192 protein-coding genes and 2 tRNA genes are annotated in these 230,686 nt (G+C 49.8%); 108 read left to right on the top strand and 86 right to left on the bottom strand.

Annotation, left to right across the window (positions count from 1 at the left end):
• Positions 1-444: 444 nt before the first annotated feature.
• Complete coding sequence (locus NH568_RS12795; RefSeq protein ID WP_253047942.1) at positions 445-2,637, bottom strand: TonB-dependent receptor; 2,193 nt, start codon at positions 2,635-2,637, stop codon at positions 445-447.
• A 214-nt stretch (positions 2,638-2,851) separates the two neighbouring features.
• On the opposite strand from NH568_RS12795, the gene NH568_RS12790 reads away from it, so the two are divergent.
• On the top strand, positions 2,852-3,019 hold the full coding sequence (locus NH568_RS12790) for a hypothetical protein (RefSeq protein ID WP_171045299.1): 168 nt from the start codon (positions 2,852-2,854) through the stop codon (positions 3,017-3,019).
• Between the two features lie 13 nt (positions 3,020-3,032).
• On the opposite strand, the gene NH568_RS12785 is transcribed toward NH568_RS12790, so the two are convergent.
• Positions 3,033-4,880: a HAMP domain-containing sensor histidine kinase gene (locus NH568_RS12785; protein ID WP_253047940.1), complete on the bottom strand. Its 1,848-nt coding sequence runs from the start codon at positions 4,878-4,880 to the stop codon at positions 3,033-3,035.
• Between the two features lie 10 nt (positions 4,881-4,890).
• Positions 4,891-5,580, bottom strand: a complete 690-nt coding sequence (locus tag NH568_RS12780) for a response regulator transcription factor (protein WP_253047938.1) — start codon at positions 5,578-5,580, stop codon at positions 4,891-4,893.
• Positions 5,581-5,756: 176 nt separating this feature from the next.
• Between NH568_RS12780 and NH568_RS12775 the strand changes: the two genes are divergently transcribed.
• The 5 genes from NH568_RS12775 to NH568_RS12755 all read left to right on the top strand — a co-directional run bounded on the left by NH568_RS12775 (position 5,757) and on the right by NH568_RS12755 (position 11,191).
• Positions 5,757-7,034: an HlyD family efflux transporter periplasmic adaptor subunit gene (locus tag NH568_RS12775; protein ID WP_253047936.1), complete on the top strand. Its 1,278-nt coding sequence runs from the start codon at positions 5,757-5,759 to the stop codon at positions 7,032-7,034.
• A 25-nt stretch (positions 7,035-7,059) separates the two neighbouring features.
• Entirely contained in the window at positions 7,060-7,791 is a 732-nt protein-coding gene (locus NH568_RS12770; protein WP_253047934.1) for an ABC transporter ATP-binding protein, read from the top strand.
• A 28-nt stretch (positions 7,792-7,819) separates the two neighbouring features.
• Positions 7,820-10,330, top strand: a complete 2,511-nt coding sequence (locus NH568_RS12765; protein WP_253047932.1) for an ABC transporter permease — start codon at positions 7,820-7,822, stop codon at positions 10,328-10,330.
• Positions 10,331-10,403: 73 nt separating this feature from the next.
• Positions 10,404-10,805, top strand: coding sequence for a VOC family protein (locus NH568_RS12760; protein WP_253047930.1), 402 nt, complete (start codon positions 10,404-10,406; stop codon positions 10,803-10,805).
• A gap of 98 nt (positions 10,806-10,903) precedes the next feature.
• On the top strand, positions 10,904-11,191 hold the full coding sequence (locus tag NH568_RS12755) for a hypothetical protein (RefSeq protein WP_253047928.1): 288 nt from the start codon (positions 10,904-10,906) through the stop codon (positions 11,189-11,191).
• Positions 11,192-11,289: 98 nt separating this feature from the next.
• On the opposite strand, the gene NH568_RS12750 is transcribed toward NH568_RS12755, so the two are convergent.
• Positions 11,290-13,791, bottom strand: coding sequence for a S8 family serine peptidase (locus tag NH568_RS12750; RefSeq protein WP_253047926.1), 2,502 nt, complete (start codon positions 13,789-13,791; stop codon positions 11,290-11,292).
• A gap of 711 nt (positions 13,792-14,502) precedes the next feature.
• Between NH568_RS12750 and NH568_RS12745 the strand changes: the two genes are divergently transcribed.
• The 4 genes from NH568_RS12745 to NH568_RS12730 are packed head-to-tail and all read left to right on the top strand — an operon-like array spanning position 14,503 to position 17,667.
• Positions 14,503-16,023: a curlin gene (locus NH568_RS12745; RefSeq protein WP_253047924.1), complete on the top strand. Its 1,521-nt coding sequence runs from the start codon at positions 14,503-14,505 to the stop codon at positions 16,021-16,023.
• Positions 16,024-16,070: 47 nt separating this feature from the next.
• Positions 16,071-16,463 (top strand): curli production assembly/transport protein CsgE, encoded by a 393-nt coding sequence (locus NH568_RS12740; RefSeq protein WP_253047922.1) that lies wholly within the window; start codon positions 16,071-16,073, stop codon positions 16,461-16,463.
• Between the two features lie 2 nt (positions 16,464-16,465).
• Positions 16,466-16,882, top strand: a complete 417-nt coding sequence (locus NH568_RS12735; RefSeq protein WP_138544679.1) for a curli assembly protein CsgF — start codon at positions 16,466-16,468, stop codon at positions 16,880-16,882.
• Complete coding sequence (locus NH568_RS12730) at positions 16,882-17,667, top strand: CsgG/HfaB family protein (protein WP_253047920.1); 786 nt, start codon at positions 16,882-16,884, stop codon at positions 17,665-17,667. The genes NH568_RS12735 and NH568_RS12730 overlap by 1 nt, the downstream gene beginning before the upstream one ends.
• On the opposite strand, the gene NH568_RS12725 is transcribed toward NH568_RS12730, so the two are convergent.
• The 6 genes from NH568_RS12725 to yegQ form a co-directional block, all read right to left on the bottom strand.
• A complete protein-coding gene (locus NH568_RS12725; protein WP_054016008.1) occupies positions 17,664-18,362 on the bottom strand; it encodes a response regulator transcription factor in 699 nt (232 codons plus the stop codon). The two genes, NH568_RS12730 and NH568_RS12725, sit on opposite strands and share 4 nt — an antisense overlap.
• A gap of 258 nt (positions 18,363-18,620) precedes the next feature.
• Positions 18,621-19,793 carry a M23 family metallopeptidase gene (locus NH568_RS12720; protein ID WP_253047918.1) on the bottom strand — a complete coding sequence of 391 codons (1,173 nt, stop codon included), beginning with the start codon at positions 19,791-19,793 and terminating at the stop codon, positions 18,621-18,623.
• A gap of 274 nt (positions 19,794-20,067) precedes the next feature.
• Positions 20,068-21,348: a GGDEF domain-containing protein gene (locus NH568_RS12715; RefSeq protein WP_253047916.1), complete on the bottom strand. Its 1,281-nt coding sequence runs from the start codon at positions 21,346-21,348 to the stop codon at positions 20,068-20,070.
• 74 nt (positions 21,349-21,422) lie between these two features.
• Positions 21,423-21,740, bottom strand: a complete 318-nt coding sequence (locus NH568_RS12710) for an EAL domain-containing protein (RefSeq protein WP_349287993.1) — start codon at positions 21,738-21,740, stop codon at positions 21,423-21,425.
• 531 nt (positions 21,741-22,271) lie between these two features.
• Positions 22,272-22,523: a YfhL family 4Fe-4S dicluster ferredoxin gene (locus tag NH568_RS12705; RefSeq protein ID WP_046005076.1), complete on the bottom strand. Its 252-nt coding sequence runs from the start codon at positions 22,521-22,523 to the stop codon at positions 22,272-22,274.
• Between the two features lie 24 nt (positions 22,524-22,547).
• Positions 22,548-23,906, bottom strand: coding sequence for a tRNA 5-hydroxyuridine modification protein YegQ (gene yegQ / locus NH568_RS12700; RefSeq protein ID WP_253047914.1), 1,359 nt, complete (start codon positions 23,904-23,906; stop codon positions 22,548-22,550).
• A 315-nt stretch (positions 23,907-24,221) separates the two neighbouring features.
• On the opposite strand from yegQ, the gene ndk reads away from it, so the two are divergent.
• The 10 genes from ndk (at position 24,222) to NH568_RS12650 (ending at position 35,198) form a co-directional block, all read left to right on the top strand.
• A complete protein-coding gene (ndk, locus tag NH568_RS12695; protein ID WP_010383936.1) occupies positions 24,222-24,653 on the top strand; it encodes a nucleoside-diphosphate kinase in 432 nt (143 codons plus the stop codon).
• Between the two features lie 188 nt (positions 24,654-24,841).
• Complete coding sequence (locus tag NH568_RS12690) at positions 24,842-25,972, top strand: bifunctional tRNA (adenosine(37)-C2)-methyltransferase TrmG/ribosomal RNA large subunit methyltransferase RlmN (RefSeq protein ID WP_010383939.1); 1,131 nt, start codon at positions 24,842-24,844, stop codon at positions 25,970-25,972.
• Positions 25,973-26,155: 183 nt separating this feature from the next.
• Complete coding sequence (gene pilW, locus NH568_RS12685; protein ID WP_253047912.1) at positions 26,156-27,739, top strand: type IV pilus biogenesis/stability protein PilW; 1,584 nt, start codon at positions 26,156-26,158, stop codon at positions 27,737-27,739.
• Positions 27,736-28,728, top strand: coding sequence for a RodZ family helix-turn-helix domain-containing protein (locus NH568_RS12680; RefSeq protein WP_253047910.1), 993 nt, complete (start codon positions 27,736-27,738; stop codon positions 28,726-28,728). Before pilW ends, NH568_RS12680 begins: the two co-directional genes overlap by 4 nt.
• Before the next feature lie 5 nt (positions 28,729-28,733).
• Positions 28,734-29,852, top strand: a complete 1,119-nt coding sequence (ispG, locus tag NH568_RS12675; RefSeq protein WP_046005072.1) for a flavodoxin-dependent (E)-4-hydroxy-3-methylbut-2-enyl-diphosphate synthase — start codon at positions 28,734-28,736, stop codon at positions 29,850-29,852.
• A gap of 134 nt (positions 29,853-29,986) precedes the next feature.
• Entirely contained in the window at positions 29,987-31,264 is a 1,278-nt protein-coding gene (hisS, locus tag NH568_RS12670) for a histidine--tRNA ligase (protein WP_253047908.1), read from the top strand.
• Between the two features lie 73 nt (positions 31,265-31,337).
• Positions 31,338-31,955 (top strand): tetratricopeptide repeat protein, encoded by a 618-nt coding sequence (locus tag NH568_RS12665; RefSeq protein ID WP_253047906.1) that lies wholly within the window; start codon positions 31,338-31,340, stop codon positions 31,953-31,955.
• 9 nt (positions 31,956-31,964) lie between these two features.
• The gene (bamB, locus tag NH568_RS12660) at positions 31,965-33,140 is read left to right on the top strand and encodes an outer membrane protein assembly factor BamB (RefSeq protein WP_253047904.1); all 1,176 of its coding nucleotides are present in this window, start codon (positions 31,965-31,967) and stop codon (positions 33,138-33,140) included.
• Between the two features lie 74 nt (positions 33,141-33,214).
• Positions 33,215-34,687, top strand: coding sequence for a ribosome biogenesis GTPase Der (gene der, locus NH568_RS12655; RefSeq protein ID WP_253047902.1), 1,473 nt, complete (start codon positions 33,215-33,217; stop codon positions 34,685-34,687).
• Positions 34,688-34,814: 127 nt separating this feature from the next.
• Positions 34,815-35,198: a VOC family protein gene (locus NH568_RS12650; RefSeq protein ID WP_138551059.1), complete on the top strand. Its 384-nt coding sequence runs from the start codon at positions 34,815-34,817 to the stop codon at positions 35,196-35,198.
• A 6-nt stretch (positions 35,199-35,204) separates the two neighbouring features.
• Here NH568_RS12650 and NH568_RS12645 read toward each other — a convergent pair whose 3' ends face one another.
• From NH568_RS12645 to NH568_RS12630, 4 genes are all read right to left on the bottom strand, one after another.
• Positions 35,205-35,555 (bottom strand): DUF2750 domain-containing protein, encoded by a 351-nt coding sequence (locus tag NH568_RS12645; protein ID WP_253047900.1) that lies wholly within the window; start codon positions 35,553-35,555, stop codon positions 35,205-35,207.
• A 24-nt stretch (positions 35,556-35,579) separates the two neighbouring features.
• The gene (locus tag NH568_RS12640) at positions 35,580-36,158 is read right to left on the bottom strand and encodes a glutathione S-transferase family protein (protein WP_253047898.1); all 579 of its coding nucleotides are present in this window, start codon (positions 36,156-36,158) and stop codon (positions 35,580-35,582) included.
• Between the two features lie 145 nt (positions 36,159-36,303).
• Positions 36,304-36,585: a peptidylprolyl isomerase gene (locus tag NH568_RS12635; protein WP_054015990.1), complete on the bottom strand. Its 282-nt coding sequence runs from the start codon at positions 36,583-36,585 to the stop codon at positions 36,304-36,306.
• Positions 36,586-36,649: 64 nt separating this feature from the next.
• Positions 36,650-37,216, bottom strand: coding sequence for a glutathione peroxidase (locus NH568_RS12630; protein WP_253047896.1), 567 nt, complete (start codon positions 37,214-37,216; stop codon positions 36,650-36,652).
• Positions 37,217-37,410: 194 nt separating this feature from the next.
• Here NH568_RS12630 and NH568_RS12625 point away from each other — a divergent pair, with 194 nt between their 5' ends.
• Complete coding sequence (locus NH568_RS12625; RefSeq protein ID WP_253047894.1) at positions 37,411-39,354, top strand: ATP-binding protein; 1,944 nt, start codon at positions 37,411-37,413, stop codon at positions 39,352-39,354.
• A 129-nt stretch (positions 39,355-39,483) separates the two neighbouring features.
• The gene (locus NH568_RS12620; RefSeq protein ID WP_253047892.1) at positions 39,484-40,626 is read left to right on the top strand and encodes a response regulator; all 1,143 of its coding nucleotides are present in this window, start codon (positions 39,484-39,486) and stop codon (positions 40,624-40,626) included.
• A 148-nt stretch (positions 40,627-40,774) separates the two neighbouring features.
• Here NH568_RS12620 and queG read toward each other — a convergent pair whose 3' ends face one another.
• Positions 40,775-41,923: a tRNA epoxyqueuosine(34) reductase QueG gene (queG, locus tag NH568_RS12615; protein WP_253047890.1), complete on the bottom strand. Its 1,149-nt coding sequence runs from the start codon at positions 41,921-41,923 to the stop codon at positions 40,775-40,777.
• A 3-nt stretch (positions 41,924-41,926) separates the two neighbouring features.
• Between queG and NH568_RS12610 the strand changes: the two genes are divergently transcribed.
• From NH568_RS12610 to NH568_RS12560, 11 genes are all read left to right on the top strand, one after another.
• On the top strand, positions 41,927-43,426 hold the full coding sequence (locus tag NH568_RS12610) for an NAD(P)H-hydrate dehydratase (RefSeq protein ID WP_253047888.1): 1,500 nt from the start codon (positions 41,927-41,929) through the stop codon (positions 43,424-43,426).
• Positions 43,423-43,899, top strand: coding sequence for a tRNA (adenosine(37)-N6)-threonylcarbamoyltransferase complex ATPase subunit type 1 TsaE (gene tsaE / locus NH568_RS12605; RefSeq protein WP_253047886.1), 477 nt, complete (start codon positions 43,423-43,425; stop codon positions 43,897-43,899). The genes NH568_RS12610 and tsaE overlap by 4 nt, the downstream gene beginning before the upstream one ends.
• Positions 43,892-45,238, top strand: a complete 1,347-nt coding sequence (locus tag NH568_RS12600; protein ID WP_253047884.1) for an N-acetylmuramoyl-L-alanine amidase — start codon at positions 43,892-43,894, stop codon at positions 45,236-45,238. The genes tsaE and NH568_RS12600 overlap by 8 nt, the downstream gene beginning before the upstream one ends.
• Before the next feature lie 3 nt (positions 45,239-45,241).
• Positions 45,242-47,134: a DNA mismatch repair endonuclease MutL gene (gene mutL / locus NH568_RS12595; RefSeq protein ID WP_253047882.1), complete on the top strand. Its 1,893-nt coding sequence runs from the start codon at positions 45,242-45,244 to the stop codon at positions 47,132-47,134.
• Positions 47,135-47,193: 59 nt separating this feature from the next.
• Entirely contained in the window at positions 47,194-48,111 is a 918-nt protein-coding gene (miaA, locus tag NH568_RS12590) for a tRNA (adenosine(37)-N6)-dimethylallyltransferase MiaA (protein WP_253047880.1), read from the top strand.
• A gap of 78 nt (positions 48,112-48,189) precedes the next feature.
• Positions 48,190-48,453 carry an RNA chaperone Hfq gene (hfq, locus tag NH568_RS12585; protein ID WP_054015980.1) on the top strand — a complete coding sequence of 88 codons (264 nt, stop codon included), beginning with the start codon at positions 48,190-48,192 and terminating at the stop codon, positions 48,451-48,453.
• A gap of 31 nt (positions 48,454-48,484) precedes the next feature.
• On the top strand, positions 48,485-49,774 hold the full coding sequence (gene hflX, locus NH568_RS12580; protein WP_253047878.1) for a ribosome rescue GTPase HflX: 1,290 nt from the start codon (positions 48,485-48,487) through the stop codon (positions 49,772-49,774).
• 91 nt (positions 49,775-49,865) lie between these two features.
• Positions 49,866-51,029, top strand: a complete 1,164-nt coding sequence (gene hflK, locus NH568_RS12575; protein WP_138551074.1) for an FtsH protease activity modulator HflK — start codon at positions 49,866-49,868, stop codon at positions 51,027-51,029.
• A 5-nt stretch (positions 51,030-51,034) separates the two neighbouring features.
• Entirely contained in the window at positions 51,035-51,913 is an 879-nt protein-coding gene (gene hflC, locus NH568_RS12570; protein WP_253047876.1) for a protease modulator HflC, read from the top strand.
• A 256-nt stretch (positions 51,914-52,169) separates the two neighbouring features.
• Positions 52,170-53,486 carry an adenylosuccinate synthase gene (locus tag NH568_RS12565; RefSeq protein ID WP_253047874.1) on the top strand — a complete coding sequence of 439 codons (1,317 nt, stop codon included), beginning with the start codon at positions 52,170-52,172 and terminating at the stop codon, positions 53,484-53,486.
• A 124-nt stretch (positions 53,487-53,610) separates the two neighbouring features.
• On the top strand, positions 53,611-54,243 hold the full coding sequence (locus NH568_RS12560; protein WP_253047872.1) for a tetratricopeptide repeat protein: 633 nt from the start codon (positions 53,611-53,613) through the stop codon (positions 54,241-54,243).
• A gap of 6 nt (positions 54,244-54,249) precedes the next feature.
• Here NH568_RS12560 and NH568_RS12555 read toward each other — a convergent pair whose 3' ends face one another.
• On the bottom strand, positions 54,250-56,106 hold the full coding sequence (locus NH568_RS12555; RefSeq protein ID WP_253047870.1) for a sodium:proton antiporter: 1,857 nt from the start codon (positions 56,104-56,106) through the stop codon (positions 54,250-54,252).
• A gap of 641 nt (positions 56,107-56,747) precedes the next feature.
• Here NH568_RS12555 and proB point away from each other — a divergent pair.
• Positions 56,748-57,839, top strand: coding sequence for a glutamate 5-kinase (proB, locus tag NH568_RS12550; RefSeq protein WP_253047868.1), 1,092 nt, complete (start codon positions 56,748-56,750; stop codon positions 57,837-57,839).
• The gene (locus NH568_RS12545; RefSeq protein WP_253047866.1) at positions 57,836-59,083 is read left to right on the top strand and encodes a glutamate-5-semialdehyde dehydrogenase; all 1,248 of its coding nucleotides are present in this window, start codon (positions 57,836-57,838) and stop codon (positions 59,081-59,083) included. Before proB ends, NH568_RS12545 begins: the two co-directional genes overlap by 4 nt.
• Before the next feature lie 312 nt (positions 59,084-59,395).
• Here NH568_RS12545 and NH568_RS12540 read toward each other — a convergent pair.
• A tRNA-Ala gene (locus tag NH568_RS12540) sits at positions 59,396-59,471 on the bottom strand.
• Between the two features lie 128 nt (positions 59,472-59,599).
• Here NH568_RS12540 and NH568_RS12535 point away from each other — a divergent pair.
• Both NH568_RS12535 and NH568_RS12530 read left to right on the top strand, forming a co-directional pair.
• Positions 59,600-59,992: a hypothetical protein gene (locus NH568_RS12535; protein WP_253047864.1), complete on the top strand. Its 393-nt coding sequence runs from the start codon at positions 59,600-59,602 to the stop codon at positions 59,990-59,992.
• Between the two features lie 32 nt (positions 59,993-60,024).
• A complete protein-coding gene (locus NH568_RS12530; protein ID WP_253048006.1) occupies positions 60,025-60,498 on the top strand; it encodes a prolyl-tRNA synthetase associated domain-containing protein in 474 nt (157 codons plus the stop codon).
• Positions 60,499-60,510: 12 nt separating this feature from the next.
• Here the strand turns inward: NH568_RS12530 and NH568_RS12525 are convergent, their stop codons facing one another.
• On the bottom strand, positions 60,511-61,665 hold the full coding sequence (locus NH568_RS12525) for an MFS transporter (RefSeq protein ID WP_253047862.1): 1,155 nt from the start codon (positions 61,663-61,665) through the stop codon (positions 60,511-60,513).
• Between the two features lie 217 nt (positions 61,666-61,882).
• Here NH568_RS12525 and NH568_RS12520 point away from each other — a divergent pair, with 217 nt between their 5' ends.
• The 4 genes from NH568_RS12520 (at position 61,883) to NH568_RS12505 (ending at position 64,961) form a co-directional block, all read left to right on the top strand.
• A complete protein-coding gene (locus NH568_RS12520) occupies positions 61,883-62,425 on the top strand; it encodes a DUF2058 domain-containing protein (RefSeq protein WP_046003663.1) in 543 nt (180 codons plus the stop codon).
• Positions 62,426-62,526: 101 nt separating this feature from the next.
• The gene (locus NH568_RS12515) at positions 62,527-62,850 is read left to right on the top strand and encodes a c-type cytochrome (RefSeq protein ID WP_253047860.1); all 324 of its coding nucleotides are present in this window, start codon (positions 62,527-62,529) and stop codon (positions 62,848-62,850) included.
• 159 nt (positions 62,851-63,009) lie between these two features.
• Positions 63,010-63,777: a class II aldolase/adducin family protein gene (locus tag NH568_RS12510; RefSeq protein ID WP_253047858.1), complete on the top strand. Its 768-nt coding sequence runs from the start codon at positions 63,010-63,012 to the stop codon at positions 63,775-63,777.
• A gap of 8 nt (positions 63,778-63,785) precedes the next feature.
• Positions 63,786-64,961, top strand: coding sequence for a mandelate racemase/muconate lactonizing enzyme family protein (locus NH568_RS12505; protein ID WP_253047856.1), 1,176 nt, complete (start codon positions 63,786-63,788; stop codon positions 64,959-64,961).
• A 68-nt stretch (positions 64,962-65,029) separates the two neighbouring features.
• On the opposite strand, the gene suhB is transcribed toward NH568_RS12505, so the two are convergent.
• The gene (gene suhB / locus NH568_RS12500; protein ID WP_253047854.1) at positions 65,030-65,833 is read right to left on the bottom strand and encodes an inositol-1-monophosphatase; all 804 of its coding nucleotides are present in this window, start codon (positions 65,831-65,833) and stop codon (positions 65,030-65,032) included.
• Between the two features lie 282 nt (positions 65,834-66,115).
• On the opposite strand from suhB, the gene trmJ reads away from it, so the two are divergent.
• The 16 genes from trmJ (at position 66,116) to NH568_RS12420 (ending at position 80,055) form a co-directional block, all read left to right on the top strand.
• Positions 66,116-66,838, top strand: a complete 723-nt coding sequence (gene trmJ, locus NH568_RS12495) for a tRNA (cytosine(32)/uridine(32)-2'-O)-methyltransferase TrmJ (protein ID WP_253047853.1) — start codon at positions 66,116-66,118, stop codon at positions 66,836-66,838.
• 267 nt (positions 66,839-67,105) lie between these two features.
• Positions 67,106-67,597 carry a Fe-S cluster assembly transcriptional regulator IscR gene (iscR, locus tag NH568_RS12490; protein ID WP_010384014.1) on the top strand — a complete coding sequence of 164 codons (492 nt, stop codon included), beginning with the start codon at positions 67,106-67,108 and terminating at the stop codon, positions 67,595-67,597.
• Positions 67,598-67,620: 23 nt separating this feature from the next.
• A complete protein-coding gene (locus tag NH568_RS12485) occupies positions 67,621-68,835 on the top strand; it encodes an IscS subfamily cysteine desulfurase (protein ID WP_253047851.1) in 1,215 nt (404 codons plus the stop codon).
• A gap of 53 nt (positions 68,836-68,888) precedes the next feature.
• Entirely contained in the window at positions 68,889-69,272 is a 384-nt protein-coding gene (gene iscU, locus NH568_RS12480; protein ID WP_138544720.1) for a Fe-S cluster assembly scaffold IscU, read from the top strand.
• Between the two features lie 9 nt (positions 69,273-69,281).
• Positions 69,282-69,605 carry an iron-sulfur cluster assembly protein IscA gene (iscA, locus tag NH568_RS12475; RefSeq protein ID WP_046003656.1) on the top strand — a complete coding sequence of 108 codons (324 nt, stop codon included), beginning with the start codon at positions 69,282-69,284 and terminating at the stop codon, positions 69,603-69,605.
• A 63-nt stretch (positions 69,606-69,668) separates the two neighbouring features.
• The gene (hscB, locus tag NH568_RS12470) at positions 69,669-70,193 is read left to right on the top strand and encodes a co-chaperone HscB (RefSeq protein WP_253047849.1); all 525 of its coding nucleotides are present in this window, start codon (positions 69,669-69,671) and stop codon (positions 70,191-70,193) included.
• A 60-nt stretch (positions 70,194-70,253) separates the two neighbouring features.
• Complete coding sequence (hscA, locus tag NH568_RS12465) at positions 70,254-72,116, top strand: Fe-S protein assembly chaperone HscA (protein ID WP_253047847.1); 1,863 nt, start codon at positions 70,254-70,256, stop codon at positions 72,114-72,116.
• A 1-nt stretch (position 72,117) separates the two neighbouring features.
• A complete protein-coding gene (fdx, locus tag NH568_RS12460) occupies positions 72,118-72,456 on the top strand; it encodes an ISC system 2Fe-2S type ferredoxin (RefSeq protein ID WP_010384025.1) in 339 nt (112 codons plus the stop codon).
• A 60-nt stretch (positions 72,457-72,516) separates the two neighbouring features.
• Positions 72,517-73,947: an NAD-dependent succinate-semialdehyde dehydrogenase gene (locus NH568_RS12455; protein WP_253047845.1), complete on the top strand. Its 1,431-nt coding sequence runs from the start codon at positions 72,517-72,519 to the stop codon at positions 73,945-73,947.
• A 244-nt stretch (positions 73,948-74,191) separates the two neighbouring features.
• Positions 74,192-75,076 (top strand): NTP transferase domain-containing protein, encoded by an 885-nt coding sequence (locus NH568_RS12450; RefSeq protein ID WP_253047843.1) that lies wholly within the window; start codon positions 74,192-74,194, stop codon positions 75,074-75,076.
• Positions 75,077-75,119: 43 nt separating this feature from the next.
• Positions 75,120-76,193, top strand: coding sequence for an aminoglycoside phosphotransferase family protein (locus tag NH568_RS12445; RefSeq protein ID WP_253048005.1), 1,074 nt, complete (start codon positions 75,120-75,122; stop codon positions 76,191-76,193).
• A 183-nt stretch (positions 76,194-76,376) separates the two neighbouring features.
• Complete coding sequence (locus NH568_RS12440; RefSeq protein ID WP_253047841.1) at positions 76,377-77,753, top strand: Gfo/Idh/MocA family oxidoreductase; 1,377 nt, start codon at positions 76,377-76,379, stop codon at positions 77,751-77,753.
• A gap of 85 nt (positions 77,754-77,838) precedes the next feature.
• Positions 77,839-78,375 (top strand): nuclear transport factor 2 family protein, encoded by a 537-nt coding sequence (locus NH568_RS12435; protein WP_253047839.1) that lies wholly within the window; start codon positions 77,839-77,841, stop codon positions 78,373-78,375.
• A gap of 30 nt (positions 78,376-78,405) precedes the next feature.
• Complete coding sequence (locus tag NH568_RS12430; RefSeq protein WP_253047837.1) at positions 78,406-78,660, top strand: hypothetical protein; 255 nt, start codon at positions 78,406-78,408, stop codon at positions 78,658-78,660.
• A complete protein-coding gene (pnuC, locus tag NH568_RS12425; protein ID WP_253048003.1) occupies positions 78,660-79,280 on the top strand; it encodes a nicotinamide riboside transporter PnuC in 621 nt (206 codons plus the stop codon). The genes NH568_RS12430 and pnuC overlap by 1 nt, the downstream gene beginning before the upstream one ends.
• Positions 79,267-80,055, top strand: a complete 789-nt coding sequence (locus tag NH568_RS12420; protein WP_253047835.1) for a choline kinase family protein — start codon at positions 79,267-79,269, stop codon at positions 80,053-80,055. The genes pnuC and NH568_RS12420 overlap by 14 nt, the downstream gene beginning before the upstream one ends.
• Before the next feature lie 99 nt (positions 80,056-80,154).
• Here NH568_RS12420 and NH568_RS12415 read toward each other — a convergent pair whose 3' ends face one another.
• Entirely contained in the window at positions 80,155-80,337 is a 183-nt protein-coding gene (locus tag NH568_RS12415; protein ID WP_054015953.1) for a helix-turn-helix domain-containing protein, read from the bottom strand.
• 221 nt (positions 80,338-80,558) lie between these two features.
• Between NH568_RS12415 and NH568_RS12410 the strand changes: the two genes are divergently transcribed.
• Positions 80,559-80,633: transfer RNA gene (locus NH568_RS12410), tRNA-Arg, on the top strand.
• Positions 80,634-80,670: 37 nt separating this feature from the next.
• On the opposite strand, the gene NH568_RS12405 is transcribed toward NH568_RS12410, so the two are convergent.
• Both NH568_RS12405 and NH568_RS12400 read right to left on the bottom strand, forming a co-directional pair.
• A complete protein-coding gene (locus NH568_RS12405; protein ID WP_253047833.1) occupies positions 80,671-81,648 on the bottom strand; it encodes a zinc transporter ZntB in 978 nt (325 codons plus the stop codon).
• Between the two features lie 66 nt (positions 81,649-81,714).
• Positions 81,715-82,455 carry an alpha/beta fold hydrolase gene (locus NH568_RS12400; protein WP_253047831.1) on the bottom strand — a complete coding sequence of 247 codons (741 nt, stop codon included), beginning with the start codon at positions 82,453-82,455 and terminating at the stop codon, positions 81,715-81,717.
• 292 nt (positions 82,456-82,747) lie between these two features.
• Here NH568_RS12400 and prfC point away from each other — a divergent pair, with 292 nt between their 5' ends.
• The 4 genes from prfC (at position 82,748) to NH568_RS12380 (ending at position 87,787) form a co-directional block, all read left to right on the top strand.
• Positions 82,748-84,337, top strand: coding sequence for a peptide chain release factor 3 (prfC, locus tag NH568_RS12395; protein WP_253047829.1), 1,590 nt, complete (start codon positions 82,748-82,750; stop codon positions 84,335-84,337).
• A gap of 197 nt (positions 84,338-84,534) precedes the next feature.
• Positions 84,535-86,277 (top strand): arginine--tRNA ligase, encoded by a 1,743-nt coding sequence (gene argS / locus NH568_RS12390; protein ID WP_253047827.1) that lies wholly within the window; start codon positions 84,535-84,537, stop codon positions 86,275-86,277.
• Positions 86,278-86,372: 95 nt separating this feature from the next.
• Complete coding sequence (gene pdxH / locus NH568_RS12385; protein ID WP_253047825.1) at positions 86,373-87,011, top strand: pyridoxamine 5'-phosphate oxidase; 639 nt, start codon at positions 86,373-86,375, stop codon at positions 87,009-87,011.
• Positions 87,012-87,022: 11 nt separating this feature from the next.
• Positions 87,023-87,787 carry a TatD family hydrolase gene (locus tag NH568_RS12380; protein ID WP_253047823.1) on the top strand — a complete coding sequence of 255 codons (765 nt, stop codon included), beginning with the start codon at positions 87,023-87,025 and terminating at the stop codon, positions 87,785-87,787.
• Between the two features lie 106 nt (positions 87,788-87,893).
• Here the strand turns inward: NH568_RS12380 and NH568_RS12375 are convergent, their stop codons facing one another.
• A complete protein-coding gene (locus NH568_RS12375; protein WP_253047821.1) occupies positions 87,894-88,085 on the bottom strand; it encodes a hypothetical protein in 192 nt (63 codons plus the stop codon).
• A gap of 178 nt (positions 88,086-88,263) precedes the next feature.
• Positions 88,264-88,884, bottom strand: a complete 621-nt coding sequence (locus NH568_RS12370; RefSeq protein WP_253047819.1) for an AhpA/YtjB family protein — start codon at positions 88,882-88,884, stop codon at positions 88,264-88,266.
• A 120-nt stretch (positions 88,885-89,004) separates the two neighbouring features.
• On the opposite strand from NH568_RS12370, the gene serB reads away from it, so the two are divergent.
• A complete protein-coding gene (gene serB, locus NH568_RS12365) occupies positions 89,005-90,027 on the top strand; it encodes a phosphoserine phosphatase SerB (RefSeq protein ID WP_253047817.1) in 1,023 nt (340 codons plus the stop codon).
• A gap of 31 nt (positions 90,028-90,058) precedes the next feature.
• Positions 90,059-90,397, top strand: a complete 339-nt coding sequence (locus tag NH568_RS12360) for a hypothetical protein (protein WP_253047815.1) — start codon at positions 90,059-90,061, stop codon at positions 90,395-90,397.
• 125 nt (positions 90,398-90,522) lie between these two features.
• Here NH568_RS12360 and NH568_RS12355 read toward each other — a convergent pair whose 3' ends face one another.
• From NH568_RS12355 to NH568_RS12340, 4 genes are all read right to left on the bottom strand, one after another.
• Entirely contained in the window at positions 90,523-110,286 is a 19,764-nt protein-coding gene (locus tag NH568_RS12355) for a non-ribosomal peptide synthetase (protein ID WP_253047813.1), read from the bottom strand.
• A gap of 108 nt (positions 110,287-110,394) precedes the next feature.
• On the bottom strand, positions 110,395-112,134 hold the full coding sequence (locus NH568_RS12350) for a carbamoyltransferase C-terminal domain-containing protein (RefSeq protein ID WP_253047811.1): 1,740 nt from the start codon (positions 112,132-112,134) through the stop codon (positions 110,395-110,397).
• A gap of 66 nt (positions 112,135-112,200) precedes the next feature.
• Positions 112,201-113,256, bottom strand: a complete 1,056-nt coding sequence (gene fabD / locus NH568_RS12345) for an ACP S-malonyltransferase (protein ID WP_253047810.1) — start codon at positions 113,254-113,256, stop codon at positions 112,201-112,203.
• Between the two features lie 17 nt (positions 113,257-113,273).
• Positions 113,274-114,689 carry a PfaD family polyunsaturated fatty acid/polyketide biosynthesis protein gene (locus tag NH568_RS12340; protein WP_253047808.1) on the bottom strand — a complete coding sequence of 472 codons (1,416 nt, stop codon included), beginning with the start codon at positions 114,687-114,689 and terminating at the stop codon, positions 113,274-113,276.
• A 193-nt stretch (positions 114,690-114,882) separates the two neighbouring features.
• Between NH568_RS12340 and NH568_RS12335 the strand changes: the two genes are divergently transcribed.
• The 3 genes from NH568_RS12335 to NH568_RS12325 all read left to right on the top strand — a co-directional run bounded on the left by NH568_RS12335 (position 114,883) and on the right by NH568_RS12325 (position 118,232).
• Positions 114,883-115,929, top strand: coding sequence for a fibrinogen-like YCDxxxxGGGW domain-containing protein (locus NH568_RS12335; RefSeq protein WP_054015940.1), 1,047 nt, complete (start codon positions 114,883-114,885; stop codon positions 115,927-115,929).
• 348 nt (positions 115,930-116,277) lie between these two features.
• A complete protein-coding gene (locus NH568_RS12330) occupies positions 116,278-117,420 on the top strand; it encodes a hypothetical protein (RefSeq protein ID WP_253047806.1) in 1,143 nt (380 codons plus the stop codon).
• A gap of 119 nt (positions 117,421-117,539) precedes the next feature.
• On the top strand, positions 117,540-118,232 hold the full coding sequence (locus tag NH568_RS12325; RefSeq protein ID WP_253047803.1) for a penicillin-insensitive murein endopeptidase: 693 nt from the start codon (positions 117,540-117,542) through the stop codon (positions 118,230-118,232).
• Positions 118,233-118,271: 39 nt separating this feature from the next.
• On the opposite strand, the gene NH568_RS12320 is transcribed toward NH568_RS12325, so the two are convergent.
• Positions 118,272-119,921, bottom strand: a complete 1,650-nt coding sequence (locus NH568_RS12320) for an alpha/beta fold hydrolase (RefSeq protein WP_253047801.1) — start codon at positions 119,919-119,921, stop codon at positions 118,272-118,274.
• A gap of 578 nt (positions 119,922-120,499) precedes the next feature.
• On the opposite strand from NH568_RS12320, the gene pdhR reads away from it, so the two are divergent.
• The 5 genes from pdhR to NH568_RS12295 all read left to right on the top strand — a co-directional run bounded on the left by pdhR (position 120,500) and on the right by NH568_RS12295 (position 129,178).
• Positions 120,500-121,249, top strand: a complete 750-nt coding sequence (gene pdhR / locus NH568_RS12315) for a pyruvate dehydrogenase complex transcriptional repressor PdhR (RefSeq protein ID WP_046003630.1) — start codon at positions 120,500-120,502, stop codon at positions 121,247-121,249.
• A gap of 68 nt (positions 121,250-121,317) precedes the next feature.
• The gene (gene aceE, locus NH568_RS12310; RefSeq protein ID WP_253047799.1) at positions 121,318-123,984 is read left to right on the top strand and encodes a pyruvate dehydrogenase (acetyl-transferring), homodimeric type; all 2,667 of its coding nucleotides are present in this window, start codon (positions 121,318-121,320) and stop codon (positions 123,982-123,984) included.
• An 11-nt stretch (positions 123,985-123,995) separates the two neighbouring features.
• Positions 123,996-125,882 (top strand): pyruvate dehydrogenase complex dihydrolipoyllysine-residue acetyltransferase, encoded by a 1,887-nt coding sequence (gene aceF / locus NH568_RS12305; protein WP_253047797.1) that lies wholly within the window; start codon positions 123,996-123,998, stop codon positions 125,880-125,882.
• Positions 125,883-126,104: 222 nt separating this feature from the next.
• Positions 126,105-127,529 (top strand): dihydrolipoyl dehydrogenase, encoded by a 1,425-nt coding sequence (lpdA, locus tag NH568_RS12300; protein WP_010384093.1) that lies wholly within the window; start codon positions 126,105-126,107, stop codon positions 127,527-127,529.
• A gap of 305 nt (positions 127,530-127,834) precedes the next feature.
• Positions 127,835-129,178 (top strand): serine hydrolase domain-containing protein, encoded by a 1,344-nt coding sequence (locus NH568_RS12295; protein WP_253047795.1) that lies wholly within the window; start codon positions 127,835-127,837, stop codon positions 129,176-129,178.
• 82 nt (positions 129,179-129,260) lie between these two features.
• Here the strand turns inward: NH568_RS12295 and NH568_RS12290 are convergent, their stop codons facing one another.
• Positions 129,261-131,630 carry a S8 family serine peptidase gene (locus NH568_RS12290; RefSeq protein WP_253047793.1) on the bottom strand — a complete coding sequence of 790 codons (2,370 nt, stop codon included), beginning with the start codon at positions 131,628-131,630 and terminating at the stop codon, positions 129,261-129,263.
• An 851-nt stretch (positions 131,631-132,481) separates the two neighbouring features.
• On the opposite strand from NH568_RS12290, the gene NH568_RS12285 reads away from it, so the two are divergent.
• Positions 132,482-133,777 carry an amidohydrolase gene (locus tag NH568_RS12285; RefSeq protein WP_253047790.1) on the top strand — a complete coding sequence of 432 codons (1,296 nt, stop codon included), beginning with the start codon at positions 132,482-132,484 and terminating at the stop codon, positions 133,775-133,777.
• Between the two features lie 44 nt (positions 133,778-133,821).
• On the opposite strand, the gene NH568_RS12280 is transcribed toward NH568_RS12285, so the two are convergent.
• Both NH568_RS12280 and NH568_RS12275 read right to left on the bottom strand, forming a co-directional pair.
• Positions 133,822-135,444, bottom strand: a complete 1,623-nt coding sequence (locus NH568_RS12280; RefSeq protein ID WP_253047788.1) for an FAD-binding protein — start codon at positions 135,442-135,444, stop codon at positions 133,822-133,824.
• 166 nt (positions 135,445-135,610) lie between these two features.
• The gene (locus NH568_RS12275; RefSeq protein ID WP_253047786.1) at positions 135,611-138,259 is read right to left on the bottom strand and encodes a metallophosphoesterase family protein; all 2,649 of its coding nucleotides are present in this window, start codon (positions 138,257-138,259) and stop codon (positions 135,611-135,613) included.
• A gap of 233 nt (positions 138,260-138,492) precedes the next feature.
• Between NH568_RS12275 and NH568_RS12270 the strand changes: the two genes are divergently transcribed.
• Positions 138,493-138,759, top strand: coding sequence for a hypothetical protein (locus tag NH568_RS12270; protein ID WP_253047784.1), 267 nt, complete (start codon positions 138,493-138,495; stop codon positions 138,757-138,759).
• 25 nt (positions 138,760-138,784) lie between these two features.
• Positions 138,785-139,291 carry an NYN domain-containing protein gene (locus tag NH568_RS12265; protein ID WP_253047782.1) on the top strand — a complete coding sequence of 169 codons (507 nt, stop codon included), beginning with the start codon at positions 138,785-138,787 and terminating at the stop codon, positions 139,289-139,291.
• Here NH568_RS12265 and NH568_RS12260 read toward each other — a convergent pair.
• From NH568_RS12260 to NH568_RS12225, 8 genes are all read right to left on the bottom strand, one after another.
• Entirely contained in the window at positions 139,225-140,508 is a 1,284-nt protein-coding gene (locus NH568_RS12260) for an O-antigen ligase family protein (protein ID WP_253047780.1), read from the bottom strand. The two genes, NH568_RS12265 and NH568_RS12260, sit on opposite strands and share 67 nt — an antisense overlap.
• A 12-nt stretch (positions 140,509-140,520) precedes the next feature.
• Positions 140,521-141,912: a hypothetical protein gene (locus NH568_RS12255; RefSeq protein WP_253047778.1), complete on the bottom strand. Its 1,392-nt coding sequence runs from the start codon at positions 141,910-141,912 to the stop codon at positions 140,521-140,523.
• A complete protein-coding gene (locus NH568_RS12250; protein WP_253047776.1) occupies positions 141,909-143,177 on the bottom strand; it encodes a polysaccharide biosynthesis/export family protein in 1,269 nt (422 codons plus the stop codon). The genes NH568_RS12255 and NH568_RS12250 overlap by 4 nt, the downstream gene beginning before the upstream one ends.
• 259 nt (positions 143,178-143,436) lie before the next feature.
• Positions 143,437-144,459: a glycosyltransferase family 2 protein gene (locus NH568_RS12245; RefSeq protein WP_253047774.1), complete on the bottom strand. Its 1,023-nt coding sequence runs from the start codon at positions 144,457-144,459 to the stop codon at positions 143,437-143,439.
• 13 nt (positions 144,460-144,472) lie between these two features.
• A complete protein-coding gene (locus NH568_RS12240) occupies positions 144,473-145,726 on the bottom strand; it encodes an oligosaccharide flippase family protein (protein ID WP_253047772.1) in 1,254 nt (417 codons plus the stop codon).
• Positions 145,727-145,981: 255 nt separating this feature from the next.
• The gene (locus NH568_RS12235) at positions 145,982-147,484 is read right to left on the bottom strand and encodes a sigma-54 dependent transcriptional regulator (RefSeq protein WP_253047771.1); all 1,503 of its coding nucleotides are present in this window, start codon (positions 147,482-147,484) and stop codon (positions 145,982-145,984) included.
• Positions 147,485-147,633: 149 nt separating this feature from the next.
• A complete protein-coding gene (locus NH568_RS12230; protein ID WP_253047769.1) occupies positions 147,634-148,236 on the bottom strand; it encodes a hypothetical protein in 603 nt (200 codons plus the stop codon).
• Between the two features lie 12 nt (positions 148,237-148,248).
• Entirely contained in the window at positions 148,249-149,871 is a 1,623-nt protein-coding gene (locus tag NH568_RS12225; RefSeq protein WP_253047767.1) for an LruC domain-containing protein, read from the bottom strand.
• A gap of 281 nt (positions 149,872-150,152) precedes the next feature.
• On the opposite strand from NH568_RS12225, the gene NH568_RS12220 reads away from it, so the two are divergent.
• The 5 genes from NH568_RS12220 to NH568_RS12200 all read left to right on the top strand — a co-directional run bounded on the left by NH568_RS12220 (position 150,153) and on the right by NH568_RS12200 (position 155,287).
• Positions 150,153-150,902 carry a hypothetical protein gene (locus tag NH568_RS12220; protein ID WP_253047765.1) on the top strand — a complete coding sequence of 250 codons (750 nt, stop codon included), beginning with the start codon at positions 150,153-150,155 and terminating at the stop codon, positions 150,900-150,902.
• 166 nt (positions 150,903-151,068) lie between these two features.
• Positions 151,069-152,328, top strand: coding sequence for a WecB/TagA/CpsF family glycosyltransferase (locus NH568_RS12215; protein WP_253047763.1), 1,260 nt, complete (start codon positions 151,069-151,071; stop codon positions 152,326-152,328).
• 2 nt (positions 152,329-152,330) lie between these two features.
• On the top strand, positions 152,331-153,014 hold the full coding sequence (locus NH568_RS12210; protein ID WP_253047761.1) for a sugar transferase: 684 nt from the start codon (positions 152,331-152,333) through the stop codon (positions 153,012-153,014).
• Between the two features lie 244 nt (positions 153,015-153,258).
• Positions 153,259-154,398: a polysaccharide pyruvyl transferase family protein gene (locus NH568_RS12205; protein WP_253047759.1), complete on the top strand. Its 1,140-nt coding sequence runs from the start codon at positions 153,259-153,261 to the stop codon at positions 154,396-154,398.
• A complete protein-coding gene (locus NH568_RS12200) occupies positions 154,355-155,287 on the top strand; it encodes a glycosyltransferase family 2 protein (RefSeq protein ID WP_253047757.1) in 933 nt (310 codons plus the stop codon). The genes NH568_RS12205 and NH568_RS12200 overlap by 44 nt, the downstream gene beginning before the upstream one ends.
• Positions 155,288-155,554: 267 nt before the next feature.
• Here the strand turns inward: NH568_RS12200 and NH568_RS12195 are convergent, their stop codons facing one another.
• The 3 genes from NH568_RS12195 to NH568_RS12185 all read right to left on the bottom strand — a co-directional run bounded on the left by NH568_RS12195 (position 155,555) and on the right by NH568_RS12185 (position 158,757).
• Positions 155,555-156,442, bottom strand: a complete 888-nt coding sequence (locus NH568_RS12195; RefSeq protein WP_253047755.1) for a hypothetical protein — start codon at positions 156,440-156,442, stop codon at positions 155,555-155,557.
• On the bottom strand, positions 156,439-157,287 hold the full coding sequence (locus NH568_RS12190) for an alpha/beta hydrolase-fold protein (protein WP_253047753.1): 849 nt from the start codon (positions 157,285-157,287) through the stop codon (positions 156,439-156,441). Before NH568_RS12190 ends, NH568_RS12195 begins: the two co-directional genes overlap by 4 nt.
• A 363-nt stretch (positions 157,288-157,650) precedes the next feature.
• Positions 157,651-158,757 carry a tRNA nucleotidyltransferase gene (locus NH568_RS12185; protein ID WP_253047751.1) on the bottom strand — a complete coding sequence of 369 codons (1,107 nt, stop codon included), beginning with the start codon at positions 158,755-158,757 and terminating at the stop codon, positions 157,651-157,653.
• Positions 158,758-158,849: 92 nt separating this feature from the next.
• Here NH568_RS12185 and NH568_RS12180 point away from each other — a divergent pair, with 92 nt between their 5' ends.
• Positions 158,850-159,764, top strand: coding sequence for an AAA family ATPase (locus NH568_RS12180; protein WP_253047749.1), 915 nt, complete (start codon positions 158,850-158,852; stop codon positions 159,762-159,764).
• 9 nt (positions 159,765-159,773) lie between these two features.
• Complete coding sequence (locus tag NH568_RS12175; protein WP_253047747.1) at positions 159,774-160,889, top strand: general secretion pathway protein GspB; 1,116 nt, start codon at positions 159,774-159,776, stop codon at positions 160,887-160,889.
• Between the two features lie 29 nt (positions 160,890-160,918).
• Here the strand turns inward: NH568_RS12175 and NH568_RS12170 are convergent, their stop codons facing one another.
• Positions 160,919-162,121 (bottom strand): HD-GYP domain-containing protein, encoded by a 1,203-nt coding sequence (locus NH568_RS12170; protein WP_253047745.1) that lies wholly within the window; start codon positions 162,119-162,121, stop codon positions 160,919-160,921.
• Between the two features lie 173 nt (positions 162,122-162,294).
• Between NH568_RS12170 and NH568_RS12165 the strand changes: the two genes are divergently transcribed.
• The gene (locus tag NH568_RS12165; RefSeq protein WP_253047743.1) at positions 162,295-163,617 is read left to right on the top strand and encodes an amidohydrolase; all 1,323 of its coding nucleotides are present in this window, start codon (positions 162,295-162,297) and stop codon (positions 163,615-163,617) included.
• Here NH568_RS12165 and rluA read toward each other — a convergent pair.
• Positions 163,595-164,248, bottom strand: coding sequence for a bifunctional tRNA pseudouridine(32) synthase/23S rRNA pseudouridine(746) synthase RluA (gene rluA / locus NH568_RS12160; protein WP_253047996.1), 654 nt, complete (start codon positions 164,246-164,248; stop codon positions 163,595-163,597). The two genes, NH568_RS12165 and rluA, sit on opposite strands and share 23 nt — an antisense overlap.
• A 151-nt stretch (positions 164,249-164,399) precedes the next feature.
• Here rluA and NH568_RS12155 point away from each other — a divergent pair, with 151 nt between their 5' ends.
• Positions 164,400-164,987 (top strand): alpha-ketoglutarate-dependent dioxygenase AlkB, encoded by a 588-nt coding sequence (locus tag NH568_RS12155; RefSeq protein ID WP_253047741.1) that lies wholly within the window; start codon positions 164,400-164,402, stop codon positions 164,985-164,987.
• A 15-nt stretch (positions 164,988-165,002) separates the two neighbouring features.
• On the top strand, positions 165,003-165,710 hold the full coding sequence (locus NH568_RS12150) for a nitrilase-related carbon-nitrogen hydrolase (RefSeq protein ID WP_253047739.1): 708 nt from the start codon (positions 165,003-165,005) through the stop codon (positions 165,708-165,710).
• 13 nt (positions 165,711-165,723) lie between these two features.
• Here NH568_RS12150 and NH568_RS12145 read toward each other — a convergent pair whose 3' ends face one another.
• Positions 165,724-166,626: a LysR family transcriptional regulator gene (locus tag NH568_RS12145; protein ID WP_253047737.1), complete on the bottom strand. Its 903-nt coding sequence runs from the start codon at positions 166,624-166,626 to the stop codon at positions 165,724-165,726.
• A gap of 188 nt (positions 166,627-166,814) precedes the next feature.
• Between NH568_RS12145 and NH568_RS12140 the strand changes: the two genes are divergently transcribed.
• From NH568_RS12140 to NH568_RS12130, 3 genes are read left to right on the top strand one after another with little or no spacing between them, the layout of a single operon-like run.
• The gene (locus NH568_RS12140; RefSeq protein ID WP_253047735.1) at positions 166,815-167,423 is read left to right on the top strand and encodes a glutathione S-transferase N-terminal domain-containing protein; all 609 of its coding nucleotides are present in this window, start codon (positions 166,815-166,817) and stop codon (positions 167,421-167,423) included.
• A complete protein-coding gene (locus NH568_RS12135) occupies positions 167,423-167,806 on the top strand; it encodes a nuclear transport factor 2 family protein (RefSeq protein WP_253047733.1) in 384 nt (127 codons plus the stop codon). The genes NH568_RS12140 and NH568_RS12135 overlap by 1 nt, the downstream gene beginning before the upstream one ends.
• Before the next feature lie 2 nt (positions 167,807-167,808).
• Complete coding sequence (locus NH568_RS12130) at positions 167,809-168,015, top strand: 4-oxalocrotonate tautomerase family protein (protein WP_253047731.1); 207 nt, start codon at positions 167,809-167,811, stop codon at positions 168,013-168,015.
• Here NH568_RS12130 and NH568_RS12125 read toward each other — a convergent pair whose 3' ends face one another.
• Complete coding sequence (locus NH568_RS12125; RefSeq protein ID WP_253047730.1) at positions 168,016-168,402, bottom strand: helix-turn-helix domain-containing protein; 387 nt, start codon at positions 168,400-168,402, stop codon at positions 168,016-168,018. It abuts the gene before it with no gap.
• A gap of 328 nt (positions 168,403-168,730) precedes the next feature.
• On the opposite strand from NH568_RS12125, the gene NH568_RS12120 reads away from it, so the two are divergent.
• A complete protein-coding gene (locus NH568_RS12120; RefSeq protein WP_253047728.1) occupies positions 168,731-169,084 on the top strand; it encodes a hypothetical protein in 354 nt (117 codons plus the stop codon).
• Between the two features lie 46 nt (positions 169,085-169,130).
• On the opposite strand, the gene NH568_RS12115 is transcribed toward NH568_RS12120, so the two are convergent.
• The 5 genes from NH568_RS12115 to NH568_RS12095 all read right to left on the bottom strand — a co-directional run bounded on the left by NH568_RS12115 (position 169,131) and on the right by NH568_RS12095 (position 176,460).
• A complete protein-coding gene (locus tag NH568_RS12115) occupies positions 169,131-170,828 on the bottom strand; it encodes a HEAT repeat domain-containing protein (protein WP_253047726.1) in 1,698 nt (565 codons plus the stop codon).
• Complete coding sequence (locus NH568_RS12110) at positions 170,825-172,675, bottom strand: hypothetical protein (protein WP_253047724.1); 1,851 nt, start codon at positions 172,673-172,675, stop codon at positions 170,825-170,827. The genes NH568_RS12115 and NH568_RS12110 overlap by 4 nt, the downstream gene beginning before the upstream one ends.
• Before the next feature lie 259 nt (positions 172,676-172,934).
• Positions 172,935-174,266 carry a cell envelope integrity protein CreD gene (gene creD, locus NH568_RS12105; RefSeq protein ID WP_253047722.1) on the bottom strand — a complete coding sequence of 444 codons (1,332 nt, stop codon included), beginning with the start codon at positions 174,264-174,266 and terminating at the stop codon, positions 172,935-172,937.
• Between the two features lie 77 nt (positions 174,267-174,343).
• Positions 174,344-175,792, bottom strand: a complete 1,449-nt coding sequence (gene creC, locus NH568_RS12100) for a two-component system sensor histidine kinase CreC (RefSeq protein WP_253047720.1) — start codon at positions 175,790-175,792, stop codon at positions 174,344-174,346.
• Entirely contained in the window at positions 175,789-176,460 is a 672-nt protein-coding gene (locus NH568_RS12095) for a response regulator (protein ID WP_253047718.1), read from the bottom strand. The genes creC and NH568_RS12095 overlap by 4 nt, the downstream gene beginning before the upstream one ends.
• Positions 176,461-176,631: 171 nt before the next feature.
• On the opposite strand from NH568_RS12095, the gene NH568_RS12090 reads away from it, so the two are divergent.
• Positions 176,632-177,426 (top strand): putative porin, encoded by a 795-nt coding sequence (locus NH568_RS12090; protein ID WP_253047715.1) that lies wholly within the window; start codon positions 176,632-176,634, stop codon positions 177,424-177,426.
• 48 nt (positions 177,427-177,474) lie between these two features.
• On the opposite strand, the gene NH568_RS12085 is transcribed toward NH568_RS12090, so the two are convergent.
• Entirely contained in the window at positions 177,475-177,687 is a 213-nt protein-coding gene (locus tag NH568_RS12085; RefSeq protein ID WP_253047714.1) for a helix-turn-helix transcriptional regulator, read from the bottom strand.
• Between the two features lie 3 nt (positions 177,688-177,690).
• Complete coding sequence (locus tag NH568_RS12080) at positions 177,691-178,206, bottom strand: hypothetical protein (protein ID WP_253047710.1); 516 nt, start codon at positions 178,204-178,206, stop codon at positions 177,691-177,693.
• A 139-nt stretch (positions 178,207-178,345) separates the two neighbouring features.
• Between NH568_RS12080 and NH568_RS12075 the strand changes: the two genes are divergently transcribed.
• On the top strand, positions 178,346-180,415 hold the full coding sequence (locus tag NH568_RS12075) for a S9 family peptidase (protein ID WP_253047707.1): 2,070 nt from the start codon (positions 178,346-178,348) through the stop codon (positions 180,413-180,415).
• An 80-nt stretch (positions 180,416-180,495) separates the two neighbouring features.
• On the opposite strand, the gene NH568_RS12070 is transcribed toward NH568_RS12075, so the two are convergent.
• Both NH568_RS12070 and NH568_RS12065 read right to left on the bottom strand, forming a co-directional pair.
• Positions 180,496-181,386: a DUF2306 domain-containing protein gene (locus tag NH568_RS12070; RefSeq protein WP_253047703.1), complete on the bottom strand. Its 891-nt coding sequence runs from the start codon at positions 181,384-181,386 to the stop codon at positions 180,496-180,498.
• Between the two features lie 337 nt (positions 181,387-181,723).
• On the bottom strand, positions 181,724-182,905 hold the full coding sequence (locus tag NH568_RS12065) for an acyltransferase family protein (RefSeq protein ID WP_253047700.1): 1,182 nt from the start codon (positions 182,903-182,905) through the stop codon (positions 181,724-181,726).
• A 286-nt stretch (positions 182,906-183,191) separates the two neighbouring features.
• Here NH568_RS12065 and NH568_RS12060 point away from each other — a divergent pair, with 286 nt between their 5' ends.
• Positions 183,192-183,341, top strand: a complete 150-nt coding sequence (locus NH568_RS12060; RefSeq protein WP_253047697.1) for a hypothetical protein — start codon at positions 183,192-183,194, stop codon at positions 183,339-183,341.
• 193 nt (positions 183,342-183,534) lie between these two features.
• Here NH568_RS12060 and NH568_RS12055 read toward each other — a convergent pair whose 3' ends face one another.
• Positions 183,535-184,059 (bottom strand): cytochrome b/b6 domain-containing protein, encoded by a 525-nt coding sequence (locus NH568_RS12055; protein ID WP_253047694.1) that lies wholly within the window; start codon positions 184,057-184,059, stop codon positions 183,535-183,537.
• A 316-nt stretch (positions 184,060-184,375) separates the two neighbouring features.
• On the opposite strand from NH568_RS12055, the gene NH568_RS12050 reads away from it, so the two are divergent.
• The 3 genes from NH568_RS12050 (at position 184,376) to NH568_RS12040 (ending at position 187,810) form a co-directional block, all read left to right on the top strand.
• Positions 184,376-186,247 (top strand): monovalent cation:proton antiporter-2 (CPA2) family protein, encoded by a 1,872-nt coding sequence (locus NH568_RS12050; RefSeq protein ID WP_253047692.1) that lies wholly within the window; start codon positions 184,376-184,378, stop codon positions 186,245-186,247.
• Positions 186,248-186,333: 86 nt separating this feature from the next.
• A complete protein-coding gene (locus NH568_RS12045; RefSeq protein ID WP_138553245.1) occupies positions 186,334-186,582 on the top strand; it encodes a hypothetical protein in 249 nt (82 codons plus the stop codon).
• 124 nt (positions 186,583-186,706) lie between these two features.
• Positions 186,707-187,810 (top strand): hypothetical protein, encoded by a 1,104-nt coding sequence (locus NH568_RS12040; RefSeq protein ID WP_253047689.1) that lies wholly within the window; start codon positions 186,707-186,709, stop codon positions 187,808-187,810.
• Here the strand turns inward: NH568_RS12040 and NH568_RS12035 are convergent.
• From NH568_RS12035 to chrA, 3 genes are all read right to left on the bottom strand, one after another.
• A complete protein-coding gene (locus tag NH568_RS12035) occupies positions 187,807-190,527 on the bottom strand; it encodes a methyl-accepting chemotaxis protein (RefSeq protein ID WP_253047686.1) in 2,721 nt (906 codons plus the stop codon). The genes NH568_RS12040 and NH568_RS12035 overlap by 4 nt on opposite strands.
• Before the next feature lie 129 nt (positions 190,528-190,656).
• Positions 190,657-191,490, bottom strand: coding sequence for a mechanosensitive ion channel domain-containing protein (locus tag NH568_RS12030; protein WP_253047684.1), 834 nt, complete (start codon positions 191,488-191,490; stop codon positions 190,657-190,659).
• A gap of 156 nt (positions 191,491-191,646) precedes the next feature.
• Positions 191,647-192,795 (bottom strand): chromate efflux transporter, encoded by a 1,149-nt coding sequence (gene chrA, locus NH568_RS12025; RefSeq protein ID WP_253047676.1) that lies wholly within the window; start codon positions 192,793-192,795, stop codon positions 191,647-191,649.
• A 107-nt stretch (positions 192,796-192,902) separates the two neighbouring features.
• On the opposite strand from chrA, the gene NH568_RS12020 reads away from it, so the two are divergent.
• Positions 192,903-193,847, top strand: coding sequence for a LysR family transcriptional regulator (locus NH568_RS12020; RefSeq protein WP_253047673.1), 945 nt, complete (start codon positions 192,903-192,905; stop codon positions 193,845-193,847).
• A gap of 62 nt (positions 193,848-193,909) precedes the next feature.
• Here the strand turns inward: NH568_RS12020 and NH568_RS12015 are convergent, their stop codons facing one another.
• The 5 genes from NH568_RS12015 to NH568_RS11995 all read right to left on the bottom strand — a co-directional run bounded on the left by NH568_RS12015 (position 193,910) and on the right by NH568_RS11995 (position 199,594).
• Positions 193,910-194,104, bottom strand: coding sequence for a hypothetical protein (locus NH568_RS12015; protein ID WP_253047670.1), 195 nt, complete (start codon positions 194,102-194,104; stop codon positions 193,910-193,912).
• Between the two features lie 36 nt (positions 194,105-194,140).
• Complete coding sequence (locus tag NH568_RS12010) at positions 194,141-194,293, bottom strand: hypothetical protein (protein ID WP_253047668.1); 153 nt, start codon at positions 194,291-194,293, stop codon at positions 194,141-194,143.
• A 103-nt stretch (positions 194,294-194,396) separates the two neighbouring features.
• Entirely contained in the window at positions 194,397-196,877 is a 2,481-nt protein-coding gene (locus tag NH568_RS12005) for a beta-N-acetylhexosaminidase (RefSeq protein ID WP_253047665.1), read from the bottom strand.
• Between the two features lie 459 nt (positions 196,878-197,336).
• A complete protein-coding gene (locus NH568_RS12000; protein ID WP_253047662.1) occupies positions 197,337-198,551 on the bottom strand; it encodes a serine hydrolase domain-containing protein in 1,215 nt (404 codons plus the stop codon).
• 221 nt (positions 198,552-198,772) lie between these two features.
• Positions 198,773-199,594 (bottom strand): spondin domain-containing protein, encoded by an 822-nt coding sequence (locus NH568_RS11995; protein ID WP_253047659.1) that lies wholly within the window; start codon positions 199,592-199,594, stop codon positions 198,773-198,775.
• Between the two features lie 225 nt (positions 199,595-199,819).
• Between NH568_RS11995 and NH568_RS11990 the strand changes: the two genes are divergently transcribed.
• Complete coding sequence (locus NH568_RS11990; protein WP_253047656.1) at positions 199,820-200,206, top strand: hypothetical protein; 387 nt, start codon at positions 199,820-199,822, stop codon at positions 200,204-200,206.
• A gap of 120 nt (positions 200,207-200,326) precedes the next feature.
• Positions 200,327-201,085 carry a transporter substrate-binding domain-containing protein gene (locus NH568_RS11985; RefSeq protein WP_253047653.1) on the top strand — a complete coding sequence of 253 codons (759 nt, stop codon included), beginning with the start codon at positions 200,327-200,329 and terminating at the stop codon, positions 201,083-201,085.
• A 57-nt stretch (positions 201,086-201,142) separates the two neighbouring features.
• Here the strand turns inward: NH568_RS11985 and NH568_RS11980 are convergent, their stop codons facing one another.
• On the bottom strand, positions 201,143-201,544 hold the full coding sequence (locus NH568_RS11980) for a biopolymer transporter ExbD (RefSeq protein ID WP_253047650.1): 402 nt from the start codon (positions 201,542-201,544) through the stop codon (positions 201,143-201,145).
• 297 nt (positions 201,545-201,841) lie between these two features.
• Between NH568_RS11980 and NH568_RS11975 the strand changes: the two genes are divergently transcribed.
• Positions 201,842-202,579: a hypothetical protein gene (locus NH568_RS11975; RefSeq protein WP_253047647.1), complete on the top strand. Its 738-nt coding sequence runs from the start codon at positions 201,842-201,844 to the stop codon at positions 202,577-202,579.
• Between the two features lie 49 nt (positions 202,580-202,628).
• On the opposite strand, the gene NH568_RS11970 is transcribed toward NH568_RS11975, so the two are convergent.
• The 6 genes from NH568_RS11970 to NH568_RS11945 form a co-directional block, all read right to left on the bottom strand.
• Positions 202,629-203,999, bottom strand: a complete 1,371-nt coding sequence (locus NH568_RS11970) for a hypothetical protein (RefSeq protein ID WP_253047644.1) — start codon at positions 203,997-203,999, stop codon at positions 202,629-202,631.
• Between the two features lie 224 nt (positions 204,000-204,223).
• Positions 204,224-204,361, bottom strand: a complete 138-nt coding sequence (ykgO, locus tag NH568_RS11965; RefSeq protein WP_046003577.1) for a type B 50S ribosomal protein L36 — start codon at positions 204,359-204,361, stop codon at positions 204,224-204,226.
• A gap of 5 nt (positions 204,362-204,366) precedes the next feature.
• Positions 204,367-204,624 carry a type B 50S ribosomal protein L31 gene (locus tag NH568_RS11960; protein ID WP_010384175.1) on the bottom strand — a complete coding sequence of 86 codons (258 nt, stop codon included), beginning with the start codon at positions 204,622-204,624 and terminating at the stop codon, positions 204,367-204,369.
• Positions 204,625-204,804: 180 nt separating this feature from the next.
• On the bottom strand, positions 204,805-206,196 hold the full coding sequence (dbpA, locus tag NH568_RS11955) for an ATP-dependent RNA helicase DbpA (RefSeq protein ID WP_253047641.1): 1,392 nt from the start codon (positions 206,194-206,196) through the stop codon (positions 204,805-204,807).
• Positions 206,197-206,315: 119 nt separating this feature from the next.
• Entirely contained in the window at positions 206,316-207,698 is a 1,383-nt protein-coding gene (locus NH568_RS11950) for a DEAD/DEAH box helicase (RefSeq protein ID WP_253047638.1), read from the bottom strand.
• A 312-nt stretch (positions 207,699-208,010) separates the two neighbouring features.
• Complete coding sequence (locus NH568_RS11945; protein WP_253047635.1) at positions 208,011-208,235, bottom strand: helix-turn-helix transcriptional regulator; 225 nt, start codon at positions 208,233-208,235, stop codon at positions 208,011-208,013.
• 265 nt (positions 208,236-208,500) lie between these two features.
• Between NH568_RS11945 and NH568_RS11940 the strand changes: the two genes are divergently transcribed.
• Together NH568_RS11940 and NH568_RS11935 are read left to right on the top strand one after the other, a co-directional pair.
• On the top strand, positions 208,501-209,070 hold the full coding sequence (locus NH568_RS11940) for a hypothetical protein (RefSeq protein ID WP_253047632.1): 570 nt from the start codon (positions 208,501-208,503) through the stop codon (positions 209,068-209,070).
• A 243-nt stretch (positions 209,071-209,313) separates the two neighbouring features.
• On the top strand, positions 209,314-209,967 hold the full coding sequence (locus tag NH568_RS11935) for a hypothetical protein (RefSeq protein ID WP_253047629.1): 654 nt from the start codon (positions 209,314-209,316) through the stop codon (positions 209,965-209,967).
• Between the two features lie 69 nt (positions 209,968-210,036).
• Here NH568_RS11935 and NH568_RS11930 read toward each other — a convergent pair whose 3' ends face one another.
• The 8 genes from NH568_RS11930 to NH568_RS11895 form a co-directional block, all read right to left on the bottom strand.
• Positions 210,037-211,845: a cytochrome c peroxidase gene (locus NH568_RS11930; RefSeq protein WP_253047626.1), complete on the bottom strand. Its 1,809-nt coding sequence runs from the start codon at positions 211,843-211,845 to the stop codon at positions 210,037-210,039.
• A gap of 391 nt (positions 211,846-212,236) precedes the next feature.
• Positions 212,237-212,878 (bottom strand): protocatechuate 3,4-dioxygenase, encoded by a 642-nt coding sequence (locus NH568_RS11925; RefSeq protein WP_253047622.1) that lies wholly within the window; start codon positions 212,876-212,878, stop codon positions 212,237-212,239.
• Positions 212,879-213,131: 253 nt separating this feature from the next.
• Positions 213,132-213,731, bottom strand: a complete 600-nt coding sequence (locus NH568_RS11920) for a class I SAM-dependent methyltransferase (RefSeq protein WP_253047619.1) — start codon at positions 213,729-213,731, stop codon at positions 213,132-213,134.
• A gap of 33 nt (positions 213,732-213,764) precedes the next feature.
• On the bottom strand, positions 213,765-214,214 hold the full coding sequence (locus NH568_RS11915) for a hypothetical protein (protein WP_253047616.1): 450 nt from the start codon (positions 214,212-214,214) through the stop codon (positions 213,765-213,767).
• A gap of 265 nt (positions 214,215-214,479) precedes the next feature.
• Positions 214,480-214,704, bottom strand: coding sequence for a hypothetical protein (locus tag NH568_RS11910; protein ID WP_253047613.1), 225 nt, complete (start codon positions 214,702-214,704; stop codon positions 214,480-214,482).
• 107 nt (positions 214,705-214,811) lie between these two features.
• Complete coding sequence (locus tag NH568_RS11905; protein WP_253047610.1) at positions 214,812-215,621, bottom strand: ABC transporter permease; 810 nt, start codon at positions 215,619-215,621, stop codon at positions 214,812-214,814.
• A 116-nt stretch (positions 215,622-215,737) separates the two neighbouring features.
• On the bottom strand, positions 215,738-216,775 hold the full coding sequence (locus NH568_RS11900; protein ID WP_253047607.1) for a nitronate monooxygenase: 1,038 nt from the start codon (positions 216,773-216,775) through the stop codon (positions 215,738-215,740).
• A gap of 95 nt (positions 216,776-216,870) precedes the next feature.
• Positions 216,871-217,845 (bottom strand): alpha/beta hydrolase, encoded by a 975-nt coding sequence (locus NH568_RS11895; RefSeq protein WP_253047604.1) that lies wholly within the window; start codon positions 217,843-217,845, stop codon positions 216,871-216,873.
• Positions 217,846-218,041: 196 nt separating this feature from the next.
• On the opposite strand from NH568_RS11895, the gene NH568_RS11890 reads away from it, so the two are divergent.
• A complete protein-coding gene (locus tag NH568_RS11890) occupies positions 218,042-218,224 on the top strand; it encodes a ribosome alternative rescue factor ArfA (RefSeq protein ID WP_253047601.1) in 183 nt (60 codons plus the stop codon).
• 81 nt (positions 218,225-218,305) lie between these two features.
• Complete coding sequence (locus NH568_RS11885; protein ID WP_046003562.1) at positions 218,306-218,680, top strand: PH domain-containing protein; 375 nt, start codon at positions 218,306-218,308, stop codon at positions 218,678-218,680.
• On the opposite strand, the gene NH568_RS11880 is transcribed toward NH568_RS11885, so the two are convergent.
• On the bottom strand, positions 218,658-219,356 hold the full coding sequence (locus tag NH568_RS11880) for a helix-turn-helix transcriptional regulator (RefSeq protein ID WP_253047598.1): 699 nt from the start codon (positions 219,354-219,356) through the stop codon (positions 218,658-218,660). The two genes, NH568_RS11885 and NH568_RS11880, sit on opposite strands and share 23 nt — an antisense overlap.
• Before the next feature lie 81 nt (positions 219,357-219,437).
• Between NH568_RS11880 and NH568_RS11875 the strand changes: the two genes are divergently transcribed.
• Complete coding sequence (locus tag NH568_RS11875) at positions 219,438-219,770, top strand: NIPSNAP family protein (protein WP_253047595.1); 333 nt, start codon at positions 219,438-219,440, stop codon at positions 219,768-219,770.
• Entirely contained in the window at positions 219,767-220,087 is a 321-nt protein-coding gene (locus tag NH568_RS11870; RefSeq protein WP_253047593.1) for an antibiotic biosynthesis monooxygenase, read from the top strand. Before NH568_RS11875 ends, NH568_RS11870 begins: the two co-directional genes overlap by 4 nt.
• Here NH568_RS11870 and NH568_RS11865 read toward each other — a convergent pair.
• From NH568_RS11865 to NH568_RS11855, 3 genes are all read right to left on the bottom strand, one after another.
• Positions 220,084-222,237, bottom strand: a complete 2,154-nt coding sequence (locus NH568_RS11865) for a tetratricopeptide repeat protein (protein ID WP_253047590.1) — start codon at positions 222,235-222,237, stop codon at positions 220,084-220,086. The two genes, NH568_RS11870 and NH568_RS11865, sit on opposite strands and share 4 nt — an antisense overlap.
• Before the next feature lie 215 nt (positions 222,238-222,452).
• Positions 222,453-223,208 carry a DsbC family protein gene (locus tag NH568_RS11860; protein WP_253047587.1) on the bottom strand — a complete coding sequence of 252 codons (756 nt, stop codon included), beginning with the start codon at positions 223,206-223,208 and terminating at the stop codon, positions 222,453-222,455.
• A gap of 118 nt (positions 223,209-223,326) precedes the next feature.
• Positions 223,327-224,301: a winged helix-turn-helix domain-containing protein gene (locus NH568_RS11855; RefSeq protein WP_253047584.1), complete on the bottom strand. Its 975-nt coding sequence runs from the start codon at positions 224,299-224,301 to the stop codon at positions 223,327-223,329.
• A 140-nt stretch (positions 224,302-224,441) separates the two neighbouring features.
• Here NH568_RS11855 and NH568_RS11850 point away from each other — a divergent pair, with 140 nt between their 5' ends.
• Positions 224,442-225,398 carry a bile acid:sodium symporter family protein gene (locus NH568_RS11850; protein ID WP_253047579.1) on the top strand — a complete coding sequence of 319 codons (957 nt, stop codon included), beginning with the start codon at positions 224,442-224,444 and terminating at the stop codon, positions 225,396-225,398.
• Here NH568_RS11850 and NH568_RS11845 read toward each other — a convergent pair.
• Positions 225,395-226,159, bottom strand: coding sequence for a J domain-containing protein (locus tag NH568_RS11845; RefSeq protein WP_253047576.1), 765 nt, complete (start codon positions 226,157-226,159; stop codon positions 225,395-225,397). The genes NH568_RS11850 and NH568_RS11845 overlap by 4 nt on opposite strands.
• A gap of 2 nt (positions 226,160-226,161) precedes the next feature.
• Positions 226,162-227,853 carry a molecular chaperone HscC gene (locus NH568_RS11840; RefSeq protein WP_253047574.1) on the bottom strand — a complete coding sequence of 564 codons (1,692 nt, stop codon included), beginning with the start codon at positions 227,851-227,853 and terminating at the stop codon, positions 226,162-226,164.
• Between the two features lie 249 nt (positions 227,854-228,102).
• On the opposite strand from NH568_RS11840, the gene ctlX reads away from it, so the two are divergent.
• Together ctlX and NH568_RS11830 are read left to right on the top strand one after the other, a co-directional pair.
• Positions 228,103-229,017, top strand: a complete 915-nt coding sequence (ctlX, locus tag NH568_RS11835) for a citrulline utilization hydrolase CtlX (RefSeq protein WP_253047571.1) — start codon at positions 228,103-228,105, stop codon at positions 229,015-229,017.
• A gap of 41 nt (positions 229,018-229,058) precedes the next feature.
• Positions 229,059-230,480, top strand: coding sequence for an alanine/glycine:cation symporter family protein (locus tag NH568_RS11830; protein ID WP_253047568.1), 1,422 nt, complete (start codon positions 229,059-229,061; stop codon positions 230,478-230,480).
• Positions 230,481-230,686: the final 206 nt, after the last annotated feature.

The following is a 230,686-nucleotide window of genomic DNA, read 5'->3' as shown; positions in this document are numbered from 1 at the left end:
TCTTTACTGTTTTTGTTTTGTAAATTATTGCCTTTTGGTGAGTGTTTACTTAACAAAAGACCAAATTCGTCTGAGTGTGAGTTCAATATCGTGCTGAAATATGTTCTCAAAATAATAAGTGATGTTTTTTACCCATTGGTAAAAAAGGAGATATTTTTAAAGCCATTTGAATTGCTTTGAAACCAGATTACGACACAGTGCGCGTACGGTGCTGATTGTGAAAAGGTGAATGAATTAACCATATGTAACCACCAGATAGGGAGGAAGTTGAATAGTGTGAAAAATGCACTGATAAAAAATAAGAAAAATTTGCAAACGGATATGCACGCTGTGTTTTTAAGGCGGTGGGCCTGTGCAGCAGGTGGGCGCTGACACATAAAGAGGAAAGCTCGGGTACTGTTTATGCCACTTTAAGCTGTCGGTACATAAAGGGTTAGTAACTGTTCAGTAACTAATATGCACACTCAACTCGACCGTTCTGGGTGCGGCAATAGCAGCCTGAGCGGGATAGAAAATATCCGCCCATGGTACATATTCTTCGTTCAGTAGATTGCGTACGCTGAGATTAAAGCGGGTATGCTCAAACTGATAGGCAGCAAACAGGGTCAGCGTCTCATAGCGTTTGAAGGTAACCGAATTTTGAAAATTGGCGTAGCGGTCACTGACATGACGTATACCCCCACCAATTTCCAGCGGTAATGACAGGACCTGATCCCAGCTAAACCAAGCATTGGCGACAATTTCAGGCACATTAGGCGGGGTATGGCCACTGGCATTCACGCCAAAATCCGGGTCGACAAAAGACTCATAACTCGCATTAGTGTAGGCGATATTGCCACCGACACGAAAATGGGGCGTTGGCTGACTGGTGATCGCCAGTTCTAGCCCCCGCGCAACATGGGTCCCCGAGTTACCTACCGTATCATGAGATGTCAGTAGCAGGATGTTACGGCGAGCTATATTATACCAGGCCGCGGTCAATTCACTGTGCCAGGCCGGCAGTATGGCTTTCATTCCCGCTTCGTACTGGCGTATATCTGTAAAATCGAAGTTTTCACTGGCGTTGACCAGATAAATATTGGATCCGACCGGATCGTGCCCGGTGCTCCAGTGCGTATACAGGCTGAGTGACTCGTTGAGCTGATACGTCGCACCTATCTGATATGCAAGCGGGGTAAAAGTACGCTCAAAACTTTCATCTACAAGAAAGGTTCCTGAATCATCATAGTTGTCTCTGTCCAGTTTAATGTGGTCGCGCCGCAGCCCGCCAAACAGGCGCAAACTCGGGGTTACCGACAGCGTATTATTAACATACACGCCCCATTGCTGGATGTCGGTTGGACTGAGGTGTTTGTCCAAAGCGCCGAACTGACCAGCCACAGGCTCAAATAACGAGACGCTGTCTCCTGCGGGAAATCCTCGCTCCCGGCTGAAGTCGGTGACTTTAAACTCAGCGCCAAAGGCTAACTGATGCTGCATCTTGCCAATCTTGTGGCGATAAACCCCTTCGAACTGGTTGCCGTAAAAGGTGTGCTCGTGGAAGACAAAAAAGCGGTCCCGGTCGACTAAGCCTGTTGCGGGATTAAATACATAGCTTTCTGCGTTTTTCCAGGCGCGGTCCGCTTTGAAGTGAAACAAGGTATTGGTCAGCGAGAGTGTGTCTGTTGGCTGCCAGTTTATGTTCAGGCGAGACCATAAATGTTCCGAGTCTGAACGGCTGTCTTCAACATTATAGTTTAGATAGCGGGTATGCTGATCCAGCACCCGGCTGTCGTTGGTAGCGACTATGTCGTCCATTGGTTGCTGCGCAAACTGCACAGGAATAAAAGGCGTGCCCCAATAAGCCGGCAGGTCATCTTCCAGATAATCAAAACTGAGCAACCAGCTCAGGTCAGGGGAAGATTGCCAGAGCAGGGAAGTGGTTGCATTTAAAGAGTGGGAATGCGTTTGGTCAACCCAGCCGTCTGACTGCGCTTTATTAATGTCGACCCGCGCTGCGCTTTGTGCTGAAAAGGGAAGGTTAATGCCTATGCCCCATTCCCGGGTATCGAAGCGAGACTGAGAGACAAAGGCTTCTGTGCTGGTGGGGGCGTCCAGTTGCGGCTTTCTGGTCACCATATTGATGGCGCCAGACGCCGTTCCCTGACCATATTGTAATGTGGCGGGTCCTTTGATGACATCTATTTGTTGCAGGTTAAAGGTGTTGTGTGGCCGCATCGTCATGGAAGCCGGGCCCAGTTTAATGCCGTCCCGTAAAACCGAAACGGAGTCGCGAATAAAGCCTCGCATAGCAAAGCTGGAAGGTTCAGCGGGTGACTCACCCGATATGACTCCCACCAGATTCTCGACAGCACCGGTCACTGAGGTCAGGCCGCGTGCACGCATGGTTTTACGCTCAATCACATCTATGCTGAAGGGTAAATGCAGTGCTTTCAGGTTGAATGGGTTCGCACTGGCAGGGGTGGTTTCCAGATTCAGATCACGCACTGCGGAGCCTGTCAGGTTCACGTTAAGTAGCTCATCCAGGCTCATTTCAAACAGGTCGACGCTTTCAACAGCCTGTATGCTGGCAGCAAATGGCCATGCACAGAGTAACAAAAGGGGCTGACTGGCACCACGCAGCTTCATTTTTATCATTCAGAATCATGTTATTAATCTTGTGTTTACTTAGTGTAGTTCAGTATGGTCGGTTCGTCCGTAAAGCAGGCTAAGTTGAAGGAAATGAGATTGACTATTGCTAAAGGTGTGGTTGAATTTTGACCACACGCTCAGATGCTGTTTTCTGAGTGTGTACTCTGTTGGTGCTGGAGTAAGGCACTGACTCACTCAAAAACACATGTAAGGACAAGCTATGCAACTCAAACTCAAAAAATCACCAGTCAAAAACCTCAGCCACAAAACACTGGACACGCACAATACTCAGGCTATCGCCGCTGGTAATGGGCCCAGTGCCAGTAACCCCATTGTTTGCCACAGTTACCCGGTGTGCTGGACAAAAACCTACTGCTGGACCGCATAACGGCGCAACACATCTATGCCTGAGTCACCGACTCGGGCATCATAAGGTTAAGATGTTGAGTATGTAAGGTCAGCCTTAGCGCCAGGCCTGGTGTCATCCGGTGGGCTGTTATCTGTCCTTGCTGAGCACTGACCAGTTGTGCGACCAACGCAAGTCCAATCCCGGTTCCCTGAGTCGTGCGGGTTAGTTCACTGCCTCCCCGATAAAATAACTCAAATAGCTTATCGCATTGTTGTTGCGACACACCGGGACCGTAATCGCGGATCTCCAGCTCCAGTTTGTCTCGATTGTGGTCGTTGCGTCTAAAGGTAATGTCGAGCTGTCTGCGTGCCGGGTCGGTGATGCCCTCGGCAACGAAGAACTTGACGGTGTTTTCGGTAATGTTAATCACCACCTGCGCAAACGCATCCTGATCGACTAACACGGCGGCCTCTTCAGACAAAGGAGGCTCAATGGCCATATTCAGGGTAAAGGCGTGTTTATCTAGCAAGGTTGATGTCTTTGAACGAATAATATCGGCCAGCATAGTGACTGGCACGTATTCGGGATTGACCTGGCTCAGTCCGTCCTGATCATGATGATTCAACCGTGTCAGGAGCAGGATATTGTCGATCAGACGGCTTAGCCGCTCACTTTCACTGTGAATAAAGCCGTAATAGTCTTGCCGGGCATCCGTCGATACCACAGTACCTGAGCGCAGCATTTCGGCATACATACGAATGGCGGTAAGCGGTGTTTTGAGCTCATGGCTGACCGAAGACACAAAATTCATTCTCTGCTCTGCAAGCGCCAGCTGTTTAACACTCAGCCGATAAAATCCGTAGCAGGCACCCAGAATTGTCAGTATAAGCAACAGGGCAAATACACTGCTGTACAACATGGTCTGACTCATGGGCAGAGTATGGGTCGTAAAGTGTAATGTGTAGTTGTTAAATGGCCAGCGCAGGGTGTCGCTATATAAGAGTTGCTCACTCAGGTCAGTGGGAATGTCGGCTTGTGCCAGGCGACGTGCAGGCGACTGTGAATGGGTAAGTAAAAAATGCACTGGCTCCGGCTGAGATGTCATTGCATTATACAATTCATTGGAGCCGCTTGAACTATCTGCATCCAGCGTCAGTAAAACCGGGAGGTCAAACTGACTTTGGCTCAGGTACTCACTGACAAGGCTCAGTAAATACGGGTCTCGCCTGACCAGATAACCTTGCAACTTTCGCTGCGCGCCAACTTTGGGCAGACGGTAGAAAATAAAGTAGCCAGGCACATCAAACCACAGCTGGTACAGGCCGCTTTCTTTGCTTAATCCCTGCGACAGCTTGCTCTGCAATGCCTCGGATTTAGACAGGATCTGGTATATGAATCTTGCCTGTTCGTAACGTTGTTGTAACTCGGGTGAGGCTTTCTTTAGCTCTGAACCTGGATTTACAATGTCCTTATCCGACAGGGGCTCTGGCCAGATTGGACTGTTGAACCGACCCTGTGCATCAAACTGAAAATAACCGACCAGCCCCTGAATAGGGCGGGTGGCCGTTGGTCTGGCAGGATCCAGATGTGACAGTACTGAGGGCATCTGCAGGGTTTCGTCGGTGAGAGGGTTATACACCGCCTGATAGTAGTCAAATGCGTTGACTGGCAGCGCATCGGTAAGTAGCCGGCGTTTAAACATCTTGCGGTCAATTTGTAATATCAGGTGACGAGCCTGTTCCTGATAGGTGTTCAGTTGGTTCTGTTTAAGCTGTGCAAAACCAAAGTAAAGCAAAATACCCAGTGGTATTAACAGGCACAGTAAAAAGGTGCCGGCCAGCCAACGCAGTCGCTGTTTGCGCTGTGCATAGCTCATTAGTTGAGTGTCTTTAAACCACATAGCGATGCCGTTACTGAGTGTACAACTGATAGCCTTCACCACGATGGGTGACCAGATGGCGTGGTGACTTAGGATCCTGCTCTATTTTTTTGCGCAACTTGGCAATATGAATATCGACCGTACGCGTATCTATGTCCCCCACGGTTTTATAGCCCCAAACCTGATGCAATAGCTCATCACGACTGACGGGTTTGTTCTGACGTAGCAGGTAACTTAATAAACTGACCTCGCGACGCGTGTATTTGACGGGCTGCTGATAAGACGTTCCGGTCAGTGTGTGCGGACAAACACAGACGTCTTTGCTCAGGAGCAGCTTTTCTTCATGCTGGCTCCAGCCCGAGCGGCGCACCAGCGCATTGACGCGCAATACCAGTTCCGAGGTTGAAAAGGGTTTGGCCACATAGTCATCGGCTCCGAGGCTCAGGCCATTGATAATGTCCTGCTCGGTGCTTTTGGCCGTCAACATCATAATGGGTTGAGTTGCAGAGGTTTGTCTGAGTGCTTCGCAGATCTCAAAGCCGCTCATTGATGGCAACATGACATCCAACAAAATACAGGCATAGTCGTTCTGTTGTGCTCGTTTAAGACCTTGTGCACCGTCCATTTCACTGTCGACGTCATAGCCATGAAAAACAAATAAATCGGTCAGACCACGCAGAATGGCTGGTTCATCTTCTACGATCAGCAGGGTGGGTTTCATCTTGTTGTTATTCCCTTTTTATTCGCGGCCAGTGATGTGAAAAATCTAGCTGGCCCGGCGCCAAAGTACACGTAAACTTTTGTAAAACCTGCGCCGTTTTATTTTACATAGCTTGCCTGTTGTCACGCCCATACGCCCTCTAAAGTAGACTGCATCGTCCCGTTGGAGAAGTCACCATGGATATAGTGAGAACGAAAAAAAGCCCCCTGCTAAGACATAAAGGCAAAGCGATGAGTGCACTGGGCTTGGTTGTGATGACCTGCCTGGCTGTGTTTTTTAACCGTCATACTAGCGCGACCAACCTGGTAGATAAAGCCCCGTTGTTGATTGATACCGTTCGCCGGGGGGAGCTAAAAGTCACGGTACGAGGCAGCGGCGTGCTGGTACCCGCTCAGATCCGCTGGATAACGACCCCGGTAGATGGCCGGGTGGAACAGGTTTTTAAGAAAGCCGGGGCGCAGGTAAAGCAGGGGGATGTACTGCTGCAACTGAGTAACCCTGAACTAAAAGAGTCGCTTGATCAGGCTCGTTGGCAGTTACAGGCACTGGAGGCACAGACCCATGCGGAGCAGGTGACGCTGGAGTCTGCTTTGCTCGATCAGGAAATTGCGGTGGTTGATGAAAAGCTAAATCTGGAACGCGCCGAACTGACCCTGGCTGCACAGGAAAAACTGCTGGCGCAGGGGATCGTTGCCGTCTCTAAGATTGATTTTGAAGAAGTTAAAATCAATGTCGCCCAGTTTCGCCAGCGTTTTTTACTAGAGCAGCAGCGTCTTGATAAACGGCGCGAAAACCTGGCAGCGCAGTTACGCGCCGGTAACGCAAGACTCAACAGTTTACGCAAGCAGGTCGAGCGTATTGAACAACAGGTGAATGGGCTTACAGTGATAGCCACCATGGATAGTATTGTCCAGGCCATGCCACTGGAGCCTGGCCAGCAGATCAGTGCCGGGAGTAACCTGGCTATGCTGGCCAGAAATGATCAGTTTGTTGCCCAGCTGCGTGTACCGGAAAACCAGATCAAAGATGTACAGATTGGTCAGGCTGTCGTGCTGGATACCAGGGCAAGCCAGATCAAGGGCGCAGTACAGCGCATTGATCCGGCCGTCAGCGATAGCGCGGTGCTGGTGGAAGTGGCGCTCAGTGGAGCGCTGCCCAAAGAAGTCCGTCCGGCCTTGAGTGTGGATGGGGTCATAGAGATAGCAACGCTTGCTGATACCTTATTTGTTAAACGCCCGGTCATGGCCAGTGGATTTAGTCAGGCCAGTCTTTATCTGCTGGATCAGTCTGGCGAGCAGGCCAGTCGGCAGCCTCTGACATTTGGTCATATGTCCAGCCAGTACATTGAAATTGAACATGGTGCGACGGTCGGCACCCGCATTGTTTTGTCGGACACGTCACACTGGCAGCACAGCAACGTGCGCTTTAGTCAGCCGTTTTCTGCGCAGTATTAGCCCCCACTCTACAGGAGCACCGAGTATGTCAACTCAATATCCAAACCATGAAATGCTGGTTGAGCTAAACCAGTTAAATAAAGTCTTTGTCAGCGATGATGTCGAAACCTGGGCGCTGAACAACATCAATTTACGGATCTCAAAAGGGGAGTACCTTGCCATCACAGGGCCATCCGGCTGTGGTAAGTCGACCTTGCTGGCTCAGCTTGGGTTGTTGGATACCCCGACCAATGGTACCTACTGGCTGGCAGGGCATGATGCCGAACAGATAGATAAAAATGAACGCGCACGGATCCGAAATAAGGAAATAGGGTTCATTTTTCAGGCATTTAACTTGATCAGTGACTTGAATGTTGAGGATAACGTGGCTTTACCACTGACATATCGCCAGGACCTGAGCCGGGAGCAGCGACGTGCACGTGTCGCGGCGGCACTTGAGCAGGTAGAGATGGTCCATCGCGCCAGTCATTTTCCTGCTCAGTTATCTGGGGGGCAACAGCAACGGGTAGCCATCGCAAGAGCCATTGCTGGGGAGCCTGCAATTATTTTAGCGGATGAACCAACGGGCAACCTGGATTCCAAAAATGCCGCAGCTGTGATGGCACTGCTAGATACCCTGCACCATAACGGCGCGACGATTTGCATGGTAACTCACGATATGTCGTCGGCATTACGTACCGGGCGGATCATTGAAATGAAAGACGGCGCAATTGTGTCGGACAGTCCCACGTCTGCCCGTTCTGCCATTGCAGTGTAAGTGGCAATTTGCTGAAGAGGAATTGAGTATGCCTGCCTGGATAGATATCCGATATGCAGTTCGGCTGCTGCTAAAAAAGCCCCTGTTTACCCTGACCACCACTGCCATTGTGACGGTGGGACTGGCACTGACTTTGTACACCTATACGCTGATGCAGCAGCTGGTGTTTAAGCCCCTGACTTTAGGTCAGGATACGCAGCTTATCGCCATTGCAGGTGAGTTTAAGGCTGCCCATGGTGCCCGCCAGCGTGTTGATCCCTATCATCTGAATCGAATTCAGGCGCACAGTACGTTATTACAGAGTATGAGTCTGTATCAATCGGCAGTGCGCACTGTGGGCAGGCTGGGTAATGAAGCCATGTCGCAAAAAGTGCATCTGACCTACGTACAGTGGGATATATTTGAGGTAGCAGGTGTGCAACCTTTGCTTGGCCGCAGCTTTGGCCCAGCTGATCAGCAAAATGAAACACAGTCGGCGGTGGTGCTGAGCCATGATATCTGGCAACGGGTCTTCGATGGCAATGAAGATATTATTGGTCAGGTGGTTCAGGTTGAGGCTATCCCTGTACAAGTGATAGGTGTCATGCCGCCTGGGTTTGCTTTTCCAACTCGGGCTCAGGTTTGGCAAGTTATGACTCAGACCCGGCTATCGCCTGCCAACCCGTCGAATCGGGGAGGGTTGCAGGCAATAGCCAGGCTTAAGCCTGATGTTACTCTGGCACAGTTTCAACATGAGCTGGCCACTTTGTTGCAGCGCCAGATCCAGACCCTGCCACAGGAGTTTGCCTGGCGTTCTGATGTGCCGGGTGGCTACCTGCAGGCGGTGCCATTTAAACTCAGCGTCGATGTGTTGTATCAGCACTATTCTGTGCTGGTGGCCATGATGTTGGTGGTGTTACTGATCTTACTACTGACCTGTATCAATGTGGGTAATTTACTGCTGGCCCGGGTGAATGAGCAGATCCGTGATGTGGCTATTCGGGTTGCGTTGGGTGTGCCACAGCGGCGTTTAATTTTGCAGATGCTGTGGGAAAGCACGTTGATTTGTTGTTTTGGCGGAATATTGGCATTGGGGCTGGCACAATGGGGGATGACACTGACCAATCAGGCATTAGACGAGATCTTTGCATTGAACGGCGCGCGCCCTTTCTGGTGGACGATCAGTTTATCGCAGGACTCAGTCTGGATGTTACTTGGCGCTGTTTTAATGATGATACTCATCACCGGTTTAATTCCGGCGTGGCGCGCTTTGCAAGGAGGTATGAATGGCATTTTACGTGACGGTACCCGGGGCGCTGTCAGTAAACGTGCGGGCAGAGTGAATCAAGTGTTGGTGATTACCGAAATCGCTTTGTCCTGTGTTGTATTGGTCATTGCAGCAATGCTCCTGGGGAGTAGTTTGGCTGCGCAACAGGCGGATTATGGTGTACAAACCGAGCAGCGTCTGACAGCGTCGGTGCGTTTGGCGTGGGGGAGTTATCGTTGGAATGGGGGGGAGCCACAAGCGCGAAAAAAGCGCAATGATTTTTACTACGGGCTTAAAGAAAAGCTGGAACAGCTTCCAAACGTGCGTAGTGTTGCCTATTTCAGTAGTCTGCCGGGGACTGGCGGAGGCACCTCACACTTTGAGATCCAGGGACAGGCGGCAGAGGTTTTTAGTGACAACCCAATGTGGAACTTTGAAGTAGTCAGTCGGGATGCGTGGCGAACGGTTGGTATGCAGCTGCTTGAAGGGCGCGATTTTAACCTGACAGATCTGGCCATTGATAGCCGTGAACTGCGTAACAGTGGATCACCGGTCATTATTAATGCGGCGATGGCACGGGAGTTGTTTCCACAAGGAAGTGCTGTGGGGCAGCGTATTCGTACTCTGGATGGAGAAGGCTGGCATACGGAATGGCGGACCATAGTCGGTGTGGTGTCTGATAGCATTCATGGCCCGACACTGAATGCCACCAGTACTGCGTATACCGGTTATGGCCTGATGGATCTGCGGTCGTGGTGGATGAATATAGTTGTGCATTATAGTGGCGATGAGTCAGAGGCCATTGCAGCGTTGCAGCAGATTATGATTGACCTGGATGCGGATGCAACGGTACACCAGATCCAGAGTTATCAGAGTTTAATTAAACAGCCTCTGCTTTTGATGGAATCACTCAATCAGGTGTTCTTAGTCGGCGGGCTGGTCGCCTTGTTTTTAGCGGCCAGTGGCATATATGCAATGTCTGCGAACAGTATTACTTTGCGCAGTCAGGAGATTGCCACCCGGCGTGCCCTTGGCGCACCAGATAAACAAGTGGTTGGTTTGTTTGTCAGGCAGGCGCTTGTGCAGCTGGCAGTGGGATTGATCGTGGGAGGGCTTAGCGCATTGTGGATCAGTGGACAGCTCACAGGTGCCATGAACATCGATCCTCACAGTTATGTATGGGCACTGCTTGGGATCCCTGCTTTTATCGTTTTGCTGGTACTGCTGGCCACTCTATTGCCAGCCTCACAGCAGGTTAAAGCGCCGCCTGCACAGGCATTACGACAGAGTTAAGTGTGAAGATATGTGGTGGACACCCTAATAGGGTTAAGGCACAGTAGGGGTTTTCTGATTACTGTAATCACCTATGCTTGCTAATTTTATTACGCGTGTTCACCATGTCGCGATTATTTGCTCAGATTATGAGACATCTAAAGCTTTTTATACCGATATTATTGGCTGTCGAGTCGTCGCCGAACATTATCAGCCAGGACGTGAGAGTTATAAGCTGGATCTGTCACTGCCCGACGGCACTCAGATTGAATTGTTTCACTTTGCCTCTGCACCTGCGCGGCCCAGTTACCCTGAAGCTCAGGGATTGCGTCATCTTGCGTTGTCAGTCACCGACATAGAGGCGGCACGCAATGCGTTGCTTGCTCAAGAGGTGAGCTGTGAATCTATCCGGGTTGATCCCTATACCCAGCAACGGTTTTGCTTTTTTGCTGATCCTGATGGCTTACCCCTGGAACTATATGAAATGCCGGATTAGTAAAATGCGAATGCGTGACGAGACGCTGAGTATCAGATTGTTCCTTTTTTAAATCCGTATGATACCATCGGGATCTCGTCATATCAGGAAGTAATAATATGAAAAAACAAAGTGTATTCTTAGGGCTGTGCTTGCTGGCACTGGGCGGTTGTCAGGTATCTCAGCCCGCGCCGTATGAGAAAGACAAGGCTCCCGAGGAGCGTCAGGAATACAATGGGGTCGATGGCCTGGCTCAGGCACAACAGGATCAGGTATACCTGATGGATAAGGAGCTCAGAGATAAATGCAACAATGCAAAGGTTGATCTGGCGGTGGCCAAAGGCGATAAAAACGACAAAGAAATTGCCAGACAAATAAACATCATCAAACAAACCTGCAGACAATAACAATATAAACAGGGCCGCATTAATATGCGGCCCTGTCGTGATTTACTCGAATGACGTTTATCAAGCGAGATTAATCAAACCAGGTTACTGGAATGAAGTTAATCAAAACTCACACTCACTTCGTTCGAACAGATGTCACTTGCCTGACAGATCTTGTAGGTGAAGCCGGTAACCGCCGGGTCACGGCCGAAATCACGGAACTGACCTGAGTTGTTCACGGTACGAAGTAGTGCACCGTCGCGGTAAATATCGACCTGGTCAGCGCTGCTTCCAGACCATGACAATGACACGCGGTAGAAGCCAAGGCGTGACTTGTTAGTGCGTACCACTTCCAGCGCAATATCATCAGAGCTGACAGTCACTTCCTGCGTCGTACTGTTGCTGTTGCCTTCACTGTCAGTCACAGTGAGGGTAGCAGAGTAAGTACCAGACGCGGTATAGACATGTGTCGGGCTCGCTTCGCTGCTGCTGTTACCATCTCCGAAGTCCCATTGCCAGCTGACGATATCGTTATTGGCATCGGTACTGCTGTCAGTAAAGACCACGCTCAGACCGTCTTTTTCGAAGCTGAAGCCTGCGACCGGAGGCTGCGCAGAAACTTCGCCAAGGCCTGTGAGTGTCAGGGTCCAGTTATTCAGTGTACCGGTATCCACACCCGCGTTATCAGACACGTTTAGCGTCCAGTCACCACGTGCCGTTTCACCATTGAAGGCCGCAGAGTTGAATGTATCAACCAGGTTATCAGCGCTGCCACCAGCACGGTTATGTAGCGTCACTGAGGTACCTGCCGGAGATGTCAGGGTGACCAGCAGATCGCCAATATAGGTGTGAGTAATGTCCACCAGCGTGCTGCTGCCGAAAATCGTGATGTCATCAGCAACGGTGATTACTGAGCTGATGCCATTAGCGTCGTTATCAGGAATATCCACAGCCGTTGTGTTGTCATAGCTGAAGTCGCTCAGGCCCTGCGGCAATACAGACAGGCTAACCGTTTTACTTTCAGCCAAATCGCCAGATGTGGCGTTGACGGTGAAGCTGTAATCGCCCCACTGAGTATCTGCTGTAGTGGGGACAGTCAGAGTCACAGTGTTACCCGGAGTAACTGTGCTTTGTGACAGAACAGCACCCGGCAATGCGCTGTCTAGCGTCAGCGCGATGTCACCCTGCCAGTCAGCAACTGAGGTGAAATTGAACTCATAGCTGGCCGTATCGCCCGCTGTGATCTCTTGGGTACCAGGTGTGACACCGACTCTGAAGCCCGGTGTCGGATCGGCATCAAGTAGCGCCTGATGTGCATTCAGACGTGTGCCTGCAACGGTTTTGCCGTCCAGGTCTGCATTTGCATCACCACTTTGCATCAGCAGGTTTTTCAGCGACAGAGTATCCAGTGTAGGGTCAATCGACAATACCAGCGCCGCGGCACCTGCGACGTGCGGAGTTGCCATCGAAGTACCAGAGAAGCTACTGTAGCCACCGCCCGGCACAGTTGACAGAATCGCGCTACCCGGTGCACCCATGTCAACAGAAGTCAGACCCCATTGCGAGAAAGACGACATAGTGTCATTGTCTGTGGTTGAGGCGATAGAGAATACGCTGTCATGCTCATAGCTTGAAGGGTAGTGTGGGTTGCTGTCGTTGTCGACCGCGCCGTTACCGGCTGCTGCCACAAACAGGATGTCTGCATTTTCACTGGCTGTGATTGCATCCGATAGCGCCTGGCTGAAACCGCCGCCCCCCCAGCTGTTATTCAGAACGCGAACGTTATGGCCAGCCTGTTTCAGAGATACCATGTAATCAATACACTCGATGGCGTCTGCGGTTGAACCACTACCTGAAGAGTCTAAGAACTTACAGCCCACAATCGATACTTCATGGTTTACGCCCACTACACCGGTGGCATCGTTACCCGTTGCGCCTATAGTGCCCGATACGTGCGTACCATGGCCCTGATCATCCATAGGATCGCCTGACCCTGTGATGGTATTGACACCGTAAACATCATCAACAAAACCGTTGTTATCATTGTCGATGCCATCGCCTGCGATCTCACCCGGGTTTTGCCACATGTTTGCCACCAGGTCCGGGTGCGTGTAGTCCACACCGGTGTCGATAACCCCGACAATCACATCTCGTGACCCGATGCTGATATCCCAGGCTTCAGGTGCATCGATGTCGGCATCGTCCACACCGCCAGTTTGTCCTGTGTTATGCAAACCCCATAGCTCGCCAAAACGCGCATCGTCAGGAATACCCAGTGCTTTTACCTGATAGTCTGGCTCGACATATTCTACTGCCGGGTGTTTAGCCAGTTTGGCAATGGCCTCTTTGCTGCTGATCCCATCCAGTTTGAAGTTGGCAAGACGGCCTGACAGGACATGCTTATAACGATCATCTACTTCGTCGGCGTTGTTATCTGAGATACGCGCTTTTACCAGGCTACGAGCCTGAGCTCGCAACGCACTGGATGCCTCTTTTTTGAATACCACGATGACGCTGTTGTCATTGGTTTTTTCTGTTGCTGTGATCTGTAGCGCAGCTTGAGCTGCACCGCTGAAAAGTGGCAGTAATGCCAGTGTTAAGGCAGAAAATTTTAATTTCATCATTTGTCCTAGATAGTAAGTTGGTTTGTTAACCATGACGTCATGGTGTGTGCTCGACTAAGTGGGCATGATGTGTGATCCGCCAAGCCCTCAGGCCGACGGTCGATAACTCGGTTTGGCAACTCAGCTCACGCTAAAACAGCCTGAATTACGGATGCAATTTCAATATGTAAAAAAGTCGTTAAAATACTGCTTTTTTGGCATTTAGCTGGTTTTGATAGGGTATTATTCATGCTTTTTTGTGAGCTTTGCGGTCCTGAACTGATTATTCTTTGACTCATACTATTTTGTGAGATTGTCTCGTACTAATATAGGTAAATTGGCGGTTTTTATTTTAACTACATGAATTTTATATAATTAATAGAATCCAAATTATTTCTAATTTCCCTTACTAACACAGCACTCTAGAGTGGCTACATGAGTTCGAAAAAACGTGCAAACACTGCTCAGCCAGACGCTGAGCACCGGACTCAGGCTTTGATGACTAAGCGAGTATGAACGCGGCCCCGCTCATTGACGGTATCCGGTGACGGACGACGGTCTTTGTGAGCGAAGCTGAAGATAACCCGGGTTAACAGTGTATTGCGTCTGTTTCAGCGTACGTTAGGAGCCGGCAACCTCCGTTAAGACGATACGTTCTAAACCAACAGGCAAGCAATGCGAGTTGAAGGAAATTGCAAAATAACGATTAATAACTCTAAGGAGAACCAGGTGAAATTTTCAAAATCACTGACCTGCTGTGCAATTGCATTGGCATTATCTGGTGTCAGCGTTGCACAGGCTGCCGACACAGAGGCAAAAGCAGCTTCAACGTCTGAGTTGGCACAGCTGATCCAGATTGATAATACGGGAAATACGCTGACGGTAACCCAGCGTTCTGATAATGGTGCGGGCAATGTACTCACCAGTTCACAAGAAGGTGAGTCGAACGTCAGCGAAGTGTCAATTGCGGGGGATGGCAATATCACCACGGTTGCGCAAGCTGGTACAGGCAATCTGACCAAAGTAACCGCTGCGGGCGATGGCAATACGCAGGAATACAGCCAAGATGGTGAACAAAATGGTGCACTGACTGAGCTCAATGGTAACGATAACAACCTGAACATCACTCAGCGTGGCGTTGGTTACCTGGGGATCAACAACGAAGTCACCAATACCATAAATGGTGACGGTAACCGTATTCATGTTGAACAAAGCAGTGGCGGTCATTGGTTCTATAATACCGACATGCAGGGTAACAATAACCAGGTGACGGCTGTTCAGCAAGGGACCTGGGGTGAAGTGAATATTGACCGTGTACAGGGCGATCAGAACAGCATCGAGGTTGACCAGAACGGAACCTACAACGAACTAAATCTGGCGAGTCTGCAGGGCAACGACAACGATCTGAGCTTGTCTCAGGAAGGTAACTACAACAAGTTTACCATTGATACGCTAGCCGGCAATGATAACGAGTTACAGGCAGAACAAAGCGCTGGTGATGGTAACCGAGTTGAAATGGCCGAACTGCAAGGTGAAAGTAACCGCATTGATCTGGAGCAGGAAGGCAATGATAACCGCATGACGTCGACCCTGTTTGGCGGTGATAGTAACTATGTCACGGTGGCACAGCTGGGTGACAACAACCAGACAACGTTCGATGTGGTTGGCAATGACAACGACTTTGACGCGCAGCAGCGTGGTAACGATAACCAGGCATATCTGGGCGCTGCGGGCAATGACAATGAATACAGCACCTTGCAACTAGGTGACAACAACCAGCTACACATTGCGAAATTTAATAGCAATGGCAGTGAAGTCGGTGTTATCCAAAATGGTGATAACAATGAGGTTGTGCTGCAGTCATCGCATCCTGATAACTCACTGACCAGCAATAATAATATGCTAAATGTTGCGCAAACAGGTGACAGCAATGGCGTGTCAGTTACGCTGGCGTCTGTGACTGAAAGTGGGTTAAATCAGCTTGATCTGGTCCAAAATGGCGAGCTCAATGCTATCGATTTGATGCTTGAAGGAAATGGTAACGACATTGCGATTGAACAAACCGGCGGCGCTAACTTTGTTGCTGGTGTGGGTTCTGGTGCATTCGTTGTGAATGGCAGCGATAACAACATCCAGATTAATCAGGACGGCTTTGGCAACCTGGTTGAGGGTGGGGTTAATGGCAGTGGCCAGACTATCAACATCACGCAGGTCGGTGACTACAATGTCGCGACTGTGACTCAGCAGTAAGCAAATTGGTCACAAAGCCGGATGGCTTTGTGACCAGGTTTAACACCATGAAGATTTACCTATTTATTTTGGGTGTCTGGCTTTTGAGCTTTACCCCGTATAGCCAGGGAGCCGACGAAGAGGTCGAACTGGGCGGGCTGGTCATTGATCAGAGTATTAGCCGTTTTGGCTATCAGTTTTATTTTGATTTTTCACAGCTGTGGCGCGATGTACCGGCGACAGCAGGTGTGAATATCACCATTAAAGAAACCGTACTGCCGCGCGCTGGCACCCGGTTACAGGTATTTATGAACAACCAGCTGGTGTATGCCACAGCCATGGGGCGTCGTGGTGGGCCACTTAAGTCGCGCGTTGAGGCAGCTTTGTTTGCCATTATGGACGCCATGGCCAGTGCACAGCATCAGCAACACTCTCCAGATTTAGCAACAAGCGGGTGGTAACAATGAAAACAACAATAATATGCTGCTTTGGGGCGTTATGCAGTTTGTCACTGCATGCCACTGAATTGGTTTACAAGCCCATTAATCCGTCATTTGGCGGTAACCCTCTCAATGCCAATATGCTGCTAAACAAAGCACAGGCACAAAATAAGCATCGCGCACCTGTGATTGAAAAGTCCTACGGCGACCGCTTTCAGGAATCGCTGGAGCGGACCTACCTGAATCGCATGGTGCGGGAAATCACATCCACCGCATTTGGCGATGAGGTCGAGGACAGTATTTTTGATAAAGACTCGACCTTTATGAGTGGTGATTACGAAATACAGGTGATCACCAGCACACCGGATTCCATTACGGTGCAGATCACAAACACCCTTACGGGAGATATTACGACGCTGGAAGTACCGAGGTTTGGTTAATGAAGTATTTGAGTATTACCTGTGTGATATTACTGCTGAGCGCCTGTAGCGCTCTGCCCGTACTGCCTCCGCCCACAGTAAAGGCCGAGCCGCTGGCAGCCACTGAGGTGTTCAGTGAATTGAAGGCATTGCCAGCGCCGCGCGGACCTATCCCGGTTTCTGTGTATTCGTTTCGTGACCAAACAGGGCAATATAAGCCTCAGGAAAATGTCAGTTCGTTTTCGACGGCGGTGACCCAGGGAGCCAACTCGATCCTGATGCAGGCGCTGCACGAAACCGACTGGTTTATTCCTATTGAGCGTGAGGGACTGCAAAACCTGCTGACCGAGCGTAAGATCACCCGGGCCGCGATGCAGGATAAAGATAACGCCAACAGTCTGCCGCCGTTAACCCACGCCAAGCTGATCTTTGAAGGGGGGATCATCAGCTACGACGCCAATATAAAAACGGGTGGGATGGGAATGGAATACTTCGGTATTGGCGCCTCCGAATTGTACCGTGAGGACACCATCAGTATTTATCTGCGCGCGGTCGATGTTCGTACCGGACAAGTCTTATTGTCGGTCGCCACCAGTAAAAAAGTATTGTCTAAAGAAATGCGTGCGGGGTTTTTCCGCTACGTGAGTTATAAACGGCTCGCAGAGGCAGAAGCCGGATACAGTGAAAATGAGCCTATGCACATATGTGTTACCCAGGCGATAGAAAAAGCCCTGACGTTGCTGGTCCATCAGGGCCTCGAAAAAGGGGTCTGGGCGGCAAAATCCACACAGCCGCAGGCTGGTTAATTGGCCAGCCCGCCAAATGGAATATGTTGCTGGGCCCAGTTGGCCAGCTCAATTCGGTTGCGTGAGTTGGTCTTTTTAAACGCGCTGTATATGTGGGTTTTAACAGTGTGACTGCTGATATTCAGAGAGTCGGCAATGTCGTCGTTTTTGGCACCATCGGCCAGTAGCCGGATCACGGATTTTTCGCGTTTGGTGAGCGAGGCCAGGGTAATATCACGCTGCTCGTCCGACAGTGCTGGCAAAGTTTGCGGCAGGCGCTGCATCAGAGCGCTGAATGCCAGTGAAATCGCGCCTCTGCCGAACCAGAGTTCACCACCGAGTACGCGCTGGATGCCCTTAAACTGACTTTCGGGAGAAGCGCCCTGATAGAGTACACCTTTAACATTGGCGAGTAGGGCGGTTTGTTCGTTCAGAGTATCCGGGCAGGCATTGAATAACAAGACGCTGTGATGTTGTGCCAACGCCCTGAGCTGTGCGCTGAGTAAATCGCGACATTCGCGATGACTGACATCGACCAGAAACAGCTGGTATTGTGATCGTTGCTCAGTGACGGGCAGGCGGGTATCGACCTTGATATTGTTACCGCAAGCCTCAAGCATTTTGACAAACATGAGGAAATCCTGACTTAGCGTGTTGGTCTTTTGGTCTGTCAGGACGAACAGAGCACCACGCGTTTGGTTGTCTGAATACATCATTTTCTCGACTGTCCTTTTGTTGTTCCATTAACTTAAATATACATATTTTTTACAGGATGTTTAGTACTTATTTTCAATTTTTGGAACTGACCGGAGCCGTATCTTGTATTGGAACATTCCACCTGATCGCAGGTAAGGTGACGGAGAATTGGTCAGGTAGTGCGTAAGAGCTGGACCTGCTGCATTAGCTGTTACTCACAGGGGAGTCGTAAGCAGGTGGCCAGGTTGCTGGCCTGACCACCTCGGTTGGTAGGATATTTATCGGTAGAGAGCTCGCCATGCACAGGTGCGATAGCCATTGCGTTCAAAGTAAAAGCGATTGCAGTTGTCGTCGTAATTATAGTTACCCACATCCACCCGGTAGCCGCTGATATAAGTATTGTGAAGAGACACGAAACGACCATTATAAAGCAATGAAAAATGCAGGTGTGGCCCACTGGATTGGCCACCCTGACACAGCGCTGTGTTGTAGTCATTGGCATAGCGACCCAGCCAGGCACCTGCATCAATCACGTCCCCTGTCTGATATTGCAAGGCGTCCATATGATAATACTGAGTAGCGTAACCGCTGGGATGTGTAACGCGGATATTACAGCGTGAGTAGCGGGTTACGGTTCCGCCGTGGGCTGCCTGGACCCAGGGCGTATTCGACCCCCAACCGCCTGAGTTGTTATTAAAGTCCAGCGATGAATAGGGGTAACCAGAGCCGGTATTAGAGTGTGCGCCACCACTGTACCAGGCATAGCCAGAGGGCCAGGGAAAGTTAAGATAAAAATTGTTCTTAATCGTCACGGACTCTGTATTGGAGGTCTGTAAGTGTGCTTGTGGGTTAAGGAGAGCATCGCCGAACAGCTGCTGGAAGTGTCTGGCTACTTTGGCAACGTTACCTTGATCGCCCAGTAGTGTGTGCAGGGCAAACGTTGCCGGGCTGACTGAGCGGGCATGGCTGAGTGTGTGATGTAACACGTCTGACTGCTGACCCTGCTGCTGTTCAAAAGCGTAATAGCGTTGCGACAGGGCTGTGGTGATTGCTGCCAGTTGCGCCGAAAATCCTGATTGTGACACCAGCGAGCCAAATGGCTGTTCGAACGCTTTGGCTGAGGGCGCGGTGAGTAGCTGACTCTGTTGTTCCATCAGCGCTAATAACAGCTTAGGGTTAATGCTGGCATGGCCAGCCCAGTGCAGCAGGGTTTCAAGCTGAGGTAACAGGTGGGCAGCATGACTTGCAAGCAGGGATTCCCAGTCTGTTTGTTGTAGTGGGTTACTGAACAGAAAGTGTTGTGGGTCAATGTTGAGCAGCAGAGAAATCGCATGTTGCGTCAGTGTATCTTCAGGTAGCTGATAAGCCGCGGCATCATGGTGCTGGCCCTGTGCATGTATCTGCGTGCCGCTGAGCCCTAGTGCCAGCGCGGCGTAGTGTAGTGTTTTCATGTTGTATCCTCATTAAGGTGAGTTCATGATCAGGTATATCCTTTTGTTGAATAAATGTATAATTTGAGTTTTTACTCTGTAATTTGTTTTTGTTTCTTAATGTTTACATTTTTGTTTCATTTTAGTTTGCAATTAGGCTGACGACTGGTATCACAACAAAGGACGTTGAACCGGGTTTAAACCGGGCGAACGTCTGGTGTTTCAGAAGGGCTAATAAGTACAGTAATATGATTGCAGACAGGCCTGATGGGGCACTGGCCATCAGGCCCTGAGATTACGCTGAGTTACGCTTTGGCTCGGCCAACAGAAAGGGCAATGACTGAGTTTTGGCCTGGTACATAGTTTTATCTGCACAACTCAATAATTCAGTTGGTCCATCACCATGATCCGGAAACAGCACGGCACCGATACTGAGATCCAGTGTGACTTCGCGCATATTGCCTTGCTGATCTTGCAGGCAGTAATTGTCGGTCAGCAGGTTATGCTTGTAACGGGTAAATAGTTCCAGCTGGCCCGGGTTGTCTATGTTGGGGGCAATCACCACAAATTCATCGCCGCCATAGCGCGCCACAAAATCTGAGCTGCGTTTGTACATTTTGAGTTTAGACGCAAGCAGCTGGCGGTGCTCAGGGTGAATATGTTCAAACCAGTCCTCATAGCCAGGATGCTCTATATTGGCTTTGCCTATCATTGCCATCAGGCGAGGCGAGTAACTGACCTCACCAGTGACAACATTCCACTCCCAGATGCCATCAGCGGTGGCATTGATGGCCCGGCGCATTTTTTTATCAGACTCTTTGAGTGCTCGTTCGGTGTTTTTAAGCGTGCTCAGGTTATTAAACAGCGCTAGCACCACACTTTGTCCTTCAAACTGGGCCTTAACCAGCTTCATTTCCATTGGAATGGTGGACTTAGCTTGTGTCGTAACATGGCATAAAGTTGACAGCTCCGCTGATTCTGCATTGCTCAGCTTATGGGCCAGCGTATCTATGGTGGTAAAGGGGTCGCTAAATTCAATCCACTCGCTCAGAGGCTGACTATTGAGTTGGGTGTCACAAAGATCTAAGGCCTTAAGAAAGTGCGGGTTACACTGAGTGATTTTAAAGGTTTCATCGAGAACCACGATACTGGCAGGCAGGCTGTTGAGAATAAAGTGGGTTAACTCATGCTCAGCCAGTTTTGAGTCCAGCTGATGTTTTTCTTGTGTGACCTTGTCGAGCTTGCGGGACACCCCCTGAAATTGATTTGGGGTGGGAATGGCAATGGCGCTGGGAATAAGGCGGAACATGTACACCGCTGTGGTGATAGAGACCAGAGCGGTGGCCATTTTGGCCAGAGCATGCAAGCCATAGGCACCTTGCCAGACTGTGTAAATCCCTACCAAATGAGTCAGTCCACACAGCAAGATAAAGCTTGAAAACAACACAAACAGCCAGTGTCCGCCAACATCAGGCCGTTTTTGGCAAATATCATAATGGCAATGGGGATAGAGAAGTAAGCGGTGGCAATGAGTAAATCCGAAATAACATTGCCCCACAGCAGGTGGGGTTGCCATAAATAACAGTGCCCGTGTGGCATATAGGCATCATGAAAAAATGACTCAAAACTGTTGGATTCCATGGGGGGTCCTTACTCGGCGTGCTCTGCTAGCTCCGTGGGAAAGCTGGGGGTCGGCAAAGTTGCAATCACGGGTTTGGCGAATAAATAGCCCTGCATCAGATACACCCCTAAATCGCACAGGCACTGGTAGTCCGCCAGAGTTTCGACGCCTTCGACCACCAGGTCGATATTTAGTCGGCGAGCCATCAGGCATATGCCATCCACGATGGCTTGTTTGACCGGGTCCTTTGCAATGCCGCTAACCAGTGAAATATCGAGCTTGATGATATTGGGCTGAAAGCGGTGCAGTACTTCAATGCCGCATAGCCTGCGCCAAAATCGTCCAATGCAACCTTGAAGCCGTTTTTGTTATACGTATTGGCGATATCGATGAGCTTTTCATGGTCAGTGAGGTGTTCTCTGTTCAGAGACCTCAAAAATAATACGTTCCTTTGCCAGGTTGAAATTATCGGCGGCTTCGAGGGTTTTGCGCAAGCAGGTTTGGGGGTCATAAATGGCGTTGGGTAAAAAGTTGATGGAGAGCTTGGCTGAGTCGCTGAGACCAGCCATCATCTCAATGGCAGTAGTACGGCACAACTGGTCGAAATAATATTTGCTGTCTTCTGTGACCTGAGCGAGTACTTGCCCTGCCGACTGCCCCTGTGTGCCTCTGACTAGTGCTTCATAGGCATAGAGACTCCCTGTTCAAAATTTAGCCGCCTTAACAAGTCTGGCACAGCCTATGGGTTTTGCAATCGAACAGTGTGCAGGTTTACAAGGAAATGATGCGTTGAGGGGCTGAGTCTGGATTTACTTTGCTGGGCTGGTATCAGAATAATAATAAAAAGAAAAAGCGCCCGTGGGCGCTTTAAACAGAGACTAGCTTTGGCCTGTGAGTTTGAGAAACTTTTCGGCCAGCGTATCCAGGCTCTCGCGGTGTGCAGGGTCCGGTTTAATACAGTCAATCGGACAGACACTGACACAGGTCGGCTGGTCGTAGTGTCCGACACATTCTGTGCATTTATCCGGGTCTATCTCATAGATTTTCTCACCCATATAGATTGCCTGGTTGGGGCATTCCGGGTCGCACATATCGCAGTTAATACATTTACTGTTGATCAGTAACGCCATGGTTTAAGCTCCGCTCTGGCCGGTTCAGGCTTTTTTAAACGGATTACGGGTGTCTTCCTGTGCACCCAGGTTACGCATCAAAATAGCGTGGCTCAGGTCAATGTCTTCGGGCAGTGGGATCTTCACAATATGGCCCGAGCCCTTTGCATCGCTGATCTGCTCGCCTTTTTTGTTTTCCATGTGCTCAAGGGTAAAGCTGATATTGCCCTGTGGGGTCATCAGCTCCAGGCTGTGACCAGTACAGAACTTGTTTTTAACGTCAATTTCCACCAAACCATTGTCGTGGCGTCCCAGGATCTCGCCAACAAACTGCTGCTGATCAGACACTGAGTGGCCATAGTCGTAGTTCTGGTATTCCTGATGGGCATGGCGCTTGAGGAAGCCTTCGGTGTAGCCTCGGTGCGCCAGATTTTCCAGCGTTCGCATCAGTGACGGGTCGAACGGTTTACCGGCGACGGCATCGTCAATAGCACGGCGATAAACCTGCGCGGTTCTGGCAACATAGTAAAAAGACTTAGTCCGGCCTTCAATTTTCAGGCTGTGCACGCCCATTTTGGTTATCTGATCCACGTATTGTACGGCACGCAGGTCTTTGGAATTCATAATGTAAGTGCCATGCTCATCTTCAAAGGCCGGCATATACTCACCCGGGCGGCCTTGTTCTTCAAGCATAAACACCTGATCGGTCGGTTGTCCGTCGCCGAGCGTTGGGATCACCTGTTGCGGGTCAATTTTGTGCACCACATCGCCTGTGGCATTTTCTTCTCCCGGCTTAACGTCGTAGCTCCAGCGACAGGCATTGGTACAGGTGCCCTGGTTCGGGTCGCGCTTATTGATGTAGCCAGAGAGCAGACAGCGCCCTGAGTAGGCCATACACAGCGCACCATGCACGAACACTTCCAGCTCGGTATCCGGGCACAAAGTGCGGATCTCGGCAATTTCTTCCAGCGACAGCTCCCGCGACAGGATCACCCGCTCGATCCCCTGTTTTGCCCAGAATTGTACGGCGGCATAGTTGACGGCGTTGGCCTGAACGGACAGGTGAATGGGCATATCGGGCCACTTTTCACGTACCAGCATGATTAGGCCCGGGTCGGACATGATCAGCGCGTCCGGTTGCATGGTAATAACCGGCTCAATATCGCGCAGGTAAGTTTTGACCTTGCCGTTGTGCGGCGCAATGTTAGAGACCACATACAGCTTTTTATTTTGCTGGTGGGCTTCGTTAATGCCAATTTCGAGGTTGGCCAGGTCGAATTCATTGTTGCGCACGCGCAGGCTGTAGCGCGGTTGGCCGGCGTACACGGCATCGGCACCGTACGCAAAAGCGTAACGCATATTCTTTAAACTACCGGCGGGTGAAAGGAGCTCAGGTACAAACATCTCAAAAAACCTCATACATTGAACTGATTACGGGTCAGCTGTTGGGGTAAATCAATCGCCTGTGCGCCTCGCATCGCAGTGGGCCGGACGATTGGGTTAAATCAAAAAGCGGCGCAGTATAGGGCAAGGTTTATCAGAATGATTTGACCTGGATCAGGTTTTCCCGGATCTGCGGGATAGCTGAATCAGATGCTGTAATGGCAGGTTGCGTTTCACACAAAATCATCACGGGACGGAAATAGTAGGTTTTTACATCTAAAACGCGTATAATTCGCGCCCGTATAAATTCATTAATTTCATTTTGGAGCAAAAAAGATGGCTTTAGAGCGTACTTTTTCAATCGTTAAGCCTGATGCGGTCGCTAAAAACCACATCGGTGCAATCTACAACCGTTTCGAGTCTGCTGGTCTGAAGATCGTTGCAGCTAAAATGATCCACCTTTCTCAAGAGAAAGCGGAAGGTTTCTACGCAGAGCACAAAGAGCGTCCTTTCTTCGGTGCTTTGGTTGAGTTCATGACATCTGGCCCGGTAATGGTTCAGGTTCTTGAAGGTGAAGATGCAATCCGTAAAAACCGTGAAATCATGGGTGCAACTAACCCAGCTGAAGCGCTAGCGGGTACGCTACGTGCTGACTACGCTGACAGCATCGACGAAAACGCGGTACACGGTTCAGACGCTCCAGAGTCTGCTGCACGTGAAATCGCTTACTTCTTCACTGAAGAAGAGCTGTGCGCACGTACTCGTTAATTCGAGCGCGGTGACAGGAAAGAAGGGCCTTAGCGCCCTTTTTTCGTCCCTGATGTACTTTGCTAAGCCTGAATGCGACAGACAGCAGGCTTAGCAAAGTATTCAGATTTGAAAGCGTTGATTAAATTTTGTACAATTCGGCGTTTTATTAAATTTGCACTGGCCGTCATCTGATCTGGGGTTGTTTCATGACTACGACTGAGAAAAAAATTAACTTACTTGATTTAAATCGCGAGGGGATGCGCGAGTTGTTTGCATCATACGGTGAAAAGCCGTTTCGCGCCGATCAGGTCATGAAATGGATTTACCACTTCGGCATCGATAACTTCGATGATATGAGCAACATCAATAAAAAGCTACGCGCTAAGTTGCAGGCGGAGTGTGAGATCCGTGCACCGGAAATCTCGGTACGCCAGCAGGCCAGCGATGGCACCATCAAGTACGCCCTTGTGCTGGATGGCGGACAAGAAGTGGAGACCGTGTGGATCCCCGAAAAAGACCGCGCCACTTTGTGTGTGTCTTCTCAGGTTGGCTGTGCGCTGGAATGTACTTTTTGCTCAACAGCCCAGCAGGGTTTTAACCGTAACCTGAAAGTCAGCGAGATCATCGGCCAGGTGTGGCGGGTAGCCAAAGACATTGGCTTGCATGATGGCGACAGCACCAAGCGCCCGATCACTAACGTGGTGATGATGGGCATGGGTGAGCCGTTGCTTAACATCAATAACGTAGTGCCTGCCATGGAACTGATGATGGATGACTGGGCATTCGGTCTGTCTAAGCGTCGTGTTACTTTGAGTACCTCGGGCGTGGTACCGGCATTGGATATCCTGAAAGAAAAAATTGACGTCGCACTGGCGATTTCCTTGCATGCGCCAAACAATCCGCTGCGTGATGAGCTGGTGCCTATTAATAAAAAGTACCCCATTGAAGAATTCTTAGCGGCTTGTCGTCGTTATATCGATGGTTCGAAGGCCAATAAAGATGTAACCATTGAATATGTGATGCTACAGGGCGTGAACGACAGCACCGACCATGCCCATGAATTGGTTCAGGTATTAAAAGGCACACCGTCTAAAATCAACTTGATCCCATTCAACCCGTTCCCGGGTAACGAGTATGGGCGTTCGAGCAACAGTCGTATCGACCGTTTCTCTAAAGTACTTCAGGCAGCCGGGTTAACCTGTATCGTGCGTCGCACCCGAGGTGATGATATTGATGCCGCCTGTGGTCAGCTGGTAGGAGACGTGGTCGACAGAACCAAGCGTCTTGCCAAGAAAAAGCAGCTGGAAGACAACGCGATAGCGGTGAAGGTTGGCTAAAAAAAGGGTGAAACTCGACCGCATTCGGGTAATATATGGGCATAGATCAACAGCGCTCTGGTGAGCTATGCCTGCGGCCTTGCGCCGATTGTCACCTGTCAGTGCGCGCTTTTAACTAAAGTGTTTAGTTTAGCTATGTTTTCATTGGTAAAAAGTTTCTCCTTTGAGGTCTCAAAGCGCACTGTGGCTGCCCGAACAGGGTTGCTGATGATATTGGGCGTGGTACTGAGTGGCTGTGTGACCGAAACACGTTATGCCAACAGTGACAAACCGGTTGTGCAAAGCAAAGCAAGTCGCGAAGACGCGGCTAAAACCCGTATTTCGCTGGCATTGCAATATCTGGCGAACGGCAATAACACGCAGGCCAAGTACAACCTGGAGCGGGCACTGACTTTGGCGCCACAACTCCCCGAAGCACACTATTCTCAGGCGTATTACTACGAGCAGGTGGGCGAAAATGCCCGTGCCGAACAGGCTTATCAAAAAGCATTGGCACTGGCACCCAAAGATCCCAATACGCTCAATAACTACGGCACCTTTTTATGTCGCATCGGCAAATATGATGAAGCGACAGAGCAGCTGTTTAAAGCCATAGAGATCCCAAGCTATATTCGCGTTGCACAGAGTTATGAAAATTTAGCCCTGTGTGCACTGCGTCAGGATAATTTTGAACTGGCATTGGAATACTTGGGCAGTGCTGAGAAGCACAACGGTCAGCGTCAGTCGACCCTGTTATTAATGGCTGGTTTACACTATGCAAAGAGTGAACTGCATAGAGCAGAAGAAGTCCTTAAGGTGTATGGTGATCGTGGCTTTGTCTCGGCACGTGGATTATTGCTGTCTCACTTACTGGAGTTACGCAAAGGTCATTTGCAACAAGCTGAAGAAACAGCCACTTTGTTATTGCAAACTTACCCTGAGTCTCCTCAGGCTGTGCTGGTGATCCAGCAGCGTTTGAAGGACAGCGAATTTGAACGCCTGAAGGAGCAATACCGTCAAGCCCAGTTAACTAAGATTACTCATAAATCGCCGACCCATATAGTGGCAGAGCCTAAGATCAAGGTTCGTCGGAAAGTAGAGGCTGCCAGTACTCGCGTTGAGGCGCCAGCGCTATCTCCTGTTGTGTCTCAACAGTCACAGATAAAAGCGCCCGCACGTTCGTTGCGTACTCAGCAATTCACCCAGAATTCACCTGCACAGGATACAGTGAGCGCCGCGACAAAACCACAAAAGGCGACTTCAGCTGTGGTTAAACCTGTGATTTCAACGCAACAAGGGAAAGTGGTGTTTTATGAGCCTGACCCTGAGGATATTTCATTTTCAGTGTCTTCATCCCGACCAAGCGCTGAGCCTACAGATAGTTGGTTGGTACAACTGCCAGCTGAACCTGCTTCTGTTCGGACATCAAATCGCGCAGTGGGTGGCTTATTGAACACAGATATTATGCTTCCCAGCATCCCTCAGCACACCGTCAGGCTGGGAGAAAACCTGTTTAGTGTGTCAGTGAAGTACAACCTAAAGTTAGAAAAACTGATGGCATGGAATAATTTACGCGAGTCGGACAAGCTGTCGATTGGTCAGGTGGTGTATTTAAATGACCCTAAAATCGTTCACACCATTGGCGAAGGCCAGTCATTGTTCGACATTGCAATGGAATATAATTTACAGATTGACGACCTGATGCGGTGGAACAAATTGACACCGGGTATCGTCTTACAACCGGGGCGACATCTCTTAATCGTGGATCCAGATAACTATACTTTATGAACGAAGCAGAATTAGACACAAATACCGGCAGCGACGTACTGTCGCTCGGACAAACACTGGCAAAAGCCAGACACGACAAAGGCGTCGGTTTTGAGGAGATCACCGCACGGCTGAAGCTCAGTGAATCTCAAATTAACAAGCTGGAACAGGACGACTATCACAAGCTGGGCCCTGAGACCTTTGTGAAAGGATACATCAAAAGCTACTGTGGCTTACTGGGCCTGGATGCACAGGAAACCTTACGGTTATATCAGTCCCCAGTCGTACCTGAGCAAAAAGGTAAGATGAAGAGCTTTTCGCGTCGAACCGAAAAAGAAGCGCATGATAATCGTCTGATGTGGTTTAGTTACGCTGTTCTGGCGCTGGTGATCGGTAGCTCAGCAATTTGGTTCTGGCAAACTATCAGCACACAAAACGAGATCACGCCAGGGGATGCCCGGGATATTCCTCAGGTCAGTGCGCCAGTCACCGGTGTGCCAAATGAGGTACCAAACGAGATGGAACAAGAGAATACGCCAGCTGAGAACACGATCGATAGTGGTGAGTTGAACACCACCACAGAGCCTGCTGTGCAGTCAGATGATGTGAGCGAAGCGCGACCTCAATTAGTGTCGGCGACGTCTGAGAGCGAGGCTACACAGGTGAGCACTGAAGTACCACAGAATACTGTGGCTACTGAATTGTCGTCTCCGGCGGTAACTGCCCCAGCCCCAGAGCCCGGCAATACACAAAGCGAATTTTCACAGAGCACCATAGTGATGGTGTTCAAAGAGGACAGCTGGGTTGAGATCTTTGACGCCAGCCAGGAACGGGTTGCGTTTGGTGTTAAAAAAGCAGGGTATACCATGACCGTCAGTGGTGTTGCCCCGTTTTCAGTCGTACTGGGCAAACATCGTGCTGTGAGCATCACACTGGATGGCGAAGCCGTGGATATTTCCGGGCTGCCACGTAACCGTTTAGCCAAATTTAATTTACCGTTAGCAGAGTAATCGTCATGTTTTCAGAATCACCGATCAAACGTAGAAAATCCACACGCATCAATGTGGGTAATGTCCCAATCGGGGATGGCGCACCGATCGCCGTGCAGTCGATGACCAACACCAATACCCTGGACGTAGATGCCACTGTGGCTCAGATCCGGGCGATTGCCGATGCCGGCGCAGACATTGTGCGAGTATCCGTGCCAACCATGGAAGCCGCAGAAGCGTTTAAGAGTATCAAAGAGCAGTCCGAAATTCCGTTAGTCGCAGATATCCACTTCGATTACCGTATTGCCCTGAAAGTAGCTGAATATGGTGTGGATTGCCTGCGCATCAACCCAGGGAACATTGGTAACGAAGAGCGTATTCGTGCTGTAGTTGATGCCGCCCGGGATAAAAATATTCCCATTCGGATCGGCGTCAACGGTGGGTCACTGGAGCGTGATTTACAGGAAAAGTATGGTGAACCGACGCCAGAAGCTTTGCTTGAATCGGCTATGCGCCATGTCGAAATACTTCAGCGACTCGACTTTGACCAGTTTAAAGTCTCAGTTAAAGCCTCAGATGTATTTTTAGCTGTGGGTGCCTATCGCCTGCTGGCAAAAGAAATTGATCAGCCTCTGCACCTGGGGATCACCGAAGCCGGTGGGATGCGCGCGGGCTCGGTGAAATCTGCTGTGGGCCTGGGGATGCTATTGGCTGAGGGGATTGGTGATACGCTGCGCGTATCTTTAGCAGCCGATCCGGTTCAGGAAGTCAAAGTGGGCTTTGATATCCTGAAGTCTTTGCGGATCCGCTCACGCGGTATCAACTTTATTGCTTGTCCAAGCTGTTCACGGCAGGAGTTCGATGTAGTTAATACGATGAACCAGCTGGAAGAGCGCCTTGAGGATATTACCGCACCCATCTCTGTTTCTGTGATTGGTTGCGTGGTGAACGGTCCAGGTGAAGCGCTGGTAAGTGATTTGGGACTGGCTGGCGCGAATCGTCGTTCGGGTTTGTACATCAATGGTGAACGCCAGAAACTGCGTATCGACAATGACCATATTGTCGAACAGCTGGAAGAGCAGGTGCGCAGCTATGTTGAAAAACAGCAGAATGAACCCAAAATCGATGTCAAGATAGTCGAATAACCGGTACAGACTAGGCAAACTAAGCGTTTACGTTTTAGCCTAGCTGGGTATAATAGCGGGTTTATCAGATCTGGCTAAGTCATCGGGCTTAGCCAGCCATTTCGTGTAAAAAAATTAGATTACTAGGATTTTCAGTGGCAAAACAAATTCAGGCAATTCGAGGTATGAACGATTGTCTGCCGGGTGATACGCAAGTCTGGCAGAAGGTAGAATCTATCTTACGTGACACAGTGGCATCTTTTGGATATCAGGAGATCCGCTTCCCTATCGTAGAATCCACCGAGCTTTTTAAGCGCTCGATTGGTGAAGTCACCGATATCGTTGAAAAAGAAATGTATACCTTCGAAGATCGCAATGGCGATTTCCTGACCTTGCGTCCTGAAGGCACCGCGGTTTGTGTGCGGGCCGGTAATCAGAACGGCTTACTGTACAATCAGGAACAGCGTTTGTGGTACATGGGGCCAATGTTTCGTCACGAGCGTCCGCAAAAAGGCCGTTACCGCCAGTTCCACCAGTTTGGTGTGGAAACCTTTGGCGTAGCCAGTGCCGATATGGACGCGGAAGTGATCCTGATGACTGCGCGTTTATGGCAACAGTTTGGGATCAGCGAGTTTGTTCGTCTGGAACTGAACTCACTGGGCTCAAACGAAGCGCGTGCAACTTATCGTGATGCGCTTATCGCGTTCCTTGAGCAGCACGAGTCACAACTCGACGAAGACTCAAAACGTCGTATGCACAGCAATCCATTGCGCGTTTTGGATAGCAAAAACCCAGACGTTCAGGCCATTTTGGTGAATGCACCAAAACTGTCTGAATATCTGGACGAAGAGTCTCGTCAACATTTTGCAAATTTATGTGAACGTTTGGACGCTGCGGGCGTCGAATACCAGGTTAATGAAAAACTGGTACGCGGCCTGGACTATTATAATCGCACCGTATTTGAATGGGTAACGGATAGTTTAGGCGCACAGGGTACCGTGTGTGCCGGTGGCCGTTATGATGGCTTGGTAGAGCAGGTCGGTGGTAAAGCGACTCCGGCCGTGGGCTTTGCCATGGGTATGGAGCGTCTTGTACTGATGTTACAAGAGCTTGAGCGTATCGGCACATTACGCCGTAATGCAGATGTGTTCGTTGCAGCGATGGGCGAGCAGGCTGGCATTCAGGCGCCGGTCATTGCGCAACAACTACGCAGTGAAATCCCTGGCCTGCGTGTACTGGTTAACGCCGGTGGTGGCAACTTCAAGAAACAATTAAAACGTGCGGACAAAAGCGATGCCTTGGTTGCCCTGATTTTTGGCGAAGATGAATTGGCCGAAGGTAAGGTGACTGTTAAGTATCTCCGCGAACATAAAGAACAAGTTACCCTGACACTGGCAGAGGCAAAGAGCCTGTTGTCAACGTTGGTGGAATAAGCGCTGATGCGCAGTAAAGCCGGGTTACTCAAAAGTTGGGTACTGGCTTTACGCTATTAATAAAGAGGTCAGAATGGAAATTTATTCAACAGAAGAACAACAAGCCGAAGCAATAAAACGATTTTTCCGTGAAAATGGAACATCTTTGATTATCGGCGCGGTGCTGGGCCTGGGTGGTCTGTATGGTTGGAAAGCTTACAATCAGCATCAAATCGATAGCGCAGAAGCAGGTTCTGAAGCCTACAACCAGCTGGTTGATAGTGGTGACGTTCTGACCAAAAGCGATGAATTTTTAACGAATAACGGCGAGTCCAGCTACGCAGTCCTGGCAGCCTTTGTTGCTGCCAAAGAAGCGGTGGAGCAAGGCAAGTTAGATGTTGCCCAGGAGAAGCTGAGCTTCGCAGCAAGTACGGTGAAAGCGCCAGAGCTAAAAGCCACGGCTTATCTGCGTTTAGCACGTGTTCAGGCGGCACAAGAAGATTATAGTGCGGCAATGGCCACGTTAGGCAATCAAATGCCTGAAAGCTTTGCAGCCCAGCTTGCTGAAGTCAAAGGTGATATTCTTTTGGCGCAAGGTAAAAAAGACGCCGCGCGTGATGAATATCAAAAGGCAGTGACAGCCGGTGGCAGCGACAATAACCCACTGTTGCAAATCAAACTGGACGACCTGGCTGGCACAGCAGCACTTTAAGGAGTAGCCATGAAGAAGTTGACTATGGCCTCTCTGGCGCTGTGTATGGCGTCATTACTGGGGTGTTCCTCAAGTGATGATGAGCAAGAGTTGGTGTTACCTGAGATTGTGAATCAGTTCGAAACGAATGTGGTTTGGCAGGAGTCTGTGGGTGACGGCGTTGAGCATTACTTTTCTCGTTTGACCCCAACCTTCTATCAGAACACCGTTTATGTTGCTGAGCGAAACGGTCTCGTTGCTGCGTTGGATGTTGGCAGTGGTGATACGCTGTGGGAAGTCGATACCCGTGAGAACCCTGCTTTTTGGCCCTGGGAAGACGATGATAGTGCAAAGTTGTCGGGTGGCGTTTTGCAGGCCTATGGCAAGTTATATATCGGCTCAGAGCATGGCGAAGTTGTTGCTCTGGATCGTGAAACCGGTGAGGTGGTTTGGCGCAAGTCAGTCCCGGGAGAGGCCCTTTCTACACCTGCTGCCGGAGATGGTCTGGTGTATGTGAATCTGGGTTCAGGTAAGTTGTTGGCGCTGCACCCTGATACGGGTGAAGAGCGTTGGCAGTTTGAACAAGAAGTTCCGGCACTGACCTTGCGTGGCTTGAGTTCTCCCACGTCAGCAAATGGCGGCGTACTGATCGGTGAAGAAAGCGGTAAGCTGTCGGTATTGATTGCGGAAAATGGCTTTATGGCTTGGAGCACAGATATTGCCCTGGCAAAAGGTGCTTCTGAGTTTGAGCGCCTGGTTGATGTAGATACTAAGCCTGTTGTGATTGGCAGTACCGTGTATACCATAGCGTATAATGGTAAACTAGCGGCGTTGGATGTGCGCAATGGTAATGTGATCTGGGACCGTGAATACAGCAGTTACCGAGACCTGAGCATTGAACTGAATACCATTTATTTGGTAGATAGCGAGGGCGTACTCTATGCTCTAGATAGAGAATCAGGTATCGAACGCTGGAGTCAGTCGGCATTACGCGGCTGGTATCTGACTACCCCGGCAGTAGCGGGAGATTATCTGGTAGTCGGAGATCAGGAAGGAAACTTGCACTGGCTGGATAAACAAACTGGTGCTCTGGTGTCTCGCGAAGAATTTGATAGTTCGGGCTTTTTTGTCGAGCCAATCGTGGTAGATGACAAACTGATCCTGTACACCCGTGATGGTGAAGTCAGTGCGGTAAAAATTCCGTAATCACTTTACACGGTATAAATAGAAGTAAGGCTTCGCGGTGCGAAGCCTTTTGTTGTTTTTAAAAGAGGTAGTCTATGCTTCCTGTGATCGCTCTCGTCGGGCGACCCAATGTGGGTAAATCCACTTTATTTAACCGTCTGACCCGCACGCGTGATGCGTTGGTGGCGGACTTTCCGGGCCTGACACGTGACCGTAAATATGGCCAGGCAAACTATGATGGCTATGAATTTATCGTGGTCGATACCGGCGGTATTGATGGCAGTGAAGAAGGTATCGAAACGGAAATGGCAGAGCAATCCTTGCTGGCCATTGAAGAAGCCGATGTGGTGCTCTTTCTGGTTGATGCCCGTGCCGGCATGACCGCGGCTGACCAAGCCATTGCGCAGCATTTGCGTAGGCAACAGAAAAAGAGCTTTGTTGTTGCCAATAAAACAGACGGTATTGATGCTGATTCTAACTGTGCTGAGTTTTATCAGCTGGCACTGGGTGAGGTATATCATATTGCCGCAGCGCATGGTCGAGGCGTGACGCAACTCCTTGAAGCCACGCTGGGTCCGGTAATTGCCGAACTGGCTGCAGAAGAAGATGAGATTGAGCAGGACGATGAGCTGCTGACAGAGCTTTATCTGGAAGGAGAAGAAGCCCCGGAAGAGGGGAAAACCGGCTTTGAAGACAAACCCATTAAGCTGGCGATTATTGGTCGACCAAATGTGGGCAAATCGACGCTTACTAACCGTATTCTCGGTGAAGAGCGGGTCATTGTGTATGATATGCCAGGCACCACACGGGATTCCATCTACATTCCGATGACCCGTAATGAGCGCGACTATGTACTGATAGACACCGCCGGTGTCCGCAAGCGTAAGAAAGTCAGTGATGTGGTCGAAAAGTTCTCGGTTATCAAAACTCTAAAAGCGATTGAAGACGCCAACGTTATTTTATTGGTGATCGATGCCCGTGATGGTATCTCTGACCAGGATCTCAGTCTGCTGGGCTTTGCCCTGAATGCGGGCCGTTCTTTGGTAATTGCGGTAAATAAATGGGATGGTCTGGATGATTACGTGAAAGAGCGTATTAAGTCTGAACTGGATCGTCGTCTTGGCTTTATTGATTTTGCTCGCCTGCATTTTATTTCGGCATTACACGGGACTGGAGTGGGTCACCTGTTTGAATCGGTTGAAGAAGCCTATGAATCGGCAACCAAGCGTGTTAGCACCGCAATGCTTAGACGTATCATGGACATGGCTCAGGCCGATCACCAGCCACCTCTGGTACGTGGTCGCCGGGTTAAGCTGAAATATGCGCACGCCGGGGGGTATAACCCGCCGCGCATCGTGATCCATGGTAATCAGGTGCATGACTTGCCTGACAGTTATAAGCGTTACCTGATGAATTACTATCGTAAAGCACTGAATATCATGGGCACGCCGATTAAGATCGAGTTCCGTGAAGGGGATAACCCGTATTCCGGTCGCACCAATAAAATGACCCTGTCGCAGAAGCGTAAACTCAGGGCATTTACGAAAGAGCAAAAGAATAAGCAGTAATTGCTTGATAACAGGGCGCCAATGGCGCCCTTTTTACTGTCTGCGTCATTGCTGTCCGGATCCTAAATCGGTTTACGCTGAACGAAAAATATGCTTTATTTATATTTATTTAGCCCGAATATTAGCCATGCAGTTTCTGAAAACCGTGATCTACGTTGATAGTGTCGAAGAGGTACTGGATTTTTACTATCAGGCATTTGGCCTGAGTGCCTGTGGTCTCAGCGAGGATGGGGATTATGGAGAGCTGGATACCGGAGAAGTGCTGCTGGCATTCGCCACACACCCAGTCGCTCAGGCACAGTTTAAACAAAGCTATATTCGTAGCCAGCCTAAGCAGCCTGCGCTGGGGTTTGAATTGACATTAGGCTGTGAGAATGTTGCAAAAAGCTACGACAGGGCGGTTGCTGCGGGGGCAGAGCCTTTGTCACCACCTTGCCAAAAAGGAGAGCACACACAGGCTTATGTGCGCTCTATAGAAGGCACCCTGGTTGCCTTAGTGTGCGCCGACTAAGCGGGGCTATTCAGACAGTGCCCGGGCAAGGCCGACTGGCTCGATTTCTGTACAGACGTTGTCATCGTTCCAGTTAAGGCCGAGCAGCGCGTTATCGTCGCGTAAATCTTCAATCCATTCGTCAAGCAGCTCATCCAGTGCGATGGCGATAGGTTTAAAATCAGCCCACTCATCACGACATTGTGCTTTTGCATTGTCTTCGTTATCCCACAGCAGTAGCACGTCTGATTCTTCAAACTGGTTAGAGTCAACGACAACCAGGCCGCCATCCTCTGAGCCCAGTGCCCAAACTTGCTCCTGTTTTTTCGCTGCAACGACAAAACTGACTACTTCCGATTCTATTTCGATGTCACTCATGGTGTATTTCCAAAGTTAACGAGCTTATGCTCTGGGATCTGTAAGACGTGCCTCATCAAGAGACTGCCATTGGTCATAAAACTGCCCCAGAGCACTGAACGCAGTTAAGTCGAACAAGCCTCTGAAGCGGATCCAATCCAGCAGGCAGTATAAACTGATCTGAAGATACTCGCAGTTTAAAAATACGTTTTCCTGACAACGCTGCTCTAATACTTTTAAGGTTTCAGCTATTCGGCCACGTTGAAGGTTGAAAAATAGCTTGTCTTCGTTGGTGTCAAACTCTGAGCGCTGACACAGTAAAAGCTCTACCAGGGAATCGTTACAGGCATTAAGGATCGTTAAGAGATTTTCCTGCGCCCAGTTGAGGTGGGGAAGAGAAAATTTCTGTTGTAAATAACGGGCAATGACGTTTGAGTCGAGTACAGGCTGATCGTCAGCTAACAGAAAAGGCAGTTTTCGTGCCGGATTGTATCGGTTAAGCGTTGCTCTGCCTTCATCACTGAAGATGTCCAGTTTTCGATAGTCCAGGGTAATGTCATGGCGAAGGCAGTAGATGCGGATGCGCCTGACGTACGGAGATGTGTCCGAGCCGTATAAGATCATCACTCAATCCTTATGTTTTAGTTGGATGCGCAATGACTATAGCACTACTTTTATGTGGGTATAAACAGGGCAGGATATATTTAAGAAATATCACGTAGAGCTACCAGCAGCAGTAAGCTACCAGTAGCAAATGGGCACGAGCCGATTAGTCGACCCGGCTTGTCACTTCAAGCAGGTGGTATCCGAACTGAGTCTGAACTGGCCCTTGTACTTCATTGATCGGTGCAGAAAAAACCACTTTGTCGAACTCGGGGACCATCATACCCGGTCCAAACTCGCCCAGTTCTCCTCCATCCTGACCGGACGGACAACTTGAATACTGTTTGGCAATGTCGGCAAAGTCTTCGCCTGATGCAATACGTTGCTTAAGTTCCAGGCATTGGGCTTCGTTATCGACTAAAATATGTCTTGCGCTGGCTAGTGTCATTATCTCTCCATGGTGGTTAATTAATGCTCATACATTATTCTAATATACTTAGATTTAAAGCGCATTATTTAAGATCAAGTTCTTTTTCAATCGCAGCGATCAGTGGCTCAGACATGGGCTTAGTTCTACTGTTGAACTGCTGTATGGTCTTACGATCGGCAGAGATCAGATACTTGTAAAAGTTCCACATTGGTGCCCCACTCTGCTCGCCCAGATGGTGAAAGAGCGGGTTTGCATCGCTGCCTCGGACCGCGCCGGTTGCCATCATAGTGAAGGTGACGCCATAGTTAATAAAGCACACTTCAGCGGTATCTTTCTCGTCGTTCTCTTCCTGGAAAAAGTCATCAGACGGAAACCCCAGCACGACCAAGCCTTTATCTGCATAGGCTTTGTGCAGCTTTTCGAGGCCATCGAACTGACCGGTAAAGCCGCAATTACTGGCGGTATTGACCACCAATAAGGGTTTGCCTTTGAAAGCACACAAGTCAACGGTGTCTTTTGATCTCAGCTTTCGGAATTCGTAGCCCGTGAAGTCATCACATGCTGTGCTCTTTGAGAAGTTCGGGGTATCACTGGCCTGAATGCTGGCGCTGGTGAGCAGTGCTAATGAAATCAGTAGCGGTTTTATCATTGGGGAGCTCCCTGAAACTGTTTTAAATTCAATGCCTGAGTATACGCGACGTGATGGTATTCAGTTCACAGTTTACCTCTTAAACAGCATGATTCAACCGCACTGAGTATCGTCTCGGCAATTCTTGACTAAACTGAATGCAATGATTGAGAAGAATATTCTGGTAATTTGGCTTACCACAACAGGGTTTAGTTATGGAAAACAACAAGGTATTGATTATCGATAGCAGCAGTGTGCTGGCTATGAGACTGAAGGTGTTATTTGAGTTACTGGGTTGTGAAGTGGTACATCTGCACTTTCAGGTGTTGCACAAAGTTCAGGACTTTTTTGCCTACCATGTTGTCGCTATTGCCCATGGACTGCCTGATACTACGTTCGACGCTCTGTCTGCGCTTAAAGACCATGACCGCCTGATTTTATTAGCTCCCAAACCAGAAAATTCGGAACATGTCGAGGCATTCAGTCGCTTAAACCGGATGCTGTGCAATGCCATCGTGATTTACCCTTTTTTTGGTAATAAAGAAATCACTAGCTTGCTGGAACGAGTGCTTGAAACGGGCGATCATGACCGTCTTGAGCTGCCCAAAATTTTATTGGTTGATCACAGAGAGGAGCGCCTTGCCCGTCTGGCGGCCAGTCTGCGTGGCGCACAACTTACGGTGGTAACAGCGCACTGTATTGCTGAGGCTATGCAACAGGCAAGTAGCCATGATGTCGATTTGTTGATTTGTGATTTCAACCTGGAACAGGGAAGCGGGCTGGATGTTTTTAAGAAGGTGCGGCAAGTTCACCGTGATACGCGCTGTTTGTTGATGACTTCGCGACAAGATCAGGTTGATATGATGGAAGCCATCCGTCAGGGGGTGGAAGATGTGCTAACTAAGCCCATCGATGAAGGGGCGCTGCTGCAATCTCTGCATAAACTGTGGCAGAGCGAGTTGCTGCGTCGACACAATCAGGAACTGGTTGAGCGTTTACAGGATACGGTCGATGCGTTGATTGAAAGGGATAGCTTACTGCGGGTGATTTATAAGCATACGCCGGACCCCATCATGTTGTTTAATCTGGATGGCTATGTGATTGAGGCAAACGATGGTTGCACGACCTTGTTGCGCCTGCCCAGCGATCAGCTTCAGCAGCATTCGATATTCAATTTGTTTGAACCCTCATCAGTCGCAGCACTGAAAGAAGCGATTAATAATGGCGGTATCTTGCGCCATTTTAACTGTGAGCTGGTGTTGCCACAGGAAGAAGGACCCAGCATTCCCCTGATGGGCACTTTTATCGAAATTGATCATCATGGCGAAATTGCGGTAGCAGCGATTTTTAAGAACGTTGCTCAGCTAAAGCGTAAACAGCAGTTATTGGAAGAAGCCAAGGAGGTGCTGGAAGTCGAGGTTCAGGCGCGCACGGCACAACTTCAGGCAGCTAAAGAGGCCGCAGAAGCCGCGAATATCAGTAAATCTGAGTTTCTTGCCAATATGTCCCATGAACTCAGAACTCCCATGCACTCCATTTTGAGTTTCGCGCGCTTTGGGATTGATAAGTTGGCGTGTGGTGAGATACCGGTGAACAAACTGGAGAAATATTTATCACGCATTGAGACCAGTGGAGAACGCCTGCTGTTACTGCTGAACAATCTGCTCGACTTGTCCAAATTGGATGCTGGCCGTTTTCCCTTTAATCCGGCATCGCACAATTTACTGACGTTAATACATACCGCAAAAGAAGATGTGTCGGGCCTGGCGATGGCGCGGCATATTCATATCGAGTTGCAAGCACAAGAGGACAATATTGTGCTGTGTTGTGATGCTGAGCAACTGACTCAGGTAATGAGAAACTTGTTGGGTAATGCGCTGAAGTTCAGCCCCGAGCACAGCGAAGTGACCGTCTCTGTTACGCTTAACGCGGGATATGTCCATATTTTGGTGCGGGACAAGGGGGTGGGTATACCCGAGGATGAACTGGAGCATATATTCGATAAGTTTGCCCAAAGTAGCAAAACCAACAGCGGGGCTGGCGGAACCGGGTTAGGATTGGCCATTTGCAAAGAATTTGTATTGCTGCATAAAGGCTGCATTTATGCCGAAAACAACCCGGAACAGGGTACTTGTATTCATATTGAGCTGCCAATTTAGAGGGATGACTAGCGCCATGGGGGATCCCTGTCTATAACTAAATGAAAGCTGTCATTGCGGGGGCATTTCTCACGTTTGAAGATGTGTTTGCAGATGATGGTGCTTTGGCAACGGAAAAGGAACTGAGAAATGGCATTGCAACGAATCCTGGCGGTGGATGACGAACCTTTCAACCTCGAAATCATTGAAGAAATACTTGAAGACCTTGACTTTGAACTCCTGACTGTAACCAGCGGGCAGCAATGCCTGGATGTTATTGAGGATTTCGCGCCTCAGGTTGTCTTGCTGGATGTTAGCATGCCGCAGATGAATGGGTATGAAGTGTGTAAAAAGATCAAAGCCAACCTGGAGACACAGAATATCATCGTGATGTTTGTGTCGGCACGCGGCTCGGTTGAAGAGCGTATGGAAGGCTATGCGGTTGGCGCGGAGGATTACATCGTTAAGCCTTTTGGCCATAGTGAACTGAAAGCTAAATTGCTTAATTTAGGACAGATGTTGCTGGAGCGCGACATCCTGGAGCAGCAGGTCGAAGACGCAACTTCCACTGCGTTCAATGCCATGGCGACCAGCAGTGAAATGGGATTTATCGTCAGTTACATTGAACAGATAGGGGTCATTGATGACATTCAGGCGTTAGCCAAGGCCTTGATCCAGTGCCTCAGTAATTTAGGGCTAAGCTGCAATATTGAATTTCGGGTCGATGAGCAGCGCCATCATTTTGCCACTGCGGGACTGTGTTCTCCAATTGTACTGGAGTTGTTTGAAATATTACGTTCGAAGGGTCGTTTGCATGAGTTTACCAGCCGGATTTTGGTGAACTACAATCTGGTGAGTGTACTGATCCTGAATATGCCCTCAGAAGACGCGGACAAGCATGGTCGACTCAGAGATCATATTTGTTTTATTGCCAGTGTCACCGAGCAGCAATTGCTGGCGATTTTAACGCGCAAACAGCTGTTGTCTCAGCAAGCGGAGCTCAATGATGCCATTTCTATGATCCACAGTAAGTTCACCGGATTGCTGGCTTTACTCAACAACAACCGCTCTCAGAATGAATCCATTTTTCGCCGCCTTCAGGAAGTGTTTGAGCAGCGGATCCCAACCATGGGGTTGGATGAGGATCAGGAAGTATTCATTTATCAGCATGTCGACGAAGCCATTCAGGGTTCAATTGCCCGGGAAGAAGCCATTATGCAGGTGCGTGAAGCCTTCACTGAAATCGAAAGTGATTTGTCCTTGCTCAGTTCGACGGGAAAGCAATCACAGTAACAAAGAAGAGTGAGCTTTGAAGTGCCGCTGTAACAACACAGCCGAATATTCCAGGTGACCCCAGGTGAGGCGTATTTTGCTCACCATAGCGGTGTAGTTTGCAGCTCGATGTTAAAGTGATTTAAATTATTGAAATATAATGATTTTATCAAGCATCTCGCGGCAGGCCTTTCTCGATTATACGGAGCAATCTGGCGCTTTTTCGTTGTTGCTGAGCTTGTTTGGTGCGTTGCTGTTCCAGTGCCCAGACAATATGTTCCTGGACCAGCTCGGAGGCCGACTCAAGACGTGCCTCAAGTACCCTGATAATGCCGGGGTCGGGGTCGGCATTACCCAGTCCAACGGCCAAATTACGCAGCCAGCGTTCATGACCAATACGGCGAATAGGACTGCCTTCTGTATTTTTCAAAAACGTGGGTTCATCCCAGTTGAACAGGGTAACCAGCTCTTGATCTTTGAGCTGCTGGCGGGGGTGGAAGTCTTGTTCGTCAGTGAGCTGGCCATAGCGATTCCATGGGCAAACCAGTTGGCAGTCGTCGCAACCATAGACTCGATTGCCCAGTAATGAGCGATGCTGCTCGGGGATCGGGCCTTGTAATTCAATGGTCAGATAAGAAATACACTTGCGGGCATCCACCACATAGGGCTCCACAATTGCGCCGGTGGGACAAAGCGTGATACAGGCATTACATTTGCCACAGCCTTCTTCTTGTGGCTGATCATCTGTGGGCAAAGGCAGGTCAACAAACAACTCGCCAAGAAAAAACCAGGAGCCGGCTTGCTTGTGGATCAGCAAGCTGTTTTTGCCTCGCCAGCCCAGTCCGGCCTTTTCGGCAAGCTGGCGTTCCAGCACCGGCGCCGAATCAACGAATGGGCGAAAACCAAACTGTCCGACTTCCTGTGCTATGCGTTGTCCAAGTTTTTTTAACCGATTACGGATAACCTTGTGATAGTCTCGGCCCAGAGCGTAACGGCTGATATAGGCCGTTTGCTTATTTTTAAGCGCACGGGCGAAACTGGCATCAGGTGGCAGGTAGTTCATTTTGACTGAGATCACCCTTTGAGTACCGGGCACCAGTTCAGCGGGGCGGGCACGTTTCATACCATGGGCAGCCATGTAGTCCATTTCACCATGGTAGCCATTATCAAGCCAGCGCTGTAATTGCGCTTCGTGTTCGCTGAGGTCTATGTCGGTGATACCAACTTCAGCAAAGCCAAGTTCTTTGCCCCAGAGCTTAATTTTTTGCGCAAGTTCAGTATAGTTAATATCAACAGAAGAATGAGTAGTGGTTGTCACGGCATGTCTATATCACAAGCAAAATACCTGACTAATTTACCACAAGTTGCCTATACGGCCCAAGCGGTACAAGTCAATGAAGGCAAAGCGGCGCGCCTGGCTGGAACCACGTTAAGTGCATTAATGCAACGTGCCGCAGGTGCACTGTTCGAGTATGTCAGTAGTCTGACACTTAGCGGTCCTGTACTGATCCTTGCTGGTAAGGGAAACAATGGGGGAGATGGCTACGTGCTGGCACATCTGTGTCATCAGGCTGGTATTGTTGTTGAAGTACTTGCGTTGTTCGACCCGGAGCAACTTCAGGGCGATGCACGCGCGGCTTATCATCAATATCAGGGCGGCGGTGGCAAGGTGTCACGTGATTGTGTTAACTGGCAGGAGTCAGCACCCGCTTTAATCGTGGATGCCGTGTTTGGTAGCGGCTTTCGTGGCCATTTGCCAGAACATGTCGCAGCGGTTTTTAGACAGCTTGTTCAGTGCGCGTCACATCGGCTTGCGGTTGATATTCCCAGTGGTGTGAATGGCTCGACCAGTGAAGTTGCCCGGGATGCCTTTGTTGCAGACGTGACCATCACGTTTATTGCGCTCAAGCAAGGCCTGCTTACCGGTTCAGCCAGACACCATAGCGGGACTGTCTATCTGGCAGAACTGGGCGTTGGGGCCGAACTTGCACAACTGGTATCTCCCTCAAGTCACTACTTGTCAGCAGAGGCTTTGCTGGGAAAGCGTCCTGTGCGCCCAGCTGACACCTATAAAAACCGCTGTGGCCATGTGCTGTTAATTGGTGGAGGCCCTGGCATGGCGGGCGCGATACGCCTGGCAGCTGAAGCCTGTTTACGCGCTGGTGCTGGTTTGGTCAGCGTAGCAACTCATCCAGATAATCAGGCTGTGGTTCTGCAGGGGCGCTATGAACTAATGGTGCATGGTGTGACAGGACCTGATGAACTGACCCCTTTGCTGCACAAGGCTGATACCTTAGTCATAGGCCCCGGTTTAGGACAATCAGCGTGGGCAAGATCACTGTTTGATAAGGTGATGCATTGTTCTCTCCCAATGGTTATTGACGCCGATGGGCTGAATTTGCTGGCGAGACAACCCAGGCAGTGGCAGAATGCTATTTTGACCCCACATTGGGGAGAGGCAAAGCGCCTCGGTACTGCTATTGCGACCTTACCTGAGCGCAGTTCCAGGTTCGAAATGTGCGATGCGCTGGCACAGTATTTTCAGGCCTGTGTGGTGTTAAAGGGGCCGGGTACATTGATTCAGCAGGCACAGCGGTTAAATATCAACCGCTCAGGATGTGCCGCCATGGCCAGTGCTGGGATGGGCGATGTATTATCTGGTATAATTGCCGCTTTGTTGGCGCAGGGCATGAGTAAATTTGATGCGGCTATGTTGGCGGTGTATATTCATGGTCTTGCGGCTGAAAAAGCGGCACATGACGGCGCACATGGGTTGCTGGCAAGTGATTTATTTGTCCATATTAGAGGTATTATCGGATGAGTGTCGATGCGACATTAGAAATTGAGCTGGCTGATGAAGCCGCAACCATTACTTTGGGAAATAAACTTGCCAAGTTGATTGATTCAGGGGCGGTATTCTATTTGCATGGTGATTTGGGCGCCGGTAAAACGACTCTGACACGCGGTATTGTACAAGGGCTGGGTCATCTGGGAAATGTGAAAAGCCCGACCTATACCTTAGTTGAGCCATATGAGTTGGAGGATGTCTGTATTTATCACTTTGATTTGTATCGTTTAGGCGACCCGGAAGAACTTGAGTTTATGGGGATCCGGGATTATTTTGCGCCGCATGCCGTCTGTATTGTCGAATGGCCAGAGAAAGGGGCGGGTGTGATCCCAACTGCAGATATGGATATTGATCTGGCCTATCATGGTGAAGGGCGCCGTGCTGTTTTAAGGCCACACACAGAACGAGGCAGGCAGCTTGCTCAGGCTATAAGTCGATATGCGTAGTGCGATAATAAAAATTAGTTTTACCCTGTTTGCGCTGAGTGTGTTACTGCTCGCCAGCGCTGCGCAGGCAAAAAATAAAATCAACGGTGTACGTGTGTGGCCTTCACCAGAAAGCACACGCGTGGTATTTGACCTGTCTGAAAAGCCTGAATACAGCTACTTTATGCTGAAAAACCCGTTACGGCTGGTGATCGATCTGGAAAATACCAGCAAACTCAAGCAACTTCCCTCCTTGCCCAAAGAGCACAAAATCGTTGAAAAGCTCCGCTACAGTCAGGCCAAGAGTCGCAACAGCACCCGGGTGGTCATGGAACTGAGCCGCACTGCTAAGCCGGTGATTTTCGCGCTTGCGCCGACCGGGCCATACAAAGATCGTCTGGTGGTCGACTTATATGGGCAGCAAAAAAGCCTTTATGCCAGTAAATCTAAACAAAGCAAAAAGCGTGAACTGGTCAAAGACAGAGACATCATCGTTGCCATCGATGCAGGCCACGGTGGGGAAGACCCTGGCTCAATTGGGCCTTCGGGGACATACGAAAAGAACATCACACTGCCGATTGCTAAACGGCTTGCACGCTTAATTGATAAAGAGCCGGGCATGCAGGCACGCCTGACCCGCACGGGTGATTACTATATTAAACTCAACACCCGTACCGCGCGGGCCAGAGAGCGTCAGGCCGACTTTTTTGTGTCTATCCACGCAGACGCCTTCTCGCGCCCGGAACCCCGTGGTGCCTCGGTTTGGATCTTGTCATTACGCCGGGCCAACTCCGAAGTCGGTAAATGGCTGGAAGACAAAGAAAAGCACTCCCAGTTACTGGGCGGTGCGGCGGATGTGATAAAGGACACCGCGAACGAGAAATACCTGGCCAAGGCGTTACTGGATATGTCGATGGACCACTCAATGAAAACCGGCTTTAAAGTGGCGGAAGAGGTGGTAACCGAACTGAAAAAAGTGACGAAACTGCATAAGAAACGCCCTCAGGCGGCGAACTTTGGGGTGCTAAAATCACCGGATATACCCTCTATTTTGGTCGAAACTGGCTTTATCTCTAATCCGCAGGAAGAAAAACAGCTAAAAACCAGCTATCACCAGCAGCGCCTGGCGAACGCCATATTCAAGTCGATCAAGCGCTATTATCAGCAAAACCCGCCAGACAATACTTTGTTTGCGAGCCTGAGAAACAACAAACCTCTGCGTCATAAAGTACAGCGGGGAGAATCTTTAAGTGTGCTGGCCGCTCGTTATGGCACTACGGTGTCTGCACTGAAAAAGGCCAACCGACTGACAAAAAATACTTTGTATATTGGTCAGGTGCTGACCATTCCTAAGGCGTAGACCGTGGCCATTGAAATTTTACCAGCCAGATTAGCGAACCAGATAGCTGCGGGGGAAGTGGTTGAACGCCCGGCATCTGTCGTCAAGGAGCTGGTCGAAAATAGCATTGATGCGGGCGCGACACGCATACAAATAGACATAGAGCGTGGTGGTCATAAGCTCATCCGGATAAGGGACAATGGTGCCGGTATCGTCAAAGATGAGCTGACACTGGCGTTGTCTCGTCATGCAACCAGCAAGCTTAAAACTTTGGACGACCTGGAATGTATTTCGTCGCTGGGCTTTCGCGGTGAAGCGCTGGCTTCGATCAGTTCTGTATCCAGACTGACGTTAAGCTCTAAGCCTGCCGATCAGGAAACGGCCTGGCAGGCGTTTGCCGAGGGGCGTGATATGACGGTGCAGATCCAGCCGACCGCTCACCCTAATGGCACCACCATTGAAGTCAAAGATCTATTCTTCAATACCCCAGCCAGACGAAAGTTCTTACGTACTGAAAAAACCGAGTTTAGTCATATCGATGAACTGATTAAGCGCATTGCATTAAGTCGCTTTGATCTGGCCCTGACGCTGACGCATAACCAAAAAGTGATCAGGCAATTTCGTGCCCGACCGGATCCATACAGTGTGGAGCGGGTTGCTCAGGTAGCAGGTAAAGTGTTTTCACAGCAGGCAAGCTTTGTGGAATCTGGTCACGATGGCCTGAAATTATATGGCTGGGTGTTACCAGTGGGAAGCAGTAATCAGACCCAATACACTTATGTAAATGGTCGGATGATGCGAGATAAATTGATCCTGCATGCTATCCGACAAGCGTTTGAAGAAACAGTAGGAAGCGTTGATACGCCGGGGTTTGTGATTTACCTGGAACTCGACCCAACTCAGGTTGATGTGAATGTGCATCCTGCCAAGCATGAAGTGCGGTTTCATCAGGCACGTCTTATCCATGACTTTATCGTTCAGGCTGTAAAACAAGTTGTACTAAGTGAACGACCTGAGCTGCCATTGCACCAACCGGATACACAAGTGACTGCGGACATGGTAACTGACACTATAAGTCAGAGTGAGCCTGTTGCGTCTGAGCAATTAACCTCACAGCAGACACATCAGCATCAGGTTTATCGAACACCACTACAAAGCGAATATGGCGGGGTACGGAATAATACTTTTTCGTCAGACCACGAACCCTCATCCGGTGCGCGGGGGACGAGTCAAAACACCCGAAGTGGTGCGAAAAGCAACACCAGTTCAGTCTCCGCTAAGCCGCCTCAGGTTAATGTCAAAGAGCTGTATCAGGGGATGTTTACCCCGGCAGAAGCAGTGCAGGTAATACCCGGAGTTGAAGAAGCCACAGTCCATCATGAGACGGTGGTCACCCAGTTTTTGCCTCTGAATAGCGGCGCAGTCCTTTTCACTAAGGCTGGTGACCTCAGGTTGGGCCATTGTCGAGATGGCCTGAAAGAAACCTGGCAGGCACAGCTTGAACAAGACGGTACTTTGCAGGGCAAAGCATTACTATTGCCTGTGCGCGTTAATTTGAGTGCGCAGGAGATTGCGCGTATTACGCAGCAGGAGTCCTGGCTGACTTTATTGGGGTTTGCTATCCAGGCACACGAACGCTATGTGATGGTGAAAAAGTTGCCTTTAAGTCTGTACAGTCTGGATGTGCCCCAGTGTCTGGATAGCGTGTTCGATGCTTGTTCGGCAGAGGCGCAGACATTGGAAGACTGGTTAAACTGGCTGCAAACGACGACGCCGGCAAGTTACTTTGACTCTCAGCACTTTGCGGCAGTCATTGAAAAAATATTAAAAAATGCCAGAAGCTGTGCTCAAATCGAAGCAAAAGCGGTTACAATAGACCAAAGCAAGCTAATAAGCTTGTCCCAACAAGAGTCATAAGATCTTGTCCTGGCTGTAACCCTGATGTGTTGCAGCACCAACAGCAGTAGAGAAACAGTGTGCAAGCAAAACCCGTTATTACCTTGATGGGGCCAACCGCCGCCGGTAAAACCGCGTTGGCTATTGAGCTCTGTCAGCATTTAAATAGTGAGATTATCAGTGTGGATTCTGCACTGGTATACAAAGGCATGGACATAGGTACCGCCAAACCTGATGCTGCTGAGCAGGCTTTGGCACCGCACCACCTGATTGATATGTTGGATCCGGCTGAAAGTTACTCTGTTGCAGATTTTCGCCGTGATGCCATTGCCTGCATTGACCGGTTGCATGAGCAGGGCAAAGTGCCTGTGCTGGTTGGTGGCACTATGATGTATTTTAAAGGCCTGATTGAAGGCTTATCGCCCTTGCCTGAAGCCTGTCCACAAGTGCGTGAGGCGCTAGAGCAAGAAGCAAAAGTGCTAGGCTGGCCGGCTTTGCATGCACAACTGATGAAGATAGATCCGCAGGCTGCGGTGAAAATCAGCGAGAATGATTCTCAGCGTATCAACAGAGCGCTGGAAGTGCACCGTTTAACGGGTAAAACCATGACTGAATTGCAAAAAGCCAAACAAGCGCCTTTGTCTTATCAGTTTCATCAGTTTGCAATTGCCCCCAAGGATCGTAAGATACTGCACGAAAGGATAGAAAAAAGATTTAAAATAATGCTGGATCAGGGCTTTAAAAACGAAGTTTTGGCCTTATATCAGCGAAACGATTTGCATCCGGATTTGCCTTCCATTCGTTGTGTGGGATATCGGCAGATGTGGGAGCATTTGGCTGGCGAGTGCGATTATGAAGAAATGCTCTTCAAAGGGATTGCAGCGACCAGGCAGTTAGCGAAGCGCCAATTAACCTGGTTACGTAGTTGGCCAGATGTCACCTGGCTTGAAACGGACGGGCAAGAAAACTTGCAACGTGTATTAAGTTCGCTAAGCTAATAGAGGTTGGGGAAATTTTTTTATTCAGATTACTTCAACTATCTCAACATAATAACACCTAGAACGAAGGATAAGAACATGGCAAAAGGCCAATCGTTACAAGACCCATTTTTGAATGTCTTACGTCGTGAGCGCATTCCCGTTTCCATCTTTTTAGTTAACGGTATCAAATTACAAGGCAAGATCCAGTCCTTTGATCAGTTCGTAATCTTGCTGGAAAACACAGTAAACCAGATGGTTTACAAACATGCCATTTCGACCGTGGTGCCTGCTCGTGCTGTAAATTTCCAGAACACACAAGGCAATGACAGTGCAGAACATGGCGAAGATGGTAACTTTTAATCGTTTTTAGTCGATAGTAGGAGCGTAATGCTTGTTTGACCGTTATGAAGCCGGCGAACAGGCAGTCTTAGTACATATAGAGTTTCCGAATGAAGGAGATCGAGAAGATCTTCGCGAACTGGAAATGCTAGTGTCTTCTGCTGGTGTTAGTTGTTTGACGGTTGTGCAAGGCAGCCGTCAGGCGCCTCATCCGAAATTGTTTGTCGGAACGGGGAAAGCAGAAGAAATCGCTGAGATTGTCAGAACTCACAATGCAGATGTCATCATCTTTAATCATCAACTCAGTCCCTCTCAAGAGCGCAACTTAGAGCGTGTCTGCCGTTGTCGGGTATTAGATAGAACGACCTTAATTTTAGATATTTTTGCTCAGCGAGCACGAACCCACGAGGGTAAGTTGCAGGTTGAGTTGGCACAGTTGCGACATATTTCAACTCGTCTGATCCGTGGCTGGACCCACCTTGAAAGACAAAAAGGCGGGATAGGTTTGCGCGGGCCGGGTGAAACGCAGCTTGAAACCGACCGCCGCTTGCTCAGAGAGCGCATCAAAAGCATCCGTAAGCGACTGGAGAAAGTTGCGACGGTGCGTGAGCAGGGGCGCCGGGCGCGCAGCCGGAACGAGATCCCCACGGTGTCTCTGGTCGGCTATACCAATGCGGGCAAATCAACCCTGTTTAATCATGTCACGCATGCCGATGTATATGCCGCGGATCAGCTGTTCGCGACCTTAGACCCGACATTGCGTAAGCTTGAAATTGCCGATGTCGGGCCGGTCATTTTTGCCGATACCGTTGGTTTTATTCGCCATTTACCTCATGATTTGGTGGCTGCGTTTAAAGCTACACTGACTGAAACCCGCGAAGCAGATTTGCAGCTTCACGTCGTGGATGTGGCTGATCAGAGAAGAAAAGAGAACATAGAAGAGGTACAATCGGTCCTCAAAGAAATTGAGGCGGATGAGATTCCTCAGTTGCTGGTTTACAACAAAATTGATCTGGTTGAGGAGATCAACCCTAAAATAGACAGAGACGATCAAGGCGTACCAGTGCGTGTGTGGTTATCTGCACATACTGGTGAAGGCAGTGAATTGCTTGAGCAGGCGATTTCAGAGCTATTAGCAAAGAAAATTTTTGCCCATAAGCTCATCGTACCACCTGCTTTTGGCAAGTTACGTGGGGCTTTGTTTAACCTCAATGCAGTCAATGGTGAGTCTTATGACGAGACCGGAAACTGGCTGCTGGACGTCAGATTGCCACAGGCAGACTGGGAAAGACTTAAAAAAGAGCAGGGGCAGGAAATAGAGCAATTTGTGGTTGGGGATTGAAAAAGCCATATATCGCACGCATTTCTCTATTAGATCTCTGTGTTTTTTGTTAGATTTAGATTAATTCATTTTATAACAATGGAGTATAGCTATGGCCTGGAACGAACCGGGTAATAATGGCAATGATAACGACCCGTGGAAAAACCGCGGTGGTCGTGATCAGGGGCCACCTGACTTAGACGAGGTATTCCGCAAATTCAACAACAAGTTTGGCGGCATGTTTGGCGGTAAGCCAGGCAAAGGCGGCGGAATAGGCGGTGCCGGTACGGTATTTGTGCTGCTGATTGCTTTTGTTGTTTGGGCACTGAGTGGTATCTACACAGTAAAAGAAGCAGAACGGGGCATCGTGCTGCAATTCGGTGAATTTAACCGTATCGCCGAGCCGGGTCTGCGCTGGAAAATGACCTTTATAGAACGTGTTATCCCCATTGATATTGAAGCGGTTCGCTCTTTGTCGGCATCCGGTTTTATGCTGACTGAAGACGAAAACGTGGTGAGTGTTGAGTTCGAAGTGCAGTATCGAGTGGTTGACCCGACTTTGTATCGCTTCAGCGTAACCGATGCCGATCACAGCTTACAGCAGGCGCTTGATAGTGCATTGCGTTATGTTGTGGGTCACTCTCGCATGGACCAGGTCTTAACAACGGGCCGTGAATTGGTACGTCAGCGCACCTGGGATGAACTAACCAAAATCATCGAGCCTTATAATTTGGGTATCATCGTCACCGATGTGAACTTTAAAGATTCACGTCCGCCTGCAGAAGTAAAAGATGCGTTCGATGACGCCATCGCAGCACAAGAGGATGAAGAGCGTTTCATTCGTGAAGCAGAAGCATACGCGAGAGAAATTGAGCCGCGTGCTCGTGGTCAGGTAACGCGTATGACGCAAGAAGCGGAAGCATATCGAGAGCGCATCACACTGGAAGCGCAGGGTGAGGTTGAGCGCTTTGAAAAGCTGCTGCCAGAATACCAAGCTGCCAAGCAGGTTACCCGTGAACGTTTGTACATCGAAACCATGGAACAAGTGCTGGGTAGCAGCTCTAAAGTCCTGGTTGATGTAAAAGGCGGCAATAACATGATGTATCTGCCACTGGATAAGATTATGCAGCAAGGTAAGCCGGGCACGCAGGTTACCCTGCCAAGCCAGAACGACATCAATCAGCTACGTCAGTCACTGGGCCAGTCACGCAATAGTACGGTAAACAGTAGTGATGACCGTTTTTCGCGTGACCGTTTTAACAATGGTGGGAGGTAACTGACATGAAAAACATGACTATCGTAGGATTGCTCGTTGTTGCATTTCTGACTTTTTCATCGGTGTTTGTTGTGACAGAAGGGCAACGTGCCATTGTTTTACTATTCAGTAAAGTGCAAAAAGACAGTCAGGACAATGCCGTGGTCTATGAACCTGGTCTGCACCTGAAAGTGCCTTTTTTCAGTCAGGTACGTCGTATTGATGCACGTATTCAGACTTTGGATGGCGCACCAGATCGTTTCGTAACCAGCGAGAAAAAAGACTTGATCGTCGATTCGTTCGTGAAATGGCGTGTTAATGATTTCTCCGCGTACTATCTGCGTGCCAGAGGTGACAAGCAATATGCTGAAACCCTGCTGAAGCAGAAAGTGAACAATGGTCTGAGAACCAACTTTGGTTCACGTACCATCAAAGAGATCGTGTCGGGTGAACGTAGTGAACTGATGGAAGAAGCACTGGTACAGGCCTCTGAAAGTGCTCGGGAGCTGGGTATTGAAGTACTGGACGTGCGGGTTAAGCAAATCAACCTGCCAAATGAAGTGAGTAACTCTATCTTCCAGCGGATGCGTGCTGAACGTACCGCGGTGGCAAAAGAGCACCGCTCTGAAGGTCAGGAAAAAGCAGAGATCATTCGTGCTGAAGTAGACCGTCGGGTAACGGTTATGCTGGCGGACGCGGAGCGTAATGCACGTGCTGTGCGTGGTCAGGGTGACGCGCTAGCGGCAAAGATTTATGCCGATGCATATAACAAAGATCCTGAATTCTTTGGCTTTGTTCGCTCACTGGAAGCATATAAGAATACCTTCACCAATAAAGGTGATGTCATGGTGTTGTCACCTGACAGTGAGTTCTTCGATTATATGAAGAACAAAAAAGGTGAATAAGACAGGGCACGTGTTCAGTAGATGACACAGCCTGGTCAACGTAAGAACCCCGCGGCAGCGGGGTTTTTTGTACCTGCATGTTCATACCCGGCTGCTATAGGGAAATCACCACTGCTTGTGGGCAATGTATTAGTTGAAGAAAACCTCTTAATTTCATTGGGATCCCAGCAAGTGCGGAAAAAATAGCCGTAATGGGGTGTTTTGATCGGGCTTTTCTGATAAAATCTGCGCCTAATTTTTTCTAAGTGATTTTGCAATGGGTAAAAACGTCGTTGTATTGGGCACCCAGTGGGGTGACGAAGGTAAAGGCAAGGTTGTAGACCTGCTGACAGATAAAGCTTCTTTAGTTGTTCGCTATCAGGGCGGGCATAACGCTGGTCATACGCTGGTCATTAACGGTGAAAAAACCGTTCTGCACCTTATCCCGTCAGGCATTTTGCGTGACAACGTTAAGTGCGTTATCGGTAATGGTGTGGTACTTGCACCGGACGCACTAATGAAAGAAGTGCGTATGCTGGAAGAGCGCGGCGTACCTGTACGTGAACGTCTGCTGATCAGTGAAGCATGTCCGTTGATCCTGCCATACCATGTTGCTTTAGACCAGGCACGTGAACTGGCCCGTGGTAACAAAGCAATCGGTACAACCGGTCGTGGCATCGGCCCAGCCTACGAAGATAAAGTAGCGCGTCGTGGCCTGCGCGTTGGCGACCTGTTCAACCCTGAGCAGTTTGCTGCGAAACTGAAAGAAGTACTTGAGTACCATAACTTCAGCCTGGTTAACTACTACAAAGTAGACCCAGTTGACTTCCAGAAGACATACGATGAAGCAATGGAAATTGCTCAAATCCTGAAGTCTATGGTTGTTGACGTAACTGAGCTGTTGGATCAGACGCGTCTGAATGGCGACAACATCTTGTTCGAAGGTGCTCAGGGTACGCTACTTGACATTGACCACGGTACTTACCCATATGTTACCTCTTCGAATACCACAGCAGGTGGTGTAGCAACGGGTGCTGGTTTTGGTCCTCTGCACCTGGATTATGTACTGGGTATTGTTAAAGCCTACACCACACGTGTTGGTTCAGGTCCATTCCCAACAGAGCTATACGACGGCCTGGACAAGCAAGATCCAGTTGGTAAGCACTTAGGTGAGAAAGGTCATGAGTTTGGCGCAACCACTGGTCGCTTGCGTCGTACTGGTTGGTTTGACGCTGTTGCTATGCGTCGTGCAATCCAAATCAACAGCATCTCGGGCTTCTGTCTGACTAAGCTGGATGTACTGGATGGTCTTGAAACTATCAAGATCTGTACTGGTTATCAGTTGGAAGATGGCACGGTAACAAATGTGACACCATTGGCCGCAGAAGGCTATGAAAAAGTCACGCCAGTCTACGAAGAAATGCCTGGCTGGTCTGAAAACACTTTTGGTGCGACCACCGTTGAGGCGCTACCAGAAGCCGCTATCAACTACATCAAGCGTCTTGAAGAGTTGACTGGTGTACCAATCGACATCATCTCAACCGGCCCGGACCGTGTTGAGACAATGATTGTTCGTAACCCTTTCGGCGAATAAGAATTCAAGAAAAAAGCTGCTTCGGCAGCTTTTTTTATGTCCGAAGTTTACCCGCCACACCAACCGACGTAGTGGCACATTTATTGTATACTTAACATCAGTGTGTCACAGATACGTATTGAACATGAACAAGCATTTAAGTCTATTTTCAACTCTGATTGTAAGTACCTGCTTACTTTTTAGCGTATGCTCTAATTCAGAGGAGGCGATTGAAGCTGTGCCTCTTTACAGCCAAGCTGAGTTACTGGAACTGATTAGTCGCAATGCTCATCTCAAGCGTGTTAAAGACGATGAATGCCAATTGGTGCAGGATATTGAGGCCCGTGCCGAAATAATGGCGCTGCCATCTTATCAATTTCTGTATGGCGATATGCTGGCCTACGCAGTCTGTGTAGACCGCAATGTCGAGCTTGGGCTGTATTATATGCGTAAGGCTGCAGAGCAGGGGTTAGCGCCTGCGTTGGAGCAGCTTGGCCGCTATTATGATCTGGGCAAACTGGTACAGATGGACAAACGCATGGCGATCACCTATTTGCGTGAAGCGTCAGTATTGGGCAATTTGAAGGCTCAGCTACGACTGGTCGATTTGTTTAACAAAGGGTATGGCAGCCCAAGAGATTACGAAGATGCTTATCGCTGGCTGTTCCATGCAGCTGTCGCAGACAAAAAGCTGCACAAGCGTATCGAAACAGCCCTGGCGTTACTGGCGCAGAAAATGCCGGACAGTGTGGTTAAACGTGCCCGGCTACCGATGTAAGTAATACTAATCTCCCAGTTTTTCTCCGATCGGGGCCTCTTTTTGCGCCGGATCTTTCAGAACCGACAACTTGGGAGGTTGCAGTGCTAGTACCCGCTCTCCACTGCCGGGGGCGTTTTTCATATCCGTTGTAAAGGGCCGCACTGGCAGACCGTCGTCATTTTTGCCTGCTTCTCCAATGATAAACAGCGGTATCGCTTCTTTATTCACATCCTGATATTGCGCCCAGGTAAACTCTTCCGATAAGCGGGTCGCGCTCACCTTTCCCCCTTTGGCCATCATACTGCTTAATTTGGCATAATTCCCCTCATCTCCAAACAGTAACTGACGCGACAGGAAGGTTGCACTGTCTTTGTTTGCTTTGGCGTGATTCGTAGAGGACTTAAGAGAAAATACATTCTGCTCCCCCAGCAGGTGAGAAAAATACTGTACACCGAGTGCGTTATGGTGGCGATTGGGCGACAGTGCCATGACTGATTTTAAGCTGGTGAGTGGCAGGTAGCGTTCGGCATGCTCCGATTGCGGGTTACCATAATAACAGGGCAGGCCGTCCATGCGTGCCATTTTGCAGTTTTCCCAAGCCGGATCAGACAGGTAGACGTCGACACTTTGCTCCTTTAAGCCTTTGGCGATTGCCCGGGATACATGGTTGGCACCAATCAGCAACAGGGTATTAGGCGCTGGCTGGCGGACCTTGAGCAGACGCGCCAAAGGCGTAGCCGTCAGGCTTTGCAGTATCACTGTGATGATGATCACAGTGAAGATTAAAGGCACCATTTTGTTGGCATCGGGATAGCCTGACTGCATCATGCTCAGTGCGAATACGGAACCCACCGCTGCCGCAACGATACCGCGAGGCGCTATCCAGGCTAGCAGTAACCGAGAGCGCAGCGGTAGATCACTGCCAAATGTCGATACTGCAATACTCAAAGGGCGGGCAATGAACAGCACGATGGCCAGAAAGATGAACACATCACTATCGAGCAGCATCAAATCTTCCAGTTGTAATCGAGCGGCCAGAAGAATAAACAAGCTGGAGATCAGGATCATCGACAAGTCTTCTTTGAATTCCAGCACCGAATCGATTTCCAGGTCATCCTGATTGGCGAGCCAGATACCAAAGATAGTCACCGCAAGCAGTCCGGATTCATGGCTCAGGTGATTTGCCAGGGTAAAGCTGAACAGTACCAGCGCAAGAATACCAAATTTGTGTAGTTCGTATGGTAACCACTCTCGGCGAATGATAGTGGTAGTCAGCCAGCCAGCTACGATCCCCACAGAGGTGCCCACACCCAGAGTTGAAAACAGCGCTAACATGGTATGGCTGAACACGGCGGCCTCTCCCACCTGGTTGACCGCTTCAAACACCAGAACAGCAAATAACGCGCCGATGGGGTCGATGACAATACCTTCCCAGCGGAGGATCCGATCAATGTCTTTTTCCGGTCGCATGGCGTTGAGCATCGGGGCTATCACGGTCGGACCTGTGACCACCAGTACTGCGCCCAGTACCGCAGCCACCCGCCAGTCAAGTTCCAACAGCCAGATAGCACTGGCAGTGAGGATAGCAAAGGTCGTTAACATGCCGATGGAGCACAGGTTTCGCACCACCTTGCCGATGCCTTTTAATTCATGAAAATGTAGTGTGAGTGCACCTTCAAATAAGATAATGGCAACAGACAAAGAAACAACAGGAAAGAGTAAATCACCAAGCAGCTGGTCTGGTTGTAATTGTCCTGAGACTGGACCCAGCAACAAGCCGGTGAGAAGTAAAAATAAAATAGCCGGAACCCGACAGACCCAGGCAAGCCATTGGGCTAAAACAGAAAATAACGCAATCCCGGCAATATAAATAGCTGACATAGCTGCTCCCGCAAGTTGGGGTAAATATAATTATAGTGTTTGCTTGGTTATAGCACAGACAAACCACAAATAAAGTGTTTACATTGCTTTAAGTGTGATGAGCCGAGCATGTCTGGCGGTATCGCTAAATAGTAAGTCAGATAATTACACCCTTGTAATATTATGAAAGATATAGACTATTAATTTTGTTTATGATGGTTATAAATCAAAATCACGTGACAGGGTTGAAATGTAAGGTAGATCCGCGCTAAGGTATAAAGCGTTTATTCGAGCGGGCTTTGCGCCCATCATCAATCTACTCATGTGCGCAATTATTCATTGCGATCAGACCTTTTTTGCCGCACCAAACCATGGTGAGCCTGCAAAAAACGGTCCGACCCGGAGAGCTGGTCTCTCAGGTCACAATCAATCTTTCTTAGTTTTCGCAGCCACAGTTGCTTGTTAGTACTGAATCTTTCAGTGCGTGCTCGTCAGGGGTCTGTCTGTTTACCGTTTCGAAATGTATGCTGTATCCGTGTGAGTGGGTATTTCGAAGCCGTTGTTATCTTATCTTTTATATGGTCGCGTATGCTGACAAAGAAGCGTTGTAGTATCAACCAGAATACTGCGCGCATGAGGATATAAGGTAAAACGGAAAAAACATGTCAATCGAAACATCTCAACGCATAGTGATCAAAATCGGCAGTGCGTTAATCGCACCAGAGCAGGACGGTTGCCGCTCTCGTTACCTGCTTAGCATTGCCCAGTTTATTGTGCAGTGTCGCGCCAAAGGCAAAGAGGTGCTGCTGGTGTCGTCCGGTGCTGTGGCAGCCGGGTCGCACCTGTTCAAAAACAAAGACAAGAGTTCGGTGGCGGTGAAAAAAGCCATGGCGGCAGCAGGGCAGACAGAAATGATCTCGACCTGGGAGCGCTTTTTTGATTTTCCGTCGGCCCAGTTATTGCTGACTCACGGCGATTTACGTGACCGTGATCGCTACAACAGTATTCGTGAAACATTGTTCACTTTACTGGAGCAAGGGATCCTGCCTATTATCAACGAGAACGATGCGGTAACGACAGACGATCTTAAGGTCGGTGATAATGATAATCTGTCAGCCATGGTGGCAGCGGCGGCGGATGCCGATTGCCTGATCATCTGCTCTGACGTGAACGGCCTGTACGATAAAGATCCCAATAAAAATCCGGATGCCAGATTGCTGGACACGGTGGGTGAGCTGACGCCAGAGATTTATGCCATGACCAGCGGCCCTACCAGCAGTGTAGGTACTGGTGGTATGAGGACCAAGTTACAGGCGGCGGAAAAGGCTACATCCCATGGTATTGTGACCTATATCGTGAATGGTTTTAACGAAGATACCTTCTCTGAGCTACTCAATGGAGCGAATCCTGGTACACGTTTCCTGCCTTATGATACGCCGATGCAGGAGGCTGTGCACTGGATGACGCACACCGCGTCGGAGCAGGGGGAGCTGATCGTCGAGGCAAACGAGTTTGATGAACTGAGTTGTGATGACATAGTAGCAGTCAATGGTGACTTCTCGGCGGGTGAAACCGTGCTGGTGAGAAACGAAGATGGCCAGAAGCTGGCCAAGGCAAACAGCAATTACAGTAGCTGCTTACTCAACTTCATTGCCCAGCAAGACAAAGATATAGTGACCGAGAAAGTTCAGGACAGTATAGGCCCGGTCATCTCACAAAATGATATTGCAGTATTTGAGGAAAGAAATTCATGAGTTTAATTACAGAAATTGCACATAGTGCTGCGCAGGCGGCAAAAACCCTGGCGCTGCTATCGACCACACAAAAAGATGCGGTATTGCGCGGTATGGCTGGCGCACTCAGAGCCAGCATGGATGAAATCATTCATGCTAATCAACAGGACCTCGAAGCTGCGCGAGAAAACCAGTTGCCTGCTGCCATGATTGACCGTTTAACACTCACGCCTGAGCGCATAGAGGATATGGCGCAGGGTATAGAAACCATTATCGAATTACCCGATCCGGTTGGCACCGTTCGGGAGCTGGGCACTCGGCCCAACGGTATCGAGATCAGAAAAATGCGCGTTCCTCTGGGAGTGGTGTGCATGATTTATGAGGCTCGACCGAACGTCACGGCTGATGCCGGCGCTTTGTGCTTTAAGTCGGGCAATGGTGTTATCCTGCGCGGCGGTAAAGAAGCCCTGCAAAGCTCACTGGCCATCGCCAAAGTCCTGCACGGTGTGCTGGAAACTCACAGTTTGCCTACGGCGCTGATCAGCGTGATCCCCGACCCGGATCGCAGCCTGATGATGGAACTGATGCAGCAAAAAGATTACATAGATCTGATCATTCCACGTGGTGGTGAAGGCCTGATCCAGTTTGTCACACAAAACAGTACCGTGCCGGTGATCCAGCACTTTAAAGGGGTGTGCCACTTGTATATCGATAAAGCAGCCGATCTCGACAAGGCACTGCAACTGCTGCTCAACGGTAAAACTCAGCGCACTGGGGTTTGTAATGCACTCGAAGGTTTGATAGTGCATCAGGATATTGCCGGGCAGTTTTTGCCGCAGGCCGCACAAGCCCTGCAGCAGCGTGGCGTTAAGATCAATGCTGATCAGGCAAGTGCCGGTTACTTCGACGGTGCCACCGTATTGGCAGACGATGAGTTTGGTGAAGAGTATCTTAGTCTGGAGATTGCAGTCAAACAAGTGGCTGATTTCAGCGGCGCCATTGCGCACATTGATCGCTTTGGTAGCCACCACACTGAAGTGATCTGTACTCAGGATCCGCAAACGGCAGAGCTGTTCCAGCGCAGTGTTGATGCCTCTGTTGTTATGGTGAATGCCTCGTCACGATTCAGTGATGGTGGTCAGCTGGGCTTAGGCGCTGAGATTGGCATTGCAACGACCAAGCTGCATGCTTATGGTCCGATGGGACTGGAATCGCTGACAACAGAAAAATATCTGGTCAATGGTGAAGGCCAGATAAGAAATTAGTATCTAATACCAATTTCACTTAATACCTGTTCAATTTGAAGGAGCAAATATGACGCTAACTGTGTTAAAAATTTCTTATTTAGAACAACTAAATAGCAAAATTTTTGCCTTGCCTATATGGACGTAGGTACCTCAGCGATAGCAGGACGCGTGAGCGGTGTTATCGACGATATTTTCTCGCCTCAAAATGGAACACTTAATTAAGCAAATTGGTATTATTGGGTACAAGGATGTGCCCTGAAAATAGCCTAACAGACAGCCTGTTTATGTGGCTTTTGAGTTTGGGATTAATGAGAAAGGAAAGGCGGAAAGTGGTGGAGCTAAGCAGGATCGAACTGCTGACCTCCTGCGTGCAAGGCAGGCGCTCTCCCAGCTGAGCTATAGCCCCACTTCCGGTGTCGATTTGACGGTGAGAATTTAAATCATTTTTCTACCCAGCGTCAAGCCTTCGACTCAAAAAACTTGCCAAGATGCCGCTTTGCTTTGTTACACTGGGCAAAAAACACAGAGAAATTTATGATACGTGTGAGTCTACTGTTCGGCGCCGCCCTACTGCTCAGTGCTTGTAGTAGTAAGCCAGAGGCACCACTTCTGGAAGTTGAAAGCCAGCAATTACATCAACGTGTGAACGCCAAAGGACAAGATGAGTTTGCTTTTGTCGTCACGGTGAAAGCCACCCCACAAATGAATTTGGATACCAGCAAACCGGTTTCCCGACGCGAGTTGAAACGCTTTGCGCAGCAGCAAAGGGTAGAGGACTCCCCGGAGCTTAAGCTCAAACTGGAAGACGAAGCGGTTGTCAGACTCAGGCAGGCACTGGAGGATGCCAGTTACTGTGGAGCTGGCTACAAGATAGAACGGGTGTTCTGGCGTAATCGGAGTGTCCAGCTGCGTGGGGTGTGTCAGTGAGCGTATTGACTGTCGATGCGCTGGCAGCACTCATGGACAGACTAAACATATCCTATCAGGCATACCAGCATCCTCCATTGGCGACTTGTCAGGATGCTGACCGGCTCGATCTGGCGCGTGAAGGCACGCGTCTGAAAAACCTGTTTCTGCGAGATAATTACGGTCGGCAACACATTCTATTGATCACTACTGCGAGTAAGCAAATTGATTTGAAGGCATTATCCAAACAGCAAGGCTTATCTCGCCTGGGGTTTGCCTCTGACAGTCGACTACAACACTATCTGGGCATAAAGCCAGGGTGTGTATCCGCGCTGGCGACGGCCAATGACCCCCAGCAGCATGTCCAGCTGTGGCTGGATGAGAATCTACGTCAGGCTGCTTTATGGCAATGCCATCCTTTCGAAAATGATAAAACCTGGGTGTTGTCCTTGGCTGATCTTGAGCTAGTGTGGCAGCACACAGGCCATCAGCCGCAGTGGCTGGCCTTACCTGAACGACAAACCTGAACCACAGAGCAGCTATAGAGGAAGGCTGGCTCTGCTGGACCGCGCATAATGGTGATTACGCCATATCAACACTAACCCGGCGATACACATTATCAGTAGAGACAGCAAAAAATAAGGCAGTCCCCAGCGCTGATAGATGAGACCCGGCAGGTAGGAACCCAGTGCACCGCCGCAGTAATAAAATGAAACATAGGCGCCATTGGTCACAGTGGATTCGGCACGGCTAAGCTGATTAGCAAGAGGGGCGGCACTGGCATGGATCATAAACATACAGGCGCAAAACAAGGTAAAGAGCACCAGAAACAGCCAGAAGTTATGCCACAACATACCCACAATAGTCAGACAATACACGGCAAATAAGCCACTTAGGATCAGCCACATACTGGATTGCAGCCTACTCAGCAATGGCGTAGACAAAGACAGGCAAGCACCAACCAGGTAACCTGTGTAGACCCAGCCGATCAGACGAGGATCGCTTATTTTGTAGTCGTTGCTGAGGATAAAGGGCAAATAGTTGAGTAGCGCGGCAAAACAAAAAAACATACAAAACACCGCCCCATAGAGACCTAACAAATCAGCCTGTTTGAGTGGTTTGAGATATGCTAAAGGGTGATTGGCCGGACTGTTGACGACCTGAGCTCGTTGTGGCTTTATCCACAAAGCCAGTATTATCAGGACAACGGCATTGAGCAGGTAAAAGCTCTGCCAGTCGAACCACACCGCAAAGTTGGCAGCTAATGTGCGGCCAAGGTAACCTCCGGCAATGGTGCTGCCAATATACCAGCTCATTGACCGCTTCAGTTGGTTATGCTGGTAAGTTCGGCCCAGATAACCGGTCATTGCGGTGAGGGCGGCCGGAAGTAACAGACCCTGCATAAAGCGTATTGCCATCATCCATTGAAAATCCCCACTGAACGCAAAACCAATGCAACATAGTGCCAGCATCAGCATGCTCCCTTTGATGATCCGCAATGGATTACGTTTCGTAAATAATAATCCATAGCAAATAGGCGCAATAGCCAGTGGCAGCATAGTCAGCGACATAAGCATACCTGCTTTTGCCGGCGCGACCTGATAAGACTCTGCAAATAAAGACAACAAGGGTTGAGGGGCGTACAGCACACAAAAAATGGCAACAGAGCACAGCAGCAAGTGCGGCAGAGACATAATCTATCCATAATGATCAAATCGCGCTCAAATTATGCCTGCCGAATCACAGAATTGCGAAGTAAATCACAGAAAACTTGCGTTAAATCATATTTTTTAGTGCCGACTCTGCTAGATTTTTGAGGTGTAAAATTTTTCTTCCGGAATGCTTACCAGCAGTGGTCAAATTCGTCCACTGCGTTAAAATAGCGTCAGTCTAGTTTTATGGAGTGGCATTATGGGATCTCTACAAGATCAACTTTTGAAAGCGGGCCTGACCACCGAGCACAAAGCCAAAGTTGCGAAGAGCGAAAAACGCAAAGCGCAAAAGAAAAAGAAGAAAAAAGGCGCGACCAGCGACGTCAGCGATCTGCAAAAACACATTGAACAAACTAAGCAAGCTCAGCAGCAAAAAGCGGAAGAGCTCAACAAGGCAAAACAGGCAGAACTCAAAGAGCGTGAGCAGGTTGCCAGGGTGAAACAAATCCTGGAGCACCATAATCAGGATGAGATCCGTGGCAATGTGACCTTTAACTTTACTTATGAAAGTAAAATTAAAGAGCTGGATGTGAATGCACAAACTCAGCAGGCATTAGCAAAAGGCAGACTGGCGATATGCGTACTGGAAGGTCAGTTTTATGTCTTACAGGACGAGCCGGCACGTAAGATTGCTGAAGTAGATGAAAAGTACATTGTCTTTCATGTTGAAGATGATCAGAAAGATAAAGACGAAGATGATCCGTATGCGGACTTCGAAGTCCCGGATGATCTGATCTGGTAGGCACAGCAGCCGTACCTGTAAGCTCACCGTCATGAGAGTATGGATAACAGTGCGGCATAGACTACACTTGAATTGATCCGTTATATAAGAAGAGAAAAGATATGAGCAAGATGAAACAACTGATGTTGGCCAGCACGTTGGCCGTTGCTGCCCTATCAGCTGGTACTGCCAGTGCAGCTGATGGTAAAGCGCTTTATACTGCAAAAATGTGCCAGACATGTCATGGCGCAGAAGGTAAAGCACCTATCATGCCTGTGTATCCTAAATTGGCTGGACAAAATAAAGAATACTTGTTGGCACAGATGAAAGACATTAAATCAGGTGCGCGTAGCAATGGTATGTCTGCGGCGATGAAGGCCATGACAGCAAATGTATCTGACGCAGAGCTGGAAGCCATTGCCGATTACCTGTCAAAAGTTCAGTAACATTGACAGTTAATAAAAAAACCACCGCTTGTCGGTGGTTTTTTGATCCACATCGACTATTCTGCTTTCTCCCGGCTTGAGTTATTGCATCCCGGAGATGAGTGTTTTAGACTTCTATACATCCAAAATAAATTGGGCTTTATAACAAAAGGAAGGGCCATGTTTGAATTGCCGAAACTCAACGTAAAAGACAAAGTCAGTGAGCAAGAGTGGCGACTACGTGTTGATCTGGCAGCGTGTTACCGTTTGGTGGAGCACTTTCGCTGGGGCGATCTGATCTATACACATATGTCTGCACGTCTCCCTGGTACCGATCATTATCTGGTTAATGCCTTTGGGCTGAGTTTTGATGAAGTCACGGCCTCCAACTTAGTAAAGGTGGACCTGCAAGGCAATATTCTGGACGATACGCCGTTTGAAATTAACCCAGCCGGTTTTACCATTCACAGTGCCATTCATGAAGTGCGTGAAGATGCGCACTGTGTGATCCATCTGCACACCAAAGAGACCATTGCAGTTGCGAGCCTGGAAGGTGGGTTATTACCCCTAAGCCAGCACAGTATGTTCTCTTTGCCTTCATTGTCTTATCACGAATACGAAGGCCTGGCGGTGAATGATGCTGAAAAAGCCCGGTTGCAAAATGACCTTGGCACAACCAACCATATGCTATTGGTGAATCACGGCGGCCTGACAGTCGGACCAACAGTCGGTGATGCTTTTATGCGCTTTTATGATCTACAGCGCGCCTGTGAGATCCAGGTCGCGATTCAGGCAACAGGTCGACAAGCCATTGAAGTTCCGCAACCCATTCAGGACAATATTTATAATCAGGCAAAGGTGGTGCACAGTGGTAGCACCGGTGGCCAATTAGCCTGGCCTGCCATGTTGAGAAAGGCATACCGCCTGGATCCTGGCTTTGCCGAATAGGAGTCAAAATGAAAGTTAATCGCGTCGAAGTGTTTGATATTCACTGTCCGGACAGACCAGCCTGGACCCCGGTATTTGTTCGTATTCATACCGATGAGGGAATTTCCGGAGTGGGCGAAGCGGGCCTTGCCTATGATCTGGGCCACAGCGCAGCGGCTGCCATGATCAAAGAAATGGCAGAAGCCTTTTTAATCGGCCACGACCCGTTCCAGACTGAAATGCTGTGGGCTCGTATGTTACGAGAGAGTTTCTGGGGACTCGGTGGTGGACCTGTGGTGTATGCTGCAATGAGCGCCATTGATACGGCGCTGTGGGACATTAAAGGTAAAGCCTTAAACCTGCCTGTTTATCAACTGCTTGGCGGTAAGGTGAACGACGAGCTGCGCACTTATGCATCACAGCTTCAGTTTGACTGGGACAATGAATTTAAGGCGCTGGTTCAGCCACACGAATATGCTGAGGCAGCTCACAAAGCGCTGGCTGAAGGCTATGATGCGGTTAAAGTTGACCCTATCATGTACGACAAAGACGGAAATACTTACTACGACCGCACCAAGCTGATCTCCCGCGCCGAGATGAAATTATACCGGGCGCGTATGCAGGCGATCCGTGAAGCCGTGGGCGATGAAGTTGATATTATTTTTGAATGTCACAGTTTGCCAGGCGCGACCTCTGCGATTCAAATTGCTGAGATTGCAGAAGAGTTTGACTGTATGTATTACGAAGAGCCGGTTAATTATCTTAACCATTCTTTGCACGCCAAAGTAGCTAACAAAACAGCGGTGCCAATTGCCGGCGGTGAGCGTTTGTATAATCGCTGGGATGTACGTCCTTATTTTGAAGATCAAAGTATTGATGTTCTGCAGCCGGATATCGGTCTGTGTGGTGGCTTTACTGAAACGAAAAAAGTCTGTGATTACGCCGACATTTTCGATATCCGTATTCAGGCGCATGTCTGCGGTGGCCCGGTTGCGACAGCGGCTTCTTTGCACCTTGAAACGGCCATTCCTAATTTCCTGATCCATGAGCATCATACTTATGCGACTAAAAAGTGGAACCGGGAACTGTGTCTTCAGGATCCGCAGCCAGAGAAAGGCGTGTTCAAGGTCTCTGAAGCACCAGGCATTGGCATCGAGTTGAATGATGAAGTGGTAATGCGCTCAGCCCGAGTTGAAATCAAGTAACTCACATTTAGCATCAGACATAAAAAAACCCAAACAATTGTTTGGGTTTTTTTAATTCTGCATCCGGCTTATTTAAGTAGTGACTCAGTCAGCACTGGACGAATTTCTTTTACAATGGCCTGACACAGCTTAGGTGCGCCACAGACGATGTTACCGCTGTTGTTGTAGTTGGTACCGCCAGCGAAATCCATCAGCATCCCGCCCGCTTCTTTGATCAATAGTTCACCAGCCGCTGTATCCCACGGCTTAAGACCGATTTCATAGAAACCATCGATACGACCCGCAGCAACATAGGCCATATCCAGCGCTGCAGAACCGGCACGACGGATATCGGTAGTCTGGATAAACAGGGCTTTAAAGGCCTCAGTGTATGCGTCCAGGTGGTGCTTTTGCTTGAATGGGAAGCCCGTTGCCAGTACAGAACCTGCCAACTCGTTACTCTTAGTAACGCGAATACGTTTGCTGTTTAATTGTGCACCCTGGCCGCGAGAGGCGGTAAATAGTTCATCGCGGATTGGATCGTATACAACGGCTTGTTCTACGCGGCCTTTAACTTTCAGCGCGATAGAAATAGCGAAGTGAGGAATGCCCTTGATGAAGTTAGTGGTGCCATCAAGCGGGTCAATAACCCAAAGGTAATCGGCTTGCTTGCCATCGGTATGGCCAAGTTCTTCACCGACAATTGCATGCTCCGGGTAGGCTTTTAAAATTGTGTCACGGATAACCATTTCCGCGTCTTTGTCTACGTTTGTAACGAAATCATTTGCGCCTTTTTGTGACGTCTCAACCTGAGACATGTTTTCACAAGCACGTAGAATCACCTTACCCGCGTTACGCGCAGCGCGTACCGCAATGTTTAACATTGGATGCATAGCATTACCTTTGAATTGTAAAAGAACTAAAATTTTTGAGCCGGCGTATTCTAGCGATTTTTCCTGCAAAGTAAATAACCCTGCACTAAAAAGAGTGTGCTTTTTTTAATCAATACGAGTAAGTGACTCAAATTCAGGCAGTTCTATTGAGTCACTCTTGTTGAATGATTTTACGCTTTACCAGCCTTTCTGTTACCGACTTGCGGTTGGCCCTGATTTTACTATCTGGCGAATTCGCGTTTGTGTTAAACTCCGCCATTATTTTTTCCTGAGGCATAAGACATGGCATTAGAAGACATTCGCATTGTATTGGTTAATACCTCCCATTCAGGCAATATCGGCTCGGTTGCACGCGCGATGAAAACCATGGGGTTATCAAAACTCTACCTGGTAGACCCCGCGTGTGAAGTAGACAGTCATGCCAGCGCCCTGGCGGCCGGTGCAACAGATGTACTGGGCAATGCGGTTCGAGTAGAGAAACTCGAAGACGCCATTGCAGACTGTGCCCTGACCATAGGGACCAGTGCACGTTCTCGTACGCTGTCGTGGCCTATGGTTGGTCCGCGTGAATGCGCACAAAAACTCGTTGATGGGGCAGAAAAGACGCCGGTAGCTTTGGTCTTTGGTCGTGAAAATAGCGGTCTGACCAACGAAGAACTGCAGCTGTGTAATTACCACGTCTGCATCCCGGCAAATCCGGAGTATAGCTCTTTGAACCTGGCTATGGCGGTGCAGACACTGGCTTATGAAACCCGCATGACCTACCTTGACCGTCAGGAACAACCTGTTGAGCAGGACGATGTTCAGTACCCGACATCTGAGCAAATGGAGCTGTTCTACGAGCACCTCGAGTCTACCCTGAACGACACTGGCTTTATCATTAAACAGCATCCAGGCATGGTGATGACCAAGCTAAAACGCCTGTTTAACCGCGCGCGTCCGGAAGATCAGGAATTAAACATCCTGCGTGGGATTTTGAGCTCAATAAATAAATCAATAAAATAAAAGAGTTAGGGTTTTGGTATGAGATATACCAAAGCGCTGCAATAATCTCTTGCGCAAATACTTGACTAAATTACTCAGGTAATTACAATGTCCGTAATACCTGAGGAAATTAGTCAGGTATTACGATAAGCGCAGATTAAATACGTCAGGTAAGTACCTACCTACGTGATATCCGCATGGTACGGGGCGATTCGTTGTTGGTTAATACTTGACTATCTTAGTCAGGTAATTACAATTTGCGCCTTGATAACTTTTCTGGGGGCACGCATGAAACTGACTTCAAAAGGCAGATATGCAGTGACAGCGATGCTGGACGTCGCACTACACGCAAATATTGGGCCCGTGCCTCTGGCGGATATTTCCGAACGTCAGGAAATTTCCCTGTCATACCTGGAACAATTATTTGCCCGCTTGCGCAAACATGGCTTAGTCAGCTCTGTACGCGGACCGGGTGGCGGCTACTTGCTGGGCCGCGACGCGCATACTATCTCGGTTGGTGATGTGATCGCTGCGGTAGATGAATCTGTAGATGCAACCCGATGTCACGGAGAAGGCGGCGGCTGCCAAAGCGGCATGCGCTGTCTGACACATACACTGTGGTCGGACTTAAGTATGCGTATTGAAGAGTTTTTAAACAGTATTTCCCTCGCCGAGTTAGTCGCCAATTCTGATGTGCAGTCTGTTGCCACACGTCAGGACAATGGGGTTAACAGTGCAATGAAGCAATTAGAGAATATTCAAGTGAGTTGCCAGCTGTAAACTGGCGTCTAGCGGAGAAAGAAATGAAATTACCGATATATTTAGATTATGCAGCGACCACTCCGGTTGATCAGCGTGTTGCAGACGAAATGATGCAGTGCCTGACGATGGATGGTAATTTTGGTAATCCAGCCTCACGTTCGCACCGTTTCGGGTGGCAGGCAGAAGAGCTGATTGACCAGGCGCGTAATGATATCGCTGATTTAATCAATGCCGATCCGCGTGAAATTGTTTTCACCTCAGGAGCTACAGAATCAAATAACCTGGCTATCAAAGGTGCGGCTAACTTCTATCAGAAGAAAGGCAAGCACGTGATCACCGTTAAGACCGAGCACAAAGCTGTGCTGGACACCTGCCGTGAACTGGAGCGTCAGGGCTTCGACGTCACTTATATGGAAGTGGAAGAAAACGGCCTGCTGGATCTGAAAAAGCTTGAAGCCGCTATCCGCGAAGACACCACTCTAATCAGCGTCATGCATGTTAACAACGAGCTGGGTGTTATTCAGGATATCGCCACAATCGGTGAAATGTGTCGTGAGCGCAAAATTATGTTCCACGTTGATGCTGCGCAAAGTGCCGGTAAAGTACAGATTGACCTGCAACAACTGAAAGTCGACTTCATGTCTTTCTCTGGCCACAAAGTGTATGGCCCTAAAGGCATTGGTGCATTGTATGTCCGTCGTAAGCCGCGTGCACGTCTTGAAGCGCAAATGCACGGTGGTGGCCATGAACGTGGTATGCGTTCAGGTACACTGGCAACCCACCAAATCGTGGGCATGGGTGCTGCTTTCCGTGTTGCCAAAGAAGATTTCGAAAAAGATCATGCCCACATCAGCACCTTGCGTAAGCGTTTGCTGGACGGCGTGATGGATATGGAAGAAGTGTATTTCAACGGTGCCATCGACCAGTCTGTGCCGGGTATTGTTAACCTGAGCTTCAACTTTGTTGAAGGTGAGTCATTGTTGATGGCAGTTAAAGACATCGCCGTGTCATCTGGTTCTGCATGTACTTCTGCAAGCCTTGAGCCATCTTATGTTTTGCGTGCACTGGGTCGTAACGATGAACTGGCACACAGCTCTATCCGCTTCAGCATCGGCCGTTTTACCACTGAAGAAGAAATCGATTATACCGTTAAACTCATCAAAGACTCGATTGGCCGTCTGCGCGAGATGTCACCACTTTGGGAAATGTTCAAAGATGGCGTGGATTTAGATGCAGTTGAATGGGCACACCATTAAGCAAATCCGTGTATAGCAAGTTAATACTATAGGCAGGTAGTGAGGAAAGAATTATGGCGTACAGTAATAAAGTAATTGACCACGTGGAAAACCCACGTAACGTTGGTTCATTAGACAAAAATGACCCGAATGTGGCAACTGGTATGGTTGGCGCACCGGCTTGTGGTGATGTGATGAAGCTACAGATCAAAGTATCGGATCAAGGTATCATCGAAGACGCGAAATTTAAAACGTATGGTTGTGGTAGCGCTATTGCGTCATCGTCACTGGTCACCGAATGGGTGAAAGGTAAGACGCTTGACGAAGCGGGTGAAATCAAGAATACCGACATCAGCGCTGAACTAGAGTTGCCACCAGTGAAAATCCACTGTTCAATTCTGGCAGAAGACGCGATCCAGGCTGCAATTGCAGACTACAAGAGTAAACAGGCGAAGTAAGAGATAACTATGGCAGTGACACTGACAGAGTCGGCGGCAGGCCGAGTACAGACTTTTTTGGCCAACCGCGGTAAAGGCATTGGACTGAGAGTCGGCATTAAAACGACCGGCTGTTCGGGTCTTGCCTATGTACTTGAGTTTGTCGATGAGCTGGACGAAGGCGATGAGGTGTTTGAAGAAAAGGGCGTCAAGCTCATCGTCGATGCCAAGAGCCTAGTGTATATCGATGGCACTGAGCTAGACTACACCAAAGAAGGTCTGAATGAAGGGTTTAAATTTAACAACCCGAATCAAAAGGACGAGTGTGGCTGCGGCGAAAGTTTCACCGTTTAATCTCTCTTGTGATTAAAAAATAGAAAGCCCTGCCTTGGTAGGGCTTTGCTGTATTGGATGCGTATGCGATATTTTGAATTATTCGATTTACCTGTCAGCTACCAGGTTGACCTGAACGTTTTGAATCAGCGTTATCTTGACCTGCAACGCGCGGTTCATCCGGACAAGTTTGCCCATCTTGGTGAGCGTGAAAAACTGTTAGCGGTGCAAAAGACCGCAGAGATCAACGATGCGTTGGCAGTGCTAAAACACCCTGTGAAACGCGCGGAATACATGTTGAGTGAACGCGGTGTCGATATCCGTGCAGAGCAACAAACCCTGCAGGATCCGGCCTTTTTGATGCAGCAAATGGAGCTGCGTGAAGCGCTGGAAGACATTCAGCATAGTGGCGATCCGGAAGCAGAAATCGAGTCATTTGAAGCGCAAGCTAAACAGCTGGAGCAGCAATATAGCGCTGGCCTGGGTGAGCTTTTAGCGAGCAACGACGAAGCGCAGCTGCATCGTGCGGCGGATCATATTCGCAAACTCAAGTTTGTTTATAAGTTGAAAGACGAGTTGTCTAGAATTGAAGACAGTCTGTTCGACTGATTGATACTGTGTGGCTGTAAAGTGCAGCGACAACCAGCTTCACCAAAGTGAAAGAGCATTATGGCATTACTGCAAATTGCTGAGCCGGGGCAGAGCGCGGCACCTCATGAACATAAACTGGCCATCGGGATAGACCTGGGCACCACGAATTCGTTGGTTGCTACGGTCCAAAGTGGCGAAACCAAAACCCTGACCGACATCAATGGCGAGGCGATGCTGCCCTCTGTGGTTCGTTATCACGGTGAGCAGGTAAGTGTTGGTAAGTTGGCGCAGCAAGAAGCGGCATTGGATCCGGAAAATACTCTGATCTCAGTAAAGCGCTTTTTGGGTAAAACGGCCGAAGAAATTGCCAGCAGCTATGGTCAGCTGCCTTATACCTTTGTTGAGCATCAGGGCAGCCTGGCGGTTCAGACTTGTGCTGGGCCAATCAGTCCGGTTCAGGCATCGGCTGAAATACTCAAATCACTCCATCAGCGCGCGGTTGAAAGCTTTGGTGGTGAAGATGTGATGGGCGCGGTGATCACTGTACCTGCCTATTTTGATGATGCACAGCGTCAAAGTACTAAAGACGCAGCAGAAATCTCGGGTCTTAAAGTATTGCGTTTATTGAATGAGCCAACCGCTGCGGCAGTCGCTTATGGTCTGGACTCAGGTCAGGAAGGCGTGATTGCCGTTTATGATTTGGGCGGTGGTACGTTCGATATTTCTATCCTGCGTTTGAATCAAGGCGTATTTGAAGTACTGGCCACCGGCGGCGACTCAAGTCTGGGCGGTGACGACTTTGATGCGCTATTGGTGAATACCTTTAAACAGCAAACCGGATTAACCGACCTGACTGCCAAAGAATTGCGTTTATTCATCAATAAAGCCAAAGCCTGTAAAGAAGCGCTGACCAGCTATGAAACGGTAAACGTGAAGTTGCCCGTGCGTGAGCAGGAATTTACCGTGACGGTTACCCGAGATCAGTTTGCTGAATTGGCTGAGGAATTGGTTAAGAAGACATTGCGTTCGTGTCGCCGCGCGCTCAAAGATGCGGGCGTTGAAAAAGAAGAAGTGCTGGAAGTGGTGATGGTGGGTGGTTCAACCCGCATGCCTGTGATCCGCAGCGCCGTTGAAACTTTCTTTGCTAAGCCCCCATTGACGTCGATTGACCCGGATCGGGTCGTTGCACTGGGCGCTGCTATTCAGGCAGATATTCTGGTCGGCAACAAGCCTGATTCGGATATGCTGTTGCTGGACGTTTTGCCATTGTCTTTAGGCCTGGAAACCATGGGCGGGCTGGTTGAGAAGATCATCCCGCGTAACACCACCATTCCGGTTGCCCGTGCGCAGGAATTTACCACCTTTAAAGATGGTCAAACGGCCATGTCACTGCATGTCTTGCAGGGCGAGCGTGAGCTGGTTGATGACTGTCGCTCTCTGGCTAAGTTCAGCCTTAAAGGCATTCCGCCAATGGCGGCAGGTGCGGCACACATTCGCGTAACCTTTAAGGTGGACGCGGACGGTTTGCTGAGTGTGTCTGCAATGGAGAAATCCACTGAGGTACAGGCTGAAATTCAGGTTAAGCCGTCGTTTGGTCTGAGCGATGATCAGGTTGCACAGATGCTCAAAGATTCCATGAGTAATGCCAAAGAAGATATGCAAGCACGTATGCTGAAAGAACAGCAAGTTGAGGCACTGCGTGTACTGGAAGCACTGGAGGCCTCTCTGGCGACCGACAGCGAGCTGCTTAATGAGCAAGAGTTGACGGCATTGCGCGATGCGATGGCCGGGCTTGATAACGCACGATTAACGGCCACGGATCCACAAGCGATCAAAGCGGCAATCGAACAGGTGGATGAGGCAAGCAGTGAGTTTGCGTCACGCCGTATGGATGTATCAATTAAACACGCACTGCAAGGTCAGTCGGTAGACGAGGTGTAATATGCCACAGATTATCTTTTTACCCCATGAAGAACTTTGCCCGGAAGGTGCAGCCATTGAAGCTGAGTCAGGCAAAACCGTACTGGATGTGGCGCTGAAAAACGGCATCAGCATTCCCCATGCCTGTGAAAAATCCTGTGCCTGTACGACCTGTCACGTGGTGATCCGTGAAGGGTTTGACTCGCTTGAAGAAAGCGACGAACTGGAAGACGATATGCTGGATAAAGCGTGGGGGCTGGAAGCTGAATCCCGGCTGGGCTGTCAGGCGGTGATTGCCGACGAAGACCTGGTTGTGGAAATCCCCAAATACAACCTCAATATCGTCAACGAAGAACATTAATCTTTGTCTCTACAGGGCCGCATTTAGCGGCCCTGTTCAGTGATGGAAGGAGCGTTTGCTATGACACTTATCACCGAACAAAACCACTCCTGGGTGAATGGCAATCCCTGGCAGTCAGAGCGGCAATTAACGGTGCACAACCCGGCCAACGATGTGCCCATCGCGACGGTTTCCATTGCCGATCACGAGGCGGCAGAGCATGCATTGAGTGCTGCACAAGCTTGTTTTGATACCCTTAAACAGCGCCCTGCCCAGCAGCGGACGGAAGTGTTGGCGCGTTGGCATCAGCTTATTCTGGATAATGAAGCGGTGCTTGCTGAGCTGATGACCAAAGAGCAGGGCAAGCCGCTTCGTGAAGCGCAGGCTGAAGTCAAATACGCAGCGGGGTTTGTTCAATGGTTTGCCGAGGAGGCTAAGCGTGCTTATGGCGAAGTGATACCATCGCACAGTCCCTCGCATCAGCTGACAACGATAAAGCAGCCCGTCGGTGTGGTGTTGGGGGTCACGCCCTGGAACTTTCCATTGGCTATGATCGCGCGCAAAGTGGCACCAGCTTATGCTGCGGGTTGCCCCTTTATTCTTAAGCCGTCAGAAGAAACGCCTTTGAGCGCCATTGCTTTGGCCAAATTAGCGTTAGAAGCCGGGTTTGAAGATGCCGCTTTTCAGGTTCTGGTAACGGATGATGCTGAGGCGCTGGTCGCCCCCTTACTGGCAAGCCCGGTGGTGCGTAAGCTGACTTTCACCGGCTCCACATTAGTGGGTAAAAAACTGCTGGCACACAGTGCCGACACGGTAAAACGGACCTCAATGGAATTGGGCGGCAATGCGCCCTTTATTGTGTTCTCCTGTGCGGATGTCGAAGAGGCGGTGGCAGGCTTGATGGTGGCTAAGTTTCGAAATGGCGGGCAAACTTGCGTGGCAGCTAATCGGGTTTTTGTCCATCAGGATATACAAGAGGCGTTTACCAATGCACTCATTGAGGCGGTTGCCAAACTGGTGGTCGGCGACGGGTTAGAGGCGAATACCGATATCGGGCCTCTGATTAACCAAAGGGCTAAAGACAAGGCGCAGAAGTTGATTGAGGATGCGCTTAGCAAAGGGGCTCAACGGACTTATAAGGGAGTGGACGGAGCCGGCAACTTTATGGCACCGACTATTTTACTGGGTGTTACCGAGGAGATGGACATTTACCATCAGGAGATTTTTGCGCCGGTTGTTAGCATCATTGTATTTAATGACGAACAGTCTGTTATACGTCAGGCGAATACAGTCAATGAAGGACTTGCTGCTTATTTCTATTCTCAGGATGTGTCTCAGATCCATCGGGTGTCGATGGCGCTTGAATATGGTATGGTTGGCATTAATGAGGGTGCTATTTCGAATCCGGTTGCACCGTTTGGTGGGATGAAGCAATCTGGCCTGGGGCGCGAAGGAGCCAGAGAAGGGCTTCAGGAATTCCTTGAAACCAAATACGTGTGTCAGAAGTTCTAAGTATGATTGTTCCGTAATTTGGAACTTTTATTTGGACCCGTTGTTGGTAGTGCGAATAGAGTTACAGCTTTATTCGCATAAAAACGTAAATAACCCTATAAATTTCAATTTTTTAATGATTTGCGTTCCCGCCGCTTTGTTATATTTAAAGCGTGACTGTTATCTCGATTTTTACAACGACTTTTAATTTATGTCTAAGCTATGTACACTAGCCGTTTAAATTTTGATTGGCTGGAGCTTGTCTATGTACACTGGGAAGGAGCCGACTTTGGTGATCCTGGCTGCGGGCCTGGGGAAGCGGTTTGGCGGTAACAAGCAAATTGCGGTATTGCCAGATTTTAACTGCACCATTATGGAACTGAGTATTCAGGACGCACATGCAGCTGGGATCCGTCATGTGGTGCTGGTCATTAATCATCTAGTTAGGCCATTGATAGAGCAGGAAATTTTACCGCGACTTTCGCGCGACCTGCAGGTTGAGCTAGTTGAGCAAGCCATCATGGATGTGCCACCACGTTTTAACACCAAAGCACAATTGCGTCAAAAGCCCTGGGGAACCGGACATGCACTGCTGTGTGCAAAACCGCATATCCCAGGCGCAGCCATTGTGATAACGGCAGATGACTATTACGGCCCTGCTGCTTATAAACAATTGGTTTGCCACTTTGCAGAGTCAGAGCAAAGTGACATGGCTATTGTCGGCTATCCATTAGAGCAAACTTTGTCACAGCAAGGTGGCGTAAATCGAGGAATATGCCAAACTCACAATGACTGGTTAACAGAAGTTGTTGAATATCTGGATATTCAAAGAGGTGCTGATGGTCTGTCGGGTAAATCGCCAGAGGGAAGTCGGGTAACTATACCTGGATCGGCTCTGGCATCGATGACTTGCTGGGGTGTAACGCAGACTTTATTAGTACAGCTTGAAGTTGAGTTTTCACAGTTTCTAGAAAGCTATGACAGCGATGTCAAAAACGAGTATTATTTGCCTGACTGTATCCAAAGTTGCGTCCAGCAAGGCCTGCTCCAAGTTCGAGTGCACCGCACCTGTGACCGCTGGTTTGGTATCACTTACAAAGAAGAATTAAAGAGTGTCTCAGGATTATTATATGAACTACGTCACGGATGAGCCTATCACCTGTCACAGTATTGAGAGTGGCAATGAGGTTACAATGAAAAATCGCGCAATTGCAGAAGTCTTGTCGCAGCAATTTGGTCTGCATGGAGAGTCTGTTTCTCTTCGTCCTATCGGCAATGGACATATCAATACAACGATGTTGCTAAAGAACAAGCAGCGCGCTTTGGTTGTGCAAAAACTCAATACAGTTGTTTTTCCAGAGCCTGAGCAGTTAGTCAAAAATGCGAGAAAAATCGAACAACACCTGGAGAATAAAGCCAGAGATGGAGGCTATGAATTAGCAATCATTCGTCATGTTTCAACAGTTAGCGGTGATTACTTGGTACACATCGAGGGCGAAGTCTGGCGGGCACTGGAGTTTATAGGTGGTAGTTACAGTGAAGATGTCGTCGACAGCGAAGTGAAGGCTGCTGTTGCAGCGAGTGCTTTTGGTCAGTTTGCTTCTGCATTAGATGATTTTGATGCGACTCAGCTCCATCACGTGATTCCAGATTTTCACAATCTGGCAATGCGCATAGAGATGTTTGAAAACACTCTCAGTCGTGATCCGCTGGGGCGTGCAGCTTTGTGTCAGGAGGAAGTTGCGTTCTGCCGAGCACAATTTTCACTTGCGCAAGAGGTGGCCGAGGTGGAAGCGCAATTGCCATTGAGAGCGTGTCATAACGACACCAAGATCAATAATATGCTGTTCTGTTCAGAATCAAACAAAGCTCGAGCCGTCATTGATCTCGATACCTGTATGCCTGGTTACTGGCTTTATGATTTTGGTGACATGGTTCGAACTTTCTGTTCTCCGGAAGCAGAGGATTCAACTAATCTGACGAATGTTCGGGTGCGAGAAGAGATATTTGCTGCGCTGGTAAAAGGTTACAAAGGGCCTCTGTCAGCGAGCCTGACCGACACAGAAAAGCACAGCTTTATTCTTGGCGCGAAAGTTATGCCATTTATGATTGGTTTACGCTTTTTGACAGACTACCTGGATGGAGATAATTATTTTGCCACTAAACATTCTGAGCACAACCTACAACGCGCGAGAAACCAGTTTGCGTTGTATCAGGATATCGTCGCGAAGCAGGTTCAGTTGAGTCATATTATTGATGCCGCCTGAATGTTTAAAAGATGGGAAAAGCGCCGCAATGGCGCTTTTTTTACGCCTGAAACACGCATCGCGCCATTGTGGTGATCTTGAACATCCTTTTGTACCGATTAGATATCTGTTTGTCGCAATGCTTTTGCAACCCTGTGTACAATCCGTTAGCGTTCAGGGGAAGTATCTTCGAGGATAATAATAATGACAAATTTAAATCGCCGGGATTTTCTCAAAGCTGCCGGGGTTGCAGCGGCCGCAGGCGTCGTATCTGGGTGTGCACAGAGCAAAGCAGACCCGTTGCAATATGTACCCGAGCGCCAGGGTAAATCAGTGATTGGCCTGGTAGCGCCAAAAATGGACATTGTTCGTGTCGGTTTCATTGGCGTGGGCCAGCGGGGGTATGGTCATGTTAAACGCATGAGCCATATCGACGGGGCTGAGATAGTTGCCCTGTGCGATACGCATGATGCCGTTCTGCAGCGTTCAGCAAACTACCTCGCTGAGCGTGGTGCAAAAGCGCCTGCGCTGTATCAGGGGTCTGAATTTGCGTACCGGGAAATGCTTGCCCGGGATGATATTGACATCGTTATCATTTCAACTCCGTGGCGTTGGCACGCACCTATGGCTGTGGATACCATGGAAAGTGGTAAGCATGCCTTTGTTGAGGTGCCATTGGCTCTGACAGTTGAAGAAATGTGGCAACTGGTTGACACCGCAGAGCGTACCCAGAAAAACTGTATGATGATGGAAAACGTCAACTATGGCCGTGATGAACTGATGGTGCTGAATATGGTGCGTCAGGGCCTGTTTGGTGAACTGTTACATGGTGAAGCGGCTTATATTCATGAGCTGCGCTGGCAGATGAAAGAGTTGGAACATAAAACCGGCTCCTGGCGCACTGAGTGGCATACCAAGCGTAACGGCAATCTCTATCCTACCCATGGCCTGGGACCGGTTTCTCAGTATATGAACATCAACCGGGGTGACCGGTTTGATTATTTAACCTCAATGAGCTCGCCGGCACTGGGCCGGGCAGCTTACGCAGCGCGTGAATTTGCGCCGGACCATCAGCGCAACCAGTGGCAATATGTGGCCGGTGATATGAATACAACCTTGGTAAAAACGGTAAAAGGACGCTCTATCATGATCCAGCATGATACGACGACACCTCGCCCTTACTCCCGACACAATCTGATCCAGGGCACCAATGGCGTGTTTGCCGGGTTCCCTAATCGCATTGCGCTGGAACACGGTGGCACTAAATCGTTTCATGAGTGGGATGAGGATATGAGTGCCTGGTATGCCAAATATGATCACCCCTTGTGGCTGAAGATGGGGGCAGAAGCTGAGCGCAATGGCGGTCATGGTGGCATGGACTTCTTAATGTTCTGGCGGATGATTTATTGTTTACGCAATGGCGAGCCGCTGGATCAGGATGTTTATGATGGCGCGGCCTGGTCAGTGATCTCGCCCTTGTCGGCCCAGTCAGTTGCAAATCGCAGTGAGTCAGTCACTATTCCAGACTTTACCCGGGGTGCGTGGGAAAGTGCAAAACCATTGGGGATAGTTGGCGCATAGTTGCTTGCCAACACAGATCATCCAATCCGGGTGTGGTATCATTTCGGGGTTGACACCTTATAGATACCCACACTCGGAGGTAGGTTTGCGCGGATCATTTAAAACTCATGTCTTTTTGTGTCTGATCTTATTGATCACTATGCTGGCTATGGGCTGTGGTATGACCCCAAACAGCGCCCGGCAAACACACCATCTCAGTAAGCTTCAACAGCAAATAAATAACTATATCGCGACCTATCAGGCGCGCCAGGACTTTGAACACTTTTTGTCTTATTATGCCGATGATGTGCAGCTTGAAGACATGCTCTATGGGTTTGCCGTCAAAGATAAGCAGGGGCTTGCTGAATTTTTTAACTGGTCAGCGGGAAATGTTCAAATTCTGGATGGCTCACAAACCTTTACACTGGACGAGGTGATCGTCAATGAGCAGCAAAGACGTGCTGTTATTCGTGGTACCTACGCCCGCTTTACGTATGAAGGGCGGGAAATGGGGCCCTGGCGGTTTACAACCGTGTTGCATTTTAACTCGGATAATAAGATTTCCTATCAGCAGGATTGGATCAACTACCGGCCTCTCACATTGACGGACGGTGGCAGTAATTTAAACCTTCTAAGCAACTAACACCTTTATAACTCTGGCGAGGACTCTGCTATGCAACTCTCTGTTGAGATCAGCAAATACCCATTACACTCGGACTATATTCCGTTTATCAAAGATTTTATTGAGCGGCTGAATCAACATCCGGAACTCAAAGTGGTAACAAATACCATGTCTACCCAAGTGTTTGGCGACTATGATCTGCTGATGGCGGTATTATCTAAGCAAATGAAGCACTCATTTGAACAGTTCGGAAAAATAGTGTTTGTCTGCAAATTTATCAGTGGCGATCTGTCACCTCAGTCATGATGCAGTGGCTTACTGAAACTCTGGCCGGGTTTACCGCTATGTCAATGTGGGAGTACCTGGCAGTTATTTTATCCGCGGCATACTTGCTACTGGCAATTAGGGAAAACTCCTGGTGCTGGCCAGCGGCGTTTGTCAGTACATTTATCTATACCGTGATGTACTGGAATGGTGCATTGCTGATGGAGTCGTTGCTGAACTTTTACTATATGTTTATGGCGGTGGTTGGCTGGTGGATGTGGCGCAGTGGTCGGCAGGACAAGTCACTGCCCATCGTGTCCTGGTCCTTGTTACGCCATGCAGTTATCATTCTGAGTACCTTAGTTGTGGCACTGGCGATAGGGTATGTAATGGACAATTATACCCATGCTGAACTGGCCTATCTGGATAGCCTGACGACTTGCTTTGCTGTGGTCACAACTTATCTTGTTGCCCGCAAGGTACTGGAGAACTGGTTATACTGGGTGGTGATCGATGCCGCCTCTATGTATCTATACTATCTCAAGGGCTATTATCCCACGCTGGTGCTGTTCGGCTTCTATACGGTGATGGTCTGTTGGGGCTATGTACGCTGGTATGAGGTCCATCAAAACAAAGAGGGTAAGCCGCTTGCCGCTTTGTAATGCCCAACTCGAAGGTTTGCTCAGGCAGGCCTTTGAAGATGTTTCAATCCGTACGCTGCGACCGCTCGATAAAGGGTTAAGTAATAAGAATTACTACCTGGAGGCAGGGCAGCAGAGCTATCTGCTAAAGTGCTACTCCAATGCGCTGCCCACACTGGCATTGGATGCGCAACGTCAGCTGGCAAAGATTGGCGTGGCGCAATCTCCGGTCGCCTATGATGCGCACACCCGGCTGGCCTTATTTGACTTTGTTACGCAGAGCGATGAGGCTATACGTCTCAATGGTGCGCTATTAACGAGGCTACACACATTACATCAGTTTGCTTTCCCTGAGATCGGACATCTGAGTTTGAATGCTGCTCTGGCAGAGGCGGGTCAGGTGCTGACACAGTCTGCATATGCTGCACAACTGTGCTCGAAGTTGGCGCAGTTTGAGGCGGACATCTGTTTTTGTCACAATGATTTGGTCAGGGACAATATTCTGGCTACAGCTCAGGGGCCAGTGTTTATCGATTTTGAATATGCGCAGTATAATGATCGGTATTTTGATTTGGCGGCTCTGTGTACGTCATTTTCACAGACAGTGCATCAGGGCAATGCTATGTTGGGTCAGTACTATGCACTGTCTGGCTCTGCTATGCCTGCTTATGCCCAAGACAAGCTCAAGTGCTATGTTCAGGTTTATCTGCTCCTAAGCATTGCCTGGTATCAGCAGCGCGGGTTGGAGCAGTATATAAGACCTTTGTGGGTACAACTAAAAGTCTGGCGGGGCTAGTTGCTTCGCTCAGGCGTGTCAGCCCGAAACCATTCGGGCAATAAAACAGGCTGAAAACGAAGCAAATGGGAAGAAATGATGGGGCTGCCTTTCGCGGGGCTAAATACCTCCCAACCGTTGTGCCAGTTCTTTGTACTTTTCTACATCTTCTTTATCAAAAATCGGTTCGCCCTGGTCGTCCTGTTGTTTGGCAACCAGAAGGTTTTCGCGTGCCAGTCGTCTGACGCGCTCCACTTTAACATCTAAAAATTCAGCAACTTGTTCAGTGGTCATTGGAGTCATAATACGGTCCTCTCAGATGATGTCATGTTAATACAGGAAGACCAATTTCCCTTGTATTAACAGGTCGTCATTATTGTTATTGTTTTAAGCATAGTTAAATATCGCGAATTTCGCTCTATGTGAAGTCTTTTTTCCAGTTTTAGGCCATAAATTAAGCATATAGACAACAATGACTAGTATTTGCCGCCCGATATGATTATTATTGGCACCACTAAGATGTTGCTCTCGTGGTGAAATGGATATCACGTGGCCCTCCGGAGGCCAAGTTCTAGGTTCGATCCCTAGCGAGAGCGCCATTTTATGTTGCTTTCTTTTTATTTTCATATCAAACGCTTAAATCCACTTTCTACGTTTAAATAGTATCGCAACTGCAACGGTTAACACCACCAGTGAAATCACAAAGACAGTAAATGACCAGGGGTTCTCTGTGCCTGGGATACCACCAATATTGACACCCAACAAGCCCGTTAAAAAGCCTAATGGCAAAAATAAGGCCGCGACAACGGACATGATATACATGCGCTGGTTTAGTTGTTCATTGAGCTGATTGGCGATGCTTTGTTGTAGAACCTGCGCGCGTTCTATGCTGGCCTCGAGTTCTTCAATATAGCGGCTCAGGGTATTATTGGCTTCACCCAATAACCGTCTCTGCTCAAGGCTGAGCCAGTTTACCTTAGTATCGATCAGGTCATAGATTGCCTGACGCTGAGGTTTAATATAGCGCTTCAACGAAATCACCTGGCGCCGAAGCAGGGTAATCTGATGGTAGTCAGGCTGAGATTCTTCTTTATCCAGCTGCTCTTTAAATTCGTCCAGCTGTTCTTCAACCTGCCATAGTGTATCTTGCATACGGTGCGTCAGACGATCAATCAAAGCACAAGTCAGGTCGCTAATTGTGTGCGCACCTGCACCATCTAGTAAGGCATCACGTAAATCTTCGATAGAGATCAACACCCGCTTACGACAGGTGATCAACAGGTTTTTACTGACAAAACAGCGGACTGAAACCATGTCTTCGGGATTTTGCCTCGGGTTTAGATTAACGCCCCGTAAAAAAAGCAATAAGCCCTGACTGGCCCGGGTAACGCGTGGGCGGGTTTCTTCGGCAAGTAGTGCCTGCCATTCCCACTCTTGTAAGCAATCTAGCTGGCTGAGAAAGTGTTGTACGGCCTCACAGGTATAGTCGAAATGCAACCACATTGGCTGTTCATCTTGGAGTGCCTGTGCCTGTGCCTGTGCCTGTGCCAGGTCAGTGACAGGCACCGCGCCACCCTGACCATTGAGGCTAAGCGCATGAAGTAAGCCTTCCATATTCAATCCCTACAGGTAATCAGGTATGTTTATCATTGGTTAGCAGAGGTGTTTTGGCAAGTGCCACTACAGTATTTTACTGAGCACCTGATTAACCGTTCGGATCACCTCATCACGACATTGATTAATGAAAAAGTGATCGCCATGGAAGTAGTGAATATCAATTGTATGGTCACTGAGGTCTTGCCAACCATGCAGCTGTTCAGAGCTGATATCACTATCCTCATATCCGTGAAATACGGTGATTGGGCAGGGCAGGGCAATTGCTTCGCCCTGATAGCACTCGGCAATCTGAAAGTCAGCTCTGAGTAAGGGCAGCAGCAACTCCATCAGTTCTTTGTGTTCCAGCAGCTCCTTAGGGGTCCCGTTGAGCTTATATAACTCAGCTACAAAGGCGTCGTGAGGCAGGTTGTGGATCCGCTCTTTATCTGAGGACGTATGAGGAGCGCGGCTGCCTGAAGCAATGAGGTGGCGTGGCAGAGGCGCATTTCGCTTAGCCAGGTGTTTAGTGGTTTCAAAAATAACCCGACTACCCAGGCTGTGACCCATCAGAACATAAGGTTTTTCGGTCAGAAACGCCTGATGTGCAAGTAGTTCGTCGACTTTACGCTGCATGTCAACATGGGCCGCTTCTCCCATTCGAGCGCCCCGGCCGGGGAACTGTAGCAATACCAGCTCTACATCGGGGTGCAATTCATTACTCCAGGGCATGTATATCGCTGGAGAGCCCCCGGCATAGGGAAAACAGAAGAGTCTGAGTTTTGCATTGGGGTTCGGTTTAGGTATTACAAAAAGCTTGCTGTTCATATCGTTATGTCTTTTTCTGGAATTGGGAACTATCCTACCAGACGATATTCAGCCGCGTCATTTTATTCAAAAAATATTCACATAATACTCAGACTTTCAGATGCACAGGACAGAATTGACCTAGTGTTGCACGAAATCCTGATTGAACTTGCCTTCATTGATTGTTAAAAGTGCCAAGATCGGCGAAAATAGTGCACGATTAAAAATGAACCCGCCGGATGACCCTGCAAAGTGTCGTGCGCACACTTTGCGCAGCATGTATGGATCCGCGTATAACCAAAAGAATTGACTAATGGCAGATCAGACTTTCCTCAATGAAATAAATAAGCGACGTACTTTCGCTATCATCTCACACCCGGATGCGGGTAAGACCACCATCACAGAAAAAGTATTGTTGTTCGGTAAGGCCCTGCAACAAGCGGGTACGGTTAAAGGTCGTGGCTCCAACCAGCATGCAAAGTCAGACTGGATGGACATGGAAAAAGAACGTGGTATCTCAGTGACGACCTCAGTCATGCAGTTCCCGTACAACGACAGCCTGGTAAACCTGCTGGATACGCCGGGACACGAAGACTTCTCGGAAGATACTTATCGTACCCTGACTGCTGTGGACTCGTGCCTGATGGTAATTGACGCTGCGAAAGGTGTTGAGGATCGAACTCGTAAGCTGATGGAAGTCACCCGCCTGCGTGATACGCCAATCGTGACCTTCATGAACAAACTGGACCGGGATATCCGCGACCCGATGGAGTTGCTGGACGAAGTTGAGACTGAGCTGAACATCATGTGCGCGCCCATTACCTGGCCGATCGGCTGTGGTAAAGAGTTCAAAGGGGTTTACCACATCCATCGTGACGAGACCATTTTGTACCAAACCGGTCAGGGCCACACCATTCAGGACGTCCGCACCATTAAGGGGCTTGACAACGCCGACTTAGATGCCGCCATCGGCGAAAGCCTGGCTGAGCAGCTGCGTGAAGAGCTGGAACTGGTGATTGGTGCCTCACATGAATTCGACAAAGAACTATTCCTGAGCGGCGAACTGACGCCGGTGTATTTCGGTACAGCATTGGGTAACTTTGGTGTAGACCATATGCTGGATGGCCTGACAGAGTGGGCACCGTCGCCGTTGCCGCGTCAGACGGACGAGCGTGAAGTGAGCGCCGACGACGAGAAGTTCACCGGCTTCGTATTTAAAATTCAGGCTAACATGGACCCGAAACACCGCGACCGTATCGCCTTTATGCGTATCGTGTCGGGTAAATACACTCAGGGTATGAAAATGAACCATGTACGCCTTGGTAAGCAGGTGAGCATTTCCGATGCCGTGACCTTTATGGCCGGTGATCGTGAGCGTGCACAGGAAGCTTTTGCCGGTGACATCATTGGTTTGCACAACCATGGTACTATCCAGATTGGTGATACCTTCACTCAGGGTGAAAAGCTCAAGTTCAGCGGTATCCCGAACTTTGCCCCTGAGCTGTTCCGTCGCATTCGTCTTAAAGATCCGCTCAAGCAAAAGCAGCTACTGAAAGGCCTGGTACAGTTGTCGGAAGAAGGTGCGGTGCAGGTGTTCCGTCCGCTGATCAACAACGACCTGATTGTAGGCGCCGTTGGTGTGCTGCAGTTTGATGTGGTTGTGGCTCGTCTGAAGTCTGAGTACAACGTCGATGCCATTTATGAAAGCATTAGCGTGCAGACGGCGCGCTGGGTGCACTGTGATGATGAGAAGAAGCTGGCAGAGTTCCGTCGTAAGTGTGAGCAGAATCTGGCGCTGGATGGGGGCGATAACCTGACTTATATTGCGCCAAGTCGCGTTAACCTGAATCTGTCGATGGAGCGTTATCCGGACGTACAATTCCATCAGACGCGCGAACACTAAATTAAACTGGGGCATCCGTTTGTTTGGTGGCCCCAAAAGTCCTGCTTCGGGTTGATTTGACTCCGCCGCTTCCTATAAGCTGGTGCATTCGACCCGATTGTTCGCTGACTGTTTAAAGCTGCGTTTTATTCCGGCGCCCCGAGGCGCCGATGATGTTTGCTCAGTGCCCAGGCTGGCACTGACCCAAAGGAAACACAATGAACATTAAAAGTATTCTGATTGAAAAAGCTCTGTCTGCGATGGCCGCGGCAGGGATCCCTGAAGGCACTAACCCGGCGGTCACGCAAAGCACCCGCGCACAGTTTGGTGACTATCAGATCAACGGCGCAATGGGCGCCGCAAAAGCACTGAAAACCAACCCGCGTGAGCTGGCACAGAAGATCATTGATAATCTGGATGTCAGTGACCTGGCTGCAAAAACCGAAATCGCCGGCCCGGGGTTTATCAATATCCACCTGAAGCCTGAGTTCCTGGCAACCAGCCTGGAAGCGGCTAATCAGGATGCCAAGCTGGGCGTCGCTGAACACGCTCAGGCACAAAATGTGGTGGTGGACTTCTCATCGCCTAACCTGGCCAAAGAAATGCACGTAGGTCACCTTCGCTCGACCATCATTGGTGATGCGGTGGTACGCGCCCTTGAGTTCCGTGGTGACAAAGTCACACGTCAGAACCACGTGGGTGACTGGGGTACTCAGTTCGGTATGCTGATCGCCCATCTGGAAGACATGCTGACACAAGGCATTGACCTGGAAAATGTGGCCCTGGCCGATTTAGAAACTTTCTATCGTGACGCCAAGAAGCGTTTTGACGACGAAGAGGGTTTCTCAGATAAAGCACGTGACTACGTGGTTAAGCTGCAAGGCGGCGATGCGCACTGTCAGAAACTGTGGCAGCTGTTTATCGACACCTCAGTGAAGCACTCTGAAGAAGTATATAAAAAGCTTAATGTGACGCTGACTCGCGACGACATCATGGCCGAAAGTGCCTATAACGATCGTCTGGCCGGTATTATCGAGCTGCTAAAAGAGAAAAACATTGCGGTTGAAGATCAGGGCGCGCAGGTGGTGTTCCTGGATGAGCTGGCAAACAAAGATGGTGAGCCGTCGGTGTTTATCGTGCAAAAATCTGGCGGTGGTTTCCTGTATGCCACAACCGATCTGGCAGCCTGTGATTATCGCTCCAATGAGCTGGGTGCCGAGCGTATCCTGATCTTTGTAGACGCGCGTCAGAGCCTGCACTTTAATCAGGTTGAATTGACTGCCCGCAAAGCGGGTCTGCTGCGCGACGAAACCAGCTATGAGTTCTGTCCGTTCGGTACTATGATGGGCAGCGATGGCAAACCATTTAAGACCCGTACCGGCGGTACGGTGAAGCTGGCGGAGCTGCTTGATGAAGCGGTGAGCCGTGCCAGCGAGAAACTGGCCGACCGCGCGTCAGAGCTGAGCGAAGAAGCCCGTGCTGAAATCGCCCGTAAAGTGGGTATTGGTGCGGTAAAATACGCTGATCTGTCGAAGCACCGTACCAGTGATTACATCTTCAACTGGGATACCATGCTGAGCTTTGAAGGCGCCACGGCCCCTTATTTGCAATATGCTTATACCCGTGTGCGCAGTATCTTCCGCAAAGCCGGAGTAGACAGTGCCGCACTCAGTGGCAGCATCAGTATTGTTGAGCCACAGGAAAAGGCGCTGGCGCTCAAGCTTCTGCAACTGGAAGAAGTGTTAGACTTGATGATCGGCGAAGCAACACCGCACGTATTGTGTGGTTATCTGTACGAGCTGGCGAGTCTGTACATGACCTTCTACGAGGCCTGTCCAATCCTCAAAGACGATGTGGCTGCTGAGGTACGCGAAAGCCGACTGTTGCTGTGTAACCTGGTTGCCAGAACACTGCACACAGGTCTGGAGCTGCTGGGCATCGAGGTGATGGAGCAGATGTAAGCCCTGGGTGAGTTCATACAGCTCATGCAGCGTATTACATGTTAGACTAAGGCCGCAATATTGCGGCCTTTTGTGTTATATAAGGAATGACCACCATGAAACTTGATGATATTCGTCGCGAATATACCAAAGATGGCCTCTCCCGCGAGAAGCTGGATGATAACCCAATTGTGCAGTTTGAACACTGGCTGCAACAGGCGGTGGACGCCAACCTCAGCGATCCGACTGCCATGGTAGTGGCCACGGTGGATGAACACGGCCAGCCGTCGCAGCGTATTGTGTTGCTCAAGCAGGTGGACGATAACGGCTTTGTGTTTTTCACCAACACCGGGTCGCGTAAGGCACAGGAGCTCAAAGGCAATAACAAAATTTCATTGCACTTTCCCTGGCACAATCTGGAGCGTCAGGTAATTGTGTATGGTGAGGCCGAGCCGCTGCCAACCACCGCAGTGGCGAAATACTTTCTGTCTCGTCCCAAGGAAAGCCAGCTGGCCGCCTGGGCATCACAACAGTCGCGTCCGGTGTCTTCGCGTCAGGCTCTGATGCAAACCTTTAACAGCATGAAAGCCAAGTTTGCCAAAGGCGATATTCCGCTGCCGGATTTCTGGGGTGGCTACTGTGTTAAACCCCACCAGATTGAGTTTTGGCAAGGGGGAGAGCACCGTTTGCACGATCGCTTTATGTATCGAAAAGACCCAAGCGGACAGTGGCTGGTTGAGCGTCTGAACCCATAGTGCCGTGCCTTATGCGCTTTATTGATACCCACTGCCACCTGGACTTTGATGAGCTCAGAGACCAGTTGCCACAGCATTTGGCTGATGCGCAGGCGCTGGGCGTTGAGCGCTGTGTGGTGCCGGGCGTGACCTTGGCGCAGTGTCGCACCTTGCCCGCTTTTGCACAGCAGTACCCAGGCGTCAAAATCGCTTTTGGGTTGCACCCGTATTTTATGGCGCAGCATAAAGCGGGTGATATGGCGCAACTGGCCGAGCTCGCGCATCAGCATTATTCTGAGCTGGTGGCCATCGGTGAGTGTGGAATTGATGCCATGGTGGAGGACATCGCCGCGCAGCAGCAATTGTTTATTGAGCATATTGCGCTGGCCAATGCGCTTGGGTTGCCGCTGATTGTCCATCACCGCAAAAGCCATCATCTGCTGGCAGCGGCCTTTAAGCAACTGCCCCCTCAAAACGGCGGCGTTATTCATGCCTTTTCCGGCTCACTGCAAGATGCCAACACGTATCTCAAACTGGGTTTTAAACTTGGCGTGGGGGGCACCATCAGCTATCCGCGGGCGGCGAAAACCCGCACTACGCTGACTCAAGTGCCGTTAGACTCGTTAGTGTTGGAAACCGATGCGCCTTCTATGCCGCTAGCGGGTTATCAGGGCCAGCCGAATGTACCTAAAAGGGTGGTGGAGGTGTTTGAGCATTTGTGTGCTATGCGAGAAGAATCCCCTCAAGACATTGCAGAGGTAATTTACAAGACGTCTCAGGAAATATTAAGCCTATAACGGCCAGGATGAATATGTTAGTACCGGGATTTGGCTGCACAAATATTGATAGGTTTGATTGTTGCAAAGAGGGGTTCACCCCTCTTGTGAGACTTCATGTGTTGTCTTAGTCTGTTACACAGTGTCTGCCTGGCTCAGTATTACAGTTGAAGTCAGACTGTCTGTTACCGCACCAGTATCGACAGGAAACAGGGCGAGTTTCAATAGTTCCGCCTGCCACATTTGGCGTTGCCTGAGCATCTAAATTACTTAGATTAGACAGCACCTTCATATTTTTCTTTTTGATCTGTAATTTCATTTTGTTTTCCTTAAACTTGAAATTGTGCCAACGCTGAATTGATTGCTCAGCGCGGTATGCTAATTACCCATTCTGGTAACTTGAAGTTAAAAATTATCTTAATTTCAACCAAATATCAATATTTTTAACTTTTTTTCTTTGGGGTTGTTCATACAGGTTTTTAGGGTTACTGGCAATGCTATTGCTCATCAGCAACGCTATTGCGGATCTGACGTTTCACTTCCCAACGCTTTAAGGCCCGGCCAATTTGCCAGGTAAAAATACAGGCAATAACCAGCATCAGCAGCACCACGCGACCCAGCTCGTGGAAATGGCGGTGGCTTTCGGCCATGGCAGATTCGGTTAAATACTCGACGCTGACAAAACCTAGGGGTTGTTGCTCCGTATCATAAATGGGCTCAACAATGGGCTGCTTAGACTGAGTCAACCCGGCTAAATGGCGAGGCAAGTCGGTTATCTCAGGTGGTGCATCCTGGCCATCATTACCGATAATAAATTGGCCTTGTTGATTGTAGAGCCTGACCGACAACACAAATGCGTCACTGGCGAGATGATTACACAAAGCCCTGAGTTGAGGCGTATCCATGCGACTGAGCGGCAAGGCAGCATTCAGCGCCAGTTGTTTAGTCAGGCTACGGCCTGTGTGATCAGCATTGGTGTGTAACAATTGATGAGAACGAAAGCTGGTATTAAAGGCCAGCCAGGTAACGGTTAAAAAGCACATTGCCGCGACCAGCAGACGCAGTAAACGGCGGTTGCGTGACGAGGAGAGATATTCAAGGGCTTGTGTATTTTTCATAGATCTTGTTTGCCTGCTGACATGCCATGATTAAGATGTTACAAAGGGCGCATACCGTTACCAAGCAAGTAATCACACATCGGCTCAATGAGCCGGATATGACCCCAATCAGGAGTATCCATGTCAAAGTCACTCGCGTCAATCCAGTTGCGTGCCATCGCTGAGCCTGCTCAGCAGCTTCTTACCTTAGCAAAGTGGTACCAGATTGAAAACGAAGATCAGCTAAGGCCTGGCAGCAGCCCGCTGTCTGAAGATGGTCAGTACCTGTGTTTTTTTGGCGCTGAGCTCAGTAGTGCGAATGTCCAGGAGATTCTGCGCTTGTGTCAGCAGGCGGATATTGAGGTCACCAAACTGGCGCTGTATCAGCCAACAGCAACGATGACGCCTGGCCTGGTTGTATACACGCATTCGGCACGCGATGTACGTGCGCCCATACGCGCTGTAGCGGCTCAATGTGGCCTGCAAGGTGCGGCTATCAGCCAGCCGCCCAGTTTGCTTAAGCCCGGGTTACTGGTAATGGATATGGACTCAACGGCAATCACCATCGAGTGTATTGATGAAATTGCCAGACTGGCCGGGGTGTATGATGAGGTTGCTGCGGTGACCGCACAGGCCATGGCCGGGCAGCTGGCGTTTAACGATAGTCTGTATCAGCGTGTTGCTAAGCTGTCCGGCGTCGAATTGCCGCTTATTCAGCAGCTCAAAGACAACCTGCCGCTGATGGAGGGGGTCGCCCAGCTGTGTGCGGTGCTCAAAGCACATCACTGGCATCTGGCGATTGCCTCTGGTGGCTTTACCTGGTTTGCCGAAGCGCTAAAAGCGCCGTTGCAGCTGGATGCCGTATTTGCTAACACATTGGAAATTGCCGACGATAAGCTGACTGGCAAAGTGCTGGGCGAGGTCGTTGATGGCAGCAAAAAAGCCGAGGTGCTTAAATCTCTGGCTGAACAGTTTGGTATTGCACCTAAACAAACCGTGGCCATGGGCGACGGCGCCAATGATTTAATCATGATGGCTACTGCCGGGCTAGGCGTCGCTGTACATGGCAAACCTAAAGTGGTCGAGCAGGCCGATGCCGCGATAACCCAAGGGTCGTTGACTCAGCTGCTATACTTATTGGCTGTACCATGTAGCGAGTCTTAACTCGATTTTACTTATTTAGGGGGCCGTACCGATGAAGATCGGATTTGTGCCGTTTGCCGCGGTTTTACTCATGATTGGGTGTGCTACACCATACAAAAAAAATGGTGTGGGTGGTGGTTATGATGACTGGGATCTCGGTGGAGGTGTACATCGTGTGGCTTTTCACGGTAATGGTCATAGTACCCCCGAGCAGGTTAATAAATACTGGCACAGGCGAGCTGCTGAGTTATGTGTATCAGGTTATGAGGTGATTGAGCTCAGCACACATTCGAATGAGTTGAGTATTAGCGGTGAGCATTCTCCTTCACTCAGTTCCGCGCATGATGTTACTTTACCCAGTCAGATGGGTAAAATTAAATGTCGCGAGTAACGAAAGGGTATCTAGTTTCCTCACTCCTGCTGACAGGAAAAGTATTGTAGCTTGTACGCGCTTGATTTAACTTTTGTCACAATGGGGTGGTTAAAGTGCGGGCTAGCAGCCCGCACAGAACTTGCTTAACTCTCCTGCCAGATCTCCCGATAGTGTTTGTCTTCCAGCCACTGTGCAAAATAGGTATCAAACAAACTCTCCCAGTCGCCCAGCGTAATATTATAGCGCTCTGTCAACGCAATAAAGTTGTCCTTATCATACGGGTCCATCGGCATAAAATAGGCTTCAAACAGGTATTCGTCGTAACCGGGGCGTGATGACAATAAACCTTGCATAATGACCTGATCTTTGCCCTCACGCTGCACCGCGTAGGCTTCACAGGCACGAATGAACTCCGCTTTATCCGTGCGTGTAAAGCGCAGGCCCCGCTCAGCGGCAAAGTCATAAAAGGCTGCGATGTTCAGTGGCGCGGGGTTGGCGACGTGATAGACCTGGTTGCGCTTTTGCGGGTCACTCATGCCTGCAACAATACAAGTAGCCGCGCGGTCAACCGGAATGATATCGAGCATGTAGGGGCTTTCATCCGGTCGCACCTCCAGGCTAAGCATCATTTTCAAGATACGGTGGAAGACATCATCCGTGTTACCAATGCCGGTTTTAGATGAGCCCGAGATTTCTGAAAAGCGGTAAACCGTGTAGGGCACACCTATATGTGATGCCTGGCGAATGTTTTCTTCCTGCACCCATTTTGACTGACCGTATCCACTGCACAGCAAGGCCGCTTCGTCAGTTGGAATAAAGGATTCACGCGGGTTTACTGAGAAGTGGGAGTCCTTTATCTGGGTGCTGGCGGTGGTGCTGGAGACAAAATGGATCATCTTCAGCGTGTCCGTGCAGCACAGTGTTAGCAGGGCATTAGTACCAGCCACCGACTTTTTAAAGGCAAAGTAGGGCTGGATATGGTTCACATACGAGGCTGTATGGACCACATGCTGGATGTCCCGGCACAGCAGTGCCCAGTGCTCATCGGATACGCCTAACCGGGATTGCTCCATATCTCCCGGGACAGGCACGATGCGTTCCAGATCCAGAGTCAGCGCATACTGCTTGGCATTATCGGCAATGCGAGTGAGGGCTTTCTCTGTGTTGTTGGCGCGCACCAGGCAGTATATTTTTGCTTTGGTGGTGGCCAGCAGCTCTGCTAGCAGGTGACTGCCTAAAAAGCCCGTTGCTCCAGTAAGCAGCACATGACGGACGTCGCCCTCATAGGCATGCACTATCTCATCGGGCAGCGTCGGCAAGTCAATGCCCGCATCGACAATAAACTCAGGTAACGATGCGTCGTCTTCATGCTGAACCTGGCCATGGGCCTTGTCGATTTCGTCGATCAGTGCCTGAATGGTATTCATGTTCTTGAAGGCATCGGCCTGAATATCAATATTGAGCCGGGCTTTGAGTTGCTGGAAGGTTTTCAGCAATGAGATGGAGTCGAAGCCATAATCATACAGATCGCAATTCAGATCCAGCTCATCGGGGGCTATTCCCAGCACCTGGCCAACAATGCTCACCACAGTGCCAGCGATATCCTGAGACGCCTCAGTTACTGCCTCTGAACCGTGTTCAAGGCGGGATTGTAGGAGGCGTTTACGCTGTAATAGTGCCGTGGTGTTATGCTTGATACGCTCGGGCTCTGAAGTGCAAATGGCCGCGAGGGTGCTGCGTCCGGTGCTGAGCAGCTTGGGCAGTTGTGTAAAGGCATTGTGCATCTGGATCAGCTGATAGCCCTTTTTCTCGGCAAAGCTGTTTTCAATGCTTTTTAGCGGATCATCTGAATGCCAGTAGCCCCAGTTAATTGCCAGAGTCTGACCATGACGCTGCTGCTTATCCACTTGCTGATTTCGGGCCCGGGCAAAGGCATTCTGAAAGCCGTTGGCGTACGAATACGACAGATGATTCAGGCTGCCAAACACGGCCATGGAAGAGAACAGCACAAAAAAGTCCAGCTCACAGCTGCTCAACAGGGCATCCAGCTGCTGCGTGCCTTGTACTTTGACCTGCATTGAGCGGGCAAAGTCGGCCCAGCTGTTTTCTTCTTCCGTGTATGTGGTGCCCAGGTGGAACACGCCGTTGAGCTGCAATGACTTGTCGCTCAGTAAGTCACTGAGTGGTTTCAGTTGTTTGGCGTCGGCAATATCACACGTCAGGTAATGGACTGTACCATTGCCCACTTCTCTGAGTTGGGTCAGTTGTGGCTGCACGGCTTGCTCATCGCGTCTACCCAGTAAAATGAGGGTCGCATCAAAGCCTTCCAGTAAGCGCAGGCTCAGTGCCATGCCCAGTTCGCCCAGTGCCCCTGCGATCAGATAAGTACCGCCGTGACGTACTTCATACTCTGGCTTAGCCGAGTCGTTTGTGTCCGGCAGTTGCGTCAGTTGTAGCGCAAAGCGCGCAGCATCGCGGTATTGCACCTGATTTGGCTGATGCTCGGTTGTGTTCAGTAAGGTACTGGCAAACTCCCGCAGCAATAATTCGCCCAGACAAGCAGCCTCATCGAGCTGCTCGACTAACGTCCAGCTGTGCTGCGGATTGCGCAGGTTGTAGCAACGCAGCAGAGCACTCAGGTCGTCCCGGGTTTCAGTCTGCGAGTCGGTCTGAGTGGTATAAAACAGCTGCATCGCGTGAGTGTCGTAACGGGCGGTCAGTTGCATTAGCTCGAACAGGGGTTTGATCTGCTGCTGCGGCTCAAGCAATGAACCACAGCCCTGCACAAAAATGGTATCTGGCAGATCTTCTGGATCCAGCGCTGAGTTGTCCAGTTGTTCAAAGCACAGCGAAGTCACCTTACAGCCACTTGCGTGTAGGGGCTTACTGAGGGTTTCAAGCCGCGCCTGCGTGTCTGACACCAGCAAAATATGCCTGTGTGCCAGCTGTGCAGTCAGTGACGTTTGCCAGTCATCTGGCAGAGCCAGTGCAGCTGGTTGAAATTGGTTGTCGAGCAGTAGCCAGGGACTTGTTTGTTCAGCCTCAACCGCGTTTTTGCTGATAAAAGACGTACCAGGCAGGTGCAATTTTGGCAAAGGAGTTGGGTAAAGCGGTTGCCAGCTCGCGAATTTGCCGGATTGCCACAAGCGTATTATGGCGGCATATTCCTGGGTTTGGTGTAGTGTCAATAACTGCTCTGCTGTTAGCTGCTCGCTGGTGTTATTGCTGACCTTGGAAGCCTGATCAGGCACGGCCTCGCTCAGGGCTGTGCGCAGCTCGTCCAGTGAGGACACCACCCAGCCGAGTCTGTACGCCTGCGCGGTGCGGCCCTGTGCTAGGGTCGCGGCCAGTTGTGCCAGTATTTGCGGCGTGTCTGGCAAAGTCGCAACATGATTGGCAAGCTCAGTGACTTTTTGTCCCAGCGCCGCTTTGCTGGTGGCCGAGAGCACCACCATCGCCGGCGAGTCTGGCAAAGTTGTGTGTTGCTCAGTGGTGTTCGGCTGATACTCTTCGAGTACCACATGGGCATTTACGCCACTGATCCCAAAGGCACTGACGGCTGCCCGCCGTGGTGTATCGCCGTGCTCCCAGAGCTGCGCCTGGGTTTGTACCGTGAGCGGTGTATCCTCGAGTGCCAGATAGGGGTTAAGTGCCTGCACATGGAGCGATGGTACCAGGGTCTGATGCTTAAGTTGCAGCACAACCTTGATAAGCCCGGCGATACCCGCCGCGATCTCGGTATGGCCTATGTTGCTTTTCACTGAACCCAGCGCACAGCGGGTTGGCCACTGATGTGTATTAAAGGCTGCCTTGAGCGCATCCAGTTCAACCGGGTCGCCGAGTGTGGTGCCAGTGCCATGGCATTCGATATAACTGAGTGTGGCCGGGTCGATGTTGGCGTTGCGCCAGGCTTTATCTAGCAACTGAGTTTGTGCCCGGGCATTGGGCACGGTAAAGCCCTGTGATTTACCGCCATGGTTAACCGCCGACCCCAGTAAGGTGGCGTAAATGGCATCCTGATCGCGCTCGGCTGCCGAGCGCTTTTTCAGCATGATCATGCCAACGCCTTCGCCCCGCACTATGCCATCGGCATCGGCAGCAAAGGTTTTGCATCGTCCATCCGGCGACAGCGCACCTATCTCCTGCATGGCCATTGAGGCAGTCGGGGTGTCTATGATATTGACGCCGCCAACAATAGCCTGCTCACATTCACCCATGCGGATCGCCGCTATGGCCTTGTGTACGGCCACCAGTGATGATGAACAGGTGGTATCTACCCCTTCGCTCGGGCCGTGCAGGTCGAGGAAGTAGCTCATGCGGTTTGGCGCAAATGCCGGGGAGGTGATCAGCCCTTCGTGATATCCAGACTGACAGCCAATAAATAACCCGGTGCTGGTGCCTGCCAGCGATTTTGGATCGTATCCGGCATTTTCAATACACTGCCAGACATGCATTATCAGCAGGCTTTCCTGCAACTGAATGCGCTCACACTCTGCCGGGGCAATATTGAAGAATAAGGGGTCGAACTCGGTGTCGCGTCGCAGGCGGCCCAGCCAGTTAATTTCGCCAGGCCAGCTGAGCTCGCTGTCTTGCGGTTGTGGCCAGCTGTGGCGGGTCACACAATCTTTGCCTGTGCTCAGGTTGTGCCAGAATTCGTCGAGGTTACTCGCCTCTGGGAAGGCCGCACTGATCCCGACAATGGCAATCGCTTCATCGCATGATGCATTCACCGGGACTTGTTCTGCTACTGTATCCGTTGAGCTTGTTTGCGTCTCGTTAGTCGTGGCGATCAGCGTATCGCCATACTCGGCGATAATATGGGCTCTGAGACTGTTCAGGGTCGAGTGCATAAACAGCACGCTGGGTGACAGCTCAAGCTGATAGCGGCTGTTGAGCTGATTGATAAAGGTAATGAAAGCGATGGAATCCGCGCCAAACTCGCCCAGATCTGTATCTCCGTCCAGTGTATCCGGCTGCACGCCGAGCAAAGCCGCCACCATAGTGCTCAGCTGCTCAGTTAGAGCAGCGTCCAGCGCGGCTTCACTGGTAAACTGGGCCGCTGGTTTAGCGGAGTCACTGACTTGCTCATGGTTTGTGTCGGCCGGGGTATATTGCACCAGCGTCTGAGGCTGTTGCAGTGCCCGGTAAAAAGCGTCTATGCCACTGTTGGTGGGCATGGCCGCATCCGTATAGGCAAACTGGGCATTGCGCTGCATACCGCCGTCTTGCCAAAAAGGCCAGTCGATACTGGCGCTCAGGCCATGGCGCTTACCGCTGGCAACCTGGGCATGACGCTGCTGCATATAGCTGTCAAGAAACGCATTGGCCGTGGCATAGTCGCATTGAGAAGCGGCACCCTGTACGCCACTGAGCCCGGCAAAGCAGGCAAAGAAGTGCAGCGGCAGATCTGCTGTGGCCTCATCCAGCGCCACCACGCCTGTGATCTTGGGCGCCAGCACTTGCGCAAAGGAGGTCGGGGTTTTGTTACACAGCAAAGTATCCTGCACCATGCCGGCCGCGTGGATCACGCCATGGAGCGTACCAAATTCGCGCACTATGTCGCGCACCAGCAGCAAGGTATTCATCTTCTGAGCCACGTCCAGCTGACGATAAACCAGTTGCACCTGACCTTGCTTACTGTTGCGCAGCTGCGTCTCTACCTGAACGTCATCAGCGGATCGGCGACCTGTGACTATCACTGTGGTGGCAAACGGCAAAGCGGCAAGTTCGGCAATAAAGTGACGACCAATGCCACCGAACCCGCCGGTGATCAGATACACGCCATCGGGCTGCCACGCACTGAGCGAACTTTCGTTGCTCACTGGCTGATAGCCCAGTACTGTGCGGCTTGTACCCTGATAAGCAATGACGGAGTCGGGCGCATTGCGGTTATTGGTCAGCAGAGTGTGCAGCGTATCTGAACTCAGTGTCGGGTCTACCAGCAACAGCTGTGTGCGCAGCATAGGGTGTTCAATGCTGGCGGTTTTCAGCAGGCCGTGCAGGCAACTGTTGAGGTTAGCCAGCGGCTCGGCCTGAGTGTTGCCTATCACCAGCTGTAGCAAGGTCGGCTGTCTGGTTTTCGCGAGCGACTGTATGATGTCGAGCAGCTGAATGCCGTAGTCACTGACTTGCTGCTCCGGTGCGTAATGGCTTGAGCTAAGCACCTGGGTGATAGCACCGGCGACTTCCAACTCCGGCAGGCCGCACAGCACCACACAGTGTGACGCCGTGCTGTCGGGCGTAGCTGTCTCACTGTCTGTAATCACAGGCTGGGGGCGCCACTTTGGCACACTCAGCGTGCATGCTACCAGCTCTTCTGATTGAGTCTGGCTCAGGCGGAGTGTGTATGGCTTTAGATCAAACGGATAAGTGGGTAGGCTTAGTTTGCTGACTGCCTGACCCTGATACATAAAGTCCCAGTCCTCAAAGCCGCTGTCCAGCCAGTGGCTCAGAATAGCCTGATAGTCGCCCTGAGCAAGCCAGCTGGCCGGTGTGCCTGTGGGAACTGGGTTCAAAGATGTTTGTTCACTACTTGCCAGGTAATTCGTCAGCTGGGTTTTAAGCTCATTCAGAGAGGACACCACAAAGCCTGCGCGATGCGCCATCACCTGGCGACCGGTTTGCAGGGTGTAGGCCAGGCTAACTCTCAGCGCATCATCGCACAGGGTACGCTCAAGCCAGTTCAGCAGCTCGCTCACCTGACGTTGCAGTACTTCTGGTGTGGCTGCCGACAACACCACGATGGAAGGTTGGCTGCTTAACGCACTCTGTGTTTGCGCAACCGGGGCTTCTTCCAAAATGGCATGGGCATTGGTGCCGCCAATACCAAATGAGCTGACCGCAGCTCGTCTTGGTAACAAAGGGGTTTCCCACAAGCGCGTGCTGTCGACGACATAAAACGGCGAGTTAGCCAGCTCCATATGTGGATTCGGCTCACTGTAGTGCAAGGTGCCGGGCAGCAGTTTGTGGTGCAGCGACAAGCTGGTTTTCACCAGTCCGGTAAGCCCTGCCAGGGTATCTGTGTGGCCCAGGTTCGATTTTACGGCACCCAGCCCACAATATTGTTTTTCTTCGCTATGCGGCTGATAAACCTGTTGCAGCGCAGCAAATTCAATGGGGTCGCCCAGCGCGGTGCCGGTGCCATGGGCTTCGACATAACTGATACTCGCCGGTGAGACGTCGGCGCTTTGCAGTGCCCGGGTGATCACCTGCATCTGGCCTTCCGTGCCCGGGGCAAAGAAACCGGCCTTGTTGTTGCCATCGTTGTTCACTTTCACCGCCTTAATCAGGCTGTAAATGTGATCGCTATCCTGGGTTGCCTCATCGGCCCGTTTGAGTACCACCACAGAGACGCCATTGCCGCCTATCATGCCATCGGCTTGGGCATCAAAGACTTTGCAGCGCGCATCGGGGGCAAAGTTGAGGCCTTTTTCTATTTTGTATCCTGTGCTGCGCTGCGGGAATAAACAGGCTGCGCCAACAATGGCATAGTCAATGTCACCGGCTTTAAGCGCCGAGCAGGCCAGTGCCAGTGCGCTCAGGGATGAAGAGCAATTGGAGTGCACAAACAGACTCGGACCAGTCAGACCCAGATGATAGGAAATGCTGGTTGGTAGCGTACCTGGCTGATTCAGCGTTGACGCGACATAGTCCTCTGCATTGAGCACAAACTCCCCGTTGCTGAACTTATCGTGCAGGTTGAGATCGGTCAGGTCGCCGCCTGAGGCGGAAATATACACGCCGGTATTGGGGATTTGGTCACAGCGATAACCGGCGTCTTCCACCGCTTTCCAGGCATGCAGTAATAGTTGGCGCTGTGCATAGCTCATGGTTCGGGCTTGCTTTTCCGAGAGATTAAAAAAGCTGGGGTCGAATGCATCCTGGCCTTCAATCCAGGTATCGAGCCAGATCATAGACGCGTCTGACTCCGCGCGCTGGCTGTGGCGCACCAGGTTTTTGCCTTCAATGAGGTTTTGCCAGAATATCTGCGCGTCGGGGGAGTCCGGGTAATGACAAGACAAACCTATCATGGCGATGGCCTGATCAGTGGTTGTCGGCTTTGCAGGGCGCACCGGCTCTGGCGTTTGTACAGGCGCTGCAATCGGGCTGGTGACTTTGGTCGATAAATAGTCGCACTGGGCGTTAATGGTGCTGTACTGAAACACCTCCGTCAGCGGCAGGTCGATATTGAATCTGGCGCTCAGTTTGGTGGCCAGTACATTGGCCAGCAGGGAGTCGCCACCAACCGTGAAAAAGGGCGCATCCGGTGCAACTTGATCCACGTCCAGCACATCACACCAGACGGCCGAGACCTCGGCCTGTAGGTTTCGCTCCGGTACTGGTGTGCTGAGGTTTGCTTCCAAAGCTGAGAGCTCGGCCTGCGCGGTGTGTGAGTTAAACGGCAACTGGCTGAGCAGCGCCTGTTTATCCACTTTACCATTATTGGTCAGGGGTAGCGCGGGCACTGAGACAAAGTACGCCGGCACCATGTACTCGGGCACAAGCTTTAACAATTCGCTACGGATCGCTTCATCGGATAGCGGCATTTGGGCGACCAGGTAAGCCACCAGCACGTCACCATGACGTTTGCTGGCAGCCAGCACGCAGGCATCCTGAATGGCAGGGTTGCTCAGCAGGGCGTGTTGTACTTCGCCAAGCTCTATGCGGTGTCCACGGATCTGAACCTGATCGTCGCAGCGGCCCAGATATTCATACTGTCCCTGCGCATTAAGGCGTGCCAGGTCGCCGGTACGATAGAGGCGATCCTCGCTCTGCCCGGCAAGCGGATTAGGGATAAAGCGCTCTGCGGTCAGCACTGCTCTTTGATGATAACCTCGGCTGACGCCGCAGCCTCCGACATACAATTCGCCGGGCTGACCCGCCGCGACAGGGCTGTGTTGTTCATCCAATAAGTACAGGCGGTAGCCGGGCAGTGGCTTTCCTATAATGCTCTTGCCCGGGTTTTGTTCGACCAGCTCGCGGGTAATTTCCATCTCGGTGACATGCACTGTGGTCTCTGTGATGCCATACATGTTGACCAGCTTTGGTAGCGGCTGTGCTGCCTCAAACCAGGGCGTGAGCTTACTCAGCTCCAGCGCTTCACCGCCAAAGATCACGGTACGCAGAGAGCGTGTCAGCGCGGGGTGTGCCAGCAAATGCGTCATCAGCGGATAAAACGCCGATGGTGTCTGATTTAAAATACTCACCTGATTATCGTGAATAAAGCGTGCGAACGCAGCACTGTCTTTTTTGCAGGCATCATCCACAATCACCAGTTTGCCGCCATGGGCCAGCGCGCCCCAGATCTCCCATACGGAGAAATCAAACGCAAACGAGTGGAACAGGCACCAGGTATCCTGGGCATTAAACCCAAACCCAGGCTGGGTGTTGTTCAGTAAAGCGGTAATGTTGCTATGCTCAACCAGCACCCCTTTGGGCTGACCCGTTGAACCCGAGGTATAAATGATATAGGCCAGCGCTTGCGGTGCCAGAGCTATCCCCGGGGCAGTGACAGGTGCCATAGTGCTGCTTTTTAGGCAGTCACTGAGGCGATACGCCTGGCTATGTGTGACAGGCAGTGTTAGCTCGTCGCTCATCAGTACCAGCGCCGGATCGGCATCGGCCAGAATAAAGCGGGCTCTGTCCTCTGGCGAGTTGGGGTCGACCGGCACGTAGGCACTGCCGGTTTTCAGCACCGCCAGCATAGCAACTATCATTTCCACACTCGGGCGCAACAGCAAAGCAACCCGGCTGCCGGGCCGCGCGCCTTTGGCAATTAAGGTATGGGCCAGCTGGTTGGCCTGCTGCTCCAGTGCCTGATAACTCAGCGTGGCACCGGCAAACGAGACCGCCGTCTGGGTTGGGTGCTGCGCGGCCTGTAAGGTGAAGCTGTCAACCAAAGTAGCGGGTTTTACATTCGGTGTCTGTGGCTGACCATCGGGTGGTAAGTCACCGCTAAGCAGCACATCTTCCAGTAGTTGCACATAATTATCTGCCAGGGTTTGCACGGTATGACGTTCATAAGCGTTGGTCGCAAATTTAAAGGCCAGCTGATGGGTGCCACCCAGCGGGGTGACCTCCAGGCTCAGGTCCAGCTCAGCATCCTGCTGGAATTCTTGCCACAGCGCGCCCAGTAGCGCCTGATTGCCCTCTACCCAGTCGGCCTGAATAAAATTATGACAGGCATAGCCTATCTGAAACAGCGGGTGAACACCCAGTATACGCGGCGCATTGACGGCGCTGAGCAGCTCAGACAAGGGCAGGGCGCTGTGACTGATCACGGCGTCCAGTTGTGTCTGGTTCGCCCGTGCCTGGATGACAAAATTTGTGCTGCTATTGCGGGTCAGTGGCAGCGGCAATTGATTTACAAACAGGCCCAGCGACTGCGCCATACTGGCTTTTGGCCTTTGCATCACAGGCGTACCCAGTATCAGCTCATTGCGACCAGTGAGACGGCTCAGTAACGCCTGAAACACGGTTAAGAAAAACACTGAGGTGCTGAGTTTGTGACGGGCTAAAAACTGCTCGAGTTGCTGCTGCGTGCTGGCTGGCAAGTTGAGCGTCACGCGCGCACTGTTTGGCTCGTCCGGGTTTACTTGCGTTGCGTGTTTGCCGGGCAGGGCCAGCGGTGCGTGCGCAGGGTTCAATGACTGCTGCCAGAAGTGTTTCAGTGTGTCTGCATTTGGACTGGTCAGCAGCTGCTGCTCCCAGTCAAGGTAGTCGAAAAAGCCCAGGTCGGGCGCTGGTGCTTGGATGCCTTCATGATAGGCCTGCCACAACTGAGACAACAGCTGAGTGGCAGAGACCCCATCGATGATCAGATGGTGCAGCACAATTACCATTACATGGCGTGACTGAGCGCCCGACGTCACTTGCCAGGCGCTTGCGCGCAGTAGTGGGCCTGACAGATCAAAAGGCACCGCAATGGTCTGTTGTATTGCGTCAGTCAGGGCCGTTTTAGAGGTCGGTGCCAGAGACGTTTGCTCAATCCGGATTGTGTCCGGGTGGATCTGTTGCGTGGGTCGGCCTTGCGTTTCGTGAATACGCAGGCGCAGCACCGGGTGGCGCTGACATAGACTGTCCAGTGCTTGTTGCATACGGGCAACATCCAGGCTGGCAAGCTCGAATACCAGCGGGATATTGTAGCTGCACAGCGTCGGGTTTTGCTTGTGCAGCAGCCACAGACCCTGCTGGGCTTTTGATAGTGGCAGTTGCCCTAATGGCGCTTGTTGGCTGAGTGGCTTTTCGTGTGTTACCTGCACCGTGGCGATATTGGGTTGCTGTTTAACAAGGTAAGCATGCAACTGGTTGAGGGTTTTCACCTCAAATAACAATGCTGGTGGCAGGGCGTTCAGGCCAAGCTGAGGATCGGCCTCAAGCTGCTGCACGACGGACATCAGCATAATGGAATCAAAGCCCATGTCTCTGAAGTCGAGCTCGCTGTCGAGTTCTTCCACCGGCAGTTTACTGACTTGCGCCACCACGGCTTTAAGGTGGTCCATTAATGCGTTGTCATTCAGTGTGGCCGTGTTGTGTGCTTCGGGTGTCTGGGCTTCAACCTTGGCTTGCGGAGTTATCCAGCGAGTGAGCTTGCCCGGGTTACCGTATAAAAAGCACTGTTGTGTGTGGGGCTCGCTAAACAACTGGTAAAAGGCCTTCAGGCCCAGCTCATCAGGCATGGCGGCAAGGCCCTGCGAGCGCAGCAAACTTTGTTTAATGGCGTCCATTTGCATGCCGCCTTGTGCCCACAGCGGCCAGTTTACCGACAGGCTTAGACCATGGCGCTGAGCCTGCTCACCCCATTGCTGGCGCTTGAGCATATAGGCATCCAGGAAAGCATTAGCGGTGGCATAATCGGCCTGACCAGGGTTACCAAAGCACGCAGCGATAGACGAAAAGCAGATAAAGAAATCCAGCGGTACTGCTTTGCTGGCCTCATCCAGCGCCATCACCCCCGAGACTTTAGGGGCCAGCACGCACCGGACTGCCTGCGGAGTTTTGCTCGCAATCAGTTGATCGTCAATCACACCGGCGCTGTGCAAAATCCCGGTCAGGGCACCGTGCTGTGCACCAATGCGGTTAAGCAGCTCAGCACACTGGGTTTGAGTGCTGATATCGGTTTGGTAATAATGAATTCGGCTTGTATCTCCAAGCATCCCGAGCGACTCAGGTGCGGTGCGTCGACCTGTGATAATAACCTGAGCATGGCGGGTATGAGTCAGGATCTCTTTGGCAAAGCACTGACCCAGCTGGCCAAGACCGCCGGTGATCAGATACAGACCATTTTCTTTCCACGGCATCAAATCTGGCACATCGCTATGTTGAGGCGTCAGCGTTTGTACTTCACACTGACCCTGAGTAAAACGCAGCATTGTGTGCTGGGTATGCTGGCTTGCCTGAATAAGGTGCGCCGCAGATTGTGCAGGTGTATCGCTTTGTATCAGCTGCACACTCAGTAAGTGATGCTCCAGTGCGGCGGTTTTCAACACCCCTGCCAACGCCATTAGCAGAGGTTCACTCGCAGGCACGAGCAGTTGGATAAGCAAAGGCTCGGTGGTGCTGGCAAACTGTTTGATGTGTGCAATCAGGGCGATGGTTAGCGCCTCAATACGCTGTGCTGTGTCACCCGATGTATCTTGCAGCACAATGGCATCTGGCATGTCATTGTGTGGAGCCAGCGCGATGACCTGACGTTTGCCAGACCAGCTTGCCTGTGAAGTCACATCCAGCGGTTGCCACTGCGGGATGAGGTGCAACAGCGAGTCTTCTGCGATGGCAGTCGGTACCGGTTGCGGGTTCATCTGCTTGAGTTTAGGTGCCCCGCTAAGCCAGTACGGTGTGCTGGCAAACGGATAGGTCGGCAGGCGCAGTAAGGTTGGCTTAGCGGCGTAAAACGCAGACCAGTCGAGTTCGGCGCCGACCACCCATAAAGCGAGCAACTTGTTCAGCTCACCGGCTTGCGTCCAGCGGTTAAAATCGTCTTTGTCCAGCGCTGCCAGAATGGCTTTGCCTTGTTTACTGTTGCCCTGTTTATAGGTGCCTGCTTGTTGGTTAGCAAAGTCATTCAGTTGGGTGTGCACCTGGGCCAGGCTGTCGGCAACAAAGGCCATACGACAGTCCATGGCTTCGCGCGCACTTTGCAGCGTATAAGCCAGGGCCTCAAGTGCGCTGTCATTCAATTGCGCCTGAGCGAGCCAGTCTGCCAGTTTACGGGCTTTGTCGCGCAGCACCTCCGGGGATTTGGCTGACAGTGCGATGATCACCGGCTGTGCGCTGGCGACTTGCACTGCGGTTTTTGTCGGCTGATATTCTTCGAGGATCAGGTGTGCATTGGTACCACTGAAACCAAATGAGCTGATACCGGCGCGACGTGGCTGGCCATCCGGCACGCTCCAGGGTTGCGTTTCCTGGGCGACGTAAAACGGCGTATCCTGCCAGTCGATATGGCTGTTACCCTGCTGATAATGCAGTGAAGCCGGAATGGTTTTGTGCTGCATGGCGAGGATGGTTTTGATCACACCGGCGACGCCTGCGGCGGTCAGGCAGTGGCCGATATTGGTTTTGACCGATCCCAGAGCACAGAACTGGCTGCGCAGGGTCGCTGCACGAAATGCCCGGGTCAGGGCCTGAAATTCAATGGGGTCACCGAGCTTGGTCCCGGTGCCATGGGCTTCAATCAGGCTCAGAGAGTCCGGGGCAATATCAAATTGCTCGTAGATACGGCTATGCAACTGCTGCTGAGAGACTGAACTGGGCGCCGTGATCCCGCTGGTGGTGCCGTCCTGATTGGTGGCTGAGGCTAAAATAACCCCAAGAATATGATCGCCATCACGCTCTGCATCACTCAGGCGTTTTAACACCACCACACCGACACCTTCACCCGGCACAAAGCCATTGGCTCTGTCATCAAAGGTATAGCAGGTGCCATCGGCACTGAGCATACCTGCTTTACCGGCATGTTGTGAGAATTGCGGGGTGCACAAGGTGGCAACGCCCCCGGCCAGTGCCGCGTCTATTTCGCCGTTTTTCAGCGCCTGACAGGCACTGTGCATGGCTACCAGTGACGATGAGCAGGCAGTGTCTATGGCCAGCGCCGGCCCCTTGAGGTTCAGATAATAAGAAACCCGTGCCGGGATCACTGAACCGGCATTGCCCCAGAACAACTGCGCCGGGGCATCCTGGGGTGCCAGCGAGGCATAGTCTCCCTGCGCGCAGCCCAGATAAACCCCGGTATTGCTGCCCGCAGCCTGAGTGATCATATTGGCGTCTTCCAGCGCCCGGTAGGCTTCTTGTAAAAACAGTCGCTGCTGCGGATCCATCACCTCTGCTTCTTGCGGTGTGATGGAGAAAAACGGCGCGTCAAAGCTGGCAATGTCATCCAGCAAGCTGGCGTAGCGACACCAGTTTTGTGCGTCGGGCGATAAGTCGTTCAGATCCCAGCGCTGCTGCGCACGCACCGAGGTACGCTTGTTGCTCAGCATCTCCCAGAACTCGTCGACATTGCTGGCATCACCAAACTGACCGCTCATGCCCACGATGGCAATTTTGTCTGCGTTGTTATGGCTGGCTTTGTGAGTCGGTTTCACTTCATCTGTAGCGGGTTGAACTGACTTTGGCGTAGCCTGTTGCGCAGCCGCCATGGCAGGTTGCGCTTTGTGCATCAGGGCCATTGCCTTATCGCTGTGCTCAGCCACTATGTGCGCGCTCAGCGTCGTGATGGACGGAAAGTCGAACAACAAGGTTGGCGGCAGGCTCAGAGCAAAACGGGCATTGATCTCATCGAGGATCTGGATGGCCAGGATCGAATCCACGCCGAAATCGGCAAACGAGTCATCCGGGTCTAATTCATCCGTCGTCATGCTCAGCGCCTGGCTGGCGATCCCTGCGAGGGTTTGGGCGACGAAATCGCTCAGGGTTGCGCTGTCTGTTGCCGGCTGTGAATTGACCTGTGTCTGTTCGGGTTGTTGCATTGCAGTCTTGTGGTTTGAAATTGGTGTTGTTTGTTGAGCCGGTTTTGAGCGTTGCTGCACCAAATGGCCATTGCTTTGCGCGCACAGCACTTGCTGCGGTGATTGAGCGTCTGTGACAGAGGTTGCCAGAGCAAAGCCATTGCTGCTCAGTAACTGTTGCCAGCGTGGCTGCGACAATAAAGGAGAGCCTGGCAGGCGCAGAGTGGTGTCTTTGCTCAGCCACCAACCTTCGAGCAGGCCAAAGGTCAGCTGAGTAAACAGCGATGGCTGAGTCACTTCGTTGATTAATAACAGACCACCGCGCTTCAGGCAGGCCTTGGCGTTGTTTAGTGTGCTCAGCATGTCAGGAGTGGCGTGCAGCACATTGGTAGCAATCACCACGTCATAGCTGGCTAAGTCAATGTGTTGCTCAGAAAGTGGCTTGCTGACGTCAAAATAGGCGGTCTGCACAAAAGGATAGTCTGGCTGAAATTGCGCTTTGGCATGGCTGAAAAAGGCCTGCGACAAGTCGGTGTAAGCGTATTCAGTGACAGTAAAATTGCGCAATTCGGGCAGCACTGTGCGCGTGGTGCCACCGGTGCCTGCACCAATCTCCAGAATCCTAATGGGCTGCTCACCTAAACTTGCCAGATAGTGAGTAAGCTGAGTAACCAGCGCCTGATTGGCGTGCATGGCCACCGGGTTATCCCGATATACCGATTCAACCAGCGCCAGTGAGCCGCCGGGAAACAGCACATCAGTGGCTTTACGCTGGCCGGATAAGATCTCGGGCAGTGCCGCCAACGCCGCGTTTAGCAGCGCATAGTCATCCTGTTCCAGTAAGGTCAGATTGGCTGGTGGCTCGGGCAGAGTCAACTCGTCGTCTTGTAGTAAACCGGCCTCGTTCAGGTAGCGCGCGGTTTCTTGCCACCATAATTCAAAGTAATCCGGCAAGGCTGATAGCACCTTGGTGCGCTCAGCCGGATGCTGCCAGCCTGCAATGGTAAGTGCCTGGCACAACGCATAAAATATCTCGGTGTCAGCAGGTTGGGTATCGAGTGCCAGCGCAGGAGCTGCTTGTTCAGACTGAAATACGTTATAACTGCACTCTGAAGAATAGCTGCTGCGCACCAGCGCCGCCTGTGCCCGCTCTGGTGTCATTTTCACGACGCCCACCTGCGTCAGCGAAGAGGACATGAACTTTGCCAGTGCCGTCATGCCTGATTGCGCGTCGACAGAGCCAATCCCGGCCTGGCGCATTTTACGCTGATAATACGGGTCGCTGACCCGGCCAACGTCGCCCCAGTAACCCCAGTTAACCACCTTGATGGGCAGTTCAGTACTGGCCGAGCGGACCAGACTGTCCAGATACTGACAGCCCGCAGCATAGTTGCTCTGGCCGGGGGCAGGCGAGAAAGACTGCATTGAAGAGAACAGCAGGACGAAGTCGAGCGACAGGTCTTTACACACGCTAAGCAGAGTTTCACCACTGGCCTGTTTGGCCTGATAAGCTCTCAGGAACTGGGCGTCGTCCATGTTGGCCAGGCTCTGATCTTCCAGGTGTAATACGGAATGCACCACGCCATGGAGCTGCCCATAATCTTGCTTAATGGTGTCCATCACGTCTCGCATGGCCGCTTCATCGCAGGCATCGGCCTGAATATACTGCGGTACAGGGCCCAATTCACTCAATCGGCCGATGGCCTGCTCTATGTCTTCGTTTAGCGCGCGACGACCAACCCAGACAACTTGTGCCTGATGCTGGCGGATTATCCATTCACTCCAGACCTGACCCAGACCCCCTGCGCCGCCCAGCACCAGATAGACGCCATCCTGGCGATAGGCTGACTCACCTGAATCCAGGTAGGTGTGTTCGCAGGCGCTGAAGGTATGCCAAATGTCGCTGCGATGTGCATAAAAGCCCGCAGGCAAGCGCGTCGCCTGTTGCCAGTGGCTTGTCTCTTCTTTGCATTCAGCACTTAAATCGACAATGCGCACATGCCAGCGTGGGTATTCCTGAGCTACGCTTTGCAGCAATCCAGTCAGCCCGGCGCCGTGTGCATCGACGGTTTCGCCATACACTTGCTGTGTCTGGAAGGTAAGTAAAGTGATGGCCAGCGGCTCAGTGCCTTTACCTTGTTCGATCAGGGCTTTCAGATAAGTAAACAGTTTTAGTGGCTCTGCGTACTCGTCCTTGGCGACCCACAACAGGTGATCAGCAGGTTCTGTCGAGTCTGCACACCAGGCTGGTTTGAGCGATGACGGCCCCTGATAATCAAAGCGGTAGTGAGTCGTTTCAGCAGGTGGCAGTGTTGTCAGATGCTGCCAGCCAGGGAGTACCGTAAACAGCTGGGTCGCATCGGCATCGTGTGTCATTGAGCGGGTCGAAAAACCACGCAAACGCGCATATACCGCACCTTGTTCATCGCAGATATCTACATCAAACTTCTGGCTGCTGGCATCAGCATGGGTGGTTTGGGTTGCACAGGCTATCAGTGTTTTACCCGATGGCAGCGGCGTGAGTAATTCAGCCTGTTCCAGTGCAAAGGGCAACCCCGGGCGGGCATCTTGTGAAAAACCCAGCAGGGTATGCAGGGCGCTGTCGAGTAGCTCGGGGGCAAAGGCAAAGTCGGGGGCAATAACCGGGTTTAGTTCGCCCTGTGCCTTTTGACCTGCCACAGATAATGTGGTGATGCGCTGAAAATCCGGACCATAGTCAACGCCTGCGGCGCTGAATTGCTGATATAACTCAGTGGCTGCGACTATGCGGGCGTCAGGTTGTGCTTCGATGGCGCGCGTTGTGACGCTGTGCTCTGTGACTTCAGCCTGACCGCTGGCATACACCTGGCGTGCATCGTGTGCTTCACGGTATAACTCAAATGTCACCCGATCACCGGTTTGTTTTAGCGACAAATAAACCGGGCCGCTTTGCGCGTCGACGGTTACCGGTCTGCGCCAGTTCACCTGACTCAGGCGCAGCGACTGGTTATCCGCCAGCTGGCCCGACAAAGTCATGGCGGCATGGACCATTTCAAGCGTACAGACGCCGGGCAGCATAGCCTGGCCCTGCACCTGATGGTCACGTAAAAAGTATTCATTGCCTGTAAAGTCACTGGCAAAGATCAGCTCACCCAGCGCCGGTATACTGCGATGCAGCAGCGGGTGCAGGTGTGAGGGCTGCGCAGCGTTTTCCGCGTCGAGCCAGTAAGGCTTATGCTCAAACGGGTAGGCAGGCAGACTAATGCGTTGCGGGCAGAGTTTGCTATAGCTGGCTTGCCAGTCGATGATATCGCCCTGTACCCAGCCGGTTATGCGTGCAGCGAGTGTTTCGTGAGTGACTTCGCTGTGCTCTGCAGTGGCGGCAACTTTACTATAGTGCCAGTCGCCAGCCTCACCTGAAACAAACTTGCTCAGTTGCACTTTGACAGAAGCCAGCGAGTCTGCCGCAAATCCCATCCGGTGTTTCATCGATTCCCGGCCCACCGTGAGCGTATAACTTAAATCCAGCATCTCAACCGGGTTATCCGATTCAAGGTAGGCAAGCAAGTCTGTGGCGCGCTGCGTGAGCGCGGTCCGGGTTCTGGCCGACAGCACGATCGGCAGGGCGGAGTCTAACGCTTGGCGCTCTGGGTTGAGGCGTTGTGGTGATTCTAAGATCACATGGGCGTTCACCCCGGCAAAGCCAAAGGAGGATATGCCGGCAAGGCGCTGTTCGCCTGGCCAGGGCATACATTCGGTGGCTAACTTAAACGGCGATTTCTCCAGAGAGATTTTCGGATTCAGCGTCGCAAAGTTTTGCAGCGGCGGCACCTGCTCATGTTCAAAGGCCAGCAAGGTTTTGATCACCCCGGCAATACCGGCGGCTGACTCTAAATGGCCGATATTGGTTTTCACGGTACTGAGATAGCAAGGCGCATCGGGCGTTTGCTGTTTACTGGCGCGAAAGGCGCGTTTCAGACCCTGGATCTCCAGCGGATCGCCCAGCACGGTGCCGGTGCCATGTAATTCGACAAAGCCAATCTGATCAGAGCCAACCCGGGCATTGTCGATGGCTTGCTGGATCACCCGCGACTGTGAAAACGGGCTCGGTGAGGTCAGGGTATTGGTTTTGCCTGAGTGCCCCACAGCGCTGCCTTTGATGATGCCATAGATGGTGGCATTCAGCGCTTTGGCGGTCTCTACCGGCAGCAACAACACCATGCCAAGGCCTTCGCCACGGACATAGCCATCGGCCTCGGCATCCAGGGTTTTACAGCGCCCCTGCGGTGACAGCACGCCCAGCTTACTAAAGCTGACATAGCGGTTTTTGGTGATCAGCAGATTAACGCCACCAACCAGCGCGGCATTGATCTCACCTGAGCGAAAATCATTTATGGCCTTGTGAATGGCCACTAAAGACGAAGAGCAGGCGGTATCGACGGTTTCACTGGGTCCCTGAAAATTAAAATAGTGTGAGATGCGGTTGGCAAACACCCCGGTCGACATGCCGGTCAGAAAGTGCGGGTCAATATTACCGGTAGAAAACTCCTGATAGTCGGTATTACTGCACCCCAGATAGACACCTGTGGCAGTATTTTTAAACTGCGATGGCGTGAGCCCCGCATCTTCAAAGCAGGCCCAGGCCAGCTCCATACTCAGGCGCTGCTGGGGATCCATGCTCTGCGCTTCTTTGGGGGAGATGGCAAAAAAGCCGGCATCAAACCCGGCGATATCACCAATAAAGCCGCCCCATTTGCTGATAGACTTTTGCGCCTGTTTATCAGGCTTTGGATCGTAGTATTTTTTCCAGTCCCAGCGCTCAACGGGCACTTCTCTGATACTGCTGATTTTTTGACTGAGGTTGTGCCAGAACTGATGTTTGTTATCGGCGCCCGGAAAACGCAGAGACAGGCCGACGATGGCAATATCCGGTGTCTTGTCTGGCAAAGAGGGAGTCTGCGGGTTGTGTTTGCTTGTCATGATCTGTCTCGATAAACGTCTAGTCGGGCTGCGCGAACGCTGTTGTCTATGCGTCGCGCGGGTCTTTCTCAATCGGGCAGCCACGTTTATGGCGTGACTGCTACAGGGTTACTTCTCGTAAATGGTGTTGTTGATCACCAGCACATCAATGCCGGACATCAAAAACACCGCCAGCATGTCCTCAACCGAGTGGACAATGGGCTTACCCATAATGTTAAAGCTGGTGTTCAGCAGTACCGGCACACCGGTGATTTCACGGAAGCTGTCGATCAGCTTATAGTATGGCGCGTTCCATTCTTTCTTCACGCTTTGCAGACGGCCGGTGTTGTCGACATGCACCACGCCCGGCACTTTGTCGCGCACTGCCTCTTTAAACACCAAAGTACGCTCCATATAAGGAGACTCCTGATAGTCCTCAAAATACTCGTCGCCATATTCATGCAGGATAGATGGCGCAAAGGGGCGGAATTCTTCGCGGAACTTAACCCGGGCGTTCACTGTGTCTTTAATGTCGACCAGACACGGGTTAGCCAGGATTGAGCGGTTGCCTAAAGAACGCGGACCAAACTCAGCGCGGCCCTGTGCCCAGCCGATAATTTTACCTTCCGCCAGGAACTCAGCGGTTTTCTTATACACGTCTTCGCCGTAGTCGGTGGCTTTGAGGTGGCTGTAACGGTGCAGTTTATCCAGTGATTTTTGCCTTACCTCAGAGCCGGTATAGGGGCTTTGAATTTGCGTAGAAGGCTGCCAGCTTGGGTTGTCCTGCTGGTAGCACAGCAAGGCGGCACCAATGGCATTACCATCGTCTGCCGGGGCTGAAGGTACAAAGATATTGTCGAATTTGGATTTCGCCAGCGCGGTGCCCATAAAGGAAGAATTCAGTGCGCAGCCGCCGGAAATTGCGAGATTTTTCGACGGTGCATGCTCGTAGATGGCATCGATCAGATCCATAAAGATTTCACTGAATACCAGTTGTCCGGTGTAGGCAAAATCTTTGTAAGCTTCAATGGACTCACCTGGCTCGCGCGCCATGGCTTTAATCTCTTTCATGATGGCATTGAGGTTTTTCGGTACCACGAAATTACCGTTTTTCACCTGCAAAGACGCGCGCAGCAGATCGTAGATTTTCTGATCTTTTTTACCATAAGGCGCCAGACCCATGACTTTCCATTCTTCGCCTTTGAGCGGATCAAAACCCAGATTCTCACAGATAATGGTGTAAAACAGGCCCAGACTTTTGAATGACCGTTTTACTCTGATAGGCGCCGGGGTGATCTTGCCGTCTTTATAGGTGAAATAGTCGATACTGCTTTTTTCGCCCATACCGTCTACCACCAGGCAGGATGCTTCGCTGAACGGGCTGTTAAAACAGGCATTGGCTGCATGGGTGAGGTGGTGGTCAAAATAGCGTACTTCGGTGGGCTTTTTATTACGGTAGTTACCCACGATAAAGTTACGGCATGAGGCTTCAAAAAAGCGCGACAGGGTGCGCCCTGCAGCGGCCTGTGACGCTCTGGCAAAGTAGAACTGATCCTTGATATCGCGGGTGTTCACGTCGATATTAAACGAGAAGGTTTCGAGAATGCTCAGCACCACGTTTTCGAGGATATTGGTGCTTTTCTCGCGGCCTTTACTCCAGGTTTTGGCGATCACCAGTTCAGTACAGTCGCTGCAATAGGTCTTCAGGACTTCCTCGATGTAATAGGGGTTATCCGGCAGGCAGTAAAGGCCCCGTTTGTAGCCCAGAAAACGCTCGGCGTCTTCGGCAAAAATCACGTCACCCTGCTGATTGACAATCGCAATGGCAGGATCATGAAAGGAAGTGGCAAGGCCAATATAGTATTTCATCGTTTCAGTCCAAAAGTTGGGTCATTATTCTGTGTCCGGCCTGGGCCGGGGCATATTCTTTCTCTGTTACAGCGCTGTGGCTTCATCCAATGCGATATAGCCCTGCGCGCCTTCCACATACACCGCGGGTCGGTGGCCAAACAGCAACATGGCCGGGGTACGGGTGCGCATCGGCTCGCTAATATGGGCGACTTTGATTGTTGTACCGACGCCATGCGTTTGATTCCACAGCTCAACCTGCTGCGCCAGCGTTTGGGTATCGCTTCGAGCGTACTCTGCTGCGTGTTGTTTGATCTCCGCCACTAATTTAGTGAGGACCTTCTTCGGGCCCAGCTCGACAAATGTCATGTCACCCTGCGCCAGCAGGTAGGTAATTGTTTCGGTCCAGCGTACTGAGTGGGTCAGCTGAGCGACCAGCTGTGACTGGATAGTGTTGCTCTGGTGGGGCAGAGCGCTGACGTTGGCAATCACAGGTACTGCGGGGGCTTTGAATTCAACCTCTGCCACGCAGCGCGCAAAGTCAGCCTGTACATCGGCCATATAGCGGGAATGGAATGCGCCGCTGGTGTTAAGTCGGATAAACCGCCCACCGGTTTGCTCTATGGCTGGCTGGGCGCGCCCGATATCGTCGCTCAGGCCTGAGATCACGCTTTGCTGCGGGCTGTTCAGATTGGCAATGTCCAGTGCATCCAGCTGGTGCTCTGCCAGAGTCGCTCTTATCGCAGCTTCGTCTAACGCCAATACCGCGGCCATTGCACCGCCACTCACCTGGCTCATCAGGGCGCCGCGCTGTTGCACCAGTCGCAGGCCATCTTCAAAAGACAGCGCACCGGCGGCAAACAACGCGGTGTATTCGCCCAGGCTGTGCCCGGCCATAAAGTCCGCAGGCGCCGGGTCGCGCTGCTGGTGTGCCAAAAATGCCAGCGCACTGACCACATACAGGGCAGGCTGGGTGTACTCGGTTTGGTTCAGCTGGTTATGTGGGTCGCCCAGACACAAGGTTTTAATGCAGTAACCCAGCATGTCACTGGCTGTCTGGGTTTGCTCGGGAAACAAGTCAAACCAGGCCTTGCCCATGCCAACGTATTGTGCGCCCTGTCCGGGAAATAAATAACTCTTCATTGTTGCCTCGCCTGTGGTTAATCGACGTGTGCTGGCGCCAGCCAGTGACGGGTTCGGGTTGTCAGCACGGTGGCGGTCTCTGTCATCAGTAGCTGAGCAATGCTGGCCACATGGCGCTGTTGCCACGGCTCAAGGTCAGTGCCTTTCACCCATTGATTAAACGCCCCCAGTGCCGGTCCGGTATGGACCTGAAAATTGACCCGCTCCTGGGTTGCTCCGGCAAATGCCAGCTTCATTGAATGGGCAAAGTACCAACGAAACACGCGGGCCATCTTGTACTTAGGGTCCTGCTCCGCACGCATGACTTCCTCACTGCGCCCTTGCTGATGTAAGTACTGACTGGTCTCTTGCCAGATCTCAGCAAAGGTCTTTTTAAATACTTTGTTTTCCAGTTGCGCACGCTGCGCCGCGGGGATGGCATCCAGAGAGGGGTAGTGCTGATAAAGCTGATACAGCTTTTGTGCCCGGGCCGGAAAAAATACGCCTTTTTTCAGTACCTGTACTTTGGCACCCAGTTCAAACATATCTCCGGCAGGGGCATAGTCGGTGTCCTGAACATTAATGTCCTGCAACAGGGTTTTCACTGCTGCTGAGGTGTCGGCTTCGACCGTGCATTGGTTAATTGAGCCGGTCAGGATAAAGTCCGCCCCCATCATAAACGCGGCTGCGGCAGAGGTCGGCGTACCAATGCCACCGGCCAGTCCGACCCGGGGCACAGTGTTGAGTTGATACTGCGCACTGAGTGTGTCGCGCAGCTGTTGCATGGCAGGCAGCAGCACCGCTGGCATCCCTTGATCGGTATGACCGCCGGAGTCAGCCTCTACACACAGGTCGTCACACATGGCAATGTGTTTACTCAACTCGGCCTGCTCTAAAGTGATGTGTTTATCTGTCAGCAATTGGGAAACGATATTGTCCGGGGCCGGGCTTAAAAACACACTGGCGACTTCGGGGCGTGACACTTTGGCCATCAGCTTATTGGCCGACACCACCTGGCCCTGCTCATCTCGCACCAGACCGCGCAGGCGATACAGTACCAGCGCGGGGGTAATACGAATAAAAGCCGCGGCTTCCAGGCAACGAACCTGGCGCTTCAGGCACAGCTCAACCAACGCCATTTCCTGCTCAGGCTGGGTCAGATTACAGACCAGATTCAGGCCAAAGCGTTGTTCTTTTGAGAGCGCGTTTTGTATTTCACTCAATGCCTGGTCAACGACATCGACAGACAAGCCGCCCGAGCCAAAAAAGCTTAGCAAGCCGGCTTGTGCCATGGCGATAACCAGCTTTGCCGAGGCAATGCCCCGATACATGCCGCCGCTGGCATAGGCATAGTTAACGCCATAGTCTCGCCGAAACGATGCGGCACCCAGCTGTTGCGCTGAAATGGCTGGAAACTGGTTTGGGCTGGTGTCGCCTGAGAGTGTCTGAATCAAGGATCAATGCCCGAGTATGATAATTACACCGAACCGTAATACATAATTATGAAAACATAATGGAGAAGGGGGAGAGGTTGGAGGAGTCTAATTCATCGCTGCAGGAATAGGGTATTTTTCGTAATGTCGTCGTATTGAATAGTGAAACAAATGACTTTAAAGTACATTTTCTTTATAAGTTAAGGATTTAACTATGAGCTCTTATCGGACTTTACTATCACTTGCCGTACTCAGCGGCAGTGCTTTCGCGAATCAGACGTCGACACAATTTGACGGTACCTACTTACTCAATATGGATAACCATCACAATGGTGTACTGGTCAATGACCTGACCTTTGATTTTACAATGCAGGGGTTTAGTAGACACTTTATCGCCACGACAGAGAACAAAATCCTGTCTGGCTCCACTAGCTTGAATGGCACCAGTATTCGTTTTGAAGTGAGCGATCTAGTATCAGGTCAGAGTCAGTATTTTTCTGGCCACCGCGGTACATCAGGACACTATCAGGGAAGCTGGCACAGTGACGATGGCCGCGCGGGGGACTGGGGCATGGTGAATGCGGCTGATGAAGCATTCAGAACCTGTCAACAAATTTTGGATGCCGGTGCGAGTATCGGCGATGGTGTGTATCAGATTGTCGATGATAACGACGAACCGCTCTCTGTGTACTGTGATATGACAACCCATGGCGGTGGCTGGACACTGGTTGGCAGTTACCCTAATAAGGAGCCGGGCGGTAAAGCGCGGATCTCAGATTACGGCTCAGACCCTGAAACAAACCCTCTGGCACCGACTAAGTTGTGGTTGTATCAGGGCGATTTAACCCGCTTTGCGGATGCTCGTGAGCAAATTGCCTGCCCAGTAGGCGCGGGCTGTAATAACAATAAGAATGCCTTTGCTGACAACTTGACAACGCAAGAGCTGGATTTGATCCGGTATTCATGGGGCTTCCTCGACCGAGGTGATTACATGAAGGAGCTGAGAGAGATCCCAAGCTGTCGCACCGATTATGATGACGCCAGCACAGCTAAAGTCGGCTGTGTGAATCCGGACTATCTGGCCTGGGATGATGATGTGTATCGCAGCAGCTATCAGGTGGGCTGGCAGATTGACCTGTATGGTACGACGCATTGTTGGGTCGCCCGCGGCAGTTACAACTCGGATAAGTTGGGCTCCACTTCCTGTATTTCTAAAGTAGAGCCAAATGGCCAGAATTTCGCGCTACTTTGGATGCGTTAAACGATAAACTTTAGTGGGGTAAAGTGATTTGCCCCATTCCTATGGCTAGACATGACTTTATGGTTAAAGAGGTTGTGGCTGGTCCGTCGGACTCTTTACTTTAAAGAGTCTGTTATTTCCTCAAGGCGACAATCAGCTCTTCATCTGTCCCCCAGATTTGCATAGATAGAGACAGCGCGTTAGAGGCTTAAAACTTTCCGCTGTTAAAATGTTGTGATTGATGTTAATTTGTTGGTCTGTGGCTTGCGGTATTTGCTGTTAGATCTCAGCTTGGTAGTAACGCAGTGCCGCATTACTAGGAGCCGTTTTGGCTGCTGAGTAACATTTAATCACTTCAAGGACTAGATCATGACAGTTTTATCACGTTTTTTCTTTTTGGCTGCTGTAGTATGCAGTCAGGTAAGTCTGGCCAGTGTTCATCTGGTAGACAACGAATGTAGCACTGCACTGAGCGCGCACAGTGGCGCACAGAGTGAGTATTCGCTCAGTCAATCTGCTTTGACCCCAGACTCCTCATTACGTTTTCTTGGTTTTGACATTATAGATAAGCAAGGAGAGCCACATCTTCGGGCGCGCTTTGCCGCAAGTGGGCTGGAGTTTGCATTTTTTGATATCTACTCAGGTCAGCACTCTTTGCACTGTGGTATTTTTATCCCCGAGCGGGTTCAGGCTCAAAGGCAAGCCTGGGCTGCAGAGCTGCCAGTGCGTGAGGCGCTAAGTCGGTTGCAAGACAGCAATACGCTGAATATCTGGGTAAATAGCGATCGACTGATTGAAGGGAAATCGCAGAGCTTTTTAACTGAGCTGTCTTACAGCCGAACTGCACTGTTGAAGTTATTACAACATCATGATGCAACACGCCTGCCTTATGCTCTGAAAATGAAGCATCCCAGCGACCTCAATCAAGCCTCGTCGGACAATAACATTGTATATTGTCTCAACTCACGGTTTGGGGAATGCGACTACAGCCACCCAGGCTATGGTGAACCTGAACACCTGATCTTGCCTATCAAGGGTGAGGTAGTATTGGATGGTTATATCTCCCGCTTGTTGTTTAAAGAAGACGTGGAGCAAGGTGGTCTGAGCGTCGCAGCAACCGATTTTGGGGTCTGGAATTGGGATAACCCGGTTTACGAACTGGGGGCGCTGCGTGGCAATGCCAAAGCCTTTTTGGCACCGTTTTTTACTTTAAGCTATCTAAGCGCGCCGGACTCTGAGCAGATCCAGACCAAAATTGCCTGGGATATTCCGTTGCAGTATGGGGCATTTCACAACCCGAATACCTATGCCCGCGATTATGAAACTTATTGGCTAATGAGCTTGGCGTTTGAACATAACCCGCTTGGCAGCCCTGAGCAGGCCAAACGCCTTGGTTATTCGGAGGATCACTACCAGAGCCAAACCCAAACCAGCTTTATTGCGTTAACGGGTCTCAATGAGGCAAAGCAGGGCGCGTTTAAACTGGCACCACTAACAGTAACTTATCCTTAACCCCCTAAACTGGCTGGGTCTTATTGGACCCAGCCGAGTAGTTATTGCATGCTGGCAGCTGCCAGACAACCGCAAATTTTGTCAGCATTTATTCAGCTCAATGCAGTTACTTTGCCGTAATGACATATCGATATTTATTACCATTCATTATTCTCGTCCCTGTGCTTGTGAATGCTAAAACCAGCACCTGTTATGGCACAACGGCACGAGGCGCGTTGAGCGATGGGGTCGAGCTACCGCATTCAGGGAATAACTTCGAAGGCTACAGCCGGCTTGCGCGTCTGGCCGGGCGTACCTATGTGCATTCAGAAGTATATGAAATTGTGACAGCCGCCTATCAGACGCTGGAACAAACGCACCCGGATAAAGTGTACAAGTATGCTGAGACAGGTTTTGCCGCAGGCGGACAGTTCAGGCCACATAAAACCCATCGTAATGGTCTATCGGTGGATTTTATGACGCCCGTTATCAATACAGCAGGTGAGTCGGTACACTTGCCAACACATCCATTCAATAAGTTTGGCTACCTTATCGAGTTTGATGAACAGGAGCAGTTTGATGGCCTGAGAATAGACTATGATGCGATGGCGGCGCACATTGTCGCGTTACATCAGCAGGCAATACGTCGCGGTCATGATATCTGGCGTGTTATTTTCGACCCTAATTTGCAACCGAACTTATTTAGCACACAGTATGGGGAATATCTGAAAACTCAGGTTCAGTTTTCTAAAAAGCCGTCCTGGGTCCGTCATGATGAACACTATCATATTGATTTTGACATACCCTGTGAACCAATGACTGAAACCGGATAACGTGGTTTCAGTCATTGTGTTAAATGTGAAATAAATCTATCAGAAGTCAATTAGTGGCATAAAGGTGGCGGATGCCTGCGCAAATGCTTGTGGATCAGATGCCTTTAGCTGCATGATATCGGCCTCTGACATGACCTCTGGCTGGCCATCAAAAGCATCGGTCGTACCAAACAACACCTGGCTTGCCATGGTGGATGCGTCAAAGTTAAGCCCCTGCAAATCTGCGATACAGCTGGTATCTGGCTGGCTCCAGATATCCTCAATAAAGTTTTGCATGATTGTTGCGCCACAGGTGTGGGTGGTAGCGTCCCTGGTCTGGCTGACAAAAAGTACCCCGTGATGCGTCTGTGGCAGCTCAACATAACGCTGATTCATGTTAGTAAACGCGTTTTGGATCAGCGGTATATAGGTATGGGGCGTTTGTGGGTCCAGGTCACCATTGAGTACCAGGGTCGGCATGTAATGGTGCATTGGCTGATAGACATAAGGGTCGCTGTAACGGTTGCCCCAGATCTGCTTATCTATGTGTATACGATAGCTCATAAAGTCAGGGTAGCAGGCAATGGCATCCTGACAATAAGCAAGCTTGGTTGGCAAATTGCGTTGCACATGATTAATTTCGTTGTGGGTGATAAGCTTTGATACAACTTGCGAAAAACTCAAAGGATCTTTTTCCCCGAGTGGCAGCACTTTTTTACCCAGACCTTTAAAGACAAAATTATGCAGGTTATTCAGGGCCACGACGTCATCGTTATTACACCGGTTCAGGCGATGCAGCGCGGGCAACAATATCTGCTCCACAGAGCGAGACAAGCCGAGGGACGCCAGGATATGCAAAGCCCGGCGGTCAAAGTCCAGTCCGGGGCAGTGCTGGGCGGTAAAAATATCAATAAGGCGCTGTTTGAGCTGCGACAGCGAACTGAAATTTAACCGCGACTGACAGCTTGTATCAAGCTGGCAGTAAGCCAGTAAATCGTCCAGTGTTGCGTTAAAGTTCTCATCCCACAGGTCATTACCAAATTCGGCAGGTGGCAGCACTGAGTCGAGGATAATGGCCTGAGCGCCGGTTGGGGCAACCTGACTGAACCTTTGTGCCCACAGCGTGCCATAAGAAACGCCATAGACATAGCTGGGTTGCCAGTTGAGCACCTTACTTTTGCCGATCACATAATCCAGATCCCGTGCTGCTGCTGTGGTATTAAACTCAAACAGACCATCACCCCATTGCTGATGGAGATCATCAAAACAGGTTTGGGCATACTGAGCATAATCGGCGTCAAGCGGATTGCTGCACGCCAGATGAGTAGACCAGCCAACGCCACGATGTTCCAGCACGTATAAATCATATTGCTCGGTAAAAGGCGCCAAAGTGGTATTTAATTGCTGAACAAAAAAGCTGCCAGAGCCACCCGGTCCGCCCTGCAGCAACCAAATTTGCCCTTTACTGTTTACCGACTTTGCAGGGTATTTAGAGACCAGCACGGAGATTTTTTTACCGTCTGGTTCCTGCCAGTTCAGAGGCACATCGGCCAGTGTACAGGTGTTTTTACCATCTGTGGATTGAAACTGCGTCGGACACGCGCCCCAGTTAAAATCCAGATAGCGGTTAAAATGTGATTCGGTGAGGGTGGTGGCCTGACTGACATTGCTCAGTGTGAGCGCGCTCAGTGCGACTATGGATAGCTTCATTGTTCTCTTGTATCCCTTTACTTTTTATCAACCTTGTTCGTTTGGATTTAACATTATCTTATTCCCGATTTATTGTGTAACGCTTTTTACCTGAAAAAGGTTCAAGTTGATAAACCAGCTGAGTGCGCTTTTTGCATTATTATCCCGAGCCGAGTTTTGAAAGTGGTAGTCAGCACCAAGGTGTGGTGAGGTTACATGTGGGTCTAATAGCTAGGCCGCAAAACCAATAAAGCGCACCCGTCAGCGTACAATTATGACGGGTCTTTTTCATCTCCACGCCCATCTGGTCTGACCATTTTATTTTCCTTTTTTAAATCATCTAACTTGTATAAAGTTTAGACACTTTGTGGTGGCGTTTTTTGTACTACTTTTAGCCGCAAAGCGCCGATTTTTGACAGTTGCGCTTGATTTTGATAACGTAGTGCTCAAATTTGGTATGACCAATTTACCTTTAGGGTTGGCCTTACCGGATCTGTTTAAGTAAAGAGTGAGCTGGATCAGTATCTTGCCGGTGTTTTGGCGGGCAGGAACAGAAACAGCTGGCTTGGGGTTTCACCTATAAACTCGGCGTTTAATCAATGTCTTTAAAGATAAAAGCAGCGAAACTATCAGATGTCATTCTGGAACAACTGGAAAATATGATCCTCGAAGGGTCGTTGATGCCAGGGGAAAAGCTGCCGCCGGAGCGTGAACTGGCCAAGCAGTTTGAAGTGTCGCGGCCATCGCTGCGAGAAGCAATTCAGAAGCTTGAAGCCAAAGGGCTGGTTACCCGACGTCAGGGTGGCGGTACCTATGTAAAAAATCAGCTTGAAGAAGGTCTCACTGATCCCTTATTCGAGTTGATCAGTAAACACCCCGAGTCGCAGTTTGATTTGCTGGAGTTTCGTCATGCCCTGGAGGGCATTGCAGCGTATTACGCCGCCATGCGTGGCACGCAAACGGATCTCGATAAAGTGGAACAAAGCTTTGATGATATTGCCAGCGTTGGCGATGACCTGGTGCAAAAGGCCAGAGCCATCAATACCTTCCACTTTACCGTAGCAGAAGCATCACACAATGTGGTGTTGTTGCATCTGATGCGGGGCATGCAGTCTTTACTGGAACAAAATGTATTGCAGAACTTAACGGTGTTAGTGCAAAAGCCGGATGCCAGCGCACAGCTTGCCCATCATCGCGAGGTGTTAAAAAACGCCGTGATCGAAGGTAAGCCTGAGCAGGCAAGACTGGCCAGTAACGCGCACTTAGCCTTTATTGAAGAGGCGTTGCTGGAAGCCGGGCGGGAGCGGTCGCGCATTGAGCGCAGCTTGCGTCGCACCAAAGCACAGTAGTACACAAACAGAGCCATAAGCTAACGCTATAGAATAAATTCGTATTTTAAACATAAGGAACACTCCATATGTCTGAAGTCAATAAATTTGACGTAGACGCGCTAGAAACCCAAGAGTGGTTGCAGGCGCTTGAGTCGGTTGTAAAAGAAGAAGGCGTAGAGCGCGCACAATTCCTGCTTGAGCAGGTACTTGAGCAGGCGCGTCTGGACGGCGTTGATATGCCAACCGGTATTACGACCAACTATGTCAACACTATCCCGGCAGATCAGGAACCTGCCTATCCGGGGGATGTGAATCTGGAGCGTCGTATCCGCTCTATCATCCGCTGGAATGCGATCATGATCGTACTGCGCGCTTCTAAGAAAGATCTGGAGCTGGGCGGACATATGGCGTCGTACCAGTCGTCTGCAGCGTTTTATGAAATGTGTTTTAACCATTTTTTCCGCGCACCGAATGAAAAAGACGGCGGCGACCTGGTTTACTATCAGGGCCACATTTCACCGGGTATTTATGCCCGTGCGTTCGTTGAAGGTCGTTTGACTGCTGAGCAGCTGGACAACTTCCGTCAGGAAGTAGACGGTAAAGGTCTGTCTTCTTACCCGCACCCTAAACTGATGCCTGAATTCTGGCAGTTCCCGACTGTATCTATGGGTCTGGGTCCAATCGCGTCTATCTATCAGGCACGTTTCCTGAAATACCTTGACGGCCGTGGTCTGAAAGACACTGCCGAGCAGCGTGTATACGCCTTCCTGGGCGACGGTGAAATGGATGAGCCAGAATCTCGTGGTGCGATTTCTTTCGCGGCCCGCGAGAAGCTGGATAACCTGTGTTACCTGATCAACTGTAACCTACAGCGTCTGGATGGACCGGTAATGGGTAATGGTAAGATCATTCAGGAACTGGAAGGTCTGTTCAAAGGTGCTGGCTGGAACGTCATCAAAGTTGTCTGGGGTTCAGGCTGGGACAAGCTACTGGCGAAGGACACTACAGGTAAGCTGCTACAGCTGATGAATGAAACCATCGATGGTGACTATCAGACGTATAAAGCCAAAGATGGCGCGTACGTACGTGAGCATTTCTTTGGTCGTTACCCGGAGACAGCGGCACTGGTTGCGGATATGACAGACGAAGAGATCTTCGCGCTGAAGCGTGGTGGTCATGAGCCGTCTAAGCTGTTTGCTGCATTCAAAGCGGCACAAGAGACTAAAGGTCGTCCGACGGTGATCCTGGCTAAGACTGTAAAAGGTTACGGCATGGGTGAAGCGGCGGAAGGTAAAAATATCGCCCACCAGGTGAAGAAAATGGACATGACGCACGTTGAGCACCTGCGTTCACGTCTGGGCCTGGAAGACCTGGTATCTGACGAGCAAATCAAAGACTTGCCTTACCTGACACTGGAAGAAGGGTCTGCAGAGTACGAATACCTGCACGCACGTCGTAAAGCACTACACGGTTACACGCCGCAGCGTTTGCCTAACTTCACAGAAGCGCTGACGCTGCCTGAACTGGATGCGTTCAAGCCGCTGCTGGAAGAGCAAAAGCGTGATATTTCAACGACTATGGCATATGTCCGTGCGTTGAACATCCTGCTGAAAGACAAAGGCGTTGGCAAAAACATCGTACCTATCATTGCCGATGAAGCGCGTACTTTCGGTATGGAAGGTCTGTTCCGTCAGATTGGTATTTATAACCCACACGGTCAGAACTATACCCCTCAGGACCGCGATATTGTTTCTTACTACAAAGAAGCGACGTCTGGTCAGGTACTGCAAGAAGGTATCAACGAGTTGGGTGCAATGTCTTCATGGGTGGCTGCGGCAACGTCTTACAGCACCAATGATCTACCAATGATCCCGTTCTACATCTACTACTCTATGTTCGGTTTCCAACGTGTTGGCGACATGGCGTGGATGGCGGGTGACCAGCAGGCACGCGGCTTCTTGCTAGGTGCAACAGCAGGTCGTACAACGCTTAACGGTGAAGGTCTGCAGCACGAAGATGGTCACTCGCACATTCAGGCGGGCACGATCCCTAACTGTATTTCTTACGACCCAACATTTGCGTTTGAAGTGGCGGTTATTCTGCAAGACGGTATCCGTCGTATGTACGGTGAGAGCCAAGAAAACGTGTTCTACTACCTGACGCTGATGAACGAAAACTATCATCAGCCTGCTATGCCAGAAGGCGCCGAAGAGGGTATCCGTAAGGGTATCTACAAGCTGGAAAGCTACACTGGCGACAAGGCTCAGGTGCAGCTGATGGGTTCAGGTACTATTCTGAACGAAGTACGTAAAGCAGCGCAGATCCTGAGCGACGATTACGGTATTGCGTCAGACGTATTCTCTGTCACGTCATTCAATGAACTGGCACGTGACGGTCAGGACGCTGAGCGTTTCAACATGCTGAACCCGGATGCAGAACAAAAAGTATCTTACATCAGCACGGTACTGGGCGAAGCCCCAGCAATTGCGGCCACTGACTACATGAAGAGCTATGCTGATCAGGTTCGTGCTTTCATGCCAAGCGTTTCTTACAAAGTGCTGGGCACCGACGGTTACGGCCGTTCTGACAGCCGTGAAAACCTGCGCCGTCACTTCGAAGTGAATGCAGGCTATGTCGTGGTTGCTGCGCTGAGCGAGCTGGTTAAGCAAGGCAAAGTTGAAAAGTCAGTAGTAACAGACGCTATCAAGAAATTTGATATCGACACAACCAAAACCAACCCACTTTACGCATAAGAGGCTAAGTGATGGCAATCGAAATTCATGTACCAGATATTGGCGCCGATGAGGTTGAAGTAACCGAGATTTTAGTCAGCGTTGGCGACACGGTAGAAGAAGAGCAGTCGCTGATCACCGTTGAAGGCGACAAAGCGTCAATGGAAGTGCCTGCTGCGCAAGCGGGTACGGTTAAAGAAATCAAGATCAGTGAAGGCGACAAAGTGTCGACCGGTTCACTGATCATGGTCTTCGAAGCAGCGGGCGATGCGCCTGCTGCTGAGGCAGCACCTGCGGCGGCTCCGGCCGCAGCAGCGCCAGCACCGGCAACGGCTGAAGTGAAAGAAGTCCACGTACCAGACATAGGTGGTGACGAAGTTGAAGTCACTGAAATTCTGGTTGCGGTTGGCGACAGTGTTGAAGCCGAGCAGTCTTTGATCACGGTTGAAGGTGACAAGGCGTCAATGGAAGTACCTGCACCATTTGCCGGTACTGTGAAAGAAATCAAAGTTGAGATTGGCGGCAAAGTGGCCACCGGCAGCTTAGTTTTTGTGTTTGAAACTGCGAGTGCAGCAGCACCGGTTGCAGCAGAAACTGCGCCTGCCGCAGCCCCGGTTGAAGCAACGCCTTCACTGCAGGAAGTACAAGTACCAGATATCGGTGGCGACGAAGTTGAAGTCACTGAAATCATGGTGGCAGTAGGCGACAGCGTGGAAGAAGAACAGTCTTTGATCACCGTTGAAGGCGACAAGGCCTCAATGGAAGTGCCTGCGCCATTTGCCGGTACTGTGAAAGAAATCAAAGTTGCTGCTGGCGACAAAGTGTCAACGGGCTCACTGATCTTCGTATTTGAAACTGTTGCAGCTACAGCACCAGCTCCGGCAGCACCTGCTGCGCCTGCAGCTGCACCAGCGCCGGCGGCCAAAACGGCTCCGGCAGCGGCTCCTGCGCCAAGTGCAGCCAAAGACGAATTTGTGGCTAATGATGATTATGCCCATGCTTCGCCTGTGGTACGTCGTCTGGCGCGCGAGTTTGGCGTTAACCTGGCACGCGTTAAAGGTACTGGCCGTAAGAACCGTGTACTGAAAGAAGACGTGCAGAACTATGTGAAAGAGCTGGTTCGTAAGGTTGAGTCTGGCGAAATCAGCAAAGGCGGTAACACAGGTGGCGGCGAGCTGGGTCTGATCCCTTGGCCGAAAGTTGACTTCAGCAAGTTTGGTGAAGTAGAAGAGAAGAAACTGTCTCGTATTCAGAAGATCTCAGGCGCTAACCTGCACCGTAACTGGGTTCAGATCCCGCACGTGACGCAGTTCGACGAAGCCGACATCACCACGCTGGAAGCATTCCGTAAAGAGCAGAATGTGCTGGCTGAGAAGAAGAAGATGGGCGTGAAGATCACTCCATTGGTATTCGTGATGAAAGCAGCGGCCAAAGCACTGGAAGAGTTCCCGACCTTTAACTCATCACTTTCAGAAGACGGTGAAAGCCTGATCCTGAAGAAGTATGTAAACATCGGTGTGGCAGTTGATACGCCAAATGGTCTGGTTGTGCCTGTCTTCAAAGACGTCAACAAGAAAGGCATCATCGAGCTGTCTCGCGAGCTGATGGACGTATCTAAGAAGGCCCGTGAAGGCAAGCTGACTGCCGCTGATATGCAGGGTGGTTGTTTCACTATCTCAAGCCTGGGTGGCATCGGCGGTACGGCATTTACGCCTATCGTGAATGCACCGGAAGTGGCTATCTTAGGTGTCTCTAAGTCTGAGATGAAGCCGAAGTGGAATGGTAAAGAGTTTGAGCCGCGCCTGATGGTGCCGCTGAGCTGTTCATACGACCACCGTGTCATTGACGGTGCACTGGCAGCCCGCTTTACTGTGACGCTGGCCAATTACCTGAGCGACATTCGTCAGCTGGTAATGTAAGCCAAAGCAAAACCGCATGACCTCAGGTTGTGCGGTTTTGTCATATTTTTACTGTCCTGTCTGATATTTGGGCGGGACATCTGTGGGTGCGAATGATACACTTTCGCGCAACAAAAAACTCTCTCTGGTTGTTGGTGGCAGCGCTTGCCGATGATCAGGCACAATTGGGTGCGGATACTCACTCGAGTAGAGTCCCGTTCGAATAATAGTTAAGGTAATAACATGAGCAACGAAATCAAAACTCAAGTTGTTGTACTAGGCGGTGGTCCTGGTGGTTACTCTGCAGCATTCCGTGCAGCAGACCTAGGTTTAGAAGTTACATTGATCGAATCTCGCGATACCCTGGGTGGTGTGTGCTTGAACGTAGGTTGTATTCCTTCAAAAGCACTTTTACACGTGGCTAAGGTAATCGACGACGCAGCTGAAATGGCTTCACACGGTGTAACTTTCGGTGCTCCTCAAATCGACCTGGACAAAATCCGTAGCTGGAAAGAGTCTGTAATTGGTCAGCTGACAGGCGGTCTGTCTGGCATGGCGAAAATGCGTAAAGTGAAAGTAGTTAGTGGCTACGGTAAATTCACCGGCTCTAACTCTATTGCGGTTGAAGGTGCTGACGGCACTACGACTGTAAACTTCGACAATGCTATCATCGCTGCGGGTTCTCAGCCTGTAAACCTGCCTTTCATCCCACAAGATGAGCGTATCATTGATTCAACTGGCGCACTTGAGCTGAAAGACGTACCAGAAAAACTACTTGTTCTGGGTGGTGGTATCATCGGTCTTGAGATGGGTACTGTGTACCGTGCACTGGGTTCTCAAATCGACGTCGTTGAGTTTGCAGACCAACTGGTTCCTGCGGCTGACAAAGACGTTATCAAGATTTACCAGAAGTACGTGAAAGACAAGTTCAACGTGATGCTGTCTACTAAGGTTGTTGCGGTTGAAGCGAAAGAAGACGGTATCTACGTTTCGTTCGAAGGCAAGCAAGCACCAGAAGGCCAGGTACGTTACGACAAAGTATTGGTTGCGGTTGGCCGTACGCCTAACGGTAAGCTACTTGACGCAGACAAAGCGGGCGTTGCGGTTGACGAACGTGGCTTCATCAACACTGATAAGCAAATGAAGACCAACGTAAACCACATCTACGCGATTGGTGACATCGTAGGTCAGCCTATGCTTGCACACAAAGCGGTTCACGAAGCACACGTTGCTGCTGAAGTGATTTCTGGTAAGAAACACTACTTCGATCCTAAGTGCATTCCTTCAATCGCGTACACAGATCCAGAAATCGCATGGGTTGGTGTCACTGAGAAAGAAGCGAAAGAGCAAGGTCTGAGCATTGAAACTGCGGTATTCCCGTGGGCAGCTTCTGGCCGTGCAATTGCTTCTGCACGTACTGAAGGTCAGACTAAGATGATCTTCGACAAAGAGACTGGTCGCGTTATCGGTGGTGCTATGGTTGGTATCAACGCCGGTGAAATGCTGGGCGAGATCGGCCTGGCAGTGGAGATGGGTGCAGACGCAGAAGACGTGGCACTGACTATCCACGCTCACCCAACGCTGAACGAGTCAATCGGCCTGGCGGCTGAGATCTTCGAAGGTTCAATCACTGACCTGCCTAACAAAAAGGCAGTAAAGAAGAAGTAATTAACGCTTCTTATTGAACTAAAAAACCCGGCTTAAATTGGCCGGGTTTTTTGTGTCTGTTGCTCGCTATATTGTGTGACTCTTTACATCATATCATCACCTTCCGGACACTTGGCATTATCCGATTCCATCGGCATACAGCGCTTACAGATAGCCTCACAGCACTAGCTCTATGGGCATGGTGTTTATCTTCAAGACACCCTTACACCAAATTATCCGGTTCAAAACAACACAGCATTGTGAGTACCTGGCCAGTATGTTAACGTGGATGGACCTATAAAAATAACTATAACAAGGACTTCGTCATGGGAATTAAACCGTATTATGCAGGCATTTTGGGGTTGGCAGTGAGCTGTCATGTACATGCAGATAACAGTGATTTTGACGCCACTTTGGCGTGTTATACGCAAGCTGAACAACCCGGGATCGCCGTGCGTATTGAGCAGGGCAGTAAGCTGTTATACAGTGCTGCAAACGGCCTTGCTGATATCGAAAGTAAGCAGCCACTGCATACTGAGCAAGTGTTTCAGATTGGCTCGATCACTAAGCAATTTACGGCTGCGGCCATTTTGCAGTTGGCAGAGCGCAATAAACTCTCACTCCAGGATCCGCTCGGAAAGTTCATACCCTCTTTGAGCGCCGACTATGGTAAATTAACTCTGGATAGGGTTCTGTCACATACTTCAGGATTACCAAATTATAATGAAGGCCCTGAGATTGGCGCCAAAATGGCGCATTATCGCACTTTAGATCAGATCCTGGCAGAGATTGTACAAGCACCTGTATTGTATCCTTCGGGTGAAGGCCATACCTATTCCAATACTGGCTATCTGCTGCTTGGCAAGATTATCGAGCAGGTATCCGGGTTAAACTACAAAGACTATCTGCAACAGCATATCTTTACACCGCTGGGTATGAAACACTCTCAGGTACTCATCAAGGGGACCGGCGGCGATGAAGTAAAAGGCTACAGCTCTACAGACGATAAAAAGACACCTGTCGCCCCTTTTTATGTTGATCGCAGTTGGATCTATTCAGCCGGTGGCATCGAGACAACACTGGCCGACATGAGCCGCTGGCACCGTGGCCTGAAAGCCGGCAAAGTCGTCAGTCCGTCCAGTTATCAGGCAATGATCACCAGTGCTACACTTAATGATGGCTCTGTTGCCAACTATGGCTATGGTTTTTATACCTTTGAGCTTGCCGGACAGCCAAGTTATTTTCACGAAGGGGGGGTGCCCGGATTCCTGGCCATGTCGGTGTATTTTCCTGAGGACGATTTATTCGCCACTGTATTTAGCAATCAGGATACTTTACACCCGGGCCCCGCACTGCTGGATATGGTTTCGCAGCATCTGAACATTACGCCAAAGCCACTACCAGATGTCAAGATGGACCATTTCGCTAAAACTTTAGTTGGCGAGTATCAGTCAGCTGGCAAGCAGCAGCTGAAAGTGACGTTTGAGGAGGGGATTCTGTACGGGCAAAAAGGGCAAGGCGAAAAACGTAAACTGGTCGCCAGAGCCAATAACGCTTTTTCTTTTGAATGCACGCAGAATTACTACCAGCTCAGTGTGGCTGAAGGCAAAACCAGTCTGACCCCAGTCGGGCTGTATCGGGGTAAGGGCAAGCCGCTGTTTAAGCTGTGAAGGTCAACTCTCATTCGTTCTGAGAGAACTAAAAAACCCGGCTGATGTTGCTGTGCCGGGTTTTTAGCTTGAATCAGGATGACTATTGCATTGGTGCGACGTATACACCTGCGTTAGCAAACCCGACGACATCAGCCGTGCCATCGCCATTGGCATCCGCCATCATCCGAGGGTGCTGTCCAACTCGCCAGCCACCTGCTGAATAGCCAAAATTATCAACAACGCGTCTCGGTGCTGAGAAACTGCTGCCGTTTGAAGTGGAGATATAGACACCAGCATTGGCAAAACCAACGACATCTTTTCTGCCATCGCCATTCACGTCAGCCAGGAAACGGGGATGATTTTCTACGCGCCAGCCACCAGCGGTATAGCCATAGCTTGCAACCCATTGACGTGCTGCACTAAACCCAGAGCCCGTTGACAGGGCTACGTACACACCGGCGTTCGCAAATCCAACAACGTCATCGCGGCCATCACCATTGACATCAGCCATGTAACGAGGGTGGTTCTCAACTCGCCAGCCACCTGCATTATAACCAAAGCTGCCTACCCATTTTTGGGGTGAGCTGAACGAAGAGCCATTGGACAAAGAGACGTATACACCTGCGTTAGCAAATCCGACGACATCTTGTTTACCATCACCATTGACATCAGCCATCATACGCGGGTGCTGTTCAACTCGCCAACCGCCAGCGGTGTAACCGTAGCTGCCCACCCATTGTTTCGCAGCGCTAAAGCTTGTACCGGTAGACAGAGCAACGTAAACACCTGCATTTGCAAACCCAACGACGTCTTGTTTACCATCGCCATTGACGTCTGCCATCATACGAGGGTGTTTATCAGTACGCCATCCTCCAGCCGTGTAGCCAAAACCACTGTTCCACTTCTGAGGAGCAGTGAAACTGCTACCTGTTGACAAAGAGACGTAAACGCCTGCATTGGCGAAGCCAACCACGTCGTCACGGCCATCACCGTTTACGTCGGCCATCATACGCGGATGATTTGCGACTCGCCAGCCACCGGCGCTATAGCCAAAGCTGTTAACCCACTGTCTTGGAGATGAGAACGAATTACCATCCGACAATGAAACGTACACACCGGCATTGGCAAACCCAACCACATCTTTTTTACCATCACCATTGACGTCGGCCATCATGCGAGGATGGTTTTCAACACGCCAGCCACCGGCATTATAACCATATGAGCCGACCCACTGACTATAAGGTGGTTGTTGTGTCTCATGAATAGAAAACAGCAATCGATTAGGAGAGCCCTGGGGATCGCCAATCTCATTAGCCGTTGAATCGCCAATAATTCTGGCCGTGACCTGGGCAGGAGTTAAATCAGGCGATTGTTGTAAATGCAGTGCAGCAACACCTGCAACATGGGGGGCAGCCATTGAGGTGCCATCGATAGTATTGGTGCCACCATTGAGCCATGCAGAGGTAATGTCCTGACCTGGCGCAAAAATATCAACACAGTTACCGAAATTGGAGAACCAGGCTCTGGCGTCTTGATTGGTTGATGCCGCTACGGTGATCGCATTCGGTGCACTTGCAGGCGAAATTCTACAGGCGTCATTATTATCGTTACCGGCTGCAGCGACCATAGTGATACCCGCGTTTATACTGGCCTGAACGGCATTGTTTAACGCAGCACTGACCGGTGTACGGAAACTCATATTTGCCACTGCGGGTAAGTTTGCATTGGCCGTTAACCATTCTACACCGTCGATGATCGTTGCTGTTGTACTACTTCCTCCACAGTTAAATATCCTGACACTGACCAGATTGACGTCTTTGGCAACCCCAAAGGTTTCAGAGCCAATCGTACCCGCAACGTGGGTACCGTGACCATTACAGTCGGCGGCATTGTTGTCGTTATCGATGAAATCAAACCCACTAACAGCCCGTCCACCAAACTCTGCATGATCAAACTGTATACCTGAGTCCAAAACGTAGGCTGTGACATTGGAACCTGTGTAGTTGTATACATATGTAGAATCGAGAGGCAACTGGCGTTGATCTATTCTGTCCAGACCCCATGTAGCGTTTTCCTGTGTAGCGCTGATGCGGGTATCCAGCTGAACGACCTGATTGGGCTCGACAAAGGCAACGTTTGGATCGGCAAGCAACGAAGCCAATTGCTCTTTTGAAGCCGTTACGAGGGCACCATTCAGACTGGCAGAAAAGGTTTTTTCAAGTTGTATATTGTACTGATTTGCCAAGTGTTGACTTTGAACTTTGGTAAAGTCGGTTTTGGCACTTAGCGAATCTGCAGCAATTGTTTTTGGGGTCTCAAACACAACAATGTAACTGTCTTTCACGACCTGACTATTCGCGGAGGCTGCCATCAGTTTAGGATGAGTAACCTGTGCCGACGCAGATGTGCTGGACAGTGTAGTAAACAAAATGCCGGTTATGGTTGCGGCGAGTTGATGCTTTTTACGCATTGTAATTCCTTTTTAGTTGTTGGGATTTTACTGTAAGGGCCATCTTGCCCTTGTGTTTATAAAAACGTTTCTATGTGTTGTTTGTGTGACTTTGGTGTTTTATTTGTGTTCATTGACGGTAGGTAATCAAAAATATTTAGTATTTTTTTTGAACACATAACATCAGGCTTTGTGGTGCAAGGTGAGTATTTGTGTTTGATTGGGTGAATGTTGCTTGGGTGAACGTTGAGAGCCGTTTTGGCTACGTCTAGAATGCTTGAAGTACTGGATGCGAAGCCTGATGTTGGCAAATGCGCCATTTACAGCGTCTGAGTGAATGACGTAAAAAACTTAACACATAGATATTTAAATATATTTTTAGATTGGCATCACTCACTGCCATCCTGCGCTTGACGAGGCAAGCTCAGATAACCCTCTTGTAGTCTGTGAGTAAATACCGGCGACGGAGGAGACCTTAGAGTTGACGATATGAAGGCCACCCAGCAACGACGAAATACTCGCGCAAGCAGTTGTGGAAGGAAAACTTTCTTTACTGTCCGAAATTTGTTGACCAGTATAATAACTTCTCCTGACAAAAAATTTATAGCCATATGGTAACGACAATAAAAATTTTGTCATCCTGGAGGGGGAGTTAAGTGTGTCTGAATGGCTTTGGCGGTATCTGCGCCTATGCCATTCACTGGGACTGGGTGGCATTTAATACGGCTTCAATTGATCCCCAGTCCGACTACTACCCTGCGAGCACAGTTTAGCTCACCGCAGCCATCCCAGCTCTGTCGCAAATCTCTTTCTCTAATAACTTTGTCTGTTATTTTGTTTGGCGACTAATAACAAATATAAAAGGAAGGGTAATGAACAAATCTATGCTAAGTCTGAGTTTGGCGTCTATTCTGGGGGCTTTGAGTATGAGCGTTCAGGCGGCGGAGCATGCCAGTTTGCTTAAGCAGGTGGAGCCTAAAGTGATTGAATGGCGCCGGGATATTCACCAAAATCCTGAGCTGGGTAATCGTGAGGTACGCACAGCGGCTAAGGTGGCTAAACACCTTAAAGCGTTGGGCATGGAAGTAGAAACCGGAATAGCGTATACCGGAGTAGTGGGTATGCTCAAAGGCGCTAAGCCTGGGCCGACTGTGATGTTGCGTGCGGATATGGATGCGCTGCCGGTGACCGAGAAGAACGATCTGCCGTTTAAATCCATCAAAACTACTAATTACCGGGGTGTGGATGTAGGCATTATGCATGCCTGTGGCCACGACACCCATGTGGCCATGTTAATGGGCGCGGCCGAGGTACTTGCCGGCATGCGTGATGAGCTCGCAGGCAATGTGATGTTTGTCTTCCAGCCTGCCGAAGAAGGCGCACCTGAGGGCGAAGAAGGTGGCGCTGAATTGATGCTCAAAGAAGGGATCTTTAAGAAACACCAACCTGATGTGGCGTTTGGTTTGCATATTACCTCTAAGCTCAATGTGGGTCAGCTGGGATATCGCAGTGGCCCAACCATGGCCAGTGCCGACCGTTTTGAGATCAGTGTCAAAGGAGAGCAAACTCATGGTTCTACACCCTGGGCTGGCGCGGATCCGATAGCTGCTGCTGCACAGATAGTTTCTGGGGTTAACCACATTGTCAGTCGTCAGATCAATATCACCAAAGAACCTGCGATTGTCTCATTCGGTAAAATCGCCGGTGGTGTGCGCAACAACATCATACCGGAAGAGGTAAATATGGTCGGTACCATACGTAACTTTGATATGGATAACCGCGCGCAGATATTTAAAAAACTGACCCATACCGCAGAGCATATCGCTCAGGCCTCCGGCAACACGGCAGAAGTAAAGATCATTGAAGGTTATCCGGTCACGGTGAACGACCCGGCCCTGACTGAGCAAATGCTGCCCACGCTTGAGAAAGTGTTTGGTGCTCAGGGCATGATTGAAATGCCTAAAGTGACAGGCGCTGAAGACTTTTCATTCTATGCAATGGAAGTGCCCGGATTATTCGTATTTTTGGGCGGCACTCCTAAAGGCACAGACCCCAAAGACGCTGCCAGTAACCACTCACCGTATTTCATTGCCGATGAGTCTTCGTTTAAACTGGGCACCCGGGCACTCACCCAGTTTACCCTGGACTATATGGCGCAAGCTAAATAGCGCCGCGGTAGCAGAGGCCATGGAGAGGCCTCACAGTTAATGCGTTAAACTTCTATCGATTGAGCATGGTGGAGCTGGTTGTTGGGATCCAACTGACGTTTCACCTGCTGTAATCTGACGTAGTTGTGTTTGTAGTATAAATGCTGCCAGTCAGGGATATCGACGTCGGCATAGTTGACATAACAGCCATCCATCACCTCATCGGGTACCGGACCCGCATCGCCATACATTGCGTGATAGAAGCCGTTGATCCAGCCAATATGATAGGGGTCCTGCGCAGCTTCAAACCAGTAGGTCTGATATTGCAGCTTCATAATAGAGTCTCTGTGGGATACAGCGGTTTCTGTCTGAGATAGCGCATTGATCTGACCACCATAAGATGACAGCTGCAACATACCACCGGGGCTCAGGTAGTCACCATGGCGCAGTGTGTTCCACAGGGTTTGGATCTGTGCCTCAGGAAAAGGTTTTTTCATATAAGCCGATTTATTTTTACCGCGCGCACCAACCAGAGTGCCCGCCCCATATTGGGTGCCGTACCACCAGGGCATGCTGAAGTAGCTACCGGGCGGTACCGGGCGCTGAGGCGCATTTTCCTGTTCCTGTAAGCCCATGTGGTTGGTGATGCGTAATCCTTTTTTGGCAACCTTCAGTTGCGCTGGGGTGAACAGCATATCGATAAACTCGTCAATGAGCGCAGGATCACCACTACAATACAGTGATAGCCGGATCTCACCGCTGCCACCCACTGAGTTCGGTATGGCCATCGAAACATGCAGCGGATTAAAGCGACTGTCGGGCCCATTGTGTGTTTGCCAGAACTCACCAAAGTTGCGCAGCAGCATGGCAAACTGGTCATAGTCGAACAAATGCCAGGGCAAAGCAATTTCCTGTAAGTGCAGGTAAGCGGGCACCGGTGGCAAGTCTTTAAAGAAATACTTAGTGACTATTCCAAAGTTGCCGCCACCTCCCCCCTGATGTGCCCAGACAATTTCGTCAGCCCGTGCAGACTGTCCCTTAAAGTAGGTGCGTGGATAGTTGGCCTGCCCACCCCACTGGTCAAAGGATATCAATTCAACACCTGCCAGATAGTCACTACTCAGTCCGTATTGTCGGGAGTGAATGCCGAACCCACCACCACAGACATGGCCGCCGACACCCACACCAAAGCAAGAGCCACCGGGCATGATCACGCCAAACTCCTTAAACAGGGTTTTATAGGTATGCCCCAAAGAGGCGCCGGCTTCGACGACATAATAGTCATCGCTGCGATAGACGCGATCCATATTGCTCAGGTCGACCACCACACCCTGATCATTCACCACAAAGCCTTCATAGCAGTGGCCGCCCGAGCGCACTGTGATCCTGAGGTGGTTAGCAACGGCTTCTCGTGCTGCCATATAGACTTCATGTGCCGAGCTACACACCGCAATATAGCCAGGTTGATTGGGGAACCTCAGATTGGAACCGGTTAACATGGAGTCATATCTGGCATCGTCGGCGTACACTTTGTGGTACTGACCATACTGAGAGCTGGCCGCTGCCGGGTTACTGAGCATCAGTGGGGCTGCGCCGATGGCGCCACCCATTGCCAGAGAGGTTTTGAGAAAATGACGTCTGGAGCTAACGTTGGGGTTAATGCCAGAGCGGTTTTTTTCTTGTTTCATAAACATATCCTTTTTATGTTGTATCTGTGAGGGCGCGTAAATTGAGTGCTTTTTACGCAAGTTGAATGTATCAGATATCGGACCGGGGATGAGCGAAACACAAGCAAAAAAGTGTCATGATGCAAAAAGTTCAAGATGCCGCCGATTTGGATCGGCGGCGGGAGTCTTAATCAACCACTACCTTTAATATCAAATCATCAAAGTAGCTGTCATTGTCGCTGCCCTGATTACGTGTTCCTTGCAAGACAAACTCAATATAGGCTGTGTTTGCGAGGAGCAATGATTGCCCGGATACGGTTGTCCATTGTGCAGCCGTCGTGCTGAGTTTTTCACTGTCATTAAGCAACTGGCCGCGATTATCAAGAAAACGCAGCTGTACCGAGGGCGTGTCTTTACCACTGTAGTTACGAAGCTTGCCGCCGTACAGCACCTTAACCTGGCCAGCAGCGATTAAACTGGCATAGTGTTGCACCGAGATTTTCTGGCTGATCTGTCCCTGAGCTGATTCCCCATTGCAGACACCACCTACAGCAAAAAAGCGCTGGCCGGTTGCTGCGGGGATTGAATCACATTGATAGTTGGTCAACGATTCTACCGGACCTGCACCACTCCAGCCCTGAATACCCGCTTCAGCGCCGGGGTTTTGCAGTAAATTTTCAGAGTTGCCTGGTTTTTGGGTAATAAACTCATCGGCTACGCCAGCAGGCCCTCTGTCTGGCACCCTTGTGCAGCTACTTTGCTCAGCCAGTCTTAGCTCCAGGTTGTCAAAATAGCTGTCGTTGTCAGTGCCGCTGGTACGCTGACCTGTCAGCACAAAATCGATATAGCGAGTGTTCGCAGGGAGCTGGGCTTCATGGCGATGTTGCTGCCAGCTGGCGCTACTGCCTTTGACCTCGGTTGTACGGCTCAGTAGCGTCAGGCTCGCATCACGGAATTCAAGCGCAACAGCGGGAATATCGCTGCCTCCCCAACTGCGAAGCCTGGCTATGTACAGGGCTTTGAGCGTGCCGTTGTCAATGCTGGCAGCCCAGTTGCCGACATCAACACGCTGATATGCCCGACCCTGGTCACTTTCATTGTCACACACGCCCCCGACGGCGAAGAAACGCTCGCCCTGATAGGGTGACACCGAGCCACAGGCTTTATCTGTCAGGCTTTCCAGCGGTCCTTCACCTTGCCAGCTGTCGGTGCCGAGCTCTGCCCCCGGGTTTTGCAACAGATTATCGGTCAGATGTGTGCTGTCTGTGGTGGTGAATGGGTGTGGTTGAGACCAGTCACTCCACGCCAGTGAACGGTCTCGCATTCGTACTCGCAGACAATACTGAGCACCGGGTTCCAGCTGGCCGAGTGCAAAGCGGTTTGGTGACAGTCCCGCTCGGGTATCGACACCATCCCAGATGTTTTCGTGTTGATACCAGGTATCGACCAATGGCTGACCAAAGTCATCACAGCGGCTACTAAGTTGCCAGTGTGCAGCACCAAAGCGGTCTTTGTCTGGATCCGCAAATAAAGTGGCGACCGCATTGGCACAGCTCGCTGAAATGTTGGCTGTGGGCGCCAATATTTCAGGCGTAAACGGCGCGGTGTTATTTAAGCGGACGGTCAATGTGTCTTTGACTTGGCTGTTCAGTGGCACCTGCTCATCGCCCATTGAAATGCGTTTGAGTTCGAAGGCCGGGTCGTCACCGGCGGTAACATCGACCATCACAAAGCCATACTCGTCTTCGCTGACCGAGAATTCGGTGTAGTCGCGCTGGGCAAATTCACCAAAATAATCCAGGTTGCCTCCTGCGGAGGCCACGTTCACCATAGTGTGGTTGTGATCCCGGCTGGTACCGCGAGAGTAGGCATGGGTATGGCCAAAAAAGTGAATACTGGGCTTGTTACAGCGGGTAGAAAAGGCTTCCAGGCGTTCAACAATCTTACCGCTGTAGTCTGTCTCTCCGGCTATCCACATCTCCGACTTATGCGGATGATGCATCTGGGCGAAGACAAAGTCGGTTTGTGTCCGCAGGCAGGTTTCGGCCAGCACTTTGTCCAGCCAGATCAGCTGCTCATCGATCCGGTAATTGGTATTGGTGTCGAGTGACAGTACGCGAATATTGGAATGATCCTGATACCACCAGTGCTCTTCATACCCAGGTGTGCCGTTTTCGGGCAGATGAAAATATTTAAAGTAAGTCGGTGTATCGCGTTCATGATTACCCGGGGCAGGGTAAAGGGGCACTGAGCTGGCCAGCGCCGCAATGGGTGAAAAAAAGCTGGTGCGCCAGCTGTTGTAATCCTGACCGTTGTCGACCAAGTCGCCGGGGATCAGGGTCATATTAAGACCGTCTTGTAACTCCAGCCCCAGCGCTTGCCGCACATAAGGTAACACGCCCTGATTAATGATCTCGTCGAATTTACCCGGATTTCCCGAGTCACGCTGCATATCACTGACAGCCAGGATCCGACTGCTTTTCTCTGCAGAAGCCAACGGAGGTGTTCTGAATTTGTGAACATGGCTGTAGGTATCACCCGTTCTCACCCGGTAGAAATACACCGTATCTGGTGCCAGGTTGGTAAGCTGAACTTCGTGAATGCGGCTCAGCAGATAGCCCGTTTCGCTGGTGCCGCTGGCTTGCTGGCCAAGCTTTGCTGTGTCGCCCCATTCAACAATGGACTCATCACCACTGCTGGTTTCCCATTTGATCCAGATACTGGTCGGGGTTGCAGATTGCAAATAGGGATGGACCGCCAGCCCTTCGGTGTGGGCATGGGACTGGCTAATGGCCAGCAACAGGCTCAGCGACAATACCCGTAGATTATACGTCATGTTAGTTTCCTTGGTAATTGAACGAAACGCGGGATTATCCTGGGAACTAGTGTATTAAAAGTGTAAATGATGTGAATTTTTGAGGTCTTATTTATGACCTCAACTGGCAGAAGTCTGTGATATAGTAGGGACATTATGCAGCCGATATACAGGAGTCAAATGTGCGGGTAAGTGTGACCTTTATGCTGGCTTGGTTATGTTTTCATAGTGAGGCTTATTAGCCAAGCCGGCTTATGCACTTTGTCGATGATTGTCGTTCTGAGCAGCACAGTGCACTCAGACAGGGTTGTCAGGGCTATTTATTTGGCTTTCTTGATGCGCTCAGACTGAATCCACCACTTGGAGTTGATGGCCAGTGTCTGCAAGCCTGGAACCCGGATACTTTGCTTGCAGCGCTGGACAAGGCAATTAAGCTACAGCCCGAGCTTGGCAAGCAGTTTTATTACGACGGCATCAATGCATTCATCAACACTCGGTGTGGTGCACGGCTGTCATCATGACTGAATCTAAAAGGTCCGTAACACCATGAAAAAAATCGCCATTTTGGTCGATGTCCAGAACATTTACTACACCACCAGACAGGCCTATGGCAGAAGCTTTGATTATAATGGCTTCTGGGAGACGGTATTAAAAGACCGCACTTTGTATCGTGCTTTGGCCTATTCCAGCGAGCCTAATGCGCCTAAGCAGCAACAGTTTCAGAATATTCTCAGAGCCATCGGCTTTGACGTTAAACAAAAACCCTATATTCAGCGCGCCGATGGCTCGGCCAAATGTGACTGGGATGTGGGGATCACCCTGGATGCCATGGAGTGTGCCCCACATTGTGATGTGGTGGTATTGCTGACCGGGGATGGTGACTTTGACTTACTCGCCGAGCGTATTCGCAGCCGTCATAACTGTGAGGTCGAAGTGTACGGCGTGCCTCAGCTCACCGCTAACTCGCTGAAGCGCGCGGCCACCCGTTACATTGCCATTGATGAGCGTTTGTTGCTAAATGCAAAACCAAACCACAACAGAGCTGGCCAGTAGAGATACGACAGGATCTCTAAGTTCTCAAAGAAGCTGTAGCAGACCAACACAGCCATCAGACACAGCGCGGTCTGCGCGGTTTTTGAATCTTGCGATGCCCACAGTAAATAGACACTCGAAACCAGCATAGGGACTGCTAGCGCAACCGCGCCAACCATGCCTTTGACAAACAACAGCCCATACCAGCTGTGGTGCGAGCCAATCGGCATAAATTCCACCATTTTGGGCCCGCGCTCAACAATGCCATGACCCCAGATTGGCGCTTCTGCCTGCCAGCGTTGAATGGCAATGTTGGCCAGCGCTTTTCGTACTCTGGTAGAGCCCGGGCGTTGTTGTTTCACGGCCTCGTAAGAATCCATAATTGAATTGTAGATGGGTTCACCGAGTAGCAATATGATGGGGACGGTAATCCCAAGTAGCAGCAGCATCCAGGGTTCTTTAAATTTATCGCTGAACAGCACCAGAGGAAACAGCATAATGAAAATGGCGATGCCTGCGCGGGATTGCGACAAGATCAACATGGCCCAGCAGCCTGCAATGGCCCAGCGACGAATGCGGCTGTTTGTTTCTTGCAGACAAAATACCAAGTAGATGCAGGCCATAAATCCGGCAGCCGGTGCCCAGGGTGTAAAGAAACGCCAGCGCCCGGCGCCAGTCTCGGGGTTAATGCCGTAAAAGCTGACCATGAAGAATGTTTCCCCGGGTCCGCCAATTACTTTCAGGGGCGACAAAAAGATATCGCCCGGTAGCTTCACAATGTAAAACGCGATGGAAATGAATGAAAAGATCAGGGTATGAATGGCGATAATACACACGCCACGGATCACCACTTCTTTGCGAATTTTGGCCAAGGCTGCAATAACAGGGAAAATTGCGAGTAACGCCCAGCCTTTCATCCAGCCAATGGTAGACTTTATGGTCTTTCCTATGCCTAGCGACCATTCGCTATGTGCGACCAGCAAAGCCACGAGCATCAGTAACATGGCGATGATCCACATCCAGATCATCGGTGACAGTGGGCGAGGTTTAGCACGCAGGTCCAGGTAGCAGCGCATTAAGACCACCATAAAAATCAGCCAACCGATGACGGAGCCCATGACATACAGCATACCCAGTAAAAAGGCTGGGTAGGTCAGCACCAGGCCTGCCCAGACCAGCTTTTCTTCTGTGCTGATGAAGCGTTTTTCCTTAAACGGTAAGTAGGCAGTGAATAACATGCGCAGCTCCGGTTAGTCAGGCTGTTTCATCACAGCGGAAATAATCACCCGACGCTTGTTGATCATCAATATGCCCATGGACAAGAAGATCATCGCGGCCAGCGCTGCTGCAATGGCAATGGACTTTTTCGGGGAATAGGAATTAACCGGCAGTGATGGCGGTGACATCAACTGGATTACCGGGTAAGAGGCGAAGATGTCGGCCTTGCTAGCTTCGAGCCTGGCGACTGCCGAGGTGAAAACGGCTTTTGCCAGGTCAAACTCACGTTCCAGACGTTCAAGCTCCGCGGCTTCACGGGCATAGACTTTTAGTTTTTCGTTTAACAACTGAACAGCATTTTCCAGTTCGACCAGTTTTGCCTCAGACCCTTTTTTAGCGGCGAAAGCGCTTATCAAGTCGGCAAACAATTGTGCCCGGTTTGGGTTACTGGCCAAATCGGTAGTATGAAAGGCGTGGGCGGCATTGATGCCTACCAGTCCCACCGAACGGTTTATAAGTGCCGCTTTTGATTGGTCAAAACGGGCTAGTTCCGCTTTCACCATTGGGTGACCATCGTCCCAGCGTGAACGGTACTCGCTCAGTTGCGCGGCACTGTTGTCTAGCTCAGACAGGTAGGCCCTGAATTCGCCGTCCGTTTGCAATACAAACGCCTGACCAGCCATGGACGGGGAGACCCCTAAGTCGACACTGAGCTGACTGACATAATATTCAGCGCGTCCAATCTCAGCTTTCACTATGGCAACCTGCTCTTTGAGGTTGGACAGAGTGCGCATTTGCTGGTCAAGTTGATCCCGGCTGATCAGTAAAGAGCGCTGCTGAAAATCCGTGATGTTGTTCCGTGTATAGTTGAGTCTTTCCCTGTACTGATCTAAGACAGACTTGATGCTGGCGTCACGGCGTTTTACTTCGTCGGCCCTGAGATAATCAAGTTGGTTTTGCAAAGCGTCGTACAGGGCCCAGGCTTTGTTTTCGGCGATCCGTGGACTGGCCCCGGTGATCTCGATTTTCAAAATGGATGTTTGCTCAGTCAGGCGCACTTTTGGGCGGCCAAATTCTGCGGCAGTCATGCCCATAGACTTGGCTGCATTGTCGAGCAGGTTTTTACTCATCAGCATTTCTTTGTAATTGACCTTGGGGTTATAGCCTTTACCAAACGGTGCGGTGGTTGAAGACACGACCTGACCAACCTCATCCAGAGAGACATTACTGTTTGCACCGGTTCCGGGCAGTACCATGTCCAGGTCGCTGCGGTACTTTGCAGGTTGTTGCAGATAGGCAAATACCAGCAGCAAAATAACGGCATAGCTAACCAGGCAGGTGACCAGGTAAGGCTTATGCAGGGTGCGATAAATCGCCGCCCTGAACCGTGAATAGGGCGTAGTTACCTGAAGTTGCGTGTTCATGAATCCTCCTTACTCAGCAAAGAGAAGGGTGCCACGATATCGAGTAGCGTTTTTGCTATATCACGCAAGTTAGTGATATCTGAATCATAGCAGGCTATCGCGTCGTTCGGCATGACATAAGGGTTAATATGGTCGCGATAAGACATCCGCATCAGATCTTCCACTGAGCGTTCGACGACCTGGGTTTTTCCGGTCAGAGGATGGTTGCTGACCAGTACAACGCGACGTGGCGCATTGGTGTATTCTTTACCGCCAACGCAGTTGGCAGAGATCGCAGCTTGTAATAAGCGTGTGCCGTAGGGCAGGTTACTGGAAAAGCGGCCGATCGCTGCATTGGCGTTACTCATTGATGAGTCAATCAGGTTAGACATAAAGACCCGAAAACCTTTAGGCGTGATCTGCGAGGGTTTTACCAGGTTGGGCTGAAAGCACCCTGTGCTGGGCACGATGACTTGGTCGCCCGCGATGAGCACATGGTCCGACACCGGCTGGCCGGTCATAATACCGGTCAAATCGGCCTCGATACGCCAGCCCTGACGAACTAAAATCACCTGATCCAGCTTGGCATCGGGACGTACACCGGCTGCTGCCCGAATGGCTTCAGAAAGCAGGCGTTGTTTTGAGTGGTCACCAGAGGCTGCAACCTGCTGATCCAACAACTGTTCCGGTAGTTTGGCATTGATGGTGACGCGACCTGGTGAAAATACAGCTCCGGATACTGGCACTTCGATAGCGGCCCAGGTTTTTACCTTGACGGTGACATCCAGCGTTTGAGCACGAAAAATCTTGGCACGAATAAGCGCCAGCTCGACTTTTTGAGCCAGCACTTTGGTGGTTAAGCCTGCGGCATAAATTGGCTCAATCACAGGCAAAGTCAGTGCGCCTGAGCTGTCCAGCACGTAGTCGCCGTTGAAACCTTCGCCATACTCCATTTTTACCTGAATAAGGTCGCCCGGGCTCAATGGCGCGGCGCCGAATGCACCACGGTGACTTGATTCATTGGGGTTCAGGCCGGGGGCAGCAAGCGGTATAGGTTGGTCAACCCGAAAGTTTGCCGCGGCTGCAAAGTCGTCAGCGTCAGTGCAGTTCAAACGTGAAGCGAAGACAGAATTCGATTGGTTGAACTGGGTACCGGCCGCATGCGGCATGCCGTAAAATTCGTCATCATGATAGTCCGGGCTGAGCGTGCATCCTGAGCCAAGCACACACAGTACAAACACAGAGATACGGGTCATCAGGGCTGTGGTTGAAGTTACTTGTCTCATATTGGGCTCCTTGGCAGTGGCTCTCACTTGGTGGTCTTAATGAGATAGCAGCATAAACTGAGCCAACTTTTAAAGTTTTTAAAATTCAATGGCTTGATTGATTTTTGATTAGTGTTTAAGAGGGCTTTTTTCTATTTTGCAAAGCAGTTTCAAAATGAAAAGAAGCCAGCGAAAGCTGGCTTAAGGGCCATCGATGCGTGGTGCGCTATCTTACTGAGTTGGTAACAGCAGATAAGCGCACAGGCCCGGGAGCGAAGGGTTAGCCCGCAGGATGTTTACTGGCGTGTCCTATTGTGCGCATTGCCAGCTTCTCGGCACGATCGTACAAGGATTTTGGCAACAGGCTGGTCAGGGCACAGCACCAGGTCAATGCGGTGCGGCCAGGTTCTTCCAATAAAATGCGAATGTCGGTAAACAGCGCTTTGTGGATCAGTTTAAGTGCGGCAAAAGTATTACGAGATTGCACTGCACGGCGGCTCAGGTATCTGAGCTGATAGGCGCGTGCCAGCGAGCCACATTGCTTAAAAAACTGCGCATGGCTGCGACGGTGTTTATTGACCGCGCTTTCCCAGCTCTGATATTGCTTTTGCAGGTTAGCTGACAAACCACTGGCATTGACGCGATAAAAGGTCAGCGGCTCTGGGATCCCCGCAAAAGTCGCATCGGTATACAGCGCCAGGCGCAGCCACATCTCTATGTCTTCTGATTGTCTAAGGTTTTCATCGAAATACTGACGCCAGCTGCGGGTTTCATCGTGAAACGCCACTTTTTCCAGTGCGGCTGCACGGATCACCGGCGCTGACCCATTGCCAACCGGATTGCGGCAAAAAATGGTTTTGGCATCAATGTTGTCTAATTTCGGAAACTGGCCAATGCCCAGTTGTTTATTATCATCATCCACAAACAAAGAAGGACAATAACTGACATCAACACTGGGATGGCGATTCAAATGTGCGACGTGTTTTTCCAGTTTATTGACTGCCCAGTAGTCATCGGCATCCAGCAGGGCGATATAAACGCCCCGGGCGTTGCGGATCCCAGTGTTGCGCGCTCCGGACAGGCCCCGGTTTTGCTGGCGAATAATATGGATCCGATGATCTTTATAATCTCTCAGATAGCTCAGTGTATTATCGCTGCAGCCATCATCAACACAGATTACCTCAAAATTTTGATAGGTCTGGTTGAGCACTGAGCAGATGCATTTATCAATATATTTTTCAACGTTGTACATAGGTATGATGATGCTGACAACGGGTTTCGAGTTAATCACATAGTTAGTCATAATGGGCTCCGGATCATAAAGAAGATTTTGCTGCGCCAGCGTGACAACGTCTTAGCGCAAAGTCTGCCAATGGAAAGAGCAGCCACAGGGCGCTACAGCTGACCAGTACGGCGGCAAGTAAATCGGGTTGGTCTGGCTGTATCATTAACAGCCCAACCAGTGAAATCACTAAACAGTAAGCATTCAGTTGGCACTCTCGGGCAAACCGGCCTGCGGCACGTTGCATGACGGCGTAGCTGTCTGTCCACACTGTGCTGGTGGCTATCAGGCACAGCAGCGCACTGGTGGTAAAACTACCCTGCCAATGTTCGTTGAATAACACCGGCACGTACCAGGGAACGAGCACGGCCTGAAGAATAAAAATTGCAGACACAGCCGCAGTGATCGCGAGCAGCAGGTGACAGTGTCTTGTGCCAAAATTGCCTGCGTTTTTAAGTTTGCAAACAAATGGGTAGAGTGCGGTGGTGTAAGCCTGAGCGACAGATATCGCCAGACCCACGCCCACGCTTTTGGCAAAACTGTAGAGACCGAACAGCTCTGGGGTCAGCAGACGTGCTGCCACGAACATGTCCATATTCACACGTAGTGAGCGCAAGATTTCGCTGCCCGCAAGCTGTGTTGATGCACCAAGTAAGCGGGAAAAAACAGCCTTATTGTAATGTCCCGCCATAGACGATGAAGGGACGAAGGCAAAGCATCCCAGCCAAAGCAGGGTGAATGCCCATTTGCCGATCACGACGGCCAGCAGACCTGCATCGAGGTAAAGTGCCGCAGCCAGAGCCAGATTTTCGGTGATAATACACACGCTGCTGATCAGGCCAAACAGACCCATCTGGTTTCGGCGTTGCATCAGAAACACCTGATTACAGACTAACGGAAATACCAGGTAAGTCAGTGCCATCAGGGCAATCAGCAAAGTCATGTCCTGACCCGGAAACATCCAGCTGCTGGCCAGTGCGACCAGAATCTGCACGACACATAGTGCGCCACATAACAGCCATTGCAGTAACCGACCGTTGTTCAGAAAAGCGGGTAATTCGTCATCGCTGGCGCGGATCACCTGAGCACCAGCACCAGAGCGCAGTAACAGCCTCAACACTTCATGTACCGTCAGGGCAAGCATCGCCGTGCCATACTCGGTGGCAGACAGGCAAGCGGCCATCGCCATGATACTGATCAGCCGCGACGCCTTGGCAACCACCTCTGCACCTATGAGGTAGGAGGTATTGCTGAGCAGGGTCCGCATTGTGCTGGTTGGGTGTGTCATGGCATCGCTCTCTTGATATCGGATACCTTTACTAACCAAAATCCGTACCAAGGCGCTCAAATGCTCGCAATCAACCTGTGAGAATTGTTTAATGTTTTGAATATAAAGGTTTTTTAATCAATTATAGCCGAGCGGCTATAAAATCGAAGCTGATGTGATGAGGAGACATTGGCAAAGATAAATGCACGCAGATTGCATTTTGCGACGCCGGTTTTTGCAATTTGCAATCTGCGTATTTGGCAGAGGCCGATAAAATCAGGCGCCTGTGTTCTTGTCTCCCCACTGCTGTATTTTACGGTACAAAGTAGACGGGCTGACTTCCAGTAAGCTGGCAGCTTTCACCACATTGTCATCGCATGCTGCAATGGCTTTTTCGATGGCAATTCGCTCTACCTCGGCCAGCGAGCAGATTTGATTTTCAGATGGGATGTCGGCTGCCTGCTGAGGCGATGCATAGCCGTTTTCCTGCACGCTGACTGATTGCTGCGGTGCTCTGCTTTGTATCGGCCCAGAGCCACCAGACTGACCATTGAGCAAAGCCTGGGCATCGCTGGGCTTGAGCTTAAGCTGCATTTGCAAAGTGTCTTCGGTGATCAGTGGCCCGTCTGACATCACCACACAACTGTGAACCAGGTTCTCGAGCTGGCGTACATTGCCCGGCCAGTCGTAGTTTAAGATCAACTGCTCAGCGGCAGGTGAAAAACCAACAAAGACTTTGTTTTCGAGTTCACTGAACTTACTCAGAAAGTGCTGCGCGATTTGTAATGCGTCATGATCGCGTTCATGCAGTGCAGGTAAATCAATGGCGATGACATTGAGACGGTAAAATAAGTCTTCACGTAAACGTTGATCTGCAATGGCCTGATGGGGTTCACGGTTGGTTGCACAGACAAACCGGACATCGACCTTTTCTTCTTTGCCGCTGCCGACTTTCTGGAAGGTTCCCGACTGCACAAAGCGCAGGATTTTGGCCTGCAAATTCATGTCCATCTCACCAATTTCATCCAGAAACAGGGTACCGCCATCTGCTTGCGTCGCTGCACCATCCCGATTGGTAACGGCACCCGAAAAAGCGCCTTTGATATGACCAAAGATCTCGGATTCCATCAGTTCGCTGGGAATCGCGGCGCAGTTAATACACACCAGAGGTTTGTCTTTGCGGGTGCTGGCACGGTGAATGGCATCGGCGGCCAGTTCTTTGCCCGTTCCGCTGGGCCCGGTGATAAACACGTTGGCCTGGCTGGGGCCGGCTTTTTCAATGGCTTTATAGACCATTTGCATGGCAATGGAGTCGCCAACAAAGCGATAAAACTGCGAGCGAATTGAGCTGCGGTAGCGTTGCAGGCTGGCACGTAACATATTACGTTCAGCGACCAGCATCTTTGTCTGTATGGCCTGTTCGAGGGTCAACTTGATATTACTCATGTCGAACGGCTTTTGCATGTAACCCCAGACTTTACCCTGGTTAATGGCGTCAATCAGGTCTTCTACTTCAGTAAAGGCGGTCAGCATCATGCGAATGGTATCGGGAAATCGCTCTGCAACCTGAGCCAGGAACTCAATGCCTGACATGTTGGGCATCATTTTATCCGACACCACTACGTCGATAGGGTGCTGTTCTAACAAGGCCAGACCTTCTTCTCCACTTTGTGCGATAAATACGGTGTAGGGCTCATTTTGCAGCGCGCGCTTGAGCGAGCGCAGAATAAGGGGTTCGTCATCGACAAACAGCAAGGTAATGTTAGTAACCGGTTCCATGTAATCCTGCCAGAGTTAACGCGTGTTAATAGAAGTATTACACAGTCTTAGGCAAATTGAAGCATTTATACAACGGAGTTTGTGGTGATAAATAAAACCGCCTGCCAGAGGTGAATGGCAGACGGTTTTGCGAGGAATGGTTTGTCGGCTCAGTTGAATTGATGTGCCACTGTGGTTGTTTGCATGCTCAGTTCGCTGAGCAAATGGTTGTCTTGCAGCATGCCGTCCACACTGATCAGCAGTGTTTTGTAATTAATTGGAACGTCCAGAGTCATGGTGATTTGACCGGCACTGTTGAAGCGGGTGGTCGCCAGTAATGCTTTGTCTGCTATAGCCTGGTCTTCGTAGCTTTCTACAACCTCGTGCAGGGCATACACTTTGACCATTTTATTTGCCAGACTTGCACCTAAAACGTCTTGTCCGCTCAGATCCAGTGTAACCCTCTTACTGGTGCTAAAGTTAAAATCTGCTCTCACATGCAAGTCGTTGGAGGTTTCGGCCTGGCTGTCGAGCAAACTGGGGTCAGGCTCGTAACTGGGGGCAGACTCAGCGGGTGTGACGCTCGTATCCTGCTGGTCTGAAGTCGTGTCCGTGGACACTGCTGTGTTGGTGTTACTCGCAGACGTACTGGTCGTATTGCTGCTTGAGGTTGCGGAACTTGGTGTGCCGCCCTCACCACCACCGCCACCACCACAGGCACTCAGGGTGAAACAAACAAACGTTAGGGTAAAAAGTTTAGTGAATGTATTCATGATCGTATCCTCTTAGTGTGCGCTGAAAGTATGGGTGGTGCGTTCGTTGGTCATAAACCAGTCCTGAGCTTGTTCGCCGTTGCTTTCTACCCAGGTTTCATAAGCGGGATACGCCCAAATTACATCGAGATACTCTCTGGGGTAATGCCAGTCATTACTGATCATCAGTGCCCATGGCAGGTTCTCGGCCGTTCTGAAATAGCGTCCCGACTGCGCACTGGATGTGTCGTCTGCATTGCCAAAGCGACTGGTATCAAACTTGTCTGTCGGTGGGTAATCCGCCAGATGAATTTCCAGAGAACGGTCTTGTGTGCGGTACAAGAAGAAATCGAAGTCATTCACACTGAGCGTATCCAGGCCTTGTTCAAAGCTGACATCGAAGGTGTAGGGCACGGGCTCAAAATAGTCACAGGTCATCACGGTATTAAAGTGCTGGCACTGGCCAGATTGACCTGTGTTAGTGAATACATGGGCGTTACTCCACAGCGATAGAACCGCATTACTTTGCCCGTCTTCAGCAAGTTTGTCATAGCTTTGGCCATTTATGGTCAAGGTCGCTTGTTTTACGAGTGCCGGATCGCTGTTCATCAGACGAAGCCCAAAGCCATTCTGATAAGCTGCGCCGCGCGCAGTGATCCAGCCGTTGATGATAAAGCCGCTGATTTGATTGTCGGCATTGTAGGTCATTCGGATACGTTGTTTGACGACCAAATCATTCATGTCGTGGTCGCCGCGTGCGGGCCAGTTATCTTCAAATGCCAGAGTTGTCACCCCTTGTGCACTGGGAAAGTACTGGCTGTACGCACGATTAAAGTCGTTGGGAAACTCATCCTGTTCGTCTTCGATGCCATCCGCATCGCTGTCGTTTTGCTCTGGCATAACGGTCAGGTTAAGGGCCGAAATCGCAGAGGCCGGGGAGCTTTTAACACTGAAAACCGCATCGTTGAAATCGTTATCGCCCCAGGTACGTGGTAAATCTTCAAACCCGATTACCACTTCCTGTTGTTCTTCATCCAGTAACAGTACGCAATGCTGGCGCAGGGTTTCGTCGCTTTCCGGGTTAAGGTCAGACAACGAATAATAGTAGGGAGTTTTAAAAGGTTTTACGCCGGTGTAGTACCAAAAGCCGTTCGCAGCGATGAAGAAGCCGATACTGGTGCCTGCCGGAAACTCACCTATGCTTACGCGGTGACCATTAGTCAGGTGCGGATAACTGAGGTTGGGAAAGACAATGGTTTCCTGCACTTCCTCTGGGGTTTGAGGCGGATTTTGCGGATCAAAGGTGAAGTAGCCAAAAGAGTTTTTGTAGCCTGCGCCTTCATGAATGAAGGTAACAAATACCTCGGCGTCTTCGCTCAGGTGAATAGTCGAGCCTTCATCGCCTGTGATAAAGGCTTCGTTTACTCTGGCCTCTGGCAGCGCATTTTGGATACGCTGGAAAAACGTCGGGTTGTACTGGTCGCGTGTGTAAATCAGCGAATCAGGCTTACCCGTGGACTGGTTGTAGCCACCGGGCCACGCCTGTCCAGACTGGAATTGCCAGACATACTGACCATCAACTTGTTGGACAGCGCCGGCGGTGAAAGAGAGAAGCCCTGAGGCCAGTAAGGGATACAGCAGGTTAAATCGTTTCATAATCGTCGCTCCAAATGAAAAGGGTGTAGATTGATTCTGTAAGGACCATTTCACGAAGCATGCCAAAAAATAATGCTCTTATAATCAGTGCATTATGTTTTTGATTTGAACGGGAAGCGCGTTTTTCGCAAATTGCACTGCATTGCGCTTTGCAAACAAAAAAATAGCCAGCCATTTTTGAAAACCACCCGGGCAAGTAGGGAGAAATTGTGTTTAATGTGCTGTTTTTTGCGATCGGTGCAATACTTGCTTGAGCAGGGAAAACGATAAAGGAGGTGAGTATGAGCGTTAATCGATCACACACTTTGGTGTTTAGTGTTGCCCTGAATGGTTACCAGTGGCGTTACCGACGTTATCTAATCAGCCAGCGCCGCTACGCCAGGCGTATGGGGTACGACTATGTGGTGGTTACACGTCCCTGGTTTAACAGGCTGGGGGCGGAGTGCTGCTGGCTCAAATTATTCTTGCTCAAGGCCGCACTGCTTTCTGGCTATAAACAGGTTCTGTTTGTGGATGCTGATGCCTGTATTCAGACGACGTGCCCGGCACTAGAAACATTATACGACGAAGACACCTTTTTACACCTGGCAAGAGGCTACAGTGGCGCGTTTAATTCCGGGGTGATGCTGATGCGCAACTGTGCCCGGGCAATTGAGTGGCTCGACACCCTGATTGCGGCCATGACTCAGCCTGTGGCTGAGTCGCAAGGAATAGGCTGGGGTGAAAATGGCCATGTGATCCATTATGCCAGCAACTGTGACGGGGTGGCGGAGCTGGACCGGCGCTGGAACAACACCTATGACGCAGAGCTGACTGACTACATCCGCCACTTTAACTATGGACCGCTGAAATGCTCCTGGCTGGATAAGTGTTTCCACACTCTTATTTTTAAATGTTCACGTCTGTTGTTGGGCTATAGTCTGTCCCGACCTGATCAGCAGGCAGGCAAGCTGGGTGTAGTTCAGCTGCGTATTCCTGCAACCCTGGCGCAAATTCAGCTGCTATATCCGCGTTATTTTCCCTCTGTCTGAGCGCCGCACGGCGCTTCTCAAAATAAAAAAATTCCCAAAATGCAACGCACTTTTGCTTCTTAAAAAAACACTGAAAACCAACAAACTCATTTTTAATCAGGTATTTAAAATTTGGCATGGTCCTCGCTACATCCTTGTCGTGAACAGATAAGCACCGGAGGACGCGATGTCATTTAATCTCACTACATCATCACCAGAGTCAGGCGAGGCCACAGTACGTAAAGCATTGCGTTTTTGTGTTGCCCTGATATTGATTGCAGCATTATTGCCCGTGTTCTCTGTTAATTGTGTGTTGGCTTTACTGTGGTTTAAAGCGCCGCTAAAACGCCTGACCTGGATTGACATCAGCGCGCAGCCAGTGCGTTTATATTGCTGGCAGGCAGGGCTGTTTAAACGCAGCGCTGCCATTTTAAATGTGCTGGGTGGCACGATACGCTTGGTAGGCAATCCGTTAGTACGCGACGGTGTGAGTATTCCTGTGATCAGGCGTTTCCATTCCCCCTGCAGCAGACCTGGCCTGTTTGACAGCCTGTGGCTGTACAGTTTGACCGGACTCAGTGTTAAAGCGCCTTTAGCGTTGCTGCAGCAGCAAAGAGATCAGAGTGTGTTTGTTGACACCTGTTTGGTTATCAAGGTGATGCTGTGCCTGTGCTTGTATCGCAAGTCTGCACCCATGCCATCACACAGCAAACTATTTGGCATCCCGTTCAGTAATACACGCATGCAAACGGCGGTTGACTGGATTGTTCAGGGGGCCCAGCAGCAACCGTTACAGTCTGCATGCCGAGCGGCCTATTACATCAACGTAAACTCAGTTAATTTGTCGGCGGCGAATGCCCGTCTTTATCAGGCGCTACAGAGCAGCGACCGCAACTTTATCGACGGGTCAGGTATGCGTATCGCGGCGCGTCAGGCAGGAATGGGCCTGGCCGATAACAATAACGGCACAGACATGCTGCCGGCGCTTTGCGAAGCCGCCGTTGAGCGCAAGCGTTCTGTATTTCTGCTGGGTGCACAACCGGGTGTTGCCGAGCAGGCGGCCAGCAATTTACGTCAGCAGTATCCCGGATTGCACATTGCCGGTGTTCATCATGGTTATTTCGATGATGACGAGCAAGTCTGCAACACCATTAATCAAAGCGGCGCCGACATAGTGCTGGTGGCGCTGGGGTCGCCTCGTCAGGAAATCTGGATAGATAACAACAAGCATAAACTCCAGGCACAATGTGCACTGGCTGTGGGCGGATTGTTCGACTTTTTCTCTGGCAATATAGCGCGTGCGCCAATGTGGATGAGAGAGCTGGGTCTTGAGTGGATTTGGCGCCTGATCCAGGAACCCAGAGCTAAATTTAACCGATATGTGCTAGGTAACCCGATTTTTCTATTCCGTGTTTACGTTTTACAACAAGCTCTGCGAGGATTTTAATCATGTATAGCATCAAAAAAACCACAGCAACTCAGTTCACTCCAGTAACCCCGCCTGCATCTGCGCAGGTTAAACTGGATGGTCGTCACCATGGTATTCCGGCCTGCTTACAGCGCCTGGCTGCGATAACCGGATTACTGCTGCTCAGCCCGTTTCTGCTGGTTCTGATAGCGTTAATCAAACTGGAAAGTCAGGGTCCCTGTGTGTACAAGCAGGTCCGGGTGGGTAAGCTGGGTCGTCGCTTCACTATGTATAAGTTTCGCTCTATGTATATGCCAGAAGATCCGCGTTTCCGTAACCCTGATCCGGCTCAAAGCGACCGTGAAGGGGTCTGTGCTAAGTATCGTAATGACCCACGCATTACCCGCATTGGCGCATTTATCCGTAAGTACTCAATTGATGAGTTACCCCAGCTGATGAATGTGGTGCGCGGAGACATGTTGTTAATCGGTCCGCGTCCGGCGCTGGAAAAAGAGGTGAATGCTTACCAGCAGCATGAATTAGGGCGCCTGAACAGTGAACAAGGTCTGACTGGCTTGTGGCAGGTGACGGGCCGTGCTGATACGACATTTGCGCAACAGGTTCAGCTGGACAAGCAATATATTATGGAGCAAAGCGCGCTGAATGATGTGAGCATTTTGCTCAAGACCATTCCGTGTGTTATTGGTGCCAAAGGCGCTTATTAAACTCAGCAGGAGCACTATCTTGAACCCGATTTGTACCTTCCCATAAAACCACCGCTCAGTCGGTGGTTTTTCTTTTTTAAAAGTCCATTTCTATTTTGGTAATTGCAGTGTGACAACGCGTCGCCTTTTGCAAATTAGCATTTGTATAAGCGTGGAAATTGATCAAACCTCTTTAAAAACAACCGCTTAAGTTTTGGCATGAGAGCTGCAGTCACTTAGTATCTTAACTTAGCGAGGCAGCACAATGACAGCAAAAAACAAAGCTTATATTGTCGGCTACTATGGCATGCGTAACAGCGGTGACGATGCGCTTATGCTGGCAGCGGCGATGGGCGCCCGGCATTTTCTGGGCAGTGAACAGCTCACCATCAGCGCACCAGACAGCGATCCTTTGGTCAATCAGTTGGGGTGCAGTGGACAACAGCCATTGCTGTTTCGCGGTCACCAGAGGCTGTGGCATTACCGTCATGCCTATAACGCAAACCATGTCATTTTTGGCGGTGGCTCGGTATTGCACAGCAGCCGCGATATCGCCCTTAAGCGCCACATGATGGCTCTGAGTGGTCGCAAACAGGCCATGGCGCTGGGTGTGGGCATTGAGTCATTCAAAACCCTGGATGATGAACAGCAGTGTAAGAAGTTTTTAAACGAATGTGGGCTGGTTACCCTGCGTGACAAGCAAAGCTATGAGATTGCCAAGTCACTGGCACCTCACGCTAACCTGAAGCACACCTTTGACCTTGCACCTTCTTTGTTGCATCACCTAAAAGGAAGACTGAACCCGGTGGCGCGTCAGGGAATTGCTTTTAACTTTTGCCCGCAATCTATAGATGCGTTTGGCAATGTCAACGAGCACAATGAACTGCGCCGGATTGCCAAAGCCGTTGACCTTATTACCACAGTGTGGAGTTTTACCAACGAAGACATTTATCTGGTGGATCTGAACGACCAGACAAAAGGCAGTGACAGAGCAATCCACGACAAAATAGTGGCTCGCCTGCCTGAGTATGTGCGGGTTAAGCGGATCCACTATGTGGCGAATCCGGCCAGTATTTTACAGTGTATGGCGATGTTCAGGGTCATGGTGGGGATGCGGCTACATGCACAAATTTATGCCTATATGACGCAAACGCCTTTTATCAGCCTGCAATATCACGCCAAATGCACGCAGTGGTGTGAACAGATTGGCTTGCCTGAGCAGTACGCTTTTGACGCCAACGAATTCAGTCCGGACACCCTGTTCCGGGTAATGTATCGCGGCCTTGAGCGCGGTTTCGATGCACCAACTCTGGGCCTGGGTCAGGCCATCACTTTGTCACTTTCTAACTGGAGCGAAAACTATGAACAGCATTCAATTCACAGTCGTTATTCCACTGTACAATAAAAGCGAGTGTATTGTCCGGGCGCTGCAAAGTGTTCATACACAACACCATCAGGCCGCTGAAATCATAGTCGTTGACGATGGCTCTACTGATGACAGTCCGCAAAAAGTGATTGATCTGGGCCTGCCTAATCTGCGCCTGGTACGTCAGAGCAATCAGGGCGTCTCTGCTGCACGCAATAAAGGCGTTAAAGCTGCAAGCAATGAGTATGTGGCATTTCTTGATGCCGATGATACCTGGAGCCCCTTCTTTTTGGCACGTATGGCGGAATTGATCCAGACCTTTCCACAGGCGGGCCTGTTTGCTTCACGCTATCAAAAGGTGCTGGACAATGGTGAGTATATCGATGCCAAAATCGCACTGACCAATTGGGCACCAGAGGGATATGAGATGGACAACTACTTTGAAGTGGCGGCGAACGGTGACCTACCTTTTACTATGTCGAGCTTAGTGGTTGATAAAACGGCATTTAACCAGCTGGGCGGTTTTCCGGTGGGTGAATGGATGGGAGAAGATCAAAGTTTCTATGTACAGGCAGCCCTGAAATCGCGTATTGCGTATTCTCCTGCAATTGAGAGCTTTTACTTTCTGGGCGCACCGGGCAGTGCCTGTGATAAAGCGCCGCCGTCGCAGCTGTGTCCGTTTGCTGAGCGTTTACTGACGGCCATCAAAAACGGTGAGGTGGCACACACGGCCATGGCCCATAAATATGTGGCGACCCACATCTGCGACCTGGCCAAACGCAATATTAAGCATCGTTTATACGGCCATGCACTGCGTTTGCTGGCCAATCCGGTGGCACGCGCCAAGCCACTGCACTGGAGCGCCTATATGATGTTAAGCGTTTTCAGAGGGGCGCTATCGCGTATGTCCCTGGGGATTATTCGTTAATTCTGCTGTCGGCATTACAGGGCATTGCAGCCGGTATCTGGTTTTTGCTAGGAGCTTGTCGTCTGGCCAGTCGATGACCTGTATTCTTTTTTGCCGGGGCTGTTGTGGAGGTAAGGTAACGACAGTGCCGTTATGCGAGGAATATCGGAGGCGGGCTCATCAATTGGTGTCAAATCGCTCAACTCACTGCCTCCCGGGTTTTACTTTTGTAGATTACCTGAAGCTGACACCCAATTGAGTGTCAGCCGCAGGCAGAGTGTCGCTGTGTTACTGCCGGGCTCTGAGGGTATCTATGATGCTGGCATCGACCCAGTAGATATCAACATTCTTGTTGTCGTCACTGACGCCGCGGTTAAAAAGCAGGTATTTACCATCGGGTGTCACTGTGGCGTAGGCATCCCATTTATCTGAGTTGACGGACTCACCCATATTGATTGCTTTTCCCCAGCTGCCGTCTTGTTGTTTAAAGCTGATATACAGATCGGAATCGCCAAAGCCGTCTTCGCGTTCGCTGTCCCAGATAAGATAGCTCTCATCGGGCGCGATAAAGGGGTGGGCGGTCATGGCCCCTGAGTTCACCACCTTACTCATGACCTTTGGCGCTTGTCGCTGGCCATCTTTGATCTTGGAGATACGCACTACTTTATTTTTATAATCATCAAAGACATAAGTGCCTTTGCTGGATGCAGATAAGCGCATAATGCCAAAGTCCTCGCGGTCAAACATCGGGCCCAGGCTTTGCCGCTCTGTCCAGTCGTTGCCCTTGCGGTCCCGGTAGCCTTCGGCCATATGCATGCGCTTGCCATCGGGCGAAAAGCTCACTTCGCCGATCCGTAAAAACTCGGTAAACTTAACCCAGGTATTGTTCTGTTGTCTGAACCCAATCACAGTCGGGCGAAAACCGGTTTTGTTGGGCCCTTCATAGACACCCCGGTCAAGGGTAAAGTAAAACTCCTGCATGCCGGGTGCAAAAACGCCTTCCAGCTCCCAGTCTGCTTTTGAAATAATACCCGGGGCAAAGGGCTCAGCAGTCATGCCTGGTGGTTTCTGGCCCATTAACGGGCCTGTCAGGGTGCCGAATTCACCCTTCGCCTGCACCAAGGTACTGGACAGCAAGGTACTTAATGCGATAGTTGTCAGGGTTACAGGTTTCATAGTGTGTCTCCTTGCGGTGTGCGTTCCGATAACCATTTGATTGCATACACGCCAGTCAGGGGAGCGGCGCTTTGGTGGGTGCCTTCTATTTCGGCCAGCTCAACATGCAGTTGGGGGTTGTTTTGTTTTTTCAGAAAGTTAAATAGCGCTTTGATATGCGGGCTTAGCTTGTTTTCCAGGGTACCGTGCGACAAATAGACGTTGGCTTTTGTTTTCGGTGCCCCCTGGTTGCGTGCTTCAAGAAGCTGCGCAAGGCGCCACACCGACGGGCTGCCAAGCAGATAGTTATCAAAGGTATCGGGCTGAGTCAGCAAAGTATAGGCGCCAAATAGTCCACCCATGGAGTAGCCAAAGTAACTGTCGTTACCGGGCTTAACACGATAGTGTTGCTCAATATAAGGCTTGACCTGATTGCGGATAAAATCGATATGGGCATTGGCTCCGCCAAATTGGTATTTTGCCTGATTGTCGGGTTTGGTAGAGGGCGCAAATGAGTAATCACGGAAACGGCTGACGTGTGCGCCTTCTTCTTTGAGCAAAGGCGCTGGCATATTGGTTTGCCAGGAAATACCGACCAGGATCGCGTCTTCCATCAAAAAGTAGGCGGCAGAGGCCAGCATTTCAATGTGCCAGGTCATATCGGTGTAATACAGCACCGGGTGTTGCTTTTGTGCTGAATAATTCTCGGGTAGCTGGATAACCAGTTCATACGTCCGTTCGGTGCCAGCCTGAGTCAGCTGAACAACCTGGGTACGGGGTATTTCATAGGGCACAGACTCGTTGCTGGCCTGCAGCTTCACTGGCAGCAGCAGTGCAAAAATCAAAATAAGAATACTTTGTGTCATGGTCGTTCCTCAGTTGTTGAAGGTCACGGCGTGAATAAGTCTGTCACCGCGGATAACGACACTGTATTTGCCAGCCGGAAAAACGCATGATGTTTCCTTGATATTCGGCTGAATTTTTTATTTTTATATTAAAAGCATTACTTTCATAAGGTTACGATTTATGTCAAACAGCTCGGGGGAGGGTGCCTGGCGGTATGGGCGTGTACTGTCAGACTGAACACGAATCTTTGGCGGGTACTGACATAGTTAAAGGTAGTAAAGCTATTGCTTTGCTCTGTCAGTTTGCATAGCAATAGCTGTCATAATCAAGCGCAATACCGCCAGGATCGTTGCAGGCGATAGTTCGCTGATTGCTGTAATGTCCTAACCCTCAAACAAGGCACTGATAGCTTGCGTTTTGAGCTTGTCCATTTCGGTTTTGATTTGCGGGCCCTTAAAACCGAGTGCAATTACATCTTGCGCATTCACTTTTGCGCCAAGCTGGTGGGCTTGTGCCAGCATGTCACAGCGCCGTGCCAGCTTATCGCTCAAGGTCCTGGCGGCTTTGCACATCAGTGTCAGGCGTTGTGGTCGTCGCCAGGCATCCAGCGCACTGAAAAGCTGCATTATCGTGTGCGTCTGCCAGTCATCACTGTGTAATAAAGGTAACGCCGTTTGCAGGTCACGCAGCGCTTCGCCATAGGCCTTGGGGATTTTAAAGTCCTGCTCGAGGTTATAGCCATTGAGCTGCGCGCGATGCTGCCACAGTGCAAAGCTTGTCAGCAGGTAGTCATCATCTTGCGTATCGAGTTTGCTGGTGCAGGTTTTAAGGCGCTGGCTGTCGTCAGTTGTCCAGGTATCCTGCCATGGCATGACCAAAGAGAGCGCATTCAGGCTGCTCAGTACCTCAGAAAAGACCTCAATGGCACCATCTTTGAGTGACTTTTCAATCTCCAGCCAGACCCGTTCTTTGGTCAGGGTAGCGAGTTCACCCTCATCAACCATGCGGTGCATTAAAGCCTGCGTTTCTGGTGCGATGGTAAAACCAAGATGATGATAGCGAGCAGCAAAGCGGGCCACTCGCAGCACGCGCAGAGGATCTTCACCAAAGGCATCACTGACATGGCGCAGGATACGTGCTTCCAGGTCTTGTTGCCCCTGATACGGGTCTATTAATGTACCATCCTGATCCCGGGCAATGGCATTGATCGTGAGATCACGGCGCATCAGGTCTTCTTCCAGCGTGATACTTGGGGCAAAATCACAAATAAACCCGGTATAGCCCTGGCCCTGTTTTCGCTCAGTGCGGGCAAGGGCATGTTCGTCTTTACTTTGGGGGTGTAAAAATACCGGAAAGTCTTTCCCAACTTGCTGATAGCCAAGAGATTGCATTTGTTCAGGGGTGGCACCCACCACCACATAATCGCGCTCCAGAACAGGGCGTCCAAGGAGTTGATCACGCACTGCGCCACCGACCAGGTAAATTTTCATGGTAAATTCCGTATTGAAAAAGCAAACAAGGTTTTAACTTGTGCCGTTTTTTTGCCATTATAGGCCCCATTCTAACAAGAAAGAGACGAGCCGTGTATTTACGATATTTTGGTCTGACCGAAAAGCCGTTTTCGATAGCACCAAACCCGGAGTTTTTGTTCCTAAGCGAACGCCATAAGGAAGCGCTTGCTCATCTGACTTATGGCCTGGGCGATGCCGGTGGCTTTGTGCTGCTGACCGGAGAGGTGGGAACAGGTAAAACCACAGTGACCCGCAGTATGCTGGCACAGTTGCCTGAATCTACGCAGGTGGCATTTATCCTCAACCCGGCGTTGTCGGAAATGGAGCTGCTTGCAAGTATCTGTGATGAACTTAACATAGAGTATGACGCAGACAATGCGACGCTCAAGTCACTGACCGATGTCATTAAAGCACGCCTGCTGGAGAATCATCAGCAGGGTGGCCACACTATGTTGATCATTGATGAGGCGCAGCACCTTGCTGCTGACGTGCTGGAGCAATTGCGATTACTTACTAATCTGGAGACCGACCATAAAAAACTATTACAGATAGTGCTTGTGGGTCAGCCGGAACTCCAGCAGTTACTCAAACGCAATGAGTTGCGTCAGTTAGCACAGCGTATTACGGCTCGGTATCATTTATTGCCGCTGACAGAGTCTCAGGTTTTTGCCTATGTGAAACATCGTCTCAATAAGGCTGGTTGCCAGACCAGCCTGTTTGAACCTCAGGCCATTGCGTATATGCATCAAGTGACAGCTGGCATTCCGCGGCTGATTAACTTGCTGGCTGACCGCTGTTTGCTTGGTACCTACTCTGCACAGCAACAAGTGGTGACTAAGGCCGTTGCCGTGCAGGCAGCCAAAGAAGCCTTGCCACTGGACCTGGTTCCGCAGGCAAAAGAGCGCAGGGTGAACATGCCGGTACTGGTCTCTGGCTGGGTGGCTGCCATGTTTATTTGTGGCATCGGTCTTTCGTATATTTTTTAGTGGTGTGATATGTCGTACCTAATCAATGCATTAAAACAATCTCAACAAATCGACTCCGAGCAGGATTATCAACAATCACGTCATGAGCAGCAGGTCCGTTTTTATCGCCGTTTAAGTCTGTCACTGGGTGGCGCACTGATCAGCGTGTGTGCTTTGGGCGCTGGTTATTTTGTTGGTGAAGCCTTTCAGGAGGTGCCGGCCGACGCGGTGGTTGCGAAAACAGACGCTGAACACAGTGACGCGGCAGATGTTACAGTGGCGAGTCAGGCAGAAAAGCAAGACAGCCCGGTGAATACCGCAGGAAAAGTTGCGAGCGTACCGGCAAATGTTCAGGTGCCCCATAATCAGGTTGCTATGGGTAATCCGGTTGTTACTCAGACTGGTCAGGTTGTCAGTCAACCAGTAAGTCAGGGTGTCAATCCGGCGATTAATCCTGTCATGCATAACGCGCAGCGTCAGATCCACTATCAGTGGATGTCAGTCCAGGTTGGTTTTGATGCTCAGGGGCAACCGGTTTATTCGCAACAACTGGTGCCGGTCTCTGCCAATGGGCAGATTGTTCAGCAACCAGTCGGCAATCAGTATACAGCGGCACAGCAAGGTTTCCGGCCCACTAACCAGCCTGTTTATGCGACAAGTCAGGGGCTCCCGAATCAGCAGCCGCTGGAAGATCTAAGCGGCTATCGGGTACTGGGTGTGCCACTGGAGCAATCTCGAGCCAATGCTGCCCGACAAGAAGCACAACGCCAGGAAGCCGAGGCCCTTGCTGGCGTGCCTGATGAATTAAAGAAAGCGTTTGAACAGGCTGTGGAAGAAACCGCACCTAAGTCGGATCGTATTGTCTCTGAAGTCTTGTCCAGCACCCGTGGGTCGGCCAGAGCAACGCCCGTTGAGTTACTGCCAGAGCAGCTACAAAACAGCCTGCCAAGGTTGCGTTACCAGGCTCATATTTACGCCACCGATGCTCAAAAGCGTTGGATCAAACTGAATAACCGTGAATTGTATGAAGGCGATAACATGGGTGCCCTGCAGCTGGTAGAAATCACCCCAGAGCAAGCCATGTTCGATTTTGATGGGATAGAGTTTACCCTGCAGGCGATGCAGGACTGGCCTGATAACCAGTAATACTTATACCAACTACACATTGCTATTATTCAGGGCATCATGGTGTGGCGGAAAAAGCGGATCAGATCAATGCTGAACTCTTCCGGTTTGATCGCCGCTTCCAGCTCATCGGTCACACGCTTATCTGCCAGGTCAATGTCTTTTACTTCGGTATAAAGCATGTTTTTGGCGTGATAAAACACTTTCACCACTGGCTTAAGAGGCTCATTGGGGTTACTTGAGGCCACTATGCCGATGCGCTCACTTTTGAGTTTGACCAGAGTGCCAACCGGGTACACGCCAATACAGTTAATAAAATGGGCCAACAGATCGGCATCATAATGCGCCGGTGTGCCTTCTTTTAAAATACGAAAGGCGCGGATTGGAGTTAACCCTACCTTGTAGACGCGTTCTGCTGTCAGGGCATCGTAAACATCAACGATGGCTGCCATGCGAACATACTGAGACAGGTCATCACCTTTTTTACCAAAGGGGTAACCACTACCATCCAGACGTTCATGGTGAAAGCCCGCAATCTCTGTGGCTATCTGGCCCAGTCCGCTTTCGCCAACAATTTCATAGCTGTATTTGGCATGGGCCATCATTTGCTGATATTCGTTGTCGGTGAGCTTACCGGGTTTATTAAGGATTTCGTTTGGCACCTTGATTTTGCCAATGTCATGCAACAAGGCGCCGGTGGCGAGTTGCTCGATAATGTCACGTTCAAGGCCAAGGTGTTTAGCAAAAATGCTCATCAGAATAGACACATTCAGTGAATGCTCGAGTAAATAGCTGTCTTTTTCACGGATCCGGGCAATGCAGGCCAGTGCGTCCTGATTGCGAAAAATGGAGTCAATAAACCCCGAAGCCGTTTGTTTAAACTCCTCAACCGAAATGGCTTTACCCGCTTTGACGTCAGCGAAGGCTTTTTCCTGCAGTCCTTTGGCTTCCTCGTATAAGGCACTTGCATGGTCCAGCTCGGCTTCAACACTGGTGCTTATGTGCCAGGGGTCATGCACCGTGACATTATCCTGATGTTGCTCATTTTGCGGTTCAGACTGAACTTTGGTTTTGGCCTGCAGGGTTTTGTCCGGATCGATTTCTACTTCGAGCACGCCCGCTTTTTGTAAAGAGCCGATGGCGCCTTCGGTGCGCACCCAGCCCTGACTTTTAACGCGTACGTGTCCTGCCTGTCGGGTGACACTGACCACAAACATACCAGGTTTTAAGTCATTGATAGTAATCGTTTTCACGGCTGCAATTTGATGGTTGTTCAGACTTTAAGCTTAGCAAAGGTTATGCAGAAAGAAAGGAATAATCGGTGCGGCTGCGCCTTTTATCATCGCCCTGATACCGCAAAGAGGTTGCAATTAGAAAAATTTCTTCGCAAGCTGGTTATCCAAAAAAAACGGTAAGAATAATAACGATGAAAACACTACTATCTGCACTATCGCTGGCGCTGGCAAGTCATTGCGCGCTGGCCTATCAACTGGATACCCAAGTATCCCGGGCTTTGCCTGAGTTAGAGGCACTCTATTTGCATTTGCATCAAAACCCCGAACTTTCCTACCAGGAAGAGCAGACCGCAAAGCGACTGGCGCATGAACTTCAAAAACTGGGATTTGACGTGACCGAGCAGGTCGGCGGACATGGCGTGGTTGGATTGCTGCGCAACGGTGAGGGGCCAACAGTGATGATCCGCGCCGATACCGATGGCTTACCAATTGTTGAGCAAACCGGTAAACCCTATGCATCTAAAGTGCGGGTTAAAGATGCCAACAGCAACGAAGTCGGTGTCATGCATGGGTGTGGCCATGATATTCATATGACCAGCTTTATTGGTACCGCTCAGCAGCTGGCGAATAATCGTGATCAGTGGCAGGGTACCCTGATGATGGTCGCTCAACCCGCAGAAGAAGTCGGGGCTGGTGCGAAAGCCATGCTTAAGGAAGGCTTGTTTAGCCGCTTTGCTAAGCCCGATCATGTTCTGGGGCTACATGTCAGTGCGTCGTTACCTGCAGGTCAGGTTGCCATTGCACCGGGCTATGCATTGGCGAATGTGGACTCAGTTGACATCACTGTGAGAGGCAAGGGAGGGCATGGTGCATACCCTCACACCACAGTTGACCCAGTGGTGCTGGCCTCACGCATTGTTCTTGCGGCGCAAACCATTACCAGCCGCGAAATTTCGCCGTTAAAACCTTCGGTGATCACGGTAGGCTCCATTCATGGGGGTTCAAAACACAATATCATTTCTAACGAAGTTAAACTTCAGCTGACACTGCGCTCATATGACCCCGCTGTCCGTGAGCAGCAAATTGCCGCACTGGAGCGCATGACCAGGGGGATTGCACAAAGTGCGGGCTTGCCGCCTGAACTCGCCCCAATTGTGTATGTTCATGAAGAAGAGAGCATTCCTTCAACCTATAACACGCCTGAGCTCGCCGTGCGGGTTGAAAAGAGCATTCGTACTGAGCTTGGTGATGAACACGTTGTCAAGGCAGAGCCTGTGATGGCTGGTGAAGATTTTGGCTTGTATGGCCGTACTCCGGAAAATATCCCGGCAACGATTTTCTGGTTGGGTGGGGTTGAGCCCGAAGCATACCAGCAGGCTCAGTTTTCAGGTGAAGCACTGCCGTCATTGCACTCGAGCAAGTTTGCACCGGACTATCCGCTGACCATAAAAACCGGCGTACGTGCCATGACCGCCAGCGCGCTGGATCTGTTTAAAACGGCACAGGTGCAATAAAGGTCATCCTCTGTTCAGATTCAGGGTGACTGATCTGCAGCATTTCTGCGTGCAACTGAAGCCGCGATGCTGCTGCCAGCGCTTCACCTTGCGAGTAGAGGCGATCTCCTAAGATGGGGTGGCCGAGTGACAGCATATGCACCCGCAACTGGTGGGAGCGTCCGGTGATCGGGGTAAGCTTGACGCGGGTTGCCATGGCTTCGTGTGATAACACCTCAAAATGGGTTAATGAAGGTTTGCCGGTCTCGTGGCAGACCATTTGCTTTGGACGGTTTGGCCAGTCGCAGATCAGTGGTAGATCCACAGAACCCTGTTCCTGTTTCAGATGACCATGCACGCGGGCAATATAACGTTTGGCGGTCAGACGATCCTGAAATTGAATACTCAGAAATCGATGCGCTGCTTTATGCATGGCCAGACACAGCACACCGGATGTTGCCATATCCAGACGATGGACTATCTTTGCGTTGGGAAACACCAGATTAACCCGGCTGATCACACTGTCCCAGTGCTTTGGATCTTTACCCGGCACGCTCAGCAAGCCACTGGGTTTGTTTAACACCAGCATGTGTTCGTCCTGATAGAGAATATCAAGATAGGGATCGGTGGGAGGAGCGTAATTGACTAACACAAATAACCTGCAACTGGCATCGACTTCAAGGGCCGACATTTTACCTAGCGTGAGGCGAAAAGGCCAATCACAATACACGTAATGTCTTGTTATTGACACCTGTCAGAAGATAAGTGAAAGTGCAACACTTAAGCGCGTAAAGGAATCAAGTATGAAGCTACCATTACACTGCGAATCCAGCTATGACCCCGACTTTCTGAGTGACGCACAAAGCCAGGCGTTGTTTCAGTTGCTGACAGAGCACTTTGATGTATCACAGCCTGAAATCATTACCTTACCGAATGGCACCGACATGCCTATTTTACCATGGAAAATAAACCTGCTGGCGCCGTCACTGGCTGAGTCAGGGAAATTTGAGCGTCATCATGGCAGACAACATCCCTGGTTTCCTTTAATCGAACAAATTCATCAGCGCATTGCCGAGCTGACCGGGCTGGAGTTTGCTGTATGTGTTTGCCTCTATTACCCCGATGGTAAACAGTCTATGGACTTTCACTGCGACTTGTCAGCATTTGGACCCACCAACGTCATTGCATCGCTCAGTATAGGTGCTGAGCGAACCTTTTTGATCCGCAATGAAACAGATCATCAGGAACACTATGAAATTGAACTGGAAAACGGCTCTTTGTTTTTGATGGGCCCAGGTTTTCAGAGCAAGTATCAGCATGCGATAGCGCGTGGCCCCCAAGGAACCGGTCCGCGCTTTAACCTGACTTTTCGTCAGTTTGCCCAAAACTAGCCATAAGGAATAACAATGAAAGTCGGTTTTTTTCAGTTTGATGTGGCGTTTGCGGAACCTGCGCAAAATCGCGCTATCATTAAACAAGCACTCGCAAGTGATGAGTTTGATCTTCTGTTGTTGCCAGAGTTGTGCACTACCGGCAGTTTATTCTTTGACCGTAAACAGGTAAGTGAACTGGCAGAGGATATGCACCAGGGTGAATCTTCGCAGCTATTGCAAGCCCTGGCCCGGGAAAATTCGGCTTGTATTGCCGCGGGCCTGGCTGAACGAGATGCCGATGCGCTTTTTAACAGTACTTTGCTTGTCGACCCTGAGGGGGTGCTCGGTGTGCATCGTAAGGTACATCTTGCGCCAACGGATAAAATGCGCTTTGACGCAGGGAAGGCGTTCAGGGTCTATGAAGTGAAAGGCGTTAAAATTGCCGTTTTATTGTGCTACGACATTTGGTTCGAAGATGGCCTGAGCAGTCTGAAAGAACAAGGGGTTCAAATCATTCTTAACCCATCGAATTTTTGTGGTGAGGACAGTCTTGAGGTGATCACTCAGGCTGCAAAGGACTACGGGGTGTATGTGATAGCAGCCAATCGCCTTGGTATGGATCACGTCTGCGAAACGGGCGTGCGCTTTATCGGCAACAGTCTGATTGTAGACCCACAAGGAAAGGTACTGGCACAGGGAGACGAGTCTCAGCAATTGCGGGTGATTGAGATAGCGCTTTGATCCGGTTCATACGTCATCGGAGTATTTGGTCAGTATGCGGATAATGATGCGTAAACCAGCGCTGTAAAAACTGAATGCATTGCAACACGCTGGCCGGAACGTGATGGCGGGCAGGATAGAGTGCCAACAGGGTGAGTTGTGGCTTCTTACTGTCTGGCAGAATACTGATTACCTCTTTGCTCGCAATTGCTTGCCGGCAGGCAAATTCAGGTAAGATACCAATACCCAATCCAGCTTTAATGGACTCCAGCATAAAAAGGACGTTGTTCGCTTTGAGTGTGCCCGAAATCTTCACCCCCTCATCCAAAGGCCAGATATTTTTTCCTTTAAAGTAGCGGTATTCAAAGCAGTTATGCTGAGTTAAATCCCGCGGGTACTCAATGGCTGGGTTCGTTGCCAGGTATTCGGGGCTGGCGCAAATATGATAGTCAAATTGGGTTATTTCACGTCCAATGTAATTACTGTCGATGGGTCGGCTGGTGGCGCGCAGTCCAAGATCAAATCCTTGCTCAACCAGGTCTATATCCTCATCACCAAGATGAATGTCGAGTTCTACATCCGGGTAGGTTCGCATAAAGTCTGCAAATACTTTCCCCAAATCTGTGATCCCCAGCACCATAGGTAAATTAATTTCTAGCTTGCCTTTGGGCGCCCGTTGCGTTGACAGAACAAAGGAGTCCGCTTCTTCCAGTTTACTTAGGATGTCTCTGGCACGTTGTAAATAACCTTCACCGACTTGGGTCAGCTGGAGATGGCGGGTAGTGCGATGGAGCAAGCGCGCACCAAGTTGATCCTCAAGGCGGCTAATCTCTTTGCTGATCATCGACTTTGATGTGTTGAACTGCTCAGCAACCCGGGTAAAGCTGCCAACCTCCGCCAATTTCACAAAGAGTTCAATGGCACGTAGCTTGTTCATTTAAATTATCCTTAGGGGCAGTGGAGCATATCAAATCAAGGATATACTGTTTCTTGTGTGTGAACACTTGGTTTCTTTTGTAGTTATATATCAAACAAAGCACAAGTCATAGACTAACAGGGTTGAACATATCTGCAGGTGAAGAACGCTTATTTCATCTGAATTACTCAACAAGAAGGACTATGACTATGTACACCCTATACTATAAGCAAGAAGCCTGCTCACTGGCCGTACACTCCGTATTGCGTGAGCTTAGGCAGGATGTGACGCTTATCCGTGCCGACAGCCTCAGTGACTTTGCCGCCGTGAACCCCGGGCTACAGGTACCGGTATTGATAGATGGCGACGACAAGCTGGTTGAAGGGGCTGCGATTATGCAGCACCTTACCAGCAAGCACCCCAGCCGTTTGTTTCCCACAGAGCAAGGGCCCGCTCGTCGCCGTGCTGTGGAGCACTTGCTGTTTGCCAATGCCACCATGCACCCAGCCTACTCCAAATTGTTTTTTGTGGCTCAGGCTGCTGAGTGCGGTGCTGTGCGTCAGCAGCTGTTTGAGGCGGCCGCAAAGGTGATCAATCAGTTATGGGAGCAGGTTGAATCTCAGTTGCAATCTCAGCCATTTCTGGGTGGCCAGCATGCTTGTGTCGCTGATATTTTGCTGGCTGTTTACTCGCGTTGGGGAGCTGCCTTTGCTGTCGACATTATAATACCCCCTCGCACTGCAAGCATGATTGAAGCGGTTACTTGCATGCCTAGTTTTGTCGCGGCCTTACAGGCTGAACAGGCGCAGGGGGCATAATGGATCACGTTGAGATGAAAAGGGATCTGAGCGAGATCCGGGCCATGGTGCAATGTTACTTTACGGGGCTACATGAGGGCGATAGTGAGACGTTGCGAAATCTGTTTCATCCCGACTGCTGGCTCAAAGCGCCGGGTTTGAGGCGCACCCGGGATGAATGGCTAACACTGGTCAGCGACCGCACGTCACCGGCAGAAAAAGGCGATGAATTTTCCTATCAGATACTGGCGATAGACTGGCTTGGGCAACAGGCTATGGTCAAGGTGTTATGCCCGCTGTTTGAACATCACTATATCGACTTTCTGGGCCTGCTGAAAGAAAAGGGGCAGTGGCGGATAGTTAACAAAATGTACGCGAGTTTACCACACACATATCAGGAGTAACGATGCCTTATATTCATATTCAAGTCACCGATGAGGGCGTGACCAACGCGCAGAAGCAGTCACTGATCAAAGGTGCCACCCAGCTGATGGTAGATGTATTAGGTAAAAATCCACAGACGACGTTTGTGGTCATTGACGAAGTCCCGACTGACAACTGGGGGATTGGCTTTGAACAGGTCTCGGCGCTCAGGCAGCGACAAGCAAAATAATTACTGCTTATTGGCCTCGTCATACCGAGTACGGGCGGCGCTTATTTCCTCGAAGTGATCGTCGGCCCAGGAGACCAGTTGCCAGGCAGATTTGGCAAGCCCCCGACCCAGCTCAGTGAGCTCATACTCGACCTTAACGGGAACCTCAGCATAAACCGTGCGCTTAACATAGCCATCGCGTTCCATATCGCGCAAGGTCTGTGTCAGCATCCGCTGTGATATGCCCTTGATCCGTGATTTCAGGGCGTTGAAGCGATCGGGGCCATCGACCAGCGCAAACAGAATTAAAATTGACCATTTGTCACCTATCTGTGCCACCACATTACGGATGGGGCAACGTGCGTTTTGTTCAAACACCCGACGAGTCTGCGCTTTGGTATCGCTCACAATACTAATTCCTGAAATTGGGTTAAGTATAAAATAGGCTGCTTTGTCGAAATGAGCCATGTTACGAATAATTAATGGCCTTAGTATACATAAGTAACCGCTTGGGTTAAAGGTCTAAACTTAGCGTCCAAGCCTGTACTCCTGGAAGGTTTCTTTGCGAGCGGGTCGTTTTTGTGTAACGGGAAAATATTGTTTAACTCTTTGTGTTAATATGGCGCGTTTGCTGTGTAGCGTGACTGCCCGAATAGGAGCAATTTAGTCAGGCTCTGCGTTCATTAACAAACCTCTATTTATTTACAAGATGTGGCTATATTAAAAGGTGTTTTCAATGAGTCATTTAAATGTTCTTTCAAAGCTTGCAGTTGCAGCGTTGTTTACGTTTTCCCCGTATAGTTTTTCAGAGGTTGAATTTACCTCTGAAAGTGAAGTCAACCGCTTAATATCCTACGCACAATTTGGCAAAGGTGACGTTTTCATCTCTCTCAAGAAGAATGGAGCAAAGTGCTCGTCTGGGTATTTTGTCAACAGAGACAGCGTAGGGTTTGAATCTCTTTATAGCATGCTGCTTGCGGCGTATCATGCCAGAACACCGGTGATTTTAGGAGGTCATGATAATAAGCAATGGAGCGGTTCTACGGACCCCGTTTGCGAGCTTTACTCTGTAGAACACAAGAAATCATAATCTGGTTTGTCCATAAGACACCGTTTTCCAAAAAGAAGAAAAGGCGCTATTGCGCCTTTTCTTCTTTGCTGTGTAGCAGTTTTATGATGGCCTTAAAGTTTCGCCGCGAGGTCTCGTTTTGCAGTGCCTGACGCAGTATGGGTTTTATACCGTCTTTTTGCTTTTGAGTTGCTAAGGCTTTGATAGCGGCCAGGCGAACGGCGTCGTCCTGATCACTGACCGCCATATTCAGCACGGTATCACTGGTTTTCGCACTCATCTGATAATTCCCCAGGGCACTGAGCAGCGCTTTTTTATTACGCTCAGGCGACTTGAAGAAGTGCTGTTCCAGGTTTTGATAAGCCGTGTCGGTTTTCATCATGCCCAGCGCACGGATAGAAGCTTTCTCAATACGGGCGCTGTTGTCAGACAAGTGAGCTGCGAGCAATGGCTCATGCTGCGGGTCGCGACTGTTCCCCAATGCGGTGAGCAGACTGGCCGTTTTGCCTTCACTTTCACCCAGCGTGATCTGTTCAGTAATGGCCAGACTTAACTGTGTGGCTGTGTCAGATCCGCTACGATTGTTGAGCAAGATCCCCAATGTCATGTAGAAACTGGATTCGACTTCTGAGTCAAGAGTACTAAAACCATCGGTCAGCATCCCCAATAGCATGTCCGCAGCCTGCTGTGACAAGGGGGCATTGCCCTGAGTCAGCGCGCGCAGCGCACGAAACTGAGTTAAAGGTTGCTTTTCAGCCAGTAATAACTGGCTAAGTAATTGCTGGCTGGTATCCGAGTCGAGTTGTCCTAGTGCATTGAACAGGCGCATCTGAGCTTTATCGTTTAACTCCCCCGAGAGTATGAGCGGCGCCAGAGTGCCAATCACAGCATTGTATTTTTGCAGCAGAATAGACAGGGTATGGGCGTCTATCTGAGTAATATCTTGCGTGGTAATCAACTGGTTTAGCTCAGCCGCCAGCCGTGCTTTCTCAGCGTCACTGAGTTCTGCCTCAGTTGTCTGCCAAGCCGCCAGGTCGTTGTCCAGCTCGTATAAAGTACTCTTAAATGGCTGAGGGGCCAGTGTCAGCGTATAGCTTTGTTGTGAACCAAAGCGCAGATCTGTGCCTGTCAGAGCGAGGGCTTCCTGACCTTCTCTGTGTTTAATAAAGCAAGCTGAGGGCGTAATGAGGTGGGCGGAGTCGAGCACCTCAATACGGTTAAAAGTGGCAAGCTGAGTACGGTCAAAGTCGCTATAGTGCTGTTTGACCATTTTTAACTGTTTACCAGTTTGTTGATATGCTGGTTGATACTGCCCCAGAGTGTCGGGCTCTTTGCTTACCTGACTGATATCACGTTGATATTGCAGATAATAAGCTAGCCCTTTGAGCTTGTCCTGGGTCTGCTGGTCGAGCTCACCGGCAAAGTAGAAGTCGCTGATAAGCCCTTTGTCCGTTAATTTAAAGGCAAAGGCATGCTCATAACTGGGCAGGGGGATCTGCGTTTTACCCTGAATGGCAGCAACCTGATCGGCCTTGATGGCCCACCAGTTTTTCTCTTCGCCTTTTTGCGCCGCTTTAAGCGACAGCTTGCCCTGCAAGTGCACCGTCGACGTTTGCGGGGCACTTTGCAGCTTAATATAATCAAAGGAAGTCTGGGTTTGGATATCAAACCGGTATTGTGGCTGGCAGAGTGTGCCAGCCATTACCTGAGTGCTTGTCAGCGCCACCCAGGGCGCAGCAAGCAGAGTCAATCGACACAAGGTCATAGTTCGATTTCGTCCTCTTTGGAGTACAGAGTCCAGGATTTGTTATATACGCTTGGCGTTTGGTATAGCCACAGGTCGTAACGGTGAGTTTTCTTACCACAAGGATAAGGAATACCCCATTTCTTACACCACTTGACCCCAATGGTTTCGGCGTATAAACCAAATTTACCAGAGATCACATCCAGGTCGTTCTTCAGTTCAATACCATAATAAATGTGCGGCGCTTTGTTACCGGTTGAGACCAGAGCAAAGCCTGCATTAGACTCCATGGCAAAAGTGTTGTCGATTAAGGTCAAAATCGCCTGGATACCGGCTGAGACCAGACCCAGGTTAACACCGCCACGGCCGAAGGCGCCAAAATCGACATGGAACAAGTCACCTTCAGCATAGAGCTCTGCGTTGTAGCCTACAGTGAGTTCAAAACCCAGGTTACCAGTGACACCAGCTTCAACACTCATAGGAACCGGACCTATGGTAAAGCGAGCCTGGGCCAGCACTTTTTCCTCTTCCCAGGATTTCTCCCAGGATTTTTCGTATTTCGTGGTGTACTTCTCATCCTCAAACGCAACGTTATTGAAGATGATCATTTCCGATGCATAGCCGGTGTTTTGCCCACTGATATAGGCACTGCCGTCATAGGAAATACTGAACAAGGTATTTTGCGCGTTAAAGAAGTAGGCTTCGACCACGCCTTCGCCGGCAATGCGCCCGCCCGGATCGCCGGTCGGTACAATAAACAGCTGGCCGCTTAAGTCAACGCCGACACTGAATTTTGATTTATCGCCGTAAGATTTATCAAATTCTTTTTCTAATTTGATGTTCGCCAGACCCACTGAATACTGGGCATCACGTTTTGCCAGGCTTTGCTCTGTGTCTGTGTTTTCTGCGGTAAAGAAGTACAAAGGGATCTCAGTTTCGATCACATTGTTGTCTGTGATGGTCTCTGCATTTTGCGCCAGATCTGTTAAAGTAAAGCGAACTTGCAAAGACTGCCCCTGAGTGGCGTCATAACCCTGATAAATCTGGCTCAGCAGGGCGTCATCCAGGGCAATGTCAAAACCAATGTGCTCATCGTGCAAGCCGGCAGTAAAGTTATGGGTTAGCTGCGCCTCGTAAGCGGTATTTTCGGCATTCCAGAAATGGGTTGGTTGCCAGTTGCCGTTTACCAACACTTCTGCTGTGATAGCGGTACTACCCAGGTTCGAACCTTCGTAATCCGCGCTCAGATAGCCGACCAGATCGGAATGATGCTCACTGGTACCGTCATTGGTGTTGGGCACATCCAGGATCAGCGCCTCCTGACCAAATGCAGCACTGACGAGTTTGTAGTCGTGACTTTCTAAGACGCGTACATGTACATCGGCAAACGGAAAGTCGCCATCCGCAAATGGCTCATGATCTACCGATGGGTGGTTGTCGTCTTCGATGTCTTCAACATGGTCATCATGAGGGTCTATTTGTGCTATCAGATGATAGTGACCACCCAATAGTGTGTCTGGAATGGTAATGTCGGTTTGAAAGTTGTGGCTGCCCTCAGATACCTGCGTTAACTCCAATGCGCCAACTTTGTGCACTTCTTCAATTTCGGCTTCTTCGCCATCTGAGGTATCCAGCTCAGCTGCGTGTACCAGATAAAAGTGTACGTCGACGTCAATATCCTTAAAGCCGGTGATATCAACCTCGTAGAAGACCGTCACCGTTGTATTCGGTTCCAGCGTTTCAAGCGGACCTGTAGATACTTTGGTGATGGCAATATTGCTTTGTGCATCGTCATTACTGCCGAGTTCACAACCCGACAGCATGGTTAGCATCGCACCGGCTAACATCGCACGTGTAAAATGGCGCATTGTATTTCCTACCCTATTCTTACCCAGTGTTTAGTATATCGCAAAAATATGGAGGAATAATGAGTTTGGATGGAGTTTAGTTACAAATGCCATCTTGAAGTACTAAGAGGGGCGCTGATGGATATACGAAAGCAAGTCTGATTGACTCATTTGTGCTGATATTCTCAATTATAGAGTCGTGCATATTTGCTCTTTCAGGTATCAGGTTAACGGCCAGGCGCCTGAGTGAACGGCTCGGGCACCTGGCCGGCAATGTCCGTTATTGAGGCGATGCTTCAGAGTTTGGTCTGGCAGACACCTTGGCGGCACCGTACCAGTTAACATGCCGGGTTGCGAGCATGACAACTGCAAGTACAGCAAAACAAACGAGGCTGCCCATGAGCAAAGCATAGTGTTCAGCACTCAGCATGGCATAGAGCATGGCATACAATGCACTGAGTCCGGCAAAATAACTGATACTCAGTTGTGCACTTTGCAGGATCCCCCAAATGTAGCTCACAAGCAATGTAATTGCCGCCAGTGCGGATAGGGTATAGGCCCAGGCAAATCCTATGTGTTCGCTCAGAGAAATCAGCAACAAGTAAAAAACCGCCAAAGATAAGCCGACAAAGCCATATTGTACCGGGTGGATGGCTTTGGATTTACTCAGTTCCAGCAAAAAGAAGCTCGACATCACCAGAATAATCACCAGCAGGGCATAGTTGGTGGCGCGATGACTCTTAAGGTAATGATCGACCGGGTCCACCAGGCACACGCCCATATTACGTGCTTCTAATGCTTCACATTGGTTGCCAAAGAGACAACGTGAGAAAAGTTCTTTCATATTGGTCGCAAAGTAGCTGGTTTCCCAGCTGGCACTAAAGTGAGTGTCACTGATATCAGAGCGAACGGGCAGATAATCCCCCTGAAAACTGGGGTGTGGCCAGTTGGCTTCGAGCGAGACCTGAGTGTGCACTCCCAGGGGCGCGACAGCCAAAGTGCTCATGCCTTGCAAGTGCAGTTGGATATCAAATGTCACAGCTGTCTGCTCCAGTTCTGCCAGAGTCAGTGGAATATGCACGCCCTCGTCAATTGAGTTAAGTGTGGTCCCCGGTACAAGTGTGTGTGTCTGGCCGTTTATCGAGATCTGTGTATTTTGGCCAATCCCCCGGATATCACTGATCCCCATTACCATGCTCAGGCGGGTCAACGGTAGCTGAGTTAAATCATGCAATTTTTGCTTATCAAAATGGCCTGTCAGCTTTAAGTCTGCGCGATATAGCTGTGCTTTGTAGATGCTGCGGTATTTTTCAAAGGTGTCTAGCGTGCCCGATACCGTCAACTGTTCAGGAAGTATGACATGGCGATGCTTTTGCGGTGTTTGCACGCCGTCGATTATCTTGGTGACTTCGTATTCGGCGTAAAGAAATGGTGCTATTAAAGATTGGGTGCCACTGGTGCTGCGGGCTATTTCCTGTTGCACCTTGTGCTGAGTGGATGATCGCTCGTCGATTAGGTCGCTGATCATGGCGATGGGGATCATCAGCAATACGATGATTGCGGCGATGATGGCTAATTTAATCCCGGTTTTTTCTGTAATTTGTTGTGTCATAAGTGTCTCGGTTAAACCTGATGCAGATACAGGCTAACCGAGCTGATTGGTGTTTAAATGGCGCTTATGTGGGGATCTTATGGTGATTTTATGGTGAAGGTAGCCATGACTCCCTGCTCATGATTACTGATAGCCAGCTTCCCCTGATGTAGTCTGGCAACTCTTTCGACAAAGTTGAGGCCCAGCCCGGTACTTTTTGTTCCATTCGCGCGTGCCAGGGAATAAAACCGTTCACATAACCTGGGCAGGGCATAATCCGGAATTGCCGGGCCCGTGTTATAAATGCTGAATGTGCAGGTGTCGCTGCTGTGTGTGACGGACAGGCGGATTTCGCCCTGTGGTGTGACGAAGTCCAGTGCGTTTTCAAGCAGGTTTAGCAAGGCTTGCTGTAACAGGAATGGATCGCCATTGACGCTTGTTATTTGACTGCACGAGGTACTGAAGGTGGCAGACTTTTGTATTAGTCGGTTTGTAAGTATTTGCTCACATTTTTCGAGCAGGGGCGCAATCGGCACCGTTTGTCGAGTGTTCAGAGCAGGTAATTGCTCCAGCCGGGCCAGCTCGAGCAATTTATCAATCAGTTGCTGCATACGGAGCGTTTCTCGCTCTATATTACCTGCAAACTGCTGGCGCTTGTCCTCGCTCAGGGGCATCTGTAATAGTTCACTGGCGCCCTTGATACCAGAAAGCGGACTTTTTAGTTCGTGGGTGAGCGTTTCTATATACTGCTCGATATACACTTTGCCGTCGAGCTGGTTTCGCATCTGTTCTAAGGCGTCACTCAGTTGACGATATTCGTAGAAGATCCGAAACTGGGGTTTCGCGGCCTGTTTACCCAGGCCCATTTTTCTGGCGTATTCAGCCAGCTTTGTGACTGCGGAATTGACGCGCCAGGCGATCAGGGCACCTATCAGCAGGGCCAGTAAACTCAGCAGGCCGAGCCATTTTAAGATCCGCTGCTGGCTGTGCTCGATAAATGGCTGAACAGAACGATTGGCTTTGGCAACGGTGAGGCTGCCGATGATCTTACCTTGATATATCACAGGTGCGGCAACATGCATGACGGTTGATAAAGGATCCTTCGGGTCGGTGGCACTTGAGCGCGCACCGTACTCACCGCGCAATGTCAGATAGACATCATTCCACTGAGAAAAGTCACTGCCGACGTCTTTTTGCCAGGAGTCGGCAACCACAATGCCGTTGTGATCGGTGAGGTAAATGCGGTGCGACATGTTGGTTTTTTCTATTGCCCAGATTGCGGCATCCACTTTGCGTTGCCCATATACCCGCATTAATTCCACCAGCCGGCTATTGTCAGCGCTCCCCCGGGCTAAATCTTCCGCCACAACAACAGATAATAAGTTGGCCATATCCACCAGCGTTTCTTCTGTGGCTTGTCGAATGGTGGGTTTAATTTCACGCAACATAGTGTTGCTGATCACATAGGTCGTCAGTAGTACCATGATGAGGTATAGAAAGAAAAACCTCAGCCCCAGAGGGATGCGAGGCCAGTGTAGTGACTTCACACAAACTCCTCGAAGTAATAACCAAATCCGCGCTTAGTTTTTAACGATTCAGAACAGCCTAATTGTTTCATTTTTATTCGTATTGCTTTGATATGGCTGTCAATATTTCGCTCATAACCGCAATCTGCCGGGGCTTGAGTGGCATCCAGCAGCTGTGCTCGGCTTAGCACATTTGGTGAGTGTGTGATCAGGGCATGAGCTACTTTAAACTCAAGTGCAGTTAACCCCAGCGCCATTCCTTGATAGTAATAATCAAAGTTTTTAGCCTCCCATTTCTTTACCGATTGAACGGGTGTAGTCGTGGTAGCAGGCTGGAGTTTTCTTAATCTGAGCTTCACCCGTGCGAGCATTTCTCTTGGACTAAAAGGTTTAGTGACATAATCATCTGCACCAATTTCAAGACCTACCACGCGGTCGATTTCGTCACCCCGTGCGGTTAAAAAGATAATGGGCATCGCAGAAAACTGGCGCAGTTGTTTACATAAGTCAAAACCATTGCCATCGGGCAAGCCAACATCCAGGATCACTAAGTCTGCAGTTTGTTGTTGTAAGTACTCCAGCCCGGCGCCAGCGGTGGTAAACCAATGTACGTCAAACCCGTCCATCTCCAGAATATGAACCAGCGTATCGGCAATCGCAGGTTCGTCTTCAATTATCACTATGCTCATATGTTGTCGTTGTCTGTTTGTGCAAAGAGTCACCTAACATATTACCCGTAAAGCAAAAAACGGTAAAACACTGAAAAAGTCATTGCACGTTCAGTTAAGTCTCTATACTATGCGCGGCGCTCACTAAGTTGTGAGCTATACCGCTTTACTATATGGAAATAAAGGGTTTTTATGAAAAAGCTACTCACACTTGCGGCACTCGCCGTTATTACCGCCACATCCGCTCATGCCACAGAGACCAAGCAATGGTTTAACAGTGCAACCTATACTGATCAGGACCGTACCTTTGATAACGATGCGTTGATGCTAAGCAGCCGTTATTTCTTTGCTCCGCAACAGAACTCAGGTGTTTGGGATGATTATGGTTACCTGGATACGGACAGCAATGTGGGCCTGAGTTACTACAACGATGAGTATATGAACCGCTTTTCTTTTGCCGGTGAGGGATACTTCAGCAAAGAAGTATTCGTGGTTGGTCAAGTCAGTGACCTGGGTGAAATAGACGATCATTATACTTACGGGATCGGGTATCTGTACAACGACAAGCTGAAGCTGAGTATTCGTCGTAATGAATCTGACCTGGGTGCCGACAGCACTTGGTTAAAAGCTGAGTATAATCATCAGCTCAATGACACCGACTATTTAGGTGTAACAATTGATACAGATGATGAGATGGACAACTACACAGTATCTGGCCGCTACTTTATGCACCTGGATGCAGAGCGTTACATCAGCGTGGATGTATCTCACCATGAGATCGATTTAGGTTACACAGATGTCTCGTACAATAATGCCCTGGTAAATTACTACTTTAACCGCAACATTGCTGTAGGCGTTGGCTCTTATGACTCTGATTTGGCGTTGCAGGGTAAGTACTTCTTTAACGACAGCTACTATCTGACTGTCGAATACATTGACCGTGATGCCGGTGAAGAGACCAGCTTAAAGTTTGTCGCTCAGTTTTAATTCATTTATGAAGCCTGGGGTTGCAGTACATTCTGCAACCCTGGTTTGTTATTCCCCATCTGATTTAAAGGCCAGCAGATCGCCAGGCTGACACTCTAAATAATGACAGATCTGTGCCAGTGTTTCGAAGCGCACACCTTTGACCTTACCGCGTTTGAGCAGGGATAGATTTGCTTCTGTGATCCCTATGGCTTTAGCCAGCTCCTTTGATGACACTTTGCGCATTGCCATTACTACGTCTAAGTTGACAACAATTTCCATGACTTAAATAAACTCCTTGTTTTCGTCTTCTATTTCTTTTGCTGCTTTTAGCAGGTATGCCACCATGGCAAATAGTCCGAGTGTCATGAGTTCACCAAAGGGGATTTTTAACACCACCTGATTGGAGTGGTAGAGCGAGTGATACCAGTAATCCAGCGAGAAAGTCAGGCCTGATGAATACAGTTCCAGCGCGATTTTTGTCCAGATAAAGCCCAGGTAGCAAGTGTAACAGCTGTTGTGAAAGAACAGCCCCTTGCTAAAAAGTTTCATCAGCCGAATGATCCAGTACACACTCAATAGCATACCAGCCAGCAGCGGGACAGACAGAGCAAATAAAACGCCGTTACCTACTTGCTCACTTTGCCACAGTAAGTCGAATGACTCGCTATCTAGATAACGCACTTGCCCGTTGACGATAAGCTGATAAGCCAGAAACGAAATTACGATGCCACTGATACCCAGCACAGCAGCGCGGAAGGTACCGCACCAGCGCTGAATTTTGTCTGTTGATTTGACCATAAAGATCCCTTCTTTCTATGTTGTTCTTGATAAGAATCATATCATACAGAAACTAATTTCTGAAAAAAGAAAATAAATTATCGTTTTACAATAATAAAAAATCGTGTAATGATGTTTTTCAACAAGCAGAAGGAGTGACATGATGACGAATAAAAATAAATTAACCAGACTGACGCTAAGTGTTGCACTAAGCACCATACTTGGTACTACGGCTGTGTTGTCGGGTTGTACGCTGAGCGATAAGCAGCCTATCCGCGAGACAGAGTCGGTTCAGCATGTGTCGGCATTTGTGGATGTTGAGAGTTTATTTAGTACCAGTGAGAAAAAGTCGATATCGATGTCAAAGGATGGCAAATGGATAGCATTTCTGAAAATGCACAACGGCGCACATAACCTGTTTGTGGTTGCTGCTGATGAGCCTGATATGGCACCTGTGCCAGTCACTAATCTTACAGACTCAGTTGATAGTTTTATCTGGTCTGCCAATCACAACGAAATTATTTTTTCTAAAGATCATCAGGGCAACGAAAATAGTCAGATTTATAAACTGGCGCTGAACGATAAGACGCTGACAGCCAGTACCATGACCCGGCTCACCCACGATGACAAGGTTGATTACAGTCTGCTGGGGCAATCGGAGCTGGATGCAAATGTGCTCGTTATTGCAGCGAATCACCTTACACCGGAGCGGATCGATTATTTTCATCTGAGCGTGAATACAGGCAAGCTGACCCAAACCCAGACCAACAGTGTGAGCCTGTTCGAGACGCAGTTGAGTAAATCAGGTCAGGTAGCATTAGGGTTGGCGCTTAATGCGGACAATTCCAGAAGTATGTACAGATTCACTGATGGACGCTGGCGCAAGGTGATGACAACTGAACCGGGCGAGATACTGGAGCTCATCAGCTTTGATGAACAAACCAATACCGCTTTTGTGGCAGGCAGTATCGAAGGTCGTGATAAACAGGAACTCATTAAAGTGGACCTGGCGAGCAAATCTATTGAAACGGTGCACCGTGATCCAGAAAATAGCTCTGACCTGCATCACGTTGTGTTTGATGAGCAAGGTCAACCACTGATTGTATCTTACTACGGCGGTAAACTGCGTAATTACTCACTGACAGACACAGCGGCCAATGCTCTGAACAAAATACAAAGCCGCTTCTCTCAGGAGATTGAAGTAAAAGTAGATAAAATTAATCACAAGGAAGACCAGTGGCTACTGACGGTGTCATTTGCCGACCAGCCAGATCAAAAATATGCTTATTATCCGGCTCAGGATAAGCTGACAGGTTTGTTAAATGAAGCGCCCGGATTTGACCCCGTCCTTTTGGGAGACAGAAAGTCGATTACCTACACGGCATCTGATGGGATTGAAATCCAGGCATATCTGACCTTACCTAAGAATTTAAATAAGAATCTGCCAACCATAGTGCTGCCACATGGCGGACCTTGGGCGAGAGATCAGTGGGGCTACAGTAGCGGTTATTTTGTACCCGTAGCCCATTATTTTGCAAACCGTGGTTATGCCGTACTGCAACCTAACTTTCGCGGTTCACTTGGGTTTGGTAAGCGTTTTGTTCAGCTTGGTGAGAAAAACTGGGGTACCGGCACTATGCAGCATGACCTGACAGATGGCGTAAACTATCTGATAGAGCAGGGCATCGCAGACAAACAGCGCGTTGGTATTATGGGGGCTTCGTATGGCGGGTATGCTGCGCTGGCCGGTGCGACATTTACGCCAGATGTATATAAAGCTGTGATTTCTTATGTTGGTCCATCCAGTCTGGTGACTTTGATGGAATCTTTCCCTGCGCATTACCGCCCCTATCTGGGTACCTGGTATGTTTCAGTGGGAGACCCTGAGGTAGCCCGGGACAGAGCCGATATGGAATCGCGCTCGCCGATTAACTTTGTTGACCAAATCAAAGCGCCTTTGATGTTGGTGCAAGGTGCAAATGACCCTCGAGTTACCCAGGTTGAGTCGGATAACATCGCCAGAGCACTGGCTGCTAAAGACCACCCCGTCGAGTACATTCTTGCGAAAGACGAAGGTCACGGCTTTATGAAGCAAAGTAATAAGCTGGCGTCGATTGTTGCAATGGAACGGTTTTTTGCCAAACACCTGGGTGGTGGTACTTCGAACAAGGTAGACCCGGCGATTAGTGCACATTTGGATACACTTCGTGTTGATATCAAAAAACTATAGAAACGGCTAATCGGTTTTTATAAAAGTAAAACAGGGCGATTAAATCGCCCTGTTTTTTGTGATCTTGCAAGTACTCGAAGTTACATCGAGATGGGCCCTTCAGACATAACTGAGAGCAGAAAAGGTGTATAGCCCACGATGCCGATTAGCATAAGTAAGGTCAATACACACAAAGTGATACTGACACCTAGCTTTACTGATGTCTTGTGGTTTGCCTGAGCATAAAAGTATAGCTGCGCTGCTAATAGCGGGATCAGAAAGCAGCCAAAAGTCCACATAGAGAAGAAGGGATCGCCAAATGCGGGGTTAAGGCCCAATGTGGTGCCTGTGATCAGGTAACTGAATACTCCCACTCTCAGAAACCATTGTGCATTAGAAACCAGAAACAAACAGATGGCCCACTTTCTGTGACTTGCCATGTCTTTCTGTATCGCACTGTGTACTGTTAAATAGGCGAACCCCAGGATCAACGACCCATTAATACTGGTGCCTATGTCGCCCAATTGGACAGGGCTTGTGTCTCTGAACCACACCAGATAATAACCTGAGAGGGCCAGCAAGATGACGGTAAACAGATAAACGTAACCATTGATTCTGTGGAAAACTGGGAAGCGGCTGCGCATTTTGGGAATAAGTTGAAATACGCCCCCAAACGCGACAATGCCTGCACCGATTGCGTGGGCAGCAAAAGCCAGGTTACCCGCAAAGTCTCCCGCATGATAGGGGGTCGCCCCCATTACCTCCCAGCGATTCCAGATCTCCATATTGTCATTGATCACTGAAAATCCGTAAAACTTGATGATGTAATAAAAGAAAAACCATTGCCCGAGCAGCACGGATAGAAACCAGAATATAACACTGTAACTGAGTGCGTTCCTGGCGGTCTGTAATGACAGAGGCTGGCGTGACTTTATTGCGGTTGTTTTTTTTATCGCTTCTGCTGGAGAAGCATTTTCGAGTGTTTTGTCCATTTTGACGTCCCCTTAGCTGTGAATATGTTGGCAAGTTTGCTGACAGGGGAATGTTCTGTCGTTCGAATGGGCCTTTTAGAACCTAATTTATAAGACAAGGTACAAGAAAGCAGGCGCTTAAAGCGATGCCCAGTCGACGAGAAGCCGGTTGGGAAAACAGCTTTAAAAGCAGGGGGACGGTATCAAAATAAAGAATTATAACTATATTAATCAAATGACTAGTGTTTTTCTATCGTGTTTTTACTGATAGCAGGTAGCCCTCATCTACCTGCTTCTACATCGTCTAAATAATTTGCTTAGTGAACGTCGCCCAGCGGTCAGTTAACCGGGTTTATAGTTATGAAGCTGGCGTAGCTTGTTGCTGAGAGGGGGCTGTTTTAACCCTTTTTCCGTTGAGCAAAACACCTATCAAAGTGTGTCTGACCAGTAGCTGGTAGCTCAGCAGACCAAGGGCCATGGTCGCAGACACGGCGACGAGCATTTTAAGCCAGGGCGACAAAGTGGTATTACTCAGTGGGAACTGGATATACATTAGCACAGGTACATGGATCAGGTAGATCCAGTAAGAGGCATCCGACAAATATTTGTTTAGCTGACTGAATCGGTTGAGCCATTTATAGCCTGCCAAAAAGGCCACACCAGTCCAGGCCACAATCGCAATCGATTGAGCGATGACAACATAGATATCTATATGCTCAGGTGTTGTTACTCCTGTATTAGCGGCGCGAATTATGGCTTCCAACGAGGGGGAAGGTGGCATGAGATAAAAATAAGGCACTAATGACAGGCATGCCATTATCAACAAGGGAATAAAGTAACGGACATACTGCTGCACCCGGATATGATGGTGATAAAGTCCGGCACCGACCAGGAATAGGACACCGTAAAAGCCATAGGACCAAAGCTCCGGATAAAGTTTATCCGGTGCCGGAAACGGTACCAGCTGCTGATATAGTGCGGCCGTAAGCAAAATGGGTAAAGCCACAAGCAGAAAAGCCGGGCGGACAACCACTGACAATATCGACTGAAACAGGCTGGCGTGTTTTTGCAACAGCCAAAATAGTAAACAGAACTGGGTCAGATTCCATAAAAACCATAAATGCATGGTCGAGATAATCGGCTCTTTCACAGACTGAAAAACCGTAAACAGGGCTGGTTTTTCGTGAGTAATTTCAGCTCCCCAGCCAAGTGCGTGGAACAGCACCAGCATGGTCAGAGGAAAAAACACCACAAATGGCAGCAATACGCGCTTAAGGCGATTAATAATAAAGCCATTGCTACCGCGTTTACTGATAAGCAGGGCTGCACAAAACCCGGCGATGACAAAAAACAGTGGCATTCTGAATAAGTGTGACCAGATTGCAAAGTAGTCAAAAGCAACGTGGTTGGTCGGATCGGCGGTAAACCAGATATTTGAAAAGTAAGGGCCATAGGCCAGCGCAGCATGAAACACGACACCCAGTAACAAAGCCAGACTACGCAGGTTGTCTATATAATGAAAACGAGGAGATGATTGCATAACGTTTATCCTTAAAAACTGCAACTTTGCACAGATTATCACCAAATGTCTTGAGGGAACAACTATATAGGAACAGAGTGTGGTTGAGGGTTTTGTTATGGACTGGTGAAGTAAAAGTGGGTCGTTTGATTTGTGTAAACAGTGTTGTTTTTTTATTTTTGCGGTGTTATTTTTGTGTGTGTTGATTTCTAATAAGAAATTGACAGGCTTATCCATCTGTGAGTAATTCTTCGGATGGTTAGATATAAACACAAAACAACAATGATTAGTGTAGAAAGGAATGACCATGAAATTAAAAATCAAAAAAAATAGCATCAAAAACCTGTCTAAAACTAAAGACCAGCTAAATCAAGAACAAACTGCGCAAATCGCGGGCGGCTATTTAAGTCAGGCCTGGTATGGTAGTTGTGGTCCTTTATCTTGTATCCGAAAATAATACTTAGCTCCGTCTAAGTGAATTGGCTCATTTATCTGTATTAGATGAGCCATCTTGCAGAAAAGTTGCTGCATCTTGTGTTTTCTGTGACTTCCCGATATTTTTATTCTATTACCTTCCACTAATGTAAATCCGCTGCTTTACTATTCTTCCGGGTATGCGGCGCCTGTAAATATGCACTATCGTGATTAGTTCACAACATTCTTTGTAATATTGCTCGTCCACCAAGCTGATGCTTTATCACAGCCAAAATATGTAAAGTGATCATGAACAGCAATAGAATATTGCTGAGCACGTGCACTCGGGAAAATACGTCCTGCAGGCTCGTGGTGCTGAGCAAAGGCGGTACAGTAAACAGACCAAACACGCAGAACGAGTGCTGCATCATTAATACACCGGAGCACATTACAATAGTTGTGAGTAAGTAAATGAACTTATGAGCTGCACAGGCAAGCTTTGCCTGATGTTGATTGAGCTGTTCGAGCTGAGTCGGTGGTGTGCAGGTAATTCTATGTACCAGACGCCAGAGGAATAGCGGAAAATAGACGAAGGTCAAAGAGACATTGAAGGTACTGAGTGTTTTCTTGATTATGTTGTCCACTTCAAATAAAGCCATGTAAAAACCAGAAAGCATTGCCCACAGGATCACGGCGGCTGAGATCCAGTGAAGTGCACGTGCCGTGCGGTCAAACTTATCTGTTGAAGTTGTGTAGGTCATTTTAGCAGTCCTTTTTTTACTCACGCTACGCTGTGGAGAGTTAAAACACGGTTAAAACTCCGATGCACTGAACCTGTTACCATGGCGGTTGAACCGGGCAGTGTGTCTGTGTGGCCATTCCATCATCCGTAAACCAGTCTGAGTCGGCATATTCACCCATTTCGTACTAAAGTTTAGAAGGTCACTGCGCGAAATTGAGATGTCTGAATATGAAAAAAAATAAAGTACTAAGTGTTATCGGATCAATGCCTTACATTATCCTCGGTGCGAACAAAGCCGTGTGCCAGGTTGCTGTAAAAGTAGTAGGTGGCGTCGCATGACTGGCTATTTTATACAGGCTTTTATTTATCTGGCAGCCGCCGTCATTATGGTGCCGCTGGCAAAAAAACTGGGGCTGGGCTCGGTACTGGGTTATCTCATTGCCGGGGTGATTATTGGTCCTGTGTCCGGGATGGTGGGCGAAGAAACCATAACAATTCAGCATTTTGCTGAGTTTGGGGTGGTTATGATGTTGTTTCTGGTCGGACTGGAGCTGCACCCTCAGATGCTTTGGCAAATGCGTCACCGATTATTAGGCCTGGGCGGGTTACAGGTCACTGGCAGCGCCGTTCTTTTGGCGCTCATTGCCTGGTTACTGGGGCAGCCTGTGAGCGTCGCAGTGGCAATCGGCTTGGTATTCTCTTTGTCGTCTACTGCGATTGTACTGCAAACCTTTAATGAAAAAGGCCTGACAAAGACAGAAGGCGGGCACAATGCCTTTTCAGTGTTGCTGATGCAAGATATTGCCGTGATCCCCATACTGGCATTTATTCCGGTTCTGGCACTGCCCGAGTTGGTCAGTGCTGCACAGACGATGCAAACCACGGCGCAGCACCATGAATCACTGAGCTTAGTGGCTGGGTTGCCAACCTGGGCCTATGCCGGTGCGATTTTTGCCAGCATCGCAGGGGTTGTCGTGATAGGGCATTACCTGAGTCGCCCCTTGTTTCATTATGTTGCTAACTCAGGGCTACGGGAGATCTTTGTTGCAACCACCTTGCTGCTTGTCATTGGTATTGCCGCTTTGATGAGCCTGGTGGGGTTATCCCCGGCATTAGGCACCTTTCTGGCGGGTGTGGTGCTGGCCAACAGTGAATTTCGTCATGAGCTGGAATCAAATATTGAGCCCTTCAAGGGCTTATTGCTGGGGCTGTTTTTCATTACCGTTGGGGCAGGTATTAACTTTGCCATATTGTCTGAGCATCTGCTCCTGATCATCACACTCACACTAACGGTGATGCTGGTCAAAGCTGGCGTACTGTGGGTGCTGGCAATGCTGTTCAAAATTCGCAACAGTGATCGCTGGTTATTTGCTCTGAGTTTGTCTCAGGCTGGCGAGTTTGGTTTTGTACTGTTGAGTTATGCATTGCAAAACCATGTTATTCCGGCCGCGACTGTGAGCTTGCTACAACTCGTTGTGGCCTTATCCATGTTCCTGACACCTATGCTGTTTATTCTCTACGACAAAGTCATATTACCGCGCTATCAGCAGACCACTAATCCGCAGGCATATGATGATATTCAGGAGCAGGGTCAGGTGATTATTGCGGGGATTGGTCGGTTTGGTCAGATTGTAAACCGATTACTGATCGCCAATGGCGTACACACAGTGGTCATGGATCTCGATGTGAATCAGGTTGAGTCAATGCGTCGGATACAGGTCAAAGCCTACTTTGGAGATGCGACACGGCCTGAGCTATTGCACACAGCCGGTATTGAACAGGCCGCGTTACTGGTTGTTGCCATTGATGATCGGGAAAGTGCCAGAGCACTGGTGCATGCAGTTAAGCAAAACCACCCAGGCGTAATCGTACTGGCCAGGGCGTTCGACAGGGGTCATCACTATGAATTGAAACACGCCGGTGCCGATGTGATTGTCAGTGAGACGTATCATTCAGCATTGGACCTGGGGGCTAGCGCACTGACTTGCCTTGGTTTTGAACCTGCACTTGCCGATCAGAAAAAACAGGCTTTCTGGGAAACCGAAAAAGCAGCATCGGAGCAACTGTATGATACCTGGCAACATGGCAGTGAAGGGCAGCAGTACGACCACGATTATCGTAAGCTTTTTATCCAGACTGAAGAGGCCATCAAACAAGCCATGCAATCCGAAATAACTGATGAGCAGGGGCATATGGATAAAGGCTGATGAGTGGGTTCAACAGTCCCAATACTGGCGCAGACAATGGCAGAGCTGATATGCTACGCGCTTTTAGCGACAACTGAGTATAAAACATGATTGATGACAAAGAACTGATCAGCACGCTGGATGAACTGGAAGCCTTTTTGAGGTTAGTGGAAAGTGGCGGTCTGGGCCTGAATAATGCCGCAGGTGTGGCACTGGCGACCAATAATAGCAATGGCCGACCGTTTGTAGCGGTACTGGATGACAATCATCAGCTGATCCTCGGCCGCTGGGTCACTCAGGACGTGTTTGACAATGGTAAAGACCTGGTACGCCAGGGGCCGAAAAAAAGTCACTAAAATTCCGCCGCTCAGATGTATCGGGTCGTTTTGATTGTTTGCATCTGACAAGCCCTTCTGGCCAGGGTGGATATCGTCTGCAAAGGCCAGCCACGCTGAGCAGACTCGAAAAAAGGAAAGTCAGATGCAGGTTTCTTCGCAAGAGTTAGCCAGAGTCGAACACCGGCTAAACAAACAAAACGCACTGGCCGCGGCTGTTGCTGGTGGATTGTGGGTGTTCCCCATTTTATGTGCCTGGTTTGGTGCGTTTACGCTGAGTGCCGATTTTGGCCCGCTAATGCTGGTGGTCAGTGGCATATTCATTGGGTTAGTCACCCGATTACACGGTCGTGGTTATCAGAAAGTCTTTGGGGTCATCGCCTTTATACTTCATGCCTGGCTGGCTTTTCTGGCTTTTCTGGCTTTTCTGGCTTTGGCATTGGATTTAATCGTCAGTAATGATACCTGGTTGATGGTACTGGGGATTTTGTATGTCATTGGTGTTTGGTCAAGTGTATTTCTGGCGCGTAAAAAGGTGCCATTTTCCGAACATAGAGCATTTTTTGAATTGGCCGAAAAGCAGCAGCATGCCAGCCGAAAAAAGCTGAAAAACCGCTGGTTTATTGCCTTACCCGCTTTACTGGTTACGTCTTTGGCTGCGAGTTGGTTGGCCATTTACGGTATTGCGATTGCTGAGCAACTGTTGCAGGAAAAGGAAGTATTCGAGAAGCAGCAGCTGCAAGCTCAGCGTTCCGCGAAAAGTGAAATTGATGTCTCACCTGAGGGCATTAAAGCGTTGTCTACCAGGCAAGCATTACATTATGCATATGCCTATTTCAGTGGTTATCGAATAGATGAGTTTGGCAGAAACAAAGGCCAATTTGTACACTCCGAATTTAAGGCTAAAACCATACTGCGTCATCTTACGGAGCAAAGAAATGACCCTCGTGCCTTATTTATCCTCGGTATTATCAACGGTGGCAGTCAGGGGAGTAAGCAAGTTGAGCAGGCCGCAGAGCGCCAGGATGATTATGCCAAGCTGTTTAAAACGATAGAATTTGGCTGTCGATATGATAAGACTCAGGCACTGATGCTGATCAATGGCTTGTCTCAACTGACGGATGAATCCCTCATATTGGCAGAGATAGACAGCATTCGTAACTACGGTTTTGAGCCTGTTTGTGACGAACTCAATACGGGTAAATTTGAGTATAGTTTTATTCGCGACTACCAACCGAGCAGCCGCTAAGATAAGCGGCTCTCATCCAGATGGAAAAATGCGACCTGATCGGTCAGTACTCGTGCCTGGTTTTCCATGGTTTTGCCCGACTTTGACGTGGTTTCCACCAAAGAGACATTTTGCTGGGTAATGCCATCCATTTGCGCAATGGTTGAACATACTGCAGCGATACCGGATGCCTGCTCTTTGCTGGCATCGTCAATGTTGGCGACCATGTCGCTGACCTGCGCTATTGACTCGGTCAATTCATCGAAAGTTGTGCCAGACTCGTAAACCAGTTTACTGCCTTCGCTTACAGCATCGACGCTGTTTTTGATGAGTGTTTTTATCTCTTTGGCTGCGCTGGCACTGCGTTGTGCCAGGTTACGCACTTCACTGGCCACGACAGCAAACCCTCTGCCTGCCTCCCCCGCTCTGGCAGCTTCAACGGATGCATTCAGTGCCAGCAGGTTGGTTTGAAAGGCAATTTCATCAATCACGCCAACGATATCGGAGATTTTTCGGCTGTAGTCTTCGATATTGCCGACAGCACTGATGGCATCTTCAATGGTGTGCTTACCACTAACCGCTTTTTCACGGACAACCGTTGCCCGTTCAGAGGCTGTGGTTGCGCTGATCGCATTGTTTTTCACGGTTGCGGTAAGTTGTTCCATAGTGGCCGCTGTTTGCTCCAGACTGGCTGCCTGACTTTCAACACGGCTATTGAGCTCTTCATTATTGCTGGCGATTTGTCTGGCGATGTCAAACACTTGCGCAGCACCGTTGTTAATTGTCTGCACCAGCTCACTGAGTTTATCAAACAGTCCATTCATCGCCTTGGTAAGGACTGAGAAATCCTCTCCCAGTTCTGCCGTGATACGGTGGGTTAAATCGCCTTGCTCAAGCGCAAAAATAGCATCTTTGATATGCTGTACGGCTTGCTTTTGCGCCGTGATATCTGTGGCATATTTAACGACTTTGACCGGGCGACCATGCTGGTCCAGTATGGGGTTATAGGTTGCCTGTATCCAGACCTCAGTCCCATCTTTGGCAATTCGCATGTACTGTCCTGAGTCAAATTCACCACGGTTGAGCTGCGCCCAGAACCTTTGATACTCGTCACTTTGCGCCTGTTCCACGGTGGCAAACATACGGTGATGCTGGCCTTTTACCTCGTCGAGTGTATACCCCATGGTGGCCAAAAACAGGTCATTGGCCCAGACAATAGTGCCGTCCATTTCAAACTCAATCACTGCCTGAGATTTATGAATAGCCTGTACTTGTCCCTCCAGATCTGCCGCTATCTGTTTCTGACGCGTGATATCCATGGCGTATTTTACGACTTTTAGGGGGTTACCTTCATCATCACGGATGAGATTGTAAGTTGCGCTGATCCAGATTGGTTTGGCATGTTTACCAAGTCGAAAAAACTCACCAGACTGAAAATGGCCGTTTTTAAGGTCAGCCCAAAACTGCTGATACTCTTCGCTTTGCGCATATCCGGACTCAACAAACAGTCGGTGGTGTTGCCCGATGATCTCCTCCTTTTGGTAACCCATCGCTTCTAGAAAGTTGTCATTGGCGTCTACAATGGTGCCGTCTAACTCGAATTGGATCACCGCCTGGGAGTGATTTATGGCATCTATCTGACCCTGTGCTTCAAAAGCCCTGAGTTTGTCTGCGGTGATGTCAGAGGCGAACTTCATGATCTTCCAGAGCCGGCCATTTTCATCGTAGAGAGGGGTATAATGTGCCTGGATCCAGACGGGATCGCCGCGCTTATTGATTCTCTTAAATTCTCCAGACTGCAGCTCGCCCCGTCCCAACGCCTGCCAAAAAGCGGTGTACTCGTCACTGACAGCATCTGCCGCAGTGACAAACATCCGATGGTGCTGCCCCTGGATCTCCGTCAGCTGATAGCCCATGACATCGAGAAAATTCTGGTTTGCGGTCACTATGGTGCCATCCAGGGTGAACTCAATAACCGCCTGTGCATGGCGGATCCCGTCAATCTGGCTGGTCAGGTTGATCAGGGTTTGGCGCTGCTTTGAAATATCGCTGGCATACAGCAGGATTTTCGATATCTGTTGCCGGCTGTTTGCCACGGGAACGAGCTTAGCATGTAACCAGGTGAACGTTTGTTCATCAATTTGCCAGTTAAGGTCACACTCAACTGACTCGCCCGCACAAAGTGCTTCCCAGTGGGTTTCATCAAGCGGCTTGTTGACCACAAACTGCTGATAATGCTCATTGAGCAAATGCTGTTTTGGGGTTCCCACCAGGTTTGAAAAATGGTTATTGGCATTGAGTATGGTGCCCCGCAGGTCCAGCTCTGCCAAGGCTTGTGCGTCTGACAGCGCCTGAGTGATTAACGCGCTGTCCATCAAAGGCTGATACTGTGCAGTAACGTCCTGAAGCACAGCGAAGGACTGTGCGTTATCTGCCAAACAAAATTGCACTGAGACTGTGTACAGAGACCCTTCGGTATTATGCATGCTACAAATCAGGGCTGTATGTTGTTCAGGGCTTCGCAGTGCATCACAAAGCGCCTGATACTCGCTTTGATGATTGCACAAAGCCGACAGCGTTTTGGGGACCGCGCTGTTTGCTAAGGCCAGCATCGCCCTGAAAGCCTGACTGGAAGCGAGTATATTGCCTTGCTGGTCGAGTTTTAGCCAAGGTAATGTTTGCGGTAAGGTGACTTGTGGTTCCGAAGTTTTTGTTTTAGCAAAGCCAAAGAGTGCCATATCACATCCCAGTATGTTGTCATTTATCTATAAACACTATAGACAAGGAATAACAGGGCACCAAAGTTTGACGGTGAGATTCTGTTTTTATGGGGCTGGCATTTGGTATGCAGCCCCAGCACATGAGTCTCAGGCATCGCTTTCGTTGACCAGAATAACCTTACGATGCGGGAAGGGGATCTCGATGTTGGCCTCATCGAGTGCTTTTTTCACCTGTTCAGGCACGGAATAGAGCACATCAAAATAATGTGCACCTTGGCAAAATGGCCTGACCAAAAAGTCGACAGAGCTATTGTTGAGTGACTCCACTTCAACAAACGGTGCAGGCTCCGATAAAATATGAGGATGAGCCTGCAATACGGATTGGATCACGGCTCTGGCATCATCAATACTCTCACTGTACGCAATGCCAAACCGCATATCGACACCACGAATATTGTGATGGGAATGATTAACAATTTTGCTGCCCCATATATGACTGTTCGGGATCACTATCTGCTGGTTATCAAAGGTCTGCAATATCGTAGTAAACATATCAATTTCAGTCACTTTGCCAAACTGGCCCGCGGTGTCGATAAAGTCATTGACCTTGTAGGGGCGGAAAATGAGCAGCATGACGCCCGCAGCGAGGTTGGATAAAGTGCCTTGCAGTGCCAGTCCCACCGCAAGCCCGGCGGCACCAAGCAATGCAATGATCGACGCGGTTTGCACGCCAAAACGGTTAAGCACTGCAATGCCGACAAAGGCCAGCACAGTGTATTTGGCAACACTACCAAAGAATTTAAATAACGTGTCATCCAGCTTATCGTAGCGATTCGCAACAGACACCACGGCTTTATAAGCCTTGCCCGCCAGCCAGATGCCAATGATCAGAATGAACAATGCCAGTACTAAGTTAGTCGCCCAGTCAACGGCCACAGGTAAATATTGATTGATATCGATTTGTTCTAGAAAGCTGTCCATAGACCAACCTCGGTATTAGAGTTTAATGAATCGCCTTTGTGCGCTTAAAAACTAGTTGCTGATCCGAGATTGTTCAACCTGAATGGGATTAGATTGCAAAGGAGGAGAGGATTTGCAGCAGCAGGGGGAGTGTGCATTCCCTCCTGCTGCGCAGCACTATACCAGCCCCATAGTTACGCCAGCCAGTATAAAAGTGATCACCAGCCAGACAATATGCAGCTTCAGTTGTTTTAACAGGTAAAAACCCACCAGGACCAGGGCTATGTCTTGTGCTGACTGCACTGCGCTGGTAAAGACCGGCTGATAGAGAGCAGCAACCAACAGGCCAACTACGGCGGCATTAACGCCGCTCAGTGCGCCTGCAATGGCGGGGTGTGAGGACAGTAGTTGCCAGTTTTTGAGCACCCCCAGCAATAACAAAAAGCCAGGCAGAAATATGGCCAAAGTTGCCAGTAGTGCACCTGTGATTGGGTTTGCTGGCATGAGTGCATAGCCGAGGTAAGTTGCAAATGTGAACATCGGGCCGGGAACCGCCTGAGCGGCGGCATAGCCGGTTAAAAATGCATCCTGACTGAGGCCGTCGCCAAGGATATTTTGCAGTAGTGGCAGCACCACATGACCACCCCCAAACACCAGGCTGCCAGCCTGATAAAAGTCATTAAACAGGGCAACAGACGGGTTCATATGGGCAACAAAAGGCAGGCCTAAGAATAAGCCGGCAAATATAGCCAAAGGCAGCCAGTTTGCCTTAAAAGGTGAACTGGGACGTGTCGTCTGGGTGTTCCCTTTCAGGTAAAGCATACCAACCAGAGCCGCCAGGATCAGTACACCAATTTGAGTCATAATTCCCGGCAGCAGCAGCAGGGCTATTGCCGTGATCAAACACAGGCTGACTGTGAGCGTGCTTTTGCAAAAGTTTTTATACATTCCCCAGGCGGCATCAGCAACGACCACAATGGCAAGCAGTTTCAGACCATGCACCAGATTTTGAAACATATCCGTGTCAGTGACATGGCTGGCCATCAGGGCAAGGAACACCATGATCATGACCGAAGGTAAAGTGAAACCAATGAATGCTGCACAGGCGCCTCCCAGACCACCGCGTTTGTAGCCAAGCGCAAAGCCGACCTGACTTGAACCCGGGCCGGGTAAGAACTGGCTCAGTGCTACCAGCTGAGCATAATCGGCATCATCCAGCCACTTGAGTTTCTCCACAAAGGTTTGGCGAAAATAACCAATGTGGGCAGCCGGGCCGCCAAAGCTTATCCAGCCGAGTAAAAAGAAGGTTTTAAAAATAGCGAACATAGTAGCGTGTGCTCTGTTATCAGGACTGCCGATAGAGTAAAAAATGACGTAGAATGATTCAAATTAATAGTTTTGATTCAGACTATGAATTATATAGGATTGAGAGTATGAGCTTCAATGATGTGCCATGGCGCCAGATAGATCTCAATTTACTGGTCGCATTTGCCTATTTATATCGTTGTCGCAGTGTCAGTCAGGCGGCCGAGCAAAGTTGTGTCAGTCAATCGGCAATGAGCCACAGCCTGGCAAGACTGAGACGCTTGTTTGATGACGAGCTGCTTGAGCGCAAAGGACATGTCATGGAGCCCACCGAATATGCCCATCAGATCGCCCCTGCTCTGGAGCAACTGCTGGATACTCTGTCCGAGACGTTGCTCAATAAAGCTCAGTTTGTGCCGCAAAAGTATGACGGGGTTTGCCGCATCGGCCTGACTGATTATGCTGAACTCAACTTTGCGCCTGTGATTTACGATCGCATTCGTGCAGAGGCGCCTGAAGCGCAGATCAGTTTTGTTAACGTCAATCGCAGCAACTACATTACCCTGACCGAGAAAGAGAAGTTGGATCTGGTTATTGGCAGCATTACTGAGCCAGACGAGTCTTTTGACAACCTTATCTTGTACACAGAGCGTCATGTCTGTCTGGTAGACCCTGTACAGTTTGCAACGCAAATACCTCTGGAACTGGCGGCTTTCGCTGAGACTGAGCATGCCCTGGTCAGTCCGGATGGGCGTTTAACCACTCAGGTGGACCAGTTGCTGGCCAGAGCGGGATTAACCCGCCGGGTAACTGTGGCAAGCCGTAATTTCCTGACGATACAGCGCTTGCTCAGTCAGCGCCGCCTGGTTGCCATTGTGCCATTAAAAATGGCGCAACTGGCATGTGAAGATGCAGGCCTGAGGTACTTTGATCCACCATTGCCAGTGCCGGACTTCGACATTGCTATGTTGTGGCTGAAGAAACGTCAGCTGGATGATAAAAGTGTATGGCTCAGAGGATTAATAGGGAATGCGCTGGCAGAGCCGACTGTGGGTGATGATACAGAAAAGTGATCGGGCTGTGGCTAGTAGCTAATAACTAAGGTGGCTATGGCGCGAGTCCATAGCCTGGTCGGCTAACGGCCGTTGCACTCATTGGTAGGGCAATCTTCCGTGTAGGAATCATCACATTCACCCGTCCCACTGGTGTTTTGGCACTGATCTACAATGGAGAAATGACCTCCTGCAATCTGGCGAGTGGCGGCTTTGTTGAGATGCGTGCTGTCCAACGTCAGTGACTTCAGAGGTTTTTTTTGTAAAGTGAGTATCATCTTAATTTCCTTGATTAGTCTATTCGTGTGTAAGGGCTAGATGCCACCGCAGTGATTGGGGCAGGCTTGCCCTCCGGACATATTTGAGGGGCCAAACCCACCAAATACTTGTGGTGTGAGTTGTAGTTTTAATGCCTGCTCTTGCGCAGATAATGTCTTCAACTTTTTCTTAACCAGACTTATTTTCATTCTATTTTCCTTATAGTGTTCAACTGTACCTTATATCGGTTTAACCCTAACACAGTCAGAATGAATCGGGCAACTATAGCGTATATTCGCCGATATCCTGATATCAAAGGTCTATGCTGGTGGGATCCGATGAGGCTCCATCGGCACGACACGCCTCCAGCAAATGTTCACTGAAAACCCCTGCTGCAACGACTATCTCTGCAGTTTTATTTTGGATCTCCTTCAGGCGTTCGGCAAAGTGCTGCATGCGCTGTGTTGAGACGGATTGCCTGACTGTACAACTGCGAATAATCGCCAGGCTTATTTCATTGATGGCACTAGCTTGTGTCAGAGTTGTCTGCAGTCCATGCAACGTAGGAGTTTTGGCAATAAGAGGCGCTAATAAGCGGTAATCAGTATGCCAGGCTTTAAGTGTGGCGGTAATGTGCTGCAATGCGTTGCTATCACCTTGTCTGAACAGTGCCAGTTTTTGATAGAGCATCAGCATGGTTTGACTCTCTACTGGCAGGAAGTCCACCAGCTGATCCAAGGGGACATTCTGATGATACAGCCCCTGCTGATATCTTATGTGATGGCGGGTATAGTAGCTGGCAGGCTCCAGCTGTTCGGCAAAACGTGCCAGCACTGCCAGGTCTGCATCACTGGACTGTGAGCTGAGCAGTGATTGCAGACCCCGGCGAAATTGCTTGTCATGGTGCAAGCCAATGGCATTGGCAAAAGTATACAGTGCATGAAGGCGCTGATACATGGCAGCTTCATGACTCACTTTTCGCTCTGACCAGAGACGCTCAGCGATTGTAAACAGGCGCGGCCAGCTGCGTATATCGAGGTTTTGTTCCGTCACCAGCTCACTCCACAGCGTCGCCTCGCCGCCTAAAATATTGCCTTTCGCCTCTGCGTTCATGGCACTCAGGAAGGGCATATTTACAAAGTCAGCATGAGAAAAATGCGCAGCCAACTTACCTGTCACCGGATAGACTGCGTTACCAATGAGGATCCGCCCTGAAATACCTGCCGTTTTATCGAGTGTCAGCTCGGCGCGGGTCGGTCCCATCCAACTGTCAATAGTGGCATTGAGTCGCGACTGGCCTGCATCGGGTGATATCAAGTGGCTATCGAGTCGGGCTTGCTTAAACGGCCTGTCATTCAGTTGTATGTAGGCATGGCGGACCGATTGCTGTTGTGTCACCAGTACCAGTTTGCCCCTGACTGCACTGCCTTTTAGCCTTGGCATGGTAAAGTCCCAGGCCTGAATCGCGTCCTGAGTGTTTACCGGGTGTGGTTGGTGCAGATCAGTATCGAACGATTCATTACGATAGTGGTAGCTGGCAGGCTGTGGCTGGTCGATATAAAAGCCGGCTGATAACAACACCGGGTATCCCTGAGCCGCAATTTGGCTGAGGCTGGCTTTACCGCGCCAGGACTGAACCATTACATCTTTATCCAGCGCGGGATGAAATATCTCGTCCCAGCCCATCATTTTTTTGTTGTGACTACGCAAGATGGCCTGTACTTTGTGGTTAAAATGAGCCTGAAGATCTGCACTTGTATTTAGCTTATGCTGATGCATATATGACTGCACACGCTCACTGTTCTGCCAATGTTTTGGATCTACTTCATCGCCCCCAATATGCAAATAAGGATCAGGAAAGAGCTCGGCCAGTTCAGCGACAATGGCGTTAATAAAGGTATAGACCTCAGGTTTACTGGGGTCCAGTAATGGCTCAAACACGCCCCATCCATCTTCCATCTGATAGGGCTTCACTTCTGTCATCAGCTCGGGATAGGCAACCGCAATTGCAGAGGCATGCCCGGGCACGTCAAATTCAGGAACCACCCGGATCCCAAGGTTGCTGGCGTATTCAACAACCTGCCGGATTTCGGCCCGGGTATGATACTGACCGTCTGACGCAAGCTGGTGTAGCCTGGGATACGCTTTGGATACGAAGCGCCATCCCTGATCATCCGTCAGGTGCCAGTGAAAGACATTGAGCTTAGCTGCGGCCATACCACGCAACTGACGCTTAATTGCCGGAACCGAAATAAAATGGCGGACGCTGTCGAGCAGCAGTCCACGCCAGGGAAATCGGGGACTATCTTCTATATGCAGAAGCGCCAGTTCGCGACTGTCGCGGGCAAAATAGAGTAGCTGACTGAGAGTGGCCAGCGCATGCAAGGCACCAAAATCACTCGGCGCACTAATCGTTATGTCAGTTTGATTGATACTGAGTTGATAGTGTTCATTCTGCCCAAGTTGTGGATGCTGGTGAGTGGCGTCTTGTGGTGTCTGTACAGTCACAATTATGGGTAATGAGGGCTCGGAGGCGGCAGGCGACACCTGATAACCAAACTTTGTGAATTGTTCTCGATAGTAAGCCTGAATAAATGCGCTGCGCTGAGCTGACAGACCCTTGAGCGACAGTATCAACGGCCGGTCTAATGTAAGCGTTTGTGCCGACTGCACGAGTGAGGTGGGCGCAGGCATCAAAATAGGCGTGTGGTTACGTGCCTGAACCTGCCCAGTAGTAAGCACCAATAAGCAAATAAACACGCCATAAAGCAAAGCCTTAAGATGAGTCATCATAGTGATCATGTCCCTGAAAACATCGAGCAAAAAGAGGTCTATAAAATCGTGTTTATGGGAACAGTGCAAATGAGAGATTTTCAATCAGTCAGATAATGTTGCCTGGGCGCGTTGTAATCCTGCGTACAGTTTTTTTTGCACAAATCCGGATTAGTACCTGTAAAGCGTTTAACAAAGCCTGCTCAGGACTTTTGCAACGCCCTGACCTTAAGTGTTATCTGGCCATTGCCGAATTCAAAGAACCTGCACAAAAGCGAGAGCTGATTAACATGTCAAACAGCGGGGCGATCGAAAACCAGGATTATGACAATAATACTAATGTGTTAAAAGAAGCGACTCGCTACCCATGCCCATTCCCATTCCCAGAGTAGGGTCGGGGTACCTCTCTTGAGATCACTGGTTAGCCTGTTTAATAAAACAGTGAGCTTCAGCCGGTATGACCACCGGCTGAGACCATGATTAGAGTTCATTAAAGACTTTGGCTCGCAGTGCTTCGCGAAACGCGTTAACCATATTGTGCTTGTCTTGTTCTGTTTGGCGGTTAAATACGCGGTTGTAGAATATGCTGATGCTGACGTCTTCTTTCGGGTAATAATAGCTTCTTGATATATAGCCATTGTTGTAACCGCCATGCATATAAGCCACTTTACCTGACAAAGACGAAAAAGTGCTTTCTTCTGTTTTGCGCACAATCCCGGCACCGTACTCCCTGGTTGCATCCATGGTGTTCAGGTTTTCGAGCATTTGCGTTTTAATCGCCGCGTTAAACGGTGCCTGGGTTTTACCAAAGGCGCTGAAAAACAAGCTAAGATCTTTTGGTGTGCTCACCATTCCCCCATCTGCAGCGCGATACCCCAGCTTGATGTGGCGGTAGCTAGTGAGGCCGTCCTCTTCCATTTCATAGCCATGTACCAGTTCGTCACCCAAAGCTTCCCTCTGATAGTAATAGGTTTCGGTCATCCCCAGTGGCTCCAGGATCTGCTGGCGAATCGCAATAGCAAGATCGTAGCCCAGTAAGTCATCCAATATTATTCCCAGCAACAGGTAGTTTGTGTTGGAGTAGTCGAAACGACTATCGACTTCAAACAGTGCTGGCTCATCATAAATATAGCTCAACATTTCAGTGGCTTGCCAATCATGATTGGGCTCTGCTTTGATTTTATGCCAGAACTGCGGAACACTCAGATAGTCCTTCAGGCCGCTAGTATGACGCAGCAGATGACGGACCCTGATGGTACTGGTATTAGGTAAACGAGCGTTAATCTCTTCGGGCAGGTAAGTGTTGATAGGGCTGTCAAGGTCGAGCTGGCCTTGCTGGGCCATGAGATGTGCCAGCGTCGAGACAAAGCTCTTAGTATTACTGGCAATGCGGAACAAATGTGTCGGTTTGAGTGGTTCATTGGTATCTTTATTGGCCAGGCCACTGGTGTAAGTTGAAGACCACCCAGGTGTATCTATATAAACCGATATGCCAGTTAATCCTGCCTCAACGACCTGATCAAGCAAGCTTTGATAATCGGCATGGATATCAAACTGAATAGGTTGAATGGAATCACTGAGCGTGACGGGCATATCAGCCGACTTAGGCTTTGAGGAATGGGTCACGTTATTATCACTGCCGCAGCCACTTAGCATCAGACAGGCGGTACAAATCATCATTGAAGGAAATTTCATAGCTTTGCCTCTTGTTGTTTTATTCCGGTTATATCAGCCGCTTTGCAGGCGAGTGTCCTGATCGATAAGGAAACACAAGTATAAGATTCAGAAGAGGCGAAGGTGTCAATTTAAGATATTGAATTTAAAGGTTAACTTTTTCCATTGGCTATGCTTGAAGTGAGGGAGTCAACGCTTGATTTAGCGCTGACCCTGAGCTGGCAGGTGGAAGACGAACACAATTACAGGCGCTTTATTTCTATCATACCTATGTAGTCACCTGACTGGGCATGCACCCCTTGTGAAAAATCGCTGTCACTGGGGTCGCTGGTAAGTAACATAATCGGCTCCGCGGGGCTGGTAGCCTGGTTCGTTGAACTGAAACGCGGTCCGCTGTCGCTGCCTGCATCATACACCTTAAGCTGAATGGTCTGACTGTCAATCCACTGGTTGTCTGTAAACAGAGGGAAGCTTTCGAGGCCTATAAACCAGTCCGGACTCGGGGCAACCATGGAAACGACGCTCAACAGAGGGAATTGCTGACTGGCCTCAAAGGTAAATGTGACGCTTTTGGCACTGCCTGAGACGCCTGATTCATCAATGAGATAATTTGAATGTCCTGCGTTCTGAATGGTACTGATTTCGTCTTTTAGTGCGGTCTTAGATCCTGTTTCAGCCATGCTGATCATACCGGCAGAGGCCGTGGTGCTAGGTTTAAAGATAAACCCATCTTGATTATGGGTGAGTCCGACCAAAGGAGAAAAGTGCGAATTACCCGGGAAGTTGGTGGGAAAATTGTCGGACTCCCAGGTCCGGGTAAATGTGAGTTGATAAGTCACGGTTTCTGCAGCCTGATCACCATTATTGGCATCTGTGCTGTCATTGCCGCTGATGTCTGAGTCTGAGCTTGTATCCGTGTTATTTTGCGTATTTGTGCTGGTCGTATCACTGGCCTCTGTGTTTACCGTGTTACTGGTGCTGGATGGTTCACCCCCCCCCCCTCCACCACAAGCACTCAGAGTAAATAATACAAAAGCGTAGAATGGTATACTTGCTATGTTCATATTGGCCTCGTGTTGATGAGTCAGGATGTTGTCAAGAAGACCCGATAGCCAACAAGGTTATTTCATTGTTGTACGAAAAACATACATTCCCTGTGGGATCCTGAATACATCCGGGGTAATTGTGTTCAACATCTTTAACGTGTACCGACATGAGAGATCCTCAACTGTTTTTCTACGATGAGTATGTAACACTCCTAAGGACACTTCGTTATTCAAGGAACTTAAATGAAATCTCTTATTTTTACCGCACTACTGAGTGGTACAGCGATGGCCAATCCTTTGTTGGGTAGTTGGGAATTCGTTGAAGGACAGTATGCAACAGAATCGGGTATCGTCTCTGCCAAGGCGCCCGAGTTAACTTCGGTTAAACTGATCACACCCACTCACCACAGTTACATCACCCAGAGCGAGGGGAAATTTAAATATGCGGGCGGGGGCACCTACGTGCTCAGAGGTAACCAGTTTATTGAGACCTATGAATATGGCAATGTCAGCTCCCTGTTAGGCAGGAAGATGGCCTTTACCTATAAGGTTGAAGGGGAGCTGTGGCACCATGAATTGTATGAAAATGGCAAGTTTGTGGAGCGGGAGATCTGGAAGAAAATAAAATAGCCTGGCTATTTCGTCAATGCGCGGACACTTCATATGGCATATCTAATTTTGTTGGGTTATTTGCAATTATAGGTGTCCCCCCTAGACTAACAGTAAGGTCAGTGTGGTACCGGGGGCGTCGTGAAACTTTTTGCATGTATGGGTGTGGTGATCTGGCTGTCCATAATATCACCCGTCAAAGCGGCAACAGTGCAGGTCGTCACCGAATATTTATACCCTTACCAAATCAAAAATGAAGATGGCAGTTTAGGTGGGTTTATGACTGAAGTCGTTCACGCGCTGTGCAAGCAGGCCGGTGATATACCCGATATTAGCGTGATGCCCTGGGCGCGTGCCTACCAAACAGCCGTGATGACAAAAAATACACTGATCTATTCGATAGTTCACACCGAAGCCAGAAGTCCCTATTTTCACTGGATTGGTGAAGTCAAAACGGATCCAATCTATTTATGGGGTCTGGCTCGACGCTTTCCCGCGCAATCTGACTCGCTGATGTTACTTAAAAATCATCGGGTGGCGGTTCTGAGAGGCTCTAATGTTGCTCAGTATCTGGCGAAACGTCAGTTTTCTCATCTTAAACCACTCAGTTATGAAGATCAGCTGCTGCGGATGTTGGAAAAAGATCGCCTTGACCTGGTGGTCGGGACTGAGCAAACCATCTGGCAACGAGCGAACAAGGCAGGTATGGATTTCAATACCCTGGCCAAAGTTGCGGAGCTGACAGAGCTCAATACAAACCTCAGTATTGCCTTCAACATTGCCTCTGACCCTGAGCTGGTTGCCCGCTACCGTGATGCGTTTTCGACCATCAGCAGTAACGGCAAGTTAGCTGGGATACAGCAAAAATGGTTTGACTATATTCAGGTTGCAAAACACTAAGCCAGACCCGGTATAGTCCCGGGTCTGGCTGCGCTATTTACTATAGAATTTTACTTACTAGAGAGTGTCACCCAAAGACACAGGTGCTGAGGTTTGTGCTTTGATGGCATCGAGGACACCGACCAGCGTTGCATGCTGACTATCCGGGTGTGCGCGAAGACTGATACTGGTAAGTTCGCCTTGCGCACCAAGACGGGCAATATTGATACTGACAGTATCTATATCGATTTTTCTGTTGTTTAGATAAATCTGGTTTTTTGCGTCAATTGTAAAGACGGGTGTCAGGCTCGGCACAATTGAGGTTACGGCCTGATCGGTTCGATTGATTGGCAGGGCAGTTTCCCGCATAAAACTTGCGGTAACGATAAAGAAGATCAGTAAAATAAAGACAATATCCAACATGGGGTTCATGTCTACGGTTACGTCAGAAGTGCCAGAATGATGTGCGGATTTAGTCATAATGTTAGGTCCTTTTTTGTTATTTCCTTTTCAGCGTAGACCCTATATGTTAGTTTAGGTTTAATGTACCGTTAATGTTTACAAACTTTTACTTTAGCCTGAGTTTGACGCTGTGTACGCGCATATATCAATTAAACATCACCGATTTTGGGGCTAAGGACTCAATTTGCATTTATATCGTCATTTAGTACTAAAGTTTAACGGTTATGGGTCGATTACGATTATAATGTAAGCCATTGTTGTTAGTTTAAGCGTTTGGTTTAAGCGACAAGTTAAGACATCTATAAGGAAAATAGCATGAAAGTGAACACGCACAGTGGCGGGCCTGCAGCGCAACTTGATCTGCAAAGCAAGGTGGCCTCTTCAGGTAACCTTGAAGACGCAAAACAGCCCGTTTCCAGCTCACCCGACTCAGCACAAAGCACACTTGCCAAAGATGTATATCACGGCGCACAAGCACCATCACCGGCACTCGTTTATGATCGGCCTCTGGCTATCACCTCATCGGAAAACCAAGAAACACCAGAGCAATACAGTGAGCGAATGGATGCTGCAACTGGACTATTGTTTGCTGTTTCGATCCCTAAAATTGCAGAGGATATGAGTGCTGAGTTTGCCAAAGTGACTAAGGAAATTGAGCAACTATCTCCGGGGCTGAGTGACAAAGACTGGGGCTTTTCCGTCAATGAAGACGGGGCTCTGGTGGTCAGCGGTGATGACCTGACAGACAGTGAAAAGCAACTGCTCGAAGAGAAGCTGAATGAAAACGAAGAGCTCGTGGCTTTGGCAAAAACCTTTCAGGATACAATGATGGAAGGGATTGAGTTGCTTAAAGGCCCCAATGAAAGTGGGGACTACTGGGCCAAATACGATATTAATCGCAGCAACTTTGCCGACATTATCGACTTTAAAGCGCTGATGGAAGAAAGTAGCCAGAGTGACGCGCAAGTTAAACTGGGTGATGCGAGACTTAACCAGTTTACACTCGTAGATAGTATTGGTGGTCAGTTGCAGCGCAATGCCAGACAGCTATAACTGCTTTTGATACGGAACAGGCCAGCAGACTGGCCTGTTTTGATGTGGATTAATTACGAGTGCTCGATACTAAATCCTGATCACACAAGTGACCAATGTAGACATATGGGTGCTGAGTACCACCGATGCCAATGACTTTCTCTTCATAAGAATCGATTTCAATCCGCCATGCACCGACCAGGAAGTCTGTGCGCCAGGTATTTCTGTAGCCCATGCTGTATGACGAGTGCTCTACGGTGTAATCACTAAAGCAACGGCCTAAGTTAACACCACCAGATGCTTTACCATTTGCATCAGATGTTACGACAAAATCTTCATATGGGTTTCTGACGTCATCAATTGAGTCAAAATCTCGGATCAGCTTAAACGTGGCTTCAGCGCCTTCGACAGGGTGGCCTTTGGAGTCATTCAACGTGACTGTCCAGTTCAGATCCCGGTATGCCTGAGTGGTCAGGTAGGGGGCTTTAAATGCTGAATATGGGATCCGCTCTACCCCATGTTCGCCACTGACCGAGTCATGGGAAAACGACGCAACCACGGAGCCCAATACGAGAGTATATTGATTAGCCGGGTTATTTTGTAGATTTGGGTTGCCGCTCACCCGAACTACAACACTTTGGTTTTCCTGCAGCTGAGAAATAGTCTCGGCTTTGTTTACGGCGACGGGTTGCCAGTTACCACCATTGTATATTTCCAGTACAAACTCATCCGTTTTCGCTTCGTCCTCGAGTTTTACAATGAGGTCCTGGCCTCGTACGGCGGTGAAGGCGAAATAGTCGTAGTCGAATACGTTGTCTATGTTTCCTTTCACACGGTTTTGTTTGTCGGGCAACATGGTGACAGTCGCAATTGAGTCATTCGCTTCAAAGTCGTCAAGCTGAGCCTGAGTAGATGATATGGCGCCAAACTTGATATCGGAGCTATCCGTTGCTATCACATCCATCAGCCAATAGTAATGACCAGGCTCCGTCAGAGCGGCGGCCAACTCATCGGCATTCGCTGCATTGGCAGAATTGGCCATCAGGGTAAAGGTATTGTCCGGGTTGTGACGCACTATGCTGAGATTAATATTGGTGTCGGCTGACTGACCGAATAGAAACGCTGTCGTTTTACCAGGCTCTGTGACTTCAAAGTGAAAACAAGGTTTCTGTCCTACCGTCATACCGCCGAAAGGGTAAACGGTGTTGAGTGACAAAGTCTGACACATGGGGGTGATGGTACTGGCTGCAGGGGTATCTGCCTGGGCCGCACGTATAACCGAGTTAAATAAGTGTGTTTTGGGTGTCATGTCCAGTGTTGACGACTGAGCTGTGACTTTGGCTCCTGTGCTAAGGTGATACAGTGCATCTGTGGGTAATTGTGATGCAAGAGCTAGGGTAGGCATGCATGCTAAAACACTCAATGTTTGCATTAATTTCATAATCAAATATTTCCTTTTTGTTTTTTTATGTCGTTTATCGACGGTTCCAAAAGTGGAACCTTTTGCATTATGCATATCCCTATTTTAAATACAATATAATGAGTTTAATTATTTGATTTAAGACAAAAATAGTAATTGTTCAGTCGCTAAAGTGGTCGATAACATGCTCAGAGGATCGCGGGGAAAGCAGCCAGTGCAAAGCGCACCGGCTGTATCAGGTAATTTTAGCGTTTCTTCTTTTTGCCCTGCACGGCTTTGAAGCGCGGGTTATCTTTGCAGATCACATACACGCGACCGCGGCGTTTGACGACCTGACAACCCGGGCGGGATTTGGCACTTTTTAATGAACTGAGTACTTTCATGGTGACTATCCCTTTTTGCCAGCCAGATTCTTAAAGCGGCGATTGAATTGTGCAACCCGGCCATCGCTGGCTACCAGCTTCTGCTTACCGGTATAGAAAGGGTGAGATTCACTGGAAACGTCAATAGGTACATACGGGTATGTCACGCCGTCTACTTCTACTGTGCGATCGGTTTTAATCGTGGAACCAACGATAAAATACTTGTCTACCGAGGTATCGTGAAAGGCAACTAAGTGGTAATCAGGATGGATATCTGGCTTCATTTTCTTCTCCAATAATTTAGTGCGTGTGTTATATCATAACAAAACTGTAATGAAAATAGTAAATGCAAATAATTCGTAATTGTGTTTCCGGGTGGGGAAGAATTGGTATTAGGTGTGGCTACTTGAGATGGCATTTGAGTATGCCATCTCAAGTAGCTAAGCGCGGGTCAGGGCAAGGCGTTAACGGGTAAGTTTACGGGCTCTGAAATTGCGCCCTTTCATTTTTCCGTCGCTGATGACCTTCACAGCCTGATTGGCGTACTTACGTTCCACGGCAACATATGAGGACATAGCTGTGACCTTTATCTTACCTATTTGATCGCCACGCAATGCCTGGTTAGCGGTCAGTGCGCCCAGAATATCACCCGGACGCAGTTTGGCTTTTTTGCCGCCATCAATTTGTATTGTGACCATAGGGGCGCGTTTAACTTGATTCGCAAGCACCTGCTCGCCAGGCACAGGAGTCGGTTCAATCTCCAGGCTGAGGTAATCTTCCAGCATATTCACTTTATGGGACTCTTTGTAGCTCATCAGTGAACAGGCGACGCCGGTTTTGCCAGCCCGGCCGGTACGTCCGATACGGTGGACATGCACCTCGGGGTCATGGGCTATATGATAGTTGATAACCATATCAACATGGTCAACATCGATACCCCGTGCCGCCACATCGGTTGCAACCAGGATGGTTAAACTGCGATTCGCAAAGCGTACCAGTGTTTTATCACGATCTTTCTGATCCAGGTCGCCATGCAGGGCCGCGCTGTCAAAGCCAGAGCTCTGCAACATATCACTGACATCCTGACACTGTGCTTTGGTATTACAAAACACCACCGCTGCCTCGGGCTGAAACTGACACAGTAGCTTATGGAGTGCAGTATCCCTCGCTTCATTGTCGGCCACTTCATAGAAGTGTTGCTCTATGGTGCTGTGATCATGCTGTGCAACAACTTCCACTTTAACCGGGTTGCACATAATATGACCCACCAGTTGCTCAATTTTGGCCGGGTAGGTGGCGCTGAATAACAGGTTCTGACGCTGGGGTGGGCAATGTGACACGATACAGTCCAGCGCTTCTTCAAAGCCCATTTCCAGCATACGATCTGCTTCGTCCAGGACAAAGGTATTGACCTCATCCAATGACAGACGCCCCTTACGCAGGTGCTCCTCAATGCGACCAGGTGTTCCAACCACGATATGGGCACCATGCTCCAGCGAGCCAATTTGTGGCCCCATGGGAGCGCCGCCGCACAAGGTCAGTACTTTGATATTATGGATGGCACGTGCCAGCTTTCTAATCTCTACGGCAACCTGATCCGCCAGCTCACGGGTAGGGCAAACCACCAGGGCTTGCACCCTAAAGCGTTTTACTCTCAGGTTGCTAAGCAAACCAAGGGCAAATGCTGCGGTTTTACCAGAACCAGTTTTTCCCTGACCTATGACATCTTTGCCGGCCAGGATCTGTGGCAAGGTCTGGGCCTGAATTTCTGTCATGGTGTGATAGCCAAGCGAGGTCAGGTTGTCTAACAAAGACGGTGATAGATTGATACTGGAAAAGGGCGTAGCGGTGCTCATAGCGGGCTTCTTTTTAATTGAAAGAGTGAGTATAACATGACACGCAGGCAGAGCGCGCAATACCGTGCCTGCCTGGTGACATAGGGTGTCGAGATTTAAAGCGCTCCGGGAGGCTCTCTCTAGTTTGGCTTGTTCTGTGCCGCAGGTTTATTGCCGCCGGGTTTGCTCTGATTATTGGCAGGACGTCTTCTGCGGCGTTTTGGCGCAGCGGTTTTATCATTTCCGGATTGCGACTTTTGGCCGTTTCTGGGCTTGTCTGCCTGTTTGCGCTGTGCGGATTGCTCCGCTGTGGCTGCTTTGGGTTTCTTAGGCTTTTTCGGTTTTTTTGGCTTAATCGGACGAGTGTCCAGTTTTGACTCAGGCACCGGGTTTTGTGGCTCGAATCCAGGCTCTACAACGCGTGGGATCAGCTGCTGGATCAAGCGCTCAATGCCGAACAGATCGCTGGCAACATCTTCACTGACAAACGAGACAGCCTCACCGGTGGCACCGGCACGACCGGTACGGCCGATACGATGTACGTAGTCCTCGTACACATTGGGCAGGTCAAAGTTGACGACGTGGGGTAATTCCTGGATATCCAGGCCTCGTGCCACAATGTCAGTGGCCACTAAGACGCGTAACTCACCATTTTTAAAGCCTGCAAGTGCCTTCATTCGCGCACTCTGGCTCTTATTGCCGTGGATCGCTGCGGCGTTAATTTTACTCTTTTCGAGGTCGCGTACCAGGCGATTAGCGCCATGTTTGGTGCGGGTAAAGACCAGCACCTGTTGCCAGCCATGTGTGTTAATCAGGTGTTTGAGCAAGGCGGTACGACGGCTTTTATCTATCGGGTAGGCCCACTGAGTGACGCTTTTGGCGGTGCTGTTGGCCGGTGCCACGGAAATCTCGACGGGATCCTGAATAAGCCCCTTGGCGAGTGAGCGGATTTCATCAGAAAATGTGGCCGAGAATAGTAAATTCTGGCGTTGTGATGGCAGTAACTTAATTAGGCGTTTAATGTCGTGAATAAACCCCATATCCAGCATTCTGTCCGCTTCGTCGAGCACAAAAATGTCTAACTGATCGAACTTCACCGCATTTTGTTGGTATAAGTCGAGCAACCGCCCCGGTGTCGCCACCAGCACGTCAGCCCCTTTGCGTAGCTTCATCATTTGCGGGTTGATCTTCACGCCACCGTAGACAACCTGGCAGGACAAAGTCAGGTGTTTACTATACAGTTCAACACTTTGCCAGACCTGATCCGCCAGCTCGCGGGTCGGTGTCAGGATCAGTGCTCTGACCTGATTGGCTTTTACTTTTGGTTTGCTGCTCAACAGCTCCAGCATGGGCAGGGTAAAGCCTGCGGTTTTGCCTGTGCCTGTCTGGGCTGCGGCCATAATATCCCGGCCTTGTAAGATGGCGGGGATGGCTTGCTCCTGAATAGGGGTTGGTGTTGAGTAACCCTGATCGGCTACGGCTTGATTAATTTCGGGAGATAAGCCAAGACTGCTGAAGCTCATGTTTGTGTACTCTGAAGAATGCGGGCCGGAAGAGTACAAGATTTACCCCAACATAGCAATTTTTGTCATCAGTTTGATGTGGATATATGCGCGCGATATACGCACATTATGAGTGCCTTGAAGATCAGTCCCGGCTCAGTTTAACGATTACTCAATCCGGTGAGTGAAAGCGTGTAAGTGAGCAAATACGACTAATGCGAAACCCGGCACCAGAGATGAACATGATCACGTCTTTTATATAGGGGTGAAGCCTGGACTCAGGAAGGCGTGATGACACTCGAAATGCCAGGCATTTCATTTTATGACTGGAGCTCACTGTTCGGTCAACAGTTCAGCAACGGGGATCTGGTAAAAACGTGCCAGGTCGCCTGCTGTGCGGTAATATACTCGGTTGCCGCACTCGGCACGTTTCAGCGTGGCAATTGACACACATAAAGCCTGATCCTGGCAAGCGCATGCCAGTTTCTCCTGACTCAGGCCGAGGCCTTTTCTTAGCTCCTTGAGCCGATGACAATTGAGTTTGACTCTACCGTCCATTGAAGTGCTCCTGACTGGTTTGGATGCTAAGGCTAGCAGCCCTGAACGCTTTTTGCCAAATTGTTAAAGCCAATTAAAGTGTCCACTTTTTACTACACACTGTCAGCATTTTTTCACCCTAATGTCTTAGATTTAGGAGCAAAGAAACTGATACCAAACTGATACTAAACTGATACCAACAAGCGTGTGATTCGCATCTACACTGAGTGCCAGTTGAATAAGCCCCGCATGGTGCGGGATTACTGGAAATAATAAGGAAACAATTATGTCTCAGACAGTTCATAACCTGGGTGCCTATTGTTCAGTTGTACTGGCGAAAGATTTCAGCAAAGACTTTATCAATGCGTTTGAGCACATTAATCAGCGCGATGGTGTAAAAATCACTCCACTGGCAGGCCAGTCTCAGGTGGTTAATGGTATAAACTATGCGTTCTACTGTTTGGTTGAGCCAGTTGTTGCGCCGAACGTGGCAAAAGTGAACAAACTTGAGCTTATCGTGATCCATGCGCTGGATGACAAATACACCGAAACTGCAGAGCGCGTGTTGAGCCGTCCCGTCCTTGTTCCACCTATCGGTTCGTTCGATGGTGTAGCACTGCGTGATGAGTTCACTGAAGCTGAGAAAGCAGCGGCTGAGCAGATTGAATCACTGGTTGGTGTACGCTATGACATTCTGGCGGCTCAGCAACAGGTTGTTGCAGGTCTGAACTTCGTATTCTATACCGTGGCTACGCCAGCGACACGCAATGGCCAGGCTTTCTTCGCTGAAATTGAAGCGCACCGAAACCTGGACGGCAGACTTGAAAACTTCAATCTGATCCCGGTTCAGCCATAACCTTAACTTTTGGCAACGTTGATGTTTTGCCGCCCGGTTGATCCCGGGCGGCTTTTTCGTTTTTGCCTGTCAGTCAGGGGTAAGTGTAACCTCAAGGCCGGTTGGTTTATAAAGTCATGATGGGCTGTGCCGCCAGAAGCCATCAAAGCAAGTTTAAAGGGACTCATGCACGAGCACACTTGTACCCGTATGTCTTAATCATTGCTTGCTATACTGAGTGGAAACACTCTGAGGGAACCAACAATGAGAGTCATTCTGCTCGCTATTTTACTGTTTACAGCACAGGCTTCAGCCGATGAAAAACAAGCCCCACCACTGAACCCCGCTTACAAAGGGGAGCATGGTATGGCGCTGATGAACCGAGGTTCACGCATTTATGCGACTAACTTTCCGTCGTACGGCTTACCCAATGATATCCATGTCGTTTATCGACTGGAGAACCCGGATGTGGCTTTTCTGAGTCTGGTTCGTGATGCCAAGCTAATCACCATTAAACCGGAGCCGTTTAATTTGCAACGACTGGAGCGGGGAGAGGAAGTTATGATCACCGCAGATGTTTATGAGGGACATTATGCGCGTGGAGGCAGGCTGGTATACCCACAAAGACAGTTGGTGCTCAGTGATAAACTTTTTGCCCGAAAGCTCAGCAAATTGGAGCCTGCGTCGCAGTGGCATGAGTATGACATGATTGAAATCAACAAAACGGAACGTATATATGTCCACAAAATACAGCAAAGACCCAGCTTTAACCATCTGATTTTTGTAGACTTAACGGGAGCGTGCCTGCAAAAGTTCAGGGCTTCTAAACGGGTACCCAGCGAAGGTGAATTGGCCTATAAGTTTATTAACTGCGGGACACTGAAACAGCTTTTCTATGATGCTGAGAGTTATATGTAGGCGCTATCGGGTTGAGAAAAAGTGTGGATAAAAAGGGCTGCACAGGCTGCCCTTTTTGGTTGGGTCGAGTTAAAGCGGGTTGCCGTTTTTGTCTATGGCATCAAACTGGTGGCCATCAGGTCCGCCATCTCGGGGCGGAATGAGCACATCTATAGCGTTGCTGCCAGCCACCGCATTGGGATCGGTGAGTGAGCGCAAGAAGGAGGCCAGGTAATGTATTTCATCACTGGTGAAGTGTTTGATGATGGCATCATCGCCTCTGTCTGAATTTGCTCTGTTCTCGGCGTTAAGTGCCAGAACAAACTCTTCGCCTCCACCAACAATCTCGCGGCACTGCGCTGTTGTCAGGTGCTGAAATTGTGGCAGCTGGCAGGTTTCAACATTGTGATAAAAGCTTTCCAGAGAACCTGTTACGTCATTATAGTGTTCGATAACACGCTCTAGTGTGGGGAAAACACCTTTATCGCCGTAAGGCGCAGTGATCCCAACATTGAGCAGGCTCGGCATGCGGAACTGGTTTTTGGCATTACCATCGGCGACGGCGTTAGGCCCAATCTGCGGGTAAAGGGGGCCGCGGGTTTTTTCCGGGGTAAACATCACGCCATCGTGGCAGTTAGCGCATCCTGCTGAGGTGTAAAACAGTAATGCTCCGCGTTTTTCTGTATTGTTGAGGCGAGCCATGTCACCTTCGATGTAGTTGAAAAAAGGATTGTCGATAAACAAGAATGAGGCCTGATAAGCCGCAAGTGCTCTGGCGATACGCAAGAAATCAATCTGCTCGTCGCCGTAGGCTGCTGCGAAGTGGCTTTTCCATTCATCGGCCAGACGGCTGGCAATAAATTCACGATAGACTTGCGGGGATTCAAAGCTGGTTGGATCGCCCATTTCAGCGGCTGCGGTGACAGGGAAATGAGCCTGAGCCATTAACAGACGCAAGGGATCTGTATTGGCAACCTGGCTGTTCATCAGTCGGGTTACGTCATCTTCTGGGGTCATAATCGGGGCCGTGGATACCAGGCCCACTTCACTTTCACGGTTGCTCTGACGCAGTTTTACCCTTTGATCCCAGAACATACTGTTGACCCACAGGGCTGTGTTGCAGATCTGCGGCGAACTGCGTCCAACAGAAGGGATGGTACTGCCGTCGGTGCGGCCCAGTCCGATGACATCTGGGTTCTCAGCATTGACGCCAATGGATAATGACAGGCCATCGCCTCCACAACCTTGTGCAGGGTGGTGGCAAGAAGCGCAGGAGGTATCATAGTTTTGACTCAGCGCCTTACTAAAGAACAGTCGTTTACCCAGATCAATCAGTTTCGGGTCTTCCTGTCGACGATAGCGGGCCACATAGGCCTGCATATCTTCCAGCCCCTGCTGCAACTCATAATGTTCAATGACTTTGCCCATGCAGGTATCGAGCTGCTCATCCGTTACGGCATTGAGGTCGTTAGTACCGCATAAATCGACCAAACGCGCAATGCCAATATTTATTACAGAACCATTGCGCATGCCATCATTGCTATCACTTGCCAGCGTAGTCACCGTTTCGGTGTTTGACGGTTCACTGGTGAGCTTGTTTTTATCTTTACCCTTGGCAAAAGCTTGCACAAAGTAGCTGTATTCAGTACCCGCCATCGCACTGTCATCCTGGTAAAAGGTGAGTGTGGTACGGGCAATACGTTTGCCATCCCGATAGATGCGATAGCCTTTAATGTTGCTGGTATCTTCTGGTGCCTGCCAACTTAGCGCAACTTGGTTGCTGCTGTGTACTTTTGCTGTGAACTGTTGTGGGGTGGGGAGTAGGTTGGTGTCTGCCTGAACGAATGTTGACCATAAGCTCAGTGGCAGTAACCATAGCCCGAATATTCTTGCTTTCATAGGTATGATCCTTAACAACAGCGTGTGGTTGGGTAGCGCTTGCACACTGCTGTCTGTAACGTAACTGAGAGTGTGTATTGCCCCCGCGGCATATCGCCGGGAAGGTCATTATTGTGTGGAATATAAAATTGCGATTCCAACATTAGTGTAGGAATGAAATAAGGAAGAAATGTGTACATTTTGACTTTTTAGTCATCCTTTATTCTGTTTTTTGCCGTTTTGTATCTAGAGCATTTATTCAAAGGTGACGCTCTGTCCCTGAGATAGAAAAATATTCTAGATCAGTGTGTTACCATATTCCTATACTTGGTATGCACAAACAAAATGGGTGAGCCCACATTAGGTGCGGGCTTATCATTTAGAATGAAGCTGATAAGGGATGTTAAAAATTCTAAAGTGGGATCTTTTGTATCACCAAATTGAACAGGTAATGATTTTCACGTTCAGTTCGTTTGACCGTCATAAGCGCCTGCTCATGTGCACTTTTTCGTTTAAACAGGCCATCTTTGTGATTTAGCGGGTGATCCGGAAAGTACAGTTGAGTCAGTAGTGTATCGTAACCCAGCTTAGACGCTTTTAGGTGAATATGCGGTGTGCGTTGACTACTGGCATTGAGCGGGTAGGCACCCGGGAACACGGTTTTGAAACGAAACCGTCCTTGTTTGCCACTTTGTATGATGGCCCAGGCCTGAAAGTGTTCATCGACAGGTGCCTCGCTGGTATCGTGAGGGTGATGATACTTACCAAAAGCATTCGCCTGCCACAAGTCTAACGTAACATCTTCAACGGTATTTCCCTCATGATCAAATACTTGCCCGGCTATTTCTATATGCGTTCCCTGAGCCACACCTGACTTGCCGGCCACCCGGGTGAGATCAGCGTCCTGGTCTTTTTGTGGGGTAATGGGGTAATAAGGTCCTTCCATTTCTCTGGGAGTCAGCGTTGTTTGAGCCTGTGCGGCTGAGGCAAAAGCACCTGCCAGCGTGCCTGCTGCGAGATTTTTAATAAAGTGACGTCTGGAATTATGCGACATAAAACACCTGAATTTACGTTGTTATCTGCTGTTTAGCTTAGGATGCGGTGTATTCTGATGTCTTATTAAAAAGCTATTTTTTACTTAAATAGATTTATGTTTGGTGCAAAGAAGTCTATAACAATTTGTAATATATAATTTTATTTTAGAACCGCGTCACTGTTACCAGTGAATGCGTCTTTGCAACAGTTTGGGTTTAGCCTGGGTTAAATGTGCCTCCATATGCTTTTGGGTTCTTGAGTTGATGTACAGATCACGGTTTTTCTACAACCAGATAAGTGTGAACTTCTGGATATTGGTCGAACTCTAAATGTCTGATAATGCAGCCCATGTCTATGAATAGTTGTAAGAACCCGGTTACACCAAGTGACGAATAGTAAACCTCTGGCCCCATAGCATTGTTAGTGTGGCAGCCAGCCTGCGTTGTGCCACCAAATGAAAATATAAACACGCCTCCGGGGTTGAGACTGTTGATGATCTTAGCGAGCACCGGCTCTTGCTCCGATAAAGGTATGTGCCAAATGCTGTCCCATGCTGTTATAAAGTCATATTTATCTGGCAACATGTAAGTGCAAATATCACCCTGCACAAAAGAAATATCTGGATGCTTACGCCTTGCCAGAGCGAGCATCTCTTCTGAAATATCTAAACCAGTTGGCTTAAAGCCTTCATTGACCAGTAACTCGATAAAACGACCTGTGCAACCGCAGCCAATATCCAGCGCGTTGCCGCGATGTTTAACAAAACGAATCGCCCTCTGGTGTTGTGCAATGCCATTGGTCATATCAAACTCCTCACGCTCCCAGAGATGGGTAATTTGATTGTAAGCTTTTCCTGTCTCTTGTGGCTTCATTGTTGGTTTCCTGAAGTTAAAACACCTGTAGGTTTACTTACAACGAGTGCCGTTATCAACAAACCGATACGCCACAAATTGATTCTTTCCATTATTGGGCTGATTCGGAAAAACTGGAGCATGCTCAAAGCGGCCATTTAAAACATCATGCCAAAAACACCTTACTTGTTTTTGGGGATGACTTTCTGAAATCGTCTCTAACTTTGACCGAATATCCTCGTCATCCAACAGCAGCTCTGCAAATGTAAAAGTAACATCTATCTCATAAGCGCTCATGTTATTGTTGTCCAACATATCGAGTATGACAGGTTTATATTCTGTTTTGTTTTCCATAAATATCTGTACAGCACCATCATCCCAACCTGAGCCCACTAAGTTCATCTTATGTAATAGAAAGATTTGCACAGTCTTGCTCGTCAAAACAGCGATATAAAGCAATAACAGTAAGAGTAATAAGTTTCTAAAAAACTTGACTAAAGCCACGGTATTCCTTTGTTGTATAAAGCTAAGTAGAGCACTTTATCAAGGTTGAACCTTTGATCAAGTGCTGTGTCCAATTACCAAGCTAAACTAAATGCTGAAGTATCAGCCTTGTAAGTCTTTTAGAGTGTGAAGAAATAGAGCGATTGGGGATGGTACTTTGTTAAGCACCATCTGCCGGTTCAGGCATCAACTTCCCTCTGTGCGTCATTTTGGAAAGATCATTGAGCAGTGTTGATAGGTACTCGCCTTGAATACAGTGGCTTAATCAGTCACCGCCGCCGCCATCAGAGCTTCCACCGCCGCCAGAATCGTCGTTACTCAGCTCTATACTAACTCTGGTTTTATCTTTTGATGTGCTGAAGGAGCTCAGAATAAAAACAACACCTACAGCGGCCAATAACCAGCCTATTTGCTCCGGTGACGTTGAAGTCAGTTTTTCATATCCGATATAAGTAAGCGCAAAGCCAGCAATAAATGGTATTAATTTCATATAATTACTCTTTCAATTTTGGCTCAGTACTGTTGATAAAACATCTATGTTCGCAGCAATTTGGTCTCATCTTCCATATCAGCTCAGGTATGCCTGTTTATTGTTATCTAGCCACGTTCGGCTATTCCTTGCTCCAGGCACTCAGAATTTAGTCTGCCCTGCGGGCTAATCACACTGCGCACGGCGATAAATAAGCATACGGTAATGGACACACTCATCATGACCCAGACGGCAATCATGATCATCACCTGGTATTTGATGGCGACCATGGGGCTGGCGCCGCCGAGGATCTGGCCGGTCATCATGCCGGGTAACGACACCAGGCCGGTGGTGGCCATGGTCGCCAGAATGGGCGCCAGTGCTTTTTGCAGCGCATTTTGTACAAAGGGGAAAGTGGCCTCGCGCACCTGTGCACCCAGCGACAGTGCGGCTTCATATTCAGGCCAGCGGGTTTTAAAAGCATCGAAAAAGTGTTGCAGGCAAACGATGTTGGCATTGAGGCTGTTGCCCAGCAACATACCGGCCAGCGGGATCAGATACTGTGCATGATAATAGGGTGTTGGCTGGATAATCACCAGAGTGACAAAGCTTAACAGGGGTAAGAGCCCGGCGCACAGTCCGGTAAACACGGCTACAAATAACGCTCGTCCGGGAAGCCGGGCTTTACTGAGAATAGCGCTGCTGCCGATGAGCAGCATCACCAATAACCAGGCGAGGTTCACCCAGAGATTATTGAGGGTAAACAGATATTCCAGATACAGGCCAACCAGCACTAACTGAACGACCATGCGGATCAGCCCGATAACGGCTTCTTTGCCAATATTGAGTTGATACAGCGCGTTGATAGCAAAGGGCAGCAGCAGAGTCAGGCTGAATAAGCCCAGCTGCCACCACTGGATGTCGATTACCTGTTGCATCTGGGTGTCTGGCTAATATAAGTGTTTTAATTACAGTCGATTATTACACAGACAGCCATTTAAAATCACCCAGTGACCTTGTTTGCTAAAACCACAATGTCAGCTGCTATTGCAAATCAGTCTGCCAATAGCTTACTTACCCGGGCATGCTCGGCTTTCGCTTCGGTCATGATTCGGTCGATCAAGACCTCAACGGGTTCGATATCTCGGATCATTCCCTGTGACTGGCCAATAAACTGGACGCCCTGTTCCAGATCGCCCCTGATTGTGGCGGCTTCGAGCTTTTCGGTGGCGGCGCCAAAGAGGGTCAGCATACGAATTTTGTCGAACTGAGCCAGTAAGCCCAGTAGTAATTTCCACAGCGGCATATCGACCATTTTTGAGGCTTTGAAAGACTTGAAGACAGCTACAATGGGATTCATTGGGCGGCGGGTGGCTTTTTCTGCCATCGGAGTTTTCATCACCCGGGCATACAGGCCGTCGAAGTTCTTAGAGTAAATGGTGTCGGCGACCTTTTTATCGACCACCGCCTGTTTAACATTCTGGTGGACCGGGCTTTGTGTGCTGGTTGCCAGACGAGAGCCCATGGCAACGGCATCGGCCCCCAGTGCCAGTGCCGCCAGCAAGCCTTTGCCATCGGAAAATCCACCTGCAGCGATAACGGGAATGTCGACCAGCTCAACAATGTTGGGCACTAAGCACAGGGATGTGACCTCACCGCCGTGTGCGGCGGCTTCATGGCCGGTTACCAGCAGGGCATCCGCCCCGCTTTTTTGCGCAGCCAGTGCATGCTTTTCGGTCACGACGGTGGCGATGGTTTTGCCGCCGTAACGTTTAACGCCTTCTACTATCCAGTCGCCTTTACCCAGCGAAAAGTTAATCACCGGCACCTGCTCAGCCAGCGCAACTTTGGCGTTTTCTTTCGCGCCGGGCATCAGCAAAGTGATCCCTACGCCAAAGGGTTTGTCGGTGAGGGTGCGAATTTTGGCTATGGCCTGACGGGTTTGCTCCTGCGTTAACGGTCCGGTGGCTAAAATTCCCAGGCCGCCGGCGTTCGAAACCGCAGCAACCAGCTCAGGGACTGAGATCCAGCTCATGCCCGGTAAGACGATGGGTTTTTCTATGCCCAGTAAGTCGGTAATAGGTGTTTTCATGTTGATGATTTCAACTGGTCTGATGTGTTGTTAAGCATACCGATAAAGTTGCTCAGAAGAAAAGTGAATATTGCGGCAAAGTACATATTTAATGGCTAGGGTGTTTTCTCTTGCTCGGATATTTGTATTTCTTTTTGCGTATCCGCCTTTTTCTTTCGCTTCTTTTTTAGTCGCTTGAGTTCAGCTTTTTTAATGTGTTTGGCAATCCACTTTGCCATTTTACCCATCAGTATGGGCGGAAAGTCATGCCCGAGGCCTTCTACCACTTTGAGCCGTGCCTTGCGGATCTCAGCGGCGGTTTTCTGACCCGCAGTAAGCGGAAAAATCGGGTCGTGGGTGCCATGGATCACTAAAGTGGGGGCTTTGATCCGGGTTAATAAATGACGCCGGTCGCCACTTGCCGTTATAGCCGCGAGCTGGCGTTTAAAGCCTGCTGGGTTATGGGCCCGGCTGATATGCATAGTGGCTTGCTCACGGAGGGTTTGCTCATCTCTTGGGTAGGCCGGACTACCAATCAGTTGATTGAGCCTGACATTATACGAAATAGCTGCCTGGGGGCTATTGTTTCGGGGGGTGAGCCGTGCGAGCTTTATAAGCACTCCCAGACTTTTACCTGAGATCAACTGGTTGTTGGAGTTAGACATAATCGAGGTCAGGCTGAGCACTTTTTTGCGCTGCTTGGCGGCCAAAATCTGCGCTATCATGCCACCCATAGAGGCGCCGACCAGGTGAGCTTTTTTAATTTTCAGTGCCTTCATCAGTGCCAGTACATCGTCTGCCATATCTTCGAGCGAGTATGGCGCTTGTTTTCCAAAGGGGACCTTGCGGCGTAACCAGGTTTTAAACAGATTGGGGGTGCCGTAGTCGTCCAGATGGCTCGACAAGCCGCTGTCGCGGTTATCAAAGCGGATGACTCTAAACCCTTTGTCGACCAGGCCAAAATAAAGCTCGTCAGGCCACACCGTCATTTGTGCGCCCAGTCCCATGATCAGAATAATCGCCGGGGCATCTCGGTTACCGCAATCCTGATAGCTCAGAGTAATGCCGTTTGAGGTTTTAATGCTGCGCATAGAGTTTTTTAGTACGACTTTACGGTTAAGAAAAAAGTATAGCGCATAGAGAGTTACAATCTTGAGCTGAAAGCGAAATGAACAAAAAAATTTTACGAAAAAAGTAAAAAATTGACTTGCGTGCGAAGGGGAATACATCAATAATCAGCGCGCCACAATTGGTGGTTATTTAAACTAAATTCAGGAGCACAAGAGTATGGCAAGCAAACGCAGCCAGTCCCACGAACATTTACGTGGCGACATTAAAGACAACGCTTTAAAAGCATTGGTAACCAGCCCGCTGTTTAGAAGCAAAGTCGAAAAGAGCAAAAAAGGTAAAGGCAGCTTCCGTCGTAAAGACAAACACCAGGGCCGAGAGCCTTACCTTATGGCAGCTTAGGCGAGCAATAAGATAAGGCTTTCGACAAACAGCGGTTATGTTACTAAGCTTGTGGCTGATTAAATAAAATGGAGCAACCAGATGGGACTATTAAGTGGGTTATTAGGCAATGCCAGCGAAGTAGACAGCGATGAGCTGGATAAGCTACTCAACGACACTCTGATTGAAGGGGAAAGTGTAGCGCAGGCGTACAAAGTGATCCGGGATATGTTTGTGTTTACGAACAAACGCCTGATCCTGATAGACAAGCAAGGCGTTACTGGCTCGAAAGTTGAGATGCTGAGCATTCCGTACGGTAAAATCACCAAGTTCAGTAAAGAATCGGCGGGTCATTTCGATCTCGACGCCGAGCTGAAAATTTGGATTGGTTCAGAGCCCGAGCCGCTGACCAAAGAGTTTAAAGCGGGCGACAATATTAATCAGGTGTATAAAATCATTTCTCAGTATTGCCTGTAAACGCAATACCATAGGTTTTTGCAAAGAGCTCACCACGGGCCTTATCCAGGATAAGTGCCCGCGAGTCCGGTACTCTTTGCAGCCACCCTCGTTCGAGTGCATCACTTAAAATCCAGTGGCCCAGGCTACCCGCCAGGTGGTTGCGCCGCTCACTCCAGTCCAGACACGACTTACAGATCGGGCGCTTTTTCTGCTTAAGCGTGCGAATGCAGACGCCCAGCTGCTCAAAAAAGGCGATCCCCTTTGGAGTCAGCAGGGTTTCAGCTTGTTTGTCCTCAATGTAGTTAGCGCCAGCCAGCGCGTCATATAGCTGTGTACCCAGCTCACCTGCAATATGGTCATAACAAACTCGTGCGTGTCTTAAATAGGGGTCTGCTGGTCCTGTGTGTGTTTTCAGTGTTATTTCGCTACTGAGCGTCAGTAGTTGCTCAATTAACCCTGCAACTTTTTGACTCTTCAACTGGAAGTATTTATGCCTGCCTTGTTTTCTGACCGACAGTAACGAGCCTTCAACCAATTTCGCTAAATGGCTGCTGGCAGTCTGGGCTGTTATGTCCGCTTCTAATGATAGCTCCGTTGCTGTCAGGGCTTTACCCGACATGAGAGCGACGAGCATACGGGCTCTGGCGGGCTCGCCAATTAAGCTGGCAATCAGGGTGATGTCGGGTTCGTGCATAGGAATAGTTCGATACTGACCGAAGCATAGGTATTGGGTGGTCTGTATAGTGCCTAAAAACGCTAAAGGAGACAATGCACTATGATCACTTGTTTTATCGAATATCAGTTAGACCCGAGCAAACTGGCGCTGTTTGAGCAATATGCCCGAAACTGGGGAGAGATCATCCCAAGGTGTGGCGGAGAGCTGATTGGCTACTTTTTACCACACGAAGGCACTAATTTTGTTGCTTATGGCTTGATCAATTTTGCCAGCCTGGCCGCGTATGAGGCATATCGGGTTCGGCTCAAAGCAGACCAGCAAGGCCGGGATAATTTTAACTTTGCCCTTAAAGAGCGGTTTATTTTGCAGGAAAAGCGCAGCTTTTTATCTTGTGCCTCCCACACTTTTTTGCAGGGAGTGAATGTAAAGTGATAGCCGTTATTTTTGAAGTTACCCCGCACAGAGACAAGCGGCAGATTTATCTGGATGTTGCGGCTGACCTAAAAACCAAACTGCAAGAAATAGACGGGTTTATATCCATAGAAAGGTATCAAAGCCTGAGCGACTCCGGCCGGTTACTGTCACTCTCGTTCTGGCGGGATGAGACGGCAGTGCAGCAATGGCGAACGCAAGAAGAACACCGAGCTGCCCAGCAACAGGGGCGGGAGCACATCTTTGAGCATTACCGCATTCGCGTGGCTGCGGTAGCGCGCGATTACGGCAGCCATGACCGGAAACAGGTGCCTTAGCCTACTGCCAGAGGCAGTCTTATCACCATTTTCAACCCGCCCAGCTCACTGTGCTGGGCATAAATGGTGCCCTGATGCGCTTCAATCAGGCTTTTGCAAATCGCCAGGCCCAAACCAGAACCGCCGGTGCGACGGCTGCGAGACTTTTCTACCCTGAAGAGCCGCTCGAATATCTCACTCAGGTGCTCACCTGCAACACCGGGTGCGGTATCTTCCAGAGTAATGTGGATGTGTTTTTGCTGCTGCCAGACCGTAAGCCGTTGTTTACCTGGCTTATCTGTGTATAAAGTACTGTTGGCGATTAAGTTCGTGAGCACCTGCTTGATGCGATCGACATCCCAGCTGACCGTGATCTCACCAGTGAGCTGAATCTGGGCTTCCCAGTCAAAGCCTTTGCCGTGCGTAAACAGAGCAAACTCCTGCTCCCACAGTGTCATCACTTCGGTCAGGTTACATTGCACCAGATTTAGATGTAAAGTTTGTGAGTCGGCCATCGCCAGCTGGTGTATGTCTGAAATAAGACGGTTGATATCCGACAGCTTACGATTGATGGTGTTGTAAGAGGCGTCTACATCCTGAGCGATGTTGAATTGTAACGCCTCAACCTGTAACTGTAAGGCGGTCAGTGGTGTGCGGATCTCATGGGACACATCCGCCAGCATTGCATTCTTTTTATCCACGACTTCCTGTAATAGTGTTGCCCGCTCCGCGGCCAGTTTGCGCTTTTTTATTTGCCGGTAAACGATGGCCAGAACCAGCATAAAAACCCCCGCGGTGCCGAACCACCAGGCCTTGAGCTGCCACTCCCGTTCCCTCAGCTGGGTGTCTTTTAAGGCTTTGTCGAGATTCAGTGTTTCGATTTCTTGTTGCTTGCGGATGAATTCAACCCGACTTTGTAATGCCGCCAGAGTTAAATTGTGCTGGCTGTTGCCCAGTTCATCTCTGAGTTGGGTGTATCTGAGATGAGAATCCAGCGCTTTTTGTGGATCTTCAATGGTTTGATAGGTATCTGACAAGAGTTTGTAGGATTTGATCTGCCCATCTTTGTCGTTGATGCGTGTTGCGGTATCGAGCGCAGCATGGGCCAGTTGTAACGTGGTTTCATGATCTTGTTGAGCTGCCGCAATGTTTGCCTGAGTGAGCTGCGATGCCACCAGATACCCTGTCAGATTGTAGGCATTGGCAATCTCTAACGAGCGCGCTACGTAGTCACTGGCAAGTGCTAACTGCTCGGATGCCAAAGCGATTCGAGCTTGCAGATTATAGCTACGGGTCAGACCGCTTTTTGAATCAACCTGAAGATATAATCGCTCGGATTTTTTGGCAAAATGCTCGGCCTCTTTGAGGTCGCCCGTTTCCAGCGCCATAAAACCGCTACGCATAGCACTGTTGCCTATGTCCATCAGGTTGCCTGATTTTTCATCTAGCTCATGCGCCATCTTGAAGTGCTTTAGCGCCGCAGGGTAGTTTTCCATCCTCTGATATACCACGCCCGACTCATAAATGGAGTCGGCAATGCCTTTATCAAAACTTAACTCACGACTGAGCTCAAAAGAACGGGTAAAGGTATCAAGCGCACTCTCATGATCGCCTAGTGCAGTTTGAATAATTCCAAGGTTGACCAAGGCTTTTACGTAAACTTCAGTCTCACCCAAAATGCTCAGAACATTAATCGATTTCTGGGCTACTTTTAATGCTTCGATATACTTGTCTTGTCTGCGCAGCACTGCGGAAATTCGCTCATAAGATTGCGCTATCATTTCATTGTCGTTTGCGTCTATCGAGGTCTCCAGCGCATCGTTATAGTAGGCCTGTGCCTGCTCAAACTGACTCTGGTTATCTGCAATAAAGCCTAACAGCAAAAAAGAATAAGCATGATGGTATGCATTGTTTTGTGTAACAGCGAAACTTTGTAGTTGCTCGCTGCGTTGTTGTGCTTTGTTGTAATCGCCTTGACTAATCAAGGTGTGTGCCAGCGTCACCAGGGTATCATAGTACTCAGCCGGGTGAGTCTGCAGGGTGGGTTCATCCGCCAGCTGGGTCAATAGTATAATGGCTGACTGGGGGGCGGAACTTTTTATTGTATGCGCATTATCAAGCTTTTGTCGTGCCTCTGTAATGGAAAAGGCATGTGCTGACGATATACACATCAGGAAGCCTATCAAGGTACAGAGAATTACCCTGTAAATTTGTGGCCTGACCAGGCAATTTAAGCGCATCTTTAGCATCGAACGTCCAGCAATACTACCCGCATAATTTCGCGCCGAGAGTGAGAGGCGAAGGGCTATTATGAATGTTTGAATAATAACCCGTCTTCGGCAGATTGCCAATTACAGATACTTTCACTCAGTCGCAATGGGCTACTCTATAACTTTTCCAGTCTGGCGACGAGCTCTTTGGCCGGGACGTAGCCAGGTAACGCTTCCCCATTTGGTAGCAAAATGGTTGGCGTGGACTGAAAGCCAAATTGCCTGGCCAGTGCGACCTGGGTATCCAGTGAGTGTTTACACGCTGCGTTTTGAGTTGGGGTTGGCGTGCTGCGCATGGCTGCGTCCATTGCCTCGTTAGGCCTTTTAGCACAAAGCGTTGCTGCTGTTTTCTCGTAGGCTGGACTGCCTGCGCGACCTCTGGGGATCATAACGTAATGGACGGTGACACCCAGCTGATTCAATCCAGGCAACTCTTTATGGAACTTACGACAATAAGGACAGTCGATATCGGTAAACACAGTAATACTATATTGCTCATTGTTTGCCGGGTAAGTAAGTAGTTGCTCATAAGGGATGTTAGCCATGTTCTGCTGGTTGGCGATTTGCTGTATTTTGGCAATATGATCCACCCGGTTACGCACATCGATGACACGACCACTGAACAGGTAGTTGCCATCTTTTGACAGCAGCAAGTGTTCATTGCCCAGGGTGAGACGATAGAAGTCGTCCGAGTAGGGGTGCAGGTCAAAATCAATGTCTGTCCCCGTCAGTGCCCGCAATTTATTTTTTGCTTTTTCCATTTGGGTCACTGGTGCCGCAGAGGCTGGGCTTTGGGACTGAGCAGCCAGAGGTGGGGCGCTTAGCAGGGCAGTCCCAAGCAGTAAAGTAGAAAACTTACAAGACAAATTCATAGTGATGATTTCCGGTTGTGATTAGATTACACCGGTTATAACGTGTGCTGCCACACAGGGCTTATAAATTCGTCTTAAGCTACCTATAATATTCTATCAAACTAATAAGATCAGCAGCTTAAGCAAATCTCTCGCGACTTGTCTGAACGTCATGGTTTGCAGGACATAACCGCATAGAGGTCGGTCCCGGTTGGGTAAGCTGCTTGCACAGGGTCGCCTGCTGCGGGTGTGAGTCTGGTGTTGTGACCAGTTGTACCGTAGCGTTTTGTAATTTGGGTGAGTGTAAAGGTGTGGGTTGCGCCAGGATCAAGTCGGCGATCCGCTGTTGCATGACCACAGCACTGCAAATTGCCCGTTCATCTATAGCCTGTTGTCCCTGAATGGCAAAATCCAGTGCTTCAGTAAATCGGGCCTGGCTGGCAGATAGACGGCTCAGCACGTCGGATGCCTGAGAAAAATAATAGCTATTGGCCAAAGTATGTTTAACAACATTATTGGCATAATGTTGTGCCTGTGCAGTGTCTTTGAGTTGCAGCAGGGTTTCAGCCATCAGTAACTGAGCTTCGATTGAGTCCGGGTTTTCCTGAAGACTGAATGTCAGCCATTGCTGTGCGTGTGCGTAGTCCTGTTGCTCAAAGGCAATGATGGCCTTGTGATAAGCCGTCAGCGCGGGCAGAAAGGTTGGTGTTGTAGTTGCACTATGCTGACTGTTTAGATAGGCGGTGCTGACTGTACCCAGAGACAATACCACTGAGGCCGCCAGAGCCGCTAGCTGGCGCATTGGACGAGTCGACACTCGTTTGGTCTTTACCTGCCAGCAGTAACCCTGATTTGGGTAGGTGCGGATCAATTCCTGCTCAGGTGCCAGCTTTCTGAGCTCGCTGATCAGCTGAAATAAACGGTGGTCTTGTACATAGGTATGGCCCCAGACCGCTTCAATGATCTGCTGTTTGGTGACAAGAGTATTGGCATGTTGTAACAGATAGCCTAACACCTGGGCGGCTTTTGGGCGCAGTTCCAGCGTCTGTTTTCCTTGCTTAAGCGTATAGGTCTGGCAGTCGAAACGGTATGATAAAAAGCGGTACTCGGCCATATCAGTCCTTCGGGAATGTCCACAATATAGGCCTAACCTTATCATAAAGATGAGAAAAAACGAGTACAGTGGCAGGATTTGTTTTCGCTTGCGAATAAGGTATAACAAAGACACTTTTGCTTTCAAACCGAGCGCTTACTATGCTGCGTCTTGTCATTCAACTGTTCCCCGTTTGGGCCATTGCACTAAGTGTGTGTGCGTTTTATTTACCGGCGCCATTTGTCTCATTAAAGGCCGCCATTATTCCTCTGCTGGCGTTCATTATGCTGACCATGGGATTAACCCTGACACCTGGAGACTTTCGCCATGTTCTAAGCCAGCCTAAAGCTGTGCTTACTGGGCTTTTATTGCAGTTTAGCGTGATGCCGGTGGTGGCCCTGTTGATTGCTATGTTGTTTCAGTTTGATGCTGATCTGACTCTGGGCATGGTGCTGGTTGGGTGTGTCGCCGGAGGCACGGCCAGCAATGTGATGTGTTTTCTGGCCAAAGGCGATGTCGCTTTATCTATTTCCATGACAGCCATAAGTACCTTGGCTGGTGTGATCCTGACTCCCTTGCTGGTTGAGTTACTGGCCGGTCAGGTGGTGGATATTCCGCTGGCCGGAATGATGCTGAACTTACTCAAAATCGTGTTGTTCCCGGTACTGGCAGGCGTGTTGATCAATCATTTTTTCAGCACGGCAGTGAAAAGACTCACACCGTTATTACCCCTGTTTTCCGTGGCTGCTATCGTGCTGATCATCGCGATTGTGGTGGCGTTAAATGCTGCTACCTTGCCAACCATAGGGCCAATTGTGGCGTTGGCTGTGGTGCTGCACAATACGACAGGGTTGTCACTTGGGTACCTGGTTGCCAGACAGCTGGGTTTACCTGAAAAAAGTTGCCGAACGATAGCACTTGAAGTGGGGTTACAAAACTCGGGTCTGGCGGTTGCGCTGGCGATGAAGTTTTTTGCCCCGGCCAGCGCGCTGGCCGGGACTTTGTTTTCGATTTGGCACAATGTCAGTGGTTCGGTGCTGGCTGCCTGGTGGCGAAAGCGCAGCACTGGCGCTCAACCTCTACCAGCCCAGCAGCCACATGAAGTGCCGGATGCTTAGATAGAAATCATGATCAGGCCCAGAGCACAGAGAATGGTCAGACCGATAAACAGATTAGCAATGTTGCTGGTGTCACCAACCGGCTCAATACGAATTTCTGGTTCTGGCATCTCTTTATGGGTCATGTTGTAAAAGTCGGGATGACCCACCCGCTCCTCCAGCTCCTGATCTTCCGCCCAGTCAAAGTGCAGGTTCAAAAATACCAGGACTTCTATATCCAGTGGAGTGACCTCTGCTCGCTCCGACTTTTGATAGTTCAGTATGGCGTAAAATATCCGGTGCGAGGCCGCTCGACGGTTTTGCACATCCACGCAGGCAGGGTGCTCAATCAGTAACTGCCAGGCGCCTTGCTGATTGCGGCGATAGGAGTTATCCAGCAGCTCCGCCAGTTCTGCTTCAAACTCCTGCATTTCCTGATTGTTAGCAGGTAAGCTCGGCTCAACATTGCTTTCGTGTTGTTCCGGACCGGAAAAATCGGGTTGCTCCGGTGCCACGGGTAAAGTGGCTGGGGGCGCAGCCTCTGGTTCAGCCTGTGTGTCAGGCTGGTTGTGCAGCTCATCTGTTGAGCCCAGTTTCACACGTTGCTGTGGTTGCTCATCCAGATAAGCTAAAGCTGCATCGTAGGCCGCACGCAGTTGTTGAAACCCCTCAGGGTCTTCATCGGGTTTACATAACTTAAGCTTACTTGTGTAGGCACGTTTTATGGTCTTTTTATCGGCACCGGGGTCAATGCCCAGCACTTCCCAGGGATTATCTGTCACTTTTACTCACCAAATTCTTCTAAAAACCGGGTAATTTCCTGATATGCCTGATCGATACGCTGGCTATCCTGACTGCTTAATGCAGCTTCCCAGTACGTGATTAATTCTGCGATTTGCTCACGATATTGGGCACGGCTTTGTTCGTAGATGCGCTCAAGTTTCGCCATCAGCAGTCGGTTACGTTGCTGCGCTCTTGGGTGCACTTTGAGCTTTTGCATTTTCTCTTTTAGCTGGCTCTTTTCCCTGTCCGTCAGCGTGGACGATGATTGCTCAAAGGTCTGGCTGAAAGTTTGCTGTGTGCTCTCAACCGTAATGTCTACATCCAGCAGGCCACTGATATCGTAAGTAAAGCGTACCCGGATCATTTTGTCACCAATGTTGCCTGACTTAGGAAGCGGCACATCAATTTCACCCAGTTTGATATTGTTTTTGACATAGCGACTTTCACCCTGAAACACCGTCACCAACAGCTGCTTTTGATCTTTGTGGACAGGAAAAAAAGTACGCTCTTTGCTGCATGGTAAGACCGTATTGCGCTCGATAATAGGGGTAAAGTATCCACCGACCTTGCCATCGGTATCGTGTTCATTGTGGGTATCAGTGCCCAGACTGAATGCAGAAACGTCGGTCAGCACCACATCATCCAGGGCTTCATTTTTATCCACCAGGCCTGCCTGGATACCCGCGCCCAGGGCAACCACCAAATCAGGGTCAAGCTGGGTGGTTGGAAAGCACTTGAGTGCTTTGATAAGGCATTGTTTGTAGATATTCATGCGTGATGCGCCGCCAACCATCACAATGTGGTCTATGTCTGAAGGGCTCAGGCCTGCGTCATTAAATGCCCGCTCAATGGGTGAGAGTAAGCGGTTTAGCAGTGGCTGACAGATGTCGCGCATTTTCTCTTCAGTGAGCTCGTAGCTCAAGGTTTGTCCGTCTAGTTCTATATCAAAGCTTGATTGCTTTTCGCCACTCAAACGACATTTACACTCGTCAACCAAACGGGTCAGGTTTTGTTGCTGATGTTCGTTAAGTTGCTGGGGCTCCAGTTGGTGCTGGCGCAAAAAATCTGAAATCAGCAAGCCGGTAAAGTCTTCACCACCGAGATGGTTGTCGCCTGCGGATGCTTTGACTTCCATCACCCGGTCGAAGTATTCCAAAATGGTCACATCAAAGGTGCCGCCGCCCAGGTCCAGGATCAGATAATGGGTGTCATCCTCTTCGGATTGCAGGCCATAGGCCAGCGCCGCCGCCGTGGGTTCATTGATCAACCGTAAGACTTCCAGCCCGGCGAGTTCGGCTGCCAGTTTGGTAGCCTTGCGTTGATAATCGTTAAAGTAGGCTGGCACACTGATCACGGCTTGCGTCACAGGCTGTGACAACTGGGCTTCGGCATCTGCTTTAAGAGATTTGAGCACCAGGGATGATAACTCAGCAGCACTATAATGTTGCTTGCCCAGTGTTACGGTACGCTGCGTACCCATATAGCGTTTAAATAGCGCGGTGGTTTGCAATGGGTGTGAGATCAGCCGCTCCTTTGCCGATTTGCCTATCAATACTTCGCCGCTATTGTCGATACCAACTACTGAGGGTGTCAAATAATCGCCCAAAGAGTTGGGGATTAACACACTTTGTTCGCCATCCCAATAACTGACTGCACTATTGGTTGTGCCTAAGTCGATACCTACCGTGATCATCACTACTTCCTGAGTTTGTAAAATCAGCGCTTAGTGTATTGACTTTGGGTATGGGAGTAAATCACTGCTACCGTTTTTGCATTTATTTTCTTATAGTCGTAAATCGATGAAAAAATATTCCAGGTAGTTGTACGTCTATTCTGTACACCTTGTCAGTGCATGGCGCAGGTTCTTGGAGCTTGTACGCGTGCTTTGCAGCATAAAAGGTAACGAATTTTTTCAGTTTCAGCTAAGAGAGGTATCTCAGTTATGTTTCCACAAGCGCCCAGTGCCGTTGTGATGATCCGGCCACACCATTTTTTGCCCAATGAAGAAACCCGGGCCGACAACAGCTTTCAGTCTCAGGACCAGCAATTTGACGGCGGCATCAGTCAACAAGCCTATGAACAAGTATCGCGTGTGGCAGAGCAGTTGGAAGAGGCGGGTGTAAGGGTGCACTTGTTTGAAGATCTGGGCACGGATACGCCCGACTCAGTATTTCCTAATAACTGGTTTTCGACGCATGCAGGAGGACAAATTGCCATTTACCCTATGTATGCGAAAAATCGTCGCAGGGAGCGTCGCACAGACATTATAGAGCTGCTTAAACGTGAGTATCGGGTACAAGATGTAATCGACTATTCTGGTCTGGAATACGACGATCTGTTCCTGGAAGGCACGGGGGCTATGGTGCTTGACCATATCGAGCGCGTTGCTTATACGGCGCGATCTAAACGCACGGATTCACATGTACTTGAGCGTTTTTGTAGTCACTTTAATTTCGAACCTATGGTATTTGATGCCATCAGTGAGCAGGGCGTGCCTGTCTATCATACCAATGTCCTTTTGTGTGTTGGCAGTGATTACGCATTGGGTGGGTTTGACATGATTGTGGATCCAAAACGGCGCGCAGAAATTAAACAAAGATTGCAGCTCGCAGGTAAAAAGCTGATAGAGTTGAGTGAGGCACAAATCAATGCGTTTTGTGGCAACGCCCTGGAACTTAGCTCAGACAAGGGTCGTATTTTGGCGCTGTCACAAACGGCATATGATGCACTGGCGGCAGAACAAATAGCGGTACTAGAATCATGTGTCAGCTTATTGCCGCTGAACGTCTCTGCAATAGAACTCGCGGGCGGATCGGTGCGCTGTATGCTGGCGGGTGTGCACTTATCCCGGCGTTAGACGCCGGGAACAATAACAATAATTACAACAGGCAGGTGAGTATGATGGCATTGATTGTAGACCCGATTAACAATCTTCTTTGGGGACAGGGCCAGATACTTATTTACCTGCTGCTGATCGCCGGAGTGTGGTTTACCTGGCGACTGAAATGTGTCCAGTTTCGCCATTTTGGCCACATGTTCAGCGTGATGAAAGGTAGCATGAGTGGAGACAGTTCTGGGATCAGTTCTTTCGCTGCATTGTGTACCGGCCTATCTGCGCGGGTGGGCACAGGAAATCTCGCCGGCGTCGCAATGGCTATATCTCTGGGCGGTAGCGGCGCGGTATTCTGGATGTGGGTCATTGCGCTGCTTGGCATGGCGACCGGGTTTGCGGAAAGTGTCTTAGGTCAGTTGTATAAAGTCCGGGATGAGCATCGTGAGTTTCGCGGCGGTCCTGCCTATTACATTCGTGCTGGTCTGGGTAAGCCTAAACTGGCGGTGGTGTTTGCGCTGTGCTTATTCCTGGGATATGGTTTTAGTTTCAGCGCCATGCAGGCTAATACAATTGCTGAGGCACTCAATAATACCTTTGCCATTAATCCGCTTTTTACAGGCCTGGTAATTGCCGCGCTGGCTGGCATGATAGTGTATGGCGGCTTGCGCAGTATCGCCCGTTTTGCTGAACTGATCGTGCCATTTATGGGCCTGGCGTTTATCGCAACGGCTCTGGTGATCTTAATCATCAATATTACCCAAGTACCTGCTATGTTGCTGGATATTATTCAGTCGGCATTTGGCCTGACCGAAGCCGGTGCAGGGGCATTGGGCGCAGCCATTAAAAATGGTATTCAGCGAGGTTTGTATTCAAACGAAGCCGGGGCAGGTAGTGTTCCCCATGCTGCTGCAGGCGCGACACCTGTGCCCAATCATCCGGTTGCACAGGGATATGTGCAAATGCTCGGTGTGTTTATAGATACTCTGGTGTTATGTAGCTGTACTGCTGTGGTGGTGCTATTGTCAGGGTTACCTGTCAGCGGCGAAATGGCGGGGATCAGTCTCACTCAAAACGCCATGCAATCGCACTTTGGAGAAGCAGGCGAGTATCTGATAGCGGCCGCAATTACCTTGTTTGCTTTTACCTCTGTGGTGGCCAATTACGCTTATGCAGAGAGCAATCTGCACTTATTTAAATTGGATAACAAAGCTGGGCGCCTTGGTTACACGACGGTTTACCTGGCTATGGTATTGTGGGGCGCAAGCGCTACCTTACAACAAGTCTGGAGCCTGGCAGACATGGCACTGGGGTTAATGACCTTAGTGAATATTTACGCCATCATTCAGCTCACCCCGACCATTATGAGCCTGACCAAAGACTATCAGACCCAGAAAAAGTCAGCCCAGACAATCCACTTCGACCCCACCAAAGTAATCTACCAAGGCTCCCTACACGAGGATGTTTGGGTGAGCAAAAAAAGAGATTAAGTATCTCTTTTTTTGCGAACGCGAGACATGGATGTCGAGCCGGAAGCCCTTCACAAGGAAGTGTCTCCACTCGTACCTAAGATTAAGTATCTCTTTTTTTGCGAACGCGAGACATGGATGTCGAGCCGGAAGCCCTTCACAAGGAAGTGTCTCCACTCGTACCTAAGATTAAGTATCTCTTTTTTTGCGAACGCGAGACATGGATG

The sequence above is a fragment of the Pseudoalteromonas sp. XMcav2-N genome (assembly GCF_024124545.1).
Classification (GTDB): Bacteria; Pseudomonadota; Gammaproteobacteria; order Enterobacterales; family Alteromonadaceae; genus Pseudoalteromonas.
Note: the sequence above shows the minus strand (reverse complement) of the source record. Positions and strands in the feature narration are given on the sequence as shown.

Coding starts and splice junctions, on each gene's coding strand:
- NH568_RS12795 (WP_253047942.1), bottom strand. CDS start 2,637: ATGATAAAAATGAAGCTGCGTGGTGCCAGTCAGCCCCTTTTGTTACTC.
- NH568_RS12790 (WP_171045299.1), top strand. CDS start 2,852: ATGCAACTCAAACTCAAAAAATCACCAGTCAAAAACCTCAGCCACAAA.
- NH568_RS12785 (WP_253047940.1), bottom strand. CDS start 4,880: ATGTGGTTTAAAGACACTCAACTAATGAGCTATGCACAGCGCAAACAG.
- NH568_RS12780 (WP_253047938.1), bottom strand. CDS start 5,580: ATGAAACCCACCCTGCTGATCGTAGAAGATGAACCAGCCATTCTGCGT.
- NH568_RS12775 (WP_253047936.1), top strand. CDS start 5,757: ATGGATATAGTGAGAACGAAAAAAAGCCCCCTGCTAAGACATAAAGGC.
- NH568_RS12770 (WP_253047934.1), top strand. CDS start 7,060: ATGTCAACTCAATATCCAAACCATGAAATGCTGGTTGAGCTAAACCAG.
- NH568_RS12765 (WP_253047932.1), top strand. CDS start 7,820: ATGCCTGCCTGGATAGATATCCGATATGCAGTTCGGCTGCTGCTAAAA.
- NH568_RS12760 (WP_253047930.1), top strand. CDS start 10,404: ATGCTTGCTAATTTTATTACGCGTGTTCACCATGTCGCGATTATTTGC.
- NH568_RS12755 (WP_253047928.1), top strand. CDS start 10,904: ATGAAAAAACAAAGTGTATTCTTAGGGCTGTGCTTGCTGGCACTGGGC.
- NH568_RS12750 (WP_253047926.1), bottom strand. CDS start 13,791: ATGAAATTAAAATTTTCTGCCTTAACACTGGCATTACTGCCACTTTTC.
- NH568_RS12740 (WP_253047922.1), top strand. CDS start 16,071: ATGAAGATTTACCTATTTATTTTGGGTGTCTGGCTTTTGAGCTTTACC.
- NH568_RS12735 (WP_138544679.1), top strand. CDS start 16,466: ATGAAAACAACAATAATATGCTGCTTTGGGGCGTTATGCAGTTTGTCA.
- NH568_RS12730 (WP_253047920.1), top strand. CDS start 16,882: ATGAAGTATTTGAGTATTACCTGTGTGATATTACTGCTGAGCGCCTGT.
- NH568_RS12725 (WP_054016008.1), bottom strand. CDS start 18,362: ATGATGTATTCAGACAACCAAACGCGTGGTGCTCTGTTCGTCCTGACA.
- NH568_RS12720 (WP_253047918.1), bottom strand. CDS start 19,793: ATGAAAACACTACACTACGCCGCGCTGGCACTAGGGCTCAGCGGCACG.
- NH568_RS12715 (WP_253047916.1), bottom strand. CDS start 21,348: ATGGCAACCCCACCTGCTGTGGGGCAATGTTATTTCGGATTTACTCAT.
- NH568_RS12705 (WP_046005076.1), bottom strand. CDS start 22,523: ATGGCGTTACTGATCAACAGTAAATGTATTAACTGCGATATGTGCGAC.
- yegQ (WP_253047914.1), bottom strand. CDS start 23,906: ATGTTTGTACCTGAGCTCCTTTCACCCGCCGGTAGTTTAAAGAATATG.
- ndk (WP_010383936.1), top strand. CDS start 24,222: ATGGCTTTAGAGCGTACTTTTTCAATCGTTAAGCCTGATGCGGTCGCT.
- NH568_RS12690 (WP_010383939.1), top strand. CDS start 24,842: ATGACTACGACTGAGAAAAAAATTAACTTACTTGATTTAAATCGCGAG.
- NH568_RS12680 (WP_253047910.1), top strand. CDS start 27,736: ATGAACGAAGCAGAATTAGACACAAATACCGGCAGCGACGTACTGTCG.
- ispG (WP_046005072.1), top strand. CDS start 28,734: ATGTTTTCAGAATCACCGATCAAACGTAGAAAATCCACACGCATCAAT.
- NH568_RS12665 (WP_253047906.1), top strand. CDS start 31,338: ATGGAAATTTATTCAACAGAAGAACAACAAGCCGAAGCAATAAAACGA.
- bamB (WP_253047904.1), top strand. CDS start 31,965: ATGAAGAAGTTGACTATGGCCTCTCTGGCGCTGTGTATGGCGTCATTA.
- der (WP_253047902.1), top strand. CDS start 33,215: ATGCTTCCTGTGATCGCTCTCGTCGGGCGACCCAATGTGGGTAAATCC.
- NH568_RS12650 (WP_138551059.1), top strand. CDS start 34,815: ATGCAGTTTCTGAAAACCGTGATCTACGTTGATAGTGTCGAAGAGGTA.
- NH568_RS12645 (WP_253047900.1), bottom strand. CDS start 35,555: ATGAGTGACATCGAAATAGAATCGGAAGTAGTCAGTTTTGTCGTTGCA.
- NH568_RS12640 (WP_253047898.1), bottom strand. CDS start 36,158: ATGATCTTATACGGCTCGGACACATCTCCGTACGTCAGGCGCATCCGC.
- NH568_RS12635 (WP_054015990.1), bottom strand. CDS start 36,585: ATGACACTAGCCAGCGCAAGACATATTTTAGTCGATAACGAAGCCCAA.
- NH568_RS12630 (WP_253047896.1), bottom strand. CDS start 37,216: ATGATAAAACCGCTACTGATTTCATTAGCACTGCTCACCAGCGCCAGC.
- NH568_RS12625 (WP_253047894.1), top strand. CDS start 37,411: ATGGAAAACAACAAGGTATTGATTATCGATAGCAGCAGTGTGCTGGCT.
- NH568_RS12620 (WP_253047892.1), top strand. CDS start 39,484: ATGGCATTGCAACGAATCCTGGCGGTGGATGACGAACCTTTCAACCTC.
- NH568_RS12610 (WP_253047888.1), top strand. CDS start 41,927: ATGTCTATATCACAAGCAAAATACCTGACTAATTTACCACAAGTTGCC.
- tsaE (WP_253047886.1), top strand. CDS start 43,423: ATGAGTGTCGATGCGACATTAGAAATTGAGCTGGCTGATGAAGCCGCA.
- NH568_RS12600 (WP_253047884.1), top strand. CDS start 43,892: ATGCGTAGTGCGATAATAAAAATTAGTTTTACCCTGTTTGCGCTGAGT.
- hfq (WP_054015980.1), top strand. CDS start 48,190: ATGGCAAAAGGCCAATCGTTACAAGACCCATTTTTGAATGTCTTACGT.
- hflK (WP_138551074.1), top strand. CDS start 49,866: ATGGCCTGGAACGAACCGGGTAATAATGGCAATGATAACGACCCGTGG.
- hflC (WP_253047876.1), top strand. CDS start 51,035: ATGAAAAACATGACTATCGTAGGATTGCTCGTTGTTGCATTTCTGACT.
- NH568_RS12565 (WP_253047874.1), top strand. CDS start 52,170: ATGGGTAAAAACGTCGTTGTATTGGGCACCCAGTGGGGTGACGAAGGT.
- NH568_RS12560 (WP_253047872.1), top strand. CDS start 53,611: ATGAACAAGCATTTAAGTCTATTTTCAACTCTGATTGTAAGTACCTGC.
- NH568_RS12555 (WP_253047870.1), bottom strand. CDS start 56,106: ATGTCAGCTATTTATATTGCCGGGATTGCGTTATTTTCTGTTTTAGCC.
- proB (WP_253047868.1), top strand. CDS start 56,748: ATGTCAATCGAAACATCTCAACGCATAGTGATCAAAATCGGCAGTGCG.
- NH568_RS12545 (WP_253047866.1), top strand. CDS start 57,836: ATGAGTTTAATTACAGAAATTGCACATAGTGCTGCGCAGGCGGCAAAA.
- NH568_RS12535 (WP_253047864.1), top strand. CDS start 59,600: ATGATACGTGTGAGTCTACTGTTCGGCGCCGCCCTACTGCTCAGTGCT.
- NH568_RS12530 (WP_253048006.1), top strand. CDS start 60,025: ATGGACAGACTAAACATATCCTATCAGGCATACCAGCATCCTCCATTG.
- NH568_RS12525 (WP_253047862.1), bottom strand. CDS start 61,665: ATGTCTCTGCCGCACTTGCTGCTGTGCTCTGTTGCCATTTTTTGTGTG.
- NH568_RS12520 (WP_046003663.1), top strand. CDS start 61,883: ATGGGATCTCTACAAGATCAACTTTTGAAAGCGGGCCTGACCACCGAG.
- NH568_RS12515 (WP_253047860.1), top strand. CDS start 62,527: ATGAGCAAGATGAAACAACTGATGTTGGCCAGCACGTTGGCCGTTGCT.
- NH568_RS12510 (WP_253047858.1), top strand. CDS start 63,010: ATGTTTGAATTGCCGAAACTCAACGTAAAAGACAAAGTCAGTGAGCAA.
- NH568_RS12505 (WP_253047856.1), top strand. CDS start 63,786: ATGAAAGTTAATCGCGTCGAAGTGTTTGATATTCACTGTCCGGACAGA.
- suhB (WP_253047854.1), bottom strand. CDS start 65,833: ATGCATCCAATGTTAAACATTGCGGTACGCGCTGCGCGTAACGCGGGT.
- trmJ (WP_253047853.1), top strand. CDS start 66,116: ATGGCATTAGAAGACATTCGCATTGTATTGGTTAATACCTCCCATTCA.
- iscR (WP_010384014.1), top strand. CDS start 67,106: ATGAAACTGACTTCAAAAGGCAGATATGCAGTGACAGCGATGCTGGAC.
- NH568_RS12485 (WP_253047851.1), top strand. CDS start 67,621: ATGAAATTACCGATATATTTAGATTATGCAGCGACCACTCCGGTTGAT.
- iscU (WP_138544720.1), top strand. CDS start 68,889: ATGGCGTACAGTAATAAAGTAATTGACCACGTGGAAAACCCACGTAAC.
- iscA (WP_046003656.1), top strand. CDS start 69,282: ATGGCAGTGACACTGACAGAGTCGGCGGCAGGCCGAGTACAGACTTTT.
- hscB (WP_253047849.1), top strand. CDS start 69,669: ATGCGATATTTTGAATTATTCGATTTACCTGTCAGCTACCAGGTTGAC.
- hscA (WP_253047847.1), top strand. CDS start 70,254: ATGGCATTACTGCAAATTGCTGAGCCGGGGCAGAGCGCGGCACCTCAT.
- fdx (WP_010384025.1), top strand. CDS start 72,118: ATGCCACAGATTATCTTTTTACCCCATGAAGAACTTTGCCCGGAAGGT.
- NH568_RS12455 (WP_253047845.1), top strand. CDS start 72,517: ATGACACTTATCACCGAACAAAACCACTCCTGGGTGAATGGCAATCCC.
- NH568_RS12450 (WP_253047843.1), top strand. CDS start 74,192: ATGTACACTGGGAAGGAGCCGACTTTGGTGATCCTGGCTGCGGGCCTG.
- NH568_RS12445 (WP_253048005.1), top strand. CDS start 75,120: ATGAAAAATCGCGCAATTGCAGAAGTCTTGTCGCAGCAATTTGGTCTG.
- NH568_RS12440 (WP_253047841.1), top strand. CDS start 76,377: ATGACAAATTTAAATCGCCGGGATTTTCTCAAAGCTGCCGGGGTTGCA.
- NH568_RS12430 (WP_253047837.1), top strand. CDS start 78,406: ATGCAACTCTCTGTTGAGATCAGCAAATACCCATTACACTCGGACTAT.
- pnuC (WP_253048003.1), top strand. CDS start 78,660: ATGCAGTGGCTTACTGAAACTCTGGCCGGGTTTACCGCTATGTCAATG.
- NH568_RS12415 (WP_054015953.1), bottom strand. CDS start 80,337: ATGACTCCAATGACCACTGAACAAGTTGCTGAATTTTTAGATGTTAAA.
- NH568_RS12405 (WP_253047833.1), bottom strand. CDS start 81,648: ATGGAAGGCTTACTTCATGCGCTTAGCCTCAATGGTCAGGGTGGCGCG.
- NH568_RS12400 (WP_253047831.1), bottom strand. CDS start 82,455: ATGAACAGCAAGCTTTTTGTAATACCTAAACCGAACCCCAATGCAAAA.
- prfC (WP_253047829.1), top strand. CDS start 82,748: ATGGCAGATCAGACTTTCCTCAATGAAATAAATAAGCGACGTACTTTC.
- argS (WP_253047827.1), top strand. CDS start 84,535: ATGAACATTAAAAGTATTCTGATTGAAAAAGCTCTGTCTGCGATGGCC.
- pdxH (WP_253047825.1), top strand. CDS start 86,373: ATGAAACTTGATGATATTCGTCGCGAATATACCAAAGATGGCCTCTCC.
- NH568_RS12380 (WP_253047823.1), top strand. CDS start 87,023: ATGCGCTTTATTGATACCCACTGCCACCTGGACTTTGATGAGCTCAGA.
- NH568_RS12375 (WP_253047821.1), bottom strand. CDS start 88,085: ATGAAATTACAGATCAAAAAGAAAAATATGAAGGTGCTGTCTAATCTA.
- NH568_RS12370 (WP_253047819.1), bottom strand. CDS start 88,884: ATGAAAAATACACAAGCCCTTGAATATCTCTCCTCGTCACGCAACCGC.
- serB (WP_253047817.1), top strand. CDS start 89,005: ATGTCAAAGTCACTCGCGTCAATCCAGTTGCGTGCCATCGCTGAGCCT.
- NH568_RS12360 (WP_253047815.1), top strand. CDS start 90,059: ATGAAGATCGGATTTGTGCCGTTTGCCGCGGTTTTACTCATGATTGGG.
- NH568_RS12355 (WP_253047813.1), bottom strand. CDS start 110,286: ATGACAAGCAAACACAACCCGCAGACTCCCTCTTTGCCAGACAAGACA.
- NH568_RS12350 (WP_253047811.1), bottom strand. CDS start 112,134: ATGAAATACTATATTGGCCTTGCCACTTCCTTTCATGATCCTGCCATT.
- fabD (WP_253047810.1), bottom strand. CDS start 113,256: ATGAAGAGTTATTTATTTCCCGGACAGGGCGCACAATACGTTGGCATG.
- NH568_RS12335 (WP_054015940.1), top strand. CDS start 114,883: ATGAGCTCTTATCGGACTTTACTATCACTTGCCGTACTCAGCGGCAGT.
- NH568_RS12330 (WP_253047806.1), top strand. CDS start 116,278: ATGACAGTTTTATCACGTTTTTTCTTTTTGGCTGCTGTAGTATGCAGT.
- NH568_RS12325 (WP_253047803.1), top strand. CDS start 117,540: ATGACATATCGATATTTATTACCATTCATTATTCTCGTCCCTGTGCTT.
- NH568_RS12320 (WP_253047801.1), bottom strand. CDS start 119,921: ATGAAGCTATCCATAGTCGCACTGAGCGCGCTCACACTGAGCAATGTC.
- pdhR (WP_046003630.1), top strand. CDS start 120,500: ATGTCTTTAAAGATAAAAGCAGCGAAACTATCAGATGTCATTCTGGAA.
- aceE (WP_253047799.1), top strand. CDS start 121,318: ATGTCTGAAGTCAATAAATTTGACGTAGACGCGCTAGAAACCCAAGAG.
- aceF (WP_253047797.1), top strand. CDS start 123,996: ATGGCAATCGAAATTCATGTACCAGATATTGGCGCCGATGAGGTTGAA.
- lpdA (WP_010384093.1), top strand. CDS start 126,105: ATGAGCAACGAAATCAAAACTCAAGTTGTTGTACTAGGCGGTGGTCCT.
- NH568_RS12295 (WP_253047795.1), top strand. CDS start 127,835: ATGGGAATTAAACCGTATTATGCAGGCATTTTGGGGTTGGCAGTGAGC.
- NH568_RS12290 (WP_253047793.1), bottom strand. CDS start 131,630: ATGCGTAAAAAGCATCAACTCGCCGCAACCATAACCGGCATTTTGTTT.
- NH568_RS12285 (WP_253047790.1), top strand. CDS start 132,482: ATGAACAAATCTATGCTAAGTCTGAGTTTGGCGTCTATTCTGGGGGCT.
- NH568_RS12280 (WP_253047788.1), bottom strand. CDS start 135,444: ATGAAACAAGAAAAAAACCGCTCTGGCATTAACCCCAACGTTAGCTCC.
- NH568_RS12275 (WP_253047786.1), bottom strand. CDS start 138,259: ATGACGTATAATCTACGGGTATTGTCGCTGAGCCTGTTGCTGGCCATT.
- NH568_RS12270 (WP_253047784.1), top strand. CDS start 138,493: ATGCACTTTGTCGATGATTGTCGTTCTGAGCAGCACAGTGCACTCAGA.
- NH568_RS12265 (WP_253047782.1), top strand. CDS start 138,785: ATGAAAAAAATCGCCATTTTGGTCGATGTCCAGAACATTTACTACACC.
- NH568_RS12260 (WP_253047780.1), bottom strand. CDS start 140,508: ATGTTATTCACTGCCTACTTACCGTTTAAGGAAAAACGCTTCATCAGC.
- NH568_RS12255 (WP_253047778.1), bottom strand. CDS start 141,912: ATGAACACGCAACTTCAGGTAACTACGCCCTATTCACGGTTCAGGGCG.
- NH568_RS12250 (WP_253047776.1), bottom strand. CDS start 143,177: ATGAGACAAGTAACTTCAACCACAGCCCTGATGACCCGTATCTCTGTG.
- NH568_RS12245 (WP_253047774.1), bottom strand. CDS start 144,459: ATGACTAACTATGTGATTAACTCGAAACCCGTTGTCAGCATCATCATA.
- NH568_RS12240 (WP_253047772.1), bottom strand. CDS start 145,726: ATGACACACCCAACCAGCACAATGCGGACCCTGCTCAGCAATACCTCC.
- NH568_RS12235 (WP_253047771.1), bottom strand. CDS start 147,484: ATGGAACCGGTTACTAACATTACCTTGCTGTTTGTCGATGACGAACCC.
- NH568_RS12230 (WP_253047769.1), bottom strand. CDS start 148,236: ATGAATACATTCACTAAACTTTTTACCCTAACGTTTGTTTGTTTCACC.
- NH568_RS12225 (WP_253047767.1), bottom strand. CDS start 149,871: ATGAAACGATTTAACCTGCTGTATCCCTTACTGGCCTCAGGGCTTCTC.
- NH568_RS12220 (WP_253047765.1), top strand. CDS start 150,153: ATGAGCGTTAATCGATCACACACTTTGGTGTTTAGTGTTGCCCTGAAT.
- NH568_RS12215 (WP_253047763.1), top strand. CDS start 151,069: ATGTCATTTAATCTCACTACATCATCACCAGAGTCAGGCGAGGCCACA.
- NH568_RS12210 (WP_253047761.1), top strand. CDS start 152,331: ATGTATAGCATCAAAAAAACCACAGCAACTCAGTTCACTCCAGTAACC.
- NH568_RS12205 (WP_253047759.1), top strand. CDS start 153,259: ATGACAGCAAAAAACAAAGCTTATATTGTCGGCTACTATGGCATGCGT.
- NH568_RS12200 (WP_253047757.1), top strand. CDS start 154,355: ATGAACAGCATTCAATTCACAGTCGTTATTCCACTGTACAATAAAAGC.
- NH568_RS12195 (WP_253047755.1), bottom strand. CDS start 156,442: ATGAAACCTGTAACCCTGACAACTATCGCATTAAGTACCTTGCTGTCC.
- NH568_RS12190 (WP_253047753.1), bottom strand. CDS start 157,287: ATGACACAAAGTATTCTTATTTTGATTTTTGCACTGCTGCTGCCAGTG.
- NH568_RS12185 (WP_253047751.1), bottom strand. CDS start 158,757: ATGAAAATTTACCTGGTCGGTGGCGCAGTGCGTGATCAACTCCTTGGA.
- NH568_RS12175 (WP_253047747.1), top strand. CDS start 159,774: ATGTCGTACCTAATCAATGCATTAAAACAATCTCAACAAATCGACTCC.
- NH568_RS12165 (WP_253047743.1), top strand. CDS start 162,295: ATGAAAACACTACTATCTGCACTATCGCTGGCGCTGGCAAGTCATTGC.
- NH568_RS12155 (WP_253047741.1), top strand. CDS start 164,400: ATGAAGCTACCATTACACTGCGAATCCAGCTATGACCCCGACTTTCTG.
- NH568_RS12150 (WP_253047739.1), top strand. CDS start 165,003: ATGAAAGTCGGTTTTTTTCAGTTTGATGTGGCGTTTGCGGAACCTGCG.
- NH568_RS12145 (WP_253047737.1), bottom strand. CDS start 166,626: ATGAACAAGCTACGTGCCATTGAACTCTTTGTGAAATTGGCGGAGGTT.
- NH568_RS12140 (WP_253047735.1), top strand. CDS start 166,815: ATGTACACCCTATACTATAAGCAAGAAGCCTGCTCACTGGCCGTACAC.
- NH568_RS12135 (WP_253047733.1), top strand. CDS start 167,423: ATGGATCACGTTGAGATGAAAAGGGATCTGAGCGAGATCCGGGCCATG.
- NH568_RS12130 (WP_253047731.1), top strand. CDS start 167,809: ATGCCTTATATTCATATTCAAGTCACCGATGAGGGCGTGACCAACGCG.
- NH568_RS12120 (WP_253047728.1), top strand. CDS start 168,731: ATGAGTCATTTAAATGTTCTTTCAAAGCTTGCAGTTGCAGCGTTGTTT.
- NH568_RS12115 (WP_253047726.1), bottom strand. CDS start 170,828: ATGACCTTGTGTCGATTGACTCTGCTTGCTGCGCCCTGGGTGGCGCTG.
- NH568_RS12110 (WP_253047724.1), bottom strand. CDS start 172,675: ATGCGCCATTTTACACGTGCGATGTTAGCCGGTGCGATGCTAACCATG.
- creD (WP_253047722.1), bottom strand. CDS start 174,266: ATGACACAACAAATTACAGAAAAAACCGGGATTAAATTAGCCATCATC.
- NH568_RS12095 (WP_253047718.1), bottom strand. CDS start 176,460: ATGAGCATAGTGATAATTGAAGACGAACCTGCGATTGCCGATACGCTG.
- NH568_RS12090 (WP_253047715.1), top strand. CDS start 176,632: ATGAAAAAGCTACTCACACTTGCGGCACTCGCCGTTATTACCGCCACA.
- NH568_RS12085 (WP_253047714.1), bottom strand. CDS start 177,687: ATGGAAATTGTTGTCAACTTAGACGTAGTAATGGCAATGCGCAAAGTG.
- NH568_RS12080 (WP_253047710.1), bottom strand. CDS start 178,206: ATGGTCAAATCAACAGACAAAATTCAGCGCTGGTGCGGTACCTTCCGC.
- NH568_RS12075 (WP_253047707.1), top strand. CDS start 178,346: ATGATGACGAATAAAAATAAATTAACCAGACTGACGCTAAGTGTTGCA.
- NH568_RS12070 (WP_253047703.1), bottom strand. CDS start 181,386: ATGGACAAAACACTCGAAAATGCTTCTCCAGCAGAAGCGATAAAAAAA.
- NH568_RS12065 (WP_253047700.1), bottom strand. CDS start 182,905: ATGCAATCATCTCCTCGTTTTCATTATATAGACAACCTGCGTAGTCTG.
- NH568_RS12060 (WP_253047697.1), top strand. CDS start 183,192: ATGAAATTAAAAATCAAAAAAAATAGCATCAAAAACCTGTCTAAAACT.
- NH568_RS12055 (WP_253047694.1), bottom strand. CDS start 184,059: ATGACCTACACAACTTCAACAGATAAGTTTGACCGCACGGCACGTGCA.
- NH568_RS12050 (WP_253047692.1), top strand. CDS start 184,376: ATGACTGGCTATTTTATACAGGCTTTTATTTATCTGGCAGCCGCCGTC.
- NH568_RS12045 (WP_138553245.1), top strand. CDS start 186,334: ATGATTGATGACAAAGAACTGATCAGCACGCTGGATGAACTGGAAGCC.
- NH568_RS12040 (WP_253047689.1), top strand. CDS start 186,707: ATGCAGGTTTCTTCGCAAGAGTTAGCCAGAGTCGAACACCGGCTAAAC.
- NH568_RS12035 (WP_253047686.1), bottom strand. CDS start 190,527: ATGGCACTCTTTGGCTTTGCTAAAACAAAAACTTCGGAACCACAAGTC.
- NH568_RS12030 (WP_253047684.1), bottom strand. CDS start 191,490: ATGGACAGCTTTCTAGAACAAATCGATATCAATCAATATTTACCTGTG.
- chrA (WP_253047676.1), bottom strand. CDS start 192,795: ATGTTCGCTATTTTTAAAACCTTCTTTTTACTCGGCTGGATAAGCTTT.
- NH568_RS12020 (WP_253047673.1), top strand. CDS start 192,903: ATGAGCTTCAATGATGTGCCATGGCGCCAGATAGATCTCAATTTACTG.
- NH568_RS12015 (WP_253047670.1), bottom strand. CDS start 194,104: ATGATACTCACTTTACAAAAAAAACCTCTGAAGTCACTGACGTTGGAC.
- NH568_RS12010 (WP_253047668.1), bottom strand. CDS start 194,293: ATGAAAATAAGTCTGGTTAAGAAAAAGTTGAAGACATTATCTGCGCAA.
- NH568_RS12005 (WP_253047665.1), bottom strand. CDS start 196,877: ATGATGACTCATCTTAAGGCTTTGCTTTATGGCGTGTTTATTTGCTTA.
- NH568_RS12000 (WP_253047662.1), bottom strand. CDS start 198,551: ATGAAATTTCCTTCAATGATGATTTGTACCGCCTGTCTGATGCTAAGT.
- NH568_RS11995 (WP_253047659.1), bottom strand. CDS start 199,594: ATGAACATAGCAAGTATACCATTCTACGCTTTTGTATTATTTACTCTG.
- NH568_RS11990 (WP_253047656.1), top strand. CDS start 199,820: ATGAAATCTCTTATTTTTACCGCACTACTGAGTGGTACAGCGATGGCC.
- NH568_RS11980 (WP_253047650.1), bottom strand. CDS start 201,544: ATGACTAAATCCGCACATCATTCTGGCACTTCTGACGTAACCGTAGAC.
- NH568_RS11975 (WP_253047647.1), top strand. CDS start 201,842: ATGAAAGTGAACACGCACAGTGGCGGGCCTGCAGCGCAACTTGATCTG.
- NH568_RS11970 (WP_253047644.1), bottom strand. CDS start 203,999: ATGAAATTAATGCAAACATTGAGTGTTTTAGCATGCATGCCTACCCTA.
- ykgO (WP_046003577.1), bottom strand. CDS start 204,361: ATGAAAGTACTCAGTTCATTAAAAAGTGCCAAATCCCGCCCGGGTTGT.
- NH568_RS11960 (WP_010384175.1), bottom strand. CDS start 204,624: ATGAAGCCAGATATCCATCCTGATTACCACTTAGTTGCCTTTCACGAT.
- dbpA (WP_253047641.1), bottom strand. CDS start 206,196: ATGAGCACCGCTACGCCCTTTTCCAGTATCAATCTATCACCGTCTTTG.
- NH568_RS11950 (WP_253047638.1), bottom strand. CDS start 207,698: ATGAGCTTCAGCAGTCTTGGCTTATCTCCCGAAATTAATCAAGCCGTA.
- NH568_RS11945 (WP_253047635.1), bottom strand. CDS start 208,235: ATGGACGGTAGAGTCAAACTCAATTGTCATCGGCTCAAGGAGCTAAGA.
- NH568_RS11940 (WP_253047632.1), top strand. CDS start 208,501: ATGTCTCAGACAGTTCATAACCTGGGTGCCTATTGTTCAGTTGTACTG.
- NH568_RS11935 (WP_253047629.1), top strand. CDS start 209,314: ATGAGAGTCATTCTGCTCGCTATTTTACTGTTTACAGCACAGGCTTCA.
- NH568_RS11930 (WP_253047626.1), bottom strand. CDS start 211,845: ATGAAAGCAAGAATATTCGGGCTATGGTTACTGCCACTGAGCTTATGG.
- NH568_RS11925 (WP_253047622.1), bottom strand. CDS start 212,878: ATGTCGCATAATTCCAGACGTCACTTTATTAAAAATCTCGCAGCAGGC.
- NH568_RS11920 (WP_253047619.1), bottom strand. CDS start 213,731: ATGAAGCCACAAGAGACAGGAAAAGCTTACAATCAAATTACCCATCTC.
- NH568_RS11910 (WP_253047613.1), bottom strand. CDS start 214,704: ATGAAATTAATACCATTTATTGCTGGCTTTGCGCTTACTTATATCGGA.
- NH568_RS11905 (WP_253047610.1), bottom strand. CDS start 215,621: ATGCAACAGGTAATCGACATCCAGTGGTGGCAGCTGGGCTTATTCAGC.
- NH568_RS11900 (WP_253047607.1), bottom strand. CDS start 216,775: ATGAAAACACCTATTACCGACTTACTGGGCATAGAAAAACCCATCGTC.
- NH568_RS11895 (WP_253047604.1), bottom strand. CDS start 217,845: ATGCGCAGCATTAAAACCTCAAACGGCATTACTCTGAGCTATCAGGAT.
- NH568_RS11890 (WP_253047601.1), top strand. CDS start 218,042: ATGGCAAGCAAACGCAGCCAGTCCCACGAACATTTACGTGGCGACATT.
- NH568_RS11885 (WP_046003562.1), top strand. CDS start 218,306: ATGGGACTATTAAGTGGGTTATTAGGCAATGCCAGCGAAGTAGACAGC.
- NH568_RS11880 (WP_253047598.1), bottom strand. CDS start 219,356: ATGCACGAACCCGACATCACCCTGATTGCCAGCTTAATTGGCGAGCCC.
- NH568_RS11875 (WP_253047595.1), top strand. CDS start 219,438: ATGATCACTTGTTTTATCGAATATCAGTTAGACCCGAGCAAACTGGCG.
- NH568_RS11865 (WP_253047590.1), bottom strand. CDS start 222,237: ATGTGTATATCGTCAGCACATGCCTTTTCCATTACAGAGGCACGACAA.
- NH568_RS11860 (WP_253047587.1), bottom strand. CDS start 223,208: ATGAATTTGTCTTGTAAGTTTTCTACTTTACTGCTTGGGACTGCCCTG.
- NH568_RS11855 (WP_253047584.1), bottom strand. CDS start 224,301: ATGGCCGAGTACCGCTTTTTATCATACCGTTTCGACTGCCAGACCTAT.
- NH568_RS11850 (WP_253047579.1), top strand. CDS start 224,442: ATGCTGCGTCTTGTCATTCAACTGTTCCCCGTTTGGGCCATTGCACTA.
- NH568_RS11840 (WP_253047574.1), bottom strand. CDS start 227,853: ATGATCACGGTAGGTATCGACTTAGGCACAACCAATAGTGCAGTCAGT.
- ctlX (WP_253047571.1), top strand. CDS start 228,103: ATGTTTCCACAAGCGCCCAGTGCCGTTGTGATGATCCGGCCACACCAT.
- NH568_RS11830 (WP_253047568.1), top strand. CDS start 229,059: ATGATGGCATTGATTGTAGACCCGATTAACAATCTTCTTTGGGGACAG.